Source organism: Methanoculleus caldifontis (assembly GCF_032842345.1).
Classification (GTDB): domain Archaea; phylum Halobacteriota; class Methanomicrobia; order Methanomicrobiales; family Methanoculleaceae; genus Methanoculleus; species Methanoculleus caldifontis.
The window spans coordinates 445,685-663,705 of record NZ_WBKO01000001.1 but is presented as its reverse complement, the minus strand read 5'-3'; the positions used below and the strand labels follow the sequence as shown (position 1 = coordinate 663,705).

The following is a 218,021-nucleotide window of genomic DNA, read 5'->3' as shown; positions in this document are numbered from 1 at the left end:
ACATCGACCCCCGGAGCGCCGAGGTGATCGTGAAGGCGATGATCGGGCTCGGCCGAAAGGAGTATACGGAGATCGGGCTCCTCCACCTCCTCTGCTCGACGCCCGATATGCCGACGCTCTTCGTGCGGAGAGACGACATGTACCTCCTCGACCGGTTCCTCGCCGACCACCGCGACGAACTCTGGACGGAGATCCCCTGGGACGCGGGCGAGGGGTTCGACCGGAGCCTCAAGACCGCGCTCCTCCTAGCCGACTGGGCCGATGAGATCGGCGAGGACGCGATCTGCGAGCGCTACAGTGTCGGTCCGGGCGACGTCTACGGGATGGTGGAGAGCGTCGCGTGGCTGGTCCACGGGGCCCGGCACCTCGCGGGGCTCTTTGCCCCGCACCTGGTGCGGCCGATCGAGGAGATGGAACTCCGCGCGAAACACGGCATCAAGAAGGAGCTCCTGCCTCTCATCAGGATCAGGGGGATCGGCCGGGTCCGGGCCCGCCGGCTCTTCAACAACGGTATCGACTCGGTGGAGGCGCTCCGCGCCGCCGGCCCCGAGAAGGTCGGAAAGATCCTCGGCCAGGGGATCGCCGCCCGGATCTTCGAGCAGGTTGAGGGGACGCGCGAGGAGGTGGGAGAGGTCGCCGAGGAGCAGTCGACCCTCTCCCGGTTCGGGTGAGTAAAATGGCAGGAAAAGAGATGACAGAAATAGCATGCGAGATCTACCAGGCGGTCTTCACCGTCGACGACAATATCCGTTTTCTCAAGGAGATCCGGAAGATCGCCGATGCGACGGGGACGCACATCATCCTCCTCGACGCCGACCGCCTCGCGGGGCGAAAACACGTGGAGGCGGCGCTCCGGCATGCCCGGCGGTCCTGGGAAGGCGGGGAGCCGATAGCGAACTCGTTCGAGATGGAGACCCTCCTCTACGCCGGGGGGACAAGGCAGTGCCAGGTGGGCTCGTCCTTCGGGGTCCACCCGGGAGAGAACCGCTCGTATCTCGCTGTCTGCCCGCCGGCGCCGGGCGTCCGCGAGCGGCTTGCCGGTCTTGTGACCTTCGTCGAGGAGGACTGGGAGGCGATCGACCCCGCGAAGCGGGAACGCCTCGCGGCCTTATTTTCGATCACGGAAAGAGAGATTGCCGTGGTCGGGGAGGAGCGGTTCCGCGACCTGGTCCTCGAACGGGTGGCGCTCCTCGACGTCTACCGGTAACTGAACTGGCAGACTCCGGATACCTTTCGCATGAGTTAGGGGGACGATGCTCTATAGGGGCGTCGTTCGGGCACCCGGATGCGGGGGGAGTTACATAGCCATTTCCAGACTTCGCGTCCTTCGCGGCTTCGCGGCTTCGCGTGAGCTAACTGTTTATGAGTGATGATATGGCCTCACGCGAAGAGCGCGAAGCCGCGAAGTGTGATGGCCCGAAGGGCCGGAGTTCGAACACCGCAGGTGTGAAGGGCGAGCAGAGCGAGCTTGAGCACCGTCAGGTGCGAAGTGCGATGGACGGGACGTTCGGAGCATGAGAAACCCAGAGGGTTTCGAAGGACGACGTTCCGTCAGGAGTGGAGTCGAACACCGCAGGTGTGAAGGGCGAGCAAAGCGAGCTTGAGCACCGTCAGGTGCGAAGACGGGCTACTCACAACCGAGCCAGTCTTCGCATGAGGTGATCATCCTTCGCAAGTGAAACGATCTGCTGTCACCGACCTGCCCCGGCGTGGGTCAGGATGTGCCGGACCTCGGGGATGATGATCTCCCGTGCGGCGAGGGTGACCGCCTTCGTCGAACCCGGCGTGCAGAAGACCACCCTGCCGCCGATGACCCCCGCAATCGCCCGCGAGAGGATCGCGGCGGTCCCGATCTCCTCGTAACTTTTCAGCCGGAAGAGCTCCCCGAACCCGTCGATCGTCTTCTCGAGCAGCGGCGCGACCGCCTCGATCGTCACGTCGTCGGGGGTGAGCCCGGTGCCCCCGGTGATGATGATGCAGGTTGCACGCGAAAGCGCGAGGTGGACCTCGGACCGGATCCGCTCGATATCGTCGGGGATGACGGCGTAATGGGTCACCCCGATCCCGGCCTCGGAGAGAAGGTCGATGAGCGTCTTCCCGCTGGTATCGGTCTCGGCTTTCCGGCTCGATGAGACCGTAATGACGGCACCGGTCACGATTAGGGGTTTAAGATGATTGCTCTCCATGGAATCTCCCAGTACCCCTGTACTGCGTATTTTACTTCTTTGTATCCCCCGGCAGGAGGGGAGAAAACCCTGACCCCTTTGTTTCGTGTGGAAATGTAATGATCCCTCACGGGGTTGGGGAGAGGGAGGGGCGGAGCGAGGAGGGGTCAGGAGAGGAGGGCGAAAGAGCAGGGGCAGGAGGAGGAAGAACGGAAGAGAAAAGGGGGCAGGAGAGGAAGGCGGAAGAGAAGGGGCAGGAGGAGGAAGAGCGGAAGAGAAGGGGCAGGAGAGGAGGGCGGAGGGGAAGGGAGCAAGAGAGGGGGACAGAAGAGCAGGGACGGGAGGAGGAAGGGGGAAGCGAGAAGGGAGAGTGCCGGGACGGCGCGAGAGGAGAGAGAACGAGGAGGACTGCCGGAGGAAACCAGCACGGAGCGAGAGGTTGAAGAGAGGGGACAGTTCTGGAGAGGGGGAGGAAAGAGAGCTGAAACAGGCAAAAAGGAGAGGGAAAGGAGAGATATGAACGAAGGGCGAGAAGGGGGTTGGAGAAGCGAAGAGGGGAGGGAAGGAGAAGGCAAGATCCGGAGAAGCTCTCAACACCGGCAGGGAAGAACCCGATACTCTGCCGGTCGATCCGGCTCTCCGATCGGGTTGCCATTCCCCGGACCAGGAGATTCGGTTCTCCGGGTCCTGTGACCTGGCTTCTTACCCTCGAGCCCTCCCTCCTGTTTTCTTCTCATTCCCCGATCCTCTCCCTCTCCAGTCCTCCCCTTCTCCTCTCTTTTCACTCCCTGGTTACCTTACCCCCCAGTTCTTCCTCCTATCCTCTTGCATTCTCCGGCCCCCCACCTCCTGATCCCCCTCCACATCCTCTCCCCAACCTCCGTTCCATCCATATTTTGTGCCTCCGTACCCGCGTTCTCTCCCACTTCACCCTGTATTTCCCTCATCTCGCCCTTCTCTCTTCCTTCATTCTCTCCTCCCTTTCCAGCCCGGTTCTCTGTTTTAATCATCCCGTACAACATTCATCCTGCTTTCCTTGCTTCTTCCCTGACCCTGTACTGATACGACAAAACTATATATCTTGAGTTTCAGAGGTACACATGACTATCACCATCACCTTTGATTGGATGATACCGCAGGGCGGTATCACCATCACCCTCCACGCGAAACAAAGGGGTCGGGGTGATCCCGGTCCATCACCCCATCTCCTCTCCCGGGTCCCTCCCCTGTCCCGGCAATATCACCAGAATTCTGCCGGCAATCGACCGCTCATAAGTTCCACTGGAAACGAAGGGGTTATCAATCACGAAAACGATCATATTAAGGGTCCTCGACAAGAAAATCTCCTGTCCTGGTAACCCCCTCCGGTGACACCATGTCGGACGATAAGACCAATCCAATGGGCCTCTTCAAAAAATACCTCACCAATAGACGTATATTTAAGAACAGGGAAGTGCTGCGTCACAGCTATCGTCCTCACATCCTTCCTCACCGGAAACCGCAGATCGACGAGCTTGCCTCTATCCTTGCGCCTGCCCTCACCAACGAGACTCCTTCAAACATTCTCATCTACGGCAAGACCGGGACCGGGAAGACGGCCTCGGTCCGGTATGTGGGGACGGAGCTCGAGGGTGCCAGTGCGCTCGCCGGGACGAGGTGCAGGATCGTCCACCTCAACTGCGAAGTGATCGATACCCAGTACCGGGTGCTCGCCCAGATCGCGAACAGCCTCGACGACGCCGACCAGCACCCGAGCGACAGCACGAGAAACCACATCCCGATGACCGGGTGGCCGACCGATCAGGTCTATATGGAGCTCAAGAACCAGCTCGAGAGCAGCGGGGGGGTCATGGTCATCATCCTCGACGAGATCGACAAGCTTGTCAAGAAGAGCGGTGACGATACCCTCTACAACCTCACCCGGATCAACTCCGACCTGAAGTTCGCGAAGGTCAGCATCATCGGGATCTCAAACGACCTCCGGTTTACCGACTTCCTGGACCCCCGGGTCCTCTCCTCGCTCTCTGAAGAGGAGATCGTCTTTCCCCCCTACAACGCCCCGCAGCTCTGCGACATCCTCAAGCAGAGGGCCGAGATCGCCTTCATCGAGGGCGCGCTCGACGAGACGGTCATCCCGCTCTGCGCGGCGCTCGCGGCCCAGGAGCACGGCGACGCCCGGCGGGCGCTCGACCTCCTCCGGGTATCGGGGGAGCTTGCAGACCGCGAGAACGCCGCGGGCGTGACCGAGAAGCACGTCCGGATGGCCCAGGAGAAGATCGAGACCGACAGCATGGTGGAGTGCGTCTCCACCCTCCCGACCCAGAGCAAGGCGGTCCTCTACGCGATGCTGATCCTCGAGCAGATGGGTAAAAGGATCTTCACGAGCGGCGAGGTCACCGTGGTCTACCGGGAGATCGCCCGGATCATCGACCTCGACGTCCTGACGCACCGCCGGATCACGGATCTCATCTCCGAGCTCAACATGCTCGGCGTCATCAACACCCGGGTCGTCTCACGCGGTCGGTACGGCCGGACGAAGGAGATGTGGTTCGATGCGGCGACGAGCAAGATCGAGGAGGTCGTCACGCGCGATCCGAGGCTGGACGACCAGCGACTCAAGCAACTCGACATCAACCGTTTAAGAGCAATGTTCAGGTGAAACTATGGACGAGAAGGACCGTATCCTCCTCCAGCTTCTGGAGGAGAACTGCCGCACCCCGATAAGCGAACTCGCGGTGCTGGCCGAGGTGAGCGAGCAGGACGCGAAGGACCGGATCTCCCGACTGGAAGCCGCCGGCGCCATCCGCCGTTACGGCGCGGTCATCGACTGGGAGCAGGCCGGCAACGGCAACGTCGCCGCCGTGATCGAGCTCAAAGTCTCGCCCGAGCGCGACTTCGGTTACGACCGGATCGCCGAGCGGATCTCGCGGTTCCCGCAGGTCCGCTCGCTCCGGCTGATGACGGGGGCCTACGACCTCCAGCTCCTGGTGACCGGGCCGAGCATGCACGAGATAGCCCGGTTCGTCGCCGAGCAGATCGCCCCGATGGACCGGATCCGGGAGACGGCGACGCATATCACCATGAAGACCTACAAGGAGAACGGCACCACCTTCGCCGAGCGCGAGGGTGTCGAGCGTCTCCCCTACTCGTTCTGAGGTGAGAGCGTGAGGGATTTCGTCTCGGCAAGGGCCCGCGCCATACCGCCGTCGGGCATCCGGAAGTTCTTCGATATCGCCCAGACGATGGAAGACGTCATATCCCTGGGTGTCGGCGAACCGGACTTCGTGACGCCCTGGTGCGTCTGCGAGGCATCCATCTACTCCATCGAGCAGGGCTCGACCGCCTATACCTCGAACAAGGGGACGCCCCAGCTCCGCGGTGCCATCAGCCGCTACCTCGATGCCGGGTTTAACACCCGCTACGACCCCGAAGCGGAGATCATCGTCACCTGCGGCGTTTCGGAGGCGGCAGACATCGCCATCCGGGCCGTCACGGACCCGGGCGACGAGATTCTGGTCGCGGAGCCCTGTTACGTCTCCTACACCCCCTGCGTCTCGCTTGCCGGGGGCGTCCCCATCACCGTCCCCTGCCGGGCGGAGGACGAGTTCCGGCTGACGGCCGACGCGCTCGCGGAGAGCATCACCCCGCGGACGAAGGCCCTGATCGCGAACTTCCCGAACAACCCCACCGGTGGGGTGATGCAGGAAGCGGACTGGCGCGGTATCGCCGACCTCCTGGTCGACCACGACCTCCTCCTCATCAGCGACGAGGTCTACGCCGAGCTCACCTACGACAGCGGCCATTTCTCGCCGGCGAGGATCCCGGAGCTCTTCGAGCGGACGATCACCTTGAACGGCTTCTCGAAGGCCTTCGCGATGACCGGATGGCGGATCGGCTACCTCTGCGCGCCGCCGGCAATCACCGCGGCGGCCTTGAAGATCCACCAGTACGTCGCGCTCTGCGCCCCCGTCATGGGCCAGATAGCGGCCTACGAGGCGCTCCGAAACGGGGCGGCCGAGAAGGACGCCATGGTCCGGGAATACCGCCTCCGGCGCAACCTCTTCGTCGACGGACTGAACAAGCTCGGCCTTGCCTGTCACCTCCCGAAGGGTGCGTTCTACGCCTTCCCGTCGGTGGAGAGTACCGGCATGACCGATGTCGAGTTTGCGGAGAACCTCCTCAGAGAGCAGCACGTGGCGGTCGTCCCCGGAAGCGTCCTCGGCCCCTCGGGCGCCGGGCACATCCGGTGCGCCTACGCGGTCTCGCGCGACGATCTCAAGGAGGCCCTCTCGCGCATGGCGGCCTTCCTGGAGTCGGTGAAATAAGAACACCGCCGCCGCCCGCGAAGGATCAAGATCAAAACTTTTTTCAGCTGCTACGCTGCATGACCGGCCGGTGGTTTGTTGTCCGACCCGGGAATGACGGTCGGAGAACCCCTTTATTTCCACTGGAGATGTGGATATATTCAGGAATTGTGGGCACCCGGGATCCGCCCCTTCCGACACACGGGATACGCATTCCATCCTGCAAATCCCGGACGGATCGCCGGGTTCGCATCTGCGCTCCGGTGGAATGATCCTCTGTCGGTTCACCCTGCCGCTCTCGGGGAAAAACTCGACGTGGTGGTCCGGAATTCCTGTGAGATGGAGTTTCCAGTGGAAACAAAGGGGTTCAGATCCCGGCGGCAGCCGGACCGGAGGACGGTCGCCGCCCGCGAAGGTTGATATATGATGGATTTTCAGCGCTCCGGGCACCGTATCTGCGGCTAACCGTAGATTGCAGGGGCGTTGCGGCTCCCCGTTTCTGCCGGGAGACCCGGCCCCGGGATGCGTGCTGCCGCCCGTGCCGGGGAGAACCCAGCCGGAGTTCCCCCGGGACGGCGCGGAACGGCCCGGAGCGCGCGGTACAGGATGGCCGGGAACCGCGTTGCCTTTAAACAAACCTGGTGTTCTCCCGGTGTCGCATTGTAATGTTTATCAGTATGTATCGCTCCATCCTACTTGATAGAACGATGAGTTGTACTATTATCGTCGGCGGGTTCTTTGGTGACGAGGGAAAAGGAAAGATCGTGGCGCATGTCGCCCATCAGGACAGACCATCCATCATCTCCCGTGGCGGCGTCGGCCCGAACGCCGGGCACACCGTCCGCATCGGGGAGAAAGAATACGGTGTCAGGATGGTTCCCTCGGGGTTCGTCTATCCGGAAGCCGCTCTCATGATCGGGAGCGGCGTACTCGTCGACCCGCGCGTCTTCAAGCGGGAAGTCGACCTGCTCGGCGTCCAGGGCAGGATCTTCGTCGACGGACGGTGCGGCATCATCGAAGAAGAGCACATTGCCAGGGATAGAGGGAGCGAGCATCTCAGCAAGAAGATCGGGAGCACCGGGACCGGGTGCGGCCCGGCGAATTCGGACCGTGTTCTGCGGACGTCTCGGCAGGCAAAAGATGTCCCGGAGCTCGCGGACTACATCACCGATGTGGCCGAGGACGTCAACCGGGCTATCGACAACGATGAGGTGGTCCTCCTCGAGGGGACCCAGGGCTTCGGGATCTCGCTCTACTTCGGGACCTACCCGTTCGTGACGAGCAAGGACACCTCCGCCTCGCAGATCGCTGCCGACAACGGCGTCGGTCCGACCCGGATCGACGACGTCATCGTCGTCTTCAAGGCCTACCCGACCCGGGTTGGGGAAGGGCCCTTCTCCACCGAGATGACGATGGAGCGGTCGCACGAGCTCGGCATCGAGGAGTTCGGGACCGTCACCCACCGCCAGCGCCGTATCGGCACCTGGGACGGGAAGATGGCCCGTTACTCGGCGATGATCAACGGCTGCACGCAGGCGGCGATCACCGGGATCGACCGGGTCGACCCGGCCTGCTTCGGCGCAACGGATTACGGCCAGTTAAGCAAGAAGGCGAAGGACTTCATCGCGCAGGCGGAAAAGGACATCGGCAAGCCCGTCACCCTGATCTCGACCGGCCCCGAGATGTCCCAGATCATCGATCTTCGGGGAGAGCTATGAGAAAGAACCTCATGGAGATCCTCTGCTGTCCCGTCTGTAAGGGCGCTCTCGTCCTCACCGTCGCCGAGGAGAGCGGTGACGAGGTGCTCGAGGGCACCCTCCGGTGCGCGGCGTGCCGCGTCGATTACCCGATCACCGAAGGCATCCCGAACCTCCTCCCCCAGACCGCCTGCGAGGACTGACCCGGCCGATGTCGGAGATTCATCTCAACCGCCGGGGGATCAACGCCATCGAGGTCCCACAAGAGGTTGAGGCGGCGGTGGGGAGCGATCTCCCCCTCCGTATCGTCAACCACGGCTCGCCGCTCCATATCACCCTCGCCTCCTCAGACTCCTCGCCCTTCAGCGGTTTCTTCCACGAGAATATCTACGTGGACGAGATCGAGGAGTTCCGCATCCCCATCCGGGAGGATGCCTACCCGGGGATCTTTAACGTGGAGGTCATCGCGGGATACGGCGCGAAGAAAGCGCAGTTCCGGGTCGTCGTCAGGGAGCGGGCAGCCGCCGAGCCCGTGCCGGAGGAGTCCGGCCCGGCCGGCCCAGCCCTCCCGGCGATAGCGCTCCCGCCGCTGCCTCCGGCCGGGGTCCTCGCCGCCGTCGCGGCCGGTCTGATCCTCTACGGATTGTGGCTGGTCTACCGGGTCGATCTCTTGAACGCCGCTGCGTTCGCGGCGCTGCTTGTCGGGGTCGTCCTCGCATGGTCGCGGCAGCGGTCGTAGTCGCCGCGTCGCTGCTGGTGGACCGCCTGATCGGGGATCCCCACTCGCGGTACCACCCGGTGGCGATGATCGGGCGGTTCATCGGGTGGTGGGGAATACCGGCCCGCTACCCGCCCGGCATCCAGCGGGCGGTCGGGATCGCGGGGGCCTTCACGACCGTCTTCCTCTTTGCCGCCCCGTTCGCTCTCGTCCAGTTTGCGGCCCCCTGGTACCTTTACCTCCTCCTCGCGCCCTTCCTCCTCAAGGCCTGTCTCGCCTGGCGGGCGCTCGAGGAGCACGTCGCCGCCGTGGTCCGGGCACTCGAGAGCGAGAGCATCGACGCGGGCCGCTCGACGGTCGGGATGATGGTGAGCCGGGAGACGGCGCATCTCGATCGCGAGCACGTCCTCTCGGCAGCCTACGAGTCGATGACCGAGAACCTCGTCGACAGCATCATCTCCCCGCTCTTCTACTTCGGGCTCTTCGGCCTTGCGGGGGCCGCCGCCTTCCGGGCGGTCAACACCATGGACGCGATGCTCGGTTACCGGGACGAGCGTATCCGGATCGGGTGGTTTGCGGCCCGCGCCGACGACGTCTTGAACTTCATCCCGGCCCGGCTCACCGGGCTGATCCTCCTCGCCTACTTCGCGGCGCAGGGCCGGTTTGGACCGGCCTGGGCTGCGCTCCGGAGAGATAGGAAGAAGCGTCCCGGATTCAACGGCGGGATCCCGATGGCCGTCATCGCCGGCGGCGTCGGCATACGGCTCGAGAAGCCCGGTGTCTATACCATCGGGGACCCGGAGATGACCCTCGCGGAGGGGGGCGCCGGGATCGTCCGCGCGGTCCGGGCGGCGACGGTGATCTTTGCGATCTCTGAGATCGCCGCACTATTTTTATTGGGGTCCATGAGCTATAGTTAGGAGTAATGAAACTCGAGGAACTGAGATTTGGCACCGAGCTGATCAAGCGCGGCTTTGCGTCGATGCAGAAGGGCGGCGTCATCATGGACGTGGTCAACGCAGAGCAGGCGCAGCTCGCCGAAGAGGCCGGTGCCGTCGCCGTCATGGCGCTTGAGAGAGTCCCTGCCGATATCAGAGCGGCCGGGGGCGTGGCCCGCATGGCCGACCCGCAGAAGATCGCGGAGATCATCGATGCGGTCTCCATCCCGGTGATGGGGAAGGCCCGGATCGGCCACTTCGTCGAGGCGCAGATCCTGGAAGCCCTCGGCGTGGACATGGTCGATGAGAGCGAGGTGCTGACCCCGGCCGACGAGCAGTTCCATATCGATAAGACCCGGTTCTCGGTCCCGTTCGTCTGCGGCGCCCGGAACCTGGGGGAGGCCCTGCGGCGGGTCAACGAGGGAGCGGCGATGATCCGGACGAAGGGCGAGGCCGGGACCGGCAACGTCGTCGAGGCCGTCCGGCACATGCGGGCGATCATGGGCGAGATCCGGACCCTGAAGGGTCTCTCCAGTCAGGAGCTCGTCGACCGGGCCCGCGATATCGAGGCGCCGGCGGAGCTCGTCATCGAGTGCGCGAACCTCGGCCGCCTCCCCGTCGTGAACTTCTCCGCCGGCGGGATCGCGACGCCCGCCGACGCGGCGCTGATGATGCAGCTCGGCGCCGACGGTGTCTTTGTCGGGTCGGGGATCTTCAAGTCCTCAAACCCCGAGGCGACCGCCCGGGCGATCGTGGAGGCGGTGAACCACTACGACGACGCGAAGGTCATCGCCGAGGTGAGCAGGGGTCTTGGGGATGCGATGAAAGGCCTCGACATCCACATGCTCCGCGCGGAAGAGGTGTTGCAGACCCGTGGGCGTTAAGGTAGGCGTTCTCGCGCTCCAGGGCGACGTCGCCGAGCATATCACGGCGTTCCACGATGCCCTCGCCGACCGGCCGGGCTCGTCGGTCGTGGTCGTCCGAACGGCAGCGGATCTCGCGGACCTCGACGCCCTCGCGATCCCGGGCGGGGAGTCGACGACGATTTCCAGGTTGATCGGGAAGAACGGGCTCTATGAGCCGCTCGCCGGGTTCGAGGGCGGGATCTTCGCCACCTGCGCCGGGATGGTCCTCATCGCGGACCGGGTGGACGACCCCAGGGTCCGGCCCCTTTCCCTCATCCCGATGCACGTCGCACGGAACGCCTTCGGGCGGCAGGTCGACTCCCGCGAAGCGATGCTCGAGGTCGCGGGCCTCGCCGAACCCTTCCGGGGAGTCTTCATCCGGGCCCCGGTGGCGACGGGTGTCGGCTCCGACGTCGAGGTGCTCGCCCGCATCCCGGAGGGGATCGTTGCCGTCCGGCACGGCCGGCATATGGCGTTCGCCTTCCACCCGGAGCTCGGCGGGGATCTGCGCCTGCACCGGATGTTTCTGGCGGGGCTCGGGGTGTAGGCCCCGGACTTACTCTTTTTTACAGCACCCGGTGCCGCTCAGTGCCTGCGGCGCCCGGAGACTGCCGTCGGGGGTCAGCCGGTAGACGATCCAGTTCCCCTGAGCCTCGCCGGCGATCAGCCCCGCCTTCTTCAGGACCGAGAGGTGGTAGGAGAGCTTCGAGTCCGCTATCCCGAGCACCGCCTTGATGACGCAGACGCAGAGCGGCTGCACGGAGAGCATCGCGAGGATCTTGAGGCGGAGAGGATCGGCGAGCGCGCGGTGGATGCCGCTCTCCTGCTCAAGCGTTGCATCGTCCGGCAACTGCTCCACCAGCCCTGCGATGCCGCCGCACCGGCAGAGGGATTCCTCCACTCCGGGAGGGAGGGGCAGGGATGCATCCTGGTATTTTTCGTCTTCCGCCATCCGGGTATCACGCTCGTTGTTTCAAAATAATATGAAATGGAAACGCCTATAACCTTTCGCTGCCACCATAGGCGGTTCGAGCCAGTCGTTCGACTGCAGAGGAGAAAAAAGCATGGACGATACAGGGGTCGGTATCATCGGCGGCAGCTGGGTCGCACGGGGTATCCTGACCGGGAACCTGCCGGAGCGGGTCATCACCAGTGGTGCAAGCCCTGCGATCGAGATCGCCGGCCGGCACCGGCGTTCGGATCTCCGGGCTTCCACGGTATCGTCTTGCTTCATCCCTCGACAATACCGGCTCGATGAACTGCTGGAAGGACGATAGGCAGCGAGGACGCGTATGATTATTCTTGGCATCAATTACATCTACCACGACTCCACGGCCTGTGTGGTCAAAGACGGCAAACTGATCGCCTCACTGGAAGAGGAGCGGCTGAACCGGGAAAAACATACCTATGCGTTCCCCAAACAGGCGATTGCACGCTGTCTGGAGATTGCCGGGTTAACGGCCGAAGAGATCGACCATATCGCGATCTCGTTTCGGCCCGACCTGGAAAGACCAAGAAAAATTGCCTACGCCCTGAAGTTGGGATGGAAGACCAGGGCCTTCTCCTCCAAGGAACTGGGCTTCGCCCTCTTCGCAACAAGAGCCTTCAGGCTCTGGTTCGATGCAACATTCACAAAGGACAGGAAGCCGGAGGTGCATTTCGTTCCCCACCACCTCTCTCATGCAGCCGGCTCGTTCTTCGTCAGCCCCTATGAGAGCGCTGCTCTGCTGTCGCTGGACGGGTGGGGCGAGTGGGCCACGACGTTCAAGGGGGTCGGGCGGGGCACTACCGTTGAGTGCTTCGCCCAGGATCTCTTCCCTTACTCCCTGGGCGCGGTGTATGAAGTGCCCACCGACTTCTGCGGGTTCCGGACCAGTTATGATGAGGGCAAGACCATGGGACTGGCGCCGCTCGGCAATCCCGATACCTTCTCCGGGATCGTGGAGAAGATCTTCTGGGTCAACGAGGATATGTCCATAGGCGTGGACCTCTCCTACTTCGATTTTCAGCACTACGGACCACGCTGCTCGAAAAAATTCTACGAGACGTTCGGTCAGGCCCGGCAGAAGACCCGGGACGCCAGATTCGAGCAGCACCACCTGGACGTGGCGGCGGCTTTTCAGAAGCAGCTCGAGGAATGTGTACTGAAGATCGCCCGCCAGCTGCGTGAACGCACGCAGGAGGACTATCTGGTGATCTCCGGCGGGGTCACCCTCAACAGCGTGGCGAACGGCCGGCTGGTGCGGGAGAGCGGATTTGAGGACCTCTACGTGATGCCGGCGGCCGGCGATAACGGGACGGCCATCGGCGCTGCATACTATCTGTATAACAGCATACTGGGCCAGCCCCGCACCTACGTCCACGACGATCCTTATGTCGGCACCGGGTACGGGAACGGGACTATCCAGAAGCTGCTCGAGGAGTGCAAACTGGAGCATCGCTACCTCCCGGACGGCCAACTGGAGGCCGTAACCGCACGCTTGCTCCAGAGCGGCCAGATCGTCGGCTGGTTTCAGGGCCGAATGGAGATCGGGCCCCGGGCTCTCGGCAACCGTTCAATTCTCGCCAACCCGACGCTGCCGGACATGAAAGACAAGATCAATGCAGAGGTCAAGCACCGGGAAGCGTTCCGGCCCTTCGCGCCCTCCTGCCCGGTCGAAGACACCCCGCAGTACTTCGAACAGCACGTGGCGGATCCGTTCATGCTGAAGGTATGCCGTGTGCGGCCGGAGAAGCAGGCAGTCATACCGGCCGTCACCCATGTGGACGGCACGGCCCGACTGCAGACGGTCCACCGGGAGACCAACCCGCGGTTTCACCGACTGCTGAAAGAGTTCGAGAAACTCACCGGCGTCCCGGTATTGCTGAACACGAGTTTCAACGTGATGGGCGAGCCGATCGTGGAGTCGCCGCAGGATGCCATCCGCTGCTTCTTCTCCACCGGTCTGGACTACCTGGTGTTGGGGAACTACGTCGTCGGCAAGCAGCCCGGCATGCTTCCCGATGTACCGGGGGTCCGGGCGTTCGCAACCTCCCGCAGCCCGCCGATCTCTCTGGATCGAGAGGCTGCGGGGGATCCGGTGCCCCTGCCGGTCGCCGGCGATCAGCCCTGCCTTCTTCGGGACCGGGAGACGGTAGGTCGGTCTTGAGTCTGCCGTCAGGAGGACCGTCCCGGGGATACACAGAGCGGCTGCACGGAGGGTCTCGGGAGGATCCTCGTGCGGAACGGCTCCTCTGTTCCGTGAGGGACGTCGATGCGTGGAGGTACTCTCCCTCTTCTGCCATCCGGGTATCACGCTCGCTGTTTCAAAATAATATGAAATAGAAATGCCTATAACCTTTCGCTGCTACCGTACGTGTACCAACCAGTCGTTCGACTGCGGAGGAGGAAAGAACATGGACAGTACAAGCGTCGGTTTCATCGGCGGCGGCAGGATCGTGCGGATCATCCTGACCGGGTGGGAGAAGGCCGGATCAATGCCGGAGCGGGTCATCGTGAGCGATCCGAACCCGGCGGCGCTCGCCGCACTCAAGGAACGGTTCCCGGCGATCGAGGTCGCCGGCGACGACAACGCCCGGCCGGCGTCGGCGGATATCGTGGTTCTCGGCCTGCACCCGCCTGCCGTCGGAGCGGTGCTGCCGGCGATCGCCCCGGCCCTCCGGAGCGAGGCGCTCCTCGTCTCGCTCGCGCCGAAGTGGAAGATCGCCGGGATTGCCGGGGGACTCGGCGGCAGGCGGGCGATCGTCCGGATGATCCCGAACGCTCCGGCGACCGTCGGGAGCGGCTACAACCCGGTCGCGTTCTCCGACGGGGTGACGCCCGAACAGAGGCGGCAGTTTGAGCGGGTCTTTGGCACGCTCGGCGAGATGCCGGAGGTTGCTGAGGAGAAGCTCGAGGCATACGCCGTCCTGACCGCCATGGGGCCGACCTACTTCTGGTTCCAGTGGTACGAACTCCTCGACCTCGCACGGTCGTTCGGGCTTACCGACGCCGAGGCAAAGGAAGGGCTCGCCGCGATGGTCGAGGGGGCGCTCCGGACGATGAAGAGTCCGGACCTCACGCCCGATGCCGTGATTGACCTCGTCCCTGTCAGGCCGATCGCCGCCGGCGAGGAGGCCATCCGGGAGATCTACCGGACGAACCTGACCGGACTCTACCGCAAGCTCGCTGAATAACCCCAACTTCAACTCTTTTTGAAACCAGAACCTTTATCGGGTGGCGGTGCTCACATTGTTTCAACATTATTTGAAACAGAGTGGAGCGTAGTACCATGACGGACGACACCTGCAAAAACCGGAAGGAAGGCATCGCCGGACGGATCAAGAAACTCTTTGCACCGGAGAGCGACTGCGGCTGCGGCGGCGGCTGTTGCGGCAACGTGAAGATTGTGCCGAAGAAGACCGACGAGAAGAAGGAGTGACCGGACGCGGAGCATGGCAGGATGGGTCGAGGAGTTCCGTACCCGGGCGGCGACGAGCCTCTGGAGAGGGAACAGAACCGGTGAGTGAACGACCATGGATGCCGCTTCGAACCTGATCACCGCCGGACAGTTCTTCGTCGTCATTGCCGGGGAACTGGTCCTGCTCTTTGTGGGGATCACCTTCCTCGTCGGGCTCCTCCAGGCCTACATCCCCGAAGAGCGGATCCGGAGCGTGCTTGCCGGGAGGCGGCAGGGCGTCGGGAATGTTATCGGGGCCGGGTTCGGGGCCCTCACCCCGTTCTGCTCCTGCTCGACGATCCCGATCCTGCTCGGCCTCCTCGACATCGGGATCCCGTTTGGGGTCTGCATGTCGTTCCTGCTCGCATCCCCGCTCTTAAACCCGGTGATCCTCGCCCTCCTCGTCGCGCTCGTCGGGGTCGTCCCGACCGCCATCTACGCCGCCTTCACCTTCACGGCCGCAGTCGTGCTGGGCTGGCTCCTCGGCCGGTTCGGGTACGAACGTTATGTCAAGGACGTCATGGTCGAAGGGAGACCGGAACCCTGCGGTTGCGCCGCAACCCACGGCACCCGCATCCGGGGAGCCGTCTCTTTCGCGGTCGGTCTCTTCCGGCAGGTGCTCCCCTACCTCCTGCTCGGCGCCGGGATCGGGGCGTTCATCTACGGGTTCGTCCCCGAAGACCTGATCGTCGCGGTCGCGGGGCCGGGCAACCCCCTCGCCATCCCGGTCGCGGCGGTCATCGGCGTGCCGATGTACATCCGGGCGGAGACGCTCATCCCGATCAGTGCCGTCCTTCTCGAGAAGGGGATGGGGATCGGCGCCGTGATGGCGCTGATCATCGGCGGCGCGGGAGCGAGCATTCCGGAAGTGACGCTGCTTGCCGCGATCTTCGAGCGGCGCCTACTCGCCGCGTTCGTGGCGATCATCCTCGGGGTCGCCGTCCTGGCCGGCGTGGCGTTCCAGGCCATTGCCGTTCTCTGAATCCCTGATTGAGCATACAAGAACTGAGAAAGGAACAGACCATGATCGATATCCTCATCGGCGCTCTGGCATCCGGGCTTGCCTCCGTGCTCGACTACCTCTCGGCACACGTCCTCACCTGCCTTGTCCCGGCGTTCTTCATCGCCGGCGCCATCGCGGCTTTCGTCAAGAAGGACGCGATCCTGAAGTACTTCAGCCCGGACGCGCCCAGGCACATCTCTTACGGGATCGCATCGGTATCGGGGACGGTCCTTGCGGTCTGCAGCTGCACCATCCTGCCCATCTTCGCCGGCATCCTCAAGAAAGGAAGCGGCATCGGCCCGGCAACGACGTTCCTCTTTGCCGGCCCCGCCATCAACATCCTCGCGGTCATCTATACCGCATGGGTCCTCGGCTTCGACCTGGGTATTGCCCGGGCGGTCTCGGCGGTCCTGCTCGCCATCGTGATCGGGCTTGCCATGGCGCTGATCTTCCGGTCGACCGATATCGAGACGCTCAAGAAGAAGGCGATGGCGCCGAGCGTCGCCGGGGCGTGCGAGGAGGAGAAGCCGCGCTGGGTCACGCCGGCATTCTTCGCCCTCCTGGTCGGGGTGCTGGTCTTCGGGGCGTCGCCGCTCGAGTGGGTGATCCGGCTCTCGATCGTCTACATCCTCACGCTCGCGATCGCCGTCCTGCTCATCTACTACTTTGATAAGGACGAGGTGACCGACTGGGGGATGGAGACCTGGGATCTGACGAAGAAGATCTTTCCCATCCTGATCGGGGGGACCTTCCTCGTCGGGATCATCGCGTTCTTCCTCCCGCCAGAGACCTTCCAGCCCTACTTCGGGAACAACTCGCTCGGCGCGAACTTCCTTGCGGCCATTGTCGGGATGATCCTCTACATGCCGACGCTGCTTGAGGTCCCGATCATCGGGACCACCTTCGGCTACACCACCGGGCACATGGCGGCAGGACCGGCGCTCGCCCTCCTGCTCGCGGGCCCGACGGTCAGTCTTCCCTCCGTCCTCGTCATCTCGCGGATCATGGGGGCGAAGAAGACGGCGGCCTACGTGGCGCTGGTGATCGTCTTCGCGACCATCGCCGGGTTCGTGTACGGGAACGGGATAGTATTACTCTAGAGGGGAACCTATGGAGACGAAGAAGAGAGAGAAACCCTGCTGCGCCGCAGAGGCCCTGCGGCGCGTCCGCCGGATCGATCTCGGCGGGGCCGTCGTCGGGCTCGCGATGCTTGACGATATCCTGGCCGACATCGTCGATCGCGGCATCGCGGGCGAGACCGCTATCGGCGATGAACTCGTCAAACAGGTAAAGATTTACAACTACGTCCCGAAGGAGGCGGAACCGCTCTACCGGGCGGCGCTCATGCGGGATTACCAGAACGAGGTGAAGAAACGATGAAGGTAGAAGTGCTCGGAACCGGCTGCGCCAAGTGCAAGCGGCTCGCAAAGAACGCAGAGGCGGCGATCAAGGAGCTCGGCATCGAGGCCGAACTCGTCAAGGTCGACGATATCACGGAGATCATGGACCGCGGCGTGATGCTGACGCCGGCGCTCGCCGTCGACGGGGAACTCAAGGTCTCCGGCAGGGTGGCCGACGTCGGAGAGATCAAGGAGATCCTGCAGGGGTGAGACCCTTTTTTCCCTGCACAGGAGTCTGAGAGATGGTGCTGGTTGAAGTCTTCGGGACCGGCTGCGCCAAATGCGGGCGGATGATCAAGAATGTCGAGATCGCGGTCGAGGATCTCGGGATCGATGCGGAGGTCCGCAAGATCGAGAGCCTCGATGAGATGATTGAGCGGGGAGTGATGCTGACGCCGGCGCTCTACGTCGACGGCGAGGCCAAAGTTGTCGGCCACGTCCCCTGCGTCGAGGATATCAAACAGATACTGCTCGGAGAGAAGTGAGATGACGGAACAGAACTTACCCCGGTGCGCCTGCGGGTGCGGCGCGGAGCCGGAAGGCGGCACGAAACGGATCATCTTCGCCTGCGCCGGCGCAGCGAAGGCCGGACAGCTCTCGAACGAGGCTGCCGTTCAGTTGACAGAGGAAGGATACGGGAAGATCGCCTGCACGGCCTCCCTCGCTGTCGGGACACCCTCGATCATGAAGAAGGTCGAGGCAGCGGACGAGGTGGTCGTCATCGACGGCTGCCCGGTCGGCTGCGCCCGCCAGATCGCTGAGAAGGCCGGGATCACGCCCGACCAGGAGATCGTGGTCACGGACCTCGGGATCGAGAAGGGCGGGAGCCTCGACCTCTCCGAAGAGGACGTGGAGACGATCGTCTCCGCCGCCTGGGAGGGGAAGGGAAGATCGGAGACGGAGAAAGGGCGCAGGCCATCCGGTGGGTGCGGGTGCGGCGGGGGCTGCGGCGGTGAGTAACCGATGGGCACCGTCAACCAGATCCATTCGGCGACCACGGCCCCACGCCTCTCGGCGATCGACCGCTACCTGACCCTCTGGATCGTCCTTGCGATGGCGGCCGGCGTCGCCATCGGCTACCTCCTCCCCGGCGTGCCGGAGGCGATCACGGGGTTTTCGGTCGGCACCACTTCCATCCCGATCGCGCTCGGGCTGATCCTGATGATGTACCCGCCGCTCGCGAAGGTCCGCTACGAGGAGCTCGGCCGGGTCTTCCGGGACACCCGGGTACTCGGCCTCTCCCTCGTCCAGAACTGGCTCGTCGGCCCGGTGCTGATGTTCCTCCTTGCGGCAGCCTTCCTCGCAGGGCGGCCTGAGTTCATGTACGGCCTCATCCTGGTTGGCCTTGCCCGGTGCATCGCGATGGTCATCGTCTGGAACGATCTCGCGAAGGGCGACTGCGAGTACTGTGCCGCCATCGTCGGCGTCAACTCGATCTTCCAGGTGCTCTTCTATGCAGTCTACGCCTACGTCTTCATCACCGTGCTCCCGCCGTTCCTCGGTATCGGTGCCGGAACAGAGGTGCCGATCACCATCGCGGGCGTCGCCGTCACGGTCTTTATCTATCTGGGCATCCCGTTCATCGCCGGATTCCTGACCCGGTTCGCGCTCCTCAGGGTGAAGTCGAAGGAGTGGTACCACACACGGTTCATCCCGAAGATCTCGCCGATCACCCTGATCGCCCTGCTCTTTACCATCGTGGTAATGTTCTCGACACAGGGCGGCAACATCGTGGCGCTGCCGCTCGACGTCGTCCAGATCGCCATCCCGCTCACACTGTACTTTCTGATCATGTTCTTTGCAAGCTTCTGGATGAGCTGGAAGATCGGCGTCGACTACGGGAAGTCGACGTCGCTTGCGTTCACCGCCGCGAGCAACAACTTCGAGCTCGCCATCGCCGTCGCCATCGGTGTCTTCGGGATCGGCTCCGGCGTGGCGTTTGCCACCGTCATCGGGCCGCTGCTCGAGGTGCCGGTGTTGCTCGCGCTCGTCAACGTCGCCCTCCGGCTCCGGGACCGCTGGTATGGAGGAGCAGTCGAAGCACGTTGTCCTGCGCCATATGAGGGATTATCATGAAGAACGAACTTATCGTAGAATGGAAACACGTCGGAAGAGACGTCGAGAACACCTGCGAGCGCTGCGGCGCGACCGGACGGGCGGTGATGGACGTCGTCGAGCAGATCCGCCCCATCCTCGAGGAGGAGGGGATCGTGGTCCGGGTTGTCGAGACCGTCCTTGAAAACGAGGCGATAACGGAGTCGAACAGCATCCTCTTCAACGGCGTGCCGCTCGAGGACCTCATCGAAGGGATGGAGGTCACCAGTACGCCCTGCGCCTCCTGCGCCTGCATCACCGGGCAGGACGACGTCGAGTGCCGGGCAATCGAGTATAACGGCGAGCGCTACGAGTCGATCCCGCCGGAACTGATCGCCCGGGCGGCACTCGCGGCGCTCGGGCTGGAGTGATACCGTGAAGAAGAGGGTCCTCTTCGTCTGCACCCATAACGCCGCTCGCTCGCAGATGGCGGAAGGCTACCTGAACACCCGCTACGGCGACCGTTACGAGGCCTTCTCCGCCGGCACCACGCCGGGGACCCTGAACCCCTATGCGGTCCGGGCGATGGCCGAGCTCGGGATCGATATCTCCGGCCACCGCTCAAAGGATCTCGGTGAGTTCGACGAACAGGAGATGGATCTTCTCGTCGCCGTCTGCGAGGGAGGGATCTGCCCCCTCTTCCCCTGGGCGAAGGAAGAGATCCACCGGGAGTTCCCCGACCCGTCGAGACTCACCGGCACCGACGAGGAGATCATGGCGGGCGTCCGGCGGGTCCGGGACGAGATCGTCGGCTGGATCGATGCGGCGTTCGGGGGGAACTGATTGGCGGTCACCGTCATCGCCTGTTCGGGGATCTCGAACACCGGGAAACTGACGGCCCAGGCAGGGGCGATGCTCCTCCGCTGCTCCTGCGGGGCGGTTGAGGCCTGCATCGCGGCCACCCGGCCGACGGCGTCGCTGGAGGCTTCCGTCCGGCACGCGGATCGTATCCTGGTGCTGGACGGGTGCGGCGACTGTTGCGGGAGGAAGAAGGTGCGGGCGCTCGGGATCGAGCCGCACCTGCATATCGTCGCAACCGACTGCGGCATCGCAAAGAACGGGATGGCCGAACCCCGGTTCGACGAGATCGAGCGCCTATCAGCCGCCGTTATGGAGGCGATCAGGGGATAAATGCCGGCCCCGGACCTCTTTTGTTAGCGGCTATCAGACCGACTCTTTCGCTCCTCATGCATGATCGGGCAGGCTGCTTTCCCGCCGGCGGCGTTCATCTCCTCCGGCGTCTACCAGAATGAATTATATATCCGATTGAACAACAGGTCATCACCACTTCAAGATCTCTTGTAATGGTCTATCCAGCACCAGGGGTGTCCCTGATGAGACGAACACATGTGAGTTACTCCGAACCCGGGCGCACGCAGGAACTGTTCCCCCGCAGCGCCCCCGCCCGGAAGGTCCTGCCGTTAGTTGTGCTGTCGGTTCTCCTGGCGTTTGCCGCCCTCTCTGCAGGATGCACGACAGCACCCGGCGGAGCGGATGCCGCCACCGTCTCGCCGCTCAACGGCACCGTCACCAGGGTCGAAGTCATCCACTTCACCGCGCCGAACCAGTGCTACTCCTGCGTGGTGCTCGGCGATTATGCCGAAGAGACCGTAAAGAAACACTTCCCCGAAGAACTCGGCTCCGGAAAGCTCGTCTTCGACCATGTCGATATCGCCGACCCGGAAAAGAAGGAATTTGTCGAGCGCTACGGCGCGACCGGCTCGTCCCTATGGATCGGCACCTACGACGACCAGGGCGGCTTTTATAAAGAGGAGGATATCCGTGTCTGGTACAAACTCAACGACAGGCCCGGATACCTGCAGTACCTCAAGACGCTGATCGGGATGCGCCTTGCAGGGGATTTCTCGCAATGAGCCTGATGGGGTTCATGGAGACGATGGGGACGAGCAGCATTCCCCTCGTCGCCGCGTTCTTCATCGGGCTGATGATGGCCCTCTCGCCCTGCCCGCTCGCGACGAACATCGCCGCGATCGGCTACCTCTCCCGCCGGATAGGGAGTCCGGGACAGACCCTCCTCGCCGGGTCGCTCTACAGCGCGGGGAGGATGGTCGTCTACGTCGGCATTGCGGCACTGATCGTCGTCTTCGGCCTCTCCGTCCAGGGGATCTCGCTCTTCCTCCAGTCCTGGGGCGAGGTGCTGGTCGGCCCGCTGCTGATCGCGATCGGGGTCATCATGCTCGACCTCGTCCCGCTCCCCTCCTTTCAGGGAGGCAGCAGGCGGTTTGCCGCGTTCAAGGAGCGGGTCGCCGATAAGGGGCTCGCGGGGAGTTTTCTCCTCGGCGTGCTCTTCGCGCTGACCTTCTGCCCGTTCTCGGCGGTGCTCTTCTTTGCGATGCTGGTCCCGCTGGCGCTCCGGACCTCTGATCCGCTCGGAGTACCGGCGGTCTTTGCCGTCGCGACCGCTCTGCCGGTGATCGCGTTCTCGCTGATCATGGTGACCGGGATCGCGAAGGTGGGGAGCGCGATGAAGGCGGCGGAGAAGTTCGAGTACTGGACGCGGCGCATTGTCGGGGTGCTCCTCGTCGGGATCGGGGTATACCTTCTTGCGGCAATGCTGCTCGCCTGATACGCCTTCCGCCGGGCTCCTGCCTGCGCCTGCACCGGGGGATTCAAACATTAATGAGACTAAAACCTTCATACGCCGGGGCCGCAAACAGCTAGTCGGCGTGAAACATTCCGGCCCGCCTGCCGGAGCGAGAGTGACAATATGACGGATGAGAATGGAAAGAACGAAGAAGGATGTATCGGATCGCGGGTGAAAAAACTCTTCTCCTCCGGCTGCGGCTGCGGGAGCGGCGGCGGCTGCTGCGGGACACGGGTCGTCCCGAAGGCAAAGAAAGAAGAGCCTGAGCCGGAAGAAGAGTAGGTTGCCGGCACGGTCTGTCGGGTGCCCGAGATGACCGGTGGTATTACGAAGGGGCGGCAGGAAGATCTCCCGCCGATTACAGAGGAGATGGTATAACATGAAGAAGGAACTCGTCATCGAATGGAGACACGTTACAAGAGATGCTGAAAACGTCTTTGAGACCTGCAAAGAGACCGGGATGCCGTTAGATGCCGTTCTCGACGAGATCCGCATGCTCCTTGAGATGGAAGGGGTCAGTGTCCGGATAGTCGAGACGGCCGCGGAGTCGGACAGCCTCCTCTTCAACGGGGTTCCGATCGAGGAGCTCCTGGAGGGGGTCGAGGTGACCGCCACGTCCTGCTCCTCCTGCGCCACCTGCGGTGAGGACTGCGGAGAGGACTGTGGGGAAGAGGCGGATTGTCGGATGCTCCGCTATAACGGCGAGGCGTACGAAGATATCCCGCCTGAGCTGATCGGGCGGGCTGCTGCAAGAGCGCTTGAGATGGAGTGAAGGGGCCCGTCACCCCTCAGTTCCGTAGCGCCGCCGGACAGTCCAGACCATCGGGGGGTGCGCGGTCAACCGGTCAAGCGCGTCGGCCCAGACCGCGCCCTGGAGCTCGCATCGCGGGTCGGGGTCGAGGTCAACCAGGGTGAACCCCGATCTCCGGCCGCCGCGCACGTGGCCGGGAGCGAGGACGCCCCGGACCCGGACGTTTGCCCCGACAATGAGCCCGAGCACCAGGTGCAGAACGTCGTCTTGCACTGCCCCTGCGTCCCCGGAACGATGAGCCACCGCCGGGGGACGTGCCGGCGGCATGCAGTATAAGTAGCAGCGACGGACAATACCTTACGGAGTTATGCCTATGGCAGAAGCGAACGGAAAGAAGGTCGTGTTCCACACGACCATGGGCGACATCGTCATCCGGCTCTACGACGACATGCCGGTGACCGCAGGGAACTTTGCGAAACTCGCGAAATCCGGGTTCTACGACGGCACGATCTTCCACCGGGTCATCCCCCGGTTCATGATCCAGGGCGGCGACCCGACCGGCACCGGGACCGGCGGGCCGGGCTACACCATCACCGACGAGTTCGTGAAGGGCCACTCGAACCGCCGGGGCACGATCGCGATGGCAAACACCGGCCGCCCGAACTCCGGCGGAAGCCAGTTCTTCATCAACCTGGTGGACAACACCTACCTCGACTGGGACAACCCCCAGACGCCGAGCGCCCACCCGGTCTTCGGTGAAGTGGTGGAGGGGATGGACGTCATCGACAAGATCGGGAAGGTCGCGACGAACTCCGCGGACAAGCCCAAGGTCCCCGTCCGGATCGAGAAGGCCGAAGTCCTGGAGTAACCCTTTTTTTATGAACCGCCGGGACCCGGCCGGGATCGAGGCGCGGATCGGCTACGCCTTTAAGGATCGCTTACTCCTCGAGCGGGCGCTCACCCGCCTCGCCTACACCCTGGAGGCCGGCCTCCCGCCCGATGCGCACATGGATGCCCTCGCGACCCTCGGCGACGCGGTCATCAACGTCGCGGTCGTGGAGGCGGTGGTCGCCGGCGGGGCGCACGACAAAGGCGCGATCACCAACAGAAAGATGAATCTGGTGAACATGACCCGGCTCCGGGGGCTCGCGGAAGGCCTCGACCTCGCCGGGTACGTCCGCTGGGGAAAGGGGGAGGCCGCGCAAATGGTCTGGACCTCCGGCCGGGTCCTCGCCGAGTGCCTGGAGGCGCTCGTCGGCGCCGTCTACCTGGACGGCGGGATGGAGGCGGCCGCCGGGGTGCTCCGGCGGCTCGGGCTCACGGAGAGGGTTTAGCCGTTCTCTCCGTTGAACATTTCATACAACCCCCGGAGAACACCCGGTTATCGATAGAGGGTAGTGTCGCCTCACGCGAAGAGCGCGAAGCCGCGAAGGGAAGTGTCCACCCATTAACCGAATTTCGCGTTCTTCGCGGCTTCGCGTGAGTTTTTCGGTATAGAGGAGCAGTACAGCCTCACGCGAAGAGCACGAAGCCGCGAAGGGGAGTGTCCACCCATACCGAATTTCGCATTCTTCGCGGCTTCGCGTGAGTTTTTCGGTATAGAGGAGCAGTACAGCCTCACGCGAAGAGCGCGAAGCCGCGAAGGGGAGTGTCCACCCATACCGAATTTCGTATTCTTCGCACCTGACGGTGCTCACGCTCACTTCGTTCACGCTTCGAAGCCTGAGGGCTTCTTAAACTCCGGTTCTACGAACCGTCGTCCTTCGCGACTTCGCGTGAATCAATGATGCAGGATTATTCCGGAGGGAACTCTATCCTTAGCGGAGAGATTCTCCGGTCTCGATCACTCTTATTTTTCCACCGCCGTCGCCGGCACGGGCGCGCTCGCCGGAACCCCGACCGGCGGCCGCATCAGGAGCCAGGCGGCGGCGAACCCCACGGCGGCGAGGGCCGCGACCAGCGGGAAGACACCGAGATAGGTCCCGGTCGCCGTCCGGACGAACCCCGCAAGCTGCGGCCCGACCATGGCCCCTGCACCGTAGGCGAGGAAGACGACCCCGTAGCAGCGCGGGTAGTCGCACGTCCCGAAGTAGGAGGCCGTCGCCGCCGGCGCGATCGCAAGCCAGCCCCCCAGGCAGCCCCAGAGGACGGCGAAGGCGACGATGTAGGCCGGCACTCCCGGCACGAGCCAGATCAGGACCGATGCCGCCGCGATCAGCGCAAACGTCAGCATCGCGGTCTTCTGCGGGGTTATCCGGTCGGTAAGCCCACCGAAGGCCGGCCGGCCCAGCCCGTTGAAGACGGCGAAGAACCCGACGAGGAGCGTCGCGAGCCCCGCATCCACCCCGGCGACCTCGGTCCCGACCGGCTTTGCGATCGAGATCGCGGTGAGCCCCGCGAGGCAGCCGACGAAGTAGCAGGCGAAGAGCCCGTAGAACGTCCCCGTCCGGAGCATCGCAGGCCGGTCGCACTCGCAGACCGGCGCCGTGCCGACCCCCGGCGCGGGAGGCGTCCACCCCGGCGGCCGCCATCCTGCCGGCGGGAACCGGAGCGGGAGGGCGGCGAGGAGCAGCACGGCGATGAGCGCGGCCCCGAAGATCCGGAAGGTCGCCATCACGCCGTAGGCGGCGATCAGGGCGCCCGCCGCGTTCGCAGTGACGAAGGCCGAGAACCCGAAGCCGAGCAGGGCAAGCCCGACCGCGAGCCCCCGCCGGTCCGGGAACCACCGGGCCGCGACGGCGACCGGCGCCCCGTAGGCGATCCCGACGCCGAGTCCCCCGATAACCCCGTAGACGACGTAGAGCGCCTCGACCGACGTCGCCGTCGAGGCGAGGAGCCAGCCGAGCCCCGTCAGGACGCCCCCGACGGCCGTCACCGTCCGGGGCCCGTAGCGCTCGATGTACTTCCCGGTGAGCGGCATTGCTATCGCGAAGAAGGCGAGGAAGACCGAGAACGGGAGGAGGACCTCCCCCGCCGTCACCTCCCGGCCGAGCGCCTCCGTGAAGTGCACGGAGAGCGGCGCCACGAAGACGCTCCAGGAGTAGATGCTCCCGAGACCGAGGTTGATGAGGAGGCCGAGGGCGACAAGCCCCCACCTCCCTTTCTCCGCGGGCAGGCCGAAGACCGTCGGTGTGTCCGGCATAAGGGTCTACTCCTCCAGGGTCGATATGTCGCCCGGGTCCATGCCGAGCTCGCGGGCTTTCAGGACCCGCCTCATGATCTTGCCGCTCCGGGTCTTGGGGAGCCGGTCCAGGTACTCGATCTCGGCCGGCACCGCGACGGGGCCGAGGCTCTTCCTGACGTGGCGGGCGAGGTCGTCGGTGAGCCCGTCACCGGAATCCGCGCCCACGCGGAGGGTGACGAAGGCCTTGATGACGTTCCCCTTCAAGGGATCGGGTTTCCCGATGACGGCCGCTTCCGCGACGGCTTCGTGGGAGACGAGCGCGCTCTCGACCTCCGCGGTCCCGATGTTGTGCCCGGCGACGACGATCAGGTCGTCGGCCCGCCCGATGACCATGATGTAGCCGTCCTCATCCTTCACCGCGAGGTCCCCTGCGGTGTAGCATCCCGGGATGGTCCCCCAGTAGGTCCGGTAGCGCTCGTCGTTGCCGTGGACCGTCCGGAGCATCGAGGGCCAGGGCTCCCTGATGACCAGGAACCCCCCGGTTCCCGGCGGGACCGGGGCTCCCGTCCTGTCGACGACGTCGACGACGGCGCCGGGGACGGGTTTCCCGGCGAACCCGGGCTTCATCGGCTCGCCGACCATCGTGGTCACCATGTGCATCCCGGTCTCGGTCTGCCACCAGGTGTCCACGATCGGGCATCGCCCGCCCCCGATCCGGTGGTAGTACCACTCGAACGCCTCGGGGTTGAGCGGCTCCCCGACGGAGCCGAGCACGCGCAGCGACGAGAGATCGTACTTCGCCGGCCACTCGTCGCCGTGGCGCATGAACATCCGGATGGTGGTCGGCGCCGTGTAGAAGATCGTCACCCCGAGGTCCTGGACCAGCCGCCAGTAGGCGCCCGGGTCCGGGTAGTCCGGCGTCCCTTCGGCGATGACGACGGTCGTGCCGACGGCGAGCGGGCCGTAGACGACGTAGCTGTGGCCGGTGATCCAGCCGGGGTCGGCGGTGCACCAGAAGACGTCGTTCTCCTTGACGTCGAAGACGCACTTCATCGTGTAGTAGGTCCCGACCATGTAGCCGCCGCAGGTGTGCACGATCCCTTTCGGCGCCCCGGTCGAGCCGCTCGTATAGAGGATGAAGAGCGGGTCTTCCGCGTCCATCACCTCCGCCGGGCAATCGGGCGCCGCCTCTGCCGTGAGGGCCGCGTAGTCGACCTCGCGGGCGGGGTCGATATCGACGGCCGGGCTCTCGCGCCGGAGGACGACGACCCGCTCGACGGACGGCGCGTGGTTGAGCGCCTCCCTCGCGATCTCCCGGAGCGGGACGGTCTTCCCCCGCCGGTAGCCGACGTCCGCAGTGACGATGACCTTTGCTCCCGCGTCGTTGATCCGCATCGCGAGCGCATCGGGTCCGAATCCGCCGAAGACGACGGAGTGGACGGCTCCTATCCGGGCGCAGGCGAGCATCGCGACGATCTGCTCGGGGACGAGCGGCATGTAGATGCAGACCCGGTCGCCTTTGCCGACGCCGAGGGCTTTCAGACCGTTTGCAAACCGCATCACCTCGCGGTGGAGGGCCTCGTAGGAAACGACCTGCTCCTCCCCGTCCTCGCCGCGCCAGACGATTGCCGGCTTCTCCTTCCGGTCGCTCGCCACATGGCGGTCCAGGCAGTTGTGGGTGATGTTCAGTTTCGCGTCGACGAACCACCTCGCGTAGGGGTAGTTCCATTCCCTGACCCGGCCCCACGGCTTGAACCAGGCGAGCTCACGGGCTATCCGGTCCCAGAACCCCTCCGGGTCGCGCACGAACTCCTGGTATGCCTGCGCGTAATCCGGCACCCAGGCAGCCGCCTTGCACCGGGGGTCGGGGATGTAGCATTTCTCCTCCAGTTTCACGGCGAACGTCTCTGTCATACCCTCACATTCCTGATCGATTAATCATGCCGGATTGCTCCGGTCGAGCCCGATAGGGGACCCGGCACCGTGCAAAAGCGGCTGATCGTTCCGGCCCGGCGGTTCCCGGCCGACCGGTCCGTGTTCGTCCTCTCGTGCATGCGACCGTGCCGGCCCCCGCCGGCCGCCTCCAGATTATACATGATCTATCATGTATAATTTGACATGATCAATAATGTAGGATCGGAGATATACCTTCCGGTGCCCGGGGCGACTGCACCAGATTTCTGACGTCAGCCCGAGCCCCCGGAATGCACCGCACCCTGGCTCGACCCTCTCATCCGCGCGGCGCGCTGCCCGGTGGACGGTAACCTGCCTCACTCCGGGGGGCGACGGCTATCCGGTCGGGAGTTTGAGCACCCTCAGGCGCGAGAGAACGGTGGTTACGGGGTCCCGCCCGGCGGGGCCCGGTCTCCCTCAGAGACGTCACAGCCAGCCCTTGCGGTTGATGGCCACCGCGAGGAGCGAGGAGACGATCAGGGAGAGAACGATGATGATGAGGAATCCGTTCGGGTTGTCCTCCAGGGGGACCGGGACGTTCATCCCGAGGAAACTCGCGATCATCGTGGGGATCGCGAGGATGATGGTGATCGAGGTGAGGAGTTTCAAGATATTGTTGAAGTTGTTTGAGATGATAGAGGCGAAAGTGTCCATCGTCTCGGTGAGGATCGTCGAGTATGTGTTCGCCATCTCGATAGCCTGCTTGTTCTCGATGATGACGTCCTCGAGGAGATCGGCGTCGTCCGCATAGAGCCGGAGCGGCTGGAACGTCAGCGTCTTGTCGAGGACGATCTGGTTGCTCCGGAGCGAGGTCGAGAAGTAGACCAGGCTCTTCTTCAGGTTCATCAGCTGGATCAGCTCGCGGTTCCGCATCGACTGGTTCAGTTCGGCCCCGATCCGATCGGAGACCCGCTCGATCTGCCGGAGATACTGGAGGAAGTAGGATGCGTTCCGAAAGAGGATCTGCAACACGAACCGGGTCCTCTTGAAGGTGTAGAAGAGCTTCACCCGCCCGGTCGTGAAGTCCTGGACGATCGGGTTCTCGCGGAGGCAGACGGTGACGATGGTCTCGGAGGCGACGATGATCCCGAGCGGCATCGTCGTGTAGAGGATCGTCTGCTCGGGGTAGGGCATCGGGATGTCGATGACGATCAGGGTGACGCCGTCCTCGGTCTCGGTCCGCGGGCGCTCCTCCTCGTCGAGCGCTGCCCGGAGGTAGTCGCCCGGAACGGAGAGCCTTGTTGCCACTTCCTCGATCTCCTCGGTCGAGGGGTTGATCAGCGAGACCCAGGAGCCGGGCTCGAACCGGCCGGTCTCCTCGGTCCGGGGGACCGGGGCTCCCTCAATCGTGCGGTAGATGCGGAGCATGCGGATCGTCACCTCCCCTTTCGCGAGTTCACAAGATCAGGTTGTCCGCGCGGCGGGAAGAAGGTATGCTCGCCTCGGCATCCGCTGCCCGGTGCATATGGGAGAAAAAAGGGAAGTTGGGTTAGACGATCAGGATCAGCGGCGCAAAGACCAGCGCGACCATGGACATCAACTTTAAGAGAATGTTGATGGCAGGTCCCGACGTGTCCTTGAAGGGGTCGCCGACGGTGTCGCCGACGACCGCTGCCTTGTGAGCCGGGGAGCCCTTGCCGCCGAGGTGGCCCTGTTCGATGTACTTCTTTGCGTTGTCCCAGGATCCACCCGCGTTCGCCATCGTGACGGCGAGGAGGAACCCGGATGCAAGCGAGCCGACGAGCAGGCCGCCGAGCGCCTCGGTGCCGAGGACGAACCCGACGGTGAGCGGCGCGGCGACGGCGAGGACGCCGGGCAGGATCATCTCACGCAGCGCCGAGTTCGTGGAGATGGCGATACAGGAGGCGTAGTCCGGGTCGGCTTTCCCCTCCATGAGGCCTTTGATCTCCTTGAACTGGCGGCGGACCTCGTGGACGATGCTGTATGCGGCCTTCCCGACTGCCATCATCGTGATGGAGCAGAAGAGGAAGGGGAGCATCGCACCGATTAGGAGGCCGATGAAGACGTTCGGGGCCGAGACGTCGATGACCGAGAGGCCGACCGCCTGGGTGTAGGCGGCGAAGAGGGCGAGCGCGGTCAGGGCCGCAGAGCCGATGGCGAACCCCTTGCCGATGGCGGCGGTGGTGTTGCCGACGGCGTCGAGCGTGTCGGTGATCTCGCGGACTTCGGGCTTCTGGTGGGACATCTCGGCGATACCGCCGGCGTTGTCGGCGACCGGACCGTAAGCGTCGACGGAGAGGGAGATCCCGAGCGTCGCGAGCATACCGACGGCGGCGATCGCGATACCGAAGAGACCTGCGACCTGGTAGGCGACGAAGATCGCGAGGGAGATGATCAGGACCGGCCAGATGGTGCTCTCCATCCCCTTTGCAAACCCGGTGATGATGGTGGTCGCGGCCCCGGTCTCGCTCGACTTGACGATGGCGAGGGTCGGGCTCCGCTCAAAGGAGGTGTAGTACTCGGTGATCAGGCCGATGGCAAACCCTGCGACGAGACCGGCAACGGCTGCGTAGAAGACGCCGATGTACTCTGCGCCGAGAAGGGTGGTCACCAGGAAGTAGGTGGCGGCGACCGTCACGGCCATCGCGGCGAGCAGGCCCTTGTTGAATGCCATGTGGATGGCGCTGCTCTCGGTCTTGTTGGTCCGGACGAAGAACGAGCCGATGATGGACGCGACGATACCGACCGCGGCGATGAGCAGCGGAAGGAGGATCACGTTCATGATCTCCGCGTTCGGGAACTGCGTGGCAGCGACGGCGACACCGAGGACCATCGCCGCGATGATCGAGCCGACGTAGGACTCGTAGAGGTCCGCACCCATGCCGGCGACGTCGCCGACGTTGTCACCGACGTTGTCGGCGATGACGGCGGGGTTCCGGGGGTCGTCCTCGGGGATGCCTGCCTCGACTTTGCCGACGAGGTCGGCCCCGACGTCTGCGGCCTTGGTGAAGATACCGCCGCCGACACGGGCGAAGAGGGCGATCGAGCTTGCACCGAGACCGAATCCGGTCACGATGGTGAGGACTTCAGCCTGGGCGAGCCCCGTTACGGTGCTGACGATCATATACGCGATCGAGAGGCCGAGAAGGCCGAGACCGACGACTGCCATGCCCATGACCGAACCGCTCGCGAACGAGACTTTGAACGCATCCGCGATCCCGCGCCGTGCTGCGTTCGTGGTCCGGACGTTTGCGGCGGTGGCGGTGAACATGCCGATGTAGCCGGCAGTCGCCGAGAGCGCCGCGCCGAGCACGAAACAGGCGGCGGTGAGCGGGTTGATCCAGATGCCGAGGACGACGGCAAGAACGATCACGAATATTGCGATAGCGCGGTACTGCCTGTTCAGGTAGACCATTGCCCCTTCATGGATGGCGGCAGCGATCTTCTGCATCAGTTCAGTACCCGTGCCCTCCCGCTTGATACTCGTGTACGAGTATCCTGCGAACAGGAGAGCAAGGATGGCACCGATGGGTGCCAGGTAAACCAGATCCATCTCTCTGCATTCCTCCGATTTGTTACCATATAGAAAGGAATTCCACACTTTTAAATATGTGGAAACCATATCGGGCAATCTGATGGATATTTAACTGAAATCCATCACTTCTGGCTGGAGCGTCTGGAGATCGATGACGAAAGCTCGCGCGGGCGTGGGGTGGATATTCATCTGTTTCTGAAACGCAGTCTGGGACTGCCAGGTACCCGTGTTCACCCCGAGAACGCCCCGGTACCGGGTGATGCCGCAGATGTGGACGTGCCCCGTCAGCAGGATCTCCGGGAGCGGGTCGATGACGAGCCGATCGTTCTTCATCGCGGCGATGGGAGTCCGCATCCCGTAAGGTCCCGCGAGCAGGCGGCGTTTCAGCATCTCCTCCATGATCTCGCCGGGCCGCTCGTAACTCGCCCCCGGTATGAGCCCGATCATATCGTCGATAGACCGGCCATGGTACATCAGGACCCGGACGCCCTGGAGGTTCAGCAGGCAGGGGTTCTCGACGACGGTGCAGTTGGACGGGAACCGCGTCGTGAACTCGGGGGGGAGCGCCGGCTGCGGCTCGGCCATCCTGACGACGTCGTGGTTGCCCGGCGCGGCGACGATCCGGATCCGTGAGGGGAGGTCGCGGAGCATCTCCCCGAAGACGTCGTACTGCTCGTAGATGTTCTTGATCGTCAGTTCGTTATCCTGCCCCGGGTAGATCCCGATCCCGTCGACGAGGTCGCCCGCGATCAGGAGATAACCGGCATCGGAGTCCTGGAGCCAGTCGGCGAATCGGTTCCAGCCGTCCTCGAGGAAGGTGTCGCTCCCGACGTGGACGTCGGAGATCAGGACCGCCTTTCCCGGCCGGTCGCTCTTGAACGGGGCGTTGTTGATGGGGACGTCGGGGCGTGAGAGCTGCTCGGCGAAGAAGAGCCCTCCGTCGCTTGAGAGTTTCCCCTTGACGCCGAGCACCTCGTCGGGGAGGATCCGCTCCGCTTCGGCGAACGCGTCGCCCTTCCCTTTGTTGAAGAGCACCCGGATAGCGCCGGTGGGGTCCTCCACCTCGACGAGCCGGTGGCCTTTGGCGGTCGTCCGGACGTCGGCCACCATCCCGATGATGCCGCACTCCTCGTCGCGGTAGCGATGAGGCGACTTGACCAGCGCCTCGATCGGCATCGCGGTCAGCCGGCTCCGGATCATCGAGGAGAGGTTGTTGTAGCGGTCACGGAAGTAGTGGACGGCATCCTCGTGGCCGCTGACGCTCCCCGTGGTGCCGGCGCTTCCCATGATCACCTCGAGTTCGGGATCGACGAGGAACCGCGTCCCGTCCCGGACCTTCTTCATCCCCGGGATATGCTCTGCGGAGATGACCAGGGTGCCGTCGGGGACACCCGCCGCTATCCGGTCGATGAGTGTCGGGTCGTTCTGCTCCCGGATGTAACTCACGACCTCAGGATGGACCTGGTGCTTCAGCGCAAGGAACCGGCGCACAATCTCCCCGTCGGCGAGCATGGACTCCATGTTATTCTCTCCCCGGAAATATGGGTTTATCTTTTCACGCCCTGCCGCCCGCATGGATGCGGGGGAGAACCTATGTAGGGGTAAATAGTATTCTCTTTAAGCAATGTCGGATACCACCTGGCTGCAACGTGCAGCATCGGGGCTCGCGGCGTTCCGGGAGAGCGAGAACCCGGTCGTCTCTCTCGCCCGGGACCTCCTCTGGGTCGTTGCGGTCGTGGGCGGTATCGCCCTCGCCCTCTACCTCATCGCCGGGACCTGGCCGGCGGTGGTCACGATCGAGTCCGAAAGCATGGTCCCGAACATGAACGTCGGGGACCTGGTGCTCGTCGTCGACGAGGACCGGTTCGGCGGGCTGACGACCTGGGACGAGGGGCGTCTGGCCGGGCATTCGTCCTTCGGGGACTACGGCGACGTGATCGTCTACCGGCCGAACGGGGCCGACTCCGTCCACCCGATCATCCATCGGGCGATGACCTACGTCGATACCGCCGCCGTGGAGGAGTCGGGGCTCGCGGAGTACTATACCAATCCACATGGCGGCTACATCACCAAAGGCGACAACAACCCCTACATCGACCAGGGGAATCTCCGGATCGTGGGCGTCGGCGTGGTCGAGCCGGTGCAGAAGGAGTGGATCGTGGGCAAAGCCCTCGTCTCGGTCCCGCTCGTGGGTTATCTCCCCCTGCACCTCGCCGAGTTCGCCGTCATCGTCATCGTCGTCATCCTCATCCATGATTTCGTCCTTGCCCGGCGTAAAGGGAAAGGAGAATAAATCCCTGATTGCAATAGAGCTGTCAACCATGCCGTCTTCGCTGCATGATCTACTTCGCGATACGCTCGCCGGCCACCGGCTCACGGAGGAGGAGGCCGTACGTCTCTTCGAGACGCGCGGCCGGGGCGTCTGGGAGATCGCCGCCGCCGCGGACGAACTGCGCGAACAAAAGGTCGGTGACGTCGTCACCTACGTCCGGAACCAGAACATCCACGTCACCAACATCTGCAAGAACCTCTGCGGGTTCTGCGGGTTCGGGCGGCGGGCGGGCGACCCCGGGGCGTTCCGCGACGACCCGGAGACCATCCGCCAGAAGGCCCGGACGGCGATGGCGCGGCGTGTCACCGAGATCTGCCTCCTCTCCGGGGTGCACCCGGAGTACACGCTCGACTCCTACGTCGACCTCATCTCCAGCGTGCGCGAGGAGGCGCCTGGCGTGGATATTCACACCGCAAGCCCGGACGAGATCGCCTGGGCTGCCGGGCGGAGCGGTATCTCGACCGTCGAGGCCATCGCCCGGCTCCGTGAGGCGGGGCTCGGAACCCTCCAGGGAACGGCGGCGGAGATGCTGGTCGACGACGTCCGGAAGGTGATCTGCCCGAACAAGTGCGACACGGCGACCTGGGTCCGGATCATCAAGGAGGCGCACACCATGGGCATCCGCTCCACGGCGACGATCATGTACGGCTCCTGCGAGGGCGAGGCGGATCGCGCCCGGCACCTCGCGATCCTCCGCGAGATCCAGGACGAGACCGGCGGGTTCACCGAGTTTGTCCCCCTCTCGTACCTCCACGAAAAGACGGCTCTCTTCCGCGCGGGGCTTGCCCGTCCCGGGGCGACCGGCAGGGAGGACATCCTGATGGTCGCGGTCGCCCGGCTCTTCCTCGACAACTTCGACCACGTTCAGGTCTCCTGGGGGAAGGTGGGGACGAAGATGGCGCAGGCGGTCCTCCTCTCCGGCGCCGACGACCTCGGCGGGACGATGTTCTGCGACGACGTCTCGGTCGACGCCGGCGGCGAGGGTGCCGACTACCTGGACCCCGCTGAGATGCAACGGATAACAGGCGACCTCGGCCGGACGCTCCGGCAGCGGACGACGCTCTACGAGATGGTGTGACCCGGTTTTCGACCGGCCTTCGGCCGGGCTCACATCCTGTTCAGGGCCTCTCTTCCTGAGATCCCGATATCGACGCGGCGCTGCACCGCCGGGAGGTTTGCCGCCTTCACCTCGGCATCCATCAGGCTGTCGAGGTCCTCAAGGGTGGATTCCGAGGCGCCGACGATCGCCGCAGGAACGCCGACGTTTGCCAGCGCCTCGATATCGAACCCGTCGGTCCCGATCATTCCCTCGTCGGTCACCCAGGCCATCAGGCTGGCCTCTCCGACCGGGATGACGTAGCCGAATGCGTCCTTATAACTGAGCCTTGTGCGCTGGTGGCATAGGATCTGCTGTTGAGCCATGGCTGTCGGGATACCTCTGAGAGTAATAAGTGTATGCACCACCGGGGCGCGCGCCCGAAGGTTATTGGCCTGGCCCGCTCCAAATGAGAGTATCCCTGCCGGGATGGGCGAAGATGATGGGATCGCCACTACGAGAACTGCTTGACGACGTACTTGCCGGCCACCGGCTCACGGAAGAGGAGGCTGTACGTCTCTTCACGACGCGCGGCCGGGGCGTCTGGGAGATCGCCGCCGCCGCGGACGAACTGCGTGAGCGAAAGGTCGGGGACGTCGTCACCTACGTCCGGAACCAGAACATCAACGTGACCAATCTCTGCGTGAACGCCTGCGGGTTCTGCGGGTTCTCGAGAAAGCCCGGCGACGCCGACGCTTACCGTCACGACGAAGCCGTGGTCCGGGAGAAGGCCCGGACGGCGCGCGAGCGGGACGTGACCGAGGTCTGCACGGTGAGCGGCCTCCACCCGGAGTTCGACGCCCAATCCTACATCGATATCTACTCCTGGATACGCGATGAGGCGCCGGAGGTCCATATTCACGCGAGCAACCCGATGGAGGTGGCCTATGCTGCGAAGAGGAGCGGCATCTCCACCCGTGAGGTGCTCGCCGCGATGCGGGATGCGGGGCTCGGCACCCTCTGCGGGACGGCGGCCGAGGTCCTGGTCGATGACGTCCGGAAGGTGATCTGCCCGGAGAAGATCGATACGGCGGCCTGGGTCCGGATCATCCGTGAGGCGCACGCCCTCGGGATCCGCACGACGGCGACGATCATGTACGGCCACTGCGAGAGCGAGGCGGACCGCGCCCGGCACCTCGCGATCCTCCGCGAGATCCAGGATGGGACCCATGGATTCACGGAGTTTGTTCCGCTCTCGTTCATCCACCCCGATACCCCTCTCTACCGCGCGGGGCTCGCACGGCCCGGGGCGACCGGGCGGGAGGATATCCTGATGTTTGCGGCTTCAAGGCTCTTCCTCGACAACCTCGACCATATTCAGGCCTCGTGGGTGAAGCTCGGGACGAAGATGGCCCAGGTGGCGCTCCTCGCCGGTGCCGACGATCTCGGGGGGACGATGTTTGAGGAGAGCATCTCCCGGGGTGCGGGTGCCCGGGACACCGACTACCTGGACCCGGCCGAGATGCAACGGATGGCCGGGGACGTCGGGCGGACGCTCCGGCGTCGGACGACCACCTACGCTATCGAGTGATCTCTGGTGGTGACCGGGCTGCCCCGCCGCGGTCCTACGATTTATTTCCGGATAATTATAAATACCCTTGAATCGAGTATGGCTCCTCAACGCCGGCGGGTGCCGGCGATTGGGAGGAGAATGGTATGTTAGGCGGTGGTCTTGTAGGCCTTGCAATCCTCTTCTTCATACTGGCACTTGTCTTTGCCTTACTTGGAGCACGAGGCGTTGCAGGGATGTCTATGTCGGTCGCGAAGTGGCTGGTTATCATCTTCATCATCCTCGCGATCATATCGCTGCTACTCTGACTGTAGCCGGGCAGGGAGAGACTCCGGGCATCCGGTGAGGATACCGTGTCTCTTTCCCTGAAACACCCTGCCCGTAACAGGGGAGGGTCACGAGAGAGGCTCCGTCAGACCGTCATCCGGTGATGAGGGGCTCCGGGCTCTCAGTCCTCCGGCCGGAGGTACCTGACGATTGTCTTTGCAACCCGGGCGGCGCTCTTCATCGCCTGCTCGTCTTTCCTGACATCTCCCGGTGCATAGCCCCTGCCGCAGACATAGCCCAGGTACGAGAACTCGTGAGCGTTCAAGAATCCCTCGATGGTCGCAAGCGCCCGTTCCCCTCCCCGGTCGGCGCAGACGGCGACGGCAACCGCCCTTCTTCCCGAAAGCCTTCTGTCGTGGAAGAGAGAGTAGGTCCGGTCGATCAGGTTCTTCGTCTGGCCGTTGATGTCATAGTAGTAGGTCGGGGCGCCGAGGATCAACACCTCGCAGTCGATCATCTTCTGCGCCACGCCGGCCCAGTCGTCGTTCTCCGTCACGCACCACTTCGCGTCCCTGCAGGCCTCGCAGCCGGTGCAGGGCCGGATGTCCAAATCGGCGAGCGAGACATACTCGGTCTCGATGCCCGCCTCCTGCACCCGGTCGAGGATGGCGGTGACGAGCATCGCGGTGTTGCCGTTCTTCCGCATGCTTCCGGAGATGCCGAGAACATTCATACCCTATGCTCGCACCCCTCGTTCTTGATTCTTGTGATCCGGGCATCGAGGTCGAGGTCGTGGAGGCGGGCGAGGATCTCCGGGACCGGGTCGCCGGAGCGGTGGAAGAGGTGCGAGGGGCAGGTGCAGTCGCTGCACCCGAATCCCGGCACGGACGGGCCGCCGAGGGCGCGGGCGAGGGCGCACTCGAAGTCCCGGTCCGTCGCGGCGGTGACGACGGCGGCGGGGGTGAAGTGCGGGGAAAGAAGGAGATAGTCGATGTGCCACCGGGGAGGGCGGTCACGGCGGAGGGCGAGCCTCACGTGCCGGTCGGCCCGGGCGAGCCCGCCGCTTCCCAGCGCCGACCCGATGTAGACGTGCCGGCCGGGTGCAAACTCCTGTGGTCCCAGGGCGCCGATACGGACCGTGCAAGGGAAGTTCTCGAGGACGAGGGCGTAGATCCCTTTATGCATAGAACCGGAGCGCCTCGACAGCGGCCGCGATATGCCTCCCGCCGCCCCGGGCGACGGGCTCCCCGTGGCCGGGGTAGAGGCCCTCGACCTCCAGCGTCGCGAGGCGCTCCAGGGACGCCGCGAGCGCCTCCCGGTCCCCGCCGGGGAAGTCGTAGCGCCCGAAGGACCCGCCCGTAAAGACGGTGTCGCCCGAGAAGAGCACCTTCTCCTCCGGGCCGTAGAGGCAGATCCCGCCCGGGGTGTGGCCCGGCGTGTGGATGACGCGAAGGCCGCCGACCCGGTCGCCGTCGTGGAGGATGGTGTCGGGGGAGATTCCGGGCGCCCGGGCCCCGAAGAGCATCGCGAGGCACCGCGTATCGTCGGTGAGGCCGAGGGCGTCCGCTTCGTGGATGCAGATGGTCGGATCACCGCATAGCCGGGCGATCTCCCTGATATGGGCGATATGGTCGTAGTGAGCGTGTGTGATGACGATCGTCTCGATCGTCTTGGCATACGGCTCCACCGCCATCGGGAGAACGCCTGCATCCACGAGGACGTTTCCGTAAACGAACGAATTGGCGTAGGTCGCGTCGCTTGCAATCCACCGGACTGGCATGCAGACTAATATGGCTTCCGGACAAATGGTTCTTATGCACACCCTGATCTCCGCATGCCTGCGTGGCGTCCCCCCTGAAGTGGAGACGATCGCCCGTGAGGAGGGTCTCGTCCCTCACCGGGCCGCGCGGGCCGTCGCCCGTGGCCGGATTGTCATTCCAGCAAACCCCGTACGGCCGCACCGGCTCTGCGCCATCGGGGAGGGCTGCAGGGTGCGGGTCAACGTGAACGTCGGGACGTCGGGAACCCGGTGCGACGAGGACCTCGAGGTCGAGAAGGCGCAGGCGGCCCTCCGGGAGGGCGCGGATGCCCTGATGGACCTCTCGACCGGGGGCGATCTCGTCCGCATCCGGCGCCGGATCCTCGAACTCGATACGACCGTCGGGACGGTCCCGATCTACGAGGCGGTCCGGCGGGCGGGGGCTGCCGCGGACGTCGACGCCGACCTGCTCTTTAAGGTGATCCGGGAGCACTGCCGGCAGGGCGTGGACTTCCTGACCCTGCACTGCGGCGTGAACCGCGACGCCCTCGCCTCGCTCCGGATCGATCCCCGGACGATGGGCGTCGTCTCCCGCGGCGGGGCCTTCCACGTCGCGATGATGGCCGCGACCGGTGAGGAGAACCCCCTGTACGCCGAGTACGACTACCTGCTCGAGATCCTCTCCGAGCACGACGTGGTCGTGAGCCTCGGCGACGGGATGCGGCCGGGCGCCCTCGTGGATGCCGGCCGCCTCGCGAAGTCGACCGAGTACCTGACGCTCGGCCACCTGGCGCGGCGGGCGCTCGCCGCCGGGGTGCAGCGGATGATCGAGGGGCCGGGACATATCCCTGCCGACCAGGTCGGCTACAACGTCCGGATGCTCAAGGAGCTGACCGACGGCGCCCCGCTCTACCTGCTCGGCCCGCTCGTGACCGATGTGGCGCCGGGCTACGATCACGTCGTGGGAGCGATCGGCGGCGCGCTCGCCTGCATGCACGGCGCGGACTTCCTCTGCATGGTCTCGCCGAGCGAGCACCTGGCCCTGCCGGACGTCCGCGACATCGTGGAGGGGACGCGGGTGGCGAGGATCGCGGCGCATGTCGGGAACCTCTCCCGCGCCGCCGGGAGCACGAAGAACCGCGAGGTGCGGATGGCCGAGGCGCGCCGGGCGCTCGACTGGGAGAAGCAGTTCGAAGCGGCGCTCGCTCCCGAGGAGGCCCGGCGCATTCACGAGCGGGACGGGGAGATCGAGACCTGCTCGATGTGCGGCGACCTCTGCGCCGTCAAGATGGTGCGCGAGATCCTTGATGTGCCGCCGGAAGAGCGGATGGAGCCGTGAGTTTTCCGGGCCTGGAACACTCTCTCAGCGATCGTACCACCATCATCGCTTCGTGTAAGTTGATTGTTGCAGGTCGCGGTGCAGTCTCACGCGAAGTCGCGAAGGGGACTGTCAGCACTCTTATAGCGAACTTCGCGTTCTTCGCGGCTTCGCGCGAACTATCGGGTGCGGATGGCGATACAGTCTCACGCGAACGACGCGAAGCCGCGAAAGGGAGTTGCCAGCGATCGCAGCTGACTTCATGCCTTCGAAGACCTGTGGTCTTCTCAAACTCTGTTCACCCAAACTGCCCGTCGATCCACGCGGTTATCGCGTCCCGGCTTCGCCGGTAGGCCGCAAGCACTTTATCCCCGGTCCCGGTGGCCCTGGCCGGGTCCGGGAAATCGGCATGAAGCGTCTCGTTCGTCCAGGGAAACATCGGGCAGACGCCCCCTGCGCAGAGCGCGACCACGTAGTCCATCTCTTTTCCGTCAAAAAGGCTGAGATCCTTTGCCCGTTGATCCGCGATCCCGATCCCGATCCCGATCTCGTCCATCACCTGTACTGCCAGGGGATCGAGGGCGGTCGGAGCGATCCCCGCGGAGCAGGCCTCATAGCGGTCGCCGTAGCGGGCGCGGAGATACCCCTCCGCCATCTGGGTCCGGGCAGCGTTGTTCGTGCCGATGAAGAGGACTCTCTGTTTCATGACCCTCCCTTCACGGCCGGGTGGAAAAAGGTTGTCTGTGGTTTCCATGGCTGGCTCGCGCGAAGCCGCGAAGAATGCGAAATTCGGTATGGGTGGACACTCGCCTTCGCGGCCTCGCGCTCTTCGCGTGAGGCTGTACTGCTCCTCTATACCGAAAAACTCGCGCGAAGCCGCGAAGAACGCGAAGGCACCTTAAAAATCCTCTCATTTTCGGGACTTCGCGGCTTCGCGCGAGATGTGTACCGGCCCGGCGAAAAAAGGCTACCTCAGGCGCTTCACGCGCCGAGGATCCGGACCGCGAGGAGTGCGGCGTTCTCGCCGTTATCCACGCCGACACAGGCCACCGGGACGCCTCTCGGCATCTGGACGATCGAGAGGAGGGCGTCAAACCCCATCAGTTTCCCGCTCACCGGGACGCCGATCACGGGCCGCTCCGTCTTCGAGGCGACCACGCCGGGGAGAGCCGCCGAGAGCCCGGCGATCGCGATGAAGACCCGCGCATCGCTTGCCTTCACATACTCGTCCAGTCTCTCGGGGTCCCGGTGCGCCGAGATCACCTGGTAGTCGTAGGGTACCTTGTACTCATCCAGGACCGCAAATACCTTCTCCGCGACGGGGGTATCCGAGGCGGAACCGCAGATCACCGCGACATCAACCATATCCACACCGGTATGCCCCTGCCCCCTCATCTCTTTACCGGTCTCGCATGGTGGTGAGGTTGATATGAGTCCACATCCAAGTTGCTTGCAGGAACTGCGTCTATCCACGACGAGACGATAATGGACTGATCTACATGGAAAACGAACCGCTCCTTATGATCCCCGGCCCCGTGCCCGTTCCGCAGCGGGTACGCGCCGCCATGACGCGGCAGGCCATCAACCACCGCGGCCCCGAGTTCGGCGCCGCGTACGCGGAGACTGTCCGGATATTAAAGACCCTCTTTGGCACCGCAAACGAACTCTACGTCATCAGCGGATCGGGCAGCGCCGGGATGGAGGCCGCGGTCGCGAACTTCGCCAGGGACAGAAAGATTGTCTCGCTCGTGAACGGAAAGTTCGGCGAACGCTTCGGTAAGATCGGTGAGCGCTACGGCAACGTCACCGTCCTCAACTCCGAGTGGGGAACCCCGGTCGACCTCGCGGCCCTCGAGCGCGAACTCGAGGCCGGTGCCGAGGTCGTCACCATGGTCCACAACGAGACGAGCGCCGGGATCAGGAACCCCGCACCCGAGGTCGGAAAACTTGCCCGGAAGCACGACGCCCTCTTCATCATGGACGGGGTCACCTCCATCGGCGGCGACGAAGTTCTGATGGACGAGTGGGGCGTCGATATCGCCGTCGTCGGGTCGCAGAAGTGCCTCGCGGCTCCCGCGGGTCTCGCCGCCATCGCCGTCAGCGACCGCGCCTGGGGCAGGATCTGCGAGAAGCGCCCCTTCTACCTCGACATGGCGGCCTACAGGAAGAGCGGGAAGGGCACCCCGATGGAGACCCCCTACACCCCGGCGGTCCCGCTCTTCCTCGCGCTCCACGAGGCCTGCAAAATGATCGACGAGGAGGGAGTACCCGCCCGTATCGCCCGCCACCGCAGGATGGCCGACGCCGTCCGCGCCGCGGCGAAGGGATGGGGCGTCGACCTCTTCCCGACGCTCGATGCGCACCACGCCTACTCGAACACCGCGACCGCGATGCGGATCCCCGACGGTGTCACCGACAAGGACCTCCGGGGGACCGTCAAGAAGTTCGGGATCGAGATCGCCGGCGGCCAGGACCACCTCAAGGGTAAGATCTTCCGGATCGGCACCATGGGCGGTGTCGGGGCTCAGGAACTTCTCGCCACCCTCGCGGCCGTCCAGTTCACCCTCAAAAAGTCCGGGGTTGCGGCCGGCGACGGCGTCGAGGCTGCCGCTGAGGTGCTCCTCGGATGAAGATCGGGATCGCCGACACGACGTTTGCCCGGATCGACATGGGCAGGATCGCCGCCGACGAGATCCGGAGGCACGCGAGCGTCGGGCTCGAGCGTTACGTCGTCCCCGGCATCAAGGACCTCCCGGTGGCATGCAAGAAACTGATCGAGGAGCGGGGGTGCGACCTCGTCATGGCCCTCGGAATGCCCGGAGGAGCCGAGAAAGACAAGGTCTGCGCCCACGAGGCCTCCCAGGGCCTCATCCTCTGCCAGCTGATGACCAATAAGCACATCATCGAGGTCTTCGTCCACGAGGACGAGGCGAAGGACGCAAAAGAGCTCGCCTGGCTGATGGAGCAGCGGACCCGCGAGCACGCGGTGAACGCCGTCCGGCTCGCCCTCCGCCCGAAGGACCTCGAGAAGCTCGCCGGGACCGGCCAGCGGCAGGGGTTCGAGGACGTCGGGCCCGCCCGCCCCTGATGCAAAAAAGCGATGATTATCAGTATCCGGTGCGAGTACTATCACGGGAAGGATTGACATGACGATAAGACTTGGATTCGTCGTCGCGGAGTTCAACCGCGACATCACCTACATGATGGAGATCGAGGCCAGGGAGCATGCGGGCTTCCTCGGCGCCGAAGTAGCCGGGACGATCTACGTCCCCGGTGCCTACGACATGCCGCTTGCGATCAAGAAGCTGCTCAAGGACGAGAGCATCGACGCGGTCGTCACGATCGGGTGCGTCATCGAGGGTGCCACCCAGCACGACGAGATCGTCGTCCAGCACGCGGCGCGTAAGATCATCGATCTCTCCCTCGAGTTCGGCAAGCCCGTCTCCCTCGGCATCTCCGGGCCGGGAATGACCCGGATGGAAGCGACCGAGCGTATCGACTACGCCAAGCGTGCCGTCGAATCGGCCGTGAAGATGGTCCAGCGATTGGGATGAAAGGCCTCTCGGAGAAGATTGCGGCCATCGCCCCCTCCGCGACGATCGAGATCTCGAACGCCGCAAAGAGGATGGCGCAGGAAGGCGTCGACGTCATCAGCCTCTCCATCGGGGAGCCTGACTTCGACACCCCGGTCCACATCAAGGACGCCTGCATCGAGGCGATCAGGCGGGGCGAGACCCATTACGCGCCGAGCACCGGGATCCCGGCGCTGACGAAAGCGATCGCGGAGAAACTCAACCGGGAGAACGGCATCCCCGCAAAGCCCGACGAGGTGATCGTCACCTGCGGCGCGAAGGACGCTATCTACGAGGCGATGGAGGCCGTCCTGAACCCCGGCGACGAGGCGCTCATTCTCGACCCCGCGTGGGTCTCCTACGAGCCCTGCGCGCAGCTCGCGGGTGCCGCCGCCCGGCACCACGCGCTCTCTGCGGAGACCTTCCAGGTCGACGACAGCCTGCTCGAGGCCGTCGGCCCCCGGACGAAGATGATCGTGGTCAACACCCCCTCGAACCCCTCCGGCGCGGTGTTAAACGGGGACTCGCTCCGGCTGGTGGCGGATATCTGCCGCGACCACGACCTCTATGCGCTCTCCGACGAGATCTACGAGAAACTCGTCTACGGGAAGGAGCATATCTCGCTTGCCTCCCTTCCTGAGATGGCGGAGCGGACGATCACCGTCAACGGGTTCTCGAAGGCCTACGCGATGACCGGGTGGCGGATCGGCTACGCGGCCGCTCCCCGGTCGATCGTCCGGCAGATGGAGAAGGTCCAGCAGCACACCATCTCGAGCCCGACGACGTTTGCGATGTTCGGCGCGGTCGCGGCACTCGAGGGCCCCCAGGACTGCGTCGAGTCGATGCGCCGCGAGTTCGAGCGCCGGCGCGACTACCTCATCCCGGCGCTCCGCGACCTCGGCTACGCCACCGCCCCCGCGGACGGGGCGTTCTATGCCTACGTGAAGGTCGAGGGCGACGACATGGCGATCGCCCGCTCCTGGCTCAGAGATGCCCATGTGGCGGTCACCCCGGGCGCCGCCTTCGGCACCCCCGGCTGGCTCCGGCTCTCCTACGCGACCTCGATGAAGAACCTCAAAGAGGCCGTGGAACGGATAGCGCGGGTCTGACGACCCGCCTCTTTTTCCCGGTCAGGACCGTCCCGGCAACCGCTTCAGCCGCTCGTAGCACCTGACCGCCTCGGCGGAGCGTTCCAGGTAGACGAGTGCCATCGCTTTTCCCTTGAGTGCCTCGGCGTCGTCGGGGTTCGCGGCGAGGGCTCTGTCGTAGCAGCCGATCGCCTCCTCGCAGCGCTCGAGGATGACGAGGGCGTTCCCTTTCATGGTCCAGACCTCGTTCCGCACGGGATCGACCTCCAGCGCCCGCGTGTAACAGGTGACGGCCTCGCTGTAGCGCCCGAGAATGAAGAGTGCAAGGCCTTTACTGTACCAGGCGCCCCCGTTTTCCGGGTGGGCCAGGAGTTCGCGGTCGTAGCAGACGAGCGCCCGATCGTAGTGCGAGAGGACCGAGAGGACGCTCGCCTTGTTGCTCCAGACCCGGGGGTTCTCCGGGTCGATCTCGAGCGCCCGCTCGTAGCAGACGAGGGCTTCCTCGTAGCGTTCGAGCCGGTAGAGCACGTTGCCGTAGTTGTTCCAGGCGACGGCGTTCTCCGGCGTTGCCCGGACAACCGCCTGGAAGCAGGCTGCCGCCATCGCGTAGTCGCCGAGGGCGTAATAACTCTCGCCCCGGTAGTAGGCCGCATCGGCGTGATCGGCCCGGAGCCTGAGCACCTGATCGAAGCATTCTATCGCCTCCCCGTAGCGCTTCAGGATGAAGAGGACGCGGCCTTTCTGGTGCCACGCATCCGGGTCGGCCGCGCCCTCCCTGAGCGCCCGGTCGAAGCAGACGAGCGCCGAGTCGTAGCGCTTCAGCTTCTGTAACGCCGTGCCTTTATTGCACCAGATCTCCGCACGGCCCGGCCGGATCCGGAACGCCCGGTCGTAGCAGTCGATCGCCTCCTCGTAACGCTCCAGGCTCTGGAGCGCCCGGCCCCGGTTGTACCAGGCATCGGCGTCGTCGGGCCGGAGGCCGAGCGCCCGGTCGAAGCACCCCACGGCCTCGTCATGGCGCAGCAGCGCCGCGAGCGTGCATCCCCTGGCGTACCAGGCGTCGGCGCGGTCCGGGTCGATGACGACCGCCCGGTCGTAGCTCGCGAGAGCCTCTCTGTGCCGGGAGAGGATGGCCTGGATCGTTCCCCTGGCGTACCAGGCGGTCGCGTTCTCGGGGTCGAGCGCGATGACGCGGTCGTAGCACTCGACTGCCCCGTCGTACCGGCGTTCGGCTGCGAGCGCCGTCCCCCGGGCGAGCCAGGCCTCGATCCTGCCCGGCTCGATGGTGACGACCCGGTCGTAGCAGGCGACCGCGTCGGCGGTCCGGCCCATGTTCCTGAAGGCGTGCCCCCGGACAAGCCAGGCACCCGCGGAGTCAGGGGCGAGTTTCACCGCCTGACCGCAGTAGCCGGCCGCCTCCTCATACTCCCTGAGGTCATAGAGCGCCTGTCCCCGGGCGTACCAGAAGCTGGCCGAGGTCGGATCGATCCGGATGGCCTGATCGAAGCACTCGGCTGCCTCCCGGTGGCGCCCGCCGAGGGCCAGGGCCCGGCCTTTGCGGTACCAGGCGGTGGCGGCGCCGGGGTTCAGGCCGACCGCCCGGTCGTAGCACTCGGCGGCCCGGTCGTACTGCCCCTGCCGGCAGAACGTCTCTCCCTTCCTGTACCAGGCGTCGGCACTCCTCCAGGGAAGCTCCATTTTGTGAGTCATAGCGATGGCCGCTGAAAAGGGTTTCGATATGGATCAGGTAGCCTCTCCTTGCCGGGGGCGAAAACCTTTCTCCCGCATACCTCTTCCCGGCGCCGGGTCGACCCGGCATCCGGGATCGATTGGCAACCTATACATGCTCCGGGTTCTAAATGGAGAGTCGGGATACCCCTGCAGCCGGGATGATCATGAAGAGGATGCGCGAACTCCCCAGCCACGACCGTCCACGCGAGAAACTGGCGGAACGGGGACCGGAGGCGCTCACCAACCAGGAGTTGATCGCTCTTCTCATCGGGAGGGGCACGAAGGGACGGGATGTCTCGCAGGTCGCCGGCGATGTCGTGCGCTACCTGGACGGGAACGGGGGCGCCCCCTCGTACGACGGGCTCCTTGGGATAGAGGGGGTCGGCTCCGCCAAAGCCTGTGAGATCATGGCCTGTTTTGAGATCGGGCGGCGTTACCGGGGAGAAGATCTGTCGGGGCACCGGATCACCCGCCCCGAAGACGTCCTCCCGCTGGTTGCGGAGTGGCGGGACAGAAAGCAGGAGTACTTCTTCTGCATCACCCTCAACGGCGCCGGGGAGGTGATCGAGCGCCGGACCGTCACCGTCGGGATCCTGAACCAGAGCCTGGTCCACCCCCGGGAGGTCTTTGCCGAGGCGATCACCGACCGTGCCGCCTCGGTCATCCTGGTCCACAACCACCCGTCGGGAACGCTCGACCCCTCCTCGCAGGATATCGGCATCACCCGGCAGCTCGTCGAGGCCGGCTCGATCCTCGGCATCCGGGTGCTCGATCACATCATCGTCACGAAAAAAGGTTACGCGAGCCTCAAAGAGCTCGGGCACCTTTAATCCCGGAGACGCCTCTTCGCATGCGGTAACCGCTCATCCCGGACTCCCGGACGAATTAGCGTCGCGCATCCCGGAGCGGGCCGTTTTCGATCGGAAAAGTTATATTTTTCTAACACATTGTTAGATATACATAACTCGGAAGCGATGAGAACGCGATACGGATGTACAGTGGGAGCGGTGTTCCGGCAAGGCCGGACCTATCTCCTCGTTCTGGCTGAATTTCGCCGGAAATCTCGTGAAATGTCATGATTTATCCGGAATCCGTTGCAGTCATCCAGAAAAGGTTTATGGCTTCTCATCTGCCACGAGTATATGAGGCACACTTATCATGGAAGCTGGATTTCTCCGGGTGCTGCTCAACCCCGGGCGTTTCTTTGAAGCGCGTATGCAGGAAGAGCCGAGTCTGAAGGTTCCGGCGCTGATCGCGCTCGTCATCGGTGTTATCGGTGCGGTCTCGGCGGCGCTGGTGGCAAACATGTTCATCGGGTTCCTCCCGGCAGAGGCGCAGATCTTCGGGCTGATCGGGGTGATCCTTGCCGCGGTCTTCGGCGTCATCGGGGGCTTCGTGATGTGGATCGCCTTCGGGATCGTCTTCTACCTCATCTCGATGGCATTCAAGGGCAAAGGATCGTTCAAGAGGACGCTGGAGGTTACGGGCTACGGGTTCCTGCCCCAGGTCTTTGGGGGTATCATCGGGGCGTTCTTCTCCTATCAACTCATCTCGAAGATAACCATCCCGGTCGCAACGAGCCCCGAGCAGATCGCGGAGTTCTCCGAGAGCATAGCGAGCGCACTGGTGGCGGACCCCCTTGCGCAGATCGCCGGACTCGTGGGCATCCTCTTCATGATCTGGAGCGCGAACATCTGGGTATTCGGTATGAAATACGCAAGGAGCCTCTCCACGCGGGACGCGGCCCTCACCGTCGGGATACCCGTCGGGCTCTACATCCTCTACTCACTCACCACACTTGCCGGATGGCTGTAACATGAAATCTCTTTACCTGTGTATCATAGCACTCATATGCACCGTCGCCGCGGTCGCCGGCCCGGCCTCCGCCGGCCCGGCCGACATCACCGTAGTCTCCTCCTCGCTTGAACCCTCCGTCCTGATGAAGGGCGACACCGGGACGCTCACGGTCGTGATCCAGAACAACGGCGTCGAACCTGTCGCCATCAAGAGCGCCCGGCTCTACAACGACGGGGTCGTGGCCACGAGCGACCCCTACCCGTCGGTAGGAGAGATCGGCGCACGGAACAACAAGACGTTCACCTTCACCGTCCGGGCGAGCGGCGGGGAGGGGACGTTCTATCCCACGTTTATCCTTGACTTCCGCGACGGCGGCAGCCTCCGCTACCCGATCCCGGTCCAGGTCGAGAACACCCCGCTCAGCGCATCGGTGATCGCGAAGCCGGACGCCTTTGCGGAGGGTAGGACGGCCGATATCATCGTCAGGGTCGGCAACCCGCGCCCGAACGCCGCTTCAGGCGTCCAGGTCGTCCCGCAGGGGACGGGCTTTGCCGTCACCCCGACCGGCGGGTTCATCGGGGCTCTCGCTGCCGACGGTTCGGCGACCGTCGGGTTCAACCTGACCCCGGCAACGGAGGCCGACGTCACGTTCCAGGTGGTCTGGCGCAACGGCATCAACACCCACACCACCGATCTCGTCCTCCCCGTCACCTTCGGCGAGGACAAGCGGCAAGCCGACCCGGTCGTCACCAACGTCGAGGTCACTCCCATCGCCGGGGGCTACCGGATCGTGGGCGACGTCATGAACGCCGGGCTTGAGGCCGCCCGCTCGGTCCTGGTCAGCCCCGGTGCGCCCGCGACGCCCACCGACCCCTTCCGTGTCTACGTCGTCGGGACGCTCGACCCCGACGACATCTCCTCGTTTGAGGTGACGTTCCGCGCCGACGCAGGGACAACGGAGGTCCCGGTCGTCGTCGAGTACCGCGACAACGACGGCAACCGCTATACGGCGACGACGATGGTCGAGGTAGGCAGGGTTGCAGCGGCGCCGGTGAACGAGCAGGACGGCAGCCTCCCGATCGCCGGCATCATCGTCGTCGCGCTTGTCGCGCTCGGAATAGCCGGTGCTATCTACTACTCCTGGAGACGGACGTAAGAACGATGCCGGTCATCAGTTTCGAGAGCGTCACGAAGGTCTATCCCCTTCCCGCCGGCGACGTCGTGGCGCTCGCCGGGGTCGATATCGCCATCGAGCAGGGCGAGTTCGTCCTGATCATGGGGCCGTCGGGGTCGGGGAAATCGACCATCTTAAACATCATGGGATCGCTCGACGTCCCGACCTCCGGAGAGGTCACCATCGCGGGAAAAAATATCGGCAGGATGGACGACGATGAACTGACTCTCATGCGACGCGACCACATCGGGTTCATCTTCCAGCAGTTCAACCTGATCCCGCTCCTCTCCGTGGTCGAGAACGTCGAGTACCCGCTCATCCTGAAAGGCGGGCGAAACGGGTCCCGCGGACGGGCCGAGGAGGTCCTCAAGGCAGTAGGGATCGCTGAATCCCACTTCACCCATAAACCCGGCCAGCTCTCCGGCGGTCAGCAGCAACGGGTGGCGATCGCCCGGGCGCTCGTCAACGACCCCGACTTCCTCCTCTGCGACGAGCCGACCGGCAACCTGGACTCTAAGACCGGGACCGCGATCATGGATCTTCTCGACCGGATGAACCGCGAGGAGGGTAAGACGATCGTCATGGTCACCCACGACCCCCGTATGACGGAGTACGCCGACCGGACGATCCGGCTCGTCGACGGGAAGGTGGCAACATGACCTTCTTTGATCTTGCCCGCCGAAACGTCAGCCGCCACTGGCTCCGATCGACCCTTGCGGTCATCGGGATCGTCATCGGCGTCATCGCGATCGCCTCCCTCGGCATCATGGGCAACAGCATCGGCCTCATGTTCGGCGACATGGTCAGCGACGTCGGCGACACCATCATCGTCTCCCCGGCGATGGGTACCGGCGGCGGCAAACTCACCGAGCGGCAGGTGGCCGATATCACCCGCGCGATCGGCTCGAACGTGGCGATACCGTTCTCAAGCACTGCCGATAGGATAGCCGTGGGCGATAAGGAGAGCGCCGCGATGATCTACGCGATCCCCGCCGGGGATATTCCCTCTCTGCTCAAAGTGGAGTCGGGGTCCTACCCGAAGGAGACCGGCGCCGGATGCCTGATCGGGAGCCAGCTTGCCGCGAACAGCAGGGAGAACGGCCTGAAACTCGGCGCCCGGGTCAGGATCGGCGGCGAGACCCTCCGGGTGGTGGGCGTGCTCGAGGAGCGGGGGATGGGGTTTGATATCAACCCGGATTACGCCATCATCGTTCCCTACTCCTGGTACTCGAACCACTACAATGAGGAGGACTATGACCAGGTCATCGTGAAGGTCCGGGACGTCAACGATATCGATGCGGTCAAGGAGTCGATCGAGCAGAGGATGAACCGGCGCGAAGATACGGTCAACGTCATGGACACCCGGGGGATCCTCGAGAGCATCTTTGCGGCCGCGGACTCGATCACGGTCTTCCTCTCGGGCATCGGCGCGATATCGCTCATCGTCGCCGGGGTCTCGATCCTGAACGTGATGCTGATGTCGGTGACGGAGCGGATCAAGGAGATCGGCGTCCTACGGAGCATCGGCACCCGCCGGAGCGAGGTGATGCGGATGTTCATCTACGAGGCCCTCCTCCTCGGTCTTGCGGGCGCCGCCATCGGGGGAGTGCTCAGTTTCGTCACCGGGTATGCAGTGACGGCGGTCTTCGTCGGGAACCCGGACTACCTCTTCAACCCGACGAGCCTCCTCTACATCGTCTTCGGGATGGGGTTCGGCGTCCTCACGAGCGTGGCTTCCGGTCTCTACCCGGCATGGAAAGCGGCGCAGTTAAACCCGATCCAGGCGCTGCGCCACGAGTGACGCCTACCCGGCACACCCTTCTTTTTGACGCTCGATATCGTCGCGGAGCGTGCTGACGATCTCCCTCGTTGCCGGGGGCGCACCGGGGAAGAGCATGAGGTACTCGCCGTCTCCCTCGGTAACGAGGAGCGCGACCGGGATCAGGCTGACCGCGGCTGTTTTCCCCGCACAGACCGTGAAGACCCTGACGATGGGGATGACGCACCGGCCGTCGACCCTGCGGCCGCTGCCGACGATGAGATCGGCCTCTTCAGACACCGACAGCACCTCTTCCCGATACCTGGCGGAGCCGCTCTCTGACCGGCCTCTGCAGAAGAGCCCGCACGACCGGGATCAGGATCAGGAGCGGGCGGCGGATCTGCAGCCGGAGCAGAACAGCGCCTTCGAAGACCTCCCGGTCGAAGACCGGAGTCATCACGAAGTCGATCGCGTCCGCCGGCCAGAGGGCGTAGCGAACGGCGGTGCAGTAGCCGTAGACGGTCCCGGTAGTGGCGGGGCTTTCGAGGCCGAGGGTGATATCCCCCCAGAGCCGCTCGAGGTAGAGGGACCGGAAGAAGGCGGCGATGATCTCTTTGACGTGGGGCCAGAGGTCCCCGGCGGCGCTGAGGTACTCGCTTGTGGAGAGAGCGGGCCGCCGTTCCTTCTCCTCTCTCTCCTCAGGCGGGGAGGGTTTTGCCATCTCCGCGAGGTCGCGGGTCATGACCGGGCGGCCGGCGAGGAGGATCTCGACCACCTGGAGGTCGCCGGTAACCCGGACCCGCACCCCCACGATGCCCCAAGTTACGGTTGCCTTCGCCCGGGCGCTCTCCCGCGTGCAGTCGGTTGCCGCTTCAACGGTCACCGGGACCAGGTAGAGGGCAAGCAGAACGAGGAGGAAGATGACGGCAACGGCCAGCAGGACGAAAAAGAGAAGTGTCGCGGCCATGGAGAGGAGGACGAGAGGGGCTTACGCCTCTCCCTCGCCGCTGACCGGGATCTCGGTCCCTTCTTTCTGTCCCTGCGATCCCTTGCCTTTCTGCTGCATCATCTCCGGGGCCTTCTGCACGATCTCCGAGCCCTTCTCGAGAACCTGTGAGATGTGCGGGCCGACCGTCTCCCCGATCGTCGTGATCACCTCTGCCATCTGGCTCTTCTTCTTGAGCGAGATCACCTGGATGCCGTCAGGACCGGTGACACCTTTCGTGACGACGACCAGAGCGACGGCCGATATGCCTCCGCCGCCGCCGGTCCCGGAACCACCGCCCTGGTGGCCCATTTTATCCCCTCCGGAGCCTTCTCCGCCGCCGAACGCAAACCCGAATTCGGCGATCGGTATGATAACCCGGTCGCCGGTATCGATCGGGGCACCGAGGATCGCGCTCGCGCAGAGTGTTCGTGCAAGCTGATCGACGGTTATCTGAAGCATTGATTCGCCAGTCACACCATTCACCACAGGTATTCCAGTCTGCGGCCTCATATATAATTGTTTGGGTCTGCCGGCGGCCGGAGGAGGTCTGGCAAGGTGCATGAATACCTTCTTACGCCGGGACGGCGACCGGAAGACCGATGAAGGAAGGTAACCTCCCCGACTGGAACGAGCTCTGGAAGGCGGGGCTTGCGCTGAACCGCTCGACACCGGGGTTCCGGGAAGGGGCCGGCCTCTGGGGCAGGCGGGAGCAGGCCCGGCAGTACGCCGCCCGGTCGGAACCCGGCCGCGTCCGGCGGGTCGCGGAGATCCTCTCGGATCTCGGTGTCTCTCCCGGCGACCGGGTGCTCGATATCGGGTCGGGCCCCGGGACTCTCGCCCTCCCGCTCGCCCGTTCCGGCGCCTCGGTTACGGCGGTCGATCCGGCGGAAGGGATGCTCGCCGAACTCCGGGCGGCCGCGGAGCAGGAGGGGATCGGCGGCGTCACCACCGTCCGGGCCCCCTGGGAGGAGATCGATCCTGACCGCGACCTTGAGCCGCCCTACGACCGGGTGGTCGCCTCGTTCTCGCTCGCGATGCCGGATCTCCGGTCTGCCCTTGCCGCGATGGACGCGGCCGCTTCCGGGTCGGTCCACCTCTACTGGTTTGCCGACGAACCGCTCTGGGAGCGGCTCTACCTGGCGCTCTGGGAGGACCTGCACGGGGCGCCCTACCACCCGAAGCCGAAGGCCGACTGCCTCTTCAACGTCCTCTACGGCATGGGGATCTACCCGAATGTTCTGATGCGCCCGCTCGACGGCACCACCCTCTTTCCGGCAGTCGAGGACGCGGTCGAGCACTTCGCCCCCCGGATGGGTGCGGAGACTCCGGAGCAGCGGGCGGTCCTCGGGGACTACCTTCGCACCCACCTCGTCCGGCGAGACGACGGCCTCGCCCTCGCAGGCCTCTCTACCTACGCCGCTATCTGGTGGCGGAAGCGGGGGTGAAGTCCTTTCACGGCAGGAATCGTCTGCCCGCGACCAGTGCGGCGATGATGGTCAGGCCGAGCGCCGCAACGAGCACGTGACGGGTGGAAGGGTCCGTGAGCCGGGCGAGGAGGGCTCCGAGTTCCCGCCGGTAGAGGTAGGCGAACAGACCGGCGATCAGGAAGAAGAAGAGCCACTCGCTCGGCTGGGCGAGTTCCCGCAGGAGGGCGTCCCAGAAGTAGTCCTCCGCGTAGTCGTGCCGGGGGAGGGGGCCGAGGAACGGCCAGAACCACTCGACGGGGTGCCGCCACATTGCGTCGAGGAACTGGTGGCTCGCCATTCCGGCGGCCACGGCAAGATGGCCGACCTGACCCCTGTACCGGTAGAGGAGGAGGCCGGCGATGAGGACCAGAAAGAGGACGGTGAGGCCGTGGAAATAGATCCGGCCGTAGTTTACCGTTCCGGCGAGGAAGATATGGCCGAGCGGCTTGTCGATCAGGTCGGGGAGCACGGCGCCCAGCGCGGCGAGCGCGACGACCCTTCGATCGCCGACGATCGCCGCGAGGACGATCCCGACGAGGATTCCGGCCATGGCATGAGCGAGAAGGTACACGCTCTCAAGTGGCAGGACGATCATAAACTCTTTTTCCCCGGACCTTTCTCTGTGCCCCTCCCGGCAGGGGACGACCGTGGATCCTCTCGATCTCGCTGTACTAATTTATCCTACCCTGAACAAAAATAGTCCGCAATGTATATATTTGTTCAGGGAGCACTATGCTGTATGCAGACGAAGATCCTCCTTGACGAGGGAGAGATGCCGAAACGGTGGTATAACGTTCAGGCGGACCTCCCCACACCCATGGATCCGCCTCTCCACCCGGCTACCGGGAAACCGGCGGTTCCCGACGACCTCCGCCACATCTTCCCGATGGAACTGATCCGGCAGGAGATGAGCACGGAGCGCTACATCGATATTCCCGACGAGGTCCGGGAGATCCTCACCCTCTGGAGGCCGAGCCCCCTCTACCGGGCGCGAAGGCTTGAGAAGGCCTTAAAGACCCCGGCAAAGATCTACTTCAAATGGGAGGGCGTGAGCCCGCCGGGGTCGCACAAGCCCAACACCGCCATCCCCCAGGCCTACTATAACCGCGAGGCGGGGGTAGAGCGGCTCGCGACCGAGACCGGGGCGGGGCAGTGGGGCTCGTCGCTTGCGTTTGCAACGGGCCTCTTCGATATGGAGTGTACCGTCTACATGGTCCGGTCCTCCTACGACCAGAAGCCCTACAGGAAGAGCATGATGCAGGTCTACGGCGCCGAGTGCATTCCGAGCCCGTCGCAGAAGACCCGGTCGGGTCAGGCGATCCTCGCCCGCGACCCCGATACGCCGGGCTCGCTCGGGATCGCCATCTCCGAGGCGGTCGAGGACGCGGCCGCCCACGAGAACACCAACTACGCCCTCGGTTCCGTCCTCAACCACGTCTGCCTCCACCAGACGATCATCGGCCAGGAAGCACAGCAGCAGCTCGCGATGGAGGACGCCTACCCCGACGTCGTGATCGGGTGCGTCGGCGGCGGCACCAACTTTGCCGGGCTCTCCTTCCCGTTCGCCGGCGACAAAATGACCGGGAAGCACCCCGACACCGATATCATCGCGGTGGAGCCGGCCGCCTGCCCCACCCTGACGAAGGGGCTCTACGCCTATGACTTCGGGGACGTCGCAGGGCTGACGCCGCTTCTGCGGATGTTCACCCTCGGCCACGACTTCGTCCCGCCGGCGATCCACGCCGGAGGACTCCGCTACCACGGGATGGCGCCGCTCGTCTCCCGCCTCGTCCGCGACGGCGTCGCGCGGCCCGTCGCCTACCGCCAGAACGAGGTCTTCGACGCCGCCGTGACGTTTGCGCGGACCGAGGGGATCATCGTCGCGCCCGAGGCCGCCCACGCCGTGAAGGCCGCGATCGACGAGGCCCTCCGGTGCCGGGAGACCAATGAAGCGAAGGTGATCCTCTTCAACAACTCCGGACACGGCAACTTCGACTTCTCCTCCTACGAGGCCTATTTTGCCGGAAAGCTCGTCGACTACGAATACCCGGCGGATCTGATCAAGGAGTCGCTCGCCAGGCTTCCTGCGACGGGGTGATGCCGGTGGAATGGACAGCGCTCGAAGAGAGCACAACCTGAAGATAGGGCGCGAAGAGGCTGCTGCGTACAGCGGCCGGCCTCTCATCGTCCCGGTATTTTGTGAGATCCCGCTCCCGGCCCTGCCTCCGGCGGACCTCTATGCCTCCCTCCGGGATGGTCCCGGGTTCCTGCTGGAGTCGCTCGAGGGGGGCGGGAAGGCTGCCCGGTACTCGTTCATCTGCACCGCACCGGCCGCTGAGATCGCCGTCGCCGCCGATGGGGCGGTGACGGTCTCCGGTGATTCACACATCCGGGAGGTTGCCGGAGAGATCGAGGCGGACGACCCGGTCGATGCCGTCCGCTCGTTCATGGACCGGTTCCTGGCCGTTCCCTCGTCGCTCCCGCGATTCTCGGGAGGGCTTGCCGGCTACTTCTCCTACGACCTCGTCCCGTCGATCCACCCGACGGTCCGGCCGGGTGCGGCGGAGGATCCGGACGAGCCCGTCGCCCGGTTCATGCTGGCGCTGGATTGCCTCGCCCTCGACCACCGGGAGCGGCGGCTTACGGTCATCCGGAACCTGCTCGCCGACGGGGCCGACCCGGAGGAGGGGTACTGCCGGGCTGCCGAGGCGGTCGGCGGAGTGATCGCCCGGATACGCGGTCTCGGCCCCGCCGGTCCGGCCGGCCCGGACCCCTCCGGGGTCGCGGCATCGTCGTCCTGCACCCGCGAGGAGTTCTCGGACGCGGTCCTCCGGATCAAGGAGCATATCGCAGCAGGCGAGATCTTCCAGGCGGTCCTCTCCCGGAGGCTGACCTGCCGGACGGGCGGCGACCCGTTCGGGATCTACCGGCGGCTCCGGACGAGGAACCCGAGCCCCTACATGTACTACCTGGACTTCGGCGACCTGACGGTCGCGGGGAGCAGTCCCGAGATGCTCGTCCGGGTGGAGGACGGGCAGGTGACGACGGTCCCGATCGCCGGCACCCGGCCGCGGGGGCGGACGGCGGCGGAGGACGACCGGCTCGCGGCAGAGCTCCTCAGCGACGAGAAAGAGCGGGCCGAGCATATCATGCTCGTCGACCTCGCACGAAACGACGTCGGGGCGGTATCTGCCTACGGGAGCGTCTCGGTCGAAGGGTTCATGACCGTCGAGCGGTTCTCGCACGTCCAGCACATCGTCTCGACGGTATCGGGCAGGCTCCGGGAGGGGTGCGACCGGTTCGACGCCCTCCGGTCCTGCTTCCCGGCGGGGACCGTTTCGGGCGCCCCGAAGGTCCGGGCGATGCAGATCATCGACGAGACGGAAGGGCTCCGGCGCGGGATCTACGCCGGAGCCGTCGGCTACCTCGGTTTCTCCGGCACGATGGACCTCGCGATAGCCATCCGGACGGTCGTGGTGCAGGACGGCCTTGCCTCTGTCCAGGTGGGGGCGGGGATCGTGGCCGACTCCGATCCCGAACGCGAATGGGCCGAGACCGAGAACAAAGGCCGGGCGATGCTTGCGGCGCTCGGTGCGGCGGAGGTGGAATGATGCGGGTGCTCGTCATCGACAGTTACGACAGTTTCACGTTCAACCTCTGCCAGCAGATCGGGGCGCTCGGCGCGGAGCCGGTCGTGGTGAAGAGCGATGTGCCATACGAGCGGATCGCATCCCTCGCCTTCGACCGGGTCGTCCTCTCCCCCGGTCCGGGGCATCCCCGCGAGTGCGGACTCTACCGGGAGGTCCTCTCGACGATCAGCCGGACGGTCCCGACGCTCGGCGTCTGCCTCGGCCACCAGGCGATCGGCCTCGCCTTCGGTGCGGGGATCGCCCGCGCTGAGAGGCTGATGCACGGGAAGCGGTCGGTCGTCCGGCACGACGGTGCGGGGATCTACGCGGGGGTGGCAAGCCCCCTCGTCGCGACCCGCTACCACTCGCTCGTCATCGACCCGGCAACGGTCCCGGACTGCCTTGCGGTGACGGCAGAGAGCGACGACGGGGCGGTCATGGGCGTCCGGCACCGGGAGTTCCCGATCGAGGGGGTACAGTTCCACCCGGAGAGCATCCTCACCCCCGAAGGGGGTCGGCTGATGGCAAACTTCCTCTCCACGACGGAGGGCGGGGCATGATCCGCGAGGCGATCGCCCGGGTCTCCTCGGGCACGGACCTCACCCCCGCCGAGGCGGGAGGGGTGATGGAGGAGATCATGCGGGGTGCCGCGACCCCCGCCCAGATCGGCGGGTTCCTCACGGCGCTCCGGATGAAGGGGGAGACCGTCGCGGAGATCGCGGCGCTCGCCCGGGTGATGCGGGCGGCGGCAGTCCCGGTCTCCCTCCCGGCCCCCGATGCGCGGGTGGATACCTGCGGGACCGGGGGCGACGGTGCTGGAACCTTCAACATCAGCACCGCGGCCGCCTTCGTCGCGGCCGGTGCCGGGGTTCCGATCGTGAAGCACGGGAACCGCGGCGTATCGAGCCGGTGCGGCTCCGCCGACGTCCTCGAGGCGCTCGGCGTCTCCGTTGCGATCCCGCCCGACCGGGTGGCGGAGGTCCTCTCGACCGCGGGGATCGTCTTCCTCTTCGCCCCGGCCTACCACCCGGCGATGCAGCACGCCCGGCCGGCCCGGCAGGAGATCGGGATACGGACGGTCTTCAACCTTCTCGGCCCCCTGGCGAACCCGGCGGGTGCGGGAGCGCACCTCCTCGGCGTCTACGATCCCCGTCTGACCGCCCCGGTCGCCCGGGTCCTCGCCGACCTCGGCGCGAAGCGGGCGATGGTCGTCCACGGCGCCGGCCTCGACGAGATCGCGACGGCCGGCCCGACGACGGTCGCGGAACTCCGGGGCGGCGAGGTCGTAACGTATACGCTCGACTGCACGGAGTACGGGATCCCGCACTCGCCTCTTGCCGCCATCCGGGGCGGCGGGCCGGCAGAGAACGCGGCGACCCTCCTCTCCGTTCTGTCGGGCGACGAGGGGCCCGCCCGGGATATCGTCCTCCTCAACGCCGGGGCGGCGATCTACCTCGGCGGAAAGGCCGGGGGCATCGCCGGCGGGATAGCACGGGCTGAGGCTTCGATCGACTCGGGGGCGGCGCTCGAGCGGCTCCGCCGCCTGGTCGAAGCGACCGGAGGCGCGGCATGATCCTCGATGAGATCGTCCGGTCGACCGGTGAGCGCCTCAGGGATCTCGAGGCCCTTCCGGCCTTTGATCCCGACGCTCTGCCCCACCGGAGCCTTGAAAAGTCGATACGGGCGTGCCGGGAGAAAAATGCGGTCATCGCCGAGGTGAAGTACGCCTCCCCGTCCCGCGGGAGGCTTCACGACGGCTGCACCCCTGAAGCGATCGCCGGCGAGTTCGCCGCCGCCGGGGCCGCCGGGCTCTCGGTGCTGACCGAACCCGCCTACTTCGGGGGGAGTACGGAGAACCTCGTCCGGGTGCGACGTGCGGTCTCTATACCGATCCTCCGGAAAGACTTCATCATCGACGAACGCCAGCTCGCCGAGAGCCGGGCAATCGGCGCCGATGCCGTCCTCCTGATCGTCAGGGTGCTCGGCGACCGGCTCCCGGCGTTCGTTGAAATGGCGCTCGCGCTCGATCTCGAGCCGCTCGTCGAGGTGCATAACAGGGGCGAGATGGAGCGGGCGCTTGCGACGGAGACGGCTCTCATCGGGATCAACAACCGCAACCTCGATACGCTGGCGATCGATCTCACGACGACGGTCAGCCTCGCGGAGGCGGCACGCGACGAGGGGAGGACTGTGGTCTCCGAGAGCGGCATCCTCTGGCCCTACGACGTCCGTCGCCTCTCCCGGCACTGCGATGCGTTCCTGATCGGGTCCGCCCTGATGTCGGCACGGGACCGGCGAAAGCGACTGGAGGGGTTCCTATTCGCGTGAAGATCTGCGGGATGACGAGCCCCGGCGACGCCCGTGCCGCCGCGGCGGCCGGAGCCGACGCGATCGGGGTGGTCCTCGCGAGCCCCTCTCCCCGGTCGGTGAGCCCGGATCGGGCCCGGGCGATCTTTGCGGCGGTCCCGCCGTTCGTGACCACGGTCGCCGTCACCTCGACCGACCGGGAAGAAGACCTTTCGGCGATCCTCTCCTCGCGGCCGGATGCCGTGCAGGTGGCGGGCAGGCTCGCCGTCCCGCCCGACGCGGGGGTCCGGGTCATCCGGATGCTCGCGCCCGGCGACCCCCTTCGGGACGACTGCGACGCGGTGATCGTCGATTCCAGCCACGGCACCGGGCGGGCGTTCGACCCGGAGTATGCCCGGAAATGCGTTGCCTCCTCGCGGGTGCCGGTCATCCTCGCGGGCGGGCTCGCCCCCGGAAACGTCGGCGATGCAGTACGGACGGTGCGGCCCTACGCCGTCGGTGTCTGCTCGGGCGTCGAGGCGGCGCCGGGGGTCAAGGACGAGCGCCTCATGCGGGCGTTCGTGAAGATATGCAGGACGATCGATTCATGATAGCAGGACGATACGGAAGATACGGCGGGCAGTACGTGCCCGAAACCCTGATGAGCGCGCTGATCGAGCTTGAGGAGACCTACGCCCGCGTCTCCGCGGACCCGGAGTTCGCCCGCCGGCTCTCCTGGTACCTTCACGAGTATGCCGGGCGGGAGACCCCGCTCACCTACTGCGGGAACCTCTCCCGCGACCTCGGCTGCCGGGTCTACCTGAAGCGCGAGGACCTCCTCCACGGCGGTGCGCACAAGCTGAACAACACCCTCGGCCAGGCGCTGATGGCGAAGTTCATGGGCAAGCGCCGGCTCATCGCCGAGACCGGCGCCGGACAGCACGGTGTCGCGACGGCAATCGCGGGGGCGGCCCTCGGCCTCCCCGTCGAAGTCTACATGGGCGAGGTGGACACCCGGCGCCAGGCGCTGAACGTCTTCCGGATGGAGCTCCTCGGCGCCCGGGTCGTCCCGGTTGCCTCGGGGACGCGGACGCTGAAGGACGCCATCAACGCGGCGATGCGCGACTGGGTGGCGAACCTCCGGGAGACCCACTACCTGCTCGGCTCCTGCGTCGGCCCGCATCCCTTCCCCCGGATCGTCCGGGACTTCCAGTCGGTCATCGGCGAGGAGGCGCGGCGGCAGATACTCGAGAGGGAGGGGAGGCTCCCCGACACCGTCGTCGCCTGCGTCGGCGGGGGCTCGAACGCGATCGGGATCTTCTACCCGTTCGTGAACGACGACGTGGCGCTCGTCGGCGTGGAGGCGGGCGGCGAGGGGCTCGAGTCCGGCCGTCACGGGGCCTCGCTCTCGGCCGGTTCGATCGGGGTCTTCCAGGGTGCGCTCTCCTACCTCCTCCAGGACGGCGACGGCCAGGCGCTCGAGACGCACTCCGTCGCCGCAGGCCTCGACCACCCCTCGGTCGGGCCCGAGCATGCCATGTTAAAGGACTCCGGAAGGGTCCGCTACGAGGCGGTCACTGACGCCGAAGCCCTCCACGCCTTCCGCCACCTCTCCCGGACCGAGGGGATCATCCCGGCGCTCGAGTCCGCCCACGCGGTCGCCTACGCCCTCCGGGCGGCGGACGACCTCGACCGGGACGGGATTCTCGTCATCAACCTCTCCGGGAGGGGCGACAAGGATGTCGCCGACGTTGCAAGCCTCCACGGCGGTGCAGCATGAGCCGGATCAGGGCGCTCTTTGCCCGGAAGAACCCGGCCTTCATCGGGTTTACCGTCGCCGGGGACCCCGGCATCGAGGCGTCGTTTCGGGCGGCGGCGGCGATGGTCGACGCGGGCGTCGACCTCCTCGAGATCGCCCTCCCCTACTCCGACCCCGTGGCGGACGGCCCCGTGATCGAGCGGGCGCACGTACGGGCTCTCCGGGCGGGGACCACCCCGGACGACGCCTTCGCTCTCGTCCGGCGGGTCAGGGAGTACGCGCCGTTGCTCCCCATCGTCCTCTTCACCTACTACAACATCATCTACCACCGGGGAACCGACCGGTTCTTCGCGGATGCCGCCGCCGCCGGTGCGGACGGCGTCCTCGTCGTCGACCTTCCCGCCGAGGAGTCGGGCGAGGTCGCGCCCTCCGCCCTCCGGCACGGCATCGACCGGATCGCCCTCATCGCCCCGACGACTTCGGCGGAGCGGCAGCACGCGATCCTTCGCGGAGCCTCGGGATTCGTCTACCTCATCTCGCTCGAGGGGGTGACCGGGGAGCGCGACCGGCTCCCCCCGAACCTTGCCGGGCTGGTCGGCACGGTGCGGGAGAAGACGGATCTTCCCATCGCCGTCGGGTTCGGGGTCTCGCGCCCGGAACATGTGGCGGCGGTCGTCGAGGCCGGCGCGAACGGCGTCATCGTGGGGAGCGCTCTCGTCCGGGCGATCGAGGAGCACGTGGGCGACGAGGCGGGGATGCAGGATGCCCTCCGCACCGCGGTCCGGTCGCTACGTGGCGGGCTCGTTCCCCGATCCCGAACCTGATATACCCCGGCGGGAAAGAGTAGAGGGATGACACAGACCGTCGGGTTCCTGCTCAACCCGGTCGCCGGGTTGGGCGGTGCCGTGGGGCTTAAAGGGACGGACGGACACGTGGCGGAAGCGCTCCGGCGCGGCGCGGTCCCGCACGCCTGCGACCGTGCGGTGCAGGCCCTCTCCCTCCTCCGTGACGACGATATCGCGTGGTATACCTGCGCAGGATCGATGGGCGAAGATGTCCTCGAGCGTGCCGGCATCGACCGCTCCACCGTCCTCTACCGGCCCGGCGTTCCGACCGCCGCCAGCGATACGAAGGCTGCCTGCCGGACGTTCCTCGACGCCGGGGTCGATCTCGTCGTCTTCTGCGGCGGGGACGGGACGGCCCGCGACGTCTTTGACGCGGTGGAGCGATCGATCCCGATCCTCGGCATCCCGGCCGGGGTGAAGATGTACTCCGCGGTCTTTGCGGTCAACCCGGCAGCGGCGGCCGACCTCATCCGGCAGGCCGGGCGGATCCCCTGCCGGGACTCCGAGGTGATGGACGTCGATGAAGAGGCCTATCGGTCGGGCCGTCTCTCCGCCCGGCTCTACGGCTACGCGTGCGTCCCCTACATCCCCGAGCGGACGCAAGGAGGGAAGCAGGTCTTTGAGCAGCAGGACGAGGAGCGGGCGAAGGACGATATTGCCGCGTTCATGGCTGAGATCATGCTGCCGGAGACCATCTATATCATCGGCGCCGGGAGCACGACGGCGCGGATCATGGAGCGGCTCGATCTCGCCCCTACCCTGCTCGGCATCGACGTTGTCCAAAACGGGGAGGTTCTCGCCCGCGACGCCGACGAGCGGACGCTTCTCGCCCTCCTCGACGAGCACCCGCGGGCGAAGATCGTCGTGAGCCCCATCGGTGCCCAGGGGTTCGTCCTCGGCCGGGGGAACCAGCAGATCAGCCCGCCCGTCCTCCGGAAGGCCGGGTTATCGAACCTGATCGTGGTCGCCACCCCGGGAAAACTCGCCGGGACGCCCCTCCTGTACGTCGACTCCGGGGATCCGGCGCTCGACCGGGAGATCGGCGACTCCCTTCAGGTCATCTCCGGCTACCGGATTGCGCAACGCAAAAGGGTCCTCCACCCGGAATGACGCCGCTTCGACCGCTTTCTCGCGCGAGTACTGCTCGGCGAGCTTCCTGAGGTCCCGCACCTTGGCGTTGGCCGCCTCGATGACGGAGAGGACCTCGAGGTAGCGGCTGTCGGCGAGGTCGCCCTCCTTCTTGAGATTGACGAGCTGCTGGCGGTAACGCTCGTTGATGGCGAGCTGGAGTTCGATATCCCGGCCGCGGAGCTCCGCAACGGTCGTATCCTGGATCCGGGGGAAGAGGAGGCCGAGCCCGACGATGTTCGCATCGAGGATCCGGTAGACGCTCTCCGTCAGCCGGACGAGACCGGGGGGGACGCCGCTTCCGTTCCGCGACGCCCTGCGGAAGAACTCGCCGAGGTCCGCCCCGAGATCGCCGAGCCGCTCGATCTCGTTTGACATCCGGACGAGGAAGACCACCTCGGTCGCCTCGTGGTCTGCGAGCTGCCTTGCCGAGATCTGCCGGAGGGCCTGCTCGATCCTCCGGTCCAGGTAGTTGTTCAGGCTCTTGAGCTTCTCGAGCATCTGGTAGTCGGCTTCCTTTGAGGTGACGAGATAGGTCGTCGCCGCCCGGAAGAGGTCGAGCGTGACCTCATGGGCGTGCCTGAGCTCCTGCTGGATCAGGTCAAAGCCGAGGCGGGTGTCGTCGGGGATGCCGCCCTCGAGGTGGCGTGTCCGCATCAGGATCTCGGGCTCGGTTCCGGGCACCGCCCGCTCGACAAGCTTCCCGAACTGCGCGATGAGAAGGAGGAAGACCGCGGCCGCGATTATGTTGAAGATGAGGTGGGCGTTTGCCACCATCTGCGCCTCCGTCCCGCCGAGCGTCGTCACGAGGTCGGTGAACGGCACGAGGAAGGGGAGGATCAGGAGGACGCCGCCGAGGTTGAAGATGAAGTGGGCCGCCGCCGCCCGCCGGGAGTAGAGGTTCATCCGGGCGGAGGCGATCAGGGTCGTCGTGGTCGAACCGATGTTCGCGCCGAGCAGGATCGGGATCGCCTGCGGGAGGGTGAGGAGGCCCTGCTGGGCGAGGATGACGACGAGTCCGGTCGTCACGGAGCTCGACTGGACCATCGTGGTGAAGAGGAACCCGATCAGGATGGCGAGCGGGAGCGCCGAGAACCCGGTGATGAGCCCGATGAGCTCGGGGTCGTCCTGGAAGGGTGCGAGCGCCGTGGAGATGAGGTTCAAACTGAAGAAGACGAGGCCGAAGTAGAAGAGGGGTTTACCCAGGAATTTGTACTGCCTCCCGAAGATCCCGACGAGGAACCCGACCGGGATCAGGACCTGACCGAAGGCCGTCATCTTGAAGGCGACGAGCTGGGCGGTGACGGTCGTCCCGATGTTCGAGCCGATGATGATGCCGAGGCTCTGGAGGAACGAGAGCGTCCCGGCGTTGACGAGGCCGACGGTGATGATCGTCGTCGCCGCGCTCGACTGGACGATGGCGGTGACGACGGCGCCGAGGAGCGCACCGGCGACCGGCCGCGACGTCAGCCTGCCGAGGATCCGGGCGAAGCTGCCCTTCGCGACCGCGAGGATCTCCCGCGAGAAGTTCTCTATTCCGTAGAAGAAGAGGATCAGGCCGGGAATGATGGCGAATAGGAGTTCCCACGGGACCATTGCTGTTCGAGGAGTATGGAGCCTCCGCTCTGAAATAATTCTCTAAATGGATCGCCGGCGGGAGATGCCGTTACATGGGATTTTATGGGCGGTGTGCCGTGGTCTGCCGCCAGGCGAGGACGAGAAGCAGGATGCCGAGGCACAGGAGCCCGGCGTGGATGTAGGCTGCTCCGGCGAACTCGTAGAGCGACGGCGAGTCGACCCTGATGTTTGCCGGAAGCGGCGGGGCGAGGAAGAGGCCGTATGCCCAGAGCAGGCCGGGGATGCTGATGAATGCTGCCTCAATGGCCGCGAACCATGCCGTCGATCCCCTCTCGAGCGGGAGCGCTCCGAGCAGGAGAACGAAGACCGCCGGGGCGAGGAGCACGGTCGCGAGCAGGCTGAGCCCGGAGGACCAGGGCGACGGCCCGAAGACGGCGAGCGAGAGAAGGAGCCCTGCGAGGGGTATCGCCGCCCACCACCTGCCCTCTTCCTCCCGCACGGTGACGGCGAAGAGTACCACTCCTGCGAGGGAGGCGGCACAGAAGAGGAGGAGCACCGGCGAGAGTTCTGCAACCAGGTGTGCGGACTGACCGGGCGGGGCGGCGAGCCGGGCATACCCGCCGACCACGGGGACGGCGATGAAGTGGGCCGCGGTGAGGGCGAGTGCGAGGGTTTGTCTCTCCAGGGCCATTCCTACCCCTCCTCTACCCGGTCTTCTCTCCGGATCCCCTGGCCGGCGACTATCCGGAGAGCAACGTAGATAACCGCGGCGATCAGCACGCACTCGAGATAGAACCCGAGGTCTGTGAGCGCGGAGAAGGCCAGTTTGTATGCAGGCGTATCCACCCCGAGCGGCAGGACGCCCATGACGCCATCGAAGAGCCACCCGAAGACCGGCACCCTGCCCGCGATCAGTGGGGCGGACCCGCCCGGCCACCGGTCCGGGTTTATCAGGAGGGCGGCGACGAACGGGAACGAGGCTGCAACGGCGACGAGCATCGCCTGCCGCTGCCTCCGGATAGGAACGGCGCCTTTGATGAGCGGGAGCGGTGTCGCGGCTCCCGCGACGGCAATGGTGAGGATCGCGAGGATGAAGACGGGGAGGACGGATGGCGGCGCCGGCCCCGGGGTCCCGGAGACGGTCACGGCGACAAGTGCCCAGGCTGTGCACGCCGCGACCGCGACGAGCGGCGGGATCGCCGGGGATAGCCGGCGCCGGGGAAGAGAGATGTTCTGCATTGTATCACGCCGTGGGCCGGGTTCCCTCCGCAGCCCTGCGTGAGAAGTCAACGTTCCTCTATAAACGATTTCTGTCACGATCGTCTACATGTCAAGGCGCCTTGATCCGTTCTGCCCCCGAGCGGGCGGCAATCTCTCCGAGAGGTCGAAGGGCCGGGGTGCCGGCCGGCGGTAGAAGGGGTCCTCCACGGCGTAGTGTTCAGCCCGATTGCTTCTCCTCGCATCGCCTGCTTGCGATCTGCACGATGATGCTGCCAAACAGCAGGATGGGAAACAGCCACCGGGTAAGGGCGTCAGGCCGGCCGTGCAGGATGATATCCTGGTAGAAGTTGACCCCGAGGACGACTGCGGCAAGGACCAGCAGGAGTTTCCATAAGAGCGACAGGTGGTTGCAGTTCATGATCGCCACCGGTTATACGATTCCCACCGCGCGATGGAGGTAGTATGCGAGGACCACACCGGTTGCAAGTGCGACGAAGACGGCCCGGTCCTTCGATTTCTCGTGAAATACCCGTACGCCGAAGTAGGTCAACAGGCAGAACCAGACGAGGAGCAGCAGGCCGGCAAACGGAACCCCCAGGAGGACCGCCCAGGAGAAGAGGATGAGCGGTGACAGGGCGTAGACCGTCGACTTCATCGTCTTCTCAAACTCCCTGTGGACGTCGACGAAGAGCAGGAAGAAGTGCTCGACGAGGCTGACCGCGAGGAGGGCGACGCTCCCGTTTATCAGGCCCTGCATCAGGGTGATAAGGGTGCCTGCCGCGATAAACCAGATCCGGTGCATTCCGTCAATATCCACCGCCTCTCCCGTAAGGAGGGGTAGCGCCATGAATAGGACCGATACGGCGGCGACGATCGCGAAGTAGAATACGAGATCGTCGCGCAACGGCTTTTCATTGAGTTGCTGAAAACGGCGCCGTGGGCCGGAGAAGATCGTTTCCTGTGATATCCCTGTCGGCATGTTCCCTCCTCCCCGGACGACGGCACTCACCCGTCCGGTTTCGGTATCGATGAAGGAGAAATCGATCCTCTCCTATAAACGTTCTCTGTCATGATCGTCTACACGTTGGGGTTTCGATCTTTTTCTCTCGATGGTACGAAGCGACCGGGGCGCACGGCCCCCTCTCTCACGAGCGGTCGCCGGATATCCATCCGCACGAACCTCGTGTATACGATAGCGAAGGAAACCCCGGAACCGATGCCCGATCTCGAAAATTTCAAGGGCAGACAACCCCATTACTGGTTTAGGCCGTGCATCTCACCTGGCCGGGGACTTCGATTATGAGACCGCTCCTTGCCGTTGTCGTGGGAATAACGCTCATCTATGCCTGCATGCACTTCTTCGTCCTGCCGGAGGCCCCGGACGTTACCCGCATCGAGAATGTAACTTGCCTGAATTCTCCGGCATACAACCCGGCCGTCCTGGACCTCTGGGATATCGCCGTTGGGGAGACCGGCGTCGAGAACGAGTCGGCGGTACTGCGACGGCTGGAAGTCGATCTCGCCGGAGACGGTGTGGTCCGGGTGATATGGCTCTTCTTCTACGGGGAGGAGGGCGGCGAGCAGCACGCCTACGAGGCGTATGTGGGGCCGGGCGGAACCGTGACTATCAAATCGCAGAAACTTGAGTTTCCCGTGCAGGGGGTGCACCCCCTCGCCCTCTTACGGGAGGTCGACGCCATCGCTCTGGAGGATCTCTCCTTCCGGGAGCGGGGTATGAGGCTTCTTGTGAGTGTGAACGCGTACGGGGACCAATACGACGAGACCCGGGGGAGGCTCTACGAGGTCTCGAACGGGGTGTTCCGCCCGGTAAAAGAGGTGACGTTCGGCCCGGATGCACGTTGGTACACCATCACGATCACTCCCCACCGGGGGTCTCCGCCGTCTCCGGGAGAACTTCCCGACTGTATTATTGCGTTCACCCGGCAGGATATCGCGGGGGCCGGGTCCGTAGTCTATGGGTAAATTGACCGGCATCCGAAGCCGGGCTTTGGTCACCCTGCTCCCGGGTGATGAAGACCTAACCGGTTACGTCCACGCCCCTATCTGCCCGGGATACGACATCCCGCCGGGGGAAGTAGCGCATCATCCTTCCGTCTCTCTCGCTCCGTACGGCCCCCTCCCGGATGAGCAGCGCCATATGCCATGTCACCGATGCGCCGGCGATACCGAGCGCGGATGCAACTTCTTTTCGCATCATTCCAGGGTCCTGTGCGAGGAGATCGAGGATCTGCTTCCGTGTCCCGTTGAGGGGGTAGCCCTCTCCTTCACGGGCTGCCCTGCCGTTCGCGTAATACCGCAACTGTCCGTGGTCGCGCTCCGCGAGAATCTTTCCCGTCTCGCAGAGGGTTGCGAGGTGGTACCGGAGCGTTCCAATGTTAACCCCCAGCATGCGTGAGAGGGTAGCATGGTTAATTCCAGGATTCTCCCGGATGCAGAGGTACGCCGCACGACGGGTATCATGATCGAGGGCATTCTTTCGGGAGATTCTTCTATGCCCGAGCCAGAGCCATGCCGCTGCTGCTATAAGGAACTGGACCGGGAGGAAGAGCAGGGGAGCGGTCATGAAGACAAAGTCGAGCAGGACCAGTTTCAGGGGCACATTCCAGATATATTCCGGGGTCGTATCGTCCGATATCGCCTCCGGAAACTCCCATTCGCTGTTTCCGGTGCCAACAGCGCTCCCTGGGGTTATTGCGGACAGGAAGACGATGAAGAGCAGTGTGCTCCTCACGAGAGGGAGTGGATTCGACATTAAGAAGAACAGGCGGCCGGAAGTATAAAAAATATGTGATTTATCCCGCCGTGGCTTCAAATGTATAATCCTGCGTGCCCCGTACTATTTCTCCATAGACCTGGAACCGCCATGTTCCGGCCTCCGGCGAGGTGATCCCCGTGCGGATCTGTGCGTCTTTATGGCCATCCAGATCGGTGTCGTGATAGTAGGCGTACGTGCTTCCGCTCGGCGAGATGATCTTCAGCGTCAACGACTGCTGGGGGACGAACCAGTCCAGGTTCACAAACAGCGTTGAGCTGCCTGGAGGTGCGTACGTGTTGTGATAGTGTGTCTCTCCCTGCTGTATGAGGTAAATTGCATGTATCCCAGCATCGCCTGCCGGGCTCTCCTCTTCCGAAGCGGTGTTCACGCCACATTCGCTGCCTCCGGCAAAAGCCGGCGGCACCATCAGGACCAGTGCAAGCACCAGTGCAAAGATGCGGTTGTATGTCATCGTACCACGGGAGAACTTCTCAAATATGCCCACTTAAGTTTTCTGTCGATCCTCTCTACACGTTCTCCGGTTGGGGCAGGCTGGCCGCCCGGGAATCGGTGTCGAGCAATGGTGGAGGGGGCCTGTCGATCGGGGTGGGCGCTGGTGCCGGGCCCTCCTGCAAAATAGGCGTCTGTGACGTGGATACGATATCCGGTATCGATTTTCCCTTTGCCGCGGGGATTTATTATCGGTCGGCGCAGTGTGAGTTCCCGGTCGACTGCGGGATGTTTTCGGAAGCAAAATGGATCGAACAGTCTCAACGTGTAGAGAGGATCGACAGAAATCGTTTATAGCAGAACGTTGATTTCTCACATATGGGTACCGGGACCGGTATCCCGAAGCGCAGGGCGGTCCACCCGGCCAAGAGCGAATCGGATGGGTGAACGTCCTGCATGCCCGGAGGCAAAAGAGTGTACGTGCCCTGTGTACTTGAAAGTATGCTTCACCTGCCTCCGGGGAAGTTATCAGAGGAAAGCAAATGAGCAGAAAGATTGGAACGCGGGCACTTCCCCTGCTTTTCGCAGTGCTGCTGGTGGGTGTGATGATGGTGCCGGCGATGGCTACGGATGCCAATCGTGACTGAGGTGAAGAAATGGAGAAAAAACAGCAATTCCTGCCAGCATTTGTTATACTCATGCTGACAGTGACGGCCTGTCTGGGATTTGCTTCTGCGAACCCGGTTGCCGATGAGTATGGTATAGACACCGAACGTGGGGAACTTACAAGTAATGAGTACATGACGGCCATTGAGTTCCTCAAATCGAAAGAGAACGTCATTGATAAGCGTGGCTATCTGCCGGAGTTCAAAGACGCACAGCATCGACGTGCATGGTATAATGTCTTGGACAACCTCACGAGCGACATGTTCGACTCTGTAAAACCCTACCTTTACCCAGACGGTCCCATCATCGGTTTTGGGTATGATATTGAAGGGTATGTCGGAATCGGTGTTGTGGAGGGATATTCTCAGGATAAAGCAGATATTGCAGTGAACGAGATCTGCACAATGCTGAATGAAGAAGCAAGTAAATCAGGGATAGAAGATGTCCCCGTCAAGGTTAGATCTGTCGACCCTGACAGCCTGGTACTTCACAGTGCAAGCGACAGATTCCGTCCCGTGATTGGAGGAGTGCAGATGCAGGCGATCTTAGGCAGTTCAACTGGAACTGGAACAATTGGTTGGGCTGCTCAAAACACTGCTGGAACCCTTGGTTACGTTATTGCCGGACATTGCTCCGATGGTGTTGGAGAAACAATATACCAACCAAGTGTAAGTGCATCAAATACCGTTGGTACGGTGGCCGCTGACACTCAGTGGCCGAGTCAAAGTTCCTATGCAGACGCAGCTTGGGTTCCATATAGTAACGTTGCGGCAAAAATCTATGGTAGTGGAGGGGTACAGGAAACTGTGAAAGGCTATTATGCTGACTGTGGAGTAGGATTGTCCGTTTACAAATCTGGAGCCGTTACAGGTACGACATCGGGGGTGACTATACGGAAGGACATTGTATTTGACGGCGGTACAAAGAAATATCTCTACAATCAGCACTTTGCTTCATTCAGTGCTACAAATGGAGATAGTGGAGCACCAGTTTACCATGTTGAACCGGATCATGATAGGATTGTTGTAGGACTTTACTCCGGTAGTTTTAACGGTGAAAATTACTTTTCACCAGTGTCTGGTGTGCAGAGTGAACTAGGCGTTCTTCCAATAACTGGTTGAGGCTGCATTACATATGAGTAACCTCTCGATCCCAATAATTTTTGTTTTTGTGATTAGCCTCTCCACAGGGTTGTATCTCTCGGAAGGTCTCCACGATCAGGGGTCTGCAACGTTGGTCGGGGGATTCCAATCATTGCAACCAATATTCACCGAAAATGACGTTGAGCTCCTAAAGGTCAGTCTGAACAGAAGGGAGCCCGTTATCATCACGCTCGGAGGGCTTCCCTTCTCGAAGGGCGGAAAAACTGCGTCGTACCCGGACCTGGAGAACTTCACCACCGTCATAGGAGATCAGATACGGGAACGCTATCTCTATCCCAACGGGTCTCTTATCGGTTTCGGCTACGACGTTGACGGGTATCTCCGGGTGAGTATCTGGAGCGGTCCACCTCCGCCAAAGAACGTTCCTTCAATAGAGGCAGTGTATACGATGCTTGACGGGCGGGCAAGGGAGATAGGAATTGAGAATATCCCGGTGAAGTTCACGATATTCTTTTCTCCGCCGGAGTTGATCCTTGGTCCTCAAACGGATCTCTCAAGGTGGATGCGTCTATGCGGTGCAACTTGAGGAGGTCACAATCCCCAGGGCCGCAGCCTGTTTTTCTCTCTAAAGGTAGGTTTTGGGTTGGTGTTTGTCCCATAAACGGTTTATCTTGAAACGTCCAAGTGGACAATCGTGGGTACCGCAGGCGTCGCCTGCACCAGTGTGCGGAGGTTCACCCAGCCGGTTTGCCAAACGTCCGGGTGAATGTCCCACGTGCCCGGAGGCAATGGGAATGTGTGCTCTTCCCATACTTGAAGGGATGCCTCTCCTGCCTCCGGCGAAAGAGACTGAAGGAAAAACTGTGTTACCTGTTCCTAAATAGACCAAAGGAGCACAGATACGATGGTGTCTTTGAATAAACTCAAAATCCTATTTTTGGTGGCTGCAGTTACCGTCATTCTTATGATATCCCTTACTCTGTTCGGGGTCGCCTGGATCAACTCAAACCCGGGCTATTATAGATATGCGGTCACAGTAGATGGCCTTTCCAACTATACCGGCGAGCCTGCGACCGATATCATCGTGCCGATGCCTATGAGGGACGGCAATCTGGTTTTTTCGGAAGAAGAACTCCAGTACAAGCAATTCGGCAACTGGAAATCGGTAATTGTTGTAACTCCCCATGGCAAAATGCTTGCGTTTCAATCGGTCGACGCGAACCTTACCGATATCCACGCAAAATTCTTCAAAGGCTTTGATCCGGGTGAGTTAAAGTTGACAGACCTTCAGAATGAGTCTCTCTCCCCGCTCATGAGTGGGGGTCTGGATACCCCTGTAAGATGGAATTCCAGCACGCAGGAGGGATCCAACTACACATCAGTGCTCTTCTTTCCAGAAGACCTCATACCTTTGAATGCGAATGCACCAGATATCGGCGTTAGCCTGGAATTAACCGTATCTGAAGGTATCCATCACTCCATCTCGGGGGATACATTCCGGATAAGCATTCATGAGTGTATTCCGCCTGAAATTCGCGGAGCGATCCCGATTAGCGTTCATGTCAAGAAGTACCTGGATGGAAATTGGGTTCCAGTAAACGAGGAGGGCATCCCCATACTCTCCAGATCATGACACTACGTGCAGAGCAGGTAATTTCCATGAAGCTGAGAAAAAGAGCAAACGTGAAACAATACCTCGTTTTAACGATCATAGTGCTGGCCGCATTCTGTAGTTGTGGATGTACGCAGCAAAGCGCCGCGATGGAATGGTACAGACAGGGATTGCACTTCAATTCCTATGATAACCAGTTTGAGCAGGCATTGGAATGTTTTAACAAATCTCTCGAACTTGACCCCCAATTTGAAGAAGCCTGGCGGGGTAAAAGTGTCGCACTCTACAACTTGGGACGGTTCCAGGATGCGCTCCAATCCATAGACAGGGCTCTTGAACTTGATCCGGAGTATGCTGAAGCTTGGTATATAAAAGGGGAGATACTGTCGAGTTCTGGAAAACCCGATGAGGCGGATCGTTGTTACACCAGGGCTCAGGAGATAAATCCACGTCTTTCCCGAATTTAGGGTGGCGTAACAAAATTTTTGTAAAAGTAATTGTTCAGACCGGTCAGTGAGCAGTGATTGGGATGAACGGTGTTCCACTGAATACACCTACGATTGATTGCAGTACCGACTGCTCCTTACTGGACCTCCTCTGGAAATGCTACGCCTCGATCCGGGAGCAAATAGGCTCGAAGCACCCGATGAGTAGAGGATCGTGACAGAAATCGTTTATAGGGGAACGTTGAGTTCTCATGCATAGATCCGGAAGGCGGGGCCCACCCGCCGGGCGATGGTGAGAAAATGGACGAGAGCTATCACAAGACCGTAAAAACACTCCTGACCCTGCTGATAGCGGTCGCCATCCTCGCCGCGGTGATCTTCCTGCTCCTTCTCCTTCCTGCGTTCGTCGAGACCACCCTACCGAACGACTCCTACGAGATCAGGATCACCGGTCTCTCCGATCTTGCCGTGAACGGCACCGCCACGGTCATGATCCCGGTCCCGGCAAACGCGGAGGGCGAGCTGGTGATGTTTGAGGCGTCCAGCGTCCGCCAGCCCACTGGGTGGCGGGCAGCGGTCCGGGAGACGCAGTACGGGAAGATGCTCGCGTTCACGACGACGGAGGGCTACGCGCAGGATGTCTTCATGCCGTTCGGTGAGTTCGAGACGAAAGAAGAACCGCGGCTGCTCGTGCCGGTCCTCGCGACCCCGGACAACGCGAGCGTCGCCGGGTTCACCCGGGGATCGGGCGGCACCTACACCACGGTCGTCTTCCTCGACGGCTTCGTCCCGCCGGAGAACGCCACATCGATCTCGTTCGACCTCAGGTACCGGGGCGGCGGCGGTATGAAACACCTGATAAAGGAAGATACCTGGACGGCGACGGTGGACGCGACCGTTCCGGGTACAGCGTCCGGTTTTGTCCCGGTTCCGGCCGGATACCATGTTATTGCCGGGGGTATCAATCTATGATGACCGACTTCGAGAGAGAAGATTTCCATCGATTGAAACGTATTCTCGTTGACGGCAAAACTCATGCAGTCCGTAAAAAGGCGGTTTCTCTTGCTCTTTTATCCCTCATCGTCTTCACTGCCGTATCGGGATGCCTGTCAAGCGACATTGTCGGCGACCGTCATGATCTCACCGTCACCCGAACCGATGCCGCCGGTAACGAGATCTGGCACACTGTCTTTGATGAAGGGGGCGATGAATACGGCACCATTCTTTTGCCAGTTTCGGACGGCGGTCTGCTTGTCGGAGGGTCGGTCAAAAAATCTCCCGGAAGCGACGAGCAGGCCCTGCTGCTCAAGATCGCGGAGGACGGCCGGATCGAGTGGAACCGGTCTTTCCCGACAAGGTATGGCGTTGAGGCAGTCGCCGCCCACTCCGACGGCAATTTCACCGCCGGGACGGCCGACGGGTCTCTACTCCGGGTGGTCGGCGACGGGACACCGGTCTGGAGCAGCCGCGTATCGGGGTCTGTGCTTGGAGTCTCCGGTCTGCCGGACGGAGATATCGTGGCTGTAGGGAGCAAGAACGATAGGGATGTCTGGGTGGCGGTCGTGAATGATACCGGGTCGCTCCTCTGGGAACAGACCTACTCGGCCCTCGGTCGAGGACGAGCCCTGGGGGTCGCTTCGGCATCGGACGGGGGGTGCATCGTTGCAGGGGCGACGGATAGCCATTCGCTCTGGGTGATGCGGCTCGATAGAGAGGGTAACGTCATCTGGAGCCGCACCTTCGAGGAAGGGCCTGAGTTTGCCGGGGTCACGCTTTACCGCGTATACTCGGTGCGGGAGAAGCCGGACAGTAGCGTGGATCTGCTCTATAGGGTAGGTAGGACTCTGGAGGGAGAGGCTGTCGGAAGATCGGTCACGGTCGACCGATCTCTTGACCGGGACGGCTCGGATATGAGCGTAACAGAGTTTTATACGCCCTGTCCGGTTGCCCGGACCTCCGGCGGGGGCTATGCCTGTGCCTGCCTTGAAAGCTCCCAGAGCGACGGTTACACCTTCGGGAACTATCTCGGGTCGCCGATCCATATCGTGAGATTCGATGATCGCGGTGAGATCACTCGGAATCAAACCGGCACGAGGGCGGCGGTGAATATCGTTACAGATGTCGTGCAGACCTCAGATGAAGGATTTGCGGTGCTCGGTATGTATACGAAGACCTGAGCCCGCAAAAGTTTAGGGATACACCGCGTCAGCACTGGCCTGTATCGGCCAGCATTGACACGGGGTGCTTGCACAGCGAAGATTCCTATCGAGCTGGCACAGTATGGATCTCCGATCGAATGCGGGATGCTTTCGGAAGCAAAACGGACGAAACGCCTCAACGTGTAGAGAGGTTTGACAGAAATCGTTTATAGGGGAACGTTGACTTCTCATGCGTAGATACTGGCACTCCGGAACACAGGACCCCCCAAGCCGGGCGATGGTGAGAAAATGGACGAGAGCTATCGCAAGACCGTAAAAACGCTCCTGACCCTGCTGATAGCGGTCGCCATCCTCGTCGTGGTGATCTTCCTGCTCCTTCTCCTTCCTGCGTTCGTCGAGACCGCTATGCCGGGCAACTCCTACGTGATCGAGATCACCGGTCTCTCCGGTCTTGTCGTGAACGGCACCGCCACGGTCATGATCCCGATTCCGGCAAACGCGGAGGGCGAGCTGGTGATGTTCGAGGCGTCCAGCGTCCGCCAGCCCGCCGGGTGGCAGGCGGCGATCCGGGAGACACAGTATGGGAAGATGCTCGCGTTCACGACGACGGAAGACTACGCGCAGGATATCTTCATACCGTCCGGCGAATCCCAGACGAAAGAAGAGCCGCGACTGCTCGTGCCGGTCCTCGCAACCCCGGACAACGCGAGCGTCACCGAGTTCACCCGGATTTCGAGCGGGACCTACACCACTGTCGTCTTCCTCGACGGCTTCGTCTCGCCGCCGGAGAATGCGACCCCGATCTCGTTCGACCTCAGTTACTGGGGCGGCGGGGGCATGAAACATCTGATCAAGGGGGATATCTGGGCGGCGACGGTGGATACGATCGTTCCGAGCACAACGTCGGGATTTGTTCCGGTGCCGGCCGACTACTATGTCACTGCCGGGGGTATCATGCTATTATGATGGACGATCCCGTGCGGAGAATCCCACGGCGGACCGTGAGCGTCGCGATCTCCCGACCGTGTGCTCCTCCGGTCTTGCGGATCAGACGTCAGGAGGTGAATAGAAGATGGTCCCCTCGATAATCCCCTTTTTGGGCAAAGTCATCGGTGTCTCGCTTCTCGCGATCGCAGTTATCGCTATCGGCGGGAATATTCTCGTCCACTATTATCCAACGGTGCCGGGGCATTACTCATACGTCGTTTCCATTACTGGATTGTCCGACTACCAAGGAGATCCAATCACGGAGGTTGTTGTTCCTATCCCTGCAATTGGCGGTTCACCGGTTTTTTCTGAAAAGGACCTCCAGCGGATGATCTCTGGTAACTGTACGCCCCTGCCTGTTATGACAAAGGATGGAGAAATGCTCGCATTGCGCTTGGTCGGTACAGATCTCACAGACATCTCTGCCGCGAAATCACGGGATTTCTCAAAAGATCCCTCGCTTGAAGAGGTGCAGGAAGGTGTGTTTGTACCGAGTTCCTTATGGCCCTCTGAGACGGCGAATGCCTCCCCATACATCATCATCCCGGACTCGCTCCGCCCCGTATCGAGCGATCCGGGCCCCATCTCGATAAGTATCAACGTTACCGTATTCGGGAGTACAACCTTCGGTGAGCACAGGCCCGACTACCTGATCTCGATCGTGGAGCAGATCCCGCCGGGAAGGACCGGCATTATCCCCGTGGAGCCGCGGATCTACTATCGCGACAGTTTTCGCGAAGCCTTCCGTCCTCTGGAAGAGAACGTCGGCTCGCGCATGGGTGCCGGGACCGGTATCCCGGCAGAGGTGATATCATGACCGGACGGAGTCAGATCCTTGCCGTTGCCTGCATCGTGTGCATTGTTCTTGTGAGTATCGTCCTCATGACCTTCCCTCCGGCCGGAGTGGAGCCTGCAGACCCGCATCTCATCCCCGAGGAGACCGCCCGCGATCACGCGACCGCGGCGCTCGTCGGGTTCATCGTCGCGGGTCCGGGGCTCGCCGAAGGGGAGGCCTGGCGGAACGCCACGATCGGTGCCGAATCCGTGCTCTTTTTCGACCGCAACGGGAGGCCGTTCGTCTACCATTACCCGGTGGAGAGCGGCGGCGTGGCGATCGGGGGCATCAAGGTCCCGGCCCGGACGGTCCTCGGCGGTGGGATGATGGAGTACGGGACTACGCCGTCGACCTTTGACCCCGAGGACGCCATACCTCTGGCCGTCGCCGCAGCAGAACGCGCGTACCCCGGCTGGAACATCCGGGACGCTCTCCCCTGCTACGCCCCGCCGGTCACCGGCGTCCTGGTACGGGCGATGACGGCGAACGATACCGGGACCCTCCTCCTGATTGACCCGGTATCCGGGATGATGGTGGAGCGGGAACCGGCAGACGAAGGTGCCGCCGTCGTCGATCATCGCGGACGTGTCCTCAACCAGGACGAGGTCGAGGAGAGGGTCGCCGACTGGCGCAGCACCGATGCGCAGTATCGCGAGATCCTCGCATTTACAGAGGACCACGGGATCGATCTCCGGCAACCCCTCTCGGGGGAGGACTTCGAGCTCTATGAGGAGTTCTTCAAGGCCCGGAAGGTGTCGCCGCCACGGACACCGCCTCCCGGCACTCCCATACCCGAGTCGGAGCTGATCGCGCGGCAGAAGGAACTGGAAGAATGGCAGCGGACGGCGGAGTGGGAGATCGCCGTTGCCTACGATGCCGGGATGCCCGATGACGAGATCTCTGCCGTCATCGAAGGGCACCTTGCCGGGGGTTCCATCCCGGGAGGTATCGAGACCGGACCTGCGTACACTTGGCTCTGCCTCAACGCGACGACCGCAGAGTTCGCCGGATACCGGGCCCGTCTTGAGAACCACGCAACCGTCCTGGTGGTTGATGCCAACCGGGCTTTCTTTATGAGTCTCCTTGAGAGCCCGAGAACCGTGGGGGATCGTACGCTCTGGCTCTTCGACATCGGCCAGAACCCGCCAGAGATGGAAGAAGAGGATATCACGAGCCTGCTCCTCGCGGAGGGCTTCCCGCTCGAGGAGATGCGGTTTGCCCGCATGACCGCGTATCCCGGGGACCGGAACGGGCGGGAGCTGTTCGCCGAGCGGCTGAACGGGGATGCACGCCTGCTCTTCGTGGTGAAGGAGTACCGCACGGGGGGGTGAACAGCCCTTTGCCTCCGGCGGTGGGGGCATCGGATAGTAACCCTGAAGAGTATCTGGAGAAAGGTCGTCATCGAGAAGTCAGTTGATACCGTCCTTGTAGTGGCGATCTTCCTGATCCACCTCTACACATCCCCTGTGTCTTCCATCAACCGGGTCTTCTGGTTTTCTCTTCGGCATCGGCGCATTCTTGACCTGCATCAATTTCGGATCTGCCGGATGACGTCGAGTATCAGGCAGGCGAGATCCTGCGCGAGCGAAGGATGATGGAAAATGGGCAGTTACTCAAGTTCTGGATCGTGAAGAAGGAGGACCCGGCCCGGATGATCGGCACCGTCAGCTTCAACACCATCATCAGAGGTCCGTTCCAGTCCTGCTTCCTCGGGTATCGTCTGGACTATGCCGAGGTACGCCGGGGATACATGACCGAGGCGTTGAGGGAGGCGATACGGGTCTTGTTCGGGGAGTGCCGCCTGCATAGAGTTGAAGCAAATATCCTCCCCGGCAACGGCCCCTCTCTGCGGGTTGTAGAGAAACTCGGATTTCACTATGAGGGCCTCGCACACCGGTACCTTCTGGTGAACGGAAAGTGGGAGGACCATATCCGGATGGTGCTGTTAAACGACAGGTGGGCCGGAGACAGATGAGGTTCCGTTTGCCCGTCTCCGGCGGCATGGTTCGTCCTGTCGCTCCCTAAACCCTCTTTCCTATCGTCTCGATCGCCTCGATCATCGTCTGCTGCTGCGGCTTGATGATCGCCACCGGGCAGTCGACGATCTTCTCCACGATCGAGGCGAGGATCGGGGCGCAGACGATCCCGAGCGCCCCCTCCTTCTCCGCCCGTGCCGCGGCGGCGATGCACTCCTCGAGGGTGTCTGCCGGGTAGCCCCGGATCCGGTACTTCCGCCCGTCGATCTGGAGATCCCGGTTGTCGATATCGTCGAGGAGGAACCGGGCCGCGATCACCGCGATGAAACTCTTCTCGCGGGGCTCGAGGACGTTGACGATCCGCCGGACGGTCGAGAGGCGCGGGTCCGCCCTCCCTGACGTCAGTTTGTAGAGGGTGGCGGCCGGGATTCCTGCCCGGTCCGCGAGGTCGCGGATGCTCATATCCTGCCGGGCGAGCTCCTCCTGGAGCGCCTCGGCGAACTCGGTCTCAAAGATCTTTCGCGAGAGCATCGATCTACTATAGTATCATCACCGGAATAACATCTTTCCGGATATGGTCAAGAACACCGATCTGATGTGTAATCCCCTCCCCCGACCGCGGATCCTGCGGCGGGTTGCGGCCGCTCTGCCGTCGCCGTTCCTGCCGAACGGAGGGTTTAAGGAGATCGAGGCATACCAGACCGCTGGAATCGGGGGCGTTGCCCGGGCGGAGGAGCACTGGATATCATGAAGACGATAGCAGAGATCGAGGAGAAGATCCGGAACGGTTCGGCGGTCGTCTACACGGCTGCTGAGTTCAAGCGCCTCATCCGCGAGGGTGCGGAGGTCACGGCCGCGGAGGTCGACGTCGTCACCACCGGGACGTGCGGGGTGATGTCGGGGACCGCGGCGATCCTCTCGGTCCCGGTCGCGGCGCCGGGGACCTTCGAGCGGGCGGAGCGGGCCTGGTTGAACGGGGTCCCCTGCATGCCCGGCCCCTGCCCGAACGAGCGGCTGGGGCTCCTCGACGTCATCGTCTCCGGGACCGCCCACGCCGGGGCCGGCTACGGGGGCGGCCACCTCTTCCGCGATATCGTCGAGGGCCGCGAGATCGAGGTGGTGGTGGAGGCCGCCGACCGGTCGGTCGAGGCGCGGGTGACCCTCGACGACTTCGCCTACGCCCGGCTCTTCACCACCCGGAGCGCCTTCAGGAACTACACTGCCTACCTGAACACTCAACCGACCCGGGTGAAGACGATCTTCTCGGTCACGGGGCTTGAGGGGCCCTGCCGGGAGGCCTCGGTCAGTGGGTGCGGCGAGATCAATCCCCTCCAGAACGACCCGGCGAGGCTCGCGATCCGGGACGGGACACCGGTCCTCCTGAACGGCTCGGCCGGCATCGTGACCGGCGAAGGGACCCGGAGCAGTCCCGAGCGCCCCAACATCACGGCCATCGCCGATATGGCCGGGATGCAGCCCCGCTATATGGGCGGGTTTGCGACCTCGGCCGGCCCGGAGTGCATCACGAGCCTCGGCGTCGCGATCCCGGTCCTCGACGACCGGCAGGTCGCGGCCCTCCGCGTCCTCGACGAGGAGATCCTCCTCCCGGTCGCCGACATCAACACCCGGACCGTCCTTGGGGAGGCGACCTATGCCGACGTCTGGCAGCGGGCCGACCGGGAGGTGGCCTACAACCCCGAATGGTGCGAGGAGTGCTCGACCTGCGCCGCGGCCGCGGTCTGCCCGACGGGCGCGTTTGCCCGCGAGACCGGGCTCGACCGCGACCGCTGCCTCGCCTGCACCGCCTGCGTTGCCGCCTGCCAAAACGACGCCTTCGAGGCCGGCGAGGGTTCGCTCCGGGTCCGGGGGCGGAAGGTCCCGATCACGCTCCGCCAGTCCGGCCGGACGCTTGCGGAGGACCTCTGCCGGGACTTAAAAGAGCGGATCCTTGACTCCCGGTTCACCTTCACCGGGGGCGGGGGGCGGTGAGGGAGAAGTACCTCCTCCGGTGCCCGGGGTGCGGCCGGTCGTTCCCCGACCGCTACACCCTCGACTGCCCGTCGGGGTGCGATGCCCTCCTCCGGACGGTCTATCGAGAACGCCAGCTCATCCTCCGGGACCTCCCCGGCATCTTCCGCTACAAGGACTGGCTCCCCATCGAGGGCCATCTCCGCCTCGACGCCGGCCCGGTCTCCTACGAAAGCGTCGGGCTCGCCCGGGAACTCGGCCTCTCCCACCTCACCGTCGTCTTCTCCGGCTACTGGCCCGAGCGGGGCGGGAGAATGGAGACCTGCTCCTTCAAGGAACTCGAGGCGCAGCCGACGGTCCTCCGCCTCCGGGAGAAAGGGGCCGGTGTCCTCCAGGTCTCCTCGGCGGGGAACACCGGCCGGGCCTTCTGCCAGATATCGGGCCTGACCGGGGCCCCGGTCGTGGTGGTGGTCCCGGCGGCCGCCGCCGGGAGGCTCTGGACGACCGTTCCGGCTGCAAACGTCTGCCTCATCACGGTGGACGGGGACTACTCCGACTCCATAGCGTTCGGGAGGGAGGTCTGCTCCCTCCCGGGGGTCGTCCCGGAGGGCGGGGCGAAGAACGTCGCCCGTCGGGACGGGATGGGGACGGTGATGCTGGACGGGGCTCTCGCCGCCGGCCGGCTCCCCGACTGCTACTTCCAGGCGGTCGGGAGCGGGACCGGGGGGATCGCCGCGTGGGAGGCGGCGGAGCGGCTCGTCGCCGACGGCCGGTTCGGCCTCCGCCTCCCGGCCCTCCACCTCTCCCAGAACCTCCCCTTCGTCCCGATGGTCCGGGCCTGGGAGGCGGGGAGGATCGATATCGTCCCCGCCGAGGATATGCCCGACGCTGAGGCCGCGATCGCCCGGGTCTCCGCCGACGTCCTGACGAACCGCCACCCGCCCTGGGGGGTCCGGGGCGGGGTCCGCGACGCCCTCGCGGCATCGGGCGGGCGGATGTATGCGGTCTCTAACGGCGACGCCTGGTCTGCCGGGAGACTCTTTGCCGAGACCGAGGAGATCGACCTCGACCCGGCGGCTGCGGTCGCGGTCGCGTCGCTCCTCCGGGCGGCGGAAGAGGGGCTCGTCGGCCCGGAGGAGCACGTGCTCCTGAACGTCACCGGCGGCGGCTACGAGCGTGCGGCGGAAGACCTCGACCGCTACCCGGTCGAGCCCTCTCTCCGAGTCCGGGCCGGTGAGGCCTTTGCGGGGGATGTGCGGGATGCCGTCCGGGACTGGCTCACGGAGCAGGCGGGGGTGGCCGCCCGTGCGTGAAGGCTGTGTTCTGGACCGGCTCGGCGCCCTCGGCGTCGATACCGTGGCGAGCCTCCCCTGCGACCGGACGCAGGACCTCTGCGCCCTGATCCCGGAACGGTTCCATGCGGTCGACCTCACCCGCGAGGAGGACGGCGTCGGGATCTGCGCCGGTCTCGCGATGGCCGGAAGGCGGCCGGTGCTCCATATGCAGAGTTCGGGGCTCGGGAACTCCCTGAATGCCATCATGTCCCTCACCGTCACCTTCGGCCTCCCCCTCCCGATCCTCGCGAGCTGGCGGGGCGTCTACCGGGAGGCGATCCCGGCCCAGGTGCCGTTCAACCGGGCGGTCCCGGAGGTGCTCGCGGCGCTCGGGATTCCATATACGATCATCCGCGATCCCGGGGATGAGGCGCTGATCGATACGGTCGTCCGCGACGCCTACACCTCCATGCGCCCGCACGTGGGACTGATCCTCCCTTCGTTCTGGGAGGGGACTGACGTGGCCTGCCCGGCGGGGGAAATCGCTCCGGCCCGGGCCCGGGAGTCCGTGGTGGACTACCGACGGACGTTCCGCGAGCCGGTGATGACCCGGAACGACGCGATAAGGGCGATCGCGGGCGGCCTGGATGGGGAGGCGGTCGTCGCGAACATCGGCGTCCCCTCAAAGGAACTCTACGCAGCCCGTGATCGGGACCTCAACTTTTACATGCTCGGGAGTTACACCCAGGCGACCCCGATCGGGCTTGGCCTCGCCATCGGGACCGACCGGGACGTCGTCGTCCTCGACGGCGACGGGAGCCTGCTCGGGACCGCCGTCCTCCCGGTGGTGGCGGCCGAAGACCCGGAGAACCTCACGATCGTCTGTCTGGACAACGGGACCTTCGGGAGCACCGGGAACCAGCCCACCCCGGCCTCCGGGCAGGTGGATATGGAGCTCCTCGCTCGTGCCGCCGGGCTCCGGCGGACCTGCAAGGTGCAGGACGAGCGGGAGCTCGCGGAGGCCTGGGAGGCCCGGGGGCGGGGCCCGAACTTCATTCACGTTGTGTTGAAGCCTGGTAACGCCGCGGTCCCGAATATTCCGCTTGCCCCGGCCGAGATCCGGGAGCGGTTTGTGCGGGCGTTGAAGAGGGCCTAACCTCCTCCTGGTACATGGGCACTTTTATCCCCCCCGCCGCCCTCCCCCGCCCATGCGCATCACCCGGCCGGCCCTCCTCCTCACCGCCCTCGCCCTCTTCCTCGCCGCCTGCCTGGTGGTCCGGTTCGACGACCCGGCAGTCCCGTCCGCCGTCCCGGTCCTCTTCATGGTCGCCCTCGCCCTCCCCTCCTACGTCGCCCTCGTCCGCTGGCTCGGCCCCGCCCGCGGGATCGCGCTCCTCCTCCTCCTGAGCATCCTCCCGCTCGCCGTCGAGGCATACGCCGTCGCGACCGGCTTCCCGTATGGCCGGTTCACGTATTCGGCCGACCTCGGCCACCGGGCCTTCGGTCTCGTCCCCTGGACGGTCGCCTTCGCCTACCTCCCGATGCTCCTCGGCGCCGCCGCCCTCGCCGGGGCCGCCGTCGGGACTTCCTGGCGCCGCCTGGTCCCGGCCGGGACCCTCGCCCTCCTCCTCGTCGACCTCGTCATCGACCCGGCAGTCGTCCACGCCGGCCTCTGGGTCTGGACTGAGGGCGGCGCCTACTACGGGATCCCGGTCTCGAACTTCGCGGGCTGGGTCCTGACGGGAGCGGTCTACATCGCCCTCTTCCGGCTCATCGCAGGCGGCCGGCCGATCCCCGGCGCGGTGGCGGCGAGCCTCCTTCTGATCCTGGCGTTCTGGACCGGCTACCTTACCCGGAACGGTCTCGTGATTCCGGCGCTCCTCGGGGCGGCACTCGCCCTTGCGACCCTCCGGGTCGTCTTCCGCGACGAGTCTCCGGCGTGAACGCCCCAGCGCTGCCGGGTCTCCCGACCCCGACACCAAGATTTATATTCAAGATACGACCTCCTGCATCCGGTTTCCGTTACGGTGGGGGGAGTTTATGCGGGCTGTAATTGTCGGGGCCGGGTTCGGGGGACTCTCCGTCGCGGCCCTTCTTGCAAAGGGCGGCTTTGATGTCACGGTGATCGAGAAGAACGAGCAGCCCGGGGGCCGGGCGAGCGTTCACCGCGACGGAGGGTTCACGTTCGATATGGGGCCGTCATGGTACCTGATGCCGGACGTCTACGACCGGTTCTTCGCGGAGTTTGGGCGACGGCCCACGGACTACTTCCCGCTCGCGCGGCTCGACCCATCGTACCGGGTCTTCTTCGCCGACGAGCGGGTTGCGGACATCTCGGCGGATCTCGGGAAGAACTACGCGCTCTTCGATACGTTCGAGCCGGAAGGGGCGGAGAAACTCCGCGGCTATCTCGCCGAGTCGGAGGAGACCTACCGGACCACGATGGACGACCTCCTCTACCGGGACTACCGGAGCATCTTCGACTTCTTCGACTGGCGCCTCCTCTCCAGGGGGAGGAAACTCCGCCCCTTCGAGAACCTGGAGACCTACGTCAGGAACCGTTTCGCGAGCGACGAGGCCCGAAAAATCGTCCAGTACTCCATCGGCTTCCTCGGCGGCTCCCCCCGGAACACCCCCTCGTTCTACCACATCATGACACATATCGACATGAACATGGGGGTGTGGTATCCTGAAGGTGGCATGCGGGCGGTCGTCGAGGCGCTCGTCACGCTCGGCCGGGAGTTCGGCGTCGAGTACCGCTACAACGAACCGGCGACCGCAATCGACGTCGAGGGTGGGACCGCCCGCCGGGTCGTCACTCCCCTCGGCGCTCACGAGACCGACATCGTCGTGATCAACGCGGACTACCCGTTCGCGGAGATGCACCTCCTTCCCGGGAACTCGCGGTCCTACCCTGCCTCCTACTGGGAGAAGAAGGTCCTCGCCCCGTCCACGTTCGTCGCCTACCTCGGCGTCGACCGGGAGATCGCGAAGCTCGCCCACCATAACATCTTCCTCGAGCCCGACTGGGAGGAGGGGTTCGAGACGATCTTCGACCCCAAAAAAGCCGCCTGGCCGGAGAACCCCTCGTTCTACGTCAATGTTCCGTCGAGGACGGATACGACCGCCGCCCCGAAAGGCACCGATACGCTCTTCGTCCTCGCGCCTCTCGCCCCCGGCCTTGAGGACACCCCGGAGTTGCGCGAGCGGTTCTACAACCTCCTCATGAGCCGGATGGAGGAGATTCTCGGCGAGAATGTCCGCGACTCGGTCGTGACCCGGCGGATATTCGCCCTCTCCGACTTTGCCGACCGCTACAACGCCTACCGGGGCACGGCGCTCGGCCTCACCCATACCCTCCGGCAGACGGCGCTCTGGCGCCCCGCGCACCGGAGCAAGAAGGTGGGCAACGTCTACTACACCGGCCAGTATACCCATCCCGGGATCGGGGTGCCGATGACCCTGATCTCGTCCCAGATCGTTGCCCGCGAGTTGACCGGCCGCTACCGGTGAGGTGTTGCGTGATCGACAGGACCATCTACGACATCTTCAGGCGGGGGAGCAGGACCTACTTCTACTCGACCCTCTTCTTCCCTCCCGCGGCACGGGAGGACGTCTTTGCGCTCTACAGTTTCGTGCGCACGGCCGACGACTACGTGGACGCGGTGCCGCAGGAGGTCGAGGAGTTCTATGCCCTCACCGAACGGTATGCCTCGGCGGCCGCCGGCGAGGCGACGGGAGACGTAGTGGTCGACTCGTTCGTCGAGCTCTCCGGGCGGAAGGGGTTCGATCCGGCCTGGACGGAGGCGTTCCTCCACTCTATGGAGAGGGACATCACGGTCGCCTCCTACCGGACGATCCGCGACCTGGAAGACTACCTCTACGGCTCGTCAGAGGTGGTCGGGCTGATGATGGCCCGCGTCCTCGATCTTCCGGCGGAGTCGCACATTGCGGCACAGAACCTCGGCCGGGCGATGCAGTACGTCAACTTCATCCGCGACATCGCCGAAGACCTCACCCTGGGCCGGACCTACTTCCCGCTCGACGAGATGGACCTGTTCGGGCTCGACGACCTCTCGGCGGCAACCGCCGCCCGGCACCCCGGCCGGTTCGGGGCGTTCGTCCGGTACCAGATCGGGCGATACCGGGCCTGGCAGGAGCAGGCGGAGACCGGCTTTGCGTTCATCCCGCGGCGTTACCTGATCCCGATCCGGACAGCATCGGACATGTACCGCTGGACGGCCCGGACGATCGAGCACGACCCGGCCATCGTCCACCGCCGGAAGGTGAAGCCGTCGGTGGCGCGGATCGTCACCGGCGTCACGGCAAACACCCTGAAGGCGTGACCCGCCGTGGCGCCGCGGCTCCTCTCGCTCGCCTGGCGGGTCTCGCGGTTCCGGTTCTGGATCTACACCGGCGGGACCTACGTGGTGGGCTACGCCCTCGGAATGGATTCCTGGTCGGCCTTCTTTGCCCCTGCATACGCCCTCTTCCTCGTCTACTTCTTCCTCCCGGCAAACCTCTTCATCTACGGGGTGAACGACTGGTGGGACCAGGAGACCGACCGGTTCAACCCCAAAAAGGACGTGAAGGAGTACCGCATGAGCGAGGCGGACGGCCGAAACCTGCTCCTCCTCCTCGGCCTATCGGGCGCCGTCAGCCTCGCGCTCCTCCTCGTCCTTGACGCCGTCGGGCGGGCGCTCCTCCTCGCGTTCCTCTTCCTCTCCTACTTCTACAGCGCTCCGCCCCTGCGGTTCAAGGAGGTCCCGGTCCTTGACTTCTCCTCGAACATGCTCTACGTGATCCCGGGGATCCTGGGCTACTACCTTGCGAGCGGAACCCTCCCGCCGCCTGCCCTGGTCCTCGCCGGCTACCTCCACATCGCCGCGATGCACCTCTTCTCCGCGATCCCCGACATCGGCTGCGACGAGGCCGCGGGGATGACGACCACGGCCGTCGTCCTCAGGGAACGGCGCTCGCTCCTCCTCTGCCTGGCGTTCTGGTCGGGGCTTGCCGCCCTCGTCATCCGGCTCTCCGGCTGGAATCCGCTCAGCCTGCTCGTCCTGATCTATCCGGTCGTCCCCCTCGCACTCCTCTTACGGAAGAGCCTCTCCATCGACCGGGTCTACTGGTACCTCCCGTATATCAACACCGGCCTCGGGGGGCTTGTCTTTCTTCTTGCGACCCTCCGGACGGTGGCGTGGTAGAACTGGGCATTCTTTTGCAGGACCTGCATTCAGGGCCCGAGGAAGCCACATTTTCTCCAAAGGGCTGGTTATAGTGGTCTGTCGAGTAGACGGGCGTCACGGAAAGGGTTTATAGGGGAAAGTCGACCTCTCACCCGTAGGTGCCGGTGCCCAGGCACGTGCCAGAGTCTGGTGAGAAGATGGGCAAAGACCGTCGAAAGACCGGGAAGACCATATTGAACCTGCTCATAGCGGTCGGGTTCCTCGCCGTGGTGGTCTTCCTGCTCTTCCTTGCTGCTGGGTCCGTCGAGACGACCATGCCGAACAACTCCTACGCGATCAAGATCACCGGCCTGTCCGATCTTGTCGTGAACGGCACCGCCACGGTCATGGTCCCGGTTCCGGCCATCTCGGAGGAGATGCTTACCGGTCGGCATCAGGCCTTCGGGTGGCAGACGGCGGTCCGGGAGACGCCTTATGGGAGGATGCTCGCGTTCACGACGACAGGCAGCTACGCGCCCGATATCTCCGTATCGTCCGGTGAGTTCGAGAAGAGGGAGGAGCCGCGGTTGCTCGTGCCGGTCCTCGCGACGCCCGACATGAACATTGAAGAGTTCAGCCGGTTGCCTGGTGGAACATACACCTCGGTCGTCTTCCTCGACGGCTTCGTCCCACCGTCGGAGGATGCAGCCCCGGTCAGGTTCACTCTAGAGTACCGGGGCGGCGGGGGCATGAAACACCTGGTCAAAGAGGATACCTGGACGGCGACGGTGGATACTACCGTGCCGGGCGCAGCGTCGGGATTTGTCCCGGTCCCGGCCGAATACCAGGTTGTTGCCGGGGGTATCCGGTTCTGACAGACGAGACGGGTGAACTGCCGGCGCCCGAAGGAGTGAGTAACTATGAATCCGGAGAGAATGGGAGCGGCCCGGGCAGGGCCGCTCATCATGGTACCGGTTGTGAGGTGCTCTTGATGGAGCGCAGATCCCTCGTCGTGCTGATCTTCTTCGGCATCGTGGCCGGCCTGTATGCGGCGCTCACCTACCAGTGGATCTTGATGATCCTCATCGTCGCACTGGTGGTGCTGATCCTGATCGCCGCCGAGATGCTTCAGCAGGTCCGGTTGCTCTCGGCGGCAGTCGCCACCGGCGTGGCGGACCTGGAAGAATCGGTTGCGTCCATGGAAAAGACCGTCGGGGAGATCGAGCGGCGCCTGAACGATCCGGGGGACCGGTGAGGGCCCATTACTGTCCTACAACAGTACCGTCGTGACGAGCGGGATCGTGACGAGCGACCCGATCGTCGAGACGAAGACTATCTGTGACGCGAGCCGGGAATTAGCGCCGTACTGCTCCGCGAAGATGACGGTGTTCGCCGCGGCCGGCATCGCGGCCATCGTGATCATGATCCCGTTGATGTAGGGGTCGGCAAAGACCGGGGCGAGGAGGTAGCAGTAGGCAATCGGGACGGCGAGGAGGAGGATGGCGCTCGCCACCCCGATCCGCCAGTCCCCGATCATCTCCCGCGCCGGGAACGTCGCGAGCATCGCCCCGACGATGATCATCGCAAGCGGCGTCGTCACCCCGCCGAGGAGGTCGATCGAGTCGATGAACGGCGACGGGATCTCCACGGAGCCGAGGAAGAGGGCGAACCCGACGACGGAGGCCGCGATCCCGGGGTTCAGGAGCAGCCGCGGGTCGAACCTCTTTCCTCTCCCGCCGGTGAGCATCATGATCCCGACCGAGAAGACGAGGATATTGAAGATGAGGTTGAAGATCGCGACGTAGAAGAGGGATTCCTCCCCGAAGAGCGTCAGGGCGACCGGGAACCCCATGAACCCCACGTTCCCGAAGACGATCGCGAACTGGAGGACCCCCTCCTCCGCGGGCGGGACCCGCATGGCCTTCGAGACGGCCCAGGCGAGGGCGAACGAGAAGACGTAGAGCGCCCCGGTCGCGAGGATCAGGGTCTGGGCGCCCGCGAGGCGCTCGGGGGTGAAGGGCACCTGCATCGAGGCGATGATCAGCGCCGGAATGGTGATGTTGATCAGAAGCCCCGAGAGCCCCCGGGTGGCCCGGGGGTCGACGATCTTCGTGGTGACGGCGACGTAGCCGGCGGCGATCAGGAGGACCAGGATGAAGATCTGGTCTGCGACTATCAGGAAGTCCGTGATCGCGCCGTTCATGAGGGTGCCGCTCCGTCCGGTTCACCAGTGTGGGTGCTGCTCAACCTTTACGGTTCTGCTCGTTCAACCCGCCTGGAGGGTCGGGCGCGGGACCGGTTCCGGTGCATCTATCCCGGCTACGACGAACGTCGCTGATCCCATGGGGAGGCGGGCCCTGTTGTAGTCGGGGTCCGGAGTATAGCCGGGATCGACTACATCTCCACTGGTGGAGGCGGGGCCGGGGCCAGAAACGACGTTCATCCGCCAGAAATCAAAGGTGATCGGCGTGCCGTTCGGGGCCGTGAAGGTGTACGGGGCGGCAAGACCGATCGTCAGGGAGAGGACTTCCTCTGGAGCGTGTCGCGGGAGGTCCGCCGTCACCCGCACTTCGCGCCATTCGCCGGCGGCGAGGTCGTCGATGGATAGCGCGATCACGGCGCCGGGGAGGATATCACCTTCCGGGGACCCGGTGGCGGCGTTCAGGCTCGCGACCTCCGTTGTCACGGCAAGATCGGCATGGGCGCAGTCTTCACCCGCAAGGTTCCGGACGAAGAAGTTGAGGCTGATCTTGTCGCCCTCGACTAAGGTATCGGGGGTGTAGCGGATATCCTCCGGATGTGCCGGATCGAGGCTGTAGCGGTCGCCGAGGGAGATGGTCCGGTTCCAGGTGGTGGCGTCCTTGAGATGCCAGGTCTCGCTATCGGCGTCGTAGACGATGACCAGGCTCTCACCGGGGCCGCGGTAATCGAACCCCGGTCCGAATGGCAGTATCCAGTCCACCCGCTTGACCGGTTCCTGCGTGTGCTGATCCGCGGGGAAGGCGGCGAGTATGGCGAGGCTGGCCACGGCAAGAACGAGAACGGCGCCGAAACCGAGCCAGACCCACACCTTCGAGTGCATCGTATCACGTTAGGAAAGGAGGTGATTTAGAGATATGGGCTCACTATCAGCACCTCTCCGGTTGTCCGTCGCGATGACGAGTCCTTCTTCGTAATTCTGCTCAAGTTATGTTCGTAGAATAGCGAACAAATTATACGCAAGGACTTCCTATCCCTTATCATGACGTTCATGAAATGGTCCGACGACCTCTCCGTCGGCGTCGGCGAGATCGACGGCCAGCACCGGAACCTCGTATCGCTCATCAACGACCTTCACGACGCGATGCTCGAAAAACGCGGAAAAGATGTCCTCGGGAAGGTGCTCGCGGACCTCGCCGCCTACACGCAGTACCACTTCTCGACCGAGGAGCAGTACATGCAGAAGTTCGGCTACGCCGGCCTTGCCGCGCACCGGCGCGAGCACCAGGCCTTCGTCGCGAGGGTCGGCGAGTTCGCAAAGGGGTTCGAGGAGGGCAGGCTCGGCCTCTCGATCCAGGTCATGGGCTTCCTCCGCGACTGGGTAGCAAACCACATCCGGGGATCGGACGTGCGCTACGCCGACTGCTTCCGTGAGCACGGCCTCTCCTGAGGGTGCCGGTCGTCCGGTCGTCCGGAACCGTCTTGCATACCTGTGGTCGAGTAGCCGGGGGTCGATCGGAGCGGTAAGGGCGGGGGCTGAAGACGGAGATGCCCCATGAGCGATCCCGCGCGCTACATAACAATCCTTAAGTGGGACCCTTGGAGAGATACTATCTAAGATGCTCGACCAGTTCAAGGGCTGTCTCCTCGGCGCCGCCATCGGGGACGCGCTCGGCATGGCGCGGGAGAGCACGCCGCCCGATCTCCAGCGCCTCCACGAGGGATACCGCCGGGCGTGGCGGGGGCACCCGAACGCGGGGCTGAAACCCGGCCAGTTTACCGACGACACCCAGATGATGCTTCTCATGGCCGGGATGCTCGCCGACGGCACCTACGCGGAAAAGGAGTACGCGGCCGCCCTTGCCCGGATGTACATGAACGAAGAGCTCCGGTTCCCCGACGGCGCCGTCGACGCCGCGTGCCGGCACCTCCTCCTCTCCGGTGAGAAGCCGGCCGGCGTCGCCTCGAACACCGCCGGCTGCATCAGCATCGCCATCCCCTTCGGGCTCGCCTACGGCGATCCGGTCGACGTCACCGAGCGGGTGGTCCAGGCCTGCAGCGTCACCCACACCCACCCCGCGGCGCATGCGGGAGCCGTCACCGTCGCGATGCTCGTCCACCACGCCGTCCGCGGCCGCTCCGACGCCCTCTCCCTCGCCGAGAAGCATGCCTGTCTTGAGGACGTCACCCTCGGCAACAAGATCCGCGCCGCTCTCCGCCTCGCAGACGAGGGGATCAGCCTCGAGAGCGCGTTATCGGTGATCGGGAACGACGTCACCGTCTACCAGACCGTTCCGCTCGCCTTCTTCCTGATCAGCCGGATACGGGACGTAACGACGCTGTTCTCCACCGCGGCGCACGTCGGGGGGAACACCGACACCATCGCGCTCATCTGCGGGGCCTACGCGGGTGCCGTCTACGGGAAGTCGGCCCTTCCGCAGGATCTCCTCGCAGGGCTCGAGGGGCGGGAGGAGATCGAGTCGGCGGCCGCCCGCCTGTATGGGCGGTATACCACAAAGCCTTAAGATTCTATAAACGACACCTCTTTCTTATGGAAATTGCGATTATCGGTGCATCCGGATACACCGGCGGCGAGCTGATGCGGCTTCTGCTGCAGCACCCGTCCGCAGATGTCGTCGCGGCGACATCCCGGAGCCTGGACGGCACCCCCGTCGCCTCGGTCCACCCCCACCTCCGGGGACTGACCGATCTCGTCTTCCGGAACACCGAGGCCGGCGATATCGATGCCGACTTCGTCTTCCTCGCCGTGCCGCACACGGCCGCGATGAAGGTAGCCGGGACGCTGATGGAACGGGGGATCAAGACCGTCGACCTCTCGGCCGATTACCGGCTCGCGAAAGAGATCTTCGAGAAGACCTACGGCGTGCCGCACGAGGCATACTTCGAGGCCCCCTACGGCCTCTGCGAGCTCCACCGCGACGAGGTCAGGGGAGCCTCGTTCGTCGCGAACCCCGGCTGTTTCCCCACGGGGGCGACCCTTGCCGCGGCGCCGCTCGCAAAATACGCCCACACCATCATCTACGACTCAAAGACCGGGGTATCCGGGGCCGGGAACTCCCCCTCCGCGACCACCCACTACGGAAACGTCGGCGACAACTTCAGCGCCTACAAGTGGACGACCCACCGGCATCTCGCGGAGATGAAGCAGGAGGCGGCCCGGCTCGGTTCAAACGCCCGGTGTTACTTCACGCCGCACCTCCTCCCGGTGAACCGGGGCATCCTCACGACGGCCCACATCCTTCTCAATGAGCCGATGGGGCAGAACGAGGTCGAGGCGCTCTATAAGAAGTTCTACGAGAACGAGTTCTTCGTCCGCTACCAGAAGCCGACCCTCGCCGCCGTCCGCGGGACGAACTTCTGCGACGTCGCGGTCGAGAGCGAGGGCGACCGGGTCGTCGCGGTCTCGGCGATCGACAACCTGGTCAAGGGTGCGAGCGGCCAGGCGATCCAGAACATGAACCTGATGTGCGGGTTTGCGGAAGACGCCGGTCTCCGCTGCGGCGGGATGCTCCCCTGAGGTGACGGCGATGCAGGTCAGGGACGTCATGACCCAGAACCCCGTGACCGTCCGGGTCGACTCGCCGGTGCGCGAGGCGGCGGGACTGCTCCGGAAGTATCACATCGGCGGGCTCCCCGTGATGGACGGGGAGCGGGTGGCGGGAATCGTCACCGAGACCGATATCCTCTCGCTCCTCGATACCGGCGACCTCTCGGAAGACCTCTGGCTCCCCTCGCCGCTCGAGGTGATCGAGGTCCCGGTCCGGGAGTTCATCAACTGGGAGAGGACGAAGCGGGCGCTCGCCGATATCGGGAATATGGAGGTGCGGCGGGTAATGAGCAGCCCGGTCGTCGCCATCGACGAGGACGCCGATATCGTCGACGCGGCAAGTCAGATGCTGCACGAGGGGATCGCGCGCCTCCCGGTGCTCCGCGACGGAAGATTGGTCGGGATCGTCACCCGGGCCGACATCGTCCGGGGGATTGGAGCGACTTCAGGAGAAGAAGTATGAAGAGTATCTGTGGAGTCGAAGGCGTCAGTGCCTGGGGTATCAAGGAAGGAAAGTTCGGGCTCGCCCTGATCAGGGCGAGCGGAACGGCGGCCGGGGTCTTCACGTCGAACAAAATGCGTGCGGCCCCGGTCGAGGTGATGATGGAGCGGATGAAGAGAGGGACGCTCGACGCCGTCGTCGTGAACAGCGGGTGCGCGAACGCCTACACCGGCGAGCGGGGATACCGCGACGCGGTGGAGATGTGCGGTATCGCGGCGGGAGCCCTCGGCCTTGCACCGGAGTCGATCGGCGTCGCGAGCACCGGGGTGATCGGACGCTACCTCGACCTGCCCCTCATCCGGGATCAGTGCAGGCGGGTCGCACCGCTCATTGCACGGACCCCCGATGCCGAGGACGCGGCGGGGAAGGCGATCATGACGACCGATACCTTCCAGAAACACGCCCTCGTCGAGACGGAGTCGTTTGCCGTCGGCGGGATCACCAAGGGGAGCGGGATGATCGCCCCGAATATGGGGACGATGCTTGCGTTCCTCTACACCGACGCCGAGGTCGAGGGCCCGGTCCTCCGGGATATCCTCCGCCAGGCGACCCGGCGGTCATTCAACCGGGTCGTGGTCGACGGGGACACGAGCACGAACGACGTCGCCCTCTGCACCGCGACCGGCGTTGCAGGGAGCGTGGATCGGGAAGAACTCGCGAGAGCGATCGAGGCCGTCTGCCGGGACCTCGCCGTCCAGATCGCCCGCGACGGCGAAGGAGCGACGAAGCTCCTCACGGTGACCGTCCGCGGCGCCCCCGACGAGGAGGCCGCAGCCGATGTGGCCCGGACCGTCGTCGCCTCCCCGCTCGTCAAGACCGCCATCTACGGCGAAGACCCGAACTGGGGCCGGGTGGTCGCGGCCGCCGGGAGAGCCGGCGTGGAGTTCGACCCCTACGCGGTCTCCCTGTGGGTCGGCGAGGGCGCCGGGCGGACGCCGCTCGTCCGCCGCGGCGAGATCGTCGCCGACCTCGGAGCGGCAAAGGCCGCGATGCATGGGAAGACCGTCACGTTCGACCTCGACCTCGATGCGGGCGATGGATCGGCGACGGCGTGGGGATGCGACCTCACCGAGAAGTACGTAGAGATCAACGGGAAGTATACGACATGAAACGCGAAGACGTGCTGATGGAGGCACTCCCTTACATCCAGAAGTTCTCCGGCAAGACGATCGTGATCAAGCTCGGCGGCCACGCGATGGTCGACCAGAACATCCTCGACACGGTGATCCGCGACGCCGTTCTCCTCCGCTACGTGGGGATGAAGGTCGTCCTGGTCCACGGCGGGGGCCCGGAGATCACCGCGAAGATGCAGGCGATGGGTAAGGAGCCTAAATTCGTCGGCGGCCTCCGGATCACCGATGCAGAGACCCTCGAGATCGCCCAGATGGTCCTCGTGGGGAAGATCAACGACGGGATCGTCTCGCTCATCGCGAACTGCGGCACCCGTGCGGTCGGGATCTCCGGCAACGACGGCAACCTTCTCATCGCCCGGAAGATGGAGCCCCAGCGGATAAAGGTCGGGGAGGTGGTGCAGGAGGTGGATCTCGGCCAAGTCGGGGAGATCGAGGAGGTCGACCCTGAGGTGCTCCACTGCCTCCTCGCCCAGAACTATATCCCGGTTGTGGCCCCGATCGCCATCGACCGGCAGGGCCGGAGCCTGAACATCAACGCCGACACGGCGGCCGCCGAGATCGCGATCGCTCTCCGCGCATTCAAGCTGATCAACTTAACGGACGTCGACGGCGTGATGAACGCCGACCGGAGCATGGTCTACCACCGCCTTGCGCTCACCGAAGCGGAGGCGATGATCGCCGACGGGACCATCAGCGGAGGGATGATCCCGAAACTCGACGGGTGCATGAAGGCGGTCAGGAACGGCGTCGTGAGCGCCCATGTCGTGAACGGCAACCGGGAGCACAACCTGCTCCTCGAGCTCTTCACCGACCAGGGCGTCGGGACGATGCTCGTCCCCTGACCATCCCTCTTCTTTTACAAGTTCTCAAGCGCTGTTAATTCACGCGAAGGCGCGAAGAACGCGAAGCCCGTAGCAAATGCGCTTCCTCTTCGCGGCTTTCGCGGCTTCGCGCGAGACCCGGGCCGGGACAGCCCGTAACCCTTTCTCACGGCAGGTTGCCGTCGCCGCTGCACTCCCGCTGCCGCTCCTCGCTCATCTCGATCAGGATCTCGAAGACCTTCCGGACGGCGACCGGATCGATCCGGCTCTCGACGGCGTAGGTGAAGATCCGGTCGAGGACCACTCGCCGCTGTGCCGGGTCGTGGATGGGGAGGCTCTTCTCCTGCTTGATCCGGGCGACCTCGGCCGCGAGTCTCTGCCGCTCTGCAACCAGATCGATGATCTTCTCGTCGATCTCGCGAATCTCGCTCCTGACGGCATCAAGGGACATGTACCATAGGTTGCCCCGGCCGGGATTAAATCCAGCGGGTCGGCGAGCCCCGGAGGAGGGAAGGATATTATCGTGCCGGGACAAACCTGGTACCGGATGCTGGAAAGAATACCGCTGCGCGAGCGCAAGGACCTCCTGATCGCGTGGCTCGCCATCTCGATCGCCTTCACCCTGATCTACGTCCGCGGCGGAGTGGATTTCACCGCGTTCGTCATCCTCTTCGTGATGTCGCTCGTCACGGTGGGGGTCGCCTTTGTCCTCCACGAGCTCGCGCACAAGTTTGTCGCCATGCGCTACGGCTACTGGGCGGAGTTCCAGAAGGATAACCAGATGCTCCTCGTCGCCGTGGTGATGGCGGCGCTCGTCGGGGTCGTCTTCGCGGCACCGGGGGCGACCTACGTCTACGGAAACGCGACCCGGAGAGAGAACGGGTGGATCTCGGCGGCGGGGCCGATCACGAACCTCGTCCTCTGCATACCGTTCGCGGCCCTGCTGCTCTTTTCCGGCGGCGGGCTCATCGGTCTCGTGGCCCTCGTCGGGCTCCGGATCAACGCCATGATCGCCACCTTCAATATGCTCCCGATCAGCGTGCTAGACGGGCGCAAAGTCCTCGACTGGAACCCGGCCGTCTTTGCCGTCCTCATCATCTCCTCCGTCGGGCTCCTCTTCTGGTCCCTCTCCCTCGTCTGAGGGATCCATCTTCCTGTTTTCAGGCCTTCTTCAGCGAGAACCGGAACGCCGCACCGCATTCAGGCCGGCCCGGTACCCGGTCCTCGACCCAGATCCTTCCGCCGTAACGCAGAACAAGCATCCGGGTGATGTAGAGGCCGAGGCCCTGGCCGCTCCTCCGATGCCTGCTCTGCCCGAATCGCATGAATATGGTCTCTTTCATCTCGTCCGGCACCCCCGGCCCGGTATCCTCGATCGAGATGTGGATCCCGCCGCGCTCCTCCACCCGGATCGCGATCTCGACCGTCGGTCCCCCGAACTTGATGGCGTTCCCGATCAGGTTCGTGAAGACCTCGGGGAGGAGGGCGTCGGCCAGGACCGCAAGATCCGTGCCGCTGTAGTGGAGCCGGATCTCGGGGAACATTCCGATCTCCTCCCGGATCACCTGATCGAGGTCGACCGGCACGAGCACGGCAGACTCCTGGTGGATCCGGCGGATCGTCGAGACGTTCCTCAAGATCTCGATGCTCTTCCTGATGCTTGTCTGGAGCTTCTGTGCGTAGCCCCTGGCTTCCCCGTCGAGGATATCGATGAGGAGGTCGGCGTAGAGGCCGGATACGTTCTCTGCGTTCCTGATATCGTGGCTGAGGATGTCGAGATAGAGATTTGCCTCCCGCTCGGCCATCTCGAGCTGCCGGATCAGCATCGTCCGCTCGACCGAGGTGCCGATCTCTCTCCCGATAGCCGTAAGGAGGGACCGGTCGGCGTCGGCAAACCGGCTATCTTCGCGCGGCACCACGTTCAGGGCCCCGATGATCCTCCCGTGCGCCATGATCGGGATGCTGGCACACTGGCGGGGCTTCCTGCCGTTTTCCCCGGGGTAGCGGAGTTGCAGGTGCTCATCGAAGAATAAGGACCTGCCTGCCACGAGCACCTCCGCGTAGGGTGGAACGGTGATGTCCGGGATGCGCGAGTGCCGGGGGAAGCCCTCGGGAAGCCCTCTCGTGCAGATGAGTTCTGCACTCCGCTTCCCCGGCTCGATCAGGTATATGCCCCCGCCGGGGAGGTCGAGAAAGGCAAGGGTTGCCGCGAGCACGCTCTCCAGCATCTCGTCGATGTCTGTTGCGGATGTCGATATGCCGATGATCTGGTTTAAGGCCGAGAGCGCCCGGTTGTGGGCCTGCACCTCCATCTCGGCCTGTTTCAGGTCGGTGATATCGGTGAGCGACGCCGCGAGGCAGATGGGTTCTCCGGTATCGCTCGTCACCAGGTTCCGGAGAACATGACGTGAAACGTCGTTCCGTCCTGCCTCCTCGCGACCCGCTCCCCGGTATACCTGCCGGTCTCAAGGAGCGTCCGGAGAGCGGCCGCGGCCTCCTCTCTGTCGTCCCACAGTCCCGTGACCGGTCTTCCGATAACCTCGGAGGGGGAGGCGTAGCCCCACATCGCGAGAAGCGCCTGGTTGACGTAGGTGAGGCAGCCGTCAAGACCGGCGATGGTGAACGCGCTCGAAGAGGTGGCTATCGCCATATCCCGGATCCGGAGCTCTCGTTCGGCTTCTCTGCGCCTGGTGATATCGATCCCCGACCCCATCGCGCAGAGTGCTCTCCCCGACTCGTCGGTGACGATCGAGAGGGCGAGCTGCATGGGGAAGGTCGATCCGTCCCGCCGTCGGCCCGTCACCTCCCCTGACCAGGCACCGTCCCTGCGGAACACTTCCATGACCCGGTCCACTTCCTCCGGGTCGGCCCAGAGCACTGAAGCCGGCTGTCCGACGATCTCCTCCTCCCGCTCCCACCCGTGGATGGAAAGGGAGGCACGATTGACGTAGATGATCCTCCCGTCGAGACCGGTGAGAGAGATGGCGTCGAGCGACGACGCTATCGCCATATCCTTGATCCGGAGCTCGAGTTCGGCTCGCCTCCGGGCAGTAACGTCGCGGAGAGAACAGAGCGTTCCGGTAACCCTTCCTTCATCGTCGTTTAAGGAGCTGATGGTCTCGTCGACGAATATTGCCTCCCCGTCCGGCTTTCGGAGGAGAACGACGCCCCGCCAGGTCCCGGATGACGAAAGGGAGGTCCTGACTTCTTCTTCATCGCTCGGGCTGAGCCATTCGCAGGTGAAGAGTTCCCTGCAGGGCCGGCCGAGGGCCTCGCTCGAAGAAACCCCGTGGAATCGTTCTGCGGCCGGGTTCATATAGGTGATCCGCCCCTCTGTATCGGCCGCGATCACGGCGTCCTCCACCTGCGAGAGCACCCGGGCCTGGAACCGGAGCTGCTCTTCCGCCTCTCTCCGCGCGGTGGCGTCGCGGCTGATCCCGAGCAGGTGCCGGACGGTCCCGTCGCGTCCCGCGATCGGGATGAGGCGCGTCTCGAGCCAGGTGCCCCCGCCGTTCCGGGGGAGCAGGGTCTCATCGGTGAGGACCCTACCGGGCGCCTCCGCCGCGGTCCGGAGCATCGCAAACCACCTCTCTGTAACGGCGGACGGGAAGAGATCCCTGATGTTCTCTCCGCGGAGGCTCTCCGGGTCCGTGCCGAGCAGGCGGCCGCCGGCGCCGTTTACATAAAGAACATTCCCTTCGAGATCGACGAGGAAGATGATATCCGGCGCCGACTCGGCGAGCGTCCGGTAACTCTCCTCGCTCTCCCGGAGCGCCTCCTTCATACGCCTCTCTCTGGTGATATCGACCGCGGTGGCCATGATGCAGACTGGAGTCCCGGAATCGTCGGTCACGATGTTCGCGGTAACATGGGCGATGAACTCCTCCCCGTCGACCCTGCGGCCGACGAGCTCCCCGGTGCACCTGCCCTGCTCTTTGAGCGTCCGGAGGATCCTCTCGGCTTTTTCGGGATCCGTCCAGGGTTCCGAGAGGTGCTTCCCGATCACCTCGCAGGGATCGGTGAACCCGCCCATCGCGAGCAGCGCCCGGTTGGCGTAGGTCAGGCGCCCGTCGAGGTCGGCGACGGCGATGGCGGCAAACGATGATTCTATTGCCCTCTTCCGGATCAGGAGTTCCCTCTCCGCCTCCTTCCTCTCCGTGATATCGGTATGGGTTCCCACGACCCGGATCGGCCTGCCGCTCTCGTCGTACCCGACTACCCTGAGCCGGTCGAGTATGTAAACCCACTTTTCGGAGGCGGAACGGATCCGGAACTCCATCTCGCAGCGGTCCCGGCGCCCGGTGACCAGTTCGTCGAGCATCGCCTCGACGTGGCCGCGGTCCTCCGGGTGGACGAGCGCGAGGATTGTCGGGATTGTGGGCGCGAACGCGTCCGGCTCGTAGCCGAGCATCGTGAAACTCCTGGAACTGTAAAATATCTCACCGCTGCGGACGTCCCAGTCGACCAGCCCGTCGTTAGCCGCCGAGAGCGCGAGGTTCAGCCGCTCCTCGCTCTCCTGCAGCGCCTGTTCCGCCTGCCTCCGCCCGGTCACGTCGAGAAGCGACATGACCGAGCGTGCCGTGCCCGGTATCAGGCCGATGGTGGCCTCGATTGCATGCAGGTTGCCCGAACGGTCGGTGAACGTAAACGAGTAGTTCTTGGGTGCGGCCCCGGGCACTCTCCGCCGGAGGGTGTGATACCCCACGATCCGCTCTCGTTCTTCCCCGGAGGCGACAAAGTCGGTAAGCCGCTTGATGCCGACGATCCCGGTCCGGGCGTACCCCGAAAGCCGCTCAAACTCCGTATTTGCCATCGAGATGATGCCGTCGCCCTCGATCAGGATTGTCGCCGTCCCGGTATGCTCGACGATCGCCTCGTAATCCTTCGTCCTGTCGGGGGGCTCCCTGAACCGGAGCACCCAGCACTCACCGGACGGCCCCCTCCGGCCAGAACAGAGGCACCGGCGCTCTCTCCCGTCTGCTGCACGAACCCGGCACTCGAACTCCGGGATCCTCTCTCCGGGCGCTGCGTGGAGCCTCTCGACGAGACCGGGGATCGCGCGGAAGATCTCCCCTGATTTTCCCATCGGGTCCCCGATCATCCTGTAAAAAGCAGGGTTGGCCCGGACGGCGCCGTGGTCCTCACCGATTACGAGGATGCCCTCGTCGAGATCGTCGAGTATCAGGTAATCCGGCGGCGTGCCGCAAAGACGTTCCGGGGGCTCGGCTGAGGTCACGGGGAGATCCTTCTGCAGTTCGGGAGGGGCGCCTATCGGGTGGATGCAGATGTACTGAGGAGGGATCTCCGCTGATCTTTATTAAAACATTTCGGTTATCGTTTCCGGCCCCGGCAGGGACAGAAGAAGTCAGGCCCCGGTCTTACCGGGCGCCTGCAGTTCCCGCACGAGGCCGACGACCTTTTGCCCCTTCTCCCGGGCCTCCGCGAGCGCCGTCGGATGCCCCGCGATCCCCCCGTAGCGGTCCATATCGTTTGCTATGACGTTGTCCCAGTACTCGAACCCGGTGGTGTTGAAGAACGCGGTGAGCGCCGGAAACGCCGCATCGAAGACGTTCTCCCAGCCGAGCCCCGCTGTCGATATGAAGATCCCCTTGTGGCGGCGGACGTGCTCGTCGGTGAAATACAGGTTCTTCAGGATGAACTTGCGCGCCCAGAAGTACTGGGCCCGGTCGATCATCCCCTTGAGCTCTGCCGTGATCCCCATCGAGTAGATGGGGGAGGCGATGGCGAGGACGTCGGCGGCGGTTATCTTCTCGAAGACCGCCGTAAGGTCGTCTTTGATGATGCAGGCCCCGGTTTTGTGGCAGGCGTTGCATCCCCGGCACGGGGCGTAGTCGAGCGGCCGGAGGACGACCTTCTCGACGTCGGCCCCCGCCTCGCGGGCACCCTCGAGCACGGCGTCGAGCAGGGTCTCGGTGTTCCCGTGCCGCCGGGGGCTGCCGGAGATGCCGAGGACCTTTACTGTCTCGCTCATGCTGCAAGAACCTCCCGCAGGTGTCCGATGACCTCCCGCCCCAGAGCCTCCGCGTCGGCCTTCGCGGTGGGGTGGCGCTCTATCGCCCCTTTCTCGTCGACGCCGTTCACCATCAGGTACCTGATATCCGCATTCCTGATATCGACGACGTGAAAGAGGCACTTCACCGACGGGATCGCCGCGTCGAAGACGTGGTCCCAGTTCTGCCCGGCGGTCGAGAGGAAGATCCCGACCCGTTTACCCTTCCGTTCGGGTGGGACGACCGGGAGGTGGAGGACGTACTTCCTCGAGCGGAAGACCTGGGCCCGGTCGACCAGCGCCTTCGCCTGCGCGGCAAGCCCCATGCAGTAGATGGGCGACGCGAGGACGACGCAGTCGGCGGCGATGATCCTGTCGTGGAGATAGTCCATGTAGTCCCGCTGGACGCACCGGTTGAGCGTCTCGCAGGCGTTGCACCCGCGGCAGGGCCTGAGATCGACCTCCGGGACGACGATCTTCTCGACCGCGGCCCCTTCGGCCTCCATCGCCGCGAGCACCCAGTCGAGGAGCGTCTCGGAGTTGCCGTGGCGGCGGGGAGAGGCCGCAAACGCGAGGACGTCAATGGTCATACAAGGAGTATCTCCGGCCGGAGGCAAAAAAGTGCCGGGAAAATTCCGGCGGGAATCAGATCTTCTTGAAGCAGAGGTACCAGTCTTTACACTCGTAGCCTTCCTGCATCCGCTTCTCGATCTCCGCAGGCGTCTTCGGGGGTGGGACGATCACCTTCTCGCCGGGCTGCCAGTTCGCCGGCGTCGCGATCCCGTGCTTATCGGAGGTCTGGAGAGCCTTCGTGAGCCTGAGGATCTCGGGCATGGAGCGGCCGTTGGACATCGGGTAGTAGAGCATCGCCCGCATGACTCCCTTGTCGTCGATGAAGAAGACCGTCCTGATCGTGGAGGTGCTGCTCTGACCGGGGTGGAGCATCCCGTAGCGCCGGGCGACCTTCATGTCGAGGTCGGCGATGATGGGGAAGGGTATCTCCACGCCCATCTTCTCCTTGATGTTCCGAACCCAGGCAAGGTGCGAGTGGACGCTGTCGATCGAGAGGCCGACGAGCTGGACGTTCAGCTCCTTGAGTTCGTCGGCGATCGCGGCGAACGCCATGAACTCCGTGGTGCAGACCGGCGTGAAGTCCGCCGGGTGGGAGAAGAGGATGACCCACTTCCCCGCGAGGTCCGAGAGTTTCAGGGGGCCATGGGTGGTCAGCGCATCAAACTCCGGTGCCTTCTCGCCGATGACCGGCATCTGAAGTACTTCTCCGGGTTCCATGGTTCACTTCCTCGGACGGTCGCCCAGGTACTCCTCGAGGGCGGTCTTGCCGTAGACGTACGCCGGCATCCCCGCGAGCAGGAACGCGACTCTGAGCCCTTCCTCGATCTCCTCCTTTGCGACGCCGAGTTTCCCCGCGCCGGCCATCTGCGCGCGGACCGCATGCTCGTCGCGGAGCGATGCGGCGATCGCGATCGCGATGATCTTCTTCGTCTGTCTTGAGAGGGCGCCGTCGGCCCAGATCATCTGATCGAGCCCCATCACCCGGGCGTAGAGGTCGGGATCCGTTTCTTTGAGTTCCTTGAAGATCTCGGGCACCTTTCCGATCTTCTCCTCAAGGCGCTTCTGGTTCTCTTCCATATCCCTCACTCCTCAAGCACCATCGGTTCGCCGCAACAGACCAGCTCGCCGCCGCCTGCTTCGAGGACCTGGACCACGTTTCCGCAGATCTCGCAGTGGTAGACCTGCCCTTTTGCTGATACGTTCACCATCATTCTCACCTCGTGTTACTCCGCTTTGCTCTTCCGCTCGGGGGGATGCATGACGTCCTCGGGCGTCTTGATGTCCGGCCTGATGTGCGTCATCGGAAAGCAGTTGTACATCTCGCAGGCGCAGGTCGGGCACCTGACGAGGTCCTCATCGGTGCTGCCGATCCGGACTTCCCGTCCACAGTCGATACAGACGAACCGGCCGGGCCCCGGTCTCTCTCCTGCCTTTGCTGTCGTTCTGGCTTCTGGTTCGGCCACAGAAAGTCACCGGAGCGGTACTATCTTTTCAAGGTATTTAGCAGTATCCTCTCCGGCAGGGCCGGCCCGGGTCCGGCATCCCGGAACCTCCCATCTTATAAATAGGGCCGGGCATAATCCCTCCACCATGCGAAAGAAGGTTATCGCCTTACTCGGAAGCCCCATCCTCGATGGGAACACCGCCCGTCTCCTCGATGAGGCCATCAGGGGTGCCGAGGAAGCCGGATGCGAGGTCGAGAAGATCGAGGTCGCACACATGGACGTCCTGCCCTGCATGGAGTTCTTCCAGTGCAAGGAGAGCGAGACCTGTCTTATCCAGGACGAGATGGCGGAGATCTTTCAGAAGTTCCGGGAGATGGACGGCCTGATCATCGCGACCCCCGTGATGACGATGGGTGTCCCCGGCAGGCTCAAGTCCTTCATGGACCGGTTTCAGGTCTTCTACATGGCGAAATACCACCGGGGACGATCCCTCATCTCTCCGGAGAGGCGCAAAGAACGCAAGATGCTCTTCATAGCGATCGCGGGGATGAAGATCCCGAACGTCTTTGATGGCGTCAAATTGACCGTCCACGCGTTCGGGGAGATCGTCGACTGCCCCCTCTGGGGCGAGGTGCTCCAGAACGATATGGATACCATCCGGGACATCGCGACGCGCCCTGAGGTTATGGAGGCGGCGTACCGGAAGGGGCGCGAACTCGGGCAGGCCCTCACCGGCGGTAGCCCTTCATCGTAATCCGTCCGGCTCGATGTGGACGACGACCTCGGCAAGTCCCGGCACCGTCTCCCGGAGCCGCCGTTCCACCTCCTCGGAGATCTCGTGGGCCCCGGCGACGGAGAGGACCGGGTCGACGGTGATGTGAATATCGGCAAAGATCTCTCCCGGCTTCCCCCGGCACCGGAAATCATGGTATCCGGCAACCCCGGGGGTATCCATCACCACCGCCCGGATGAGCGCCGGGTCGCAGGGGAGGTCCATCGTATCGGTGAGGACCTTTGCTGCGCTGTGGAGGATCCCGATCCCCATCCTCGCGATGAGGAGGCCGATGGCGAGAGCGATGACCGGGTCGGCTTCGGGAAAACCGAGCGTGACGGCGAGGAAGCCGCCGAGGACGGCGATCGAGACGAAGACGTCGCTCCTCGTATGCATGGAGTCGGCGATGAGGATCTGGCTCCGGTACTCCTCGCCCTTTCTCCTCTCGTAGGTGGAGACGGCGAGGTTGATGGCGAGGGTTGCGACCATCACCCCGACGGTGACCGGGGTGATGTCGGGAACGGCGGTGTCGACGAGCCGCCGATAGCCCTCAAGGACGATCGCGCCGGCGGTCAGGAGGAGCATCGCTCCGATGACCAGGGTTCCGAGCGTCTCGATCTTGCCGTGGCCGTAGGGATGCTCCGGGTCGGGAGGCCTCGTCGAGAAGTAGAGGGCAACGATCCCGACGACGTTTGAGAACGAGTCGAAGCCCGAATGGACGGCGTCCGCGACCATGCTCACCGACCCGGCGAGGAGGCCGAAGACTGCTTTTGCGAGTGCAACAGTGAGGTTCAGAGCGAGAACGATGATGAAGATCCGCTGCACCCGGACCCGCACCTCCGGTGCTCCACCTCGAAGGCCTTCGGCCTTCGGAGGCTCCGGACTCGCATCTTCCGTGCTCAAGCTCCGACCCGACGCGTCGTCCCGCATGCGCTGCGGTAATGGCACTCCCCCGGCATAGGGTTTCCGGAGGGGGGTGAAAGGTTTAATACGCCGCTCCCGGAAAGATCCTGATATGTCGACTGATGAGAATGTCCGGAATGCATACGCCGGGGAGTCCCAGGCGAACAGGAAATATTCGGTCTTTGCCGAAAAAGCCGCCGCTGAGGGCTACGCAGCAGTCGGAAGGCTCTTCCGCGCCGCAAGCGAGGCGGAAGCCATCCATGCAAAGCGCCTTCTCTTTATCATGAATGCCGTCGGGAGCACCGAGGAGAACCTGAAAGGTGCGATGGAGGGGGAGAACCACGAGTTCATGGAGATGTATCCCCCGTTCGTCGCCGAGGCGAAAGAGGAGCGGAAGAACGAGGCCGCAATCGTCTTCACCCACGCGATGAAGGCAGAAGAGGTGCACGCGAACCTCTACCTCCAGGCGCTCGAGGCCGTCCGCGAGGGGAAAGACCTCGATGCGGAGAAGGTCTTCCTCTGCCCGGTCTGCGGCAACATCGAGCTCGGCGCGGCACCGGAGAAGTGCCCGATCTGCGGCGTCCCGGCACGCATGTTCCGCGAGATCCAGTAACCCCTTTTTTTCTGGCCCGCAATCGGTCATGAGGTGCCCGAACCGGCCCTCTGGCTGTCCTCTAACTCCGCTCCGCTTAACTCCCCACAACTTAAATAGAGGCCCCGAGATATTCCACTCTATGGCAGGTGTGAAGGTCTACACGACGGAGAGCTGCCCCTACTGCCGGATGGTCGAGGCGTTCCTGAAGAAGCACGATGTCGAGTACGAACATATCGACGTCGGCAAGGACCGCGAGGCGGCACGGGAGATGATAGCGGCCTCGGGCCAACGAGGTGTGCCGGTCACCATCTTCGGCGACGAGGTGATCGTCGGGTTCGACGCAAAGAGGCTCCGGGAACTCTTCGGGACACCGATCGAGGGTGGAGTATACGATACCGTCATTGTGGGCGCCGGGCCGGCGGGACTGACCGCCGCGGTCTACTGCGCCCGGAACCTTATGAAGACCGTCGTCATAGCGGAGAACATCGGCGGCCAGGCTACCTGGAGCTGGGCGATCGAGAACTATATGGGGTTCTCGACGATCACCGGGGAGGAGCTCGTCCGGAAGTTCGAAGAGCAGGTCAGGGGATTTGATGTCCGTCTCGAACTTGACAGCGTCCGGAGCATCAAGAAAGAGGGCGATCTGTTCGTTATCACGATGGTCTCGGACCATACGTACCGTTGCCGGACGGTCATCCTTGCCTCCGGGAAGGAGCCGCGTAAGATCGGGCTCCCCGGCGAGGATCGGCTCATCGGAAAGGGCATCTCCGTCTGCGCGGTCTGCGACGCCCCGCTCTTCCGCGATAGACCGGTCGCCGTCGTCGGGGGCGGAAATGCAGCGCTCCAGACCGCGATTGAGATGACGAAGTTCGCAAGTTCCGTGGCCCTGATCGTCCGGAGCGCCCTCCGGTGTGACGAGGTCTACGCTCTGCAGGCAGAGAAGGAGGGTATCCGGGTCTTCCTCAACCAGGAGGTGACGGAACTCCACGGGGACGCGGGCCTGACCGGGATCACGCTCCGGAACCGCGAGAGCGGAGAGGAGACTGTCCTCAACGTGGAGGGGCTCTTCCTCGCGATCGGGCTTGTGCCGAAGACAGGGTTCCTTGATAACCTGGTGGCGTTGAACGAGCGGGGCGAGATCCTCATCGATGAGAACAGCGAGACAAACGTGCCCGGACTCTTTGCAGCGGGAGACGTGACCTGCGTCCGGGCCAAGCAGATCATCGTCGCCGCCGGCGAGGGAGCGAAGGCGGCGATCTCGGCGCACGAGTACCTCGGGAGCGAGCGGCTGGAAGAGCGGATGGTCTGCCCATGAGGTCTCCGCCGCGACACAGGTGAGGGGGCCGCGGGCCCCGCTTCCCCTGGTCACCCCAGCCGCGAGATCCTCTCCGCCAGTTCCTCCGCCTTCTTTTTATCGATGATCAGTGCTGCCGACGTTCTGACCCAGGAGGCCAGTGTGGGGATGTCTGACCTCTTTAAGTCGGCAAAGGGCAGGTTGTCCATGTGCGCCTTCGTCTGCCGTTCGAGGAATCGTTCGGCTGCCGGACCGAGGTACTGGACGGCTATGTCCAGTACCTGCTGCGAGACCTGACTCATCCGGACCTCCTACTTCTCTCCGGCATCCGTGTCCATCATGATCTTGAGGCTGGCCACCATCCGCCCGAAAGAGTCTGCAAGTTCACCGATCTCGTCTCTCCGCTCGATGCCGATGGTTACGCCAGTGTTCCCGGTGCTGATCGCGTTCGCCGTCGCGTTGAGCGTCTTGATGTCCCGGATGATCGTCCGCGAGAAGAGGGCGATGATCCCGCCGGCGATGAGGACGGCGATCCCGATGATGACGAAGATGGTATTGCCGATGAAGTCCTGGCGCTGCATCACCCGGCTGCTGTCCATATCGACGCCCACGAGCCCGACGACGGTGCCGCTCGAGTCCCTCACGGGGGCGTATCCGGAGAGGACAGTGCCCCACCCGTCGGTGGTAAACTCGCTGTCGACGGAGGGAGCCGTAAATCCGGCAAGCAGCTCCGGGAACACCCTGTCGTAGACCTCGCCGATCGCGGCTCCGTCTTCGACGCCGTAGTCTGCGTCCACGATGAACTCAACGGTATCCCCGGCCTGCCGCATCGTATAGAGGTAGAGGATATCGGGGTTCGACTGCCGGATCGTCTCGAGCTGGTGGCGGATGGCGACGAACGCCGGTGTCTCCTCATCGCCCGGCCGGAGCGCTGCCATTGCGTCGCCGTCGATCTGGGTCGCGATGATCGATGCGAGCCCTCTCAACTCGTCCTGTGTCGTCTCCTTGAGCGCATTCTTCGTCTCCCCGTACGTGTACATGAATGTGAGTCCTGATACCACCAGGATGAGGACAATGAAACTGACTGTCAGCTTCGTCTGAAGGCTGTGCTGCCACGGTGCCAAAATGGGACACTCCTTTCTGTTTAATGGATTATTTCGGGAAGAATTATTTAAGACTTGCTTGATGATTCGGGTATATTATTCCCAAAATCTATGAAATGAATGTTTCTTTGTCGCCATATTGGCACAAGAGCCTGAAAAAGGGTCGCGATTCTTCCGGATCGATATGCGTGTCATGTACCGGCGTCTTCCGCAGGTGCGACTGCATCTTGGCGGCGGGAGCGCGGGAGAACGTAGCGAAGGGCGGTCAGGGGAACGTGGAGTTCCGTCCCGGCAAGATCGAGCACCTGCCGGTGGCGGACAACTCGGTCGGCGCGGTCCCCTCAAACTGCGTCACGAACCTTTCTACGGACAGATCGCAGGTCTTCCGGGAAGCCCTCCGGGTTCTCCGTCCGGAGGGAGGCTCATGGTCTCCGATATCGTTCTGGCGGTACCGCTCCCGGCTCCGGGCACAACCGGCCGCCGGGAGAGACATCCTTATCTTCCAGCAGCGACGACTCCCTGCCATGGCGCGGTCGGGGGCACTCGTGAGACTCATTTCCGGGGGGGCGGGCCGGTGATCGAGGATCGGCTTCGGGCAAGGACGAACGGGCTGCTCACGCAGATCGCCACCCTCATCGCCCGGACCGGCGCGACCCCGAATACCCTCACTATCTTCGGATTTGTGGGGATGGCGGTCGCCGGGGCCCTCTGCGCCGCCGGCTCGTTCTTTGCCGCCGGAGTCGTTGTTTCCGCATCATGCGTCTTTGACGCGCTCGACGGGGCGCTTGCCCGCGCGAGCGGTGCCGCCTCGGCCTTCGGCGCGTTCCTCGACTCGTTCCTGGACCGCTACGCGGAAGCGGCGATCTACGCCGGGCTGCTCGCCTACTATGCCTGGACCGCGGCGCCCTGGGGTGTCGGGGCCGCGTTTGCGGCGGCAACGGGCTCGCTGATGGTCAGTTACGCCCGGGCCAGGGCCGAGGGGCTCGGGGTGGAGTGCCGGGCCGGCCTCTTTGCCCGGCCGGAGCGGATCGCGATCATCATCATCGGGCTGCTCACCGGCTTCGTCCTCCCGGCGCTCGTCATCCTCGCGGTCGCGACGAACGCTACCGCCGTCTCCCGGCTCCTTCACGTCCGGGGGGCGACGGACCTCTCCCGGCCGCCGGGATGAACGGCAGCCGTCCTCATCCCTGTTCCGGCCGCACTTCGACGGTTCGGTTGAAGGGTACCTCGAACGTCGCAATTCCGTAGTCGAGCGTCGCGGAGCCGTTTGCCCGGAGCACGATCGCTCCGTCCTGCAGGCCGCGCAGGAATGCCCGGACGAGCGGCGCGTTGTCGGCAGTCACCGGGATGGTGACGCTGGTTTTGCCGTTGGGCTGGATCTCGATCTCTTCCTGCTCCCCGTGCGCGAGGTAGACCGCCCGCCCGCCCTCAAGGAAGTAGATGTCGAACGAGACCCGGGCCATGGTGGCGCCGATGGGGTTGGGGTTATCGACGACGAGGCGGAGCGAGAGGTCGGTCCTCCCCAACGTGACCCTCTCGATCCCGATCCCGTCGACGGTGACGGTCGGCTCCTTGATCGGCAGATGTATGCAGCCGGCACTGAAGAGCAGGACGGCGACAAGAAAGATGACGGCGGGGCGCCACATAGTGGTCCGGTGCGCCCTGCCGGGATATAGGTCTAACCTCTCGTATAGGAGAGTACCGGCTCGACGGGGACGTAGTCCCTGACGACGATGTTGTCGACGTAGAAGTGGTGCGGGTCGCCGCGTTCCCACGCAGAAGACCCGATGAGCGCGACGTCGGAGAAGATCGTCTCGGGCGGGACGGGCGAGCCGTCGGCAAACCGGAGGGGCGCGCTCCCCAGGTACCCGCCGTCCAGCCATGCACTCTCCGTGGCGTTCAGCGTGTCGAGGACGACCCTGATGTGGTACCATGTCCCCGTCTCGGCCAGGTAGTCGGCGGAGAAATTCCGGTGGGCCCCGTCGTAGTACTGCACCGAGCTGTTCCGGAGGTGGAGAGCGTAGACCCGGTCGGCTCCGCTCCAGGCCTGGATATAGCCCGACCCGCACCACCGCCCGAACTTGCTGACCTGGAAGTCCCCTTCGATGACGATCGGACCGGCGGAGATGTTCGCAAGGCAGATCCGGTTGTTCGCGAGTCTCCGGAGGTCGGGCTCGGAGACGTTGATATCCCCGGCATATGCGCCGTCATGGACGACCTCCGCCTGAACGGCGGCGTTTGAGCCGCAATATGACCACCTTGAGAGGTCGGCGCGCTCGTAGTCCTCAAAGAAGAGGAAGACGGTATCGGGGTCGCCTGCGTCACGGGCCGCCGGGTTGCCGTACAGCATGGTGATCGCCGTCGCGCCCTCGGGGAGGGCGAGCCAGACGTCCGCGTGCGAACGCTCCGTGACGGCTGCGGTCCAGTGGGGGACGACGGCCCCGTTCCCGTCGAGGAACCGGATGTCGGCGAAGTCCGGCTCCATCCCGTCAAGGTATGTGGCATTGAAGAGGGCTGCAAGGCCGTCGACCGGAGAGGGGTTCTCGATCGTTATCGCCTGCTGCCGGGCGAAGACCTCGACGGTCCCGGAGGTCCAGGTGACGGAGCCGGGGATGGCGACGGAGAGGGTCACGCTGTAGGTGCCCGGCTCGCGGTAGGTGTGCACGACTGTCCTTTCCCCCTCTGCGGAGGTGTTGTGCCAGGTCCCGTCGCCGAACGACCAGTTCCGGGCGATCACGCCGGGGATCTCCGATGCATCCGTAAAGAGGATCCCGGCGGGCGCGGGAGCGCAGGTGACGTTTGCGACGAGGGTCGGTCCGGCTGTCCCGGAAACGGCGGCGGCCGGGACGGCGAGGAGCGCCAGGAAGACCCCGGCGGCGAGTAGGATCCGGCCTGCATTCATGCGTATCATCCCCCTCCCTACGGCCCGCCCCTATATCCGTGTAGCGGCCCCGCGGCACCCCAATGCTGATGTTCTCCGGGGGAGCACGGTTATGCGATTAGTGCCGTGAACGATGCCGTCGTGATCATCGGAGGAGGCCCGGCCGGGCTCTTCTGCGCCCTCGAGGCAGCAGGAGAGGGGGAGCGGGTGATCGTCTTTGAGAAGAAACCCGCGCCGGCACGAAAACTCCTGGTCGCGGGGTCCGGGCAGTGCAACATCACCCACGACGGGGAGATCGCCGGTTTCCTCTCGCACTACGGCGACCACGGCGCGTTCCTCCGGCCGGCGCTGATGAATTTTACGAACCGCGATCTGATAGCCTTCTTTGCCGCGAGGGGTCTGGGGATGAAGGCCGAGCCCGGGGGGAAGGTCTTCCCGGAGACCCGGAAGTCCTCGGACGTCCTCGACGTCCTCCTTACCGAGTGCGCCGGCCGGGGGGTGGAACTCCGCCGCAGCGAGCCGGTCGTGGCGGTGGAGCGGGACGGGGACGGGTTCCTCGTCCGGACGGAGAGAGGGGTCGCTAGGGCCCGCGTCCTCGTCCTCGCCACCGGCGGGGCCTCCTACCCTGCCACCGGCTCGACCGGGGACGGCTACGCCTTCGCCCGGGCCCTCGGCCAGCCGGTCACGGAGATCGCCCCGGCACTCACTCCGGTCTACGTCGCGGACTACCCGTTCGCGGATCTTGCCGGGATATCGTTTGAGAAGGCCGGGATCGCCGTCTACCGGGGCGGAAGACTGGTCCGCCGGCACACGGGCGACCTCCTCCTGACGCACACCGGCCTCTCAGGGCCGGGCATCCTCGATCTCTCCCGCTCTATTCTTGCAGGCGACGTGCTCCGGGTCACGTTCCTCCCGGAGGCGAGCGCCGAGGCGGTCCGGAAGCGGGTCGCCGACGCGATTGCGGCGGGCGGAGCCCGTCAGGCGAAGACCGTCCTCTCTGCCCTCCCCCTCCCGGAGCGGTTCGCCCGGCGTCTGCTCGACCTTTCCGGGGTCTCGCCCGGGGAGTCCTGCGCCCATCTCGGTAAGAAGGCCCGAAGCGCGCTCGCGGCATCCGTTGCGGAGTTCCCGTTCAGTGTGGCGCGGCTCGGGGGCTTTGCCGAGGCGATGGCGACCCGGGGCGGGGTCGCCCTCGACGGGATCAACCCCAGGTCGATGGCTTCTAAGACCGTGCAAAACCTCTACTGCATCGGCGAGGTGCTCGATATCGACGGCGACACGGGGGGTTACAACCTCCAGGCAGCGTTCTCCACCGCGGCCCTCGCCGCCCGGCATATCGCCGGCACGAAATCTTCCCGGTGATCTGCGGGCTCCCGCCGGAGCCCCCTCTCGCTCACCGGCAACGATAGCCCCGGACAGGCGCGTCCGGGATATGCTCCGCAGGTCACGCCTGTAAACCGTCTTTACTGTATATAAATGGCGCGATAAAAATGGATATTTTATTATATTGTTAAAATCATTCAATTGTATTGAGTTAGTAACGTGATTTGGAGCATTCTTCACACGATTCTTCTCCTCTCCGTGTTTATTCCCCAGGGACACCTGATCTACGACGGCGGCTCCGGTTTCGGTGCCGCCGAAGAAGTATCGGCCGAGAGGATCGCCGCTCTCTCGAGGTATCCCGATCCTCTGCCGGACCCCTCCCCCGACGCGCTCATCGATCGCGTGGACAGGACGACGTTCTCCTGCGTCGACGGGACGCCCCGCCTCTTCCCGGTGGGCATCGACGCGACCCTCGCGCACGGGGTAGGCGACTGCACCGACCTCGCGCTCCTGCGGGTGGAGGTCCTCCGCCGGAACGGGATCCCCGCAAAGCCGGTTCACGGGCTCATGATCTGGAATGCGGGGACGTTCAAGACCAACGCCCTCCACGTCGAGATCCTCGGAAAAGGCGTCGCCGTCCACGACTGGGTCGAGCTCGGAGACGGCCGGACGATGGGCGCCTACGAGGGGGTGCCGGGGGTCCGGTGCGTGAAGACCGGCAACGGGGTCTGTCTCCAGCCGGTCTTTAAGACGCTGGGGTATCTCTGAATGATCTCCGCACCTATCCCGGGAAGATTCATTACCGGGCGCGTCAAACGGGCAGTATGAGCTTGTTCACAGCGCTCCTTGCCCTGATCCTGGTGATCGTCGTCGCCTTCGTCCTCTATAAAGTGGTCAAAAGCGTCACCGGGCTCATCATCAACGCCGTCGTGGGCGTGATCCTGCTCTGGCTCATCAACCTCCTCAATCTGATGAGCCTCGTCGGCCGGCCCGACATCCCCATCAACCTGATCACGGTTCTCATCTGCGCGATCGGTGGGATCTTCGGTGTCCTGGTCACGGTGGTGCTGCACCTCCTCGGGATCCCGCTGACACTGTGAGGGGCCGCGGCCTCCACTCACCGGGCCGGTGCGGGAGCCCCGGCGATCGTCCGGGCGAGTTCCTCGAGCGCGTGGTCGATATACCCGGCATCGACGGCGCTCTCGGTCCCGCCCCCCCTCATCTCGGCGGGGGCGGCGAAAGGTTTTCCCCGGGCGTTCGTGACGCGGGAGAGATATCCGTTGACGTAGGGCGGGACCTTCCGCGACCAGACCGGGGTCGCGACGATTAGGAAGTCGACGCCGGAAGGTCGGTCGTCACCGGGTCGATTGCCGCCCGCATGCCGAAGAACGCCATCACTCCTCCCTGACGACGCTCGATCCGCCTGACGAGCGCCGCCGCCACCTTCTCCGTATGCCCCTGCCAGGAGAGTGGGTATCCGATAAGGATCATCACGCCCGCTCTGCGGGGCTTTACGCTCTCCCTCCCTTACAGAAGCAGCAGGATCGGGGTCCGGGACGCGGAATGTTCATATCCTTCGCGCGGGCAAGATCAGGGCATGCAGGAGTACGGCCCCGGGATCGTCGGCGAAGTCCGGTTCGCCCGCCAGGAAGGAGGCTATTACGTGCAGCTCTATGATCGGGAAGGGACCCCTGTGGGAAGGACGGGGCTCTGGAGGACCGAGGCGAAGGCACGGGAGGCGGCCCGGAGACTCGCGGAGAAGCTGGCCGGGAAGTGAGGCGGGCCCCTACCGTGCGTCCGGGTGCGCCCCGGCGTAGCGGATGAGTCCGGCGATGCACCGGTTATACGGCGTCTCGATCCCGTGGCGCTCGCCGAGGCGTACGATATACCCGTTGAGGAGGTCGATCTCCGTCCGGCGGCCGAGCCGGAGGTCGTAGTACATGGAGGGGTAGACCGCGGCGAAGTCGGGCACCTGAACGCAGAAGAGGTGCTCGAGGTAGTCGTCGGCGGTCGTCCAGGGGAGGCGCACTCCTTCGGCGCCGGCGACCGCGAAGGTCTCGCGGATGAGCCCGGCGACGATCTCCCGGAGATCGTCGTCGGCCGCGGCCCCGACCGGGGCTCTGAGAAGGGCGGAGAGCGGGTTCACCGCGATGTTGAGGAGCGCCTTCGTCCATTTTCCGGCGCGGATATCGTCGCTCGCCTCGACGGGGATCCCGGCCGCCCGGACGATCCCGATCAGGCGGTCGAGGGCCGCGGCGGCCCCGTCGCCGGACCAGACCCCGAGCTGCATCGGGGCGCTCTCGCTCCGGACCCGAACGTGCCCCGGGCCCACGACCGAGAAGTTCGTCGTCACGGTCCCGCCGACGACGGTATCGGTGTACTCCGCGATGATCTCCTCGTTTCCGATGCCGTTCTGGAGGCTTGCCACCGGGAGGCCCCGGATCACCTCCGCGTACTCCTCGCAGATCGCCCGGGTGTCGGTACCCTTCGCGGTGACGATGACGAACTCGACCCCGGCCGGGACCTCCCAAGAATCCGTGACGCAGATGATCCCGTCGACGGTGCCGTTCCCCCAGATCCCCTCGATCGCAAGCCCCTGCTCGCGGATAGCGTCGGCGTGCGCCGGCCGGCATGCTACGTATACTCTCGCCGTGCCGGAGAGCTTCCCGGCGAGCGAGAGGCCGACCGCTCCTGCGCCGAGGATCAGGAGAACCGGACGTTGTAATGACTCCATCTGCTCGCGGGTTCTATAGGATGCCGGACCAGATAATGACGAGCCTGCCCGCAACTATTATATGCGCCCGCGCGGATGGGGCCCCACCAGAATGAGGTGAGGCGGTGGTATGAGTGCCGGAAGCGTGGCCTGGAACCTTCTCCGGGTCCTTATCATTCTCTCCATTGTCGGGGCTGCCATGGTCCCGGCCGCATCGGCAGGGGTTCGCGGGATGTACGGGGCGGACGTGCTCAACCAGCTCCCCGCCTGGTACACGCCCGGGACGACGATCACGCTCGACGAGGTCTGGTGGATCGACCCGACGTCGAACCCGAGAACCGGACCGGATGCCGAGTTCGAAAAGCCGCCCTATGCCGGGGAATTCGTCAAATCGGTCGTCCTGCAGTCGGTCGACGGGAACACCTACTCGGGCGTGACCACGATGACGAGCCCGCTCACCCCCGGCGTCCCGCCGGGGGAGACCCCATGGACCTACACCCTCGGCGAGGAGAACCGGCCGGGCCTGCTCTTCATCGACCTCGAGAACCTCCAGCCCGGGCCGAATGGCCAGGAGGTGACGGTGGTGGGCGAGACCGGGTATACTTTCCCGACGGGCGAGATCGTCCCGGCCTTCGTGCTGCAGAGCACGACTCCGCCGGGGCTCGAGCCGATCGCGCACTACCGCTGGGTTGTCGAGAAGACCTCCGGGCTCGTCTTCCAGGGCGCCGAGTACGGCTACGCGGGAGGGGCGAGCACCCAGACGACCGATCCGACGACCGGAACGAGCCCCGGACCCTCGTCGATCGTCGAGTTCAAGGTGATCACGATCACCCAGTGAGCGCGCTGCCGGAGAGCCCGGTAGCGAACGCTTTTTGCTTCTGGGGCCGAGATCCCGTACCGGATGAAGCACGTCACGAAGGCCGACGGCAGCCGGCAGCGGTTCGATCGCACGAAGGTCCGGCGGACACTTGAAAACCTCGGACTCCGCGGAGAGGACGCCGACCGGATCGCCGGCGAGATCGAGGCCTCGGTGCCGGACGGTGTGCGGACCGCCGGGGTCCTCCGGCTGATCCGTACCCGGGCCCGAGCGGTTCGGCCTGCCGTCCGCCACCGGACCAACCTCCGGCGGGCGCTCGCTCTCCTCCGCCCGAAGCCGGATTTCGAGGAGTTCGTCAGGGTTCTCCTCCGGGAGCACGGCTACCGGGTGGAGACCGGGTGCATCCTCGCCGGCCGGTGCGGGGAGCACGAGGTGGACGCCGTCGCCCACAGGGACGGCACCACCCTCTTTGTCGAGGTGAAACATCACGTGAGCCACCACCGGATGACCGGCCTCGATGAAGGTCGGATCGCCCGGGCGATCGTCGAGGATCTCCAGGAGGGGTTCCGGTCCGGGCGGTGTCCCGTCTCGATCGACGGCGCCCTGATCGTCTGCAACACCAAACTCTCCGAGCATGCAAAACGCTACGCAGCCTGCCGGGGGATCGGGCAGATCGGGTGGGATTACCCGGCCGAGAAGAACCTCAGGACGATGATAGAGGAAACGCAGTCCTACCCGGTCACGATCGTCTCGGGGGTGAGCCCGTCCGTCTCCGCACGACTGGCCGCCGCCGGTTTTGTCACGGCAAAGCAGGTCGCCTATGGCGATGCGGGGGTAATCGCGCATAGTTCAGGCCTCTCCCTCCCGGAGACGCTCCTGGTCGCCGGCCGGGCGCGTGCGATCCTCGAGCCGTAAGCCTCGGGCTACGGGGCGCTCCCCCCGGCTCGCCCGGCAAGATAGGTGACGGGGAGGCTCGCCACGGCAAGAACAAAGTAGATGCGGAAGAGCACCTGCATGCTCTCGAGCAACCGGGGGGCGTTCTCGCCGGCGATCTCCGTGCTTCCGAAGAAGAAGGCGAAGGCGACGATGGTCACGGCCATGCTGACGGTCATGCCGAGGAGCCGCATCGTCTCCACGAGCCCCGCGGCCACGCCGTACATCGCTCGTTCGGCCGCCCCGATAACGGTGCTGTAGACCGGCGGCTGAAAGAATGCCGTCCCCGCCACGAGGAGCGCCAGCGCAAGAACGGCGACGGATACGGGCATGGCCGGGCCGATGAACGAGAGGACTGCAAGACCCGCGACCGTCATCGCGATGCCGGCCATCGCGACCCCGGTCGGGCTCCCCCGGTCCGAGAGCCGGCCGGCGTACCCGACCAGGGACGCCGTGATCAGGCTCGTGGCGAGGAGTATACCCCCGGCCAGCCGGGCGTCGAATCCCTGGACGTACTGGAAGTACAGGCTGAAGAGGTAGATGGAGGCGAACGATGCCGCGGTGTAGATCAGGACAGCACCGTTCGCAAGAGCGAGCGGCAGGTTGTGCGAGAGGAGGCGGAGATCGAGGATCGGATCTCTGGTCCGGGTCTCGCGGGTGATGAAGGCGGCGAGCGCCGCGAACCCGGCGGCGAGGGCGGCGGCACCCTGCATCGCCGGCAGGGTGGAGAGCCCGACCATGACGAGGAGAATCGTCGTCGTGCTGAGGACGATGCCGGGGAGGTCCGGGCGCGTTCCTCCCGACAGAGCGCACTCGCCGGGCAGGTTTTGCCGGATGATCCCGATGGCGAGCAGGGCGACGGGCAGGGGTACCAGAAAGAGCACCCGCCAGGTGCTGTAGTAGGTGAGGAGGCCGCCAGCGAGGAACCCCAGCGCGAACCCGGCAAAACTGGCGGCGATGTTGATGCCGAGAGCGGTCCCCCGCTCGCTGTCGGGAAGGACGAGCCCGAGGAGAGCGAAGGATGTGGCAAAGATCATCGCGGCCCCGGCGCCGGTGAAGAACCTGGCGCCGATGAGGACAGCCGCCGTCGGGGCGAGGGCGGCGATGAGGGCGGAGACGAGGTATACGGCAAGGCCGATCAGGAAGAGCCGCTTCATCCCGTAGATATCGGCGATCCTCCCGAACGGTATCAGAAACATGGCCGCGGCGAGGAAAAAGGCGGTCGGGATCCAGCTCAGGGTCACCGGGTCCGTCGCGAACTCCTCGCCCACGGTCGGGATCGCCACGGTGAGCCCGGCGACCATGAACGGCGCAAGCGAGGATCCGAGTGCGACTGCAAGGAGCGTATACCGCCTGCCGGCACGAGAGACCATCGGCGGAGAGTGGGGGAAGATCTATTTAATTTGCGGGGTCGGCCCGCGGGTGGCCGGCAGGCCCCCCGCTCACGCCGTGCGGGTCACCCGAACCGTGTTCGCAGAGCCGTTGAGAGTGCGGAGCTGCTCCTCTGTCGGGTTGATCAGGACGATCTCGGGCCGGCAGTTGAACCGGAGGTCCACCCCTGCGAAACTTGCGCTGCACATCCCGCGGGAGATGTAGGCCGGGGTCTTTCCGTCCCTGGCAAAGAGGCCTGCAAGTTCGACTATCCCGAAGTCGTTCAACTGTTTGACGATCGGGGGGAGGAACTGGCCGCCGTGGGTGTGCCCGGCGAGGATGAGGTCGGCGTCCCAGTCGGCCCTGCAGGACGGTTCGTGGATGAGGTAGAGCGTGAACGCGTCGGTCGCCGGCACGTCGGGCGGGTTCGTCATCCCGGCCCAGCCGTCGTCGAGCCCGACGATGACCATCTCCTTCCCTCCGACAGAGACCCGGACGTGTTCGTTGCGGAGGACATTCACGCCGTTCTCCTCGAGCGCCTTCTCGAGCGCGTCGGCAAACGCGACGTCGGCGGAACCGTCGTTCAAGCCGGAGACGTCATATCCGTCCGCGGTGACCGCGGCGTAGGCCCGGGTGGCGAGCAGCCGCTCGACTCCCGTCGGGCCGTCGATGCCCACCCCGTAGTCGTGGTTCCCAAGCACGGCGTAGGCCGGGGCATTGAGCGACCGCCACACGGTCTGGGAGGAGAAATCCGACTCGTGGCCGGTGACGAAGTCGCCGCCGATCAGGACGAGCGAGGGGTTTAAGCGGTTGACCTCGCCGATCACTTTCCTGACGTGGTCGATGTTCGAGTCCTGGATGTGGGGATCGGTGATGAAGACGACGCCTTCGGGTGCCCCGTCGATCTCGAGCACGGTCACCTCGACCGCCCGTGCTTCCCAGGCCATATAGCCGGTCATCGACGGAAGCATGACGAGCATGAATAATGCCATCTGTTTTGTGCTGGGGGCGCTCAGGATCACTGTATTTTATTCTACTTTTTTTATATTAATACGATTCGATCTGTTGAGGGGGGCAGGATCAGCGGCTTTCGACCGGATCCGGTGCTCCGCCCTGCATACTGCCCGGCTCGAGGTCCGGGGATATTTCATCGAGTTTTCCGGTGAACTGGAGTTTCAGGGAGGATTCGGGTGCGAAAGCAACGATCCCCGAAATGATCGCCGCTCCGATGAAATCCACGATGAGATCCAGCATGGTGTCGGTGTTCCCGAGCTGGAGGCCCGTCCCGAGAGCCTGGTCGACCACGAACTCGTAGATCTCCCAGACCACCCCCGCCGCCAGGGTGGATACCAGGACGAAAACCGCGAGCGCCGGTCTCGTCAGCCGAACAAGCCCCTGGTGCTCCGCGAGGGCCGCAAGGGAGATGGAGAGGAGGGCGACGGTGATCGAGGCGACGAAATGGGCGAGTTTGTCGTAGTAGGGCGCGAAGGTGACGTAGTAGTCCCCGACGTGCCCCATGATGTGGAGATACAGGGAGACGGCGATCAGGAAATGGACCTCCCAGGGCAGGCAGAGGGGCGTGTTCCTCTGCACGACGGCCGGCACCAGTGCGAGGATGAAGGTGACCCCCGCGAGGAACCCGAGGAAGTACCTCCCCGTTGTGACGCTCGAGACCGCGCTCAGGAGAATGAGCCCCTGGATGACGTAAGTGAGATAGGCTCCGCGTGGTGGGTCCAGGCATGCCATGAGTGTTACCCCGTGCAGGTAGATGGTCCCGGCAATATACATAACCGTCCCGGTGGCACCGCTGTATCGGGGAGAATATTTGATAAACTAGCAGCTGTATAAATAGAACGCACGAAAATTTGAACGCTCTAAAAAACGGAGTTGATGAACTGACGGATGCTACAAAGCGTAAACCCGAGTCCGGGGCTGCCGGGGCGGGGGAAGAAGTTATCCGCGTGCGCCTTCCAAACAAGAGGAATCGAGAGATGTTCGGCAGCGCCGAACTGATGCTCGGGGCAAACCACATCAAGATCCGCTGTTTCGACGGGGTGACGCGTACCGGGCGGATCAAGGGCAAGATCAAGAAGAAGGTCTGGATACGGGAAGGCGATGTCCTGGTGGTCGTCCCCTGGAGTTTCCAGGACGAGAAGTGCGATATCGTCTACCGCTACACGAAACCCCAGGTCGAGTGGCTCAGGAAGAACCGGTATCTCTGAGTTCTCTTTTTTGCGCCCGTAACTTCTTGTCTGGCAAGAGGCACGGCCGCATGGCAGGAAGAGAGGGCGGTCGCTCTCTTCCCCAGGGGCCAGGGGATGAAAAACGCTAGACCCCGTGGATCTTGATCCTGTACTCTTTGACGATGAGCTTCTTTACCCCCGCCAGGGTGTAGATGCCGCCCGATCCACTCATACCCGGCGAACCGCCCGTCAGGTAGTTCTCCCATGCTGTGGTAAGATCGTTTTCGGTGTCCCCGGTATACCGCACCATGACGTCGACGGCGTCACCTGGAGGCATATGTGGGATTGTACCTTCCAGGCTCATCCTCACTGTAGCCATCCCGGATTTTGCCGTTGTCTCGTCGGTGCTGATGTTCATGATATAGATGACAAACGTCTTTTCGCCCGTCACCGGATTGACATCGTAGAACCACCGCGGCTCGGCAAGCATCACCGAACCCGTCGAGTCCTCCTGACGCTTCATCACCGCACCGTTCTCGAGTGTGATCACTTCGGTGCCACGGTCGGACCGGTAGACCAGTCCGCCGGGGTGGAACTCAACCGGTCCGAAACCGTCACAAGAGATCTCGAATGTTGGTGCTGAGCTGCCGGCATCGATCACCTCGAGCGTCCCCCCGCTCACCTGGAGCGACGTCTCCTTGTAGGGGACATTCTTGAAGCAGAGGCTCTTCATGTCGTTCTGGATGACGATCATCGCCCGCTCCATGTTCTTCACGTCGGTGTTGCTCTGCTCCTTGACGAGCACCGGGTAGCCGTAGAGCGTAACGAGGCCGATGCCGCTGATGACGATCCCGAGGATCAGGACAAACCCGATCGCCTCGGAGACCGCCTTCTCATTCATCATCACGGATATCTCTCTCCCCTAAAATCCCTTGGAATCGTACTGAATCATGTTCCATCCCGCGCCGGTGGTGTTGCCGACGACGCCCCGCGTCGCCCCGATGCCGCCGATGGCGACGCTGCTCTGGATGTTGCCACCCTGCACCCGGATCGCCTGGCTCGCACCCGCCATCCCCACGTCCACAAAGTAGTCCCTTCCGGCAACCTCGTCGGGGATGTCGAACTTCGTCGCGATGGTCCCGTTGCCGGGCGCGATGACATAGAGGTCGACGATCCGGGTGCTGACCCCGTTCCCGATGTCCACGAAAGCGTGGTAGCGGAGCTTGTCCGCCGGCCCTTCCATGAGGACGGCGTTGACGGTGAACATCATCACGATCATCAGCACGAGCAGCACGCCGGTGATGATGATGTACTCCATGAGTCGGGTGACGCCCTCCTCGTTCATCGGTTCAGTGATACGCGGTCTCATCGTACTCCGTCACCCCGTTGTTGTAGTGGATCTGGACCGGGTGGAGCCAGCGCCCGGAGACGTCCATCTTCTCTCCGACCGTGAAACTCACCACGGCGTTCTTCCGTTCGAGAGAGATCATGGTGATGTCATCTTGAACGGATCTGCTACTGATGTTATCGACATTGCCGAATCCCTTGGTGTAGTCGAAGATCGCCGACCGCAGGTCCCGGATGTCGTTCTTCGGGAACTCGAGCACCCCCTCCGCGGTCGTCTGCCCGACAAGCGCCGACTGGTTGATGATCAGCGCGAGGAAGAACAGCCCCACGGCGACGAGGAGGCCCATCAGGACGATCCACTGCCCTTCTTCGTTCATGCACGCCATAAGAGCACCTCCACGAGGACGGCCTGGGGGCGGAGAGCCATATCGCCTGGCATACCTGTCGTAGGTCTTGTCTGCAATTGCACCCACCGGGTCACCCGCACGGTGTTCTCCCGCCCCGTAAACTCCGGATCCGTCGAGGAGAGCGGGATCATCTTCACGCTGCCACCCGAAGTCCTGTAGGAGAGGTAGACCTGGGCCCGGAGGTCGTCGTCCGGACCCCCGGATCGCATCTTGCAGCCGGCGAGGAACTCATCTCGGAGCGCGTCACCGGTCCCGGTCCCACCTCTGACGAGCTCGATCAGCCTGCTCTCACCCCCGTTAGTATCCGGCGTATCCATCATCGCGAGGACGTCGCTCCCGAGCTGCTCAAGCTGCATGTCCGGGATGTGCGTATCGCCAGGCGTGTAGATGCTCGTCGTGCTGATGACGATATACGCGGTGAGGAGCATGATGAGCCCGGCTGCGACGCCCTCCATCGTGTAGATCTGTCCTCTATCGTTCACCATATGGCAACCTCCAGAACCCCGATCTTCAGGGGAGGAAGGTCCACGTTACCGTAGTCGTAGAGGTAGGTGCCGTTGATGCTGGTGTGCTGCGGCTCATCCTCTGCAGCTTCTTGAAAGGCGAACCGGATATCCAGGATGCTGTTCTGGTCCAGGGTGAACTGCGAGGTGGCGGCCGGCTGCAATTCAAGGGCGATGCTCCCTCTGACCGGTTGGGCCGGCACGAGGTTGCTTGGGCCACTGTTGAGGGTGAGGGTGTAGAGATTCGAGTCCATATCGTTATACGAGAACGGGATCCGGGTGAACCGGGGATTCGGCCTCGTCGGGTCCATCTTCCAGAACGTCACGTTCTGGAGCGTTGCTTCAGCGTGAGGAGAGACGAGGTAATTGTCGAGGTCGATTTTCACCGTCACCGGCTCGGTTCTCGGATCGATTCGGTACGCCGGCCCCCGCTTCGGGTCCAGCAGCTGGTTGAAGTCGAGCCGAATGGTAAATGTCCGGGCCGGGCTCAAAGGATCGGCTGCAGTATAACTATTGCTATATCCGACGTTCGCCACTCCCGGCTCCTTGATCTTCACCACCCGGCGGATATAGCCGTAGCCGGGAGGGAGAGGGCTGCCGGTCTGCTTGAGCTCATAATTCCCCCCGGCCTGCGAGATATTGAGCGAGAAGTTATACGAGTAAGGGATATCCCCGAAGATCGCCTTGTTGCGGTAGTCCTCCGGGGCGAAGAACCCCGCCTCAAAGAGCTTATCGACCTTCGTCGAGAGGAGGACGTTCGGGGTCTCCTTTGAGACCGCAAGGCCGATCCGCTGGATCTCGCCTTTGTGGGACGCATCGTTCATCTCCCAGGGGGGATAGACCGGCCAGCCGGGGTCCTCGACCAGGATCACCCCTGTCCGGTAGGCGACGGCATCGTAGTCGATGCCGCTGCTCTCGAGGCCTGCAAGGAGCCCCGGCACCATGCTCACGACCATGATCAGGGCGAGCATGAAGATCGTGAACCCCGCGAGGAAGTCGAGCGACATCACGCCGTCTTCGGACTCAGGTCTCATACGATCGCCTCCCCGGTATCGGCCCGGAACACGAAGGTCTCCATCCCGGCGTCTGTCCTGACGGTCACGACGTAGGCCCCCTCGGCGAGCGCGAGGTCGACCGTGTCGGCACCGAGCCGGGTCATTGCCGCCGAGATCGTCTCACCCTGCCCGCCGAAGAGATCCGCGGGAGAGAGGGCGTCGGCGAGGACCACCTCCTCCGCGGGCACGGGGGCCCTGAGCGAGATCTCCTTCCAGCCCGTCCTGCCGAAGGTCAGCCAGCGGACGCCCCCGTCCCCGTCCCGGAGGCCGAGGGCCCAGGAGGTTGCCCGGCCGTCGAGGTCCACGCCGGTCCCGAGCACCTGATGCACCGTGGTTCCGGTGACGTTGAGGTTGCCTTCGGCGCCGAGCAGATCGAGTTCCGCAAGAGCCTCGGCGAAGGTCGATGACCCCGGCGGTTCCGGCAGATCGACGGGGGTGATGCCGCCGCCGGTCGGTGACGTGGATGCACCGAGACAACCACAGGTGGTACAGAAGACGAAGGCTGCGACAAGAAGGGCCAGGACTCCCCCGGGGGCTCTCATGTAAAGCAGTCATTAGACACGAAGGCGTATAAATAACCACCTCTCTGAGATCTGCAAAAATTTGCCGTTCTATCTGGATAGCGGAAACGTGCAGATATCCGGCAGCAAAAATATTTCACCAGAAATGCCGCTTCGCAGCCGGCGATGGTCGGGCCCTTATATGCACGGGGGACCGGGCCGCGGCCTCCGGGGGCCCTGGCGTAACATTTATCTTTAGATTTGTAACAATATCTCTGCAAGGTAATTGTATGTGTGATACCACCCCCCCCGGCACGCCGGGAGAAGCACATGACAGGTTCGCCGAAGCGGCAGCCTTCCATGGCCACATCTGTCCCGGCCTCGCCATGGGCTACCGGGCGGCGGAGGTCGCCCTTGCGAAACTCCGCTCCGGCCGGTCGGAGGACGAAGAGCTCGTCGTCATCACCGAGACCGACGCCTGCGGCGTCGACGCCATCCAGGTCCTGACGGGATGCACCGCCGGAAAGGGGAACCTCATCTTCAAGGACTACGGGAAGCACGCCTTCACGTTCATCAACCGCCGGACCGGGGCCGCGGTCCGGGTCGCGGTAAACCCGTCGTTCAACGTCGACACGCTCGACCCCGCCCTTGCTCCCCTCCGGGCGCGGGTGATGCGGGGGGAGGCGACCGATACCGAGCACGCCGAGTTCCACGAGCGTGTCCATAAAGTCGTTCATACCCTTCTGGAGATGCCTGCAGAAGAGATCTTCAAGATCCAGGATCTCAACATCCAGATCCCGGAGCGGGCCCGGATCTTTTCGTCGGTTCCGTGCGCGAGGTGCGGCGAGATGACCGCGGAGTCCCGGGTCCGGGTCGAGGACGGCAAGTTCGTCTGCTACGCCTGTTCTCGCGAGTACTCCCGGGGCTGGTGAGGAGAGGCCTCCTCACCGGACGATCTTTGCGATCGGGATCTCGAGGATATCCTCGGCGCCCGCGGCCTTGAGCCGCGGGATGAGACTGTTGACCAGCCCTTTCTGCACCACCGTCTGGATGCTGAAGTAGTCGATGCCGTGCAGCCTGCTGACGGTGGGCTTCTTCATCGCGGGAAGGGCCTCGATGATGCCGTCGAGAGCCGCTGCGGGCACGTTCATCGTCAGAAGGACCTGGTGGCGCGCCTCGATCACCCCGAGAAGGAGGGTCACGATCTCCTCGATCTCCCGGCGCTTCTCCGGGTCGCCGAGAGACTCGCGGTTTGCAAGCAGCGCCGTGTGGGACTCCACGATCTGCCCGACGATCTTCAACCCGTTCTTCCTGAGCGTGCTCCCCGTCTCGGTGAGGTCGACGACGACGTCCATCAGGTCGGGCACCTTCGCCTCCGAGGCCCCGTAGGAGGGAAAGAGCCTGACAGGGATACCGAGGTCCGCAAAGAACCGCTCGGTCAGCCGCGGGTACTCGGTCGTCACCCGGCTGCCCGGCCGGATGTCTCCGACATTCTCGATCCGCTCTTCGCGGTGGACCGCGACCACGATCTTGACGTTCCCGTCGCCGGTCTTGCTGTAAGAGAGGTTCGCGACCTCCTCAACATCGGCGCCGCTCTCCTGCACCCAGTCGAGCCCGGAGATCCCGAGATCGAAGTAGCCCATCTGGACGTAGAGCGGGATCTCCTGCGGCCGGAGGATCTTCACCCTCCCGATCCGGGGATCGTTGATGCGGGGGTTGTAGTCGCGGTCGGTCCGCCTGACCTCGAGGTCCGCCTCCTTGAAGAGCTGGAGCGTCTGCGCCTCGAGGCTCCCCTTCGGGAGCGCAATCGTGATCATGAAGAGGTGTTCGGGCAGAAAAGGGGTTAAAGGTGGTGATCTGGATCTCTCAGTCGATCGTGTGGATTACGAGCCCCGAGAGGAGTTTCGGCTCGAACCAGGTGGACTTCGGGGGCATGACGCCGTCTGCGTCGGCGATGGAGAGCACCGTCTCGACCCGCACCGGCTGCATGGCCACGGCGAGCGCGTACTCGCCGGAGTCCACGAGCTTCTCGAGAGCGGAGAGGGGTTTCGCCCCGCCCATGTAGTGGAGCCGCTGGTCGCCCCGGGGGTCGGATATGCCGAACATCCCCTCGAGAACCTCCTTCTGCAGCACCGAGACGTCGAGAGACCCGATCAGGTCGGAGGGATCCTCGACCGGTCGGGAGACCTCGTACCAGGTCCCCTGCATGTAGAAGTGCATGACGTGCATCGGTTCGTCGCCGTCTGCAAGCGGTGTGATCTGATAGCCTCTGGCGTCGACCTTCCCGTAGGGGCGGACATCCCAGCCGGAATCCAGGAGCGTGCCGATGAGCCCCGGAAGGGTGTATTCGCCGAGGTCAGTGACGAGCCTGCTGTAGCCGTGGATCCGGACGCGATCGTGGGCGAAGAGGACCACCATGAACTTCCCCGTCTCTTCGGTGAACCTGCCCTCGCTCCTGCGCCGCTCCGCGACGTTCACGGCCGACTTGGCCCGGTGATGCCCGTCGGCGATGTAGACCTCGGGGACGGCGGCAAACAGGCCGTCGAGGTGCGAGAGGACCGTCTCGTCGGTGACCCGGAAGACCTGGTGGAGCACGCCGGATGCGGTCGTGGTGCTTCCGTCGGGCTCCGCCGTCTCCGCAAGAGATCTGATGTAGGAGGAGATATCGCCGGGGTCGCGGTAGAGCAGGAAGACGAGACCGGTGTTCGCGCCGACCACGTCGATATGCCGGGTCCGGTCCTCTTCCTTGTCGTACCGGGTGAGTTCGTGCCGCCGGATCTGCCGGTTCTCGTAGTCCTCCGTTCCCACGCAGCAGACTAGGCCGATGAACTCGTCGCCGTCCTGGACAGCCCGATAGACGTACATGCCGGGCTCAGGGTCCCGCTGCAGCCGTCCGTCCGCAACCATCTCGTCAAAGACCTCCCGCGCCCGGCGGTAGACCCGCTCGTCGTTCGAGGGGAGGTCGGGGAGTTCGGCGTCGGGCCTGCTGACCCGCAGGAAACTCTGGGGATTCTTCTCGATACACTCCCGTGCCTCTTCCACCGTCACCACGTCGTAGGGTACGGAGGGGATAGCTTCGGAGTATTGCCGGTCCGGACGGACTGCCGGAAAACGATATATCTGGACCATGGAAACCGCCACTCGTATGTGCCTATTATTTTGTCTTCTGACACTATATTAGATCAGGCACTCCCGAAGGGAGGAATCGGTAACGATGATGCCGCTCCAGCTCACTATTCGCAGGGCACAGCCCGCAGATATCCCGCAGATTGCCGCCATCGAGAGGGTAGCATTCACCGACCCCTGGGACGAGAAGACGCTCCGGGAATCGCTTGCTTTCTATCCCGAGTCGTTTTTTGTGGCTAAAGATAACGGGAGCATCGCCGGGTTCGTCGCCGGCGGCGTTGAGGATACCGGCGAGGAGGTCTACGGGCATATCATGAACCTCGCGGTCGCCCCGGATTACCGGCGCCGGGGGGTCGGACAGCAGCTCATCCGCCGCCTCGAACAGGAGTACGCCATCCTCGGCGCGAGCGGCGTCCAGCTCGAGGTCCGGATCGGCAACGCCGGGGCGCAGGAGTTCTACCGCCGTCTCGGCTACCGCGAGGTCTTCCAGATCGCTTCCTATTATGCGAACGACGAGGACGCCCTCGTCATGATGAAGTGGTTCCGGTTCTAGAAACCGGAACCGCAACCTCTTATTATCCCCGGCCGTGCTCCTGGTGTGCCCGGGCCAGGTGCTGCGCCGCGAGGGCGCCGAGGAGGGAGAGTTCCCCGGCGAGGACTCCTGCCGCGACGATCTCTGCGAGCGCTTTTGCATGGGTTCCCGGCGGATCCCCGCCCCCGGCGACGCCGAGCATCTTGAGGCACTCGTGCTGGGTATCGACCCCCGTCCCGCCGCCGACAGTTCCCACCGGGAGCGAGGGGAGGGTGACCGAGACGTAGACGCCGCCCTCCACCCGGTCGACGGTGGTGATCGCGGTGCTCCCCTCGACGACATGGGCGGGGTCCTGTCCGCAGGCGATGAACGTGGCGGCGACGACGTTTGCCGCGTGGGCGTTGAACCCGAACGAGGCCGCCCGCGCCGAGCCCACCAGGTTCTTCCTGTAGTTGGCCTCGATCAGGGTCTCCGCGTCGGTCTTTAAGAGGTCGGCGACCATCGCATCGGTCAGCCGTACGCCCGCGACCACGGTCTTCCCCCTGCCTCTGACCAGATTGATCGCCGCCGGCTTCTTGTCGGTGCACATGTTTCCGGAGGTGGCGACGAGGCGGGCGCCGGTCTCCCGCTCGATGAGTTCGCCCACCTTCTGGCTTGCGATCGTCACCATGTTCATCCCCATGGCGTCCTTGGTGTCGAACTCGAGCCGGACGAAGACGCTCGTTCCCGCGACGTAGGGGACGGCTTCGAGGAACTCCCCGTGTTTTGTGGTGCTCTCCGCGGTCTCGCGGATCTCGGCGGTGTGCTCCTCGACCCAGGCGACCACGCTGCGGGCGTGGACGACGTCGCGGGCGGCAAAGACCGGAGCCCGGGTCATCCCGTCCCGCATGATTCGCACGTCCGCGCCCCCCGCCCGGGCGATCAGGGAGCACCCGCGGTTCACCGACGCCACGAGGGCTCCTTCGGTCGTCGCGAGGGGGAGGTAGTAGGACCCGATGGCATACTCGCCCCTCACGGGAAGCGGCCCCGCGACGCCGAGCGGCACCTGCACGGCGCCGATCATGTTCTCGATGTTGCGCTTCACCACCCGCTCGACCCCGATGGAGAACGACCCCACCGCGGGGAGGGAGGTGCCGGTCTCGCCCTCGACGAACTCCCGCCGCACCCGGACCGCCTCCTCGGGCGGGAGTTCCTTCTCGAGCGCATAGAGTTTGAGGGAGCCTTCTTTCAGCCTCCCGATGTAATCATCCATGAATAGTATGAGATCCCATACCTAAAGATGGCTGGTGGTCAACGTGCAAGAGGAACAGTGGTGCCTTGCGGTGCCGAAACGAGAGGCCGAGCAGACGCGGCGTCGGCTGCTTGACGAGGGGCTCCTCGACCGGCGCTACAAACCGCGCTCCGAAGGGGACGCCGTCCTCCTCCCGGTGACGGAGGAGGTCGCGGGCGCCGTCCGGTGCGACTTTGCGGCCGTGCCGGAACGCCTTGAACTCCCCCGCCACGAACTCGTGGGGGGGATCGCCATCATGCAGGAGAACGACCTGGAGGCGGCCCGCCGGCTGCTCGCCTCCCGGCCGTCGCTCGAGACGGTGCTCTTCCCGGAGACCGCCGTCGAGGGGGAGTACCGGACCCGGCGGTTCGCCGTCCTCGCCGGCGTTCCCGCGACACGGACCCGGGTGACCGAGTACGGCCTTCACTTCGACGTGGACCTCGCCCTCGCCTACTTCTCGGCCCGGCTCTCGACCGAACGGCAGCGGGTTCTTGGCCTGATGGAGGAAGGGGAGCGGGTGCTCGATATGTTCGCCGGCGTCGGGCCGTTCGCGATCGCCCTCGCCCGCAGGGCGGGAGTCGTCGTCGCGGCAGACCTCAACCCTGCTGCGGTCCACCTCCTGGTCGAGAACATCGCGCTCAACCGGGCAACAAACGTCGTTCCGATGCTCGCGGACGCCGGGCACCTCTCCCGGCTCGGCTTTGCCCCCTTCGACCGGGTCGTGATGAACCTCCCCCTCGCCGCAGCGCAGTTCCTCCCGGCGGCCGCCGCACTCTGCCGGGACGGCGGGACGATCCACCTCTATGCCTTACAGGAGCGGGAGGGCGAGTGCCTCCCCCTCATCCGGGCGGTCACCTCCGGGGAGGTCACGGAGCGGCAGGTCCGGACCTACTCGCCGGGGAAGTGGCACGCGGTCTACGATATCATTGTGGAGAAAGAGGACCGGTGAGCGGTCACGCAAAGTGCGACGTCCCGCAAGAACGGAGCTCGAGCACCGTCAGATGCGAAGTGCGAGCAAAGCGAGTTTGAGAAGATCGAAGGTCTTCGAGGTACGAAGCCGGCAGGGTTGCTGCAACTCCCCTTCGCGATCTTCGCGGCTTCGCGTGAGATTTTGCCCGTAATATGGCCTCACGCGAAGCCGCGAAAAGACGCGAAGTCCGGCGTAGGAGTTCGACGACCCCTTTGCACCTTTGTGTAAATCGATGGTGGAGGTATAGTGATGGCGTCTCGCGCCAGGGCGCGGAACGGGTCGCCATCTACCCGGGGATGCTCTCCGAGCAGCCCAAAATGAGATGTTATTCCGACGGCACGAACTTCGTGCCGTAGTGGATGGTGCCGCTCTCGCCGTCCGCAGCCACCCGGCGGAAGACGCTGTGGACCCGCATCCCGATCTTCGCTTCCTCGGGGAGGCAGGCGACCTGGGCGGTGAGCCTCGGCCCCTCGTCGAGCTCGACGATGGCGAGGACGTAGGGGGTGGTGTGCTCGAACTGGTCGCTCGCCGACCGGATCACCGTGTAGGTCACGACCGTCCCCTCGCCGTTGAACTGGTGGTCGACGATATGGCCGCTCCTCCGGCAGTCCGGGCAGAGCGACCGGGGCGGGAAGAAGTGCCGCCCGCAGTTCGTGCACTGCGTCCCGACGAGGTTATACCGCTGCGGGATCTTTCTCCAGAATCGTGATACCGACATGTTTACACCCCCAGGATGTGCACGACGACCGTTGCGCCGGTGCCGCCCACGTTGTGGGTCATACCGATCTCCGCGTCCACCTGCCGTGCTCCGGCATCGCCGCGGAGCTGGGTGACGACCTCGCAGATCTGCTTGATCCCCGTCGCACCGACCGGGTGGCCGCAGGCCTTCAGGCCGCCGCTCGTGTTCACCGGGATCTTCCCGCCGAGGGCCGTGACTCCCTCTGCGGTGAGCTTCCCTGCCTCGCCCTTCTTGCAGAAGCCGAGGTCCTCGATCGCACAGATCTCGGCGATCGTGAAGCAGTCGTGGACTTCGACGAGGTCGATGTCCTTGTGGCTGAGTCCGGCCAGGTCGAACGCCCGTTTGCCTGCGGCGACCGTGGCGTCAAGGGTGGAGATGTCCCGCCGGTCGTGGAGCGAGATGGTGTCGCTCGCCTGGGCGCTTGCAAGCACCCGCACAGGCGAATCGGTGAACTCGTGGGCGCGCTCGAGCGGCACCACCACGACCGCCGCCGCACCGTCGGTGATCGGCGAGCAGTCGAAGAGCCGCAGGGGGTCGGCCACGAGCGAGGAGGAGAGAACGGTATCGACCGAGATCCGGTTCCGGAACTGGGCGATCGGGTTCTTTGCGCCGTTCTCGTGGTTCTTGACCGCGACCTGTGCGAGCTGCTCGCGGGTGAGCGGGTAGCGGTTCATGTAGTCGTTGGCGATCATCGCGTAGAGGCCGGGGAAGGTCGCTCCGGCGAACCCTTCCCACTCGCGGTCCGCGGCGCTCGCGAGCATATCCACGCTCGCCCCGGTCCCGACGTCGGTCATCTTCTCGACGCCCGCGGCGACCACGACGTCTTCCATGCCGCTTGCGACCGCGATCACCGCCTGCCGGAAGGCAAGCCCGCCGGAGGCACAGGCCGCCTCGACCCTCGTCGAGGGGACGTTCTTCGTCGCAAGTCCGGCGTAATCGGCGATCAGGGCCCCGATGTGCTCCTGCTCGACGAACCGCCCGGCACTCATGTTTCCGACGTACAGGGCGTCGATCTTCTCGCCGGAGATCCCGGCATCCTCGAGCGCCAGCGCTCCGGCGTTGACGAAGAGGTCCCGGAACGAGGTGCTCCAGTGCTCCCCGAACTCCGTGCACCCGACTCCGATTACTGCTACGTCTCTCATTTCTGCATCACGATCTTTCCCTTGTGTTTGGCATACAGTGCATAGTCGAGGTAGGTCGGGTTTGCGAGCAGTTTCTCGACGCTCGGCGCCGCCGCCCTGTTGAACTCTTCGGAGTCGATGGCGTCGGTGACGGTGATGTCGAACGCGTCGCTCCCGGCCCCGGAGCCGAAGGAGGTGACGAAGATCCGCTCGCCGGGCTTCGCTACGTCGAGCGTCGCCGCGAGCCCGATCATCGATGCTCCCGAGTAGGTGTTGCCGAGCCTCGGCACGACCAGGCCGGGCCGGATCTGTGCGTCGGTGAAGCCGAGCATCTTTGCCACCCGCTGCGGAAATTTGGCGTTGGGCTGGTGGAAGACGGCGTAGTCGTAGTCCTTCGGGCTCGTCCCTGCCTGCTCGAGCATCAGCCGGGCGGCGCCCTGGACATGCTTGAAGTAGCCGGGGTCGCCGGTGAACCGCCCGCCGTGGCGGGGGTAGTTCTGCCCTTCGCGCCGCCAGAAGTCGGGTGTGTCGGTGGTAAACGAGCAGGTCCGGTGGATCTCGGCGATGGGGTCGTTGTCACCGATGACGAACGCTGCTCCGCCGGCCGCGGCCGTATACTCGAGCGCGTCCCCCGGAGCGCCCTGGGCCACGTCGGCGCCGATGGCGACCCCAAAGGGGATCATCTGACTCTTGACCATGCCCATGCAGGTCTGGATGCCTGCCGTTCCCGCCTTGCACGCGAACTCGTAGTCGGCGGCGGTCATGTTGGGGGTCGCCCCGATCGCCTCGCCGACCGTACAGGCGGTGGGTTTGACCGCGTAGGGGTGGGACTCGCTGCCCACGTAGATGGCGCCGATCGCTTCGGTATCGACGGCTCTCCGCCGGAGGGCGGCACGTGCCGCCTCGACGGCGATCGTTGCGGTATCTTCGTCGAGATCCGGAACGGACTTCTCAAAGACACCGAGACCTCTCGTGATGTCCTCTGCGTTGGCACCCCATACCCGCGCGATCTCCGGGACTTTGATCCGGTATCGGGGGATGTAGACGCCGTATGTGTAGATGCCTACCATAGTTTTCCTCGTAGTGAACTGATGATCGCCTCGACACCCATCTGCGTACAGATTACCGTGATCCGGTCGCGTTCCGCGAGCCCCGGTATCAGCGGGTGGACCTCTCCGGGGGTGATCCCCTGCAGCACCACGCAGCGGGGCTTGAAGGGGGTGACCCGGATCGCCACCATGGGGGATTTGCCGGTCGAGACCTCGGTGAAGATGAGGGCACGCTCCGTGCTCCAGCCGTAGATGCGGTTGAACTCGCTCGAAGAGAGCTGGAGGATCGCATTGAGACTGTTGATCACCGTATACCCGTAGATGGTCTGGTCCGTCGTGCCGCAGAGCGTGACGCCGCCGATGGCCTCCGCGAAGTCCGTGAGGCTCACGGCAGACGCATACTCGTGGATGTCGTAGATGACGTCTTCGTCGAATTCGCTGTACAGGATTTTCGCAAATTTGTTGATGAACCGACCGCCGTTGTCTTCGTCGATCGAGAGGATCGTATCGACGATCTTGCCGACGATCGCGGTTCCCGGACTCTTTCGTCGTCCACTTTCGTAATCGCTGATAACTGAGGGAGAGACCTCGAGGCGCTCGGCGAGAATCCCCGGAGGGATATTGAAACTCTGCCGCCACTTCTTCAAGGCCTGTCCCGGTGAGTCCGAGAGTGTGATCTCTCCTGCCATTTTCTCGGCAAGCTGATGCCGCACCCCGGATTTCATACAGGTACTGTTAGCATCCGTACTTAAATAATTAGCGTATGCCTCTTCGACATTTCACGAAGAGGTGCCTGACCCCGATCGATGCGCAACCCGTATATAGTATGCATCTCAATTCTGATACAATGGTTGAAGCGGAAGACCTGCAGTCCTTGAAGACGATCGCCCTGCTCGGCGGGTCGAGAGGTCCAATTCGGCTCTCCTCCCAGTCGCTTGGGAAGGAACTGGAGATCAGTCCCCAGACCGCCTCGCGGCGGCTGATCGCGCTCGAGCGGCAGCAGTTCATCGCCCGGTCGATGAAGCCCGACGGCCAGTACGTCGCCGTCACCCGTGAGGGCGAGCAGGCGTTGAAGCGGGAGTACGCGGATTACGTCCGTATATTCAACCCGGAGCGGAGGCAGCATCTCCTGACCGGCGCCGTGATCAGCGGTCTCGGCGAGGGGCGCTATTACATGAGCATCCCTCACTACAAGGAGCAGTTCGGCGGATGCCTGGGGTTTGAACCCTTCCCCGGGACCCTGAACATCAGGCTCGATCCGGCGAGCACTGAAGTCCGCAAACACCTCGACCACGCCGCATGGATCGAGGTCCCCGGATTCACGGCGAACGAGCGGACATTCGGCGGCGCCCGGGTGCTCCCCTGCCGGATCGGGGGGCACCGGTGTGCGATCGTCGAGCCTTCCCGCACCCACTACCCCGACGACATCATCGAGGTGATCGCCGGGTGCGAGCTCCGCAAAGCCCTGAACCTGAACGATAACGATACGATCGAGGTGGAGATTACCCATGATTGACGCAGCCATACAGGCCCTCGCGAGGGGCGAATTCGTCCTGCTCTACGACTTTGACAACCGCGAACGCGAGACCGATTTTGCGATCCGCTCAGACGCCGTCACACCCGCCCACATCCGGCAGATGCGCAAGGACGGCGGCGGCCTGATCTGCACGGCGGTCCACCCCGAAGCGGCAAAGCGGCTCGGCCTGCCGTTCGCCCACGACGTCCTCCGGGCCTGCAGCCTCGTCGAGAGGGACGGTGAGGTCCCCTACGACCCGAAGAACCACTCCTCGTTCTCCCTCTGGGTGAACCACCGGGAGACCTACACCGGGATCACGGACCGGGACCGTGCCCTGACCGTCACCGCGATCGCGGACGAGGTGAAGAAGTCGCTCAACGGCGGCGGGCACAATTTTGCCGCACACTTCCGCACGCCGGGCCATATGGCCCTCCTCCGGGCCGCGGAGACGCTCCTCGACGAGCGGCGGGGGCAGACCGAGCTCTCGATAGCGCTCGCCACCATGGCCGGTATCACCCCGGCGGTCACCATCTGCGAGATGCTGGACGACGAGACGGGGTTTGCCCTCTCAAAGGAGGACGCGATGGCCTACGCCCGAAAGCACGGGCTGGTCTTCATCGAGGGGCAGGACGTCCTCGACCGGTGGGAGTCGCGGAAGCACGGGGACTGAAACCTCTTCTTCCGGCCGGGACACCACCCGTCCCAATCCTGTTGTTGCCGGAGCTCTTTTTACACATCGCGGGTGCCGGGCCGAATAATGCATCGGGCTCCCGGGCGTGCCATAAAAACGCGCCGCTTCTGGTGCTTCAAAAACCATATATACGATTGTACGGTATGATAAACTGATGAAAAAAGATGCTGTAGCATACTTGAATACCAGAAAGAAGGGGGATTTTGCAGCATACAAGAGTGAGGTCGAGAACTATTGCAAATACCGGTTTCAGATCGCCGAGATCTTCCATGACCACCGGGCGAACGCAACGCCTCCTGAGAAGCGGAAGGGCTTTTCTGAGATGCTCGACTACTGTGCCGCGAACAACTGCCCCGATATCATCATCCATGACCTTTTCGGTCTTGCCCGGGATATGGATGCCGGGCTTGCAGCGCTTAAGACCCTGAACGACCAGTATACGGTCTACTGCGTAAATAACGACTTTTTCGGATCGCGGGACGACGGTCAGCTGAGAAGGGAGGCCGTCGACAACTTCCTTGCATACATGGACCAGTACCGGGAGAACGCCCGGAAGGCCGCCCCCCAGGTCTCGCAGAGGGCGAAGAAGGAGGACGGCCGGCCGATAGGAAGGCCGAGAGCGCTGAACGACGGTCAGATCGAGGCCCTCGTGACGATAAGGCAGGGCGGGACCAGCATCAGCCAGATCTGCCGGATGTTTGACGTCAGCCGGAGCACGGTCAGCAAGATTCTCGCGGACTATCCCGAACTGAAGGGCGAGTGGAAGGGAGCCCGGCAGGAGCCCGGCGAGGGGATGCCGGCGGAGGAGCCGATCGAGTAACCCGCAAGGGCCCCCCCTCTCTTTCGAGATCTCTTTTCCCGGCCACCCGTACCTCTCCGGCCTCCTTCTTCCCCGGTATCCGCTGCTCGACCCGGAGAGAGGCAGGAACTGCTGCCGTACCGTTGATTGGAGGAACGTCCCGTTCGGGACAAACTCGATGGTTTCGTCAAAAAAAGGGCGGTTGGAGGGAGATTGCAGCCCTACAACTGCACCTGGGAGAGAGCGTCGTAGACGATCTTCTTGTAGAGTTCCGGCCGCGTCCCGTACTCCTCCTGTGCCTTCTTCGAGTCATCGGTCGTCCCGAAGGCATCGAGTCGGTCCAGGGTCTCGCGGGCGGTATCGAGGACCCAGAGGTCGCGGGTCTCGCGGTCCACGACCGTGATCGACTCCACCCGGACCGAGACGAGACAGGCGCCGTCCGGAGTCGTGTAGAGGTTCGGTTTCCCGACTACGGCGACGAAGGCCGGTGCTTCGATACGGGCGAGCTGCTGCATCGCCTCGGGCTGGAAGGAACTTGCCGAGATGAAGAAGGTTCCCGTCGGGTCGACCACCCTCCCGCGGTAGAAGATGTTCTGGTCGCCCTGGCGCTGTTTCTCCGTCAGGGTCCCGACGATGAAGATCCGGTTGCTCCGGATACCGGTCGGGAGGATAACGAAGTTAGGGCTCTTCTCGTCCTCGCCGTCCTTGAACTGGTACCGGGTCTCGCGGAGCTCGGATGCGAAGACTCTGCGCGCCGGTTCGCGTTCACGTGCCGGCTCGAATTTGCTCTGGGGTCTCATGCCGGCTCACCTCCGGCGCGGTTCAGCAGACTGGCCAGTTCCGCGGGCTCGAACGTGCTCGCGGTACAGGAATCAACGAGCAGCCTGCCGTCGAACTCGCTCCCGCCGCAGGTGTAGTAGCGACCGAGCACCGCGTTCTGGATGCGGTAGAAGATCTCGTCCATGCCGAGCGGGTTCGTCTCGGCGATCTGGACGGCCTCATCGAGGGTGATGCCTGCGAGTCTCTCGACGACCTCGCGCCGCATCAGGACGTTCTTCGCATGAACACCATCGTCGAGGACTCCTTTCAGGCGGAGGTCGTAGCGGAACTCGGGCTGGATCTCATGCACCGGGCAGTAGTTCTGCCGCGAGAGGGTCCGGTTGCACCCCTCGACCGGGCAGCGCTTGATCAGGCCCGAACCGGGAGCGATGTGGACGAGGGCCCCCTGGACACCTGTTTCGTTCTTTCCGACCTCGATGTCACCCTCGTCGGTGATGTACATCGCGGTGTTCAGGACGAGGGAGAGCCTGCCGTTGTACTCGTCGACGGTGGCGTAGAAGACGTTGTAGACGGCATCGAGCTCCAGTTTATCCTTGCCCTCTTCGTTCCAGATGACAAACCTGATGGTGCCGCTCTCGTCGCCGAGGAGCCCCGCCTGGAGCATCCGGTCGTGGGGGGCCTCTCTAACCTGGACGACCTTGGCCCTTACGCTCCCCACGCCGGGCTTCAGCTCGGCGATCGGGGTTATCGAGGGGAGGAGAGGGATATCTTTCTCGATCTGGGAGATGGTGGTGCCCGAGTGGATGCTCAGGTTGGGCGTGCCCCTGTACTCATCAATGACAGCGGATTCGATCCGATACCATTCGCCGTACTCCATCGCAGGGGGGTTCCCTCGTGCCCAGGCGACAAATCGGATGGCGCCGCTCGAGTCGGCGATGATCCCGGTCTGCGCCATTGAGGGTGAGACGGGTCTCGTCAGGGCAACGACCTTGCCCTCGATCGTCACCCAGTCGTTGGGGGCGACCTCACATATCTGCCGGAGCTCTGTGGAAGAGCTTCCACTGGTCCCGACACCGGTGATGTGATACTCGCGGGCGAGATCGGCCGTCACCGTCCTCTCGGCCTCTGCGGCGTTGACGCCGAACTCATCGACGAGACGGCGGAGGCGTGATTCGATCTTCTGCCGATCGGGCTGTGCACCATTCGATTCAAGTTTCCGGGAGATTCTTTCGGTTACCTCAGATAGGTTCATTCATACATCTCCAGTCTGTACTTCACCTCCTGAGACTATTAAGACTCGGCGTGCGGGGTGAAACTGAAGGGCGGTGCCTCGCGGGGAAGCCCGCGTCCGGCCGGCCACGGTGGGGGGGCGGATGCTCCCATCCTGCTGCCCTCTGTTCTCATGCGTGCAACGGGCGGTCCGGGGGCCCGCCCCGTCCGGCGCAGCGGGGCCTCCCGGCCCGGCACGGCAGCCCTCCCCGGAAGAGGCGGGCGGATGCGCCGTTTTGCCGTTCGCGCCCGGATGTCGACTATCCGCACCCGTTCCTTGAATGTATATATAGGGGCAGGGACAACATCAGGTGTATGGTATTGAATGCGGACAGTACAATCGCTGAACTCCTCCGGGAGAAGCCCGAATCGGCACAGATCCTCTTCCGGTTCGGAATGGGTTGCCTTGGCTGTGCAATCGCAAATAACGAGACGGTCCGGGAAGCCGCCCAGGCACACGGTATTCCTCTCGAAGAGATGCTCTCCGCCCTCGACATTCCCGAGGCGTGAGCTTATAATTTTTCCCGGAGGCGCTTGAGCTCCGCGAGAGTCGCCTCGGGATTCCTTTTCATATACTCCGCGACACCGGGGAGGTGCAGGAGCGTGCAGTTCGCGCACCCCCAGACCTTGCCGCCGCTTGAACTCTCGACCCACTCGCCGAGTTCCTCGTCGGCGCAGGGGTAACAGGGGCAGTAGCAGTAGTCGCACCGCTGTCCGGCAAAGTGGCAGGGGTAGTAGGGGCATCCGTCCTTCTCCCACTCGACCCAGTGCTCCCCGCCGTAGCGGCTGTAGATGAAGAACGAGGGTTCGCTCCGCCGGACCTTCCCCTGTTGCCGGGCGAGGGCCTCCGGGAGGCCGTAGAGGATCGCTGCGTGGACCCGCCGGCCGACCTCGGTCAGGGCTCCCGCGTAGGCGTGAAGGGTGCGATGGGCCGATGGGCCGGAGCAGGCGCACCGAAGGTGCGCTTGAGCGGCGTCGCGATCGCAGGCGACGGCGACCGCGTCGGTCGTCGTACCGGGAAAGTCGTAGCCGAGGCCGTGGAGCGCCTGGGCCTTCGCCCCGGTCGCGGTGATGATCGTCTCAAGAAGCGCCGCGTCGACCATCCCCTCCCTGCTGTAGACGACGATGTTGATCGTGTGCGGGGCGTTGGGTGCCCCGGTCGGGTTCGTCACCCCGGCGGTGATAAAGACCGTAACGAAGTCGTACTGGAGCACGCAGAGGTGGCGCATCTCGACGGCGGTCAGTAGGCCGAAATAGTCCCGAAAGAGGCCGTGCCGGGCGGCGAGCAGTTCCAGGTAGCGTGCCGGATCGTCGCGGAACTCGTGCGGCACCGTGTGGTTGAAGACCGTCGTGGCGTCGGCGAGACCCCCGTGGACCCCGGTGCTCGCCGCACGGAACCGGCCGCGCAGAAAAAGAGTGCCGCCGCTGACAGAATATCTCATACGGCGGAGTAGCGAACCCGGTCTTTGAGCTCCTGCTGTTTACCCGCGTTCCAGCCCGCTACGTCCTGGAGGTATCCGGTAACCCTGCTGATCTGGACGACGTCGTGGCTCCCGCACTCCGGGCAGACGGCATGGCCGCAGAGCGGGCAGTAATCGATGCTCTCGACGATGGAGTGGTGGCAGTCGCAGTGGTCGAGCGGGCACATGACCTCTAGCGTAGCCTCCCCGCAGTGAGGGCAGGGCGTCTCGTCCACGACGAAATGGCAGGTGTGGCACTTGTACCGCCGCTCGGCAACGGGGATTTCGGCGAGGCTATGGTATTTTTCCGCCAGTTTCTGCTGTTCGGGGCTCCAGTTCATGCTACCTGTATCTGCAGGAGAACATATAACCCTTAAGATGCGGGATGAGCCGCATCCGCCTCAGACCACTCATAGGGCTCGTCATCTCCCCTGCGGGATCGGAACGGAGAACTCATCACCGGCGGATACGGGAGAGGCGCTCGGCTTCGGCCGCAGGGTCCTCCGCCTCGTAGATGCTCCTCCCGACGATGATCCCGTCGACCAGCCGGGCCACCACATCGGGGTCGCCGCCCTGGGCTCCCACGCCGGGGGAGTAGATCTTTCTCTTGCCGACGATCTCGCGGAGCTCGCGGACCCGGTCGGGCCGGGTCGCGGGAGCGATGATACCGTCGGCCCCGGAGGCTACGGCGAGCGCTGCGAGGCGTTCGGCAACGCCGCCGTGGAAGAACTCGGTCGCGCCGGGGTGGCTCATCTCGGCGACGATATAGGCTTCCCCGCTGTGGCTGTGCGCCACCTCGACACAGGTCCGTGCGGCGTCGGCCCCCACGAAGCCGTGGGCGATGACGGCGTCAAAGCCGGCGGCAAAGACCGCCTCGCAGATGAGGCGGTTGGTGTTCGGGATGTCCGCGACCTTGAAGTCGGCGATGAGCGGGAGGCCGAGCTCCGCGAGGTCCCCGGCGATCGAGAGGCCCGTCGAGAGGACGAGGGGGTAGCCGACCTTGATCGCGTCGATGAAGGGAGCGCAGGACTCCGCGATTGCGCGTGCCCGCTGCCGGTCGAGGACATCGAGGGAGAGGATGAGTTCGGTCATCGTTCCAGCCTCTCCAGCGTTGCCGCCACCAGGAGCGGCAGGTTGATCGTCGCGTCGCCGTAGACCGTCGCGGCGGTCGCCTCGCCGGTGAGTTTTCCCCACGACCGGGCTTCGTCGAGCGTCGCGCCCGACAGTCCGCCGAGGTCCGGCCGGTCGCCGGTGAGCTGCACCGCGTAGTCGAATCCGCTCTCGGTCATCAGCTTGCTCTGCAGGATGTAATTCTTCGGGACGCCGCCGCCGACGAGGATTGCTCCGGCCCGTTCGGCCTCAAAGCACCGGTCGAGGAGTCCCGGCATGTCGTCGAAGGCGCTGACCGTGACCTTATGCGTCTGGGCAAAGAGCCAGTACTGCAGCCCGATCATCGAGTCCTGGATCGCCGGGCAGTAGACCGGCACCCCGGCTTTTGCCGCCTCGGCGAGGATCCCGGTCTTTAGCCTGCTCCCGACCTGGTTGAGGAGGCCGGAGATCGAGATCGTCGAGCCTTCCGGGAGGGACGAGTAGACGTCCTGCATGAACTCCTCGAACCTGATGAAGGCTTCGTTCGGGAGGAAGATGTCGTAGATCCGGTTGACCCCCTCCTCGCAGAGTTCGGCGTCGGAGACCTGACAGGTTCCGTGGTAGTGGTGGCAGCCGACAGCCTCGATGACGTCGTGGGTGAGGTTTGCCCCCGTCGAGACGAGGACGTCGATATGCCCCTGCCGGATGAGGTCGGCGACGATCCCGCCCATCCCGCCGGGCACCATGGCGCCGGAGAGGCCGAAGAACTTCAGCGCTTTCTCGTCGCGGAGCATCCGCTCGTAGATGTTGACCGCCTGCCAGAGGGACCCGCCGTTATAGGCCCCGGCCTTGCCGAGTTCGTCGACGAGTTCGCCGACCGTCATACCGGCGCGTACCCGTGCCTGTTGTACTGCATCCCCGTATTTGAAGGTCATGATAGTGGTACACCAGCTCTCCTGAGATGTTGGTACTCATGCACGATAAGGGATCGTCTTTTTACAGAGTCGTCATGGAGTGCGGTCGGAAGGCCGATCCGCCCGGACCCGGTCGCGGCCTCTGGCGATCCGGGACCTCTTCAAAAGGCGGTTGCCTGCTCCGGGCTCTTCCAATGCAGCGGTTCAGTTGCAGAACTCTGCCTCCCACGCGAGGATCCCGCGCACCAGCGGCCGGGCAAGGTGCCGGCGGGCCGTGGGGGGGACCTCGTACCATCCCGGCAGGATCCGGCGCTCGACCCGCTCGATCTCGGCTTCCCTGCTGCGTGCGCTGCAGGCCCGGCACTTGTAGCCCTTCCCAGCCCCGGCGCTCGTCATCCGTTTCGCGCAGACCGGGCAGAGAGGTGGCCGGACCCGGACGGCGTCCGCGAGGCGGCAGACGCCGATCTTCTCGAGGTTGAGGCTTTCTCCCTTGTAACTCCCGGCCGCGGCCACCACGTCGCCCGGGACGAGGGCCCGCACGACGTCCCGGAAACCCTTGGTCGGCTCGTAGGCCATGCAACGGACCTCCTTCCCGCCGTCTGCAAGGGCGAACGAGACGTGGCCCCCGATCCCGGTGGACGGAACGCCCGCGACCGTGCCCCGCACCAGGTACGAACGGCCTTCCCGGAGTGTCCCGATCGTTCCCGGCACCAGGTGGGCGTCCGTCCCCTGGTTGGTGGTATAGACCTGCTTGCACGCCGGTTCCTCCGATAGGACGAACGAGCCGGCTTCCCGGACCGCATCCGGGCTCTCCCCCCGGATCCCGAAGAGGACCGGATCGGGCGTGTGGGGCACGCAGACCACCACGTCGTTTGCCGGGTCCACCGTGTCCCAGGTCCGGGGATAGGTCGCCGCTTCAGCATGGAAGAGGCTCGTCCGGTCCACCTGCCGCGGGGTGCCCCACACCTCCCGCTTCCGGTAGACGAGGAGCTCGTAGGTCCGGTCTGCCAGATCGCTTGCCACCGCCGCGGTCGCTCCGATGAGCCCGCGCCGGTTCTTGTAGCCCCGGTAGCAGGCCCCGACCGACTCAAGCACCCCGACCGCCTCCTCGACAGTGCAGAAGTCACGGAGCGCCGCGTAGTAGAAGTCCGGCGGCGGCCGGACGGCGGCAACCACCACGCCCGGGTTGGTTCTCGGGTCGTCGAACTCCGCGAGCGCCTCCACGCACGCGCAGGTGATTGCGAAGGCCGTCGCCGGGTCCCCCACCGCCTCGATCGAGACCGCCGCGTTCCCCCGGGTCTTATGGATGACGTTCGGGTTCAGCCTGACCAGCCGGGCGTCGACGATACGCATTCCCGCACGCTCGAGCCGCCGCACCAGGACCGCTCCGATGTAGGTGGTGCACATCCCGGCAGGGGAATCCGTATCATCTATGCCGATCCACATAACCTTACAATTTATATCATTCTCCGGCTATATCGATTCTTACGGGTTATGTCGCAGGATCGCCTCCCCCAGATGGTCATCAGCATCATGCTCCTTGCAGACTTCGACGTCTCGGAGCGGTGCAACATCCGCCCGCGGAGTTTCGACCTTATCGCGAAGAAAGGCGACACCCTCGTCATCATCAAAGTCGCCTCGCACATCGACAGCGTGAGTGCCGACATAGCAAGCGACCTCAACCTGATCGCCCGGTACCTCCAGGCCACCCCGCTCATCGTCGGGGAGCGGGCGCGAGACACCGAGCTCGAGCGGGGGGTCGTCTACATCCGCTACGGCCTCTTTGCTCTCAGTCCGGAGACGCTTTACGACTATTTCGCGGAGGGGACCTCGCCGATGGTCTACGCTTCTCCCGGCGGCCTCTACGTGAAGATCAAAGGCGACCTTCTCAAAGAGGTGCGGGAGCGTTCCCGGATGTCGCTTGGCGACCTCGCGTCGCAGCTCGGGGTCTCGCGCCGGACTATCAGCAAGTACGAGAGCGGGATGGGCACCACGCTCGATATCGCCATCAGGCTCGAAGAGCTCTTCAACGCCCCGCTCGTCGAGACGATCGATCTCGTCGGCTATCGCTCGCCCGAGCCGGAAAAGCCCCCGGAGTCCGCGACCGGGGACGTCCTCGTCGACCTCGAACGCATGGGGATGGAGATCCACGCGATGCGGCAGGCGCCGTTCCAGGCGCTGGCGCTCTTTGAGCGGCATACGATCCTGACGGCATACGGCACGTCCCAGAAGATCGTCAAGCGCGCTTCCCTGATCGGCAACATCTCCCAGATCACGCGGACGTTTGCGATGTGCGTCGTCACGGATTACAAAAAGCAGAAAAAGATCGGGAAAACCCTCCTTATCGGCGAAGAACATCTCCGCACCCTCGAAGATGGCTCAGAACTCATAGATATGATAAATGAGTGAATATCTTTATATAGAACTACAAACCTACCTTTCTATCGCTTAACAACGGTGATACTCATGTCAAGTCTTGGAGGACAACCAATCCTTATCCTGAAAGAGGGTAGTCAGCGTACCCGCGGCCGTGACGCTCAGTCCGGCAACATTGCTGCCGCAAAGGCCGTCGCAAGTGCAGTACGGACGACACTCGGCCCCAAGGGCATGGACAAGATGCTCGTGGACACCATCGGCGACGTCGTCATCACGAACGACGGCGTGACCATCTTGAAAGAGATGGACATCGAGCACCCTGCCGCGAAGATGATGGTCGAGATCGCAAAGACCCAGGACGACGAGGTCGGCGACGGCACCACGACGGCAGTCGTGATTGCGGGCGAGCTCCTGAAGCGGGCCGAGGACCTCCTCGAGCAGGACGTCCACCCCACGGTCATCGCCCACGGCTATCGCATGGCTGCGGATAAGGCGCAGGATATCCTCAAGGATATCGCCATCGACGTCAAGCCCGACGACATGGTGCTGCTCAGAAAGATCGCCGACACCGCCATGACCGGCAAGGGCGCCGAGGCCGCGAAGGACAAGCTCACCGAGCTCGTCGTCAAGGCGATCACGATGGTCGCGGACGCCGACGGCACCGTCGACACCCAGTTCGTGAAGGTCGAGAAGAAGGTCGGCGGGTCCATCGAGGACTCCGAGATCGTCGAAGGCATGATCATCGACAAGGAGCGCGTGCACCCCGCCATGCCCCGTGTCGTTGCCGACGCAAAGATCCTCCTCCTGAACGCCGCCGTCGAGTTCAAGAAGACCGAGGTCGACGCCGAGATCAGCATCACCAGCCCCGACCAGCTCCAGATGTTCCTCGATGAAGAGGAGCGGATGATCAAGGGCATCGTCGACAAGGTCGTTGCAAGCGGTGCGAACGTCCTCTTCTGCCAGAAGGGTATCGACGACATCGCCCAGCACTACCTCGCGAAGGCCGGCATCTTCGCCGTCCGGCGTGTCAAGAAGAGCGACATGGAGAAGCTCGCCCGCGCGACCAGCGCCGCCGTCGTCAGCTCCATCGACGCCATCGCCCCCGAGGAGCTCGGCAAGGCATGCAGCGTCGAGGAGAAGAAGGTCTCCGGCGAAGAGATGATCTTCGTCACCGGCTGCGAGAACCCCAAGGCCGTCTCGATGATCATCCGCGGCGGCACCGAGCACGTCGTCGATGAACTCGACCGCGCGATGGAAGACGCACTCCGCGTCGTCAGCGTTGCCGTCGAGGACAAGAAGTTCGTCGCCGGCGGCGGTGCACCCGAGATCGAGCTCTCCCTCCGGCTCCGCGAGTACGCCGCATCCGTCGGCGGTCGCGCCCAGCTCGCCATCGAGGCGTTTGCGAACGCTCTTGAGATCATCCCGAGAACGCTTGCCGAGAACGCAGGCCTCGACCCGATCGACATGCTCGTCGCTCTCCGCGCATCCCACGAGAAGGGCGGCGCAGACGCGAAGTACATGGGGCTCGACGTCCTCAACGCCGCCTCCGGCAACATGCTCGCAGCAGGCGTCGTCGAACCCCTCCGGGTCAAGACCCAGGCGGTCTCCAGCGCCGCCGAAGCCGCCGTCATGATCCTCCGGATCGACGACGTCATCGCCGCATCCAAATCCGCCGGCCCCGCACCGGGCATGGAGGATATGGGCGGCATGGGTGGCATGGGCGGCATGGGCATGCCCCCGATGTAAGATCACCGTACCGTCCCGTGATACATTCCGGGGCCCGATCCGGCCCCGGATTTTCCCTTTCTACGGCCCATCCGGCGTGCCTCCTTCTTATAAAAGCTCCTCCGGGGTAAGCCGCTCCGTGCGCCCATTCCTCTCATCCGGCTGCCTGAAGATCGGCGTTGTCTCATTCGAGACGCCTGCATCAAGATCGGTTATGATAAATATCCTGCGGATATACCCCTATTTGAGGCCGTTTCGGTCGGGACGGGAAGCAGACGCATGAAGAGCGGAAAGGGTGCATGAATGGCGGCAAAGAGAGCGGCACGGCCCTCGCTCCCGTTCATGGTCTACCTCCTGCTTGCCATCGTGCTCGCGATGGGCCCCGTCGTCTGCCTGATCTCGTGTATCGACTACATCGGGGTCCAGCAGGGGCTGGAGGCAAATGCCGAAGAATTTCGTGAACAGACCGAATACGGTGCCATCCTCTCCCTGAGCCTCGTCGATGCGGGGTTGAAACTCTTCGACGGCACCCTGGACCGCGAGATGGAGGAGGCATTCGGTCCCGTCCTCGCCGAATACGAGCGGACGGGAGGTGACCCGGCCCGGATGGACCTTCTCCGGGTCAAGGAGGCGCTCGGGGGCGGGATGGACGTGTATATCATCAACGAGAGCGGCGTCATCGAGTACACCACTTATCTCCCCGATCTGGGATGCGACTTCAGGGAATACCCATCCTTTTACGACCGCATCACGGAGATCCGGCTCGGCGAGACCTTCGCGGCCGACAGGGTCGTTGCCGGGATCGCCACCGGGGAGTTCCGGAAGTACGCGTATCTCCCCTCACCCGACCACCGCTATCTCTTCGAGCTCGGCCTTGCGGAGTCAGAGTTCCGGCGGTACCGTACGACGCTGAAATACGGCGACGCGGTCAGGGATCTGGTGAACCTGAATCCGGGGATCCGGGAGATCCGGATCTTCGACTGTATGGGCACCCGGGTTACCGGCAAGGCACATCCCGACGACGATCACCGACTCTTGCTGGTGCGGCAGGCGTACCGCGAGAAGACCACGCTTGAGGAGGTGAACGCCACCGCGGGTGAACTGACCCGGTATCTCTTCGTCGATCTCTCGGATAGTGATTATGCGTCGGATATGAGCATGATCGTTGAGCTGACCTACTCCACGAAGGCCGCAGATGAGAAGATCGCGGATCTGTTTGCCCGGCAGGTCGGGGTTCTCCTCGTCGGATTCGTTCTCATCAGTTGCCTCTCCGCCTTCGCCGTGCATGTCCTTGCGCGGCCGGTGCGCAACCTCGTCGAGGACGTCGATGCCGTCGCGCGGGGCGACCTCTCCCACCCCATCAGAGTGGACGGGAGCGAGGAGTTCGTACGCCTCGGTGAGAGCGTCTCGGCGATGGTTGGAGCCCTGAAGGAGACGATGCAGAAACTCCGGGCGTCGGAGGAGGAGATTATCCGGCGCAGCCATACCCTCGAAGAGGAGGTCCGGGAGCGGACGGCCGATCTCGAGGAGTCGAACCGCATGGCGACCCTCTTCCTCGACATCATGCGGCACGACATCAACAACGCGAACAACGTCGCAAACCTCTACTCCGACCTCCTCCTTACAGAGATCGAGGGGCAGCCCGAAGCCGAGCTGCTCCGGAAGGCAAAGATCGGGCTCGCAAAGAGCATCGAGATCGTCCGGAACGTCAACACCATTCAGCACATCCAGGGGGGCCTGCTGTCGCCCAGTCCGGTCGATCTCGACCTGGTCATCAGGCGCGAGATCGAGCAGTCTCCCGGCGCGAGGATCGCCTATACGGGCAGCACCGCCGTCGTCCTCGCCGACGACCTCCTCTCGGAGGTCTTTGCAAACCTCATCGGCAACGCCGTCAAGTTCGGGGGCCCGGAGATCGGGATCGCCATCCGGGTCGAGGAGCACGGGGAGGAGGTCGTCATCTCCGTTGAGGATGACGGGCCGGGCATCCCCGATGCCGTGAAGCCGCGGCTCTTCGACCGGCTGAGCCGGGGAACCCACCGGGCGGCGGGGACCGGGCTCGGCCTCTACATCTGCCGGATGCTCGTCGAACGATACGGCGGAAGGATATGGGCAGAGGACCGGGTGGAAGGCCGGCCGGAGTGCGGGGCGGCCATCAGGTTCACGCTCCGGAAGGCCGGGGCGGGAGGTGGCCGGTGACCCTGTTGGGCAGCAGCGGGGGCGGGCCCCGGCATTTCGGCACGTATCTCGCGCTCGCCATGATCCTGATCACGCTCCCGGTGATCGGCCTCATCGCGGTGCTGGACTATCAGCAGGTCGAGGCGGAGCTGATCGCCGGAAACGACCTGCTCCGGGAACAGACGGAGAAGAGCGTCGTTCAGTCGTTACGTCTTGTGGATGCGGGGCTGGGGCTTCTTGACGCCACGCTGGACCGCCGGATGCAGGAGGGGTTCGGCCCGGTCCTTGCCGAGTACGAACGGGCAGGCAGGGATCCGGGTGCCATGGACCTCTCCCGCGTCCAGAAGGAGATCGGTGGGGAGATGGATATCTACGTCATCAACGCGTCGGGCGTCATCGAGTATACCACCTACTCTCCCGATCTCGGTCTCGATTTCCGGCAGATCCCCTACTTCTACGACCGGATCACGGCTCTCCGGCTCGGCGATGCTTTCGAGACGGATCGCGTCGTGACGGAGCCGGCGGGGGGGGTGTTACGGAAGTACGCATACATGCCCTCCCCCGACCATCGCTACCTCTTTGAGCTCGGCCTCGTCTGCAGCGTGGCCGACCCCGACCGTCACGACCCCCGGTACCAGGCCTTAAAGGAGGATCTCATGCAGTTGAACCCGGCACTTGCGGGGATCCGGATCTTCGACTGCTACGGGAGGGTCATCAACGTGACGGATTCGGAAGATCCTGTCGGGCCTGCAGCCTTAAACCCGGTCGCCCTGGAGGTCTTTGAGAGGAAGGAGGGGAGGACGCTGGCGGATCCGGCTGCCGGGACGATCACCCGATACATCTTTGTCGATCTCTCCGATCCCCGGTATCCCTCCGACACGAGCCGGGTCGTCGAGCTGACCTATACCACCGCTCCCCTCGACGCCCGGCTCGCGGAGATGCGCTTTGGCCATGCCTTCGTCGTCCTCCTCTCGAGCCTGATCGCCTGCTGCATCGCGGTCCCGGTCTCGCGGCGGATCACCCGGCCGGTGCGGGAGATCGTCGACGACGTCAACCAGATCGCCCGCGGGGACCTCGATCATCGGATCCGCATATCCACGGGGACCGAGTTCGCCCGTCTGGAGAGCAGCATCGGGGCCATGGTCGACTCCCTCAAAGAGAATATCAGGCGTCTCCGGGAGTCGGAGGAGACCTCCCGGCAGTACAGCACCCTGCTCGAGGACCAGGTCCGGGAGCGGACGGCCGACCTGGAGGAGTCGAACCGCGCGGCCGCACTCTTCCTCGATATCATGGTCCATGACATCAACAACGCGAACACCATCGCCATCGGGTATACGCGGCTGCTCATCGAGACACTCGAGGGCGAGCGGCGGGAGATGGCCGAGAAGATGCTCTCGCGGCTGGACCAGAGTTCGGGGATCATCGGCTGCGTCGCCACGCTGCGGAAGGTCCGTGAGAGCGGGGAGGCACTGACGCGGGTGGACCTCGATCGGGTGATCCGGACGCAGGCGGCGGATCACCCCACGATCCGGTACGAGGGCCGGCCGGCCACGGTCCTCGCCGACGGGCTGATTGCCGAGGTCTTCGCGAACCTCATCGGGAACGCCGTCAAGTTCGGGGGGCCGGGGGTCGAGGTCGCCATCCGGGTCGAGGAGCGGGGCGAGGAGATCGTGGTCTCGGTCGAGGATACCGGGCCGGGGATCCCCGACGCGGTCAAGAGCGGCGCGTTCCGCCGGTTCGGGAAGGGGGAGGGGTCGCTCGCCGGCGCAGGCCTCGGCCTCTACATCTGCCGGATGCTTGTCGAGCGCTACGGCGGAAGGATCTGGGTGGAGGACCGGGTGGAGGGCCGGCCGGACCTGGGTGCAGCCATCCGGTTCACGCTCCGGAAGGTCCCGGAGGAGTAGCAGGCACCCGGATTATCCTGTCATTACCCCACGATCCCGGATCCTTTTCCGCGCGAAGGTTTAGGTGGGATGACCCCATATGCGGTTGCTAAGATGGAGACCTTGCTCTCGCGGGTGAGCGCGATCCTGCCCGGCCGGTCCGGCCGGGGGCTGCGTACCGACGCCCCGCCTCCGCGCCTCGCCCTCTCGCACGATGGAGGTCTATGACGAGCGCTCGCGCACCTGTTCCCGGGACCCGACCGTTCGCGTCCACCCTTATTATAGCCATCCTTCTCATCGTCATCCCCGCTATCGGCTTCCTCTCTGTCTATGACTACGTGCAGGCCGAAGCGAGGATGACCTCGGACCTCGCCACCCTGCAGAGCGTCACCGAGAAGAGCATCCGCGAATCGATCACGGATACGGATGCCGGGCTCAAGCTCTTCGACGATTCGCTCAATCTCCGGTTGCAAAGAGGGCTTACGCTCTTTCTTGAAGAGTATGAGCGGGCGGGAGGGGACCCGTCCCAGATGGATCTCTTCGCAATCAAAAGAGAGCTCGGGGGCGATATGGATCTCTACGTCATCAACCAATCTGGGGTCGTCGAGTACACCACCTATCCTCCCGACCAGGGCCTTGACTTCAGAGAGATGCCGGAGTTCTATGCGGAGATCACCCGGATGCGTCTCGGAGACGAATTCTTCCCCGATCGCGTGGTATACGAGCGCGCAACCGGGCAGGTCCGGAAGTATGCCTATATGCCGACGCCGGACCACCGGTACCTTCTCGAGATCGGGCTCGTGCCGGGTGCGTTCGTGGAGGAACGGAACCGGTTGCGCTCACAGCAGAGCACGCAGGAGTTCGTCGCCTTAAACCCGTATCTCGAGTCGATCCGCGTCTACGACACCTTCGGGAACCCTGTCGGAGAGACCGGTGAGCCCCCCGACGCCGAAAACCGGGCACTCGTCACCGGGACCGTCATCCCCGGGAGAGCGGATTACGAGATGCGGGATGATCGCGGAAGGCAGGTCCGGTACCTCTTCATCGATCTGAAAGATCCGGATTACCCCTCGGATCCGAGCGTCGTCGTCGAGCTGACGTACAACACCGCACTCATCCAGAGCCAGCTCGACCAGATGCTCTACTACCGCGCTGCCGTTGCAACCCTCGCGATAGTTCTCTGCAGCGGGATCATCTTCCTCGTAGCCCGCCGCCTCACGCGCCCGATTGAAGAGATCATCGATGACGTCGACGTCATCGCGCAGGGAGACCTCGATCACACCGTCCGGACCTCGGCGACCCGCGAGGTAATGAGGCTCGAGCGGAGCATCAACACGATGGTCGCGAGCCTGAAAGCGGGCATACGGCGCCTCCAGGACTCGGAGGAGACGATCCGGGAGTACAGCGAGAACCTGGAGGAGCAGGTCGAGGAGCGGACGGCGGAGTTGCAGGAGTCGACGGAGAAGGCGAACCTGTACCTGGATATCATGACGCACGATATCAAGAACGCCACCAACACCGCGAGCCTTTATGCGGATCTCCTCCTCGAAGAGCTCGAGGGGGAGCCGCGGAATTATACCGAGAAGATACAGAGGAGTCTTGGAAAGAGCACGGAGATCATCAGGAACGTCAACACCATCAGGCAGATCCGGGAAGAAACCGCGGTCCTTCGACCTATCGCGCTCGACCCCGTCATCCGGTCGGAGATCGGGCACCACTCTGACGTGAAGATCACGTATCCGGGCAGCACGGCAGTTGTCCTTGCTGACGATCTCATCTTTGAGATCTTCACGAACCTGATCGGGAACGCGGCGAAGTTCGGCGGCCCTGCAGTCGAGATCGCCGTCGGGGTGGAGGACGAGGGCGAGTTCGTCCTGGTCTCGGTCGAGGATACCGGGCCCGGCATCCCCGACGAGCGGAAGCGGAGCCTCTTCAACCGTTTCAGCGGGGGCGAGAGCGAAAAAAGCGGCCGGGGTCTTGGCCTCTACATCTGTCGGATGCTTGTCACGCGATACGGCGGGACGATCCGGGCAGAGGATCGGGTGGAAGGCCGGCCGGAATGCGGGGCGGCCATCAGGCTCACGCTCCGGAAGGCCGCCTGACGCCGGCCTCGCTCACCCGACGATCTCCTGCACCCGGCCGACCTGGCCGTTCTGGAGCCGGACCTTGATCCCGTGCGGGTGAAACGATGAGTTCGTCAGGATCTCGGCGACGATTCCGCGGGTGCGCTTCCCGGTCTTCTGATCCTGTTTGAGCATGATATCCACCGTCATCCCGGGGCGGATGGCGGCCCGGTTCTGTCCGTTCATGGCAGCATCAAGCGGCGGGGTTACTCCTCGCCGCCGTCCTGCTCCGGTTCCGACCCGTTCGAGCCGGAGACGGGGGTCCTCATCTGCGGGAAGAGGAGAACCTCCTTGATGGAGTCCTTGCCGGTGAGGAGCATCACGAGCCGGTCGATCCCGATCCCGACGCCGCCCGTCGGGGGCATCCCGTAGCCGAGCGCGTTGATGAAGTCGTAATCGACCATCTGCGCCTCGAGGTCGCCCCTCTGGCGCTTCGCGTCCTGCAGTTCGAGCCGCGCCTTCTGGTCGAGCGGGTCGTTCAACTCCGAGAAACCGTTCGCCATCTCCATCCCGGCGATGAAGAGCTCGAACCGCTCCGTCATCCCTTCCTTTGAGCGGTGCTTCTTTGCGAGCGGCGAGTTCTCGACGGGGAAGTCGTAGACGAATGTCGGCTGGACGAGCTGCTTCTCGCCGAAGTGCTCAAAGAAGAGCACCAGGTACTCGCCGCGGGTCGTGGCGCTCTCGCAGCCCTCGACGCAGCGTTCGAGACCGAACGCCCGGAGCTCCTCAAGGCTCATCGCGTTGATGTCGATCCCGGCGTACTCCCGGACCGCTTCCTCCATCGAGAGGCGGCGCCAGGGGCGGGTGAAGTCAAGTTCCTGCCCGGCAAACGAGCATACGGGCTTTCCGTGTATCGTCTCTGCGAGGTAGGAGAAGATCTCCTCGGTGAGGTCCATCATGTCGTTGTAGTCCCGGTAGGCCTCGTAGATCTCCACCATCGAGAACTCCGGGTTGTGGTTGGTGTCGATGTCCTCGTTCCTGAAGTTCTTTGCGATCTCAAAGACCCTGTCGAACCCGCCGACGACGAGGCGCTTGAGGTAGAGTTCCGGCGCGATCCGGAGGTAGAGTTTCTGGTCGAGAGCGTTGTGGTGAGTGGTGAACGGCCGGGCGTTCGCGCCGCCGTAGATCGGCTGCAGGGTGGGCGTCTCGAACTCCAGGTACTCCCGCTCGAAGAGGAACTGCCGCAGGAGCGATATGATCCTGCTCCGGGTCCGGAAGGTCTCGCGGCTCTCCTCGTTCATGATCAGGTCGAGGTAGCGCTGCCGGTAGCGGGTCTCGACGTTCTTGAGCCCGTGGAACTTCTCCGGGAGCGGGCAGACCGACTTCGTCAGGAGTTCGAACCGGTCGACCCAGATCGTGATCTCGCCCATCTTCGTCCGGAAGACGTGGCCGACGACGCCGATGATGTCCCCGGCGTCGACGTACTGCCGGAAGAGGTCGAACTGCTCCTCGCCGAGATCGTTCTTCCTGAGGTAGAGCTGGAGCCTGCCGTCCGAGTCCCCCATGTCCGCAAAGATCGTCTTGCCGTGCTGGCGGACGACGTAGACGCGGCCGGCGGTGCTGACCTCCTCCTCGCTTTTATCGTGCCCGATCCCGGAGAACCGTTCCTTGATCCCCGTGACGGTATCCTTTCGCTCGAAGGTGTAGGGGTACAGCGTCACCCCGCGCTCGCGCAGTTCCTGCAGTTTATCGATCTTTGTCGTGTCAAAGCAGAGACGATCAGTATCACTCATAACGTATTCAGCTCCCTTCGCCCTGCAGACCATATCGAGCCCCAAATGCATCTTTGCCGCCGTCTGATGGGGCAGGGCCGCACCCTTCACCGGGAAATTCTAGTATAATGTTTCTCTCGGGGGTATTAAGGTTGAGTGAGCGACGGACGGAACGTCCGGAGCTCGAGAAAACGCGAAGCGTTTTCGAGCAGCGACGGGCCGCAGGGCCGGAGCTCGAGCACTGCAAGTGCGAGCAGCGACAGGCCGCAGGGCCGGAGTTAGAGCACTGCAAGTGCGAGCAGCGACGGGCCACCAGGTGCGAGCCGCGAAGAACGCGAAGTGCACCGCCTCCCGGACACACGGGAACGGCCACGCCCCCGGAGTCTGCCCGCGCCGGCCCAGATCGCAATGCATAAGAAGGTTATACGAGTTATCGTCAATAGTGTGGGCATGGAAGAGGAGACGGGGAGAGAGGTAGCGATGGAGAGGCTCGCCGCGGTCATCGGCGAGTGCCGGAAGTGCCCTCTCTGGGAGAATACCCATCATGCGGTCCCGGGGGACGGGAACATCCGGGCCGACCTCATGTTCATCGGCGAAGCGCCGGGAGAGCGGGAGGATCTCACCGGGAGGCCGTTTGTCGGGCGGGCGGGAAAGCTGCTCGACAGCCTCCTTGCGGGGATCGGCCTTGTCCGGGACGAGGTCTTCATCGCGAACATCGTCAAGCACCGGCCGCCCGGGAACCGCGACCCGCGGGACGAGGAGATCCGGGCCTGTACCCCGTATCTCGAGGAGCAGATCCGGCTGATCGGGCCGAAAGTCGTCGTGATGCTTGGCAGGCACTCGAGCAGGTACATCCTCTCCTTCCTGCCCGTGGAGTTTAACCGGATCACGGAGATCCGCGGGACCGTCTACCCGGGCCTCCTCTTCGGCCACCCGGTCCGCCTCATCCCCACCCTCCACCCCGCCGCCGCGCTCTACAACCCGGCGTATCGAAAAGCCCTGGAGGAGGATTTTACGATCGTCAGGCGCGAACTCACTGAGGCCGGAGGGTCTGCACGAGAGGACTGAACTCTCATGGCAAAAGAGCGATCATACGGAGCGGTTGTCGTCCGGCGGGATACGGTTCTCCAGTACCTTATCCTGCAGTACGGGGCCGGACACTGGGACCTGGTGAAGGGGCACGGCATACGCGGCGAGAGCGAAGAGGAGACCGTGCTCCGGGAGCTCGAGGAGGAGACCGGGATCACGCAGGCCGCGTTCATACCCGGCTTCCGTGAGGAGATCCATTACTTCTTCCAGCGCCGGGGGCGGACAGTCTACAAGGAAGTCGTCTACTACCTGATCGAGACCCCTGAAGAGAAGGTGACGCTCTCGGACGAGCATATCGCCTACCGGTGGCTCCCCTACGGTGAGGCAATGGAAGCGATCACGTTTGGAAACTCAAGAAGGGTTGTCGGCAGAGCACATGAGCACCTGGCCGCGGCCGGGGGCCCGATGAGCGGGTGACCGAGGACCGCGCGTCGGTTTCCCCTCACATCTTCCTCTCTTCCGGGAGTTCCTTCACCTCTTTTCCGAGGAAGTAACTCACGACGGTCCTGATGGCGACGAGCGCTCCGAGCGTGATCAGTTCATGGTATGTCGGTGCGAGGATCGTCCTCAGGATATCGGCGGCGACAAAGAACTCAAGGCTGATCAGGATGCGGATGGTGAACTTCCACCTGATCTCGTGGTAGCTATGGGGCCTGACGCGCGTCTCCCGGCCCAGGAGCTCGATGATCGCGATAGCCGCCCCGTAAACGATGAAGAGTCCGCCGAATACCCCGAGAGCCGTCCCGGCGATCCCGACCAACGTCTCAAGGACCATATCCGGCGAGCAGATTGCCGGCGAACGGCTTATAGGTTACAGTTCGGGTTGCAGGAGGATAGAGGGCGGGTTCCCGGGCTGAAAGTCCGGGAGGAGTCTCAACAGGCGCTCTCCGGTGCCAGCGGGACGACGACGGAGAACCCGTTATACTGTTCGACCGTGACCGGGACGCCGTAGACCGCCCCAATACTCTCCGGCGTCACCACCTCCCGGCTCCCAGCGGCGTGGATGATGCCGTCCTTTAGGAGGATGAATCGGTCGGCGTAGCGGAGCGCCATGTTCAGGTCGTGCATCGTCATCACCGCGGCGACGTTGTGCTCCTCCGCCACCCGCCGGACGATCCCGAGGATCTCGAGCTGGTTTTTGAGGTCGAGGCTGCTCGTCGGTTCGTCGAGGAGGAGCACCCGGGGCTCCTGGACGAGTGCCCGGGCGATGCTCACCTTCTGGAGCTCCCCGCCGCTCATCTCGTCGATGTAGCGCAGCGCTAGACCATCGAGGTGGAGCATCCGGATCGCCGCCTCGACGATACGGATATCCGTCTCTCTCACGTCCCACCCGATATGCGGCCGACGGCCGAGGAGGACGGCGTCGAAGACGGTCATCCGGCCGGCTTCGCACCGCTGCGGGACATAGCCCACGTTCCGCGCGATCTCCATCCGGTCTGCTTCGAGGAGATTCGTCCCTCCGACGAGGACGGATCCTGCCTTCGGCCGGAGGATGGCGTTCATGCACTTCAAGAGCGTCGTCTTCCCGACGCCGTTCGGTCCGAGGATTGCGAGGACCTGCCCCGGAGGAAGGTCGAACGTGATCTCCCGGAGGACCGATGCGCTCCGGTAATTGAAGGCCACGCCGTCGACGTCGAGGATCATCGCCGGTACCCCACGAGAAGCAGATAGATGAAGACCGGCGCTCCGAGGAATGCCGTCAACACGGCAACCGGGAGGATGTAGGGCGCCACGATGATCCGGGCGACCGTATCGGAGGCGAGGAGGAGGATCCCGCCCATCACGCAGGAGCCCGGTATCAGGTAGCGCTGGTCGTCGCCGATGAGCCTCCTCACCATATGCGGGCAGACCAGGCCCACGAAGCCGATGACGCCGAGGAACGAGACGATCACGGCGGATACGAGCGCTGCAACGACCATTCCGATATCCCTGATCCGCTCGACGTTGACGCCGAGCCCTTTTGCCGTCTCGTCGCCGGCATCGATCGCGTTGTAGTTCCAGCGGTTCGCGACGAAGTAGAGGGTGGCGGCCGCGACGACGATGGCCATGATCGAGAGTTCCTGCCAGCTGGCCCGGCCGACGTCGCCGAACGTCCAGAAGACGACGGCGGCGAGCTGGGCGTCGCTCGCGAAGTACTGGAGGAACATCGTCCCCGCCGTGAAGAGGGAGGAGAGGGCGACGCCGGCGAGCACCATCACCTCGGGAGACGCCCCGCGTATCCGGGAGATGAGCAGGATCACGGCGGTGGCGAGGAGACAGAAGATGAACGCCACCATCGTCGTCACGTAGGGGTTGTTCAAGGTGACGGCATCGGCGACCGTCGAGTGCATCTGCCCGGTGCCGAGGAGGATGACCGAGACGGCCGCCCCGAATGCGCCGGCGTTCGAGATGCCGAGCGTGAACGGGGAGCCGAGCGGGTTACGGAGGATCGACTGCATGGCAACGCCGGCCACCGAGAGCCCGATGCCGGCCACGATCGCGGCAAGGGCCTGCGGGAGGCGGATGTTCCAGACGATCCGGTCGGTGCTGGAGACGCTCACTGCGGTTCCCGGGTGGAGCAGTGCGCTGATCCGGTCGAGGGTTCCGTTCACGAGAGAGAGGAAGACGTCGTATGGAGGGATGCTGACCGCACCGACCGATATGGATACGATCAGGAGGAGGAAGAGGATTACAGTCCCCCCGAGTATCCAGAGGTGCTTCCTCCGCACGTAGCCCCGGTAGCTCGCGGGAATGGTCCCGTCTGCAAAGTGCATTGTCATACCCTCCTGTTCAAACCCGGGATTACAGCGGGATCTCCGCAAAGCCGAGGTTCCTGTACTCGCTGTTGTGGTCGGCGAAGACCGGTTTTCCGACGAAGAACGTGTAGATCTCGTCTGCCTTCTTCTCCGGGTCGACGTCGGCGAACCGGTCGGGATACAGGGTCTTCCCGATGAAGTAGGCGTCGGCGAGTATGGTCTCGTAGTTCACGTTGTAGAAGTTGTACGGGAGGACGCCGTAGACCCTGCCTTCCTTTGCGGCGGAGAGGCCCTGGAGTGCGCGATCGTTCTTCAACTCCCCGATCGCTCCGCCACCGTCGATCTGGGTCGTGCCGAGGTCGATGAAGATGTACTCGGGGTCCCAGTCGACGAGCGCCTCTTTCGCGACGTCGGCGTGGGCCGTGCCGAGGCCTGCGGCGACGTTCTTTGCGTGGACCCAGGCAAACGGCGGGTAGGCGGGCTCGGTGGAGATGATGCCGTGGGCGCCCGCCGAGGAGACGCCGCCGATGTAGACCGTCTTCTGTTCCGCTTCGGGGATATCGCCGGTCCGGTTCTCAAGGTCGGCTATCGTCGCCTCGATGTAGGCGATCACCTCTTCGGCCCGATCCTCTCTTCCGAGAACCTCGCCCATCACGCGGAGCCCGGCGTACATCTCGGCCTTCTCGGCGTCGTTCCGGAGCGAGCCGTACGCGAACGCCACGACCGGGATGCCGGTCCTCCCCTGGAGTTTGTCGGCATCGACGGCGCTGGTGCTGTACGATGTCCCGGTAGATCCGGTCTTGAAGACGACCGCAGGGCCGATGCCGAGGATCTTCTCGGGATCGTCCTTGCCCCGGAGCTCACCGATCAGGGGACGATTTTTGAACTGCGACCCGTATGCGAGGGCATAGGGCCGCCCCTCCATCGGCTGGTCCTTCTTCTCCTGGTCGTCGACGCCGACAGCGAGATCCTGTGCCTGGAGGTAGACAAGGTAGCGGAGGCACCCTGAGCCCGAACAGACGACGCTCTCGGGAGGCGACGGGACGGTGACCGTCCGGCCGAACCCGTCGGTGACCGCGGCGGTCTGGCCGGTGCCGCTCTGGACGAGGGCTGAACCGGTATCGGTGCCGGTGCACCCGGCCGTGAGCACGAAGAGAGTGAGGGCCGCGATGCTTGCGGCCGTGAGCAATCCAGCGTAGCGGAACGACAACATACTATCAACAATACTAGTAACACTGTTTATTATAGTTGTCGAATTTAGATCTATCCTGTGTGACTTAATGCAGATTCGTATTACCTGTCCCGGCGGCGGGTCCCTCTCTACCCCCCCGCTGTCCTTCTGCCATCTTCTGTGACCGGAACCGGGTCTCTTTCCGGGGGCCGGATAACTATTATGGGCGGCCGAACCTATCCCGGGTATGGAGACGCCGGCCGTGCAACCCACGGGCGACCGGCATACTGTGAGGAATGCACATGCCGGAGAGGATGTTAACCGAGTCCGAGGGATACCGCCTGCTGGACTCGTGCGGGATACCCGTGCCGCCCCACCGCCTGGTCACCAGCGCCGGCGATGCACGGACGGTGGCGGGAGAGATCGGCTATCCTGTCGTGATGAAGGTCATCTCTCCCGAGATCGTCCACAAGAGCGACGTCGGCGGGGTGATCACCGGGATCGAGGGGCCCGACGAGGCTGAAGAGGCCTTCTCGGCAATCATGAGGAACAGCGCCGCCCGCGCCCCGGAGGCGACCGTCACCGGCATCATCGTTGAGAAGCAGATGCCCGGCGGGCTTGAGGTCCTGATCGGGGGGAAGACCGACCCTTCGTTCGGGAAGGTGCTCACGTTCGGCCTCGGCGGGAGGCTGGTGGAGTTCCTCGCGGATATCTCGATCCGGGTCCTCCCCGTCACGGAAGATGAGATCCGAGCGATGATCCGGGAGATAGAGGGCTACCGGCTCATTCGGGGCTACCGGGGGGAGCCCCCGAAGGACGAGGAGGCGCTTGTCCGGATCATCGCGACGATGGCACGCAACTTCGTCGAGGACCCCCGGATCCGGGAGTTCGACTTAAACCCGGTGATCGTCTACGAGCATGGGGCGAGCGTCGTCGATGCGAGGATCATCGTCGGGGATGCTGCCGGGGGCGGGGCCGCCCGGCTCAGCGTCCGGGCACCCCCGGACCTCTTCTACCCGAAATCCATCGCGGTGATCGGGGCTTCCGCAAGCCCGAACAAGGTGGGCTACTCCGTCCTCCGGAACCTGCTCTCCTTCCCCGGCGACCTCTACCCGGTCAACCCCTCGCGGGCGGAGCTCTTCGGGCGGAAGGCCTACCCTTCCGTGAAGGCGATCCACGGTCCGGTCGACTGGGCGGTCATCGCCGTCCCGGCCCGCCTCGTCCCGGAGGTGATGGAGGAGTGCGGGGAGAAAGGTGTCCGTCTCGCCGTCATCGTCACCGCCGGCTTTAAGGAGATCGGGGGCGAGGGCGTCGAGCTCGAGGAGAGGGTCGCGGCGATCGCGAGGAAGTACGGGATCCGGATCGTCGGCCCGAACTGTCTCGGCGTGATGATGCCTCATATGGGGATAAACGCCACGTTCGACCCGGTCTCCCCGAAACCCGGTGACGTCGCCTTCATCTCCCAGAGCGGCGCGATCATCACCACCGTCGTCGACTGGAGCCTTCCGGAGGAGTTCGGGTTCTCAAGCGTCATCAGCGTCGGGAACCAGGCGGACCTCGGCTTCGAGCACTACCTCCGGTTTGCCGAGGAGGACGAGAAGACCCGGTCGGTCACCCTGTACGTCGAGGAGATCCAGGACGGGCGCGGATTTCTGCAGATCGTGGGCGATGTCGCCGCGAGAAAGCCGGTGGTGGCGGTGAAGTCCGGGTCGTCCCGGAAGGGCCGGGCGGCGGCGTCGTCCCATACCGGGTCGCTTGCCGGGAGTTACGACGTCTACATCGCGGCGTTCCGGCAGGCGGGGGTGATCCCGGCGCGGAGCCTGCGGGACGCCTTCAACCTGGCCGAGCTCCTGGCGTCCGAGGGTTACCCGCAGGGAAAGCGCGCGATCGCCGTCACCAGCGCGGGTGGGTTCGCCGTCCTCGCCTCCGACTACGCCGAGACCTACGGGGTCGATATGGTCGACCTCCCCGACGACGTGCTCCGCGAATTGAACGCCTTCCTCCCGGCGTTCTGGAACCATGCAAATCCCATGGACATCCTCGGGGACGCCGATGCCGCCCGGTTCGCCGCCCTCTTCGACGTGCTGATCCGGCACCAGGAGTTCTGGGACATCGCCTTCGTGATCGCCGTGCCGACCACCCTCGCCGACCCGGCGCACGTCGCAAACGAGATCGTCCGGTTCTCCCGGAACACGGAGAAGGTGGTGGTGGGCTGCATGCTCGGGGGCGACAGCATCAGGAGCGGCCTCCGGATCCTCCGGGGTTCCCGGATCCCGAACTTCTCGGAGCTTGAGGATGCGTTCAAGGCGGTGGGGGGCATCCTCGAGGTCAGGACAGCGCGGGCGGGCGAGCGGTCCGTTCCCGCCCGCGAAGCGCCCCGTCGGGGCGGCGGGCGGTGACTCCGCCTCCTCTCTCTGGAATCCCGCAACCTTTTTAATATTCTCTTCCGTATTCCGCTGTATCGGAGCGGGGGGGCGGAGCCCCGCCGGGGAGACGAATACGGATGCTGTTTGAGAAGATTAAGTCCGAGATCCTTGCCCACAACTCGTACATCGTCGGGGCGGGCGGGGAGGCGGCGGTCATCGATCCGAGGCGCGACTGCCTGATCTACGCTCAGATTGCTGAGCGCGAGAACATGAAGATCACGAAGATCTTCGAGACGCACAAGAACGAGGACTACGTCGTCGGCTCCCGCGAGCTCGCCCGCCCGACCGGGGCGGAGATCCTGCACGGGGCGCGGGAGGAGTTCGGGTTCGGCACCGGTGTCCGGGAGGGAGATACTTTCCGGGTCGGCTCCCTGGAGCTCGAGGTGATCGAGACGCCGGGCCATACCGTGGAGAGCATCTCGCTCCTCCTCCGCGACCGCTCCGTCTCCGACGACCCGCTGATGGCCTTTACCGGCGACGCGCTCTTTGCCGGGGATGTCGGGAGGACCGATCTTGCCGGCGAACACCGGCGGCAGGAGATGTCGCAGATGCTCTATGCGAGCCTGCACGAGGAGCTCCTCCCCCTCCCCGACGGGGTGATCGTCTGTCCCGCCCACGGCGCGGGGTCGGTCTGCGGCGGAAACATCAGCGACCGGGAGTTTACGACGATCGGTTACGAGAAGGCGACGAACCGGCTGCTCTCGATGGATGAGGAAGAGTTTGTCGAATACAAGGTGAACGAGAAGATCTACGAGCCGCCGTACTTCGAGATGATGCGGCGGCTCAACCGGGAGGGCCCGCCCCTGATCTACAACCTGCCGCATCTCCGCCCCTACTCGGCCCGGGAGATCCGCTCTCTTCTCGGGAAAAAGGCACAGATCGTCGATATCCGGTCGCCGACGAGTTACGCCGGCGGGCATATCCCGGGCACTCTCAACATCTGGCGCGAGGGTCTCCCCCTCTACATGGGCTACTACCTCAACTACGAGGACCCGATCGTCCTCGTGGACGACTTCAACCTGGACCTCGACTCCGTGGTGCGCCACTTCGTCCGGCTCGGCTATGACAACATCGCGGGATACCTCGCCGGCGGGTTTGCCGCCTGGTTCAAGCAGGGGGAGAGCATCGAGCGGGTCGGCACCTGGTCGCCCCCCGACCTCGCCGAGCACCTGGAGGACCCCTCGGTCTGGGTCCTCGACGTCAGGAACATCAACCACCGGGAGGAGGAGGGCCATATCCGGGGCTCCCACCACATCTACGTCGGGCACCTGGAAGAGCACCTCGCGGAGGTCCCGGCGGATAAGCAGATCGTCGTCCACTGCGATGTTGGGTATAAGGGGAGCCTTGCGGCAAGCATCCTCAAGAAGCGTGGGTTCTCGAACGTCACGAACCTGCTCGGGGGGACCATCGGGTGGGAAGCGGCGAACTACTCGCTGGTCAGAGACTGATCACCTCTTTTTCTCCTTACCCGGTGCCTCTGTCAAACGATCCGGCTTACTGACCCTGCATGCTTTCACGCTCTTTTGGAATACGGGACGGCCACCCTTCCTGAACTTTAACCTGCAGATACCCGTCTTCCCCGGAGTTGGTTGCCAAGGCGGCCGGGGGGGGTGCGGGTGGGTGTGGGCACCAGGGATAGTTATGGAGTGTGGTGGACTGGCGACCCCCTCCCCCCACTTCGTGCGGATCAACCTGGGGGTAGTCGATAACATTAATCTTCCAGCGGACGAATCACCGGGAACTCCAAGGCGACTTCAAAGAGCATTCCGTGGACCCGAAAGCCCGTTCAATAGCCGGCACGGAAACCATGGGCTCTGGCAGGATCCGCCATTCGGCACGGGCCGGCACCGATGCCCCACACCCCTTTCTCATCCCCGCTTCTGGCTAACCTTCCGGGAAAGTCCCATCGCAAGAGCGATCAGCGGAATAATCTCCAGACGGCCCGCCCACATAATTATGATGAAGACCCATTTCCCGGTCATGCTCATCTCCGGGTTGACGAACCCTGTGGACAGCCCGACATTGGAGATGGCGGAGACCACGTCGAAGATCACGTCGCTCGAATCGAATGCCGACGAAGGATCGAGATGGAGGAGCAGGATCGAACCAACAAAGATGGTCAGGATGAAGAGTGCGATGACGAGCATGTTCTTGGAGACTTCGTACTCCGCGATAGTAAGCCCGACCCCTTTTCCGTTGTGACGGAATGGGGTGAGTACCCGGCTGCCCGTATACAACCGGCGGAACCACCATCCGAGGGTCTCGATGCCGAGGTTCACCCGGGAGAGTTTGATGCCGCCTGCGGTGCTTCCTGACGAGCCCCCGATGAGCATGAGCGCGGAGAGGAAGAGCACCGTGACGCTGGACCAGGCGAACGGGTTGGTGTTGTTAAATCCGGTGCAGGTGATGGCGCTCGTCACCATGAACAGCCCTTCCCGAAGAGCCTGGAGTGGGACAACCTGCGTGAGGAAGATGAGATCGTAGGTGACGAGGAAGACGCCGAACGCGATCAGCAGGAAGAGCAGGCGCGCCTGCGCGTCCTCAAAGAGGCCGGTCTGCTTCCGGAGATACACCAGGTAATAAAGTTTGAAGGGCAGAGCGCCGGCGATCATGATGGGAACAATCAGCATCTCAAGTAGCGGGTTCTGGTAATACATAATCCCCTGCGTGTGTACCGAGAAACCGCCGGTGGCTATCGCAGTCATGGAGATGTTGACGGCATCCCAGAGCGAAATGCCGGAGAGCAGGACGAGTCCGACCCCTATTACGGTGAGGATAAGGTAGATTCGCCACATCTGGGCCGCAGTTGCCACCACGCCGGGCATCAGTGTCTCGCTCCGGCCTTCCGACCGGTAGAGCCGGAAACTCGTCAGGCTGGACCTGCTCGCAAGGGCGACGCTGAAGGCAACGATACCGATGCCGCCCATCCACTGGGTGAGCGACCGCCAGAAGAGGATCGTTCGGGGCACGGCGTCGACATCGAGGATCAACGACAGGCCGGTGGAGGTCCACCCGGACATTGCCTCAAAGACGGCATCGGTGTACGGCATCCCTATCCCCAGTGTGAACGGGAGAGCGCCGACGAATGAGGCGACAAGCCAGATGAGGGCCACCGATCCGAGAGCGATGGAGAGCGGCGGTTCCCGTTCGAGTCTATGGATTCGGACGAGGAGGAGCCCGAGCACGGTAAAAGCCGCCGGGGCGGAGGCCATCGGCAGAAGGGCTCCGTATTCCCCGTAGATGATGCCGATGAGCAGGGGGAGGTAAGATACCAGGCCCATGAAGAGGAAGATGCGACCCAGATCAGGGGCGATGGCCGACAAGTCCGGAAACCGAGCCATGCGTGCACAATACATGATCAATACTGGTAATTATGTTGTTCTATCACGGATATAAGCCTGAAATTCAGTCTTATCTGGTAAATGGCGTCGATTTGGCCTCATCGGCAGTTTAACCGGTGCCGGTTTGTTCATTTCAATCCTTGCCGGACTCTTTGTAGCCGCGAAAATGTTCACCGGGAACCCGAAACAGGATTGAAGCCCCCCTGTCCGCCGTCACGAGGCGTGGAATCTATTAAGAGAAGAAAGTAATATCCCCATACTGCCAGCCATCAATGGGTACGCATATGACGGAGCCACCTCATCCTCTGGAAAGCAAGAGGGGACGCGATCCTGCTATGGAAGCTCGGGCGCAGGACTGCCCGGATGCCGAACGTATCGCACGATTAGAGGCGGAGAATGAGGCTCTCCGACGGGAAAATGCGGAGCTCAAACGGGGTGAGGCAGAGCGCAAGCGGATAGAGGATGCGTTGCGGGAGAGTGAGGAAAAATACGCTCGGTTCTTCTGGGACGACCTCACCGGCGACAGCCTGTTCTCTCCCGAAGGACAAATTTTAGCCTGTAATCCTGCCTTCCTTACCATTTTCGGGTTTAAATCTTTCAACGAGGCGCTGACAAGCAACATCAAGTCGCTCTACCCTGATCCGGGGGATAGAATCGACCTCCTGCACCTGCTCCAAAAGGAGAGGGCGCTCTATCATCATGCCCTGATCCTGCGCCGTCGGGACGGCCGGCTGGTCAACATCGTTGCGAACATTGTAGGTGTCCTTAACGACGCCGGGGAGCTTGTCGGGATCCGAAGTTATATGTATGACGATACGGACCGGAAGAGGGCGGAAGACATCCTGAAGGAGAGCGAGGAGCGCTACCGGGTTCTGGTTGAACTCTCCCCGGACGCGATCCTGCTCCAGCAGGACGACAGATTCACCTACGCGAATCCTGCAGCGGTCCGACTCTTTCGTGCATCGTCGCCGGAGGACTTCATCGGCAAGAGCAGCTTCGACCTTGTCCATCCCGATTATCACGCGCTCGTTGATACGCGGACCCGAGAGACACTGGAAAAAGGTAGTGTGCCGCCGGTAGAGATCAAGATCATCCGTTTCGATGGGCAGGATGTCTACGTAGAGAGCTCGCGGGCACGCGTCCCTCATCAGGGCAAGATGGCATCGATTCGAGTCATGCGTGACATCACCAGACGAAAGCAGGCGGAGGAAGCGCTTCTGCACCATACCCATGATCTCGACCGCCTCAACCGGGAGCTTAAAGCGGCGCGCGATGAAGCCAACCTTTACCTGGATATCCTCACCCACGACGTCCGGAACGCGAATAACGTCTCCATGGCGTATGCCGATCTCATACTCGACCTCGCTGAAGACGACCTGAAGACATATGCGCAAAAATTGCACAACGGCATCTGGCGGAGCAACGAGATCTTACAAAATGTCGCGACCATTCGCCGGATTCATGAGGACTCTACCGGTCTATCGCCAATCGACCTTGATACCATAATACGGGAGGAGATCGGGAGTTTCCCGGTGGCTTCGATCCGGTACGAAGGCCGGCCGATCAAGGTCTGCGCCGACGGTCTCCTCCCGGTGATCTTTACAAACCTGATTGGCAATGCCGTCAAATTCGGCGGACCGGATGTAGTGGTCTGGATCCGGGTTGAGGTGCGGGACGGCGAGGTGCTGGTCTCGGTCGAGGACACCGGACCGGGCGTTCCGGATGAGACTAAGAAGAAGCTCTTCCACCGGTTCGAGCGGGGCCAGACAGCAGCAAGCGGCCAGGGCCTTGGTCTCTACATCTGCCGGACCCTCGTCGAGCGATACGGCGGGAAGGTCCGGGTCGAGGACCGGGTGCCCGGGCACCCGGAGGGTGGGGCGGCGTTCCGGTTCACACTTCAAAAGAGCCCGTAGCATGGTTGTGTCCCATAACTTGCGCGCTTTTTGTGTTAGCAGGATGTTTAAACGAGAAAGAGAAGTGACTGAGTTGCAGTTTATTCAGGCACGCGGATCGCCGATGAGGCGGATCCGTCACAGAACATTGAGATCCGCCTGACCTGACGATACGACATCCCCGTCACCCGCTGAAGCATCCGGAGTTTCGCGAGGACGGCAAAGACTCGCGTCCATCGGAAGTTATGGGGCGGTCCGGGCTTCTTCCGCCCGCGTCTCCTCCCACCCGATGCAGACCCTGACCGGCACCCTGCCCTCGAGCGCAGCCGCGACCGGCGAGCGCCGGTAGCCGTGGTCGACGAGTTCCCGGATCTTCTCCCGCGGTGCGTCGGCATCCACCCTGACGGTCAGGCGAACCTCCTCAAGGCCCGGCCGGGCATTCCCGACTCCCAGGAACCCGGCAAGGTCGAGGTCGCCCGCGACGTCGATCTCGATCAGGTCGACCTCGATCCCTTCTTCAGCCGCGCTGTATGCGATCGAGATCGCGATACAGGCCGAGAGCCCCGTCAGCACCAGCTCCGTCGGGCTCGGCCCCCGGTTGGTCCCGCCGACGGCGGCCGGCTCGTCGGCGGGGACGGCGAAGTTCCGGACGATGGTGGTGGAGTGGGCGCCGCCGTTCCAGCTCGTGATGCCGGAGAGGGTCCGTCTCCCCGCCCCGGCCTCTCTCTGCACCGTCTCCTTGAAGGCTTCCAGCCTCTCGAGATCGACCCCGTTTCGCATCATCGCGGCCCCCCTCAGACGATCGGCTCCGGCGGCCGCTCCTTCGACCCGATCAGCCGCAGCATCTCGTCGGGATCGGTCGTCGGAATGTCGCAGGCATAGTTGGTGCAGACGTACGCCGTCGCCGACTCCTCGATCGCCACGATATCCCGGGTGAACCCGGCCACCTCCACGATCTCCGGGCTCTCCTCGCCGGAGGGGCGGAAGATGACGACGGCGTCGGGCGCATAGTGCGAGCGGATTGCCCGGACCATCGCCGTCGTGTCCTCTGCGCCCGTGATTCCGGTGACGATCACCTCGAAGTTCGGCCCCAGCATGAACTCAAGGCCGGTGAGGAAGTGGGTGCAGCTGGTCGGGGATGCCCGGACGGTCCCGGCGAAGACCTGCCGGATCCGGTTCGCCGTCTCCTCGAGTTCGAGGTTTGCGGTCATCCGGCCGAGGATGAAGAGGGCGTTCATAGCCACGCTGTTGCCCGATGGGATCGCCGCGTCGTAGACCGGTTTCTGCCGGACGGGGACGTCCTCGTCGTCGGGGGTGAAGAAGAACCCGCCGTGGCTGCAGTCCCAGTACCGGGCGACGAGGTCCCGCGAGAGTTCTGTGGCGGTTCTGAGGTAGCGGGGGGCAAACGACGCCTCGTAGACCTCGATGAGGGCCCAGAGCATGAACGCGTAGTCGTCGAGCGTCGCGGGCAGGCCCGCCTCGCCGCCCCGGTAGCGGTGGAGGAGACGCCCGTCGGGCCGGCGAAGGTTATCGAGGACGAACGCCGTCGCCCTCTCCGCTGCCGCCAGGTACTCCGGGTTGTCGAAGGCCCTGGCGGCCTTCGCGAGAGCGGCGATCATCAGGCCGTTCCAGTCGGTCAGGATCTTGTCGTCCTTTGCCGGGCGGACCCTCCCCTCGCGGGCGGAGAAGATCTTCTGCCGGGCGCTCTCCACAAACCACGAGAGGTCCTCTTCCGTCATCGAGAACTCGTGGGCCCACGACGCCAGCGGTCGCCGGAGGCGGAGGATGTTCTTCCCCGTCCTCCTCCCGCCCGGCTGCTCCCGGTAGTTGCCGGCCTCCGTGACGTTGAAGACCCGCGAGAACCGCTCCCCGTCATCGGGGCCGAGGATCCCGGTTATCTCGTCCTTCGTCCAGAGATAGAACTTCCCCTCCTCGCCCTCGCTGTCCGCATCCTCCGCCGAGTAGAACCCGCCGGCAGGATCGGTCATATCCCGCAGTACGTAGGAGATCGTCTCCCGTGCGGTCCGGGCGAACTCCTCTCTCCCCGTCGCGAGGTAGGCCTCCGTATACGCCATCACAAGGAGAGCCTGGTCGTAGAGCATCTTCTCGAAGTGGGGAACGAACCACTCGGCGTCTGTTGAGTAGCGGTGGAACCCGTAGCCGACCTGGTCGAAGACCCCGCCCTGCCGCATGGCGTGAAGCGTCTTCTCGACCATCGCATACGCCGGCGCCTTCCCGGTCCGGTTCCCGTAGCGGAGCAGGAATACGAGGTTGTGCGGGGTCGGGAACTTGGGCGCGTCCCCAAAACCGCCGTTCTCCCCGTCGAAGACCCGGAAGAAGATCTCGTAGGCCTCGTCGAGAACGGCTTCGGTAAGTTCCTCTTCCCCCGGCGGGGTGCGGGCCGCGTTCCGGAGCGCTTCCAGCACCTGGTCGCCGGCATTCTCGAGTTCCTGGCGCTGGCTCTGCCAGACCTTGTTGATCCGGGGGACGAGGTCGAGAAGGCCGGTCATCCCGTAACGGCTCCCCTTCGGGATGTAACTCGCGGCAAAGAACGGCTTCTTCTCCGGGGTCATGAAGATGCTGAGAGGCCAGCCCCCCGCCCCGGTCATCACGTGGGCGGCCGACATGTAAATCTGGTCGATGTCCGGCCGTTCCTCGCGGTCCACCTTGATGCAGACGAAGATGTCGTTTAAGAGTTTCGCGACCTGTGGGTCCGCAAACGATTCTTCCTCCATGACGTGGCACCAGTGGCAGGCCGAGTAGCCGATGGAGAGGAAGATCGGCCTGCCCTCCTGCCGTGCCCGTGAGAATGCCTCCTCTCCCCAGGGGTACCAGTCGACGGGGTTATGGGCGTGCTGGAGCAGGTAAGGGCTTTTTTCGTGGATAAGCCGGTTCGGTGACGGCTCTTCCCGCACCGGCGCTCCAGGAGCTTCCGGGTCATGTCCGCGTGCCGGGTTCATACCCCTGACGTGCGGATGCAGGCTAATAAAGGTGACTCTTCCCGGTGAAATGATGCTCCGGACGGGACCGTTCCCAACGCTGCGGCCTTCACGTCTTCGCGCGAGACCGTGCCGCCTGTCGGGAATCAAAAAGGGAGTGCGGGCCCTCTTATTCCGCGATGGGGATCTCCTTTGTCTCCTCCGCGACAGGCTGCACGTAGGGGGCGTCCACGGTCAGGAGACCGTTCCTGAACGTCGCCTTCGCCTGGGCGGGATCGACGGGGCATCCCACCGCGTAGGTCCCGACGTAGCGGATGTCGCCGCGGGAGGCGTCGATGGAGAAACTCGTCTCCTGCATCTTGAAGGAGATGTCCTTCTTCTCGACCCCCGGCAGTTCGATCTCGATGTGAAGGTTCTCTTCGTTCTCATCCGAGTAAGCACAGACGTAGGGTGCGACTCTTAACGCTGCCATCTCATGACCTCCTATTCGGCAACAGAGAGTGGGTGTGCTATTTAATGCTTGCCCCCGCCGCGGCCAGGTCCGGGCACGGCACGCACCCGACAGTTCCCGGGACGGAGGTTTTATCTCTGCTCCGGCGGGTATCCGTGCATGACCCGGCGATTCATCTTCACCAGGCATCGCGTCGACTGCTACCACTGCGGCGAGGATGCAGACCAGATCATAAAAGTGGTCCCCACGCAGGCGCAGGTGATCTGCTCGGCCTGCGGGGCGACGCGGATCTTCATCCCCCGGTTCCAGAACAGCAGGGCCGCCCGGGTCTGCACCCCGATCGGCTGCTACGAAGTCTGGCAGCTCGAGGCCGGTGCGCGATGCAGCAGCTGCGGGGTCGCGGGGCCCCATGACCTCACGGTCGGGTGCAGCCACCTCACGACCCGGTGCCGTAACTGCGGCTACACGCACTTCTACCGGTTCAATCTTGAGTATATGGCGCAGTGCGCCCTCGACAAGGAGGTCGGGGAGGATGAAGAGGAGGAGGTCAGCGCTCCTCCCGCACCATAGCGATCGCCTGCTTGGGGCACTCGTTCGCGCAGATGCCGCATCCCTTGCAGTAGTCCAGGTCCACGTTGAGTTCCTCGTCGATGACCCCGTCCGGGCAGTACTGGGCACAGAGCCCGCAGGCGTTGCAGGCCTCCCTGTCGACGACGGGACGGAACGTCCGCCAGGACCCCGTCTTCCCTGAAGAGGCCTCTTTGGGCCTGCTGAGCGCAAGTCTCTCTCTCATACCTTCAGCTCCTCGTATGCCGCTTCTGCGGCCTTCACGTTCCGCTCGTCGGCGAACATCTCCTGGATAGCCGACCGTGCCGAAGAGAGGGTGATGACGCCCATCTTCGCGAGCGCCCCGAGCACCGGGGTGTTCAGGATCGGGCTTCCGGCGACGATCAGGTTCTCTGCGAGCGCGATCCCGGTCAGGTCGACGTGGCGGCAGGTCCCGTTGCACTCCTCGAGTGTGTGGGCGCTGTTGAGGAGGACGGTCCCGTTCTCTTTTAAGCCCTGGAGGACGTCCACCACGTCCATGACGCTCGTATCCAGCACGATCACGAGGTCGGGCCGGCGGATCTGGCTGTAGATTCTGATCGGCTGATCGTCTATCCTGACATAGGAGACGACCGCCGCCCCGCGCCGCTCCGCCCCGTAGAACGGGCAGGCGGTCGCGTGTTTCCCATCCCTGAATGCCGCGAGGGCGAGGAGTTTTGCGGCGGTCACGCCGCCCTGCCCGCCCCGGGAGTGAATCCTGATCTCATACATGGTCGCTCACCCCAAACCACATCTCTTTGCCGGGATGCCTGTCCCGGACGAACCCTGCGATATCGTCGTAGGTGACCTCCTGGCCGCCGAGGCCGGCGATCACGCTGTAGGGCTCGACGCCGGTCTTCGACCTGACCGAGTGCGCGACCACGCCCCCAAAGCCGAAGGAGTAGTCGCGGTCGATGACGACGACCTCCTTCCCGGCGAGATTAAGGTCGGGGAAGGGGCGGAACCAGCGCAGGCGCATGGACCCGGCCTTTATCCCCTCCTCGCGGAGGCGGTCGACAGCTACCTCGGCCTCTTTCCCGAGCGTTCCCATCGCGATGACGATGACGTCGGCGTCCTCGCACCGGTAGTCCTCGGTCGGGCCGTAAGAGCGGCCGAACCGTTCCGCGAACTCGCGCTCCACATCGGCGATGACGCCCTTTGCGTCGCGCATCGAACGCTCGATGTCCCAGCGGAACCGGAAGTAGTCGTTCGGTCCGGTCATGGGGCCGTAGACGCAGGGGTTCTCCGTGTCGATGGCGTGCGGGAGGCGGTAGGGGGGCAGGAAGTCGCCCGGTTCCACCGTCGCGAGCGACTGCGTGATGTGGCTGAGCGCGAACCCGTCCAGGTTGACCATCACGGGAAGGAGGACCCGCTCGTCCTCGGCGATCTTGAACGCCATCAGCGTGGCGTCGTAGGCTTCCTGGACCGTGCTCACGAAGACCTGCAGCCAGCCCGTGTCGCGCTGGGAGAAGGCGTCGGTGTGCTCCGCCCAGGTGTTCCAGCCGGGGCCGAGGGCACGGTTGACGTTCGCCATCACGATCGGCAGGCGCGCGCCCGCCGCCCAGTGGACCATCTCGTGCATGTAGAGGAGTCCGTGGGAGCTCGTCGCCGTGAAGGTGCGCACGCCTCCGGCGCTCGCCCCGATACAGGCGGCCATCGCGGAGTGCTCGCTCTCCACGGGGACGTATTTGCTCGCGAGTTCGCCGTCGGTGACGTACTCGGCGATCTGCTCCACGATCTCGGTCTGGGGGGTGATCGGGTACGCGGCGATGACGCCGGGCTTTGCGGCCTTCACCGCGTCCGCGACTGCCTTGTTGCCGGTTGCGATCGTCAGCATACGCCGGCCTCCTCGCGGGAAAGGCGCTGGATGTTCTGTTCTACCTGCTGCCGCATCATGTCAAAGATCTCCGGGCTCACGTTCTTGAACCTGCCCTGGCCCCGGACGTAGTCCTCGAGCGGCACGGGCTTCTTCATCGCCGTCTTCGACGGACCGTTGATCGTGAGTTTCCCGAACTCGCGCTCATAGAGGATCCACGTGCCGGTCTTCACCGCGAGTTTGCCCATCTCGACGGTCTTCTCGGCGGGGTAGCGCCATCCCGGCGGGCAGGGCGCGAGGATGTGAATGAACTTGGGCCCCTCTATCGAGAGCGCCTTCTTCACCTTCTTGTAGAGGTCGAGGGGGTAGGCGCTGCAGGCGGTCGCCATGTAGGGCGGGTTGTGCGCCTCGACGATCCGGTCGAGGTCCTTCTTCACCGTGGGCTTGCCGCCGGGGGTCGTGGTGGTGCGCGCCCCAAGCGGGGTCGAGCCCGACCGCTGCATCCCGGTGTTGCCGTAGGCCTCGTTGTCGTAGCAGATGTAGAGGAAGTTGGTCCCGCGCTCAAGGGCTCCCGAGAGCGCCTGGATCCCGATATCGCCCGTTCCGCCGTCGCCGGCGTAGACGATGACGTTGGTCTTCTCCCCCCGGGCCTCAAATGCGTTGCTCAGGCCGGACGCGCAGGCGGCGGCTGCGCCGAACGCTATGTTATAGACGGGCACGTTCATCGCCGTGCCGGGGTACATTCCCTGGATGACGCTGGTGCAGCAGGCGGGCACGACCAGAATGGTATCGGGGCCGGCAGCCTTGAGCACGTAGCGCAGACACAGGGAAGAGCTGCACCCCGCGCAGGCGGACGTGCACTTGAAGAGATACTCCTCCTTTGGAATCGCGGACAAATTTGTTACGCTCCTCTCATCAGTAATCTGTCACCATTTGTAATGAGAGTTTGCGATATCCCCTCCGGGTACCGGGGGGCCTTCCGGAATATCCCCCGATCCGACGGTGCCGGAACGCGGTATACGCTGAAAAAGAGACGGGGCGGGCCCCGGATCAGTTCCCGGTCCCGCTTCCCGGCATGCGCCTCTGCGGCGCCGAGCCCGGGCGAAGCGCCCGGCGGGCCAGACCGGCGAAGCACTTCAGGCAGAACGGGGTGAAGAACCAGACACCCATCTCCAGGATGGGGAGGGGGCCGTTATGGCGTATACGGTACCGGTAACTCTCGAAGTTCATCTTCATGTAAACCGGCGCGATCTCCTCAAACCATCTCTTCTCGGTGATCCTGCCTTCCGCGACCTCTCTGGAGATCCCGTCGAGGAAGGTCACGATCTGCTCGCCTGCAGCCCCCGCCGCGACGTGAGGCACGAAATCGTCGTCGACGAGGAGCGGCGTCACCCCGTGCTCCCCGACGACGCCGTCGCTCTGCAGATCGACCGAGAGGATCACCGCCTCCCGCGAGATATTGTGGGGCCAGCGGGGCTCGAACTGGAGCATGCCGAGCGAGTAGGCGATGAGCCCCCCGTGGTAGCGCTCGATCGCCTGCATGGTATGGGGGTGGTGGCCGAGGATCAGGGTGGCCCCCGCGTCGATGAGCCGGTGCGCGAGGTCGATCTGCGCAGGGGACGGGTAATAGGCCATCTCCGTTCCCCAGTGCAGCGAGACGGCGATGTGATCGCACCGACCCTTGAGGGAGGCGATATCCTTGAAGACCTCCTCCTCGACCAGCCGGTTGACCGATACCTCGCGCGAGAGGGCGAGTTTGCCGATCGTGTAACCCGCAAACCCGACAGAGATGCCGTTCCTCTCGATGATGACCGGTTCCTGCCGTTCCTCTCCCGTCGAACCTCCGACGGCGAGGATGCCGTGACGCTCGAGCGCGTTGAGGGTGTTCATGAACCCTTCGGCGCCCCGGTCGCCGGAGTGGTTGTTTGCCACGCTCATGACGTCGAACCCTGCATCCACCAGGTATCCGGCCGCGTCAGGGGAAGTATAGATGACGTGGTGCTTCTCCGCCGGCTCCCCTGTCTCCGAGAGGGTGGTCTCCAGGTTACCGAAGAGGATGTCTTTATCCCGGAGGAGATGGCGGACCTCCTCGAACGGGTGCCGGTCTCCTCCTGTCCGCAGCCAGATGTCGCCGGCCGCTGTCAGCCTGATTTGGTTCTGCATTCTTTCTCACACCCTGAAATGCCCCACAGGTCGAGCGGCAGATCCTGTATCAGGAACTGATACTTGCCGCGCCGCGTGCGGGGGATCGTTCCGACGAAGCGGACGGTCACATCCACGTCGCCTTCAAACTTCTTTCCAAGCTCCCGGAGGATCTGCTCCGTATCCTCCTCGGTATACCCCGGCCTCCTGACGATCCGGATCAGGACCTCCCCCTCCCTCTTCTGGTAGAACTGGAACTGCGCGACGTTATCAAATACGCCGGAGTGCATGTTCACCGCCGTCATCGATATGAGCCGGCGGTCCTTCGTCACGATGAACTCCTGGAGCCTCCCCTCCACCTTCTCGAGCAGCGGGTAGGAACGGCCGCAGGAGCACGGTCCGTCCCCGAGGACGGCGGCGTCCATGGTGCGGTAACGGATGAAGGGACAGATCGGGTTGACGAGGCTCGTGGTGACCACCTCGCCCGTCTCGCCCGGCGTCGTCACGGGCCGTCCGTCTCTCCCGATCAATTCGAGGATGCCGTATTCGGGGAAGATGTGGTAGCGGGTGCTCTCCTCGCACTCGCCGGCGAGGACGGTCTGCTCGGAGTTCCCGTACCAGGAGAAGACCCGGCACCCGAAGGCTTCCGTGAGCAGGCTCCGCTGCCAGGGGTAGAGGTTCTCGGAGCCGCAGAGGATCGCTTTCACCGTCGGGAACGGTTCGACGCCGTGCTCCGCCATGTAGCGGGCGAGGACCACGGCCATCGACGGGTAGGCCTGGATGAACCGGGGCCGGAACTTCCGGATCCGGTCGATGTAGGCCGGGAGGGTCTCCTCGGTCATGTGATGGGAGGACATCAGCAGCCACCGCCCGAAGAGCGCCTTCTTCCAGTAGACATCCTCCTTTCCTGAGCCGACGATGTAGCCGCGGAGGATGACGCACCGGTCGCGGAAGCGGTAGCCGACACGGTCCCACTGGGTCTTCATGAACGCCCACTCCCGCGCTCGCGAGGCCCCTTTCTCGTAGTAGAACCCGACGGGTATGCCGGTGGAGCCGCCGGTGGTGACATACTCGAAGGCCGACTCGGGATAGTTCCGGGCTTTGAGGTCGGGGAGGTTGGCCTGGACGATCTCCTTGGTCAGGATGGGGAGAAGGTCGAGGTCGGCGGGGGTCGCGATGTCCGCGGGCACGAGCCCCCGCTCCTGAAAGACCCGGCGGTAGTAGGGGACGTTCTCGTAGGCGTGGTCGAGGAGGCGCGAGAGCGCCTCTGTCTGGTAGGCCTCGAGTTCCTCCCGGCTCCACTGCCGGGACTGCCGGAGAAGGGCGTAAGTCTTTCTGTATGTTGAGTATGCGGGGAGGATGTGAAGTGCCCGGGCCGTTATAGAATTCTCAAGTCGGAGCGCCTTCAATCTCCGATACATCGTTGCACACCCATCGACACTGCTCATGCGATCCTCCTGCTTAAAGCTTTGCTCCCAATAAGAGAGGCGGCACCGGCAGCGTGACGGAGACAGGGTTCCGCCCGGACGGTGCGTACCCAATCAGAAGAAGTTCTCGGAGTAGGGTATGGAAACCAGGTCCCGGCCGGATGCGCGGTGGAAGTGTTTCAGGAACTCCGGAAAAAGAGTCTTTTCGGAGATGATGACCCAGATGTCACTACAGGCGCCGGAACCGTTGCCCTCCCACGACCGAAACGAGACATCGTCCAGAGCAAGAAGGCGGAGTGCGACCATGCCCCTACCTCATGTGTCGGCATATATAACGGTTGCTGTCCGTAGATCGGCCGGACGACTGCCGGCGTCCCGGTCGCCCGGCCTCTCCCCTTGCACAGGGCGGCCGCACCCGGCCCCCGGCGGTTCCGTTGCGGGCCTGGGGAAAGGTATATAGACCGGGGAGGTGATTGGAGGTCGCCGAATGACAAACAGGGTGACGAGAAGATGGTGACGGCATGACAGTGAGCAAAGTTGACGACAGAGATACCTGGGACACCTTCATCGACGAGAGTCCCTCCGGGCTCCTCTTCCATAAGTGGGACTACCTGCACCTGACGGCAAAGCATACCGGGGGCACGCTCCTTCCGTACGCGGTCTATAAGGGGGACGAACCCGTCTGTCTCTTCCCGCTCTTCTGCCGGCGGATGCACGGCCTCAATGCAGTCTTTTCCCCACCGCCGCTCACCGTGATACCCCATCTCGGGTGCGTGATGAGCAGGGGGTTTGAAGGACTCAAGCAGAGCAAGAAGGAGTCCGTTCTCGGGATGGTCGCAGGAGAGATCCGGGACGAGATCCAGGCTCTCGCACCGAACTACCTCTCGGTGGCATTTGTCCCGGAGTTCAACGATATCCGCCACTACCTCTGGGACCGGTGCACCGCAAGGGTCAGATATACCTATACCATCGACCTTAACCGGCCGCTCGAGGAGCTCTGGGGCAACCTCCACTACAAGCTCCGGAACAAACTGAAAAAAGAGGCGAACGCCGGTCTCCGGCTGGAGAGGAGCAACGATATCTCCACGCTCCACCGGCTGATTGCCGATCGGTACCGGGACCCGTCGCTCGACATCCCGCCGATAAAGCGGGAGTATCTCGAAGACCTCGTGCGTGCCTACCCTGACAGGATCAACACATACTGCCTCTACGACGCAGAGGACGAGGTCGCGGCCGTGGTGGCGACCCAGGAATACAAGCGGTTCCTGCTCTGGATAGGGACGCCGAAGGTCGAGAGCGTCCACGCGGGCAACGAGTACCTCCAGTGGCTCCTGATCCAGCGTGCGCAGGCCGAAGGCTACCGGACATTCGAGAACATGGGGGCGAACAACCCGGATCTGGTCTTCTTCAAATCCAGGTTCAACCCGGATCTCACGATGTACTTCGAGATCGAGAAGAAAGACTCTCTCGGCGCAATCTCCGAGTGGGCATACCTCTCCTTTGTGAAGAAACTGATGATAGCGGCCGACAGGGCCTAGGCCCCGTTGCCGAACCCCTCCCTCTCCTTCCCGGCCGTGTCTGACACCGGGCGATGCATGCAATCAGGGAGTCGCCGGCCCGAAAGACCCGATACTCCCGCGGGCCTGAACGGATACCGGTTTTTCCCTGCGCCCGGGGCTCCGTGTCCCGCTGCTGCGGCATCGGCCGATATCTTTATATGTGGTTGCAGAAATTACAGACCTGCCGGAGAGTTCCGGCAGAGCGGAGGAACACCAGGTTGTCAGCCAGTATCATCACCGACAGAGAGGTCTGGGACGCATTCATCGATGAGAGCCCGTCGGGTCTCCTCTTTCACCGATGGGATTTCCTGAAGATCACGGAACGGCATACGGGGTATCGATTTCTCCCCTACGGCATCTACAAGGGCGAGGAGCTCCTCGCCGTCTGCCCCCTCTTCTGCAGGCAGACAAACGGCATCTCCATTGTGCTCTCGCCGCCGCCGATGCAGGCGGTCATCCCCTACCAGGGCGTGGTCATGGGCAGGGAGTATGCCGCGGCAAAGCAGAGCAAGAAAGAGTCGATACTGCAGGTGATCGCAGACGGGCTCGGGGAGGCCGTCGGGACGCTCGCACCGAATTACCTCTCGATAACATTCGTCCCCGGCTTTCACGACGTGCGCCGGTTCATCTGGGACGGTTACCAGACCCGGATCAGCTACTCGTATACGATCGACCTCGCACCGTCGCTCGAGACCCTCTGGGGGAACCTGAACGCGAAACTCAGGACGAGCCTTCGGCGGTTCGAGAAGGAGGGCTACTACCTGGAGGAAGGGAGCGACCTCTCTCTCTTCTACGATACGGTGCGCCAGCGGTTCGGCCGGCCGGAGATGAACATCCCGATGATCACCCTGGATTACTTCGAGGACGTCTTCCGCGCCTACCCGGAGTACGTCCACGTCTACCACCTCTACGACCGGGACGGGGACCTGAAAGGAGTCGGCACGACCCAGGAGTACAAGCGCTACATCCTCTGGGTGGGGGGGCCGAAGATCGAAGGTACGTCGGCGAACGAGTATCTCCAGTGGTCCCTGCTCCGGGACGCCAAACTGAAAGGCTTTCCGGAGTTCGAGAACACGGGGGCGAACAACCCGAACCTGAATATGCACAAGGCGAAGTACAACCCGGACCTCTCGATCTTTTTTGAGGTGAGCAGAGAAGACGGCGTGGGCAGGGTCGCGAAGTGGGCCTACAGCAACATCATCAACAGACCCCAGATCAAGAAACGGATGGTCCCTTACGTGAGGTGATGTGCATGGTGGAAGGGTCCGCGGACCCACCGATAATCTCGCTGGCCCTTGTTGTTCGGAAGCGGCCTGAATCCTCTTTATCTACGACTTTGAACCGGCAAGCGGGGCCGTACGGTGAGTGTCGGCTCCTTCCCTATAGGGTCTAAAGCAGGGAGGAACCGGGCCGCCTCGTTTCGCTCCGCTTCCTGAGCATGCACGAGATCGGGACGCTCCTCCCGTCGTCCGACCCTGTAGGCGGGGTTCGTTCCCGGCCGGAACGCCGTTTTGTCCCCTACGTCGACTGATCGTCAGAGGTCCCCGATCGAGATCGGGAGTTTCTGGATCAGGTAACGGAACTTGCCCCCCTCGGTGCGGGGTATCTCGTCGACGAAGCGGACATGGACGTTCACCTCGTCGCCGAGCTGCCAGAGGAGTTCCCGGGTCAGCTGCTGCGTATCCTCCTCGGTGTAGGTCGGCTTTCTGACGACCTTCATGACCAGCTCCCCGATCTCCTCCTGGTACAGCTGGAACTGCCTGATGTTCTCGAACGCGCTCGACTCGTAGTTGATGGGGGTGACGGAGATCAGGTGCCCGTTCCGGGTCACGATGAACTCCTGGAGCCTTCCCTCCACCTTCTCGAGCAGGGGATACCCCCTCCCGCACGAGCACTGCTTCTCCGTCGCGACCGCGACGTCCATGGTGCGGTAGCGGATGAGGGGGCAGACGAAGTTCGTGAGGTTCGTCGCGACCACCTCGCCCATAGCGCCCGGTCCTGAGACGGGCCGGCCGTCCCTCCCGATCAATTCGACGATGCTGTACTCGGGAAAGATGTGGTAGTGGGTGCTCTCCTCGCACTCGCCGGCGAGGACGGTCTGCTCGGAGTTCCCGTACCAGGAGAAGATCCGGCACCCGAAGGCTTCCGCGAGCAGGCTCCGCTGCCAGGGGTAGAGGTTCTCGGAGCCGCAGAGGACCGCCTTCACCGTCGGGAACGGTTCGACGTCGTGCTCGCGCATGTAGCGGGCGAGGATCACGGCGGTCGAGGGGTAAGCATGGATGAACCGGGGCCGGAACCCCCGGATCCGGTCGATGTAGGCCGGCAGCGCCTCCTCGGTCATCTGGTGCGAGGACATGATCAGCCACCGCCCGAAGAGCGCCCTCTTCCAGTAGGTCCCGCTTGAGGCTGCGTCCACCACGTGGCCCCTGAGAATGACGCACCGGTCGTGGAAGCGGTAGCCGACGCGGTCCCACTGGGTCTTCATGAACGCCCACTCCCGCGCCCGCGAGGCTCCTTTCTCGTAGTAGAACCCCATGGGGGTCCCGGTTGAGCCGGATGTCCGGACATACTCGAAGGCCGACTCCGGGTAGTTCCGGGCTTTGAGGTCGGGGAGGTTGGCCTGGACGATCTCCTTGGTCAGGAAGGGGAGGAGGGCGAGGTCGGCGGGGGCCGCGATATCTCCGGGCACGAGCCCCTGCTCCCGAAAGACCCGGCGGTAGTAGGGGACGTTTTCGTAGGCGTGGTCGAGCAGGCGCGAGAGCGCCTCTGTCTGGTAGGCCTCGAGTTCCTCGCGGCTCCACCACTGGGACCGTTGCAGGAGCCTGTACATCTCCCGGTAGGTGCGGTAGGACGGTACCAGACTGAGGGCTTTCACCGTGAGCGGGTTCGCATGGGATGCTGCTGTGAAGGAACTGACTGTCATCTGCATGCCTCCCGTATCAGGCGGGTATGTCGGGGGATGTGTGCTCGACCTTCGTCGCTTCCCTCTCGCCGAACCGTACCGGCAGGTTCTGGACGAAGTAGCGGTACTTGCCGCGGGCGGTGAGCGGGATGCTCTCGACGTACCTGATGGTGATGGCGACGTCGTCGCCGCAGCTCCTGCTCGCTTCGTGATAGAGGTACTCGGCATCCCGCTCGCTGAACGCAGGCTTCCTCACGATGTTCAGGATGACTTCTCCGACTTTCTCCTGGTAGAACTGGAACTGTTTAACATTATCGAACGCATCGGTGTCGATGTTCATCGTGATCCCCGAGAGAAGCTCGCCTTTGCCGGTCACGATGAAGTCCTGGACCCTTCCTTCCACGCGCTTGAGCAGCGGGTAGGCACGGCCGCAGGCGCAGGGACCCTCGGCCTCCGTCGCAAGGTCCATGGTGCGGTAGCGGATGAGGGGGCAGACGTAGTTCGTGAGGTTGGTCGCGACCACCTCGCCCATCGTGCCCGGTCCCGAGACGGGCCGGCCGTCTCTCCCGATCAGCTCGACGATGCCGTACTCGGGAAAGATGTGGTAGTGGGTGCTCTCCTCGCACTCGCCGGCGAGGACCGTCTGCTCGGAGTTCCCGTACCAGGAGAAGACCCGGCACCCGAAGGCCTCCGCGAGCATACTCCGCTGCCAGGGGTAGAGGTTCTCGGAGCCGCAGAGGATCGCTTTGACGGTCGGGAACGGCTCGACGTCGTGCTCCACCATGTAGCGGGCGAGGACCACGGCCATCGACGGGTAGGCCTGGATGAACCGGGGCCGGAACTTCCGGATCCGGTCGATGTAGGCCGGGAGGTTCTCGTCGGTCATGCAGTGGGAGGACATCAACAGCCACCGCCCGAAGAGCGCCTTCTTCCAGTAGACCCCGCTATGCGGGGAGCCGACGATGTAGCCTCTGAGGATGACGCACCGGTCGCGGAAGCGGTAGCCGACGCGGTCCCACTGGGTCTTCATGAACGCCCATTCCCGCGCCCGCGAGGCCCCTTTCTCGTAGTAGAACCCGACGGGTATACCGGTGGAGCCGCCGGTGGTGACGTACTCGAAGGCCGACTCCGGGTAGTTCCGGGCTTTGAGGTCGGAGAGGTTGTTCTGCAGGCCCTCCCGCGTCAGGAAGGGGAGGAGGGCAAGGTCGGCGGGGGTCGCGATGTCCGCGGGGACGAGCTCCCGCTCGCGGAAGACCCGGCGGTAGTAGGGGACGTTCTCGTAGGCGTGGTCGAGCAGGCGCGAGAGCGCTTTCGCCTGGTAGGCCTCGAGTTCCTCCCGGCTCCACTGCCGGGACTGCCGGAGAAGGGCGTAGGTCTCTCTGTAGATATTGTAGGATGGGAGGATGCCGAGAGCTCTCGCCGTGAACGAATCCCGGTCGCAGGCTCTCTCCTCCGGGTGTACCATATTATCTCTCCTCATTCTGGGTGCTCTTTGGCCGTGCGCACCGGAGCGGCGTCGTGGTACCTCCTCCGTCCGCAGGCACGCTCCGGTACTCGCCCGGGATCTCTGTCGCCGGACGACACTCCGGAGGGCGATCCTGGACATCGGTCCCCCGGTGCATCGGGAGTGTATACTCCTGAAGGGTGTATAAATAAATTGGCATGCCGTCAAGGGTTCCGCCGCTAATCGGGGTCTTTTAGGTACCCGGATACCCTGTCCGGGCGGGTATGGGCCGGCGCGGATCGCGCTCTTCTCTGCGAGAGGTCCGATTCCCGCGATTTCCTGCGATAAATTGCCGTTTGGCAAACACACCTCTATCGTGGGAGCATCTGGGCAAAGTATAAATATGCAGAAGCCTATCAGGGGTACGTCTCGATACAATCAGGCGACAGCCACCGGGTCGGCACCCCCGGAATGGGGGTGCGGGCCGGGGGCAAGGGGGGATAGAGTATTCTACAGAAGGCCATATCAGATAGCAGTAGCAATGCGGAGATTTTTACGGGTCTCCCTGCAGAGAATGACGTCCTGGACGAGGTCCGGGCACTGGCCGGCGGCCTGCGCAGGCAGAACGGAGCCGCCCCGGAGAACCTTGATTTCACCATCCCTATCGGCTGGGAGGAGCGGATCGGACACCTTGACGGTGAACCCATCAAACGGCTGATCATCTTCCTCCGCTCGACGGGCTGCGAGTGGGTCGAGAAGACCGGGGGATGTACCATGTGCGGGTTTTACTGCGCGACCTCCCGGGGCAGAGAGGTCTCGGCGAAGGAGTACGTCGCGCAGTTCGAGTACGTGATGGACGCCGTCGATCTCGGGGACTACCCGGTTGTCTCGGTCTACAACGACGGCAATATCTTCAACGAGCGCGAGATGCCGGTCGCCGCCATCGAGAAGATCTGCTCGTACATCGACGGCTACAAGAACATCAAGAAGGTCGTCGTCGAATCAAGGATCGATTACTCGCCCGACGAACACGTGGCGAAGATGAAGAAGTCCCTGAACGGCCGGCAGCTCGAGGTGGCGTTCGGATTCGAGTCGGCCGACCCCCTGGTGATGAACCTCTGCATCAACAAGGGGTTCTCGGCCAACAACTTCGACCACTTCCACTCGAGGATGAGGAGCATGGGCGTGCTGACGAAGCCGCTCCTGCTCGTCAAACCGCCGTTCCTCACCGACGCCGAGGCGGTGCGCGACGTCCTCTCGACCGTCTCTTACTGCGTCTCCCGCGGGATCGACCACGTGGATCTCGAAGTGACGACGGTCGAGAAGAATACGGTCGTGCACGAGCTCTGGAAGAACAACCTCTACCGCCCCCCGTGGCTCTGGAGCCTGATCGACCTCCTGCAGCAGTGCCATGAGCGGTTCGGGGACCGCGCCCACGTCTACGTCAGTCCCTGGACCTACTCGGTCGAGTCGCTCGACTGGGCACGGAACTGCGGGTCGTGCGACGCGGAGTTCGTCAAAGCGATCGAGCGCTACAACCTCAACTTCGATACGTCCGAGTTCGCAGGGCTGGACTGCTCCTGCCGCGACGACGAGTGGAAGGAGGCCGCGGTGAGAGAGGACCCCCGCTCGATACCGGAGAGGATCCGCGAGCAGCTTGCGTATGTCAGGCAGGCGAGGTTGTCCACGATGTAGGCGGTCCCTCCTGCCCATTCATACCTCCATTGTGAACCTGCCGGGGAGCCGGAGTGGGGCCGGCCTCATCCTGGATACTTTTTTTTGATGCGTTTCCCTCTCTTCCGGCCAGTAAGGGGCAGTTGCGCCCCGGGTCCGGTCACGATCCCGGCAGGCAACGTGCCTTCATGCTTCCGGAGGCGCAGACTTTCCGGAACGTCCGAATCTACACGGGGTCGGCGTGCTCAGACCTCATGCTAATTGCGAGCGAGAGTGGGGAGCCATCAGGCTTCGAGCCGCAATAAGACACGAAGCCCGGTGGGTGGCGCTACAGGCACTTTCGCGGCTTCGCATGAGGCCGTACTGTTATTTTGCCCTATGAGCTCACGCGAAGCCGCGAAGCCGCGAAGAACGACCTCCCAGAAGGGGAGGGAGTTTGAGCACCGTCAGGTGCGAGGAGCGACTGCCTGCAGGGCAGGAGCATGAGCACCGTCAGGTGCGAGGAGCGCGAAGCTCAGTAATATAGGTGTGTAATGCCCTTCGCACCCTTTGGCCGGTCGCTCCCCGGCGGGGAACGGGGGCAGTGCGTGGCGATAGCCGGGAGAAAGCCGTGGATAGGGTGCCCCGTTTCCGGCGGAGGCTTTCTAGGACTGCCATCGAGGCTGCAGACGAACCCGTCAGTAACCCTCGTGAAAAAAGGTTTAGCCGGATCAGAGCCCGACCTTTCCGAGGTCGATCGTCCGGGGCGTCCCGGTATCGATCGACTCCCACGCGAGGAACGTCGCGAGCGTCGTCGCGACACTATCCGCAAGGTCCGGGACCTCTCCCTTCACGAACGCCCGGAGTTCCTCGGCGAATCCCTTCTCCTGGGAGAGCCATCTCCTCTCCCGCGACGCTCTTCCATCCCGCCGGAGTTCGAGGTCGCGGAAGTCGGTGATCCGGCCTACGGCGCCGTCGCAGAAGGCCTCGACGCTCTCCTTCGAGTAGGAGCGGTCGCCGAGCGTCGTGTAGGTGACGGTGCCGAGCGACCCGTCGGCGAACGCCAGGGTTGCCTGGAAGTTGTCGTACTTCCGGAGGGTCCCGGTCGGCTCGATCGCTCTCGCGTAGACCTGGACCGGCCGCGACCCGGTCATGTACTGCATGAAGTCGAAGAAGTGGCAGCACTCCGAGATCAGCATCCCGCCGCCCTGCTCGTCGTCGTGGACCCAGTGTTCGGGCGGGATCTGTCCGGCGTTGACCCGGTAGTGCAGGACCATCGGCGTCGACCGGTTCGCGAAGAACTCCTTCATCTTCTGCGCGAGCGGCGAGTGGCGCCGGTTGAACCCGACCATCAGCCGTTGCCCGGACTCGCTCCATGCACGGACGAGGCTCCTGAGCCCGTCGATATCGGTGGCGAGCGGTTTTTCCACGAAGACGTCTTTTCCGGCCTGCAGGGCCTCGATCGCCATCGGGGCGTGCAGGTCGTTTCTCGTCGCGATCATCACCGCGTCGATCCCGGGGTCATCGAGGAGCTTGCGGTAGTCGGTGGTGCAGTAGGCAAACCCGTACTTCTTCGCCACCGCCTGCGCCGAGAGCCCGGTCGCGGTCGCGACCCCGCCGAGATTCACCGGGAGGCTTCGGAGGTTCGGGTAGAGGGCGCTCTGGGCGTGGACCCCGGCGCCGATGCACCCGATCGTCCTCGTCCCGGCCGGCACCTCCCGCCGCCGGGTCGCCGGCTCCGGGAGGCGGGTGACGGTGCCGGCGGCGCCCGCCCCGTTCGGGCTGTACTGCAGAAGGACCCCGATGAACCGTTCTTTTCCGGTGTTGATGAGATTGTAGGCTTCCGGTGCGCTATCGAGGGGGAAGGTGTGGGTGATCAGGCGGTCGAGGTCGATCCTCTTCTGCTGCACGAGGCCGAGGAACGCCTCCATGTTCCTCCGCTCGGTCCAGCGGACGAGGATCGGGTAGTCGATCCCTTTCTCCTCGTAGTTCCGGTCGTAGCGGCCGGGGCCGTAGGACTTGGATACAACGACCTCCGCCTCCTTCTCGTAGAAGACTTCGCGGGGGATGTTCATCCCCACGTTCCCGACGACCACGACCCTGCCCTTCTCCCTGACCAGGCGGCCGGCAGCCTCGACGGGGGCGCTCGACCGGGTCGCCGCGGTGATGATGACCGCGTCCGCGCCGAACGGCGAGAAGGCCTTCACCCGCTCGGCGAGCCCGTCGTAGTTCGAGACGACGTCGGCACCGAGGTTCCCCGCGAGCGCGAGTTTCTCCCGGTCGATATCGATCCCGATCACCCGGCACCCGGCGGCCTTGAGGATCTGGACGGTGAGGAGCCCGATCAGGCCGAGGCCGATCACCGCGACGTTCTCGCCTACGGTGACCTCTGCGTTCCTGACGCCCTGCATCGCGATCGACCCCACGGTCGTGAACGCCGCTTCCTGGAAACTGACGCCGTCCGGAACCCTGACACAGAGGTTCTTCGGGACCGCGACATACTCGGCATGGATCGCGTAGCCGGCACCGGCACAGGCGACCCGGTCGCCGACCTCGAAGTCGTCGCTCCCGGTCGTCACCACCGTTCCCGCGCAGCTGTAGCCGAGCGGCTCGGGCCGCGAGAGGCGGCCCATCGCCTGCTGGTAGGCCGAGAGGGGGCCGTCCGTCCCTATCTTCTGGAGGACTTTCTTCACGTCGTCGGGACGCGCTTTCGCCTTGCCGATGAGTGACTGCTGTGCGAGGTTGATCAGCGATGACTCGGTGCCGGCGCTGATGAGAGAGTAGGCGTTCTGAACGACGACCCCCCTCGTTGCGGCGGGGACGGGAACGTCCTCCACCTGGATGGACCCTGACTGAAGGTCGAGCAATACCTGTTTCATGCGTGGTTCCCCCATATCCCTGACTGGCTAAGGCAGTCGAGCACCTCTGATGTCATGAAGAGGTCGGGAAAGTTCTTCGACGGCTCCACGGTCGACGACCGGATCCGGAGCACCCGGCAGAGCGCCTCAAACGATCGCGTCTCGGCGGTCTCCGCATACCGCCTGCGGGCGATCTCGCGGTACATGCCGTAGCCGAACCGGAATGCCCGGTGCCCCGGAGGGTAGCTCCCGAGCGCCGCCGTCTTTGCCGCCGTCGCGACCGAAGGGAGGAGACCGGGCCAGCCGCCCGGCTCCCACCGGGGCACGAGGCCTTCCGCGCTCGCATCGAGCCGGTCGAGGCAGAGGTCGGCGTGCTCGCGGTAACGATCGTCATACCTTGATGCGTAGGTGAAGGAGGCGTGGGCGAAGGCATATGCCCCGGAGAGGTAGTAGGCGAAGGAGAGCCCGCTCCTCGACCAGTCGAACCGGCCATCGGGCCGCTGGGCGGCCGCGAGCCAGTCCACGCCCTCGGCGAGGCTTCTTTCGACCCGTTCGTCGTGGAGAACGTCGTTGATCTTTGCGAGATAGTAGATCGTCACCCCCTGGTAGTGGACGCAGGGGATGTCGAAGACGTACGGGTAGGTCCCCTTATCGACGGCATACGGAAAGAACCCGTCCCGCTGGTGGGAGACGACGTTCTCCGCCGCTCTCTCTGCCGCCGCACGGGCTTCCGGGTCGTCGTAACGCTCCGCATAGCGTGCAAGAAACGCCCCACAGGAGGCGTCGACGTTCAGGTGGTCGGCGGTATACCCCGACGACTTCAGGAAGTAGCCCGGACGCCTCTCGGCGGCGAGGACGAAGTCGCGGGCTTTTGTGAGCGCCTCCTCGTGCGGATACCGGTCCGCGGCCTCGAGGAGCGCGTCGCCGATGAAGGAGGTGATCAGGGCCGAGGGCTCGCTGTAGTTGACGTGGAGTTCGTTCCATGACCCGCTGGGGTTCTGGCACTCCGCGACGTAGTTTAAGATCGGCTCTACGAGCGGATCGCCGCCTGCACGGAGCATCGCTTTCACGACCTCGGCGTGGACGCGGTTCCGGACGACCGGGAAGACCGGGTCGCGGATGTACGCGGTCTCGCCGTCGACCACCGCAAGACCACGGACTTCCCCGGTGATCCGGGCAAGCAGGGACGTCAGGCGCCCGTCCATGTCATCCTCTCGATCTGCTGCTTCAGTTTCATGGCGACCGACTTTCTGTCGTAATGCTTTGCGACGTACTCCCGGCCCCGGCGCCCCATCTCCTCCATCCTCTCCGGATCGTCGAGGAGCGAGGAGAGGGTCGCGGCGATCGCCTCGGGCGTGTTCCCGGCGATGACCCCGGCGCCCGAATCCTCTGCGAGGTGCGCGATCTCGCCGTTCCCGCAGCCGACGAAGGGAATCCCGCATGCCATGTACTCGTAGGCCTTCGTCGGGGCGGCGTACTCGAGGTTCTCGAGCAGCTTTAAGGGCGCCACCCCGAGAAGCGACTCGGAGAGGAGCCGCGGGATCTCCTCGCGCGGAAGAGTCCCTGCGAAGATGACCGAGTCCGTCAGGTTCTCGGCCTTCACCAGCCGCTCCAGGCTCTCGCGCGTGTCGCCGTCGCCGACGATGAGGAACTTCAGGTTATAGGTGCCGTTCATCGATTTTACGGCGAGCGCCACCTTATCGAGGTCCTGGGCGTGCCCGACGTTGCCGGCGTAGACGATCTGCCGCTTCTTCTGCTGGCTCGCGGGGCGGAAGAACTCGGTGTTGACACCGTTCGGCATCAGTTCCATCGGTGCCGTGACCTCGTAGCGGGACCTGATCCTCCGGCCGAGTTCTTCGGTCGTGACGCCGACGAGGTCAGTCCGGCTAAGGCACATCTGCTCGAACCGGCGGCTCATCCTCTCGTAGAGGCTTCCCTCTCTGAGGAAGCCGAGGCTGATCGATGCGTCGATCCAGAGGTCGCGGATATCGAGGATCCACCGGACGTTCGATGTCCGCTTCAGGACGTAGCCCGGGATCCCGGTGAAGAGCGGCGGCGTGGACGTGACGATCACGTCGAACCGGCTCCGGTTGGCGAGAAGCCAGAGTGCCGCGTGCAGCGGGAAGAGGAGGTAATACGCCATCCTGCTCGGGAATCCGGGGTCCCCGGAGCCCGGCTGCCACGTCCAGAGGCGGACGACCCGGACACCGTCGACCCATCGGGTCTCCGATCGTTTCCAGGTGCGGGGAAACGAACCGGTGGGGAACGTGGGGTGGGGTGCAAGCACCGTCACGTCGATGCCCAATCTCGCGAGATGCACGGCGGTATCATAGATCCGTGATGCGTTACCCGATTTTTCAGGCGGGAAGTGTTGTGATACGATACAGACCTGTTTCATGCAACTCCTCGTGGTATCTGCTGCGGTCGCCGGAGGCTGGATCTCGAGTCTCTCGTGCCTGACCGGACGCGGAGGGTTAGAGGTATCCCTCCCGCCCGTTCGGAGAGAGCAGGGAAATAGACGGCGGTGATGAGGATGCGATCGGCCGTGCCGCCTCCGCGGCGTAGAGGGCCGTCGGGGGCGCAAGATCCCCCAGAGGCACCGGCTGCACCGACGCGCCGTCGCCCAGCACGCGGACGGCGAATCCCTGGCCGGCCCATTTCTCGTGGTCGAGGATGTTTCTCGCGTCTATGACCAGTCTGGTCCTCATGCGGAGCCCCGCCGGATCGATCGTGCGGAAGCAGTCGTGATCCGTGAGGACGACGAGGCAGTCGCTCCCGTCCGTCGCGTCCAGGGCGTCCATGAGAGAGTGCGGGAACTCCCCCACGTAGGGGTCGTGGCACCTGACGGCGTAGCCCTCGTTCTCGGCGAGCTGGATGAACTTGATTGCGGGACTCTCGCGGGTGTCGCCGATGTTGCCCTTGTAGGCGACCCCGAATACGCTGATCGTCGGGTGCCTGATCCCGGCAAGCAGGTTGCGGACGACATGCAGGACATAGTTCGGCATCGAGTCGTTGACCTCACGCGCCGTGGAGACCATCTTGCAGCGGGTCGAGTTCTCGGTCAGGAACCAGGGGTCGACGGCGATGCAGTGCCCGCCCACCCCCGGCCCGGGGTTGAGGACGGAGACGCGGGGGTGCTTGTTTGCGAGGGTGATGGCCTCCCAGACGTTGATCCCGCACTCTTCGGCGAGCTGGGCGAACTCGTTTGCGAGCGCGATGTTCACGTCGCGGCAGGTGTTCTCCATCAGCTTGACGAACTCCGCCGTCCGCGTGTCCGTCTGGTAGATCTGCCCGCGGACGAACGTCCGGTAGATGGAGGTCGCCCGGTTGGTCGAGTCCCGGTCGTACCCGCCGATGATACGGTTGTTGCCGGTCATCTCCTGCAGGGTCCGTCCGGGTATCGCCCGCTCGGGACAGTGGGCGTAGAGGAAGTCCCCGGCGGCAAGACCGCTCCGCTCCAGTCTCGGGATGACGACCCGTTCGCTCGTTCCGGGCGGTACGGTCGATTCGAGGATGACGAGGTTCCCCGCGCTGAGGTGGCGGGAGATCGTCTCGGCCGCCTTCTTGACGTAGGAGAGGTCGGAGACCTTCGTTGCGGAGTCGAGCGGTGTCGGGACGGCGATCAGGAAGACGTCGGCGGCCTCGGGCTCGGTCTTTGCGACAAACCGGCCTTTTGCATCGCGGTAGAGGTCTTCGATCCCCGGCTCGCTGAACGGGAGGTTCCCGTGGTTTAAGCAGTCTACCACGCTCTGTTTTACGTCGACGCCGACGACGTCTGCCCCGTGAGCGGCAAATAGCAGCGCGGTCGGCAGTCCTATGTATCCTAATCCCAGTATACAGATCTTCATACGTATCTTCCTCGTACGGTTTATTGCGGCCGTGCGGCTGCACAGACCATGATAATCATCTTTCCGGCGATCCCGTCGCCGTAGGGGTTTTGCCAGCCGGACTTCCAGGCGGTGGCGGAGCGGACTCCTTCGAGGATCCTTCTCGAATCGGCACCGACCAGGATGTTCGATCCGATCTCAAGCGTCTCCGGGCGTTCCGTGTCGTAACGCATCGTGGCGCAGGGGACGCCGAGAACGCAGGTCTCCTCCTGAACGCCGCCGGAGTCGGTCAGGACGACCTTCGCCTGCGACTCCAGCTGGAGGAACTCGAGGAACCCGAAGGGTTTGGTCAGGTTCAACCCGTCGGTCCCGATGCCGAGTTCCTGGATCCTCTTCTCCGTCCTCGGGTGGACCGGGAAGACGATGGGAAGAGAGAACTCCTTCTGCACCCTATCGAGCCCTTTGAGGATCTCCTTGAGCCTGGCGCGGTTATCCACGTTCTCCTGGCGGTGGGCGGTGACGAGGAAGTACTCGCGGGGCGCGAGGTCGAGGTCCCTGAGGACGTCGACCTTCCTCCTCGATATGTCGAGGTTCTGGTAGACCGCGTCGACGACGGTGTTGCCGGTCACGCAGATCTTCCTCTCCGGGATTCCCTCGGCGAGAAGGTTTCCCCGGGCGGTCTCCGTCGGGGCGAAGAGGTAGTCGGAGATGTGGTCGGTGAGCACGCGGTTGATCTCCTCCGGCATCCGGCGGTTGAAACTCCGGAGGCCCGCCTCGATGTGTCCTACCCGTATCTGAAGTTTCGATGCCGCGACGGCCGCGGCCATGACGGTGTTCGTGTCCCCCTGGACGAGGACGATCTCCGGGGACTCCTTGACGAGAACATCTTCGACGCCGGTCATGATCGTCGCGGTCTGGGCGGCGTGCGTGCCGGAGCCCACGTCGAGGCTGTAGTTCGGTTCCGGGAGATCGAGTTCCTCAAAGAAGACCCGGTCCATCTCGTAGGAGTAATGCTGCCCGGAATGAAGGATGAAATAGTCGATACCCCTGCGCTCGCACTCCCTGATGACGGGAGACATCTTGATGATCTCCGGCCGCGTGCCGAGTACTATGCCGATCATGATGCACCTCTCATCTCTGCTCACTCCCGTGTTCTTGCGACAAGGGCAAGCGCGAGACCCAGCACGACCGCCATGGTGCCGGGGATCAGGAAGATCGAGGCAAGCATGCCCTGCTCGACCCCGACGAGACCGGTCTCGCTGAACCCTTCGAGGAACTGGAGCAGGAGAAAGATCCCGGCGAGCATCGCGGTGAATCCGGGTAGGCCGATGTGCAGAAGAGGCTTCCTCTCCACGGCGAGCCAGAATAACGATCCGAGCACTTCGATTCCATGAGAGACGGGGTTCTTCGTGGATGTGTCGAAATCACCGTACTTGCAGTTGATCGGGGTCTCGCCGATGCGCAGGTGCTTCTCCTGTGCGATCCGGAGCATCTCCGATTCGGTCGAGAAGTCGTCCTTCTTCAGCGTTCCGAGCATCGACTCCATCGTCCTCCTGTTGAGCGCCCGATATCCGCACTGCGAGTCGGTTATCGAGCTGCCGTTGCTCGAGGCGACGTCGAGGACCGCCCGGCCGAATCTCCGGTAGAAGGGCATCTGGTCGAAGGTCCGAAAACCGATGACGAGGTCGGCAGAATCAGTGAGGATCGGTTCGACCAGAAGGGGAATCTCGGAGGGATCGTGCTGACCGTCGCCGTCCATGAGGACCAGGCAGTCGTAGTTGTGGTCGACCGCGTACCGGAGAGCACTCTTGATCCCCTGCCCCTTTCCCCTGCAGGCTCCGTGCGAGATGACGGTCGCTCCCGCCTCCCGTGCGACCTTCGCGGTGCCGTCGGTGCACCCGTCGTCGATCACCAGGACCTCGTCGGCGTGCTGCCGGGCTTTCAGGACGACCGAGCCGATCGCGACCTCCTCGTTGAAGCAGGGGATCGCCGCGAGGGTTCTCACCCTGCCCGGACGGCGGGCCGGAGTGGCGGCCTCGGCGGTCTCGCTCACCATACGCCGGTGTCCCGGGACCGCCGGCGTCCGTAAGGGGTTGACCTGCTCCTGGACCTCACAGTGGAGAGCAGGGACCTCTATCGGGCTCTCCTCTCCGATACTCCGGGGTATATGTCGTTCTATCCATCTGTCTGTCTCTGCATCTATGTACTGTGGCAACGGCACAGTTGTTTCTTCGACGAACCACCCCTCCATATGAGCGGGTGGTCTCGCCCGAACCGGATCCTTGTCGTACATCCACTTTCCCCTCTTGACGTACTGAAACGGGACTGTGCCGGGATATATTAATAGGTTATTATTAACTGTATCTCATTTACTATGCCTAAAATTAGCCTGATTTTGTTTACGAAGTGGCCGCTAAAACTCTCTCTGGCTACTTATGTCTTCCGGTCAGGCGGATGCAACCCGGCATCCCGCATTCCCCGGTGACGGAGTGGCTGGCATGGGGTGATTCCGGCAGTGGTGAGCTGCGTTGCGTATCGCTATCCGGAACCTTTATCCTGGGATGCGTCGGATGACCCATAAAAGACAGAATTTACCCTGCCGCACCTCCTTTAGAGGATTCATCGCCTGCGATCTGATCCTTTTAAAACAGAGGTGCTGAGAGAGACCGGTTTTCCGATCACTCTCTTCATTTATTGCCTCGACCGAAGGTATTATCCGGGCGTATCCTGTGCCGCATCCGGCGCAAGGCGTGCCGCGACCTCTGCCATCAGGGCGTGGTAGCGGCGTCGGTCTGCACGGTACAGGGAACTCTTCTCATCGGCCGGGATCGGTGCAAAGGAGACTCCACAGTCGATATCCCAGAATATCAGCCCTTCGGGGGGAGCGGCGGGGACTCTCTGGTCCGCCGGACCACCAAGGAGCCGGACGATCTCCCCGGCCTCCGCCTCGCCTGCTCCCACCCGTCCGAGCGCCGTCGCCATGCACCTGACCATATTCCAGAGAAAGCTCTCCCCGATCACCTCGAAGACGACGAACGGCCCTTCTTCAAAGACCCGTGCCGCGAAGATCCTCCGCTCCGGGTTCCGGTCGCTTGAGCGGGAGAACGACGAGAAGTCGTGCTCTCCGACGAACGCCTGGGCCGCAGCATGCATGGCGGGGGTGTTGCCGGGCGTCTCTGAGAAGTAGTAGCGGTAGGTCCGCGATATGGTGCTGTATCGGGGGTGGAACCCCTCCGGCACCCCGGCCCACCCCGTGCACCAGATATCGGCCGGGAGCACCTGGTTCAGCGCCGCGATTGCCCGGTCCGGCATATCAGTCCGGAATGTGCAGACCTGGTTTCTGGCATGCACCCCGCGGTCGGTCCGTCCGGCGGTGGCAAAGTTCGCCTCCCGCCAGTCCTCGAAGAGGTGGAGACGCATGCATGCCGCGACGAACTCTCCCTCCACGGTCCGGAGCCCCGGCTGCATCTGCGAGCCGAAGAACCGGTCCCCGAAGTACGAGAAGCGGAACGCCAGGCTCATCGGTACACCGTGCGCCGGATCCTGCGGAGAGCCCCCTTGATGGACTGGCGGGTGTAGGTGTGGAGCGGGGTCATCTTCCCCCCCGCCATCGTCTTCCCTTCGCGAATCGCGGCGAGGATCGAGGCGAGGTCAGGCTCGGCGGCGACGTAGGTGACGCCGAACCCGACGTAGCGGGCGTTGTGGGCGTCGCTCCCGGCGACCCCGGGTTTTCCGAACTTCCGCGCGATGGCTGCGGCCTTCCTGTTCGCCGACCCGGTGATGTAACGGCTGTTGAAGACCTCCACCGCATCGACCGCCCCGATCCCGGCCGCGAGCCTCCTCCCGACGCCGTGGCGCCAGCGATGGTAGGGGTGGGGGAGGATCAGGAGAGCGCCCCGGGCACGGGCGAGCGCGACGGTCTCGAAGAAGTCGAGCCCTGCCGGGAGGGGGTCCGTGACCCCGAGGGCGAGCAGATGGCCCTGTTTTGTCGATATCTCGGTGCCCGGGATCACGGTCACGGAGGTCTCGCACCGGAGGGCGTACCGGGCGCCTTCTACTGTATCGTGATCGGTGATCGCGACGGCGTCGAGGCCGACCGCCTCCGCCCGCCGAAGGATTTCTTCCACACTGCTCTCCCCATCTTTGGAGAACCCGGTGTGGACATGCAGATCGCACCGCAGCATGAGATCAGATTATGTACCGCGGCGAGAATAATAATTGAGACGTATGCGTATTCTGCTTCCGACCGGATCGGCGACGGCCGAGATCGTGAGAGCGGCGGCCGGGAGGTTCTGCGACCGCCACGAGATCGACGTGGCAGTCACCGGCGAACTCGCGTCGTTCCTGACTCCCGGCGAGCTCCGGCGGCTGCTTGCCGCGGGCGCCTACGACATGGCGATCGTCTCCGGGATGTGCACCGCATCCTTTGCCGATGTCGAGCGCGAGACCGGCGTCCCGGTCTACCGGGGGCCGCGGCATGCGGCCGACCTTCCGCAGGTCCTCGCGGTCCTTGGCCGCGTCACGCTCTCAAGGACCGTCCCTGCCGACGACTTCCTCGCCGAAACACGCCGCGAGGAGGCCTCTCGCCGCCTCGCGCTCCGGGAGGCGGAGGCAGGCGCCTACTTCACTCTCCGGGGAGTGAAGATCGGCGGGGGTTCGAGGATGAAGGTGCTCGCGGAGATCATGGACGCGCACAGGCGCGAGGACCTGCTCGCCGAAGTCCGGCGGTTCTTTGCCGACGGGGCGGATATCGTAGACCTGGGCTTCGGGTTCGATGCGACGGCGGACGACGTCCGGCGGTGTTTTGCCGCCCTCTCGGGGGTTGAAGGGCCTCTCGCGGTCGATACCCAGGACCCCATCCTCATCGCGGCGGCCATGCCCCGTGCCGACCTGGTGCTCTCTCTCCACGAGGGGAATATCCCCGCCGTCGGGAAGACGGTCGCTGACGCCGGGGCGGCCGCGGTCGTGGTGCCGGGCGAGCGGACGCTTGCCGGGAACCTTGCGGCAGCGAAGGAAGCCGGGATCTCGCGCCTGATCGCCGACCCCCTCCTCCAGCCGGTGGGATCGGGGCTCGTCCCGTCGCTCGCCGGGTTTTCCGGACTCCCATGCCCGGCCTTCTTCGGGGCGGGGAACGTGGCGGAGCTCCTGGACGCCGACTCTCCCGGCGTGAACGCGCTCCTCGCGGGGATGGCGCACGAGGTCGGGGCAGCGGTCGTCTTCACGAGCGAGCACAGCGACAAGACCCGGGGGTCGGTCGCGGAGATGCGGCGGGCGACCGAGATGATGGCCCTCATGGCCGGCCGGCCCTACCCCAAGGACCTGGGGCTCGACCTCCTTCTTCTGAAGGAGAAGCGGCGGCGGCGCGAACCTCCGCTCGCATACGAGAGCATCATGGACGCGCACCCTGCGCCCGACGAGATCGTCTACGACCCCCTGGGCTGCATCCGCATCGGTATCGAGGGCGACTTCATCGTCGCGGTCCACAAGGGCCGTGCCGTGCGGGGGCGGTGCTGGGAGGATGTCTTCCATACGCTTCTTCTCCAGGGATCCCTCTCCCGGCTCGACCATGCCGCCTACCTCGGAAAAGAACTCTTCAAGGCCGAACTCGCTATCCGGCTGGGCCGGGGCTTCGAACAGGACGGGCCGTTCTGAGCGGCCCGGCAGCCTCTCTCCCGGGTGGGGCCGGGGCCCTTTCCCGGTCTGCCTCTCTGCGAATTATAATAATCATTATATACTCTCCTGATTATTTTACGCCCCGTGGCAGCACGGAGCGTGCCGGTCCCTCCAGCGGGTGCCGCAGGTAGCGTGCTCACCCCGGAATGAGAGGATATCTGCCCTCAATACGGGAACCGGCTGCTCCCCTGTCAGGGTTCATAAGCGTGGTGAAACTGAATGAGAAGGAATCCAGTCACACTCGGGCTCTTAGCAGCCCTGGTCATCAGCCTCGTTGCCGTGCCGGCTCTCGCCGCGACCGCCGACGTTGAGATCCGCGACGGGTTGTACTACCCGGCCTCACTCACGGTCGAGAGCAACACAACGGTAATCTGGACGAATTATGACCCGGTAAGCCATTCCGTCACGAGCACGGATGGGGTCTTCGACTCCGGGCCGATAGAAGAGAACGAGACGTTCGAGTATATGTTCACCGATACGGGAACCTACCCGTACGGTTGTGCGATCAACGCCTCGGTGCAGGAGACGCCCATGCAGGGTGTCGTCATCGTCGTCCCCGAAGGGGAGATGGTCGGGCCGGGCGAGAATGAGACCCCCGGCGAGAACGAGACGCCCGGCGAGGAGCCGGCGGATCTGACGCTGGTCGATCTGGTCGCCGGCGAAGCGAACCTGACCATCTTCGCGGACGCCCTGGAGAGGGCCAACCTCACGCAGACATTCGCCGACGAGGGCCCCTACACGGTCTTTGCCCCGGAAGACGCTGCCTTTGAGGCGCTCGGCAACGAGACCCTTGCGGCGGTCTTGAACGATACGGTACTGCTCGAGACCCTGCTCACGTATCACGTGGTCGAGGGGAACCTCACCGTGGAAGACCTGATGGCGGCGGCCAACGCCACCGAGAACGAGACGACCCTTGAGACGCTCGGCGGGGAGACCCTCAACGTCAGCGTGGTCGACGGCAACGTCACGGTGGAGAACGCCACGATCGTCGCCTCCGATCTCGAGGCTGCAAACGGCATCGTCCAGATCATCGGGATCGTTCTCATACCGCCGGGTCTCACCCTGCCGGAGAACGTGACCCCGGAGCCGGTCGAGAACGAGACCCCGTCCGTCAACGTCTCCGATCAGCCGATCGAGAACGACACAGTGATCGTCGACCGCGCCGTGATGAACCAGACGGGCTGGGCGGATATTCACGCCGACCTGAACGGGACGCCCGGGCCGATCATCGGTTACAGCCAGATCAGCGAGGGCGTGAACGAGAACGTAACCGTCACGATCGAGGTCGAGAACGCGACACCGGTGCTCTGGGCCATGCTCCACATCGACGCAGGCGAGCAGGGCGTCCATGAGTTCCCGGGCCCCGACGTCCCGGTCCTGGTGAACGGGACACCTGTCCAGCAGGCCTTCAACATTACCGGAGGGTTGCCTGACGAGAACGTGACTCCGGTGGAGAACGCCACACCGGAAGACAGGATCATTCCTTAAATCCGTTCCCCCCTTCTTTTTCCCGCCCGGGTCCGGCAGGGCCGGATGCCGGACACGAGGACTTATGTTCACTTCTCCCCTACCATTCAGTAGAATGGCTGTATGCGGGATCAGCAGGGATCTGCTTTCAATGCTCTTTGAACTCGCAAGAGAGCATCACCCGGACGAGTTCGTTGCGGTGCTGCGAGAGAGGAACGGCATCATCCGGGACCTCGACCTGGTGCCGGGCACCATCGTCGGGGAGGATAGCGCCTCGTTCTTCGTCGATATGCTCCCGCTGGACATCCACCAGGCCGGCAGCGCCCATAGCCATCCGAACGGTGTCCTCTCGCCCTCTTCAGCGGACCTCGGGTTCTTCCCGACGGTGGGCCGGTACCATATCATCGTCGGCTACCCCTACGGCCCGCGGGACTGGCGGTGCTACCGGGCCGACGGCAGCCCCGTGGAACTCGAGGTGGTCGAATGACCCGCGTCGTCGCGACGGGGACGTTCGATCTCCTCCATCCCGGGCACCTCTACTACCTTGAGGAGTCGCGGAGGCTCGGCGACGAACTCTTCGTGATCGTGGCGCGGGACGCGAACGTGAAACACAAGCCCCGCCCGATCATCCCTGAGGACCAGCGCCTTCTGATGGTCCGGGCCTTGAAGCCGGTCGACCACGCGCTCCTCGGCGACCTGCACGATATGTTCCTCCCGATCGCAGAGATAAAGCCGGAGATCATCACGCTCGGCTTCAACCAGCACTTCGACGAGGGAAGCCTCCGGCAGCGGCTCCGCGACCGCGGGCTCGACGCGGAAGTCGTCCGGATCCCCGGGTACCCCGGCTCGCTCGCCAGTTCGTCGAATATCGTCGGGCATATCTTAAAGACCCGGGAACCCTCTCCTCCCGCCGGTCCCACCGGCGAGGGGGAGTGATACCCGCGCCGGGGAAGGCAGGCTATGCGGCGGGCCGGCGTATGGGACGATGACGGGGTAGACGGCCGGATAGATCTCCTGAAGGTCTCGGTCCCGCCCCTGCTCTGCGGGCTCTTTCTTGCCGTCGTCTGGTTCCTCCTCCCGTCCGAACAGTGGCTCCTCCTCGTCGGGATGATGGTCGCCTACATCGTCCCGCCGCTCGGCCGGGAGACGATCATCCCGGTCTGCATCCTTCTCGGCATCCCCTGGTGGCTGGTCGCGTCTGCTCTCGCGTTCCTGGACTTCGCCGGCGGGCTCTTCATGGCCTGGAACTTCCCGCTCGTCCTGCGCATCCCCTACGCCGGCCCCTGGATCCGGCGCTTTATGGTCGCGGGCAGGACGTTCCTCGACCGGCGGCCGTGGCTCGAGCGGCTCTACTTCGTCGGCCTCATCCTCTTCGTGAGCCTCCCCTTCGACGGGTCGGGGAGCATCGTCGGCTCCGTCATCGGAAGGATGCTCGGGATGACGAAGACGGAGGTCGTCGCCTGCATCACCATCGGGGGGATCATCGGCAGCTTCGCTATCGCCCTCGGCATCGACTGGGTCACGAACCTCATCCCGGCCGGCGCGGGGCCCTGGGTCTCGCTCGCCGTCTTCATCCTGATCGGGATCGCGCTTCTCGTGATGTACCGGAGCCGTTCGTTGATGCGGGAAACGAACGTCTGACTTCGCCGGTGATCCTGACGGAGCGGTTAGTTCAGCTGGAGGTGGATTCGCCGCGGTTCGGATCAAAATATTGATATACAAGTCAGGGGATTGATCAACCTGACCGCACCGGCTCTCGCCGGTCCGGGGGTGATCAGGATGGATCTGCATACCGCAGAGGAGTCTGGAGCAGGCGAACCTCCAGTACAGCAGGGGGGCGTTCAGGACTGCCGGAGAGAGTACGATCCCGTCACCAGCCGGGTTCCGGCCGGGATATCGGACGTCGCCGCTCTGCTGCTGCAGCAGGTGGTCGAGACCTCGCTCTCCGGCACCTGCATCGTCGACCGGGAAGGGCGCATCGCCGTCGCCAACGATGCGCTGCTTGCCCTCTGGAGGTATGACCGGGATACCGCGGTGGGCATGCCCGTTGACCTGCTCTGGTCCTCCCGGAGAGAGGGAGCGGACTGCATCGGCTCGGCCCTCACTGCAGGGCGGTGGAGCGGGACGATCGACGCCCGGCGGAGCGACTCGTCGCGTTTCGACGTCCGGGTCTCGATCGGCGCCGCCCCCTGCCCCGGCACCGACGGGGTCTGGCTCGTCCTCTCCTGCGCCGACGCTGACGGGGAGGAGAGGCCGATGGGCGCACCCGGCCGCCAGAGCGGCCTTGCAGGAGCCGTCGCGGCGATGCCCTCCCGTTTTACGGACCCTGCGCAGATCGACCCGGCGATCGACGCCTCGCTTGAGAGCCTCGGCCGGGCGTGCGGGGCGAGCCGGTCCTCGCTCTCCCTCTTCAACGAGTCCCGGACGCTGCTCGGCACGACGCACGAGTGGTGCGTGCCGGGCGTAAAACCCCACCGGGGCGATTTTCAGAAGCTCCTCGCAGACGACCTCCCCTGGTGGGCCGTGCAGGTCCTCCAGGGGGAGACGGTGCTCGTGGATGGAACATCGGGGGACGTGAGGCTCCGGCGGGAGGAGCGCGACTTCCTGAAGCGGCAGGAGGCAGGCACGGTGCTGATGATCCCCCTCCGGCTGAACGGGGCGGTGGTCGGCTACGTCGGGTTCGAGCGGGGCGTCGGCAGCGGCCGGTTCGGAGGCGAGGACGTCGCGCTCCTTTCTGCCGCCGTCCAGATCGTCGCCGGGGCGCTCGACCGGAAGCAGTCCGAGTACATCTTCCGGGAGTCGGAAGGCCTCTACCAGATCGTCCTCGACGCGATCACCGATGCCGTCATCGTCGTGGACACCCATCTCGCTCTCCTCCTCGCAAACGACGCCTTCATCGCCTGGTGCGAGGAGCTCGGCCTCGCGACGGACGTCGTCGGAAGGGACCTCTTCTCCGTCCTGCCGTTCCTCCCGCCGGCGGCCCGGCAGCAGTACGAGCGGGTCATCCGCACGGGACGGCCGCTGACCTCGGACCGTCCTATCAGGCTCAGCGAGCGGACCGTGATCCTCCGCGAGACCCTGATCCCGATCTTCGAGAACGGCGAGGTCGCGAGGGTCATCAACATCAGCCGGGACATCACCGCGCAGAGAGAGGTCGAAGAGTTGAAATCCAGGGCTTACGGCCAGATCGAGCGGAACATGGAGCAGTTCGCCCTGCTTGCCGACCATATCCGCAACCCGCTCCAGGCGATCGTGGGGCGCGCGGAACTGATCGACGATGCCGAGGCGAGGGAGAAGATCCGGCAGCAGGTGCAGCGGATCAACGGGATCATCGATCAGCTCGACGGGCGGTGGGCGGAGTCGCGGAAACTCTCCATGTTCTGGCGGAGATACTCCTGATCCCCGCTCTTCTCAGCCGGTATCCCGCAACGCTCCCCAGACCCGGTTCCGCTCGAGGATGACCCGGTAGCGCCGCAGTTCGGCCTCGGCAGCCCGGTACCCGGGATAGTGGCCGGCTACGAGATGCCAGAACCTGCCGGAGTGGTTCTGCTCGCGGAGGTGGGCAGCCTCGTGGACGATGACGTACTCCCGGAGCGTCCGGGGGAGGGCTATCACGCGCAGGTTGAGGTTGATGTTCCCCAGCGACGAGCAGCTCCCCCACCGGGTCTTCTGGAGTTTCACCGCGATCCGGCCCGGTCCTTCTCCGGCGAGATCGGGGAGGGCAGCGAGGCGTTCGCCGGCCTCTTCCTTCAGCATCCGGGCAAGCCTCCCCCGGAGGGCGGGGAACGACGGATAGGCGACGGCGCCGCCGGCCTCGTCGACCGCGAACCGCGGGCCGGGGGCGAGGCTGTAGAACCGCCCGTAGAGGAGGAGCCGGTCTTCCCTGCCGCGCCCTTCGGCGGCGAGGGTATCCAGTTCCTCCCGCCGTTTCGCGATCCAGGCCTCGTGGCGCGTGAGAAACCCCGTGACGTCGAACGCGGGGGGAGCGACCACCCGCACCGTCCCGTCCGGCCTCACCTGGAGCCGGGCGGACCGCACCGCCTTCCGGACAACGGTCGTCCCGTCCGGGCTCCTCTCCTCGCTCCTCTCTCCCATCGTACCAGTACCCGGGCTGTGCGGGGGGAAAAACTCCACGATCCGGCACGCACCTATACCAGATAGCGACAAACGTATGGTACGGCTTCCGTCCGGCGTGCGGGCGGGTGCAGAGGGTGGCAACCGTGAGCGAGAAGGAACTCAAGATCGGCGATATCGCGCACCTCACCGGACTCTCCGAGCAGGACGTCCGGGAGCTCGTCCAGACCTACGACAGCCTCTTTTCCTACCGGACCATCGGCCGGGTGAAGCTCTTTCCCGAGAAGGCGGTCAGGATCGTGAGGGAACTCGTCGACCTCTCCGGGAGAGGCCTCACTGCCGAAGAGGTCGAGAGCGAGGTCCGTTCGGTCAAGAAGCAGGCCCCACCGGAGGAGCCGGCAAAGGAGGTCGCCCGGACCGCCGCCCCGCTCCCGGTCGAGGCGGTGATCGACCTCCGGGTGATCCAGGAGACGATCGCCCGGCAGGAGCGCCGGATCGCGCACCTGGCGGAGGAACTCGAGCGTGAGCGTCATCTCCGCGAGGAGGAGGCCGTCCGGTTCCGGCAGGCCCTCGACCGCCTCCAGGGGCGTCTCGACCGGCAGCAGGAGCAGCTCGCGGTCGTCGCGGAGTGGGTGGACTACTTCGACCGGCAGATGGACGAGGTCGCCCTGCCGGCACTCGAACGGGTCCGGCGGACCTTCGGGAAGGGCACCGGGCGTTCCGGGTGACGGGGTCGCCCGCCCTTCGCTACGGCTATAGTGTTTCTGTAGCAAAATATAGCACACAATAGCAAATTTTTCACAAATGTTATATAGCATCCCTGCAACCTGCGTGCGAGGTGATTGAGATCTCCCAGCAGTATGTGGCCGCCGCACTGACCTTCGCCATCCAGGCCCTGGTCGTCGGTGGATTGGTAGCCTGCATCGTCATCGGACCGCAGAACGGGTCGTCTCTTGAGGCCTCACCGTCCGCCGGGATACGGAACGTTGACGACCGGCCCGACACCCTTCCGCCGGCCGGGCATCCCGCCGACGGGTTGCCGGAGGTCCGGGTGCAGGTGAGCGTTCAGCCCGACCCCTCCGGGGGGCACACCCTCTCCTTTTCGGCATGAGCCGGCTCTCATCCCATCACGATCTGGACGGCCGTCGGGTAGCGGTTCATGATGGTATACACGAGCGGTTTCGCCACCCAGAGCCTTCCGTTCCGCATCCTCCTGAGTGGGCTGATCTCTTCCAGGCACTGGAGGGCCTCGAGTGCCGTCTCGTCCGCAAGGAAGAAACTGTCCGGGACGGTGGAGTCGAAGTAGAAGAGGATCGGGAGCCGGAGGCGCCTCTGCAGCACCCCGGGGAGGACCTCTTTTAGCCTCGCCAGGACGTCGCGGTCGAAGTCGTATGGCTCCCCGCCCTTCGTGACGGATGACGGATGCTCCTCGCGGAGGAGCCGGGAGAGGCGTTTGCGCTCGGAAACGATGCCGTCGTTGATCCTGCCGATCTCAAGCCGCATCCACCGTAATAGGGTCGACTCGTCGCCTGCTGATGGTTGCAAAGGCATGGTATGCTCCTGGTGATGACCGCTCTCTGGCCGGTGTACAGACGAGTCTCCGGCATGTCATATATACCTGGCCCCGGACGAAAGTTTAAGAACTCCCGGCCCTAAACGGCGTCTCCTGCGTGATCATCCATGGAACCGATCTCAACCCACGACAGATCCCCCCGACAGCCTATCCGCCTCTGGAGGATGGTTGCCTCTCTCATGCTCCTCACCGGGATGGCCGTCCTGCTTATGGCTCCCCCGGCAGGCGCCGCCGGCATGCCGGAGGAAGGAGCGGAGTACCGTTTCGCCGTCGCTGCGATGCTCGAAGAGATCGACGAGACCGAACTCCAGCAGACGACCCGCGACCTCGAGGAGTTCCCGACGCGGGTCTTCGGGACGGACGGGAACCACGAGGCGGGCGAGTACCTCCACCGGAGGCTTGCCGGGATCCCGGGTCTTTCCGTGGAGTTCCAGGGCGGGGATCTCCGGAACGTCGTTGCGACCCTGCCCGGGAGCGGGGAGGCCGCCGGCGAGGTCGTCGTGGTGGGGGCGCACTACGACAGCACGTCGTGGGACCCCGCCCGCGCTCCCGGGGCTACCGACAACGGGTGCGGGGTCGCGATCGTCCTCGAGCTCGCCCGGGTGATGAGCGGGCACTCGTTTGACCGGACGGTCCGGTTCGCCTTCTGGAATGCCGAGGAAGACGGGCGCTACGGCAGCGCCGCGTATGCAGAGAGCGCGGCGGACTCGTCGGACCCCATCCCGCTCTACCTCAACTACGACTCGGCCTGCTATGACCCGGAGGACCGCTTCGTCCTCGACCTCATGTACGATGAGCGCTCGAAAGACGTTGCGGCGCTCATGGCGGAGTACAACGCTCTCTACGGGATCAACTTCACCCTGACCGAGAACGCCCACGCCTGCGCCTCGGACCATATCCCCTTCCGTGACCGGGGATACCCGGCGGTGACGACGCACTGCGAGGAGCACGGCCCGGCCCATACCCCGGACGACACCCTCGACCACGTCTCGTTTCCGTATGCCGCAGGGAACGCCCGGCTCGGCCTCGCGGTCCTCACGGAGACCGCCGTGCCCCGCGACAACCACGAGAGCGTCGTCTCCCCGAACACCCCGCCCGCCCGGTGAGACCGATGTCGTCGCGGTATGACGGGCGTCTCCTGCTCCTCGTGGCGGTCGGTGTTGCGGCGTTCCTCGCGACAGCTGCAACCGCGGCCGACGTGCCCGAAGAGCCGGCATACGACCCGGAGATCGCCGCGATGCTTGAAGAGATCGACGGGACCGAACTCTACCGGACGACCCGCGACCTGCAGAACTTCCCGACGCGGGCGTTCGGGACGGACGGGAACCGCGAGGCGGGCGGGTACCTCTACCGGAGGCTTGCGGAGATCCCGGGTCTCTCCGTGGAGTTCCAGGGCGGGGATCTCCGGAACGTCGTTGCGACCCTTCCCGGGAGCGGCAACGCCTCCGACGGGGTCGTGGTGGTGGGTGCGCACTACGACAGCACGTCGTCGGATCCCGCCCGCGCCCCCGGGGCCGCCGACAACGGGTGCGGGGTCGCGATCGTTCTTGAGCTCGCCCGGGTGATGAGCGAGCGCTCGTTCGACCGGACCGTAGAGTTCGCGTTCTGGAACGCGGAGGAGATCGGTCTGGTCGGCAGCCGCAGGTACGTCGGGGCCGCGGCCGACCGGGAATCGGAGATCCTGCTCTACCTCAACTACGACTCGGCCTGCGGCGAACCGGGAGGCCCTCCGGTCGCGAATGTCCTCTACAATAAGGAGGCCCACGAGGCGGCGGTGCTCGCGGCGCACCACAACACCATCTACGGCATCAACCTCACCCTGACCCGGAAGCCGGGCTCGCATGTATCCGACCACACGCCGTTCTGGGCGGCAGGGTATCCGGCGATGATGACGCACGCCCCGCCGCAGCAGTCGGCCCACACACCGGACGATACCATCGACCGGATCTCGTTTCCGTATGCCGTGAAAAACGCCCGGCTCGGCCTCTCGGTCCTCGCAAAGGCCGCGGATGCGGAGGGCGGGATCGCCACCCGCTGGACCGTTCTCCATACCGCACCCGATTGGAGCCGGTTGTTCACCATCGCGGGATGCGATTATCCCGGTACCCTGGCAGCAGGCTCCCCCCGCCTCCTCCAGGGCCCCGGCCTCCTCATGCTCCCGGGCGTCGCGGTATCCACCCCGCCGGGGAGTGCTGCAGGGGTAAGTTATTATTAGGAGGGGGTCCAGAGGAGGTGGCTCTCCGGAGTGGGGCGGGGACCCCGGCGGCGAAGGATATGGTCTCCGGCAGTCGCCGGAATCGTGCAGGCCCGCCGGACCGCCTGCACTCCGGATGATGGAGGTATGCGTAATGAAAGGCGAAACAGAACAGAGTATGTCGGAAGAATCGGGGCCGGTCACGTTCAACTGCTACCGGGTGACGCCGGGCGAGGGCGAGGGTATCCCTGAAGAGGGCATGAACACCTACAGCCTCGTGGTGCTGCTGCCCGACGGGGACGTCAAGCACCAGATCGTCTGGGCGGGGGCTCCCGAAGACATCGGCGACGCGATCCGGGTTCCTTCCGGCTCGCGGGTGATCATGACCGAGATGAAGAGCCCCATGGTCTGGGACAGCGAGGCCCTCGAGGAGGAAGAGGCGGCCGTGGAGGCCGCACCGACCCCCTGAACTCTTTTGGGACCGGGTCCCGCGGGGAGGGGTCATGTCCTCCGGTTCGCCGCGATGCTCCGGTCCATGCAACGATTCTCATAGGATATTCCTCCACGACACGCTCCTTGTGTGCGGTTCCGTGAGTACGATCCGGGAGAGATGGGCGTATCGATCGCTTGCAAATGAGAGTAAAAAGAGTTATCGGGAGTTCTCTCCGGTAATCTCGCTTAAGTAGACCCCTGACCCGACCCACCAGTCCTCATCGACCGGAAGGACGTAGCCGATCTTCAACTCCTCGCGGTTCCCCTGGTCGGGGTTCGGCCAGACGAAGACGATGAACCCTCCTCCGTCCTGCGCCGTGTCCCTGAGCGCCCGGATGTTCTCCATTCCGAAGGGGTCCCGCCTCTCGATCAGACTGCTCCCGATCGCGGCCTGGAGATGGGGGTGGGCGAGGAGCGTCCCGTTGTAGTCGTAGGCGTAGAGGTAGTGTCCCGCGGGGTCGACGAGGCTCCCCGTCCGGTTCGAGATCTCCGCGAATGCGGCCTCCCTGCTATGGTCGCGGCCGTATGCGGCACCACGCTCGACGAGGTCGACCATCGCCGATACGGGACCGGGATACGCTTCCCCTCCGGTCCCGGAGAGAGAGACGGCCGACCCGATCCACCACGTATCGCCGGCGGGGGCGACGTAGCCGAGGACCGGGACGTACGCTTCACCGGCGGACCCGGCCTCCCGCGCCGGGGCGAGGTAGGTGATGAAGCCGCCGCCGGTCGCCGCCGTCGCTGCACCGATGCGGACCACCGGCAGCCCCCGGATGTCGGTCATGTTCTCCTGGTTCGTTCCGACCGCCTCGCTCTGTCCGGGGTGGGCAAGAAGCGTCCCGTTGTAGCCGTAGGCATACACGCAGAGGTCTCCCTGCGCGAACCGGCCGGACGCGCTGCCGAACTCGGCGAGAGCCGCATCCGTTCCGGCAGTCTCCGCATAGGCCGCGGCTCCCCGGACGAAGGCCGCGAGGTCCCCTGCGGTCGTATTCTCCTCCCCGGCCCCCTGGACGCCGGGGCTGCTGCACCCGGCCGCGAGGATCGCGAGGAGCGCGAGAAGGCAGACCATACCGATGAGATAGCATCGCTTCATGCTCATACATGGGCCGACTGAGCAAAAAAACACGCCGGAAACCGTCTCAAGAGGCTGCAGTGCGTTCCCCGTCTGTTCCCCGGCACGGACCCGGCGCCGGCGGCGTGCGTAAGATTGACGATGGGCGGCGGCATCTCCGGAGCATGGATCGCTCTCCCGACAGCCCGCCCGGCGCGATGCCGGCGGTCACCGATATCGCGACCGTATCCGGCCGGGTTCGCCTCATCTGGGTTCTGTCCGCATCGGGGCCGAAGGTACGGAGGATCATCCTCCCCGGCGACGTGCGCTCCGATACGGTCCCGGCCGAAAGCATGCTTTCCATCCGGACCCCCCGCGATATCAGCATCCGGACGTTGATCGCCGGGATACAGTCATTCCTTGCGGGGAACGACGTGCGGTTCGATATCGATCTCCTCGACCTCGATCGGTGCCCGCCCTTCCGGCGGCGCGTCCTCCTTGCCGAATACGGCATACCCCGGGGGTATGTCAGCACCTACGGGCGCATTGCCCGGCACCTGGGGAATCCCGGCGCTGCACGGGCGGTGGGAAACGCGCTTGCCGCAAACCCGTTTCCGCCCGTCATTCCCTGCCACCGCGCCTTGCGGTCGGACGGCCGGCCGGGCGGGTTTCAGGCGGGCCAGCGGATGAAGCGGAGGCTGCTTGAGATGGAGGGCGTCCGGTTCCGGGAGGACGGCCGGGCGATCCTGGAACGCGTGTGGTACTGAGGCCGCGGTCTTCCGCGCGGTTCTCCGTTGCGAGCCCGGTTCCATGCAGAGGTATATGTAGGATCGCGCCACCCCGTCTCCGGGTGATCGGATGGCGAATGTTACCCAACAGATGGCGAGAGAGACCGAGTACAGCGCGGCCAACCTCATGAAGGATGCCGGGGTGGATACGGAACGGTGGAACCGGGTGCCGGACGAGGCGACGATCGAGAGGACGGTCGCGGCTATAGAGGCACGGAACGTCAGGGTTATCCTTGTGGATACCGCGGAGGAGGCACTCGGGGCCGTCGTCAACCTGCTCCCCGAAGGGGCCGAGATCATGAACGGCTACTCGACGACCCTGATCGAGATGGGGTTCGACCGGGTGGCGAAGGAGAACCGGAAGGGATGGCAGGACTACCACGCCGTCATCACGGCCGAGAACGATACGGCAAAGCGGCACGCGCTCCGCCGGAAAAGCGTGGCCACCGAGTACTTCCTCTCCGGGGTGCAGGCGATCGCCGAGTCGGGCGAGATTGTCGGGTGCGACAAGACCGGGAGCCGGATGGGGGCGTGGCCTCACGCGGCGGCCCATCTCGTCCTCGTCTCCGGGGTGAACAAGATCGTGCCGACCCTCGACGATGCGCTCCGCCGGTGCCGGGAGTACTGCCTGCCCCTCGAGAACCAGCGTGCGCAACGGGCCTACGGGACCGGGAGTTTCATCGGCAAGCACGTGATCCTCGATAACGAAGTGGAGGAGGGGAGGATAACCCTGGTCCTGATCCGGGAGCGGCTCGGCTACTGAGCGGGAGGCTCCTCTCCCTCACCCGGCGTGCTGAAAGTCGATGAACCCCCTGGAGGGGTCCGTCGCCATCAGGCGGACCCGCACCCTCTGGCCGACCCTGAGGCTATCTGCGCCGAGCATGACCCTCCCCTCGGCCGGCGGATCGACCAACCGAACGTAGGTTCCCTTCTCCGAGGCGCCGGTGACGAACGCCGCAAAGACCTCACCGATCCTCTCGCGGAGGAGGACCGCGGCCGCCGCCTTTCTGACGAACCGCTCGACCTTCTGGGACGCTTTCTCGCGGCCGGTGAGGCGGAGAGCAAGATCGTCGAGTTCTTCCGGGGCGTAGGGGGGATAGCGCTCCCCGTCGAGAGCCGATTTGACCAGCCGCTGGATGATCAGGTCGACGTAGCGCCGGTTCGGGGCGGTGCCGTGGGTGTAGTCGGCGACGGCGAGGGCGAAGTGACCGATCGGGTCATCGCCCGGCCGGAACGCGACGTACTCGCCCGCCCCCATCAGTTTCACGACTGTGAGGGAGAGGTCGGGGAAGCGGTCGGGGTCGGCCGTCTTCTGCCGGAGGAGGAACCGCGTGAGCGCCTCCGCATCCGGCTCGGCGGGGAGGGTCTCGCCGCGCTCCGCCGCCTCCCTCACGATCCCTTCCCAGTTCTTCGGGGTGCGGACGACCCGGTGGATCATGGGGAGGCCGGCGGCCGCGAGGAACGCCGTCAGGCTGCCGTTCGCCGCGACCATGAACTCCTCGATCAGGCACCGGGCGAGGTTCTGCTCCTGGACGACGAGGGCCGTGACCTTGCCTTCGGCAACAACCGGCTCGGCCTCGATCGTCTCGAGGGCGAGCGCTCCTCTCTCCGTCCGGCGCCTCTTCATCCGCGTCGCGGCCTCGTGCTGGAGAAGGACCTGTTCCTTGAGGCCCGGCGTCTCCGCGACCGCCCGGGGGACCGGCCCGGTCCCCGCGAGCCAGTCGCCGATCTCCTCGTAGACGAGCTTCGCATGGTTCCTGACGACAGCCCGGTAGACCTCTCCTGGCTTCGTATCCCCGTCGGGGAGGACGGTGTACTCGATAACGACCGCGGCCCGGTCCTTTCTGGGGAGGAGGGAGGTGAGGTCCGCCGAGAGGCGGTCGGGGAGCATCGGGAAGGTCACGACGCCGGTGTAGACCGAGGTCCCGTTGTTGGCGGCGTGCCGGTCCGTCCACGACCCCTTCGGGACGAGAGCGTCGACATCGGCGATCGCGACCCGGACCCGGATCTCCCCGCCGGGAGCGCGCTCGCAGACCTCTATCTGGTCGAGGTCCTGCGAGTCGTGGTTGTCGATCGACGACCAGAGGAGGGGCCGGAGGTCGCGGGGATCGTCCGGGGGGTCCGAGAACGCGTTCGCGGGAAGAGCCCCTACTTCCCGGACGACGGGCGGGGGGAACACCGGGAGAAACCCGTACTGCTCCATCGCCATCCACGAGATGCCCTCAAGGTCTACGTACGGCTGGTCCTGCATATCTACTTGAGAGATCTGTTTTAGTGTATAAATACTCCCTACAACTCGGTTTGAATCGGTGCCTTATCTGGTCAAACCGTTTTGATCCAGTGCCTTACGCGCGACCTGATTTCTTCAGAATCATCAGATAATTTTTGTTTCCAACAAAGGTGTGATCGGAAAACACTATTCTGGTCATGCAACTTAAAAAACTGGGGAAGTATCCTACGTCGGTTAACCCCACGAATACTATTTCTCTAACCCTACTTTAGAGTTGTATGAATGGCATTTTAAACTACACCGCGGACAGATATTCATAGAATCCGTAAACTTATCCTCTGTTTTTGGATCTAGATCAAGTTCAAAGGATTCCGGTCTTTTGTTCATAATGCTTAAGGCAATACTCATTATCTGGTTATTTGAGAGTTTATACATACTTCCTCTGGCACCAGGGAAGTTGCAATTAACTGCTGACAAGCTTTGTCCAAACATCAACGCTTCTCTTACAAGATTTTCCCCAAGAATACTGCCCTCGCAGGTCCTATTTTTTAATATATAATGGATTAAGCCTGCACTGCACCAATCTCCTGCACCCGCTGCATCCCGGAAATTTTGAACTCTAAAGGCATCTAAATGCTCCCACGGCTCGGACTTGAGACGGAAATTAAGCCCTTTAACCCCTAAAGTTTCGATAATCAGTTGGTTGTTTAACTCCTCAAAGATATTGCTGCTTTTTTTGTCAAGTTTATCATGTGATAGTTTGATAATGTCGGCTAGTTGGCTGCATTCGTAGAATAGGTTTGTTTTCTTTAATTTCGTTGGCTCAAAGAAAATTAGCGACTTACGTTTTTTTAGTTCTTTAGCTATTTTCACAGAACTATTCGATACTCTATCTACATAGAAAACGCAGGGTGTAAGGTCTTTATTCAAAATATCGGACGTCTGTTTCATTGTTAATGGCCGATATTTTGGCAGGTATGAACCGCAGATCGGGCAGGTCATGCTGAAGGAGTGTCGATATTCACCTTTTCTATTCTTATCAATTTTTTCAACAATAATTGGAGTGTTTCGGCCACTATCAACATTAATGAGTCTTGTGTCTACACCCCATCTATGAAGATCGTCAAAGAGTATTTTTGAAAACTGATCATCTCCAGTTCTGCCTATAAGTATGGAATTCCAACCTAAGAAGGACAGGATGGTCAACACATTAGTGCAGGATCCCCCAGCCTTAAAGATCGGGCAGGTACTTGAGAGCTTATCGATGATCACGTCCAGTGCAATTAATCCTGTCCCAGCACATGTCAATCTATTGCTTCTAGAGCCTATTGGTAAACTGTCACTCATCTTCATGAAATAATAGCAAGGCAAATAGTTCAGAGTTTCGGTTTATTTTGTCAATATTTTCCTTTTCTAGTATATCATAGCCTCGCGGTTCAATATTTGCTAGTCCTACACTGCGCATATTTTTTTTGAGATCGTACGCGGCCAGTAAGGCCCCAACTGAGATCAATTTACTGGAATCTGATGAGATGACCACCTTTAAACCCTTCAATGCTGCTAATGCGGCATCATATCTTAATACAGTGTCAATTATTTGCCGATATAAATCGAATGGGTTCCTTTCATCGGCGAATATTATATTCTTTGGTTCGACAACCCACTCATCGAATAAGATTGAGTGATACTCGATAACTAAGTCATCACCACGTCTTGGATTAATAGATGGTGAGGGTACAACAGGGCAGATCTCGCTTGGCATTAGCCAGCTGTGAGTTCGTTCTAACTGAATTTTTTTATTCTCACCTAAAACAGGTATCCAAATAATTGGTATGTCATTCGTGGCGGATCGTTCAAGGTCGCTTGAAAAACCTGATATATACTTTGGCTCTTCATCAACACCTGAATCCTCAATCCTCTTATCCAATTCTACGTTTTCTGATACTATGACGAACAAATTAGGGCATTTAGTTGAATTGTTTGCAGACCTTTCATGTAGAAGATGTAATATCTTTGCAACCAGCGAAAAATAAATCCCTCTCGGCAGTGCACTTATGTCGATAATTACGTCTGTATAGTCATTAATCTCCTCAAAAGAGTCTATTATTGAGATTGCTTCAATATCTCCGATTCTTCTTTTATGAAAGAGATCATCTGAAAGCATGCCAATTTTCTTTTCTTTATACTTTCTGAAATGTGGAACTAATTTTTTAATATCGGCATAATTCTTTGAAATTAGATCTCGATGTAAATTGGAGGTTGAATCAGGACCTTCATCATATGTTATTAGTAAACAGTCGCAACTCTCTTGAAAAGGGCTATTTTGCATTATCGTTTGAATACCCAAAAGCATTCTGGGATCAAACCCAAGACCCAAAATATATAGGACTCTTTTTCGTGTCGTGTGCAGATAATCGTGCCAAAAAATGGTAAAACTACTATTATCGATGAGCGAATAGGGATCCCACCTTTTTTTGAACTTATATTCTAAGACCATCTAAATGACCTCTCTCCTCAAAAGAGTCCTCCAAAGGAATCCATCTTGCCAAATCCCGTATTTTTAACCACTGCCAACCACCCCGGCCTAGTGGTAAATCAAATTTAACGCAGATAAGTCGGTTTAAATAGAACTTATGGCCTATCCGATTTCCCTGCGAGATATCTTTTTCCATTGATAATAGATTGTTTGAGGTGCATAAGTACAAGATCTGGGCTAAATCCGAGTACGCACCTTTTTTTCCGAATCCTATATCTTTTAATATCACTGCAAATTCGGTGTCTAATATCGAGAATCCAGTGATTCCCGGAGGATATGACGCGGAGGGCAAGAATGTCTTCTCTTTAGCAAAAAGACAAAATTCGGTAAGAAATTTTTGAATTGACTTGCCATGGGGAATTCGTTTAGGGATTTCATTCCATCTTTTTTCAGCAACATTTTTAATTATCTGATCTTGTCTCTCTGGCGACAGAGTATGGTTCTTTTTCGCCAATGTATGTAGTGATATGATTTCTTCAAATAATTCAGAAGATAGAGCTAGAAACTGCTCAATGTTAAATGACGATGCCTCAGATAAATCGGAGAATCCAAAATAGTAAGGGAGTTCGTATTCTTTTGCTAACAAAAAGTTTGCATATGAACTAATGTCAACGATATCTTTATCATCAAAGGACTCATCTAAAAATTCATAATCTAAAGTAAGTTGGCCTCTTTTTTCTGCGCGAGCCAACAGTATTTCTAGAGAACGTAAAGCAATTGCTTTTTCTTGGAAGGAAGTGTTGTCACTGTGGATTCCTTGTACTTTGTCGATCCACTGATAATATGCTTTCGACGAGGTGATTTTTTGACTCAAACGCTTGTGGAGCTCCAGATATATCTTTTCATATTTCTTTTCCCATTTCCTCCCGCTAAGAGATTCTTCCAGACAGTCTTTCAATGAGCTAATGTCTCGGTCATTAGCAATACTTATTCTTTTATCTGCAATATTACTCAATATTTTCTCATATGATTTTATAATGCCTTTATTGCGCTTTATCCAATATCTGTAGAGATCAATTGCAACGTATTCTCTTCCATCAATTGCAGAGTTTAGGGTCTCATTACTGAGCAGTTCACGCGGGTGCATGCCCTCAAAACGTTCTGCTATCCAAAAGCACACTGGTGGGCGGCTCTGATACAAATACCCGCGGATCTTATCTCTCTGGTCATGCGATAACTCATGGAAGTCATCGATCATCACCATTGTTTTTTCTGCAACCACTTCACCATCAAAAAGTATGCACTCTGGCTTCATAAGATAAATCGAATCGAATGCGTTAAGACCCTCAAACTCCACTTCTGAAATTGGATCGTAGCTGTCAAGAATTTCACATACCTGTCTTTCGAGATCGTCTGCCCATTCGAATAGTATGTCGCCCGTACTTGGCAAGGGATATCGAGAACTGGTTCTCTGCTCTAGTGGGGATCTCTTAATCTGTAAACTCTTTAACTCTTCAACCGATCTTAGTTCAAATAATGTCATTACACCTTGGAGCATTGAAATGATTAAGCGAGAATTAAGTAATGTAAATAATAACTGATCCTTTTGACTATTGTCATACCGGTAATCTTCCAACCTTGAATAATTACCTGAGCAAGAGAGTCTGACACTTAAGAGGTTAACCCGGTTATCAGAGACTGCTCCGACTGATTTTAACTGTGAGAAAATTTCATTATATTCCGGAGAGCCCTTTACCCTATTTAATTCCATTAAGACATCAGGAGCAAATAGGCGTAGCATTGAAGTCTTTCCCGCACCTGGTGAACTGTAAATATTATGGACTCGTGGTAAAAACCAGTCTTGGTTAATGACCGTGAGGATATGTGGATCAAAGACCCGCAAAAAAAGCCGGGGATCGTTAATTTGTTCGGCAGATCTCAGTTTAAATGGATTCCTATAGCCTACCATTGACCATCCCTACTGGTGCCCAGATATTCATTTATGCCTGTTAACACGCGGAAATAAGCCATGATGTTTACTGTCCTCATCAAACCACAGAAGGGGTACTGAATTATTGGGGGTATTATGGCTCATTACAACCGATAAAGCGCATTCGTTGTAACCTAACCATGGATGGTCCCATCTGGGTGCAAGTTTCCAATGGCGTTCATACATGTCGAGGAATCCCTGACTTGTACTTATGCATTGAGTATAGTATTTATGAAGTATTTTTGTTAATTCAATAGACTGGTTCTCATCGTAATTTATTTTGCAGATATCTGGAATGATCTGAACTGGATGAATATCGATAGACACGTTCATCCCACTTTCTCGAAGCCACGAATCAATTGTTCTTTCCAGATAGTCGATCGCCTCACGTGTCATTACATATAATATTATATGGACTTCTAGTGATTCTAAATCCACCAATTCGCTCAGATTATCCCTGTTCTCAGTGGTGCTCTGCAGGAAGAACTTATCTAAGATGTTTTTGATTTTTCCAGTATATCCCTCTGACTCTTTTCTTAAGTAACTAACACCGCTTGCAGAAAAATCATCGATGAGAAATAGCATTTTGAACTTATTGTCTGATTCTGAAGGTATCGAACCGGTTCCCTTAGATATACATTCTTTTAAACTTTTACGCATCTTCTGTGCCTTATCTCCAGAGATCTCGTAGGTCAACCAAACCTGTTCGTTTGAGATTATTGCACTATTAAATCGTCGAAAAACATCAATATGTGCACCATCGCTTAACCCGAGGAACAAACATTGTCTCAGCAATGTCTGATATTCTTGTGTATTGATGATCTTCCTTATACTCGTACCCAGCAGTCGATCCTTTTTCTGGACTCTCTCTACAAGTAACTGCCGGACAATATCTGGATAGACCATTGTGACGAAATGAAATACTTCTGCGTTTGAAAAAAATATCAACTTAGATTTTATAAAATCGTATACTGTTTGACGATCTTGTAACTCGAATTGATATAGCCACTGGGCAAGGTTAACAATGAATCGTAAGCCCGGTGAATATTGCTGATACTCATCATATTTGTACAAAGCCAACGCTTGAATTAACGGACGTTCCCTTGCGACATCTGCCTCCTCCCAACCCATAACTTTGGCTAACAGCCGTTCTGCAAGATCGCTATTCATTATTTTCGACCAAACTGGGTATAAGTATACCTAAATTTCCCATTAGATAATTTAAATTTTTCCAAATATTCTAATGTTGCCCGCGGTCCAGTATAACCGGGTTTGCATAAGTTCCAGCAGTTATCGGGGTCCGATGATAAGGCATCGACACCAAGTGAATATGGCCCCGAGAGTAGGTAAAAGTCATTTCCGGGCCATCCCCCTTTATCTCCGATACAAAGAACTTTGTCACATGTGTTGATGTCAAGAGACTTACTGCGGCAAATCTCGATTAAGTTCTGTTTTGGGTTATCACATGCTAGAATATCAAATGAATGACTTGATTCTAACACCTGAATATCGTTTAACATGTGTCTTGCTTTTAGATCGAATAGCAGTCTTCTCAATAACTTTCGATACCGGGGGTGGGTAGGTTCGAGAGTAATCTGTTTAGGACGGCATGTAACATTTGTAATGTAATTAAGTTGAGTTTTGTTCTTGAGTATATTGAGGAACTGATCCAATCTGTCGTCTAATGGCAATCCTTTATTGGGACTATTGCTATCTGATAGTAGTGCAATATCTGAGCAATTATAGTAACCAATAACGATGTTATCCCATAAACGGGGTGGGATTTTTTCACGTAGATCAACTCCCACTGACCTTCCCCGGCCAGTTGCTATCCCTACAATTACTTTATTCTCGAGTAATCGAATCAAACCCTGAGCAATTTCGGTGCTTATCCCAATAAATCGCTCCCTGTTGCTACAGAGTGTTCCATCATAATCGAAAATTACAGATCCATATTCCTCATCCTCAATTCTTTTTATATATGTTTTAAGTGAATTAATCCACAAATTGTAAAGATCGCTGTTGACCGTCGAGAGTATGCCAAATTTTCTTTTAATCTGTTGACGCTGGGTGTTCCTACTGTTTTTGTGGGGGTCTCCAAATGGGATACCTAAATGATATAACTTCCTTCCATACATCGGCACCTTTGGATTACCTGGATCAACTCCTTTGCATAGACTCACTTGATTCACAAAGTGCAGTACTTCTACTAATAACTCCATTCCGCCGATATGAGTTCTTTTCTCGGTGGATATTTGGAAGATGGGAATTTTTTCAGGTATCAATTCGAACGTCTTTTCTGCTAACCGTTTACTTTCTGGAGTAATGAACGCAACAATCCCCGTTTTGTCGCCTTGCGTTTCAAGCCAATAGTGGCGACCATGACCAAAATTTCGATAATCGGTTAGTTGGACATTGCCCAAACCTGCCTCAGAATACTTAGACTCTAGGTCAAGAGATGCAGGGAGACTCCATTTGTCATATAAAACAATGAGTGTCTCCTTTGACACAAGTTGAGGAAGACGCTCTAATTGATTAACTTTAATGGCATCAATTGATAATTCATCTAACAAAGTGCTCTCAGTATTTAGCACATTTTCATATGCCCTGCATAGTATCGTACTAAATGCTATTTGCGAATTTGTTGCTAAAAATCCATCTTTTCCTGCAGGACTCTCATATTCTACGATCTGAGTGTTCGAATATTTGTCTGATATTTCTTTTAATTTACTCCTCGTACGCATGCAGATTGCCAGCATCTGTTTAGGTTCGCACATTGCTATGTGCTCGAACGCATTTACGATGTCTGGATTGCGTCCACTTGCTGAAGGAATTAGTACGCAAACATTCGAGAAATCAATATCCGAATAGAGCACTTCTAATGGAGTAACTGCTTTTGATAGCATGCCTATCTGCTCATGGAGCAGTACTCCTAAATTTGCAACAGTTGACGATCCCCCAGATCCAACTGCAATCAGGGAAGTATCTATGGCATCTTCGATGAAGGATGTTACTTCACTGATAGGTTGTGCTAAAGCCCATTTGTACGTATCTGATAACCTGGCAATCTCCGAAGCGAACGGCTTACCCATGCTAATCCCAACCCTATTTAATGAACTTCAATTGTCATAGATTTATCAAGTTCGATTCTTTATTATGGCTAGTTCAAATGCAATCTCCAAAATTCGGTTGTTATGATCAGGTTCTAGATCTCTATTATGCTACGTCAAAACGGATGTGGACCCGGCGGTCGGGCACGCTAGGATGCTCCGCAAAGTGGTAAGGCAACCGTCGGGGTCGTTTATGCCCCTATCGTTAATACCCCCGGCAACGACCAGTATATCCGAGCATGCGGATCGTCACATCGGGCTCCGTGCTCCGCCCCTGGACGCCCGACGACGCCGGGTCCCTGGTGCGGCACGCGAACAACCCCCGGATAGCGGCAATGATGCGCGACGGGTTCCCGTACCCCTATACGCCGGCGGACGCCTGCCGGTTCATCGGCGTTGCCACGGATACGGCGTCGCACCTCTACCTTGCGATCGACGTCTGCGGTGAGGCCGTGGGCGGCATCGGGATTCAGCCGCTCGATGACGTCAAACGCAGGACGGCCGAGATCGGCTACTGGCTCTCGGAGTCGTTCTGGGGACGGGGCATCGTCACCGGCGCAGTGCGCTCGCTCGTCCCGGTCGCCTTCGAGAGGTTTGATATCGTCCGGCTCGAGGCGGGCGTCTTCTCGAACAACCCCGCCTCGATGCATGTTCTCGAGAAGTGCGGCTTTACCCGCGAAGCGGTTCACCGGATGGCCATAACAAAGAACGGTGCCGCCCTCGACGAGTTCGTCTACGTCCTGTTCGGGAGTGAGGAGACCGGGCGGTGAAGGTTTTTCCTTAAGCCCTCTCCTTCACCCACCAGACCGCCGCGGTCGGCCGTACGGCCGTCTCGACATACTGCCCGGACTCGTTCCTGCGGAGCGTCTGCGAGAAATACTCCCGGATTATCGAAAGGTCCTCCATCTCCGGGTTGTGCATCGCCGCCCAGGTCCGGGCGGCATCCTCGGGGGAGTCGTAGACCGTGTCCCAGAACGCGTAAAAGATCCGGACGTTCGGGTAGATCCCGGCGTCGTGGAGGATGTTGACGGGGTAGATGTAGTCCGGGTAACCCTTCTGCATGG

Annotated in this window: 237 protein-coding genes and 1 pseudogene (2 of these 238 running past the window's edge); 132 read left to right on the top strand and 106 right to left on the bottom strand. The window is 63.3% G+C overall.

Annotated features, from left to right (window positions below):
• The 3 genes from F8E02_RS03490 to F8E02_RS03480 form a co-directional block, all read left to right on the top strand.
• A protein-coding gene (locus F8E02_RS03490; RefSeq protein ID WP_317064071.1) for an ATP-dependent DNA helicase crosses the window boundary here: on the top strand, positions 1-671 show its end. The gene continues 1,474 nt to the left of window position 1, outside the view; only the last 671 of its 2,145 coding nucleotides appear in the window; its start codon lies beyond the left edge, outside the window; its stop codon occupies positions 669-671.
• Between the two features lie 20 nt (positions 672-691).
• Positions 692-1,207, top strand: coding sequence for a KEOPS complex subunit Cgi121 (gene cgi121, locus F8E02_RS03485; RefSeq protein ID WP_317064070.1), 516 nt, complete (start codon positions 692-694; stop codon positions 1,205-1,207).
• A 155-nt stretch (positions 1,208-1,362) separates the two neighbouring features.
• A complete protein-coding gene (locus tag F8E02_RS03480; RefSeq protein ID WP_317064069.1) occupies positions 1,363-1,518 on the top strand; it encodes a hypothetical protein in 156 nt (51 codons plus the stop codon).
• Positions 1,519-1,691: 173 nt separating this feature from the next.
• On the opposite strand, the gene F8E02_RS03475 is transcribed toward F8E02_RS03480, so the two are convergent.
• Entirely contained in the window at positions 1,692-2,186 is a 495-nt protein-coding gene (locus F8E02_RS03475) for a MogA/MoaB family molybdenum cofactor biosynthesis protein (protein ID WP_317064068.1), read from the bottom strand.
• A 114-nt stretch (positions 2,187-2,300) separates the two neighbouring features.
• On the opposite strand from F8E02_RS03475, the gene F8E02_RS03470 reads away from it, so the two are divergent.
• Positions 2,301-2,858 carry a hypothetical protein gene (locus F8E02_RS03470; RefSeq protein ID WP_317064067.1) on the top strand — a complete coding sequence of 186 codons (558 nt, stop codon included), beginning with the start codon at positions 2,301-2,303 and terminating at the stop codon, positions 2,856-2,858.
• Positions 2,859-2,962: 104 nt separating this feature from the next.
• Here F8E02_RS03470 and F8E02_RS03465 read toward each other — a convergent pair whose 3' ends face one another.
• Complete coding sequence (locus tag F8E02_RS03465) at positions 2,963-3,175, bottom strand: hypothetical protein (protein WP_317064066.1); 213 nt, start codon at positions 3,173-3,175, stop codon at positions 2,963-2,965.
• Positions 3,176-3,540: 365 nt separating this feature from the next.
• On the opposite strand from F8E02_RS03465, the gene F8E02_RS03460 reads away from it, so the two are divergent.
• The 9 genes from F8E02_RS03460 to pdxT all read left to right on the top strand — a co-directional run bounded on the left by F8E02_RS03460 (position 3,541) and on the right by pdxT (position 11,274).
• The gene (locus F8E02_RS03460) at positions 3,541-4,824 is read left to right on the top strand and encodes an ORC1-type DNA replication protein (protein ID WP_317064065.1); all 1,284 of its coding nucleotides are present in this window, start codon (positions 3,541-3,543) and stop codon (positions 4,822-4,824) included.
• Positions 4,825-4,828: 4 nt separating this feature from the next.
• Entirely contained in the window at positions 4,829-5,320 is a 492-nt protein-coding gene (locus F8E02_RS03455) for an Lrp/AsnC family transcriptional regulator (protein WP_317064064.1), read from the top strand.
• Between the two features lie 9 nt (positions 5,321-5,329).
• Positions 5,330-6,490 (top strand): aminotransferase class I/II-fold pyridoxal phosphate-dependent enzyme, encoded by a 1,161-nt coding sequence (locus F8E02_RS03450; RefSeq protein ID WP_317064063.1) that lies wholly within the window; start codon positions 5,330-5,332, stop codon positions 6,488-6,490.
• Positions 6,491-7,176: 686 nt separating this feature from the next.
• The gene (locus tag F8E02_RS03445; RefSeq protein ID WP_317064062.1) at positions 7,177-8,187 is read left to right on the top strand and encodes an adenylosuccinate synthetase; all 1,011 of its coding nucleotides are present in this window, start codon (positions 7,177-7,179) and stop codon (positions 8,185-8,187) included.
• On the top strand, positions 8,184-8,369 hold the full coding sequence (locus F8E02_RS03440; protein WP_317064061.1) for a methytransferase partner Trm112: 186 nt from the start codon (positions 8,184-8,186) through the stop codon (positions 8,367-8,369). Before F8E02_RS03445 ends, F8E02_RS03440 begins: the two co-directional genes overlap by 4 nt.
• 8 nt (positions 8,370-8,377) lie before the next feature.
• Positions 8,378-8,905 (top strand): DUF7524 family protein, encoded by a 528-nt coding sequence (locus F8E02_RS03435; protein WP_317064060.1) that lies wholly within the window; start codon positions 8,378-8,380, stop codon positions 8,903-8,905.
• Positions 8,884-9,804 (top strand): adenosylcobinamide-phosphate synthase CbiB, encoded by a 921-nt coding sequence (gene cbiB, locus F8E02_RS03430; RefSeq protein WP_317064058.1) that lies wholly within the window; start codon positions 8,884-8,886, stop codon positions 9,802-9,804. The genes F8E02_RS03435 and cbiB overlap by 22 nt, the downstream gene beginning before the upstream one ends.
• Positions 9,805-9,809: 5 nt before the next feature.
• Entirely contained in the window at positions 9,810-10,706 is an 897-nt protein-coding gene (pdxS, locus tag F8E02_RS03425) for a pyridoxal 5'-phosphate synthase lyase subunit PdxS (RefSeq protein WP_317064057.1), read from the top strand.
• Positions 10,696-11,274 (top strand): pyridoxal 5'-phosphate synthase glutaminase subunit PdxT, encoded by a 579-nt coding sequence (gene pdxT / locus F8E02_RS03420; protein WP_317064056.1) that lies wholly within the window; start codon positions 10,696-10,698, stop codon positions 11,272-11,274. The genes pdxS and pdxT overlap by 11 nt, the downstream gene beginning before the upstream one ends.
• Positions 11,275-11,283: 9 nt before the next feature.
• Here the strand turns inward: pdxT and F8E02_RS03415 are convergent, their stop codons facing one another.
• Positions 11,284-11,679 carry an ArsR/SmtB family transcription factor gene (locus F8E02_RS03415; protein WP_317064055.1) on the bottom strand — a complete coding sequence of 132 codons (396 nt, stop codon included), beginning with the start codon at positions 11,677-11,679 and terminating at the stop codon, positions 11,284-11,286.
• 112 nt (positions 11,680-11,791) lie between these two features.
• Here F8E02_RS03415 and F8E02_RS03410 point away from each other — a divergent pair, with 112 nt between their 5' ends.
• The 18 genes from F8E02_RS03410 to F8E02_RS03325 all read left to right on the top strand — a co-directional run bounded on the left by F8E02_RS03410 (position 11,792) and on the right by F8E02_RS03325 (position 23,040).
• Positions 11,792-12,004 carry a hypothetical protein gene (locus tag F8E02_RS03410; protein ID WP_317064054.1) on the top strand — a complete coding sequence of 71 codons (213 nt, stop codon included), beginning with the start codon at positions 11,792-11,794 and terminating at the stop codon, positions 12,002-12,004.
• A gap of 15 nt (positions 12,005-12,019) precedes the next feature.
• On the top strand, positions 12,020-13,876 hold the full coding sequence (locus tag F8E02_RS03405; protein ID WP_317064053.1) for a carbamoyltransferase family protein: 1,857 nt from the start codon (positions 12,020-12,022) through the stop codon (positions 13,874-13,876).
• Between the two features lie 247 nt (positions 13,877-14,123).
• A complete protein-coding gene (locus F8E02_RS03400; RefSeq protein ID WP_317064052.1) occupies positions 14,124-14,903 on the top strand; it encodes a pyrroline-5-carboxylate reductase family protein in 780 nt (259 codons plus the stop codon).
• 95 nt (positions 14,904-14,998) lie between these two features.
• Positions 14,999-15,148 carry a hypothetical protein gene (locus F8E02_RS03395; protein WP_317064051.1) on the top strand — a complete coding sequence of 50 codons (150 nt, stop codon included), beginning with the start codon at positions 14,999-15,001 and terminating at the stop codon, positions 15,146-15,148.
• Positions 15,149-15,242: 94 nt separating this feature from the next.
• Positions 15,243-16,148, top strand: a complete 906-nt coding sequence (locus F8E02_RS03390) for a permease (protein ID WP_317064050.1) — start codon at positions 15,243-15,245, stop codon at positions 16,146-16,148.
• A gap of 41 nt (positions 16,149-16,189) precedes the next feature.
• Positions 16,190-17,269, top strand: coding sequence for a permease (locus F8E02_RS03385; RefSeq protein WP_317064049.1), 1,080 nt, complete (start codon positions 16,190-16,192; stop codon positions 17,267-17,269).
• Between the two features lie 10 nt (positions 17,270-17,279).
• Positions 17,280-17,549, top strand: a complete 270-nt coding sequence (locus tag F8E02_RS03380) for a hypothetical protein (protein ID WP_317064048.1) — start codon at positions 17,280-17,282, stop codon at positions 17,547-17,549.
• Positions 17,546-17,779 carry a thioredoxin family protein gene (locus F8E02_RS03375; RefSeq protein ID WP_317064047.1) on the top strand — a complete coding sequence of 78 codons (234 nt, stop codon included), beginning with the start codon at positions 17,546-17,548 and terminating at the stop codon, positions 17,777-17,779. Before F8E02_RS03380 ends, F8E02_RS03375 begins: the two co-directional genes overlap by 4 nt.
• Positions 17,780-17,811: 32 nt before the next feature.
• Positions 17,812-18,054, top strand: a complete 243-nt coding sequence (locus tag F8E02_RS03370; RefSeq protein WP_317064046.1) for a thioredoxin family protein — start codon at positions 17,812-17,814, stop codon at positions 18,052-18,054.
• Position 18,055: 1 nt separating this feature from the next.
• The gene (locus F8E02_RS03365) at positions 18,056-18,529 is read left to right on the top strand and encodes a putative zinc-binding protein (protein WP_317064044.1); all 474 of its coding nucleotides are present in this window, start codon (positions 18,056-18,058) and stop codon (positions 18,527-18,529) included.
• A gap of 3 nt (positions 18,530-18,532) precedes the next feature.
• Positions 18,533-19,645 (top strand): ACR3 family arsenite efflux transporter, encoded by a 1,113-nt coding sequence (arsB, locus tag F8E02_RS03360; protein ID WP_317064043.1) that lies wholly within the window; start codon positions 18,533-18,535, stop codon positions 19,643-19,645.
• Positions 19,642-20,034 (top strand): DUF2703 domain-containing protein, encoded by a 393-nt coding sequence (locus F8E02_RS03355; RefSeq protein ID WP_317064042.1) that lies wholly within the window; start codon positions 19,642-19,644, stop codon positions 20,032-20,034. The genes arsB and F8E02_RS03355 overlap by 4 nt, the downstream gene beginning before the upstream one ends.
• 4 nt (positions 20,035-20,038) lie before the next feature.
• Positions 20,039-20,446: an arsenate reductase ArsC gene (locus tag F8E02_RS03350; protein ID WP_317064041.1), complete on the top strand. Its 408-nt coding sequence runs from the start codon at positions 20,039-20,041 to the stop codon at positions 20,444-20,446.
• Positions 20,447-20,794 carry a putative zinc-binding protein gene (locus tag F8E02_RS03345; protein WP_317064040.1) on the top strand — a complete coding sequence of 116 codons (348 nt, stop codon included), beginning with the start codon at positions 20,447-20,449 and terminating at the stop codon, positions 20,792-20,794. It abuts the gene before it with no gap.
• Between the two features lie 203 nt (positions 20,795-20,997).
• Positions 20,998-21,537: a nitrophenyl compound nitroreductase subunit ArsF family protein gene (locus tag F8E02_RS03340; RefSeq protein ID WP_317064039.1), complete on the top strand. Its 540-nt coding sequence runs from the start codon at positions 20,998-21,000 to the stop codon at positions 21,535-21,537.
• A complete protein-coding gene (locus F8E02_RS03335) occupies positions 21,534-22,250 on the top strand; it encodes an aromatic aminobenezylarsenical efflux permease ArsG family transporter (protein ID WP_317064038.1) in 717 nt (238 codons plus the stop codon). Before F8E02_RS03340 ends, F8E02_RS03335 begins: the two co-directional genes overlap by 4 nt.
• 141 nt (positions 22,251-22,391) lie before the next feature.
• Positions 22,392-22,550: a hypothetical protein gene (locus F8E02_RS03330; RefSeq protein ID WP_317064037.1), complete on the top strand. Its 159-nt coding sequence runs from the start codon at positions 22,392-22,394 to the stop codon at positions 22,548-22,550.
• Positions 22,551-22,647: 97 nt separating this feature from the next.
• A complete protein-coding gene (locus F8E02_RS03325) occupies positions 22,648-23,040 on the top strand; it encodes a DUF2703 domain-containing protein (RefSeq protein ID WP_317064035.1) in 393 nt (130 codons plus the stop codon).
• 9 nt (positions 23,041-23,049) lie between these two features.
• Here the strand turns inward: F8E02_RS03325 and F8E02_RS03320 are convergent, their stop codons facing one another.
• A complete protein-coding gene (locus F8E02_RS03320; RefSeq protein WP_317064034.1) occupies positions 23,050-23,292 on the bottom strand; it encodes a hypothetical protein in 243 nt (80 codons plus the stop codon).
• A gap of 100 nt (positions 23,293-23,392) precedes the next feature.
• Between F8E02_RS03320 and F8E02_RS03315 the strand changes: the two genes are divergently transcribed.
• Both F8E02_RS03315 and F8E02_RS03310 read left to right on the top strand, forming a co-directional pair.
• Complete coding sequence (locus F8E02_RS03315) at positions 23,393-23,887, top strand: peptidylprolyl isomerase (protein WP_317064033.1); 495 nt, start codon at positions 23,393-23,395, stop codon at positions 23,885-23,887.
• A gap of 10 nt (positions 23,888-23,897) precedes the next feature.
• On the top strand, positions 23,898-24,353 hold the full coding sequence (locus F8E02_RS03310) for a ribonuclease III domain-containing protein (protein ID WP_317064031.1): 456 nt from the start codon (positions 23,898-23,900) through the stop codon (positions 24,351-24,353).
• Positions 24,354-24,868: 515 nt separating this feature from the next.
• On the opposite strand, the gene F8E02_RS03305 is transcribed toward F8E02_RS03310, so the two are convergent.
• From F8E02_RS03305 to F8E02_RS03285, 5 genes are all read right to left on the bottom strand, one after another.
• Positions 24,869-26,161 (bottom strand): L-lactate MFS transporter, encoded by a 1,293-nt coding sequence (locus tag F8E02_RS03305; protein WP_317064030.1) that lies wholly within the window; start codon positions 26,159-26,161, stop codon positions 24,869-24,871.
• Positions 26,162-26,167: 6 nt separating this feature from the next.
• Positions 26,168-28,057 (bottom strand): acetate--CoA ligase, encoded by a 1,890-nt coding sequence (gene acs, locus F8E02_RS03300; protein ID WP_317064029.1) that lies wholly within the window; start codon positions 28,055-28,057, stop codon positions 26,168-26,170.
• A gap of 465 nt (positions 28,058-28,522) precedes the next feature.
• Complete coding sequence (locus F8E02_RS03295; RefSeq protein ID WP_317064028.1) at positions 28,523-29,464, bottom strand: magnesium transporter CorA family protein; 942 nt, start codon at positions 29,462-29,464, stop codon at positions 28,523-28,525.
• Between the two features lie 121 nt (positions 29,465-29,585).
• Complete coding sequence (locus F8E02_RS03290) at positions 29,586-31,610, bottom strand: sodium-translocating pyrophosphatase (protein WP_317064027.1); 2,025 nt, start codon at positions 31,608-31,610, stop codon at positions 29,586-29,588.
• 90 nt (positions 31,611-31,700) lie between these two features.
• Positions 31,701-33,104: a DNA-directed DNA polymerase II small subunit gene (locus tag F8E02_RS03285; protein ID WP_317065142.1), complete on the bottom strand. Its 1,404-nt coding sequence runs from the start codon at positions 33,102-33,104 to the stop codon at positions 31,701-31,703.
• A 112-nt stretch (positions 33,105-33,216) separates the two neighbouring features.
• On the opposite strand from F8E02_RS03285, the gene F8E02_RS03280 reads away from it, so the two are divergent.
• Positions 33,217-33,885, top strand: a complete 669-nt coding sequence (locus tag F8E02_RS03280) for a S26 family signal peptidase (RefSeq protein WP_317064026.1) — start codon at positions 33,217-33,219, stop codon at positions 33,883-33,885.
• A gap of 28 nt (positions 33,886-33,913) precedes the next feature.
• The gene (gene cofH, locus F8E02_RS03275) at positions 33,914-35,002 is read left to right on the top strand and encodes a 5-amino-6-(D-ribitylamino)uracil--L-tyrosine 4-hydroxyphenyl transferase CofH (RefSeq protein WP_317064025.1); all 1,089 of its coding nucleotides are present in this window, start codon (positions 33,914-33,916) and stop codon (positions 35,000-35,002) included.
• 29 nt (positions 35,003-35,031) lie between these two features.
• Here cofH (F8E02_RS03275) and F8E02_RS03270 read toward each other — a convergent pair whose 3' ends face one another.
• Positions 35,032-35,346: a DUF1805 domain-containing protein gene (locus tag F8E02_RS03270; RefSeq protein ID WP_317064024.1), complete on the bottom strand. Its 315-nt coding sequence runs from the start codon at positions 35,344-35,346 to the stop codon at positions 35,032-35,034.
• A gap of 116 nt (positions 35,347-35,462) precedes the next feature.
• On the opposite strand from F8E02_RS03270, the gene cofH (F8E02_RS03265) reads away from it, so the two are divergent.
• Positions 35,463-36,551 (top strand): 5-amino-6-(D-ribitylamino)uracil--L-tyrosine 4-hydroxyphenyl transferase CofH, encoded by a 1,089-nt coding sequence (gene cofH, locus F8E02_RS03265; RefSeq protein WP_317065141.1) that lies wholly within the window; start codon positions 35,463-35,465, stop codon positions 36,549-36,551.
• A gap of 125 nt (positions 36,552-36,676) precedes the next feature.
• Positions 36,677-36,838 (top strand): DUF1328 family protein, encoded by a 162-nt coding sequence (locus tag F8E02_RS03260; protein WP_317064023.1) that lies wholly within the window; start codon positions 36,677-36,679, stop codon positions 36,836-36,838.
• Between the two features lie 140 nt (positions 36,839-36,978).
• On the opposite strand, the gene F8E02_RS03255 is transcribed toward F8E02_RS03260, so the two are convergent.
• From F8E02_RS03255 to F8E02_RS03245, 3 genes are read right to left on the bottom strand one after another with little or no spacing between them, the layout of a single operon-like run.
• Entirely contained in the window at positions 36,979-37,530 is a 552-nt protein-coding gene (locus F8E02_RS03255) for a flavodoxin family protein (protein ID WP_317064022.1), read from the bottom strand.
• Positions 37,527-37,982 carry a GIY-YIG nuclease family protein gene (locus tag F8E02_RS03250; protein ID WP_317064021.1) on the bottom strand — a complete coding sequence of 152 codons (456 nt, stop codon included), beginning with the start codon at positions 37,980-37,982 and terminating at the stop codon, positions 37,527-37,529. The genes F8E02_RS03255 and F8E02_RS03250 overlap by 4 nt, the downstream gene beginning before the upstream one ends.
• Entirely contained in the window at positions 37,975-38,577 is a 603-nt protein-coding gene (locus F8E02_RS03245; RefSeq protein ID WP_317064020.1) for an MBL fold metallo-hydrolase, read from the bottom strand. The genes F8E02_RS03250 and F8E02_RS03245 overlap by 8 nt, the downstream gene beginning before the upstream one ends.
• 25 nt (positions 38,578-38,602) lie before the next feature.
• Between F8E02_RS03245 and thiC the strand changes: the two genes are divergently transcribed.
• On the top strand, positions 38,603-39,895 hold the full coding sequence (thiC, locus tag F8E02_RS03240) for a phosphomethylpyrimidine synthase ThiC (RefSeq protein ID WP_317064019.1): 1,293 nt from the start codon (positions 38,603-38,605) through the stop codon (positions 39,893-39,895).
• A gap of 277 nt (positions 39,896-40,172) precedes the next feature.
• Here thiC and F8E02_RS03235 read toward each other — a convergent pair whose 3' ends face one another.
• Positions 40,173-40,580 (bottom strand): arsenate reductase ArsC, encoded by a 408-nt coding sequence (locus F8E02_RS03235; RefSeq protein WP_317064018.1) that lies wholly within the window; start codon positions 40,578-40,580, stop codon positions 40,173-40,175.
• 275 nt (positions 40,581-40,855) lie between these two features.
• The gene (gene purE, locus F8E02_RS03230; protein ID WP_317064017.1) at positions 40,856-41,239 is read right to left on the bottom strand and encodes a 5-(carboxyamino)imidazole ribonucleotide mutase; all 384 of its coding nucleotides are present in this window, start codon (positions 41,237-41,239) and stop codon (positions 40,856-40,858) included.
• A gap of 134 nt (positions 41,240-41,373) precedes the next feature.
• Between purE and F8E02_RS03225 the strand changes: the two genes are divergently transcribed.
• Genes F8E02_RS03225 through F8E02_RS03210 form a run of 4 tightly spaced genes read left to right on the top strand, consistent with a single transcriptional unit; the run spans position 41,374 to position 44,555 of the window.
• Positions 41,374-42,504: a pyridoxal-phosphate-dependent aminotransferase family protein gene (locus F8E02_RS03225; RefSeq protein WP_317064015.1), complete on the top strand. Its 1,131-nt coding sequence runs from the start codon at positions 41,374-41,376 to the stop codon at positions 42,502-42,504.
• Positions 42,501-42,962, top strand: a complete 462-nt coding sequence (gene ribC / locus F8E02_RS03220) for a riboflavin synthase (RefSeq protein WP_317064014.1) — start codon at positions 42,501-42,503, stop codon at positions 42,960-42,962. Before F8E02_RS03225 ends, ribC begins: the two co-directional genes overlap by 4 nt.
• A gap of 58 nt (positions 42,963-43,020) precedes the next feature.
• Positions 43,021-43,428: a 6,7-dimethyl-8-ribityllumazine synthase gene (gene ribH / locus F8E02_RS03215; protein ID WP_317064013.1), complete on the top strand. Its 408-nt coding sequence runs from the start codon at positions 43,021-43,023 to the stop codon at positions 43,426-43,428.
• Complete coding sequence (locus tag F8E02_RS03210) at positions 43,425-44,555, top strand: pyridoxal phosphate-dependent aminotransferase (protein WP_317064012.1); 1,131 nt, start codon at positions 43,425-43,427, stop codon at positions 44,553-44,555. Before ribH ends, F8E02_RS03210 begins: the two co-directional genes overlap by 4 nt.
• A 21-nt stretch (positions 44,556-44,576) precedes the next feature.
• Here the strand turns inward: F8E02_RS03210 and F8E02_RS03205 are convergent, their stop codons facing one another.
• A complete protein-coding gene (locus tag F8E02_RS03205) occupies positions 44,577-46,232 on the bottom strand; it encodes a tetratricopeptide repeat protein (RefSeq protein ID WP_317064011.1) in 1,656 nt (551 codons plus the stop codon).
• 161 nt (positions 46,233-46,393) lie between these two features.
• Between F8E02_RS03205 and radC the strand changes: the two genes are divergently transcribed.
• The 5 genes from radC to F8E02_RS03180 all read left to right on the top strand — a co-directional run bounded on the left by radC (position 46,394) and on the right by F8E02_RS03180 (position 51,037).
• Complete coding sequence (gene radC, locus F8E02_RS03200) at positions 46,394-47,095, top strand: RadC family protein (RefSeq protein ID WP_317064010.1); 702 nt, start codon at positions 46,394-46,396, stop codon at positions 47,093-47,095.
• Positions 47,096-47,423: 328 nt separating this feature from the next.
• Positions 47,424-48,080: a Yip1 family protein gene (locus tag F8E02_RS03195; RefSeq protein ID WP_317064009.1), complete on the top strand. Its 657-nt coding sequence runs from the start codon at positions 47,424-47,426 to the stop codon at positions 48,078-48,080.
• A 1-nt stretch (position 48,081) separates the two neighbouring features.
• On the top strand, positions 48,082-49,218 hold the full coding sequence (locus tag F8E02_RS03190; RefSeq protein ID WP_317064008.1) for a COG1361 S-layer family protein: 1,137 nt from the start codon (positions 48,082-48,084) through the stop codon (positions 49,216-49,218).
• Between the two features lie 5 nt (positions 49,219-49,223).
• Positions 49,224-49,895, top strand: a complete 672-nt coding sequence (locus tag F8E02_RS03185) for an ABC transporter ATP-binding protein (RefSeq protein WP_317064007.1) — start codon at positions 49,224-49,226, stop codon at positions 49,893-49,895.
• Positions 49,892-51,037 carry an ABC transporter permease gene (locus F8E02_RS03180; protein WP_317064006.1) on the top strand — a complete coding sequence of 382 codons (1,146 nt, stop codon included), beginning with the start codon at positions 49,892-49,894 and terminating at the stop codon, positions 51,035-51,037. The genes F8E02_RS03185 and F8E02_RS03180 overlap by 4 nt, the downstream gene beginning before the upstream one ends.
• A gap of 3 nt (positions 51,038-51,040) precedes the next feature.
• Here the strand turns inward: F8E02_RS03180 and F8E02_RS03175 are convergent, their stop codons facing one another.
• The 3 genes from F8E02_RS03175 to F8E02_RS03165 are packed head-to-tail and all read right to left on the bottom strand — an operon-like array spanning position 51,041 to position 52,457.
• Positions 51,041-51,295, bottom strand: coding sequence for a hypothetical protein (locus F8E02_RS03175; RefSeq protein ID WP_317064005.1), 255 nt, complete (start codon positions 51,293-51,295; stop codon positions 51,041-51,043).
• Entirely contained in the window at positions 51,288-51,962 is a 675-nt protein-coding gene (locus F8E02_RS03170) for a DUF2953 domain-containing protein (protein ID WP_317064004.1), read from the bottom strand. Before F8E02_RS03170 ends, F8E02_RS03175 begins: the two co-directional genes overlap by 8 nt.
• A gap of 21 nt (positions 51,963-51,983) precedes the next feature.
• A complete protein-coding gene (locus F8E02_RS03165; RefSeq protein ID WP_317064003.1) occupies positions 51,984-52,457 on the bottom strand; it encodes a spore germination protein GerW family protein in 474 nt (157 codons plus the stop codon).
• A gap of 125 nt (positions 52,458-52,582) precedes the next feature.
• On the opposite strand from F8E02_RS03165, the gene F8E02_RS03160 reads away from it, so the two are divergent.
• Complete coding sequence (locus F8E02_RS03160; RefSeq protein WP_317064002.1) at positions 52,583-53,428, top strand: class I SAM-dependent methyltransferase; 846 nt, start codon at positions 52,583-52,585, stop codon at positions 53,426-53,428.
• Positions 53,429-53,435: 7 nt separating this feature from the next.
• Here the strand turns inward: F8E02_RS03160 and F8E02_RS03155 are convergent, their stop codons facing one another.
• Positions 53,436-54,044, bottom strand: coding sequence for a metal-dependent hydrolase (locus F8E02_RS03155; protein WP_317064001.1), 609 nt, complete (start codon positions 54,042-54,044; stop codon positions 53,436-53,438).
• 144 nt (positions 54,045-54,188) lie between these two features.
• Here F8E02_RS03155 and F8E02_RS03150 point away from each other — a divergent pair, with 144 nt between their 5' ends.
• Genes F8E02_RS03150 through F8E02_RS03110 form a run of 9 tightly spaced genes read left to right on the top strand, consistent with a single transcriptional unit; the run spans position 54,189 to position 63,078 of the window.
• Positions 54,189-55,547 (top strand): TrpB-like pyridoxal phosphate-dependent enzyme, encoded by a 1,359-nt coding sequence (locus tag F8E02_RS03150; protein WP_317064000.1) that lies wholly within the window; start codon positions 54,189-54,191, stop codon positions 55,545-55,547.
• Positions 55,548-55,557: 10 nt separating this feature from the next.
• Entirely contained in the window at positions 55,558-57,060 is a 1,503-nt protein-coding gene (locus F8E02_RS03145; protein WP_317063999.1) for an anthranilate synthase component I family protein, read from the top strand.
• Positions 57,060-57,638 (top strand): anthranilate synthase component II, encoded by a 579-nt coding sequence (locus F8E02_RS03140; RefSeq protein ID WP_317065140.1) that lies wholly within the window; start codon positions 57,060-57,062, stop codon positions 57,636-57,638. Before F8E02_RS03145 ends, F8E02_RS03140 begins: the two co-directional genes overlap by 1 nt.
• Complete coding sequence (gene trpD, locus F8E02_RS03135; RefSeq protein ID WP_317063998.1) at positions 57,635-58,651, top strand: anthranilate phosphoribosyltransferase; 1,017 nt, start codon at positions 57,635-57,637, stop codon at positions 58,649-58,651. Before F8E02_RS03140 ends, trpD begins: the two co-directional genes overlap by 4 nt.
• Positions 58,648-59,406, top strand: a complete 759-nt coding sequence (locus F8E02_RS03130; RefSeq protein WP_317063997.1) for an indole-3-glycerol phosphate synthase TrpC — start codon at positions 58,648-58,650, stop codon at positions 59,404-59,406. The genes trpD and F8E02_RS03130 overlap by 4 nt, the downstream gene beginning before the upstream one ends.
• Entirely contained in the window at positions 59,403-59,975 is a 573-nt protein-coding gene (locus F8E02_RS03125; protein ID WP_317063996.1) for a phosphoribosylanthranilate isomerase, read from the top strand. Before F8E02_RS03130 ends, F8E02_RS03125 begins: the two co-directional genes overlap by 4 nt.
• Positions 59,972-61,144 (top strand): tryptophan synthase subunit beta, encoded by a 1,173-nt coding sequence (trpB, locus tag F8E02_RS03120; protein WP_317065139.1) that lies wholly within the window; start codon positions 59,972-59,974, stop codon positions 61,142-61,144. Before F8E02_RS03125 ends, trpB begins: the two co-directional genes overlap by 4 nt.
• On the top strand, positions 61,141-61,947 hold the full coding sequence (gene trpA / locus F8E02_RS03115) for a tryptophan synthase subunit alpha (RefSeq protein WP_317063995.1): 807 nt from the start codon (positions 61,141-61,143) through the stop codon (positions 61,945-61,947). The genes trpB and trpA overlap by 4 nt, the downstream gene beginning before the upstream one ends.
• Positions 61,948-61,974: 27 nt before the next feature.
• On the top strand, positions 61,975-63,078 hold the full coding sequence (locus tag F8E02_RS03110; protein WP_317063994.1) for an ATP-NAD kinase family protein: 1,104 nt from the start codon (positions 61,975-61,977) through the stop codon (positions 63,076-63,078).
• Between the two features lie 723 nt (positions 63,079-63,801).
• On the opposite strand, the pseudogene F8E02_RS03105 reads toward F8E02_RS03110, so the two are convergent.
• The 5 genes and pseudogenes from F8E02_RS03105 to F8E02_RS03085 form a co-directional block, all read right to left on the bottom strand.
• Positions 63,802-64,692, bottom strand: a pseudogene (locus F8E02_RS03105) (Na/Pi cotransporter family protein); the annotation flags it as partial.
• Between the two features lie 82 nt (positions 64,693-64,774).
• On the bottom strand, positions 64,775-65,365 hold the full coding sequence (locus F8E02_RS03100) for a hypothetical protein (RefSeq protein WP_317063992.1): 591 nt from the start codon (positions 65,363-65,365) through the stop codon (positions 64,775-64,777).
• A gap of 2 nt (positions 65,366-65,367) precedes the next feature.
• Complete coding sequence (locus F8E02_RS03095) at positions 65,368-65,913, bottom strand: hypothetical protein (RefSeq protein ID WP_317063990.1); 546 nt, start codon at positions 65,911-65,913, stop codon at positions 65,368-65,370.
• Positions 65,914-66,112: 199 nt separating this feature from the next.
• Positions 66,113-66,313 (bottom strand): hypothetical protein, encoded by a 201-nt coding sequence (locus F8E02_RS03090; RefSeq protein ID WP_317063989.1) that lies wholly within the window; start codon positions 66,311-66,313, stop codon positions 66,113-66,115.
• A 12-nt stretch (positions 66,314-66,325) separates the two neighbouring features.
• Entirely contained in the window at positions 66,326-66,874 is a 549-nt protein-coding gene (locus F8E02_RS03085) for a YIP1 family protein (protein WP_317063988.1), read from the bottom strand.
• A 320-nt stretch (positions 66,875-67,194) separates the two neighbouring features.
• On the opposite strand from F8E02_RS03085, the gene F8E02_RS03080 reads away from it, so the two are divergent.
• Positions 67,195-67,878 (top strand): hypothetical protein, encoded by a 684-nt coding sequence (locus F8E02_RS03080; protein ID WP_317063987.1) that lies wholly within the window; start codon positions 67,195-67,197, stop codon positions 67,876-67,878.
• A 55-nt stretch (positions 67,879-67,933) separates the two neighbouring features.
• On the opposite strand, the gene F8E02_RS03075 is transcribed toward F8E02_RS03080, so the two are convergent.
• Complete coding sequence (locus tag F8E02_RS03075) at positions 67,934-68,668, bottom strand: winged helix-turn-helix transcriptional regulator (RefSeq protein WP_317063986.1); 735 nt, start codon at positions 68,666-68,668, stop codon at positions 67,934-67,936.
• 40 nt (positions 68,669-68,708) lie between these two features.
• Positions 68,709-69,176: a hypothetical protein gene (locus F8E02_RS03070; protein ID WP_317063985.1), complete on the bottom strand. Its 468-nt coding sequence runs from the start codon at positions 69,174-69,176 to the stop codon at positions 68,709-68,711.
• Between the two features lie 601 nt (positions 69,177-69,777).
• Between F8E02_RS03070 and F8E02_RS03065 the strand changes: the two genes are divergently transcribed.
• The 10 genes from F8E02_RS03065 (at position 69,778) to F8E02_RS03020 (ending at position 78,904) form a co-directional block, all read left to right on the top strand.
• On the top strand, positions 69,778-70,908 hold the full coding sequence (locus F8E02_RS03065) for a chymotrypsin family serine protease (protein WP_317063984.1): 1,131 nt from the start codon (positions 69,778-69,780) through the stop codon (positions 70,906-70,908).
• 13 nt (positions 70,909-70,921) lie between these two features.
• On the top strand, positions 70,922-71,476 hold the full coding sequence (locus tag F8E02_RS03060) for a hypothetical protein (protein ID WP_317063983.1): 555 nt from the start codon (positions 70,922-70,924) through the stop codon (positions 71,474-71,476).
• A gap of 318 nt (positions 71,477-71,794) precedes the next feature.
• Positions 71,795-72,523 (top strand): hypothetical protein, encoded by a 729-nt coding sequence (locus F8E02_RS03055; RefSeq protein ID WP_317063982.1) that lies wholly within the window; start codon positions 71,795-71,797, stop codon positions 72,521-72,523.
• A gap of 26 nt (positions 72,524-72,549) precedes the next feature.
• Positions 72,550-72,969, top strand: coding sequence for a tetratricopeptide repeat protein (locus F8E02_RS03050; protein WP_317063981.1), 420 nt, complete (start codon positions 72,550-72,552; stop codon positions 72,967-72,969).
• A 279-nt stretch (positions 72,970-73,248) separates the two neighbouring features.
• Positions 73,249-73,920 carry a hypothetical protein gene (locus F8E02_RS03045; protein WP_317063980.1) on the top strand — a complete coding sequence of 224 codons (672 nt, stop codon included), beginning with the start codon at positions 73,249-73,251 and terminating at the stop codon, positions 73,918-73,920.
• The gene (locus tag F8E02_RS03040; RefSeq protein ID WP_317063979.1) at positions 73,917-75,125 is read left to right on the top strand and encodes an outer membrane protein assembly factor BamB family protein; all 1,209 of its coding nucleotides are present in this window, start codon (positions 73,917-73,919) and stop codon (positions 75,123-75,125) included. The genes F8E02_RS03045 and F8E02_RS03040 overlap by 4 nt, the downstream gene beginning before the upstream one ends.
• 270 nt (positions 75,126-75,395) lie before the next feature.
• Complete coding sequence (locus tag F8E02_RS03035) at positions 75,396-76,073, top strand: hypothetical protein (protein WP_317063978.1); 678 nt, start codon at positions 75,396-75,398, stop codon at positions 76,071-76,073.
• Positions 76,074-76,179: 106 nt separating this feature from the next.
• Complete coding sequence (locus tag F8E02_RS03030) at positions 76,180-76,911, top strand: hypothetical protein (RefSeq protein ID WP_317063977.1); 732 nt, start codon at positions 76,180-76,182, stop codon at positions 76,909-76,911.
• The gene (locus tag F8E02_RS03025) at positions 76,908-78,260 is read left to right on the top strand and encodes a hypothetical protein (protein WP_317063976.1); all 1,353 of its coding nucleotides are present in this window, start codon (positions 76,908-76,910) and stop codon (positions 78,258-78,260) included. The genes F8E02_RS03030 and F8E02_RS03025 overlap by 4 nt, the downstream gene beginning before the upstream one ends.
• A 260-nt stretch (positions 78,261-78,520) precedes the next feature.
• Positions 78,521-78,904 (top strand): GNAT family N-acetyltransferase, encoded by a 384-nt coding sequence (locus F8E02_RS03020; protein ID WP_317063975.1) that lies wholly within the window; start codon positions 78,521-78,523, stop codon positions 78,902-78,904.
• A 46-nt stretch (positions 78,905-78,950) separates the two neighbouring features.
• Here the strand turns inward: F8E02_RS03020 and F8E02_RS03015 are convergent, their stop codons facing one another.
• A complete protein-coding gene (locus F8E02_RS03015; RefSeq protein WP_317063974.1) occupies positions 78,951-79,436 on the bottom strand; it encodes a helix-turn-helix domain-containing protein in 486 nt (161 codons plus the stop codon).
• 43 nt (positions 79,437-79,479) lie between these two features.
• On the opposite strand from F8E02_RS03015, the gene F8E02_RS03010 reads away from it, so the two are divergent.
• The 10 genes from F8E02_RS03010 to F8E02_RS02965 all read left to right on the top strand — a co-directional run bounded on the left by F8E02_RS03010 (position 79,480) and on the right by F8E02_RS02965 (position 88,570).
• Positions 79,480-79,656: a hypothetical protein gene (locus F8E02_RS03010; protein ID WP_317063973.1), complete on the top strand. Its 177-nt coding sequence runs from the start codon at positions 79,480-79,482 to the stop codon at positions 79,654-79,656.
• Positions 79,653-80,894 carry a methanogenesis marker 16 metalloprotein gene (locus tag F8E02_RS03005; protein ID WP_317063972.1) on the top strand — a complete coding sequence of 414 codons (1,242 nt, stop codon included), beginning with the start codon at positions 79,653-79,655 and terminating at the stop codon, positions 80,892-80,894. The genes F8E02_RS03010 and F8E02_RS03005 overlap by 4 nt, the downstream gene beginning before the upstream one ends.
• Positions 80,891-82,186 carry a cysteate synthase gene (locus F8E02_RS03000; RefSeq protein ID WP_317063971.1) on the top strand — a complete coding sequence of 432 codons (1,296 nt, stop codon included), beginning with the start codon at positions 80,891-80,893 and terminating at the stop codon, positions 82,184-82,186. The genes F8E02_RS03005 and F8E02_RS03000 overlap by 4 nt, the downstream gene beginning before the upstream one ends.
• Positions 82,179-83,303 (top strand): sulfopyruvate decarboxylase subunit beta, encoded by a 1,125-nt coding sequence (gene comE, locus F8E02_RS02995; RefSeq protein WP_317063970.1) that lies wholly within the window; start codon positions 82,179-82,181, stop codon positions 83,301-83,303. Before F8E02_RS03000 ends, comE begins: the two co-directional genes overlap by 8 nt.
• 52 nt (positions 83,304-83,355) lie before the next feature.
• Positions 83,356-84,090: a carotenoid biosynthesis protein gene (locus F8E02_RS02990; protein ID WP_317063969.1), complete on the top strand. Its 735-nt coding sequence runs from the start codon at positions 83,356-83,358 to the stop codon at positions 84,088-84,090.
• A gap of 97 nt (positions 84,091-84,187) precedes the next feature.
• A complete protein-coding gene (locus F8E02_RS02985; RefSeq protein ID WP_317063968.1) occupies positions 84,188-85,660 on the top strand; it encodes a phytoene desaturase family protein in 1,473 nt (490 codons plus the stop codon).
• Between the two features lie 8 nt (positions 85,661-85,668).
• Positions 85,669-86,493, top strand: coding sequence for a phytoene/squalene synthase family protein (locus F8E02_RS02980; RefSeq protein ID WP_317063967.1), 825 nt, complete (start codon positions 85,669-85,671; stop codon positions 86,491-86,493).
• Positions 86,494-86,499: 6 nt separating this feature from the next.
• On the top strand, positions 86,500-87,354 hold the full coding sequence (locus F8E02_RS02975) for a prenyltransferase (protein WP_317063966.1): 855 nt from the start codon (positions 86,500-86,502) through the stop codon (positions 87,352-87,354).
• Between the two features lie 158 nt (positions 87,355-87,512).
• Entirely contained in the window at positions 87,513-88,190 is a 678-nt protein-coding gene (locus tag F8E02_RS02970; protein WP_317063965.1) for a hypothetical protein, read from the top strand.
• 116 nt (positions 88,191-88,306) lie between these two features.
• Positions 88,307-88,570 (top strand): hypothetical protein, encoded by a 264-nt coding sequence (locus F8E02_RS02965; protein ID WP_317063964.1) that lies wholly within the window; start codon positions 88,307-88,309, stop codon positions 88,568-88,570.
• Between the two features lie 15 nt (positions 88,571-88,585).
• Here the strand turns inward: F8E02_RS02965 and F8E02_RS02960 are convergent, their stop codons facing one another.
• On the bottom strand, positions 88,586-89,518 hold the full coding sequence (locus F8E02_RS02960) for an AEC family transporter (RefSeq protein ID WP_317063963.1): 933 nt from the start codon (positions 89,516-89,518) through the stop codon (positions 88,586-88,588).
• 63 nt (positions 89,519-89,581) lie between these two features.
• Positions 89,582-90,397, bottom strand: coding sequence for a hypothetical protein (locus F8E02_RS02955; RefSeq protein WP_317063962.1), 816 nt, complete (start codon positions 90,395-90,397; stop codon positions 89,582-89,584).
• 159 nt (positions 90,398-90,556) lie between these two features.
• Between F8E02_RS02955 and F8E02_RS02950 the strand changes: the two genes are divergently transcribed.
• The 6 genes from F8E02_RS02950 (at position 90,557) to argB (ending at position 95,559) form a co-directional block, all read left to right on the top strand.
• Positions 90,557-90,964: a bacteriohemerythrin gene (locus F8E02_RS02950; RefSeq protein WP_317063961.1), complete on the top strand. Its 408-nt coding sequence runs from the start codon at positions 90,557-90,559 to the stop codon at positions 90,962-90,964.
• Between the two features lie 169 nt (positions 90,965-91,133).
• Complete coding sequence (locus tag F8E02_RS02945; RefSeq protein WP_317063960.1) at positions 91,134-92,039, top strand: ADP-ribosylglycohydrolase family protein; 906 nt, start codon at positions 91,134-91,136, stop codon at positions 92,037-92,039.
• A gap of 26 nt (positions 92,040-92,065) precedes the next feature.
• On the top strand, positions 92,066-93,052 hold the full coding sequence (gene argC / locus F8E02_RS02940; RefSeq protein WP_317063959.1) for an N-acetyl-gamma-glutamyl-phosphate reductase: 987 nt from the start codon (positions 92,066-92,068) through the stop codon (positions 93,050-93,052).
• Between the two features lie 10 nt (positions 93,053-93,062).
• Entirely contained in the window at positions 93,063-93,545 is a 483-nt protein-coding gene (locus F8E02_RS02935) for a CBS domain-containing protein (RefSeq protein WP_317065138.1), read from the top strand.
• Complete coding sequence (gene argJ, locus F8E02_RS02930) at positions 93,542-94,693, top strand: bifunctional ornithine acetyltransferase/N-acetylglutamate synthase (RefSeq protein WP_317063958.1); 1,152 nt, start codon at positions 93,542-93,544, stop codon at positions 94,691-94,693. The genes F8E02_RS02935 and argJ overlap by 4 nt, the downstream gene beginning before the upstream one ends.
• On the top strand, positions 94,690-95,559 hold the full coding sequence (gene argB, locus F8E02_RS02925; protein WP_317063957.1) for an acetylglutamate kinase: 870 nt from the start codon (positions 94,690-94,692) through the stop codon (positions 95,557-95,559). Before argJ ends, argB begins: the two co-directional genes overlap by 4 nt.
• 145 nt (positions 95,560-95,704) lie before the next feature.
• Here the strand turns inward: argB and F8E02_RS02920 are convergent, their stop codons facing one another.
• On the bottom strand, positions 95,705-95,989 hold the full coding sequence (locus F8E02_RS02920) for a chorismate mutase (RefSeq protein ID WP_317063956.1): 285 nt from the start codon (positions 95,987-95,989) through the stop codon (positions 95,705-95,707).
• 96 nt (positions 95,990-96,085) lie between these two features.
• On the opposite strand from F8E02_RS02920, the gene F8E02_RS02915 reads away from it, so the two are divergent.
• Positions 96,086-96,679: a site-2 protease family protein gene (locus F8E02_RS02915; protein ID WP_317063955.1), complete on the top strand. Its 594-nt coding sequence runs from the start codon at positions 96,086-96,088 to the stop codon at positions 96,677-96,679.
• A gap of 19 nt (positions 96,680-96,698) precedes the next feature.
• Here F8E02_RS02915 and F8E02_RS02910 read toward each other — a convergent pair whose 3' ends face one another.
• From F8E02_RS02910 to F8E02_RS02875, 8 genes are all read right to left on the bottom strand, one after another.
• On the bottom strand, positions 96,699-97,925 hold the full coding sequence (locus tag F8E02_RS02910; protein WP_317063954.1) for a sensor histidine kinase: 1,227 nt from the start codon (positions 97,923-97,925) through the stop codon (positions 96,699-96,701).
• Positions 97,922-100,774, bottom strand: coding sequence for a PAS domain S-box protein (locus F8E02_RS02905; protein WP_317063953.1), 2,853 nt, complete (start codon positions 100,772-100,774; stop codon positions 97,922-97,924). The genes F8E02_RS02910 and F8E02_RS02905 overlap by 4 nt, the downstream gene beginning before the upstream one ends.
• A gap of 129 nt (positions 100,775-100,903) precedes the next feature.
• Positions 100,904-101,530 carry a flavodoxin family protein gene (locus tag F8E02_RS02900; protein ID WP_317063952.1) on the bottom strand — a complete coding sequence of 209 codons (627 nt, stop codon included), beginning with the start codon at positions 101,528-101,530 and terminating at the stop codon, positions 100,904-100,906.
• Positions 101,527-102,138 (bottom strand): flavodoxin family protein, encoded by a 612-nt coding sequence (locus tag F8E02_RS02895; RefSeq protein ID WP_317063951.1) that lies wholly within the window; start codon positions 102,136-102,138, stop codon positions 101,527-101,529. Before F8E02_RS02895 ends, F8E02_RS02900 begins: the two co-directional genes overlap by 4 nt.
• A 55-nt stretch (positions 102,139-102,193) precedes the next feature.
• Entirely contained in the window at positions 102,194-102,838 is a 645-nt protein-coding gene (locus tag F8E02_RS02890) for a peroxiredoxin (RefSeq protein WP_317063949.1), read from the bottom strand.
• Between the two features lie 3 nt (positions 102,839-102,841).
• On the bottom strand, positions 102,842-103,198 hold the full coding sequence (locus tag F8E02_RS02885; RefSeq protein WP_317063948.1) for a carboxymuconolactone decarboxylase family protein: 357 nt from the start codon (positions 103,196-103,198) through the stop codon (positions 102,842-102,844).
• Between the two features lie 5 nt (positions 103,199-103,203).
• Complete coding sequence (locus tag F8E02_RS02880) at positions 103,204-103,329, bottom strand: desulfoferrodoxin FeS4 iron-binding domain-containing protein (RefSeq protein ID WP_048183354.1); 126 nt, start codon at positions 103,327-103,329, stop codon at positions 103,204-103,206.
• Positions 103,330-103,344: 15 nt separating this feature from the next.
• Positions 103,345-103,584, bottom strand: coding sequence for a zinc ribbon-containing protein (locus F8E02_RS02875; protein ID WP_317063947.1), 240 nt, complete (start codon positions 103,582-103,584; stop codon positions 103,345-103,347).
• A gap of 127 nt (positions 103,585-103,711) precedes the next feature.
• On the opposite strand from F8E02_RS02875, the gene F8E02_RS02870 reads away from it, so the two are divergent.
• Complete coding sequence (locus F8E02_RS02870; protein ID WP_317063946.1) at positions 103,712-104,320, top strand: flavodoxin family protein; 609 nt, start codon at positions 103,712-103,714, stop codon at positions 104,318-104,320.
• On the opposite strand, the gene F8E02_RS02865 is transcribed toward F8E02_RS02870, so the two are convergent.
• The gene (locus F8E02_RS02865) at positions 104,312-105,175 is read right to left on the bottom strand and encodes a cation diffusion facilitator family transporter (RefSeq protein ID WP_317063945.1); all 864 of its coding nucleotides are present in this window, start codon (positions 105,173-105,175) and stop codon (positions 104,312-104,314) included. The two genes, F8E02_RS02870 and F8E02_RS02865, sit on opposite strands and share 9 nt — an antisense overlap.
• 178 nt (positions 105,176-105,353) lie before the next feature.
• Here F8E02_RS02865 and F8E02_RS02860 point away from each other — a divergent pair, with 178 nt between their 5' ends.
• Together F8E02_RS02860 and F8E02_RS02855 are read left to right on the top strand one after the other, a co-directional pair.
• Positions 105,354-105,854, top strand: a complete 501-nt coding sequence (locus F8E02_RS02860) for a rubrerythrin family protein (protein WP_317063943.1) — start codon at positions 105,354-105,356, stop codon at positions 105,852-105,854.
• Between the two features lie 121 nt (positions 105,855-105,975).
• The gene (locus tag F8E02_RS02855) at positions 105,976-107,151 is read left to right on the top strand and encodes an FAD-dependent oxidoreductase (protein WP_317063942.1); all 1,176 of its coding nucleotides are present in this window, start codon (positions 105,976-105,978) and stop codon (positions 107,149-107,151) included.
• Between the two features lie 50 nt (positions 107,152-107,201).
• Here F8E02_RS02855 and F8E02_RS02850 read toward each other — a convergent pair whose 3' ends face one another.
• Together F8E02_RS02850 and F8E02_RS02845 are read right to left on the bottom strand one after the other, a co-directional pair.
• Entirely contained in the window at positions 107,202-107,432 is a 231-nt protein-coding gene (locus tag F8E02_RS02850; RefSeq protein WP_317063941.1) for a hypothetical protein, read from the bottom strand.
• Positions 107,433-107,441: 9 nt separating this feature from the next.
• A complete protein-coding gene (locus tag F8E02_RS02845) occupies positions 107,442-108,170 on the bottom strand; it encodes a sensor histidine kinase (RefSeq protein ID WP_317063940.1) in 729 nt (242 codons plus the stop codon).
• 290 nt (positions 108,171-108,460) lie between these two features.
• Between F8E02_RS02845 and F8E02_RS02840 the strand changes: the two genes are divergently transcribed.
• On the top strand, positions 108,461-108,811 hold the full coding sequence (locus tag F8E02_RS02840) for a methyltransferase domain-containing protein (RefSeq protein ID WP_317063939.1): 351 nt from the start codon (positions 108,461-108,463) through the stop codon (positions 108,809-108,811).
• Entirely contained in the window at positions 108,808-109,401 is a 594-nt protein-coding gene (locus F8E02_RS02835) for a CDP-alcohol phosphatidyltransferase family protein (protein ID WP_317063938.1), read from the top strand. Before F8E02_RS02840 ends, F8E02_RS02835 begins: the two co-directional genes overlap by 4 nt.
• Positions 109,402-109,414: 13 nt before the next feature.
• Here F8E02_RS02835 and F8E02_RS02830 read toward each other — a convergent pair whose 3' ends face one another.
• Positions 109,415-109,879 (bottom strand): LEA type 2 family protein, encoded by a 465-nt coding sequence (locus F8E02_RS02830; RefSeq protein WP_317063937.1) that lies wholly within the window; start codon positions 109,877-109,879, stop codon positions 109,415-109,417.
• 32 nt (positions 109,880-109,911) lie between these two features.
• On the bottom strand, positions 109,912-111,144 hold the full coding sequence (locus tag F8E02_RS02825) for a DUF2341 domain-containing protein (RefSeq protein ID WP_317063936.1): 1,233 nt from the start codon (positions 111,142-111,144) through the stop codon (positions 109,912-109,914).
• Positions 111,145-111,240: 96 nt separating this feature from the next.
• On the opposite strand from F8E02_RS02825, the gene F8E02_RS02820 reads away from it, so the two are divergent.
• The 3 genes from F8E02_RS02820 to F8E02_RS02810 all read left to right on the top strand — a co-directional run bounded on the left by F8E02_RS02820 (position 111,241) and on the right by F8E02_RS02810 (position 113,534).
• Positions 111,241-112,473, top strand: a complete 1,233-nt coding sequence (locus F8E02_RS02820; protein ID WP_317063935.1) for a BaiN/RdsA family NAD(P)/FAD-dependent oxidoreductase — start codon at positions 111,241-111,243, stop codon at positions 112,471-112,473.
• A gap of 219 nt (positions 112,474-112,692) precedes the next feature.
• On the top strand, positions 112,693-113,202 hold the full coding sequence (locus tag F8E02_RS02815; protein WP_317063934.1) for a transglutaminase-like domain-containing protein: 510 nt from the start codon (positions 112,693-112,695) through the stop codon (positions 113,200-113,202).
• A 56-nt stretch (positions 113,203-113,258) separates the two neighbouring features.
• Entirely contained in the window at positions 113,259-113,534 is a 276-nt protein-coding gene (locus F8E02_RS02810) for a pro-sigmaK processing inhibitor BofA family protein (RefSeq protein ID WP_317063933.1), read from the top strand.
• 226 nt (positions 113,535-113,760) lie between these two features.
• On the opposite strand, the gene F8E02_RS02805 is transcribed toward F8E02_RS02810, so the two are convergent.
• Complete coding sequence (locus tag F8E02_RS02805) at positions 113,761-113,925, bottom strand: hypothetical protein (protein WP_317063932.1); 165 nt, start codon at positions 113,923-113,925, stop codon at positions 113,761-113,763.
• A 106-nt stretch (positions 113,926-114,031) separates the two neighbouring features.
• On the opposite strand from F8E02_RS02805, the gene F8E02_RS02800 reads away from it, so the two are divergent.
• Positions 114,032-114,211: a hypothetical protein gene (locus F8E02_RS02800; protein WP_317063931.1), complete on the top strand. Its 180-nt coding sequence runs from the start codon at positions 114,032-114,034 to the stop codon at positions 114,209-114,211.
• 9 nt (positions 114,212-114,220) lie between these two features.
• Here the strand turns inward: F8E02_RS02800 and F8E02_RS02795 are convergent, their stop codons facing one another.
• Positions 114,221-115,168: a ketopantoate reductase family protein gene (locus F8E02_RS02795; RefSeq protein WP_317063930.1), complete on the bottom strand. Its 948-nt coding sequence runs from the start codon at positions 115,166-115,168 to the stop codon at positions 114,221-114,223.
• 109 nt (positions 115,169-115,277) lie between these two features.
• On the opposite strand from F8E02_RS02795, the gene F8E02_RS02790 reads away from it, so the two are divergent.
• Together F8E02_RS02790 and F8E02_RS02785 are read left to right on the top strand one after the other, a co-directional pair.
• Positions 115,278-115,985: a hypothetical protein gene (locus F8E02_RS02790; RefSeq protein ID WP_317063929.1), complete on the top strand. Its 708-nt coding sequence runs from the start codon at positions 115,278-115,280 to the stop codon at positions 115,983-115,985.
• A 63-nt stretch (positions 115,986-116,048) separates the two neighbouring features.
• Entirely contained in the window at positions 116,049-116,879 is an 831-nt protein-coding gene (locus F8E02_RS02785) for a restriction endonuclease (protein WP_317063928.1), read from the top strand.
• Between the two features lie 8 nt (positions 116,880-116,887).
• Here F8E02_RS02785 and F8E02_RS02780 read toward each other — a convergent pair whose 3' ends face one another.
• The 3 genes from F8E02_RS02780 to F8E02_RS02770 form a co-directional block, all read right to left on the bottom strand.
• Entirely contained in the window at positions 116,888-118,270 is a 1,383-nt protein-coding gene (locus F8E02_RS02780; protein ID WP_317063926.1) for an MFS transporter, read from the bottom strand.
• Between the two features lie 69 nt (positions 118,271-118,339).
• Entirely contained in the window at positions 118,340-119,260 is a 921-nt protein-coding gene (locus F8E02_RS02775) for a metallophosphoesterase (protein ID WP_317063925.1), read from the bottom strand.
• An 88-nt stretch (positions 119,261-119,348) separates the two neighbouring features.
• On the bottom strand, positions 119,349-120,056 hold the full coding sequence (locus F8E02_RS02770) for a hypothetical protein (protein WP_317063924.1): 708 nt from the start codon (positions 120,054-120,056) through the stop codon (positions 119,349-119,351).
• A 107-nt stretch (positions 120,057-120,163) separates the two neighbouring features.
• Between F8E02_RS02770 and eif1A the strand changes: the two genes are divergently transcribed.
• Positions 120,164-120,490, top strand: a complete 327-nt coding sequence (eif1A, locus tag F8E02_RS02765) for a translation initiation factor eIF-1A (protein ID WP_317065137.1) — start codon at positions 120,164-120,166, stop codon at positions 120,488-120,490.
• Between the two features lie 106 nt (positions 120,491-120,596).
• On the opposite strand, the gene F8E02_RS02760 is transcribed toward eif1A, so the two are convergent.
• From F8E02_RS02760 to F8E02_RS02735, 6 genes are read right to left on the bottom strand one after another with little or no spacing between them, the layout of a single operon-like run.
• On the bottom strand, positions 120,597-121,355 hold the full coding sequence (locus tag F8E02_RS02760) for a DUF7289 family protein (protein ID WP_317063923.1): 759 nt from the start codon (positions 121,353-121,355) through the stop codon (positions 120,597-120,599).
• A gap of 18 nt (positions 121,356-121,373) precedes the next feature.
• A complete protein-coding gene (locus F8E02_RS02755; protein WP_317063922.1) occupies positions 121,374-121,820 on the bottom strand; it encodes a hypothetical protein in 447 nt (148 codons plus the stop codon).
• Entirely contained in the window at positions 121,801-122,184 is a 384-nt protein-coding gene (locus F8E02_RS02750) for a hypothetical protein (protein ID WP_317063921.1), read from the bottom strand. The genes F8E02_RS02755 and F8E02_RS02750 overlap by 20 nt, the downstream gene beginning before the upstream one ends.
• A complete protein-coding gene (locus tag F8E02_RS02745) occupies positions 122,172-122,690 on the bottom strand; it encodes a DUF7288 family protein (protein ID WP_317063920.1) in 519 nt (172 codons plus the stop codon). The genes F8E02_RS02750 and F8E02_RS02745 overlap by 13 nt, the downstream gene beginning before the upstream one ends.
• Positions 122,684-123,742: a hypothetical protein gene (locus tag F8E02_RS02740; protein ID WP_317063919.1), complete on the bottom strand. Its 1,059-nt coding sequence runs from the start codon at positions 123,740-123,742 to the stop codon at positions 122,684-122,686. Before F8E02_RS02740 ends, F8E02_RS02745 begins: the two co-directional genes overlap by 7 nt.
• Positions 123,739-124,305, bottom strand: coding sequence for a hypothetical protein (locus F8E02_RS02735; protein WP_317063917.1), 567 nt, complete (start codon positions 124,303-124,305; stop codon positions 123,739-123,741). Before F8E02_RS02735 ends, F8E02_RS02740 begins: the two co-directional genes overlap by 4 nt.
• A 248-nt stretch (positions 124,306-124,553) precedes the next feature.
• Between F8E02_RS02735 and F8E02_RS02730 the strand changes: the two genes are divergently transcribed.
• A complete protein-coding gene (locus F8E02_RS02730) occupies positions 124,554-125,195 on the top strand; it encodes an FmdE family protein (protein WP_317063916.1) in 642 nt (213 codons plus the stop codon).
• A gap of 12 nt (positions 125,196-125,207) precedes the next feature.
• Here F8E02_RS02730 and hisG read toward each other — a convergent pair whose 3' ends face one another.
• Together hisG and F8E02_RS02720 are read right to left on the bottom strand one after the other, a co-directional pair.
• The gene (gene hisG / locus F8E02_RS02725; RefSeq protein WP_317063915.1) at positions 125,208-126,080 is read right to left on the bottom strand and encodes an ATP phosphoribosyltransferase; all 873 of its coding nucleotides are present in this window, start codon (positions 126,078-126,080) and stop codon (positions 125,208-125,210) included.
• Positions 126,081-126,129: 49 nt separating this feature from the next.
• The gene (locus tag F8E02_RS02720; protein ID WP_317063914.1) at positions 126,130-127,392 is read right to left on the bottom strand and encodes a DUF1015 domain-containing protein; all 1,263 of its coding nucleotides are present in this window, start codon (positions 127,390-127,392) and stop codon (positions 126,130-126,132) included.
• Positions 127,393-127,477: 85 nt separating this feature from the next.
• Between F8E02_RS02720 and rimI the strand changes: the two genes are divergently transcribed.
• Entirely contained in the window at positions 127,478-127,942 is a 465-nt protein-coding gene (gene rimI / locus F8E02_RS02715; RefSeq protein ID WP_317063913.1) for a ribosomal protein S18-alanine N-acetyltransferase, read from the top strand.
• Positions 127,943-127,964: 22 nt separating this feature from the next.
• Here the strand turns inward: rimI and hmgA are convergent, their stop codons facing one another.
• The gene (gene hmgA / locus F8E02_RS02710) at positions 127,965-129,173 is read right to left on the bottom strand and encodes a hydroxymethylglutaryl-CoA reductase (NADPH) (RefSeq protein WP_317063912.1); all 1,209 of its coding nucleotides are present in this window, start codon (positions 129,171-129,173) and stop codon (positions 127,965-127,967) included.
• A 43-nt stretch (positions 129,174-129,216) separates the two neighbouring features.
• Here hmgA and F8E02_RS02705 point away from each other — a divergent pair, with 43 nt between their 5' ends.
• Positions 129,217-130,140 carry a class I SAM-dependent methyltransferase gene (locus F8E02_RS02705; protein WP_317063911.1) on the top strand — a complete coding sequence of 308 codons (924 nt, stop codon included), beginning with the start codon at positions 129,217-129,219 and terminating at the stop codon, positions 130,138-130,140.
• A 346-nt stretch (positions 130,141-130,486) separates the two neighbouring features.
• Here the strand turns inward: F8E02_RS02705 and F8E02_RS02700 are convergent, their stop codons facing one another.
• Genes F8E02_RS02700 through F8E02_RS02685 form a run of 4 tightly spaced genes read right to left on the bottom strand, consistent with a single transcriptional unit; the run spans position 130,487 to position 133,795 of the window.
• Entirely contained in the window at positions 130,487-130,879 is a 393-nt protein-coding gene (locus F8E02_RS02700; RefSeq protein WP_317063910.1) for a Zn-ribbon domain-containing OB-fold protein, read from the bottom strand.
• 2 nt (positions 130,880-130,881) lie between these two features.
• The gene (locus tag F8E02_RS02695; protein WP_317063908.1) at positions 130,882-132,042 is read right to left on the bottom strand and encodes a thiolase domain-containing protein; all 1,161 of its coding nucleotides are present in this window, start codon (positions 132,040-132,042) and stop codon (positions 130,882-130,884) included.
• Positions 132,039-133,091, bottom strand: coding sequence for a hydroxymethylglutaryl-CoA synthase (locus tag F8E02_RS02690; protein WP_317063906.1), 1,053 nt, complete (start codon positions 133,089-133,091; stop codon positions 132,039-132,041). The genes F8E02_RS02695 and F8E02_RS02690 overlap by 4 nt, the downstream gene beginning before the upstream one ends.
• Positions 133,085-133,795 carry a helix-turn-helix domain-containing protein gene (locus F8E02_RS02685; RefSeq protein ID WP_317063905.1) on the bottom strand — a complete coding sequence of 237 codons (711 nt, stop codon included), beginning with the start codon at positions 133,793-133,795 and terminating at the stop codon, positions 133,085-133,087. Before F8E02_RS02685 ends, F8E02_RS02690 begins: the two co-directional genes overlap by 7 nt.
• Before the next feature lie 122 nt (positions 133,796-133,917).
• Between F8E02_RS02685 and F8E02_RS02680 the strand changes: the two genes are divergently transcribed.
• From F8E02_RS02680 to F8E02_RS02670, 3 genes are all read left to right on the top strand, one after another.
• A complete protein-coding gene (locus F8E02_RS02680) occupies positions 133,918-134,586 on the top strand; it encodes a DUF120 domain-containing protein (protein WP_317063904.1) in 669 nt (222 codons plus the stop codon).
• Positions 134,579-135,256 (top strand): 3,4-dihydroxy-2-butanone-4-phosphate synthase, encoded by a 678-nt coding sequence (gene ribB / locus F8E02_RS02675; protein WP_317063903.1) that lies wholly within the window; start codon positions 134,579-134,581, stop codon positions 135,254-135,256. The genes F8E02_RS02680 and ribB overlap by 8 nt, the downstream gene beginning before the upstream one ends.
• A 175-nt stretch (positions 135,257-135,431) precedes the next feature.
• Positions 135,432-136,097: a helix-turn-helix domain-containing protein gene (locus F8E02_RS02670; protein ID WP_317063902.1), complete on the top strand. Its 666-nt coding sequence runs from the start codon at positions 135,432-135,434 to the stop codon at positions 136,095-136,097.
• Between the two features lie 200 nt (positions 136,098-136,297).
• Here the strand turns inward: F8E02_RS02670 and F8E02_RS02665 are convergent, their stop codons facing one another.
• Both F8E02_RS02665 and F8E02_RS02660 read right to left on the bottom strand, forming a co-directional pair.
• Positions 136,298-136,876, bottom strand: a complete 579-nt coding sequence (locus F8E02_RS02665; RefSeq protein WP_317063901.1) for an RPA family protein — start codon at positions 136,874-136,876, stop codon at positions 136,298-136,300.
• Complete coding sequence (locus tag F8E02_RS02660; protein WP_317063900.1) at positions 136,873-138,108, bottom strand: nucleotide-binding protein; 1,236 nt, start codon at positions 138,106-138,108, stop codon at positions 136,873-136,875. Before F8E02_RS02660 ends, F8E02_RS02665 begins: the two co-directional genes overlap by 4 nt.
• 332 nt (positions 138,109-138,440) lie before the next feature.
• Here F8E02_RS02660 and F8E02_RS02655 point away from each other — a divergent pair, with 332 nt between their 5' ends.
• A complete protein-coding gene (locus F8E02_RS02655) occupies positions 138,441-138,635 on the top strand; it encodes a DUF1858 domain-containing protein (protein ID WP_317063898.1) in 195 nt (64 codons plus the stop codon).
• A gap of 2 nt (positions 138,636-138,637) precedes the next feature.
• Here the strand turns inward: F8E02_RS02655 and F8E02_RS02650 are convergent, their stop codons facing one another.
• The 5 genes from F8E02_RS02650 to F8E02_RS02630 form a co-directional block, all read right to left on the bottom strand.
• Positions 138,638-139,567, bottom strand: a complete 930-nt coding sequence (locus F8E02_RS02650; protein WP_317063897.1) for an adenosylcobinamide amidohydrolase — start codon at positions 139,565-139,567, stop codon at positions 138,638-138,640.
• Positions 139,564-139,926 (bottom strand): anaerobic ribonucleoside-triphosphate reductase, encoded by a 363-nt coding sequence (nrdD, locus tag F8E02_RS02645; RefSeq protein ID WP_317063896.1) that lies wholly within the window; start codon positions 139,924-139,926, stop codon positions 139,564-139,566. Before nrdD ends, F8E02_RS02650 begins: the two co-directional genes overlap by 4 nt.
• A gap of 115 nt (positions 139,927-140,041) precedes the next feature.
• On the bottom strand, positions 140,042-140,677 hold the full coding sequence (gene pyrF / locus F8E02_RS02640; protein ID WP_317063895.1) for an orotidine-5'-phosphate decarboxylase: 636 nt from the start codon (positions 140,675-140,677) through the stop codon (positions 140,042-140,044).
• Positions 140,674-141,609: a deoxyhypusine synthase gene (locus tag F8E02_RS02635; RefSeq protein WP_317063894.1), complete on the bottom strand. Its 936-nt coding sequence runs from the start codon at positions 141,607-141,609 to the stop codon at positions 140,674-140,676. Before F8E02_RS02635 ends, pyrF begins: the two co-directional genes overlap by 4 nt.
• 183 nt (positions 141,610-141,792) lie before the next feature.
• Positions 141,793-143,034 (bottom strand): tRNA(Ile)(2)-agmatinylcytidine synthase, encoded by a 1,242-nt coding sequence (locus F8E02_RS02630; RefSeq protein ID WP_317063893.1) that lies wholly within the window; start codon positions 143,032-143,034, stop codon positions 141,793-141,795.
• A 48-nt stretch (positions 143,035-143,082) separates the two neighbouring features.
• Here F8E02_RS02630 and F8E02_RS02625 point away from each other — a divergent pair, with 48 nt between their 5' ends.
• From F8E02_RS02625 to F8E02_RS02605, 5 genes are all read left to right on the top strand, one after another.
• Positions 143,083-143,997: a transcriptional regulator gene (locus F8E02_RS02625; RefSeq protein WP_317063892.1), complete on the top strand. Its 915-nt coding sequence runs from the start codon at positions 143,083-143,085 to the stop codon at positions 143,995-143,997.
• Positions 143,998-144,054: 57 nt separating this feature from the next.
• Positions 144,055-145,710, top strand: coding sequence for a thermosome subunit alpha (gene thsA / locus F8E02_RS02620; RefSeq protein ID WP_317063891.1), 1,656 nt, complete (start codon positions 144,055-144,057; stop codon positions 145,708-145,710).
• A gap of 282 nt (positions 145,711-145,992) precedes the next feature.
• Entirely contained in the window at positions 145,993-147,885 is a 1,893-nt protein-coding gene (locus F8E02_RS02615; protein WP_317063890.1) for a sensor histidine kinase, read from the top strand.
• The gene (locus F8E02_RS02610) at positions 147,882-149,768 is read left to right on the top strand and encodes a sensor histidine kinase (RefSeq protein WP_317063889.1); all 1,887 of its coding nucleotides are present in this window, start codon (positions 147,882-147,884) and stop codon (positions 149,766-149,768) included. The genes F8E02_RS02615 and F8E02_RS02610 overlap by 4 nt, the downstream gene beginning before the upstream one ends.
• A 203-nt stretch (positions 149,769-149,971) precedes the next feature.
• The gene (locus F8E02_RS02605) at positions 149,972-151,849 is read left to right on the top strand and encodes a sensor histidine kinase (protein WP_317063888.1); all 1,878 of its coding nucleotides are present in this window, start codon (positions 149,972-149,974) and stop codon (positions 151,847-151,849) included.
• A gap of 12 nt (positions 151,850-151,861) precedes the next feature.
• Here the strand turns inward: F8E02_RS02605 and F8E02_RS02600 are convergent, their stop codons facing one another.
• Together F8E02_RS02600 and lysS are read right to left on the bottom strand one after the other, a co-directional pair.
• Positions 151,862-152,056: a YwbE family protein gene (locus F8E02_RS02600; protein ID WP_317063887.1), complete on the bottom strand. Its 195-nt coding sequence runs from the start codon at positions 152,054-152,056 to the stop codon at positions 151,862-151,864.
• 20 nt (positions 152,057-152,076) lie between these two features.
• A complete protein-coding gene (lysS, locus tag F8E02_RS02595) occupies positions 152,077-153,603 on the bottom strand; it encodes a lysine--tRNA ligase (RefSeq protein ID WP_317063886.1) in 1,527 nt (508 codons plus the stop codon).
• A 429-nt stretch (positions 153,604-154,032) separates the two neighbouring features.
• Here lysS and udg point away from each other — a divergent pair, with 429 nt between their 5' ends.
• On the top strand, positions 154,033-154,650 hold the full coding sequence (gene udg / locus F8E02_RS02590; protein ID WP_317063885.1) for a type-4 uracil-DNA glycosylase: 618 nt from the start codon (positions 154,033-154,035) through the stop codon (positions 154,648-154,650).
• Between the two features lie 6 nt (positions 154,651-154,656).
• A complete protein-coding gene (locus F8E02_RS02585; protein ID WP_317063884.1) occupies positions 154,657-155,088 on the top strand; it encodes a bis(5'-nucleosyl)-tetraphosphatase in 432 nt (143 codons plus the stop codon).
• A 25-nt stretch (positions 155,089-155,113) separates the two neighbouring features.
• Here F8E02_RS02585 and F8E02_RS02580 read toward each other — a convergent pair whose 3' ends face one another.
• From F8E02_RS02580 to F8E02_RS02565, 4 genes are all read right to left on the bottom strand, one after another.
• Positions 155,114-155,446 (bottom strand): DUF1622 domain-containing protein, encoded by a 333-nt coding sequence (locus F8E02_RS02580; protein WP_317063883.1) that lies wholly within the window; start codon positions 155,444-155,446, stop codon positions 155,114-155,116.
• 98 nt (positions 155,447-155,544) lie between these two features.
• Positions 155,545-156,315 carry an ABC transporter ATP-binding protein gene (locus tag F8E02_RS02575; protein WP_317063882.1) on the bottom strand — a complete coding sequence of 257 codons (771 nt, stop codon included), beginning with the start codon at positions 156,313-156,315 and terminating at the stop codon, positions 155,545-155,547.
• Positions 156,312-157,424, bottom strand: coding sequence for a FecCD family ABC transporter permease (locus F8E02_RS02570; protein ID WP_317063881.1), 1,113 nt, complete (start codon positions 157,422-157,424; stop codon positions 156,312-156,314). The genes F8E02_RS02575 and F8E02_RS02570 overlap by 4 nt, the downstream gene beginning before the upstream one ends.
• Positions 157,425-157,452: 28 nt before the next feature.
• Positions 157,453-158,619 (bottom strand): iron ABC transporter substrate-binding protein, encoded by a 1,167-nt coding sequence (locus tag F8E02_RS02565; RefSeq protein ID WP_317063880.1) that lies wholly within the window; start codon positions 158,617-158,619, stop codon positions 157,453-157,455.
• 260 nt (positions 158,620-158,879) lie between these two features.
• On the opposite strand from F8E02_RS02565, the gene F8E02_RS02560 reads away from it, so the two are divergent.
• Entirely contained in the window at positions 158,880-160,976 is a 2,097-nt protein-coding gene (locus tag F8E02_RS02560) for an acetate--CoA ligase family protein (protein WP_317063879.1), read from the top strand.
• A 104-nt stretch (positions 160,977-161,080) separates the two neighbouring features.
• On the top strand, positions 161,081-162,451 hold the full coding sequence (locus F8E02_RS02555) for an MBL fold metallo-hydrolase (RefSeq protein ID WP_317063878.1): 1,371 nt from the start codon (positions 161,081-161,083) through the stop codon (positions 162,449-162,451).
• A gap of 420 nt (positions 162,452-162,871) precedes the next feature.
• Here F8E02_RS02555 and F8E02_RS02550 read toward each other — a convergent pair whose 3' ends face one another.
• Positions 162,872-164,344: a TrkH family potassium uptake protein gene (locus F8E02_RS02550; RefSeq protein WP_317063877.1), complete on the bottom strand. Its 1,473-nt coding sequence runs from the start codon at positions 164,342-164,344 to the stop codon at positions 162,872-162,874.
• 467 nt (positions 164,345-164,811) lie between these two features.
• On the opposite strand from F8E02_RS02550, the gene F8E02_RS02545 reads away from it, so the two are divergent.
• On the top strand, positions 164,812-166,257 hold the full coding sequence (locus F8E02_RS02545; RefSeq protein WP_317063876.1) for a PAS domain S-box protein: 1,446 nt from the start codon (positions 164,812-164,814) through the stop codon (positions 166,255-166,257).
• A 222-nt stretch (positions 166,258-166,479) separates the two neighbouring features.
• Here F8E02_RS02545 and F8E02_RS02540 read toward each other — a convergent pair whose 3' ends face one another.
• The 3 genes from F8E02_RS02540 to F8E02_RS02530 all read right to left on the bottom strand — a co-directional run bounded on the left by F8E02_RS02540 (position 166,480) and on the right by F8E02_RS02530 (position 169,647).
• Positions 166,480-167,019, bottom strand: a complete 540-nt coding sequence (locus F8E02_RS02540) for an OsmC family protein (RefSeq protein WP_317063875.1) — start codon at positions 167,017-167,019, stop codon at positions 166,480-166,482.
• Positions 167,020-167,030: 11 nt separating this feature from the next.
• Positions 167,031-169,196: a thioredoxin domain-containing protein gene (locus F8E02_RS02535; RefSeq protein WP_317063874.1), complete on the bottom strand. Its 2,166-nt coding sequence runs from the start codon at positions 169,194-169,196 to the stop codon at positions 167,031-167,033.
• Positions 169,197-169,344: 148 nt separating this feature from the next.
• Positions 169,345-169,647, bottom strand: a complete 303-nt coding sequence (locus F8E02_RS02530; RefSeq protein ID WP_317063873.1) for an Hsp20/alpha crystallin family protein — start codon at positions 169,645-169,647, stop codon at positions 169,345-169,347.
• Between the two features lie 138 nt (positions 169,648-169,785).
• Between F8E02_RS02530 and F8E02_RS02525 the strand changes: the two genes are divergently transcribed.
• A complete protein-coding gene (locus F8E02_RS02525) occupies positions 169,786-170,196 on the top strand; it encodes a hypothetical protein (RefSeq protein WP_317063872.1) in 411 nt (136 codons plus the stop codon).
• Here the strand turns inward: F8E02_RS02525 and F8E02_RS02520 are convergent.
• From F8E02_RS02520 to F8E02_RS02490, 7 genes are all read right to left on the bottom strand, one after another.
• Positions 170,174-170,419: a 4Fe-4S binding protein gene (locus F8E02_RS02520; RefSeq protein WP_317063871.1), complete on the bottom strand. Its 246-nt coding sequence runs from the start codon at positions 170,417-170,419 to the stop codon at positions 170,174-170,176. The two genes, F8E02_RS02525 and F8E02_RS02520, sit on opposite strands and share 23 nt — an antisense overlap.
• Positions 170,416-170,943, bottom strand: a complete 528-nt coding sequence (locus tag F8E02_RS02515; RefSeq protein WP_317063870.1) for a 2-oxoacid:acceptor oxidoreductase family protein — start codon at positions 170,941-170,943, stop codon at positions 170,416-170,418. Before F8E02_RS02515 ends, F8E02_RS02520 begins: the two co-directional genes overlap by 4 nt.
• Entirely contained in the window at positions 170,936-172,048 is a 1,113-nt protein-coding gene (locus F8E02_RS02510) for a transketolase C-terminal domain-containing protein (protein WP_317063869.1), read from the bottom strand. Before F8E02_RS02510 ends, F8E02_RS02515 begins: the two co-directional genes overlap by 8 nt.
• Entirely contained in the window at positions 172,042-172,923 is an 882-nt protein-coding gene (locus tag F8E02_RS02505) for a thiamine pyrophosphate-dependent enzyme (protein ID WP_317063868.1), read from the bottom strand. The genes F8E02_RS02510 and F8E02_RS02505 overlap by 7 nt, the downstream gene beginning before the upstream one ends.
• A 154-nt stretch (positions 172,924-173,077) precedes the next feature.
• Entirely contained in the window at positions 173,078-174,190 is a 1,113-nt protein-coding gene (locus tag F8E02_RS02500; protein ID WP_317063867.1) for a CapA family protein, read from the bottom strand.
• The gene (locus F8E02_RS02495; protein WP_449405568.1) at positions 174,169-175,617 is read right to left on the bottom strand and encodes a phenylacetate--CoA ligase family protein; all 1,449 of its coding nucleotides are present in this window, start codon (positions 175,615-175,617) and stop codon (positions 174,169-174,171) included. Before F8E02_RS02495 ends, F8E02_RS02500 begins: the two co-directional genes overlap by 22 nt.
• Before the next feature lie 93 nt (positions 175,618-175,710).
• A complete protein-coding gene (locus F8E02_RS02490) occupies positions 175,711-175,902 on the bottom strand; it encodes a hypothetical protein (RefSeq protein WP_317063866.1) in 192 nt (63 codons plus the stop codon).
• 215 nt (positions 175,903-176,117) lie between these two features.
• Here F8E02_RS02490 and F8E02_RS02485 point away from each other — a divergent pair, with 215 nt between their 5' ends.
• Together F8E02_RS02485 and F8E02_RS02480 are read left to right on the top strand one after the other, a co-directional pair.
• Positions 176,118-177,134, top strand: coding sequence for a GNAT family N-acetyltransferase (locus tag F8E02_RS02485; RefSeq protein ID WP_317063865.1), 1,017 nt, complete (start codon positions 176,118-176,120; stop codon positions 177,132-177,134).
• Positions 177,135-177,373: 239 nt separating this feature from the next.
• Entirely contained in the window at positions 177,374-178,402 is a 1,029-nt protein-coding gene (locus tag F8E02_RS02480) for a GNAT family N-acetyltransferase (protein WP_317063864.1), read from the top strand.
• Between the two features lie 287 nt (positions 178,403-178,689).
• Here the strand turns inward: F8E02_RS02480 and F8E02_RS02475 are convergent, their stop codons facing one another.
• Both F8E02_RS02475 and F8E02_RS02470 read right to left on the bottom strand, forming a co-directional pair.
• Positions 178,690-180,078, bottom strand: a complete 1,389-nt coding sequence (locus tag F8E02_RS02475) for a phenylacetate--CoA ligase family protein (protein WP_317063863.1) — start codon at positions 180,076-180,078, stop codon at positions 178,690-178,692.
• 16 nt (positions 180,079-180,094) lie between these two features.
• A complete protein-coding gene (locus F8E02_RS02470) occupies positions 180,095-181,522 on the bottom strand; it encodes a phenylacetate--CoA ligase family protein (protein WP_317063862.1) in 1,428 nt (475 codons plus the stop codon).
• A gap of 486 nt (positions 181,523-182,008) precedes the next feature.
• Here F8E02_RS02470 and F8E02_RS02465 point away from each other — a divergent pair, with 486 nt between their 5' ends.
• Positions 182,009-183,196, top strand: a complete 1,188-nt coding sequence (locus tag F8E02_RS02465; RefSeq protein ID WP_317065135.1) for an archaeosine biosynthesis radical SAM protein RaSEA — start codon at positions 182,009-182,011, stop codon at positions 183,194-183,196.
• Between the two features lie 689 nt (positions 183,197-183,885).
• Here F8E02_RS02465 and F8E02_RS02460 read toward each other — a convergent pair.
• The 8 genes from F8E02_RS02460 to F8E02_RS02425 all read right to left on the bottom strand — a co-directional run bounded on the left by F8E02_RS02460 (position 183,886) and on the right by F8E02_RS02425 (position 194,023).
• Entirely contained in the window at positions 183,886-186,033 is a 2,148-nt protein-coding gene (locus F8E02_RS02460) for a bi-domain-containing oxidoreductase (RefSeq protein ID WP_317063861.1), read from the bottom strand.
• The gene (locus F8E02_RS02455; protein ID WP_317063860.1) at positions 186,030-187,217 is read right to left on the bottom strand and encodes a prenyltransferase/squalene oxidase repeat-containing protein; all 1,188 of its coding nucleotides are present in this window, start codon (positions 187,215-187,217) and stop codon (positions 186,030-186,032) included. The genes F8E02_RS02460 and F8E02_RS02455 overlap by 4 nt, the downstream gene beginning before the upstream one ends.
• Entirely contained in the window at positions 187,202-188,410 is a 1,209-nt protein-coding gene (locus F8E02_RS02450; protein ID WP_317063859.1) for a glycosyltransferase family 4 protein, read from the bottom strand. The genes F8E02_RS02455 and F8E02_RS02450 overlap by 16 nt, the downstream gene beginning before the upstream one ends.
• Positions 188,411-188,486: 76 nt before the next feature.
• On the bottom strand, positions 188,487-189,860 hold the full coding sequence (locus F8E02_RS02445; RefSeq protein WP_317063858.1) for a nucleotide sugar dehydrogenase: 1,374 nt from the start codon (positions 189,858-189,860) through the stop codon (positions 188,487-188,489).
• A gap of 20 nt (positions 189,861-189,880) precedes the next feature.
• The gene (gene wecB / locus F8E02_RS02440; RefSeq protein ID WP_317063857.1) at positions 189,881-190,960 is read right to left on the bottom strand and encodes a non-hydrolyzing UDP-N-acetylglucosamine 2-epimerase; all 1,080 of its coding nucleotides are present in this window, start codon (positions 190,958-190,960) and stop codon (positions 189,881-189,883) included.
• A 20-nt stretch (positions 190,961-190,980) separates the two neighbouring features.
• A complete protein-coding gene (locus F8E02_RS02435; protein ID WP_317063856.1) occupies positions 190,981-191,895 on the bottom strand; it encodes a glycosyltransferase family 2 protein in 915 nt (304 codons plus the stop codon).
• Positions 191,896-192,551: 656 nt separating this feature from the next.
• Positions 192,552-193,361: a tRNA pseudouridine(38-40) synthase TruA gene (gene truA / locus F8E02_RS02430; RefSeq protein ID WP_317063855.1), complete on the bottom strand. Its 810-nt coding sequence runs from the start codon at positions 193,359-193,361 to the stop codon at positions 192,552-192,554.
• Positions 193,358-194,023: a PHP domain-containing protein gene (locus F8E02_RS02425; protein WP_317063854.1), complete on the bottom strand. Its 666-nt coding sequence runs from the start codon at positions 194,021-194,023 to the stop codon at positions 193,358-193,360. The genes truA and F8E02_RS02425 overlap by 4 nt, the downstream gene beginning before the upstream one ends.
• Before the next feature lie 43 nt (positions 194,024-194,066).
• On the opposite strand from F8E02_RS02425, the gene F8E02_RS02420 reads away from it, so the two are divergent.
• From F8E02_RS02420 to F8E02_RS02395, 6 genes are all read left to right on the top strand, one after another.
• Complete coding sequence (locus F8E02_RS02420; RefSeq protein ID WP_317063853.1) at positions 194,067-195,491, top strand: dihydropteroate synthase-like protein; 1,425 nt, start codon at positions 194,067-194,069, stop codon at positions 195,489-195,491.
• Between the two features lie 240 nt (positions 195,492-195,731).
• Positions 195,732-197,000: a fasciclin domain-containing protein gene (locus F8E02_RS02415; protein ID WP_317063852.1), complete on the top strand. Its 1,269-nt coding sequence runs from the start codon at positions 195,732-195,734 to the stop codon at positions 196,998-197,000.
• A 94-nt stretch (positions 197,001-197,094) separates the two neighbouring features.
• On the top strand, positions 197,095-197,466 hold the full coding sequence (locus F8E02_RS02410; protein WP_317063851.1) for a Mov34/MPN/PAD-1 family protein: 372 nt from the start codon (positions 197,095-197,097) through the stop codon (positions 197,464-197,466).
• Complete coding sequence (locus F8E02_RS02405; protein WP_317063850.1) at positions 197,463-197,915, top strand: adenylyltransferase/cytidyltransferase family protein; 453 nt, start codon at positions 197,463-197,465, stop codon at positions 197,913-197,915. Before F8E02_RS02410 ends, F8E02_RS02405 begins: the two co-directional genes overlap by 4 nt.
• A 24-nt stretch (positions 197,916-197,939) precedes the next feature.
• Positions 197,940-198,620 (top strand): small multi-drug export protein, encoded by a 681-nt coding sequence (locus tag F8E02_RS02400; protein WP_317063849.1) that lies wholly within the window; start codon positions 197,940-197,942, stop codon positions 198,618-198,620.
• A 138-nt stretch (positions 198,621-198,758) separates the two neighbouring features.
• The gene (locus F8E02_RS02395; RefSeq protein WP_317063848.1) at positions 198,759-200,378 is read left to right on the top strand and encodes a PAS domain-containing protein; all 1,620 of its coding nucleotides are present in this window, start codon (positions 198,759-198,761) and stop codon (positions 200,376-200,378) included.
• A 12-nt stretch (positions 200,379-200,390) separates the two neighbouring features.
• On the opposite strand, the gene F8E02_RS02390 is transcribed toward F8E02_RS02395, so the two are convergent.
• Entirely contained in the window at positions 200,391-201,074 is a 684-nt protein-coding gene (locus F8E02_RS02390) for a M48 family metallopeptidase (RefSeq protein ID WP_317063847.1), read from the bottom strand.
• 125 nt (positions 201,075-201,199) lie between these two features.
• Here F8E02_RS02390 and F8E02_RS02385 point away from each other — a divergent pair, with 125 nt between their 5' ends.
• Together F8E02_RS02385 and F8E02_RS02380 are read left to right on the top strand one after the other, a co-directional pair.
• Positions 201,200-201,781, top strand: coding sequence for a hypothetical protein (locus tag F8E02_RS02385; protein WP_317063846.1), 582 nt, complete (start codon positions 201,200-201,202; stop codon positions 201,779-201,781).
• 110 nt (positions 201,782-201,891) lie between these two features.
• Positions 201,892-202,164: a hypothetical protein gene (locus F8E02_RS02380; RefSeq protein WP_317063845.1), complete on the top strand. Its 273-nt coding sequence runs from the start codon at positions 201,892-201,894 to the stop codon at positions 202,162-202,164.
• Between the two features lie 8 nt (positions 202,165-202,172).
• On the opposite strand, the gene F8E02_RS02375 is transcribed toward F8E02_RS02380, so the two are convergent.
• Positions 202,173-202,604, bottom strand: coding sequence for a DUF61 family protein (locus F8E02_RS02375; protein ID WP_317063844.1), 432 nt, complete (start codon positions 202,602-202,604; stop codon positions 202,173-202,175).
• 129 nt (positions 202,605-202,733) lie between these two features.
• Here F8E02_RS02375 and F8E02_RS02370 point away from each other — a divergent pair, with 129 nt between their 5' ends.
• The 3 genes from F8E02_RS02370 (at position 202,734) to F8E02_RS02360 (ending at position 205,289) form a co-directional block, all read left to right on the top strand.
• On the top strand, positions 202,734-203,732 hold the full coding sequence (locus tag F8E02_RS02370) for a M28 family metallopeptidase (RefSeq protein ID WP_317063843.1): 999 nt from the start codon (positions 202,734-202,736) through the stop codon (positions 203,730-203,732).
• 5 nt (positions 203,733-203,737) lie between these two features.
• Positions 203,738-204,841, top strand: a complete 1,104-nt coding sequence (locus tag F8E02_RS02365; RefSeq protein WP_317063842.1) for a M28 family metallopeptidase — start codon at positions 203,738-203,740, stop codon at positions 204,839-204,841.
• Between the two features lie 133 nt (positions 204,842-204,974).
• Positions 204,975-205,289, top strand: coding sequence for a hypothetical protein (locus F8E02_RS02360; protein ID WP_317063841.1), 315 nt, complete (start codon positions 204,975-204,977; stop codon positions 205,287-205,289).
• A 180-nt stretch (positions 205,290-205,469) separates the two neighbouring features.
• Here the strand turns inward: F8E02_RS02360 and F8E02_RS02355 are convergent, their stop codons facing one another.
• Positions 205,470-206,405 carry a cache domain-containing protein gene (locus F8E02_RS02355; RefSeq protein ID WP_317063840.1) on the bottom strand — a complete coding sequence of 312 codons (936 nt, stop codon included), beginning with the start codon at positions 206,403-206,405 and terminating at the stop codon, positions 205,470-205,472.
• Between the two features lie 104 nt (positions 206,406-206,509).
• On the opposite strand from F8E02_RS02355, the gene F8E02_RS02350 reads away from it, so the two are divergent.
• Positions 206,510-207,130, top strand: coding sequence for a methylated-DNA--[protein]-cysteine S-methyltransferase (locus tag F8E02_RS02350; protein ID WP_317063839.1), 621 nt, complete (start codon positions 206,510-206,512; stop codon positions 207,128-207,130).
• 91 nt (positions 207,131-207,221) lie between these two features.
• The gene (locus tag F8E02_RS02345) at positions 207,222-207,914 is read left to right on the top strand and encodes a lactate utilization protein (protein WP_317063838.1); all 693 of its coding nucleotides are present in this window, start codon (positions 207,222-207,224) and stop codon (positions 207,912-207,914) included.
• An 18-nt stretch (positions 207,915-207,932) separates the two neighbouring features.
• Here the strand turns inward: F8E02_RS02345 and F8E02_RS02340 are convergent, their stop codons facing one another.
• From F8E02_RS02340 to F8E02_RS02315, 6 genes are all read right to left on the bottom strand, one after another.
• Positions 207,933-209,402, bottom strand: a complete 1,470-nt coding sequence (locus F8E02_RS02340; protein ID WP_317063837.1) for an RNB domain-containing ribonuclease — start codon at positions 209,400-209,402, stop codon at positions 207,933-207,935.
• Between the two features lie 228 nt (positions 209,403-209,630).
• Positions 209,631-210,734 (bottom strand): PfkB family carbohydrate kinase, encoded by a 1,104-nt coding sequence (locus F8E02_RS02335; RefSeq protein WP_317063836.1) that lies wholly within the window; start codon positions 210,732-210,734, stop codon positions 209,631-209,633.
• Positions 210,721-211,878, bottom strand: a complete 1,158-nt coding sequence (locus F8E02_RS02330; RefSeq protein ID WP_317063835.1) for a hypothetical protein — start codon at positions 211,876-211,878, stop codon at positions 210,721-210,723. The genes F8E02_RS02335 and F8E02_RS02330 overlap by 14 nt, the downstream gene beginning before the upstream one ends.
• Entirely contained in the window at positions 211,862-213,826 is a 1,965-nt protein-coding gene (locus F8E02_RS02325; protein WP_317063834.1) for an ORC-CDC6 family AAA ATPase, read from the bottom strand. Before F8E02_RS02325 ends, F8E02_RS02330 begins: the two co-directional genes overlap by 17 nt.
• 27 nt (positions 213,827-213,853) lie before the next feature.
• Positions 213,854-215,017 (bottom strand): phosphoribosyltransferase-like protein, encoded by a 1,164-nt coding sequence (locus tag F8E02_RS02320; protein ID WP_317063833.1) that lies wholly within the window; start codon positions 215,015-215,017, stop codon positions 213,854-213,856.
• The gene (locus F8E02_RS02315; RefSeq protein ID WP_317063832.1) at positions 215,017-216,939 is read right to left on the bottom strand and encodes a hypothetical protein; all 1,923 of its coding nucleotides are present in this window, start codon (positions 216,937-216,939) and stop codon (positions 215,017-215,019) included. The genes F8E02_RS02320 and F8E02_RS02315 overlap by 1 nt, the downstream gene beginning before the upstream one ends.
• Before the next feature lie 257 nt (positions 216,940-217,196).
• Between F8E02_RS02315 and F8E02_RS02310 the strand changes: the two genes are divergently transcribed.
• On the top strand, positions 217,197-217,727 hold the full coding sequence (locus F8E02_RS02310) for a GNAT family N-acetyltransferase (protein ID WP_317063831.1): 531 nt from the start codon (positions 217,197-217,199) through the stop codon (positions 217,725-217,727).
• Positions 217,728-217,737: 10 nt separating this feature from the next.
• Here F8E02_RS02310 and F8E02_RS02305 read toward each other — a convergent pair whose 3' ends face one another.
• Positions 217,738-218,021, bottom strand: the 3' end of a protein-coding gene (locus tag F8E02_RS02305; RefSeq protein ID WP_317063830.1) for a class I SAM-dependent methyltransferase. 556 nt of this gene lie beyond the right edge of the window; 284 of the gene's 840 nt are visible here — the last part of the coding sequence; its start codon lies beyond the right edge, outside the window — the gene reads right to left on this strand; it ends in the stop codon at positions 217,738-217,740.

Excerpts from the sequence above, each read along its gene's own strand:
- F8E02_RS02330 (WP_317063835.1), bottom strand. The coding sequence starts at position 211,878 with ATGGTCTTAGAATATAAGTTCAAAAAAAGGTGGGATCCCTATTCGCTC.
- F8E02_RS03270 (WP_317064024.1), bottom strand. The coding sequence starts at position 35,346 with ATGGCTCAACAGCAGATCCTATGCCACCAGCGCACAAGGCTCAGTTAT.
- F8E02_RS02960 (WP_317063963.1), bottom strand. The coding sequence starts at position 89,518 with ATGAACGGCGCGATCACGGACTTCCTGATAGTCGCAGACCAGATCTTC.
- F8E02_RS03325 (WP_317064035.1), top strand. The coding sequence starts at position 22,648 with ATGAAGAAGGAACTCGTCATCGAATGGAGACACGTTACAAGAGATGCT.
- cofH (WP_317064025.1), top strand. The coding sequence starts at position 33,914 with ATGCCGTCTTCGCTGCATGATCTACTTCGCGATACGCTCGCCGGCCAC.
- F8E02_RS03405 (WP_317064053.1), top strand. The coding sequence starts at position 12,020 with ATGATTATTCTTGGCATCAATTACATCTACCACGACTCCACGGCCTGT.
- F8E02_RS02665 (WP_317063901.1), bottom strand. The coding sequence starts at position 136,876 with ATGAGACCCCAGAGCAAATTCGAGCCGGCACGTGAACGCGAACCGGCG.
- F8E02_RS02830 (WP_317063937.1), bottom strand. The coding sequence starts at position 109,879 with ATGTGGCGCCCCGCCGTCATCTTTCTTGTCGCCGTCCTGCTCTTCAGT.
- F8E02_RS02455 (WP_317063860.1), bottom strand. The coding sequence starts at position 187,217 with ATGGACGGGCGCCTGACGTCCCTGCTTGCCCGGATCACCGGGGAAGTC.
- F8E02_RS02415 (WP_317063852.1), top strand. The coding sequence starts at position 195,732 with ATGAGAAGGAATCCAGTCACACTCGGGCTCTTAGCAGCCCTGGTCATC.
- F8E02_RS02650 (WP_317063897.1), bottom strand. The coding sequence starts at position 139,567 with ATGAGATATTCTGTCAGCGGCGGCACTCTTTTTCTGCGCGGCCGGTTC.
- thiC (WP_317064019.1), top strand. The coding sequence starts at position 38,603 with ATGGTTCTTATGCACACCCTGATCTCCGCATGCCTGCGTGGCGTCCCC.
- F8E02_RS02790 (WP_317063929.1), top strand. The coding sequence starts at position 115,278 with ATGAGTGCCGGAAGCGTGGCCTGGAACCTTCTCCGGGTCCTTATCATT.
- F8E02_RS03160 (WP_317064002.1), top strand. The coding sequence starts at position 52,583 with ATGAAGGAAGGTAACCTCCCCGACTGGAACGAGCTCTGGAAGGCGGGG.
- F8E02_RS03030 (WP_317063977.1), top strand. The coding sequence starts at position 76,180 with ATGGTCCCCTCGATAATCCCCTTTTTGGGCAAAGTCATCGGTGTCTCG.
- F8E02_RS03460 (WP_317064065.1), top strand. The coding sequence starts at position 3,541 with ATGTCGGACGATAAGACCAATCCAATGGGCCTCTTCAAAAAATACCTC.
- F8E02_RS03255 (WP_317064022.1), bottom strand. The coding sequence starts at position 37,530 with ATGAATGTTCTCGGCATCTCCGGAAGCATGCGGAAGAACGGCAACACC.
- F8E02_RS02585 (WP_317063884.1), top strand. The coding sequence starts at position 154,657 with ATGGCAAAAGAGCGATCATACGGAGCGGTTGTCGTCCGGCGGGATACG.
- F8E02_RS02560 (WP_317063879.1), top strand. The coding sequence starts at position 158,880 with ATGCCGGAGAGGATGTTAACCGAGTCCGAGGGATACCGCCTGCTGGAC.
- F8E02_RS03210 (WP_317064012.1), top strand. The coding sequence starts at position 43,425 with ATGAAAGGCCTCTCGGAGAAGATTGCGGCCATCGCCCCCTCCGCGACG.
- F8E02_RS02825 (WP_317063936.1), bottom strand. The coding sequence starts at position 111,144 with ATGATACGCATGAATGCAGGCCGGATCCTACTCGCCGCCGGGGTCTTC.
- F8E02_RS03250 (WP_317064021.1), bottom strand. The coding sequence starts at position 37,982 with ATGCATAAAGGGATCTACGCCCTCGTCCTCGAGAACTTCCCTTGCACG.
- F8E02_RS02615 (WP_317063890.1), top strand. The coding sequence starts at position 145,993 with ATGGCGGCAAAGAGAGCGGCACGGCCCTCGCTCCCGTTCATGGTCTAC.
- F8E02_RS02890 (WP_317063949.1), bottom strand. The coding sequence starts at position 102,838 with ATGGAACCCGGAGAAGTACTTCAGATGCCGGTCATCGGCGAGAAGGCA.
- F8E02_RS02335 (WP_317063836.1), bottom strand. The coding sequence starts at position 210,734 with ATGAAGATGAGTGACAGTTTACCAATAGGCTCTAGAAGCAATAGATTG.
- F8E02_RS03155 (WP_317064001.1), bottom strand. The coding sequence starts at position 54,044 with ATGATCGTCCTGCCACTTGAGAGCGTGTACCTTCTCGCTCATGCCATG.
- F8E02_RS02490 (WP_317063866.1), bottom strand. The coding sequence starts at position 175,902 with ATGGTCGCACTCCGCCTTCTTGCTCTGGACGATGTCTCGTTTCGGTCG.
- F8E02_RS03095 (WP_317063990.1), bottom strand. The coding sequence starts at position 65,913 with ATGCAGAACATCTCTCTTCCCCGGCGCCGGCTATCCCCGGCGATCCCG.
- F8E02_RS03400 (WP_317064052.1), top strand. The coding sequence starts at position 14,124 with ATGGACAGTACAAGCGTCGGTTTCATCGGCGGCGGCAGGATCGTGCGG.
- F8E02_RS03130 (WP_317063997.1), top strand. The coding sequence starts at position 58,648 with ATGATCCTCGATGAGATCGTCCGGTCGACCGGTGAGCGCCTCAGGGAT.
- truA (WP_317063855.1), bottom strand. The coding sequence starts at position 193,361 with ATGAGCCTGGCGTTCCGCTTCTCGTACTTCGGGGACCGGTTCTTCGGC.
- F8E02_RS02540 (WP_317063875.1), bottom strand. The coding sequence starts at position 167,019 with ATGATGCGAAACGGGGTCGATCTCGAGAGGCTGGAAGCCTTCAAGGAG.
- F8E02_RS02445 (WP_317063858.1), bottom strand. The coding sequence starts at position 189,860 with ATGAAGATCTGTATACTGGGATTAGGATACATAGGACTGCCGACCGCG.
- F8E02_RS02745 (WP_317063920.1), bottom strand. The coding sequence starts at position 122,690 with ATGGTGAACGATAGAGGACAGATCTACACGATGGAGGGCGTCGCAGCC.
- F8E02_RS03390 (WP_317064050.1), top strand. The coding sequence starts at position 15,243 with ATGGATGCCGCTTCGAACCTGATCACCGCCGGACAGTTCTTCGTCGTC.
- F8E02_RS02750 (WP_317063921.1), bottom strand. The coding sequence starts at position 122,184 with ATGGCGTGCATGAACGAAGAAGGGCAGTGGATCGTCCTGATGGGCCTC.
- F8E02_RS02990 (WP_317063969.1), top strand. The coding sequence starts at position 83,356 with ATGCGCATCACCCGGCCGGCCCTCCTCCTCACCGCCCTCGCCCTCTTC.
- F8E02_RS02780 (WP_317063926.1), bottom strand. The coding sequence starts at position 118,270 with ATGGTCTCTCGTGCCGGCAGGCGGTATACGCTCCTTGCAGTCGCACTC.
- F8E02_RS03040 (WP_317063979.1), top strand. The coding sequence starts at position 73,917 with ATGATGACCGACTTCGAGAGAGAAGATTTCCATCGATTGAAACGTATT.
- F8E02_RS03365 (WP_317064044.1), top strand. The coding sequence starts at position 18,056 with ATGACGGAACAGAACTTACCCCGGTGCGCCTGCGGGTGCGGCGCGGAG.
- F8E02_RS03080 (WP_317063987.1), top strand. The coding sequence starts at position 67,195 with ATGAGACCGCTCCTTGCCGTTGTCGTGGGAATAACGCTCATCTATGCC.
- F8E02_RS03055 (WP_317063982.1), top strand. The coding sequence starts at position 71,795 with ATGGTGTCTTTGAATAAACTCAAAATCCTATTTTTGGTGGCTGCAGTT.
- F8E02_RS03145 (WP_317063999.1), top strand. The coding sequence starts at position 55,558 with ATGGACAGCGCTCGAAGAGAGCACAACCTGAAGATAGGGCGCGAAGAG.
- udg (WP_317063885.1), top strand. The coding sequence starts at position 154,033 with ATGGAAGAGGAGACGGGGAGAGAGGTAGCGATGGAGAGGCTCGCCGCG.
- F8E02_RS02400 (WP_317063849.1), top strand. The coding sequence starts at position 197,940 with ATGCGGCGGGCCGGCGTATGGGACGATGACGGGGTAGACGGCCGGATA.
- F8E02_RS02405 (WP_317063850.1), top strand. The coding sequence starts at position 197,463 with ATGACCCGCGTCGTCGCGACGGGGACGTTCGATCTCCTCCATCCCGGG.
- F8E02_RS02570 (WP_317063881.1), bottom strand. The coding sequence starts at position 157,424 with ATGCACTTTGCAGACGGGACCATTCCCGCGAGCTACCGGGGCTACGTG.
- F8E02_RS02855 (WP_317063942.1), top strand. The coding sequence starts at position 105,976 with ATGGCAGGTGTGAAGGTCTACACGACGGAGAGCTGCCCCTACTGCCGG.
- argJ (WP_317063958.1), top strand. The coding sequence starts at position 93,542 with ATGAAGAGTATCTGTGGAGTCGAAGGCGTCAGTGCCTGGGGTATCAAG.
- F8E02_RS03315 (WP_317064033.1), top strand. The coding sequence starts at position 23,393 with ATGGCAGAAGCGAACGGAAAGAAGGTCGTGTTCCACACGACCATGGGC.
- trpD (WP_317063998.1), top strand. The coding sequence starts at position 57,635 with ATGATCCGCGAGGCGATCGCCCGGGTCTCCTCGGGCACGGACCTCACC.
- F8E02_RS02495 (WP_449405568.1), bottom strand. The coding sequence starts at position 175,617 with ATGAGCAGTGTCGATGGGTGTGCAACGATGTATCGGAGATTGAAGGCG.
- F8E02_RS02805 (WP_317063932.1), bottom strand. The coding sequence starts at position 113,925 with ATGATCCTTATCGGATACCCACTCTCCTGGCAGGGGCATACGGAGAAG.
- F8E02_RS03235 (WP_317064018.1), bottom strand. The coding sequence starts at position 40,580 with ATGAAACAGAGAGTCCTCTTCATCGGCACGAACAACGCTGCCCGGACC.
- nrdD (WP_317063896.1), bottom strand. The coding sequence starts at position 139,926 with ATGAACTGGAGCCCCGAACAGCAGAAACTGGCGGAAAAATACCATAGC.
- F8E02_RS02885 (WP_317063948.1), bottom strand. The coding sequence starts at position 103,198 with ATGGAAGAGAACCAGAAGCGCCTTGAGGAGAAGATCGGAAAGGTGCCC.
- F8E02_RS02520 (WP_317063871.1), bottom strand. The coding sequence starts at position 170,419 with ATGAGAGAGAGACTTGCGCTCAGCAGGCCCAAAGAGGCCTCTTCAGGG.
- F8E02_RS02530 (WP_317063873.1), bottom strand. The coding sequence starts at position 169,647 with ATGGCAGCGTTAAGAGTCGCACCCTACGTCTGTGCTTACTCGGATGAG.
- F8E02_RS03375 (WP_317064047.1), top strand. The coding sequence starts at position 17,546 with ATGAAGGTAGAAGTGCTCGGAACCGGCTGCGCCAAGTGCAAGCGGCTC.
- F8E02_RS02935 (WP_317065138.1), top strand. The coding sequence starts at position 93,063 with ATGCAGGTCAGGGACGTCATGACCCAGAACCCCGTGACCGTCCGGGTC.
- F8E02_RS02860 (WP_317063943.1), top strand. The coding sequence starts at position 105,354 with ATGTCGACTGATGAGAATGTCCGGAATGCATACGCCGGGGAGTCCCAG.
- lysS (WP_317063886.1), bottom strand. The coding sequence starts at position 153,603 with ATGAGTGATACTGATCGTCTCTGCTTTGACACGACAAAGATCGATAAA.
- F8E02_RS02700 (WP_317063910.1), bottom strand. The coding sequence starts at position 130,879 with ATGTCGGTATCACGATTCTGGAGAAAGATCCCGCAGCGGTATAACCTC.
- F8E02_RS03035 (WP_317063978.1), top strand. The coding sequence starts at position 75,396 with ATGGACGAGAGCTATCGCAAGACCGTAAAAACGCTCCTGACCCTGCTG.
- ribH (WP_317064013.1), top strand. The coding sequence starts at position 43,021 with ATGACGATAAGACTTGGATTCGTCGTCGCGGAGTTCAACCGCGACATC.
- F8E02_RS03050 (WP_317063981.1), top strand. The coding sequence starts at position 72,550 with ATGAAGCTGAGAAAAAGAGCAAACGTGAAACAATACCTCGTTTTAACG.
- F8E02_RS03225 (WP_317064015.1), top strand. The coding sequence starts at position 41,374 with ATGGAAAACGAACCGCTCCTTATGATCCCCGGCCCCGTGCCCGTTCCG.
- cofH (WP_317065141.1), top strand. The coding sequence starts at position 35,463 with ATGGGATCGCCACTACGAGAACTGCTTGACGACGTACTTGCCGGCCAC.
- F8E02_RS03440 (WP_317064061.1), top strand. The coding sequence starts at position 8,184 with ATGAGAAAGAACCTCATGGAGATCCTCTGCTGTCCCGTCTGTAAGGGC.
- F8E02_RS02345 (WP_317063838.1), top strand. The coding sequence starts at position 207,222 with ATGGCGAATGTTACCCAACAGATGGCGAGAGAGACCGAGTACAGCGCG.
- F8E02_RS02390 (WP_317063847.1), bottom strand. The coding sequence starts at position 201,074 with ATGGGAGAGAGGAGCGAGGAGAGGAGCCCGGACGGGACGACCGTTGTC.
- F8E02_RS02795 (WP_317063930.1), bottom strand. The coding sequence starts at position 115,168 with ATGGAGTCATTACAACGTCCGGTTCTCCTGATCCTCGGCGCAGGAGCG.
- F8E02_RS02605 (WP_317063888.1), top strand. The coding sequence starts at position 149,972 with ATGACGAGCGCTCGCGCACCTGTTCCCGGGACCCGACCGTTCGCGTCC.
- F8E02_RS03340 (WP_317064039.1), top strand. The coding sequence starts at position 20,998 with ATGAGACGAACACATGTGAGTTACTCCGAACCCGGGCGCACGCAGGAA.
- F8E02_RS02755 (WP_317063922.1), bottom strand. The coding sequence starts at position 121,820 with ATGAGACCGCGTATCACTGAACCGATGAACGAGGAGGGCGTCACCCGA.
- F8E02_RS02845 (WP_317063940.1), bottom strand. The coding sequence starts at position 108,170 with ATGTACACGTACGGGGAGACGAAGAATGCGCTCAAGGAGACGACACAG.
- F8E02_RS03330 (WP_317064037.1), top strand. The coding sequence starts at position 22,392 with ATGACGGATGAGAATGGAAAGAACGAAGAAGGATGTATCGGATCGCGG.
- F8E02_RS03005 (WP_317063972.1), top strand. The coding sequence starts at position 79,653 with ATGAAGACGATAGCAGAGATCGAGGAGAAGATCCGGAACGGTTCGGCG.
- F8E02_RS03280 (WP_317064026.1), top strand. The coding sequence starts at position 33,217 with ATGTCGGATACCACCTGGCTGCAACGTGCAGCATCGGGGCTCGCGGCG.
- F8E02_RS03195 (WP_317064009.1), top strand. The coding sequence starts at position 47,424 with ATGGAAGCTGGATTTCTCCGGGTGCTGCTCAACCCCGGGCGTTTCTTT.
- pyrF (WP_317063895.1), bottom strand. The coding sequence starts at position 140,677 with ATGACCGAACTCATCCTCTCCCTCGATGTCCTCGACCGGCAGCGGGCA.
- F8E02_RS03395 (WP_317064051.1), top strand. The coding sequence starts at position 14,999 with ATGACGGACGACACCTGCAAAAACCGGAAGGAAGGCATCGCCGGACGG.
- F8E02_RS03205 (WP_317064011.1), bottom strand. The coding sequence starts at position 46,232 with ATGGAGCTTCCCTGGAGGAGTGCCGACGCCTGGTACAGGAAGGGAGAG.
- F8E02_RS02500 (WP_317063867.1), bottom strand. The coding sequence starts at position 174,190 with ATGCAGAACCAAATCAGGCTGACAGCGGCCGGCGACATCTGGCTGCGG.
- F8E02_RS03475 (WP_317064068.1), bottom strand. The coding sequence starts at position 2,186 with ATGGAGAGCAATCATCTTAAACCCCTAATCGTGACCGGTGCCGTCATT.
- F8E02_RS03045 (WP_317063980.1), top strand. The coding sequence starts at position 73,249 with ATGGACGAGAGCTATCACAAGACCGTAAAAACACTCCTGACCCTGCTG.
- trpB (WP_317065139.1), top strand. The coding sequence starts at position 59,972 with ATGATAGCAGGACGATACGGAAGATACGGCGGGCAGTACGTGCCCGAA.
- F8E02_RS02945 (WP_317063960.1), top strand. The coding sequence starts at position 91,134 with ATGCTCGACCAGTTCAAGGGCTGTCTCCTCGGCGCCGCCATCGGGGAC.
- F8E02_RS03335 (WP_317064038.1), top strand. The coding sequence starts at position 21,534 with ATGAGCCTGATGGGGTTCATGGAGACGATGGGGACGAGCAGCATTCCC.
- F8E02_RS03465 (WP_317064066.1), bottom strand. The coding sequence starts at position 3,175 with ATGATTAAAACAGAGAACCGGGCTGGAAAGGGAGGAGAGAATGAAGGA.
- F8E02_RS03190 (WP_317064008.1), top strand. The coding sequence starts at position 48,082 with ATGAAATCTCTTTACCTGTGTATCATAGCACTCATATGCACCGTCGCC.
- F8E02_RS02475 (WP_317063863.1), bottom strand. The coding sequence starts at position 180,078 with ATGACAGTCAGTTCCTTCACAGCAGCATCCCATGCGAACCCGCTCACG.
- F8E02_RS02360 (WP_317063841.1), top strand. The coding sequence starts at position 204,975 with ATGAAAGGCGAAACAGAACAGAGTATGTCGGAAGAATCGGGGCCGGTC.
- F8E02_RS03025 (WP_317063976.1), top strand. The coding sequence starts at position 76,908 with ATGACCGGACGGAGTCAGATCCTTGCCGTTGCCTGCATCGTGTGCATT.
- F8E02_RS02655 (WP_317063898.1), top strand. The coding sequence starts at position 138,441 with ATGGTATTGAATGCGGACAGTACAATCGCTGAACTCCTCCGGGAGAAG.
- F8E02_RS03370 (WP_317064046.1), top strand. The coding sequence starts at position 17,812 with ATGGTGCTGGTTGAAGTCTTCGGGACCGGCTGCGCCAAATGCGGGCGG.
- rimI (WP_317063913.1), top strand. The coding sequence starts at position 127,478 with ATGATGCCGCTCCAGCTCACTATTCGCAGGGCACAGCCCGCAGATATC.
- F8E02_RS02325 (WP_317063834.1), bottom strand. The coding sequence starts at position 213,826 with ATGGTAGGCTATAGGAATCCATTTAAACTGAGATCTGCCGAACAAATT.
- F8E02_RS02740 (WP_317063919.1), bottom strand. The coding sequence starts at position 123,742 with ATGAGACCTGAGTCCGAAGACGGCGTGATGTCGCTCGACTTCCTCGCG.
- F8E02_RS03410 (WP_317064054.1), top strand. The coding sequence starts at position 11,792 with ATGGACGATACAGGGGTCGGTATCATCGGCGGCAGCTGGGTCGCACGG.
- F8E02_RS03140 (WP_317065140.1), top strand. The coding sequence starts at position 57,060 with ATGCGGGTGCTCGTCATCGACAGTTACGACAGTTTCACGTTCAACCTC.
- F8E02_RS02800 (WP_317063931.1), top strand. The coding sequence starts at position 114,032 with ATGCAGGAGTACGGCCCCGGGATCGTCGGCGAAGTCCGGTTCGCCCGC.
- F8E02_RS02690 (WP_317063906.1), bottom strand. The coding sequence starts at position 133,091 with ATGGTAGGCATCTACACATACGGCGTCTACATCCCCCGATACCGGATC.
- F8E02_RS02555 (WP_317063878.1), top strand. The coding sequence starts at position 161,081 with ATGCTGTTTGAGAAGATTAAGTCCGAGATCCTTGCCCACAACTCGTAC.
- pdxS (WP_317064057.1), top strand. The coding sequence starts at position 9,810 with ATGAAACTCGAGGAACTGAGATTTGGCACCGAGCTGATCAAGCGCGGC.
- F8E02_RS02375 (WP_317063844.1), bottom strand. The coding sequence starts at position 202,604 with ATGCCTTTGCAACCATCAGCAGGCGACGAGTCGACCCTATTACGGTGG.
- F8E02_RS03185 (WP_317064007.1), top strand. The coding sequence starts at position 49,224 with ATGCCGGTCATCAGTTTCGAGAGCGTCACGAAGGTCTATCCCCTTCCC.
- F8E02_RS02680 (WP_317063904.1), top strand. The coding sequence starts at position 133,918 with ATGGTTGAAGCGGAAGACCTGCAGTCCTTGAAGACGATCGCCCTGCTC.
- F8E02_RS03090 (WP_317063989.1), bottom strand. The coding sequence starts at position 66,313 with ATGAACTGCAACCACCTGTCGCTCTTATGGAAACTCCTGCTGGTCCTT.
- F8E02_RS02730 (WP_317063916.1), top strand. The coding sequence starts at position 124,554 with ATGTGTGATACCACCCCCCCCGGCACGCCGGGAGAAGCACATGACAGG.
- F8E02_RS03260 (WP_317064023.1), top strand. The coding sequence starts at position 36,677 with ATGTTAGGCGGTGGTCTTGTAGGCCTTGCAATCCTCTTCTTCATACTG.
- thsA (WP_317063891.1), top strand. The coding sequence starts at position 144,055 with ATGTCAAGTCTTGGAGGACAACCAATCCTTATCCTGAAAGAGGGTAGT.
- F8E02_RS02310 (WP_317063831.1), top strand. The coding sequence starts at position 217,197 with ATGCGGATCGTCACATCGGGCTCCGTGCTCCGCCCCTGGACGCCCGAC.
- radC (WP_317064010.1), top strand. The coding sequence starts at position 46,394 with ATGGAGAGTCGGGATACCCCTGCAGCCGGGATGATCATGAAGAGGATG.
- F8E02_RS03290 (WP_317064027.1), bottom strand. The coding sequence starts at position 31,610 with ATGGATCTGGTTTACCTGGCACCCATCGGTGCCATCCTTGCTCTCCTG.
- F8E02_RS03385 (WP_317064049.1), top strand. The coding sequence starts at position 16,190 with ATGATCGATATCCTCATCGGCGCTCTGGCATCCGGGCTTGCCTCCGTG.
- hisG (WP_317063915.1), bottom strand. The coding sequence starts at position 126,080 with ATGATCACGATTGCGCTCCCGAAGGGGAGCCTCGAGGCGCAGACGCTC.
- F8E02_RS03295 (WP_317064028.1), bottom strand. The coding sequence starts at position 29,464 with ATGCTCCGCATCTACCGCACGATTGAGGGAGCCCCGGTCCCCCGGACC.
- F8E02_RS03065 (WP_317063984.1), top strand. The coding sequence starts at position 69,778 with ATGGAGAAAAAACAGCAATTCCTGCCAGCATTTGTTATACTCATGCTG.
- F8E02_RS02600 (WP_317063887.1), bottom strand. The coding sequence starts at position 152,056 with ATGAACGGACAGAACCGGGCCGCCATCCGCCCCGGGATGACGGTGGAT.
- F8E02_RS03380 (WP_317064048.1), top strand. The coding sequence starts at position 17,280 with ATGGAGACGAAGAAGAGAGAGAAACCCTGCTGCGCCGCAGAGGCCCTG.
- F8E02_RS03285 (WP_317065142.1), bottom strand. The coding sequence starts at position 33,104 with ATGCTCGCCGACGGGGAGATTGTGCGCCGGTTCCTTGCGCTGAAGCAC.
- F8E02_RS03020 (WP_317063975.1), top strand. The coding sequence starts at position 78,521 with ATGATGGAAAATGGGCAGTTACTCAAGTTCTGGATCGTGAAGAAGGAG.
- F8E02_RS02370 (WP_317063843.1), top strand. The coding sequence starts at position 202,734 with ATGGAACCGATCTCAACCCACGACAGATCCCCCCGACAGCCTATCCGC.
- arsB (WP_317064043.1), top strand. The coding sequence starts at position 18,533 with ATGGGCACCGTCAACCAGATCCATTCGGCGACCACGGCCCCACGCCTC.
- F8E02_RS02525 (WP_317063872.1), top strand. The coding sequence starts at position 169,786 with ATGACCCGGCGATTCATCTTCACCAGGCATCGCGTCGACTGCTACCAC.
- cbiB (WP_317064058.1), top strand. The coding sequence starts at position 8,884 with ATGGTCGCGGCAGCGGTCGTAGTCGCCGCGTCGCTGCTGGTGGACCGC.
- F8E02_RS02785 (WP_317063928.1), top strand. The coding sequence starts at position 116,049 with ATGAAGCACGTCACGAAGGCCGACGGCAGCCGGCAGCGGTTCGATCGC.
- F8E02_RS02920 (WP_317063956.1), bottom strand. The coding sequence starts at position 95,989 with ATGTCCCTTGATGCCGTCAGGAGCGAGATTCGCGAGATCGACGAGAAG.
- F8E02_RS02510 (WP_317063869.1), bottom strand. The coding sequence starts at position 172,048 with ATGCTGACGATCGCAACCGGCAACAAGGCAGTCGCGGACGCGGTGAAG.
- F8E02_RS02685 (WP_317063905.1), bottom strand. The coding sequence starts at position 133,795 with ATGAAATCCGGGGTGCGGCATCAGCTTGCCGAGAAAATGGCAGGAGAG.
- F8E02_RS02420 (WP_317063853.1), top strand. The coding sequence starts at position 194,067 with ATGCGTATTCTGCTTCCGACCGGATCGGCGACGGCCGAGATCGTGAGA.
- F8E02_RS03010 (WP_317063973.1), top strand. The coding sequence starts at position 79,480 with ATGGTCAAGAACACCGATCTGATGTGTAATCCCCTCCCCCGACCGCGG.
- F8E02_RS02625 (WP_317063892.1), top strand. The coding sequence starts at position 143,083 with ATGTCGCAGGATCGCCTCCCCCAGATGGTCATCAGCATCATGCTCCTT.
- F8E02_RS02760 (WP_317063923.1), bottom strand. The coding sequence starts at position 121,355 with ATGATGAATGAGAAGGCGGTCTCCGAGGCGATCGGGTTTGTCCTGATC.
- F8E02_RS02880 (WP_048183354.1), bottom strand. The coding sequence starts at position 103,329 with ATGGTGAACGTATCAGCAAAAGGGCAGGTCTACCACTGCGAGATCTGC.
- F8E02_RS03435 (WP_317064060.1), top strand. The coding sequence starts at position 8,378 with ATGTCGGAGATTCATCTCAACCGCCGGGGGATCAACGCCATCGAGGTC.
- F8E02_RS02535 (WP_317063874.1), bottom strand. The coding sequence starts at position 169,196 with ATGAACCCGGCACGCGGACATGACCCGGAAGCTCCTGGAGCGCCGGTG.
- F8E02_RS02470 (WP_317063862.1), bottom strand. The coding sequence starts at position 181,522 with ATGGTACACCCGGAGGAGAGAGCCTGCGACCGGGATTCGTTCACGGCG.
- F8E02_RS02735 (WP_317063917.1), bottom strand. The coding sequence starts at position 124,305 with ATGAGAGCCCCCGGGGGAGTCCTGGCCCTTCTTGTCGCAGCCTTCGTC.
- cgi121 (WP_317064070.1), top strand. The coding sequence starts at position 692 with ATGACAGAAATAGCATGCGAGATCTACCAGGCGGTCTTCACCGTCGAC.
- F8E02_RS02450 (WP_317063859.1), bottom strand. The coding sequence starts at position 188,410 with ATGAAACAGGTCTGTATCGTATCACAACACTTCCCGCCTGAAAAATCG.
- F8E02_RS03180 (WP_317064006.1), top strand. The coding sequence starts at position 49,892 with ATGACCTTCTTTGATCTTGCCCGCCGAAACGTCAGCCGCCACTGGCTC.
- F8E02_RS02365 (WP_317063842.1), top strand. The coding sequence starts at position 203,738 with ATGTCGTCGCGGTATGACGGGCGTCTCCTGCTCCTCGTGGCGGTCGGT.
- trpA (WP_317063995.1), top strand. The coding sequence starts at position 61,141 with ATGAGCCGGATCAGGGCGCTCTTTGCCCGGAAGAACCCGGCCTTCATC.
- F8E02_RS02410 (WP_317063851.1), top strand. The coding sequence starts at position 197,095 with ATGGCTGTATGCGGGATCAGCAGGGATCTGCTTTCAATGCTCTTTGAA.
- ribC (WP_317064014.1), top strand. The coding sequence starts at position 42,501 with ATGAAGATCGGGATCGCCGACACGACGTTTGCCCGGATCGACATGGGC.
- F8E02_RS03355 (WP_317064042.1), top strand. The coding sequence starts at position 19,642 with ATGAAGAACGAACTTATCGTAGAATGGAAACACGTCGGAAGAGACGTC.
- F8E02_RS02955 (WP_317063962.1), bottom strand. The coding sequence starts at position 90,397 with ATGCACTCGAAGGTGTGGGTCTGGCTCGGTTTCGGCGCCGTTCTCGTT.
- F8E02_RS02630 (WP_317063893.1), bottom strand. The coding sequence starts at position 143,034 with ATGTGGATCGGCATAGATGATACGGATTCCCCTGCCGGGATGTGCACC.
- F8E02_RS02395 (WP_317063848.1), top strand. The coding sequence starts at position 198,759 with ATGGATCTGCATACCGCAGAGGAGTCTGGAGCAGGCGAACCTCCAGTA.
- purE (WP_317064017.1), bottom strand. The coding sequence starts at position 41,239 with ATGGTTGATGTCGCGGTGATCTGCGGTTCCGCCTCGGATACCCCCGTC.
- F8E02_RS02870 (WP_317063946.1), top strand. The coding sequence starts at position 103,712 with ATGCGAAAGAAGGTTATCGCCTTACTCGGAAGCCCCATCCTCGATGGG.
- F8E02_RS02895 (WP_317063951.1), bottom strand. The coding sequence starts at position 102,138 with ATGACCATTGACGTCCTCGCGTTTGCGGCCTCTCCCCGCCGCCACGGC.
- F8E02_RS03110 (WP_317063994.1), top strand. The coding sequence starts at position 61,975 with ATGACACAGACCGTCGGGTTCCTGCTCAACCCGGTCGCCGGGTTGGGC.
- F8E02_RS02695 (WP_317063908.1), bottom strand. The coding sequence starts at position 132,042 with ATGAGAGACGTAGCAGTAATCGGAGTCGGGTGCACGGAGTTCGGGGAG.
- F8E02_RS03305 (WP_317064030.1), bottom strand. The coding sequence starts at position 26,161 with ATGCCGGACACACCGACGGTCTTCGGCCTGCCCGCGGAGAAAGGGAGG.
- F8E02_RS02355 (WP_317063840.1), bottom strand. The coding sequence starts at position 206,405 with ATGAAGCGATGCTATCTCATCGGTATGGTCTGCCTTCTCGCGCTCCTC.
- F8E02_RS03150 (WP_317064000.1), top strand. The coding sequence starts at position 54,189 with ATGCAGACGAAGATCCTCCTTGACGAGGGAGAGATGCCGAAACGGTGG.
- F8E02_RS02775 (WP_317063925.1), bottom strand. The coding sequence starts at position 119,260 with ATGGCATTATTCATGCTCGTCATGCTTCCGTCGATGACCGGCTATATG.
- F8E02_RS03415 (WP_317064055.1), bottom strand. The coding sequence starts at position 11,679 with ATGGCGGAAGACGAAAAATACCAGGATGCATCCCTGCCCCTCCCTCCC.
- F8E02_RS02435 (WP_317063856.1), bottom strand. The coding sequence starts at position 191,895 with ATGGTGAGCGAGACCGCCGAGGCCGCCACTCCGGCCCGCCGTCCGGGC.
- F8E02_RS02575 (WP_317063882.1), bottom strand. The coding sequence starts at position 156,315 with ATGATCCTCGACGTCGACGGCGTGGCCTTCAATTACCGGAGCGCATCG.
- F8E02_RS02565 (WP_317063880.1), bottom strand. The coding sequence starts at position 158,619 with ATGTTGTCGTTCCGCTACGCTGGATTGCTCACGGCCGCAAGCATCGCG.
- F8E02_RS02950 (WP_317063961.1), top strand. The coding sequence starts at position 90,557 with ATGACGTTCATGAAATGGTCCGACGACCTCTCCGTCGGCGTCGGCGAG.
- F8E02_RS02460 (WP_317063861.1), bottom strand. The coding sequence starts at position 186,033 with ATGAAACAGGTATTGCTCGACCTTCAGTCAGGGTCCATCCAGGTGGAG.
- F8E02_RS02515 (WP_317063870.1), bottom strand. The coding sequence starts at position 170,943 with ATGTATGAGATCAGGATTCACTCCCGGGGCGGGCAGGGCGGCGTGACC.
- F8E02_RS03100 (WP_317063992.1), bottom strand. The coding sequence starts at position 65,365 with ATGGCCCTGGAGAGACAAACCCTCGCACTCGCCCTCACCGCGGCCCAC.
- F8E02_RS02485 (WP_317063865.1), top strand. The coding sequence starts at position 176,118 with ATGACAGTGAGCAAAGTTGACGACAGAGATACCTGGGACACCTTCATC.
- F8E02_RS02550 (WP_317063877.1), bottom strand. The coding sequence starts at position 164,344 with ATGGCTCGGTTTCCGGACTTGTCGGCCATCGCCCCTGATCTGGGTCGC.
- F8E02_RS03085 (WP_317063988.1), bottom strand. The coding sequence starts at position 66,874 with ATGCCGACAGGGATATCACAGGAAACGATCTTCTCCGGCCCACGGCGC.
- F8E02_RS03310 (WP_317064031.1), top strand. The coding sequence starts at position 23,898 with ATGAACCGCCGGGACCCGGCCGGGATCGAGGCGCGGATCGGCTACGCC.
- wecB (WP_317063857.1), bottom strand. The coding sequence starts at position 190,960 with ATGATCGGCATAGTACTCGGCACGCGGCCGGAGATCATCAAGATGTCT.
- F8E02_RS02900 (WP_317063952.1), bottom strand. The coding sequence starts at position 101,530 with ATGAGCGAGACAGTAAAGGTCCTCGGCATCTCCGGCAGCCCCCGGCGG.
- F8E02_RS02670 (WP_317063902.1), top strand. The coding sequence starts at position 135,432 with ATGAAAAAAGATGCTGTAGCATACTTGAATACCAGAAAGAAGGGGGAT.
- F8E02_RS02770 (WP_317063924.1), bottom strand. The coding sequence starts at position 120,056 with ATGTATATTGCCGGGACCATCTACCTGCACGGGGTAACACTCATGGCA.
- hmgA (WP_317063912.1), bottom strand. The coding sequence starts at position 129,173 with ATGGATGATTACATCGGGAGGCTGAAAGAAGGCTCCCTCAAACTCTAT.
- F8E02_RS03015 (WP_317063974.1), bottom strand. The coding sequence starts at position 79,436 with ATGCTCTCGCGAAAGATCTTTGAGACCGAGTTCGCCGAGGCGCTCCAG.
- F8E02_RS03480 (WP_317064069.1), top strand. The coding sequence starts at position 1,363 with ATGAGTGATGATATGGCCTCACGCGAAGAGCGCGAAGCCGCGAAGTGT.
- F8E02_RS02965 (WP_317063964.1), top strand. The coding sequence starts at position 88,307 with ATGGAGCGCAGATCCCTCGTCGTGCTGATCTTCTTCGGCATCGTGGCC.
- argC (WP_317063959.1), top strand. The coding sequence starts at position 92,066 with ATGGAAATTGCGATTATCGGTGCATCCGGATACACCGGCGGCGAGCTG.
- F8E02_RS02660 (WP_317063900.1), bottom strand. The coding sequence starts at position 138,108 with ATGAACCTATCTGAGGTAACCGAAAGAATCTCCCGGAAACTTGAATCG.
- argB (WP_317063957.1), top strand. The coding sequence starts at position 94,690 with ATGAAACGCGAAGACGTGCTGATGGAGGCACTCCCTTACATCCAGAAG.
- F8E02_RS02915 (WP_317063955.1), top strand. The coding sequence starts at position 96,086 with ATGCTGGAAAGAATACCGCTGCGCGAGCGCAAGGACCTCCTGATCGCG.
- acs (WP_317064029.1), bottom strand. The coding sequence starts at position 28,057 with ATGACAGAGACGTTCGCCGTGAAACTGGAGGAGAAATGCTACATCCCC.
- F8E02_RS03455 (WP_317064064.1), top strand. The coding sequence starts at position 4,829 with ATGGACGAGAAGGACCGTATCCTCCTCCAGCTTCTGGAGGAGAACTGC.
- F8E02_RS02340 (WP_317063837.1), bottom strand. The coding sequence starts at position 209,402 with ATGCAGGACCAGCCGTACGTAGACCTTGAGGGCATCTCGTGGATGGCG.
- F8E02_RS02850 (WP_317063941.1), bottom strand. The coding sequence starts at position 107,432 with ATGAGTCAGGTCTCGCAGCAGGTACTGGACATAGCCGTCCAGTACCTC.
- F8E02_RS02635 (WP_317063894.1), bottom strand. The coding sequence starts at position 141,609 with ATGACCTTCAAATACGGGGATGCAGTACAACAGGCACGGGTACGCGCC.
- F8E02_RS03170 (WP_317064004.1), bottom strand. The coding sequence starts at position 51,962 with ATGGCCGCGACACTTCTCTTTTTCGTCCTGCTGGCCGTTGCCGTCATC.
- F8E02_RS02315 (WP_317063832.1), bottom strand. The coding sequence starts at position 216,939 with ATGGGTAAGCCGTTCGCTTCGGAGATTGCCAGGTTATCAGATACGTAC.
- F8E02_RS03075 (WP_317063986.1), bottom strand. The coding sequence starts at position 68,668 with ATGTCGAATCCACTCCCTCTCGTGAGGAGCACACTGCTCTTCATCGTC.
- F8E02_RS02810 (WP_317063933.1), top strand. The coding sequence starts at position 113,259 with ATGAGCTTGTTCACAGCGCTCCTTGCCCTGATCCTGGTGATCGTCGTC.
- F8E02_RS03245 (WP_317064020.1), bottom strand. The coding sequence starts at position 38,577 with ATGCCAGTCCGGTGGATTGCAAGCGACGCGACCTACGCCAATTCGTTC.
- F8E02_RS03445 (WP_317064062.1), top strand. The coding sequence starts at position 7,177 with ATGAGTTGTACTATTATCGTCGGCGGGTTCTTTGGTGACGAGGGAAAA.
- F8E02_RS02425 (WP_317063854.1), bottom strand. The coding sequence starts at position 194,023 with ATGCTGCGGTGCGATCTGCATGTCCACACCGGGTTCTCCAAAGATGGG.
- F8E02_RS02985 (WP_317063968.1), top strand. The coding sequence starts at position 84,188 with ATGCGGGCTGTAATTGTCGGGGCCGGGTTCGGGGGACTCTCCGTCGCG.
- F8E02_RS02720 (WP_317063914.1), bottom strand. The coding sequence starts at position 127,392 with ATGGTCCAGATATATCGTTTTCCGGCAGTCCGTCCGGACCGGCAATAC.
- F8E02_RS03060 (WP_317063983.1), top strand. The coding sequence starts at position 70,922 with ATGAGTAACCTCTCGATCCCAATAATTTTTGTTTTTGTGATTAGCCTC.
- F8E02_RS02320 (WP_317063833.1), bottom strand. The coding sequence starts at position 215,017 with ATGAATAGCGATCTTGCAGAACGGCTGTTAGCCAAAGTTATGGGTTGG.
- ribB (WP_317063903.1), top strand. The coding sequence starts at position 134,579 with ATGATTGACGCAGCCATACAGGCCCTCGCGAGGGGCGAATTCGTCCTG.
- F8E02_RS02580 (WP_317063883.1), bottom strand. The coding sequence starts at position 155,446 with ATGGTCCTTGAGACGTTGGTCGGGATCGCCGGGACGGCTCTCGGGGTA.